This is a genomic window from Tritonibacter mobilis (assembly GCF_001681715.1).
GTDB lineage: Bacteria > Pseudomonadota > Alphaproteobacteria > Rhodobacterales > Rhodobacteraceae > Epibacterium > Epibacterium mobile.
The window spans coordinates 1-190,648 of the sequence record NZ_LNWY01000004.1; the positions used below are offsets into that span (position 1 = coordinate 1).

Below are 190,648 nucleotides of genomic sequence, written 5' to 3' on the forward strand. Positions count from 1 at the left end.
AACAATGAGTCTGGAGCCTAATCCCCGTAGCGAACCTGAGATTAGTAGGTCACGTATGCTGGCCTATTGTTTTGCGTGCGAAACAATAGGTATGTAGTACTGACTTATATCTCTTTGGATGTCGATGCGCCCATACTAATCTTAGCCTGCTCACGTAGCGAGAGGCTACAAATTAAGCGGACGAATGGTGAGATATCGCTCAACTCGGTACGGCACCGTTTTCTCATTCGGGTGAGTGCAGATTACATGCTATGGTAGTTTCACCGCAAGGGAAGTCACCTTTGCATATTGTGTATTGACCTCTCAGGCTGCGTTCTGCAGTGCAGAGGAAAACAAGGTTCTAGTATTGAGGTAGATGAGGGAATGCTAAAACTTCTGGAGGCGCTCACGCGACAGCAGAAGGCGATGATTGTTCTGGTTTTGGATCTGGGGCTTCTGCCAGCTGCTTTGTTCTTTGCCTTGATGCTTCAGAATATGCCTTCATCTTCTCTAATCATCGTAGGGAAGATGCTACCCTTGATGCCGTATATACTACTCGGTACGGGTGGACTCTCATATTGGTTGGGTATCCCGCGTGTTCAGCTGATAGCTTATGAGCGTCATGCCGTCGGGTTAACAGCACTTGTCGCGCTGTTCGCTGCGCTGAGCGCGGCAACGCTGAGCGCCATTTTTGGTCCTGAGCTACCAGCGGGATTGTTTGTTGTTTTCGGCCTGATTTATCTACTGACAATGGTAGCAGCTCGTGCTTTTCTGCTTCAGGTGGTCTTAGCAGTTTACCGTAGGGCTCGCCCGCGTGCGCGGGTGTTGATATACGGCGCGGGTAATACGGGTACTCAGCTTGCTCAAGCATTGAAGGCTCACGATGGGATCGATCCAGTAGCGTTCGTTGACGACAATAAATCGTTGCAAGGGCTCATGTTAATGGGGCTCCCAGTGTATGCGCCGTCGCGTATCTCGGAAGTTGTAGAGGTCAGACGAATCAAACGTGTTTTGTTGGCGATGCCTTCTTTGAGTTCGCCTAAACAGGCCCGTATAATTCATCGTTTGCAAAACTTTGGGCTGGAGGTGCAGGCGCTGCCTTCCTTTGCCCAGCTTATTGGCGAAGAGGCTCTGGTGGAAAAGCTGACCCCGGTGGCCCCGCAGAGCTTTTTGAGCCGGGATGCCTGCGATATGCCGCTTCAGGCCAGTGCCGGGTCCTATGCCGGACGGGTGGTGCTGGTGTCCGGTGCAGGAGGGTCGATCGGGTCGGAACTCAGCCGTCAGCTGCTGGCCTGCCGCCCCACCAAACTGGTGCTTTATGAGCTGTCGGAACTGGCGCTTTACACCATCCACCAAGAACTCAGCCAGCAGCTTGAGGGTGCGGGGATTGAACTGGTCCCGGTCCTGGGGTCGGTCACCGATCCGCGTCAGGTGCGCCGGGTGCTGGAGCGCCATAAGGTGCAGGTGGTGCTGCATGCGGCTGCTTACAAACATGTGCCGTTGGTGGAAACCAACCCGCTGCCGGGGCTTGCGAACAATGTCTTTGGCACCCAGACGCTGGCCTCTGCGGCGGCGGAATTTGGGGTGGAGCGTTTCATTCTGGTGTCCTCGGATAAGGCGGTGCGCCCGACCAATGTGATGGGGGCGTCCAAGCGGATGGCGGAGCTGATCGTGCAGGATCTGGCCTCACGATGTGACCCAAGCGGCGACAGCTCTGCAGGGCGCACGGTTTTTACCATGGTGCGTTTTGGCAATGTGCTGGGCTCTTCGGGGTCTGTTATCCCGCTGTTTCAGGAACAGATCAGCCGCGGTGGTCCGGTGACGGTCACCGATCCGCAGGTCAAACGCTACTTCATGACCATCCGCGAGGCGGTGCAGCTGGTGCTGCAAGCCGGCGCTGAGGCCAAGGGAGGCGAGGTCTTTGTGCTGGATATGGGAGAGCCGGTCTCGATCCTGCAACTGGCCCGTCAGGTGATCGAGGCTGCAGGTTACAGCCTGCGCGACGCGGACCACCCGGAAGGTGATATCGCCATCGAGATCATCGGCCTGCGTCCGGGAGAAAAAATGCAAGAAGAGCTGACCCTGTCGAGCGAGCTGATCCGCACCGCCCATCCCAAGATCCTCTGCGCGCGCGAGGCGGTGCTCTCCGAGATCGAAGTGGCCGCCTTTATGCGGGCTCTGCGGCAGGCGGTTGCGGTGGGCGATGAAGAGGGCGCGCGCCAGATTATCCTACGCTGGGTCGAAGGCTATGTGCAGGCCGACCGGGATCGCAAGACGTCCTGAGTGCCACAGGTTGCAACAAAGCCGCTTTGACCGTTGATCGGCGTCAAAGGGTAGGGCAGTAAGCAAAACAACAGGTGGATATCTCCTGCTTGTCGGCCCCAGTTCGGCTCCCGTTCGACCTAGGTCCGCCCGGCAGGAAAAGACCAACAACAACGATAAGACTGAGCAAGGATAGCCGCGCGTGACTTTCCCGATCCCGACCCTGTCTGGCCCAAACGCGGGTCCGAGGTTTTATCCAAGCGCAAAATCTGCGCGCATCCTTCTGGCCTTGATGCTGAGTACGGGGCTTTCGCAGGCGCTGTTGGCCGACGAGAGCACGCCGCGTGGTTTTGCCTGGCCCGAAACCCCGAGCCTCAACTTTTATGGCAACCCCGGTGTGATCGACATGCCCAGTGCCGAGATGATGCCGGATGCGCAATTTGCCACCTCTGTCAGCAGCTTTGGCGGCATCACCCGTATGAACCTGCAGGTGCAGGCGCTGCCGTGGGTGTCGGTGGCCTTTCGTTATACGGAGACGCAGGACCGCAACCTGTTCAACTTTGGCGATTTCTACGACCGCAATTTCGATCTGCGGTTCCGTCTCTGGCAGGAGGGACGCTATCGTCCGGCAGTGGCGGTGGGGCTTCAGGATCTGGCGGGCACCGGGATTTATGGCGGTGAATATATCGTCGCCACCAAGACCATTACGCCGGATGCGCTGCCGGGGCAGTTTAAACTCTCTGCCGGTCTGGGCTGGGGGCGTCTGGGCTCCAGCGGGACCGTGGCAACACTTGGCAACCGACCGGGGTTTACGCCGGGCGATACCGGTGGGGAACTGGGCGTGGACCGCTGGTTCCGCGGCGATGTGGCCCCCTTTGCAGGGATCGAATGGCGGCACGGGCGCTGGGGCGTAAAGGCCGAATATTCCACGGATGCCTATACGCAGGAAACTCAGCAATCCAACGTCTTTGAGCGCAAATCGGATTTCAACTTCGGGGTTGAGTATCAGGCCAGCCGCCAGTTGCGGCTTGGGGCCTATTATCTCTATGGGTCGGAGTTTGGGATCTCGGCGCAGATCCAGATGAACCCGCGCCATCCGCCAACGCCCATGCAGGTGCCCGCACCCTCGCCGGTAGTGCCGCGCAGCACCTGGGCGCAGGATGAAGCACTCTGGACCACGGCCTGGGCCGACAGCAACAGCGCCAAGCTCAAGACCCGTGATCTCCTGGCGCAATCGCTGCGGCAGGATGGGCTTCTTCTGGAAAGCGTGACTTTGCGCGGCACCACGGCGGAAGCGCGTATTCGCAACACCCGCTATCAATCGCAGGCCCTCGCGGTGGGCCGGGCGGCGCGGGCGATGGCGCAGAGCCTGCCGCCTTCGGTCGAGACCTTCCGAATCGTGCCCACAAGCGGCGGGCTGGGGCTGTCGGCTGTGGTGGTGCGCCGCTCCGATCTGGAAGCGCTGGAATTTTCCCCCGAGGCCCCGGATGCGATCTGGGCGGTGGCGGCGGTGCAGGATGCTGGTGCGGCGGCTGAGGATGCGCTGTTGTCCGAAGACCTTTATCCGGCGTTTTCATACTCACTCAGCCCCTATACCTCGCCGTCCTACTTTGACCCTTCGGTGCCGTTCCGGATCGATTTTGGTGTGGACCTGAAGGCCAGCTACAGCCCGGCGCCGGGCTGGAAACTGGCAGGCGCAATCCGGCAGCGGATCTGGGGCAATGTGGCCGATGGGCGTCCGGGCACGTCGAACCTGCCGCAGGTGCGCACCGATCAGCGTGAATATGCGCAGGCCGACACCACGCTGGAACAGCTTTATGTGGAACGGCGCTGGAGCGCGGGCCGCAACCTCTATGCGCGCGCCTCGCTGGGTTATTTCGAGAGCATGTATGGCGGGCTGTCCGGCGAGATCCTGTGGAAGCCGGTGGATAGCCGTCTGGGTCTTGGGGCCGAGCTCAATTACGTGCGCCAGCGTGATTTTGATCAGCGTCTGGGCTTTCGTGACTATGATGTGCTGACAGGCCATGCCTCGGCCTATCTGGAGCTGCCAAAGAACTACTTGCTGCAGGTGGATGCGGGCCGCTATCTGGCCGGGGATATCGGCACCACGGTGTCGCTGACGCGCACCTTCAACAATGGCTGGGAGCTTGGCGGGTTCTTTACGGTGACCGATGTCTCGGCAGAGGATTTTGGCGAAGGCTCCTTTGACAAGGGTATCAGGCTGACCATTCCGCTGAACTGGCTTCTGGGGCAGCCCTCGCGCAACGCATACAGCATGACCATCCGCCCGGTGCAGCGCGATGGCGGCCAGCGCGTCGAGGTGCCGGGACGGCTCTATGAACAGGTGCGTGGCGCACATCGCAAAAGTCTCGGCGAGCAGCGGGCGAGGTTCTGGGAATGAAACATCTGATTTATGCCCTTGGCCTATGTGCCATGCTGGGGGCCTGCGCGCAGGGGCCAGAGGACACACCGCTGGAGCTTGAGGTGGGCGGTTTGATCCGTGACCAGATCCAGCAACGCTTTGGGGGCGGTAGCAAACCGCAGCCGCCAACCCTGACGCGGGCGCTTTTGGCCAGCATCAAGGACCCGCATGTGGAGGTGGTGATCGAAGAGCAGGATCTGCGCGATTACCTGACCCTGCAGATGGCGCGGCGGGACGATGAACCGGGCCGGATTGAGCTGTGGCGCAGTATCGACAATATCAGCTTTGGCTTTCGCGATGGCATGCTGATCTCGACCCGGGGCCTCAGGGGCGGCATGATCACAGCGCAAGTGCCCGCAGACGGGCAGGGCGCTATGGGGCCTGCTGCGGGCGGGCAACGCAGCTACCTGTTCCGCGGCGATGACAGCGGATCTTATCGCGTCACGCTGGCCTGTGAGCGGCGCGATCTGGGCCGGGTCTCCTTGGAGGTGGTCGAGCGCGCCTACCCCACACGCCGCCTGCAGGAACGCTGCAGTGACGGCAAAGGGGGCGAGGTGGTCAATGATTACTGGGTCGACCTCTCTGGCGGGCGCATACGCCAGTCGCGGCAATGGGCCGGGCCCGTCATTGGCTATATCCGAACCCGTCAGGTGGTGGATTGAGCCTAAGGCGCGGTCTGCTCTCTGATTTCAAAAGGTTGCATCTGTGCGGCCAGGTATCTGGCGCGCAATTGCCACCCTGGATTGCCCCATCAGCAAAAGAGCGCGCGTTTTTTCGGCAACGACAGAATAAAAACTGAAATGTAAGGATCTAGCTGTTATAGACCACGTTGAAATGTTCAATGCTCTCACTTAGGGTGAGATTAACGGTCCTCAATCTCCATAGGAGTATTAAGATATGAAGAAACTTCTCGCAGTCTCCGCAATTGCAGTATTGGCCGCAAGCGGTGCAATGGCGCAAGCAACCAGTGGTGCCGCAACAGGTGGCGGTGCTGGCGGTACAGGTGCAGCAGCCGGCGCAGGTGCCGGCGCGAGTGCCGGTGCAGGCCTCGGTTTGGGTGTTGGCGGTCTGGGTGCCGCAGGTATTGCAGCAGGCGTTGTTGCCGCTGCCGTTGTTGTTGGTGTTGTTGTCAGCGATGATGATGAGACTGCGACCACCACCACCAATTGATCTGCAGTACGCTCTAGGGTCACCCCTCGAGGGGCGTGAAGCAGAACCAAAATCGAGACGGGTCCTTTTGGAAAGGGCCCGTTTTGCATGTGGTTTCATCTATCTGTTGCATGGTTGCTGATGGGCGCGTTTCAGTGGAACCATCAAGATAGGGCAGTTTACCTTTGGCAAAAGGATTTTGCACTGTGCCTCTGACCTCGCCCAAGGGTCTGATCGTATCAATCTACGCGCGCTCACGCGCCGAAACAAGAGCACCAAAACGCGGTCAAAAACTAGATCTGGTGGCGAGATGGTGCAGCTCTGTGACGCAAATGTATGTTTAGGGAATTATCTTGCGAATCCAGCTTGGTAGCCGTTCTGGATCAAAAGGCCGATCGTCTCGAGGTGTAAAGCTAAGAACTGGCTGGCTTACAACGAAGCGCAGAAACAGCGTGGTTCTCTGACGCTCCGGTTCGATCTGGACATGGTGGTCTTGGGTGCGGCCGCCGAATAGCAAACGAGGCCAATAGCCGCTCTATAGTGGCACTGCGACCCCAAATTGCTTAACGATGAAAGTCCTTTTCGGAATGTCTTTCTAAGAACTGACACGTGAGGTGCCGATCAGAGACCGGCGCGGCTGAACACTCCGAAGATATTGCCGACTAAATTAGAGATCGTCAGTGCGTCATTGATCGGGCTTTCGGTAGCCATAACCAGATCACCGGGATTGATTTGAAAGTTGCGGGCCGAAAATAGCCCGTCTGCAGTGGTCAAATCGAGAGTGAACACCACCCTTGTTTGCCGTGGCCCCCGCACGCCCGGCGCCACCGCAGAGGCCGGGTACTCACGTAGAACGAGCAGCCCCTTGGGATCGGCTTTGCTGTCTTGGAACCCGCCGGAAATCGACAGCGCATCCATTGCCGACACTTCATCTTTGGTGAAAATATGGAGATCCTCGGTGCCTGTGGCTCCAAACGAAAGGAAGTAACGCTCATCTTCTTCAACAAAGACCCGATCGCCGCCGCGCAGCAGTGTGTCCTTTTGCGGATTGTTGAGCAGGCTGTCCACCGAGGTGCCATAGAGTCGACCTGCGCGCATCAGCCGAATTTGCGGATTGTTGAGGCCTGCTGCGATCCCACCACCGGCGGCAATCAACCCCATCACGGAATAGTTGCGATCGGGCATAGGGTACGTGCCAGGGCTGATTACACCTGACACCAAATCGACTGAGTTGTTGCGTCCCTCGATCATGTCGAGTTGCAGCTGGGCGGAGGGGACAATGGCCTCTAGTTCCTGCTGCAATTTTTTGCGGGCCAACTCAGGAGTTAAGCCGTTGACATTCACATCGCCTACGTAGGGCAGGAACACCGACCCATTGGCGGTCACGCGTACGTCTTGCAGTTGTACCATCTTTTGCTCGACCGAGGTCAGTAGTGAATTGTCGTTGCTGTCCCATATTCTAAGTGTCAGCCGATCTCCAGCTTGGATGATTTGCGTCTTAGGGCCTTGGCTGGCGCGAATCCAGCCAAGGGTCTCTTGTTTGCCGGTGGGGGGCCAATGGGCAACGGTGGGCAGGAACGCCCGGTTGACCGCATAGAGCGCAAAATCCGCATCCGCATCGGCAGCTGATTTCAGAATTTCCTCGCTGGCAGGGGCTCCGCCGGGCAGGCGAGAGCAGGCGGCAGGGAGAAGAGCGACGGAGACGGCCGCGACCAGAAGCGAGAGTTTCAGCATACAGTCCTTGTCCCGATGGCGCTCGGGGCGTGTTTGTGAATATGTTGCAGGCACCATACTGGTGGGGGGCGTATCGTCAATGATTGCCCCCTTGCAAACAGGACCCAAGAGCAATGACCCGCGCGTCTGTGACATTCCTGCTGACCCCGCTTGTGCTTGGTGCCACCGGCCGGATCGGGCGCGCGCTGCGGTATCGCTGGGGGCCGGAGGCGGCGCTTTGGCAGGCGCGGCGCGCGCAGTCTGGCGCCCATTGGCATGTGTTTGACCCGCTGGCACAGCCGGAGACATTGGCACAGGCGGCGCAGGCGGCCGGGCAGATCCTCTGTCTGGCGGGCACCGTGCCTGCGCGCGGGGAGGATCTGGCGCTCAATACCCATCTGGCAGAGGCCGCGGTGCGTGCGGGGGCTGCGGCTGGCGTGCGGGTGGTGCTGATCTCATCAGCGGCGGTTTACGGTGCGGGGCAGGGGGCTTTGCACGAAGAGACCCGCCTCTCACCCGCCAGCCCCTATGGTGCGGCCAAGGCCGATATGGAAGCGCGCGCCCGCGCATTGGCGGCAGAACTGGGGGTAGAGGTCTCGGTGCTGCGGATTGGCAATATCGCCGGATTCGATGTGATCCTCGGGGGCTGGAAACCCGGATTTCGTCTGGATCAGTTCAAAGACGGGCGCACACCGCGGCGCAGCTACATCGGGGTGCTGACGCTGGCCGATGTGATCGCGGCCCTGATGGAAGCACCGAATCTGCCGGACGTGCTCAATATCGCCCAGCCCGGCCCGATCGAAATGGGCGCGTTGTTGCAGGCAGCAGGGCGGGATTTTGCCACAGTGCCAGCGCCGGATGCGGCGATTGCAGAGGTGGCGCTTGACCTTGGACGCCTGAGCGGGTTCTTGGCCCCCAAGATGCAGCTGCATGTGGCGGATCCGGTGCAGATGGTGGCTGAAATGGCCTTATTAGAGCCACATACAAAGGATGAAGCCAGCCCATGACATGGGACAAGCGATTGTTTGACCTCTTTTTCGCGACGCTGTTGATCGTGATCCTTGGCCCGATCCTTTTGGGGCTGCTTTTGTGGCTGCTCTGGAAAGAAGGCCGCCCGGTGTTCTATGTGGCAGAGCGGATGAAGGGCATAAATCGCCCATTTAGACTCTGGAAACTGCGCACCATGACCCTTGTTGACGAGGACAGCGGCGTCTCGGGCGGTGACAAGGCGGCCCGTGTCACCAAAACCGGCGCATGGCTGCGCTCAAAGCGGCTGGATGAGTTCCCGCAGCTCTGGAACATCCTCAGGGGCGATCTGTCCTTTGTGGGGCCGCGCCCGCCGCTTCGGCAATATGTCGAAGCCCATCCCGAGATCTACGCAGAGGTGCTGAAGTCGCGCCCCGGCGTGACAGGGCTGGCCTCGATTGCCTACCACAGACATGAGGCGATGCTGTTGGAGCGCTGCGCCACGCGCGAGGAGACCCATGCGGTCTATTCCCGCATCTGCGTGCCCGCAAAAGCGCGGCTGGATCTGATTTATCAGCGCCATCAGAATATGTGCTACGATTTTGATCTGGTGTTTCAGACCATTGGCAACCTGTTCCGGCGCGGACGCTGAGTTTAACGGCGTAGGGGCGGTTGGGAAAAGCCAGCGCTGGCGATCCTCCGCTTGGCTAACTGTCAAAGTTGCAATTTCAAACCCATCGCACGAACTGGTGTTGCATGAAATTAGCAGTTATACAGAGCACGGATAGTCAGCTTTCTGCTAAAGGATTGTCATGCAGATTACCCCTGTTCTTCTCTGTGGTGGCTCTGGCACGAGGCTCTGGCCACTGTCGCGAAAGAGCTATCCCAAGCAATTTGTGCCCTTGATGGGTGAAGAAACCCTGTTTCAGGCCTCTGCCAAACGGCTGTCGGGCGCCGGTGTCGGGTTTGCGTTTGGCGCACCGATGGTGCTGACCAATTCCGATTTCCGCTTTATTGTGACGGAACAGCTTCAGGCTGCGGGCATTGATCCCGGTGCGATCCTGATTGAGCCTGAAGGGCGCAACACTGCCCCCGCCGTATTGGTCGCGGCGCTTCGGGCGCAGGCGCAGGATCCGGAGGCCGTGCTCTTGGTGGCTCCCTCAGATCATGTGATACCTGATGTTGACGCGTTCCACGCCGCCGTTGCGCAGGGGCTTGTGGCGGTGAGTGAGGGGCAGATGGTGACCTTTGGCATCACCCCCACCCATGCGGAAACCGCCTATGGGTATCTTGAACTCTCCGCAGCGCCTGATGCGGCGGGCCGCCCGGTGGCGCTGAAGCAGTTTGTGGAAAAACCCGATGCGGCGCGCGCTGCCGAGATGCTGGCGGCGGGCAATTTCAAATGGAACGCGGGGATCTTCCTGTTCCGGGCCGCTGATATCATCGCCGCCTTTGAGGCCCACGCCCCCAACCTGATGGCACCGGTTGCAGCCGCACTGAAGGACGCAGAGGTGGATCTTGGGTTTTTGCGACTGGCCCCGGAGCCTTGGGCGCAGGCGGCGGATATCTCGATTGACTATGCGGTGATGGAGAAAGCCAAGAACCTCTCCGTGGTGCCCTTTGATGCGGCCTGGTCGGATCTGGGCGGCTGGGATGCGGTCTGGCGCGAGGCGGGACCGGACGACAATGGCGTCGTGGTCAGCGGTGCGGCGACGGCGATCGACTGTTCCGATACCTTGTTGCGCTCTGACAGCGACCGGCTGGAAGTGGTCGGCATCGGCCTTGAGGGCATCATGGCGGTGGCGATGAATGACGCGGTTCTGGTGGCGGATAAATCCCGCGCGCAGGATGTGAAGCTCGCGGTGCAGGCGCTGAAAGACAAAGGTGCGGCGCAGGCCACCACCTTCCCCAAAGATCACCGCCCCTGGGGCTGGTTTGAAAGCCTGGTGGTGGGAGGGCGTTTTCAGGTCAAACGCATTCTGGTCCACCCCGGTGCCTCCCTGAGCCTGCAAAGCCATTTTCACCGCTCTGAACATTGGATCGTGGTGGAGGGCACTGCGCGGGTGACGGTGGATGATGAGGTCAGGCTGGTGACTGAAAACGAGAGCGTCTACATCCCGCTTGGCGCAGTACACCGCATGGAAAACCCCGGCAAAGTGCCGATGGTCTTGATCGAGGTGCAGACCGGGGCCTATGTGGGGGAGGATGACATTCTTCGCTATGAGGACGTCTACGCCCGGGAGTAAGGTTCATGAAGATCGCAGTTGCAGGGCTTGGCTATGTTGGCCTTTCCAATGCCGTTTTGCTGGCTCAGCACAATGAGGTTGTCGCCACCGACATCGCGGAAAACCGGGTGGAGATGGTCAATGCTCGGCAATGCCCGATCATCGACCCCGAGTTGGAAGATTTCCTGACCACCCACAGTCTGAACCTGACCGCGACCACGGATGCGGCGGCGGCCTACAGCGGCGCTGATTACGTGGTGGTGGCAACGCCGACCAATTACGACCCGCGGCACAATTCCTTTGACACCTCCAGCGTCGAGGCGGTGATCGCAGCCGTCATGGCCGTCAACACCACCGCCACCATCGTCATCAAATCCACGATTCCGGTGGGGTTCGTCATGGATGTGCGGGCGCGGCTGGGAACCGATCAGGTGATCTTTTCCCCCGAGTTCCTGCGCGAAGGCCGCGCGCTTTATGACAATCTGCATCCCAGCCGGATCATCGTTGGCGAGCGGTCCAAGCGCGCCAGGATCTTTGCCGATCTGCTGTTGGAGGGCGCCGAGGAAGAGGCGGTGGACACCCTCTTTACCGATCCAAGCGAAGCCGAGGCGGTGAAACTCTTTGCCAATACCTATCTCGCGATGCGGGTGGCGTTTTTTAATGAATTGGATTCTTACGCCATGGCCGGGGGCATGGACACCCGCCAGATCATCGAAGGCATCAGCCTCGATCCGCGCATCGGCGGCCATTACAACAACCCCTCTTTTGGCTATGGCGGCTACTGCCTGCCCAAGGACACCAAGCAGCTTCTGGCCAATTACGATCAGGTGCCGCAGAACCTGATCCGGGCCATTGTCGACGCCAATCGTACCCGCAAGGATTTCCTCAGCGATCAGATCCTGATGAAAGGCCCCAAGGTGGTCGGCATCCACCGGCTGGTGATGAAGGCGGGATCAGACAATTTCCGTCAGTCCTCCATTCAGGGCATCATGAAACGTCTCAAAGCTAAAGGCATCGAGGTGATCGTCTATGAGCCGGTGCTGACGGAAGATCACTTCTTTCACAGCCGGGTCATCCGCGATCTTGACGCCTTTAAGTCCGAGGCCGATCTTATCGTGGCAAACCGGATGAGCGAAGAGATCCGCGATGTCTCTGACAAGGTCTTTACGCGCGACCTGTTTGAGGCGGACTAAGAAAGAAGAAATCATGCAAACCGTTCTTGTAACCGGCTCCGCCGGCTTCATTGGCTTTCACCTCAGCAAGCTGCTTTTGAAACATGGGGCACATGTTATCGGGCTGGATGCGTTCAGCGACTACTATGATGTCTCGCTGAAAGAGCGGCGTCATGCGATGCTGGAAGATGCCGCAGGGCAGGGTACGGGGCGCTTTGTGCCGGTCATTGGCCGGATTGAAACCCCAGGATTACTGGCGGATCTGCTTGCGTCCTATAATCCAGATATTGTTGTGCATTTGGCGGCTCAAGCTGGTGTGCGCCACTCCATTGAGAATCCGCGTTCCTATTTGGAAAGCAACCTCATGGGGACGTTTGAGCTGCTGGAGGCTGCCCGCGCACATCCACCCAAACATATGCTGCTTGCATCGACCTCATCGGCTTATGGCGCCAATACCAACATGCCATATCAAGAGACCCAGAAGGCTGATCACCAGATGTCCTTCTATGCGGCGACCAAAAAATCGACCGAGCATATGGCGCATTCCTATGCACATCTCTTCGATTTGCCGATCACGATGTTTCGGTTCTTTACCGTCTATGGGCCATGGGGGCGGCCGGATATGGCTCCCACGAAATTCACCAAGGCGATCCTCGAAGGCCGTCCTATCAATGTCTATAATCACGGCGACATGCAGCGGGACTTTACCTACGTTGAGGATCTGGTGGAGGCGATCCGGCTGCTGATGGCCGCACGTCCCGAGCGCCCCTGTGATGCTCATGTGCCAGAGGGAGACAGCCTGTCACCGGTGGCACCGTTCCGTGTGGTCAATATCGGCAACTCCAACCCAGTGCAGCTTAGCGACTACATAAGCGCCATTGAGCGAGCCACGGGCATTACGGCACAGCGTAATCTGATGCCGATGCAGCCGGGCGATGTCCCCGCGACCTGGGCCGATATCCAACTCTTGGAGCGGCTCACCGGATATACACCGCAGACCTCTGTTGAAGAGGGCGTGTCCCGCTTCGTGGCGTGGTATCAGGAGTATGTTGCTACCAATAAGATCAAGTAGCTTTATCAAAGCAGGCGGTACTGAACGGTGGTAGCGCGTAATCGGCGACATGGGATCAGCAACACTCGTGAAAGCCCTTGGGCCCCCAGTGTCTTTAGATCACAAAAATACGCTCAGCGCCGTCTCATTGGCGGGCAGGAGGCCACTCTTCCTTGAGGAATTCGGGCCAGAGAAAGGGGGGTCGGACTTAAGGTCCTCATGCCATTTTCCACACATTACGCAGCAAGCGGCCGGAGCGCGTTTTCATATGTCCGGTCACATGACCCAGTATACCTATGAAAACAGATCCTAAATGTGGATGGCCGAGTGGCTGGTTTCTCCTGAAGTCGCTGACCTCAGGAAATTTTCTAGCGCAAGTAGGGTCAACATGCCAGCCCCGACAACGGCCCCCACTTTCACATGTTAGATCCTTTGCCCCCTAGGGTCAGGATGCATTGATTTCGGTCGCACTGCCTGATTCACGGCTCCGAAAATGAAGCTGTGACATGAGCGATCTTTTCTGGCTGACCGACGCGCAAATGGGGCGTCTGGAACTTTTCTTTCCGAAGTCACACGGAAAGCCCCGGGTCGATGACTAACGCGTTCTGAGTGGGACAATATTCATCAATCGCAATGGGTTAAGTGACGTGCCCCCCTGAAATGTCCGCGTTTTGAAGTTAGCCTGTTCTCCACATGAGGAGACAGACAATGCGGAAAAGCCGATTCAGCGAAGAGCAGATCATTGGCATCTTGAAGGAGCATCAGGCCGGGATAGGTGCCAAGGAACTGTGCCGTAAGCACGGCATTAGCGATGGCACGTTCTACAAATGGTGCTCGAAGTATGGCGGTATGGAAGTGTCCGAGGCCAAGCGGCTGAAGGCCCTGGAGGCCGAGAACGCCAAGCTTAAGAAGATGCTTGCGGAGCACATGCTCGACGTTGCCACACTCAAGGAAATTCTGGGAAAAATGTATGGTCCGCCCCGCGGTTGCAAGTTGTTGGATGACGTCTTTGGCTTGCGTAAATGTATCCGGCCTCTGATCAGTGGCTGGTTTTGCCAGCCAGGCCTTGATGAGATCCGCACCTCGGGTTCCAGATTACTAGCTCCGGGATCATGTCCCTCTTTTTTGCGCGTAGCTTACCTGATCAGCCCCACTTGAGTGGTCCAATTTGATTGTTAGTGCATGATCGACCTTTGGTCCATCTGGACGACGGTTTCCGGGGCCGGAGGGCGGTAGCCCAGACCACTATGTGGGCGTTTCGTGTTGTAGTGCTTCCTCCATTCTTCGATCAGGATTTGTGCTTCTCGCAGGCTGTAGAAGATTTCGCCATTCAAGAACTCATCTCTGAACCGGGCGTTGAAGCTTTCACGGTATCCGTTCTCCTAGTGTGAGCCGGGTTCCATGTAAGCCGTCTTTGCGCCGATGGCTTTGATCCAGTCCTGCACGGCCTGTGCAACGAAGCGAGCCATTGAAGGCGCTATTGGTTCGAGCCCAATGGCGAGCGGGCCATTGTCAGACTGAATAAACGAAGGCACACCGCGCAGGATGAACAGGTCGCTCAGCGAATAGATGACGTTGCCGGAGTTCAGCTTGCGATCTACGCGGATTGCCAAGCATTCTCGGCTGTATTCGTCGATGATGTTGAGCGTGCGGAACGCCTTTCCGTCATCAGTCCGGCAATGCACGAAGTCGTAAGACCAAACATGACCACGGTGTTCTGGCCGTAGCCGAACTCACGATCCGTCATTCAGCCAAAGACGCCCCTTCTTTGGTTGTTTAATGGGCACTTTCAGCCCCTCTCGTCGCCACAGCCTTTCGAACGGCTTGTCATTCACATGCCAGACTGCATCTCTCAGCAGCGCTGCGATCCGACGATAGCCATAGCGGCCATATTGCCGGGTCAGCTCGATCATGTCGGCCACCAATCGTTCTTCATCCAGGCGACCAACTGGCACCCTACGCTGCGTGGATCGGTGTTATCTCAGAACGCGGCACGCGCGGCGTTCCGAGACATTCAACTCACCACAAACGCGATCAATGCAAGCACGGCGACGAGCGGGGCTCAGAAGTTTCCCTTCGCGGCTTCCCCCAAGATCAGCTTGTCCAAGGTCAGATCAGAAACGGCCTTGCGAAGCCGCTCATTCGCTTTCTGCAGCCGCTTCAGTTCCTTCAATTGGTCCGTGCCCATTCCACCGTACTTCTTCTTCCAGCGGTAGTAAGTTTGTTCAGTCACCCCAATCTGCCGGATCGCATCCAGACGCGGCATCCCTTGCCCCGTCAGAACTTCAACCTGTCGCAGCTTCGTGACAATCTCCTCGGGCTTTTGTCGCTTGTTGGCCATGTGTTTACTCCGTTTTCCTAAACATAGCGGAGGGCCACTTCAATGGGGGAAGACCAAGCTTTGGCGTGGGCTACCTTATTCCAGAGCTGTTCATCGCGGCTGTACTGGCGATCATCGCGTTTTTCACCGCAGGGACGGGCGGTGCAGCGTTGGCTGCGCGTATCGCGACCTACACTGGCAAGGTTACAGCTGCACTGTCCAAAGCTGGCCGCGCCGGGCAGGCCCTGTTGCGTGTATTCACGTTCCTGAAGTCGATCAGCGGCAAGATGATCGACCTCATCAAAGCGTTGAAGGGTAAGATTGATGAGGTGGCTGAGGGCGTGACGAACGGGATCACACGGATCACGCGGCGTTCTGGTAAGCGGGTGAGAGACCCCACTGACATGCCCTGCTTCAACAGACCGCCTAACTCGACACGACAAGAGTTTATAGATCAGCTCACCGAACAGGAGGCTGCGATCAACAACAGCGATCTGTCAGAATTGATGCGGAGAAGGGCGCTGGTCGAAGCAAATGGGACGGGCAAGTTCCGGGATGCGGCCGCGCAGAGAAATGCACGGTCACAATGGATACGCAACAAGATTGATGAACTAATAGATCAACATGGGCTAATCGAAGCCGAACGCTTGGCCGAGTTAGAGGCGTCAACGCTGGATGCAACGCATGTGCTTGACATCGTAGCCGGCGGGGATCCATCCAATATTTCCGGCTTGCAAAATCGCAGTGTAAACCGCTCACTTGGCAGCCAATGGCGTGGAAAGGTCGATGATCTGGATCGCGCTCTCGCTGATCAGGCCAGACAAGGTGCAGTAAAGGCAAACATACGGCTCAGACCGTGTTGAGGATAGTAACATGAATGAACTTGAGGTGATAATCGACCGCAACGGGCCTCTGATGGACGTACAGCCCGTGCCTGATGAGGTCATTGCTGCCTATCGTGGAAAAGTACCCGGTATGCTTTTGGAATTCTGGGAAACGCAAGGTACGGGATCTTGGGTCAAAGGATTATTTAATGTCTGCACGCCAGGAGATTTCGATGGACTTCTCTCCCAAGTCTTTCACGCTGACAAAGATTTTTCGCATGCGGATTGTCATATCTTTGGATATTCGGCATTTGGAATCATTTTTGCATGGAGCGAACGACATGGAGTCATGGATATAAATCTTCTCCGGAATGAGGTCATTGCAAGTGGTCTCACGAAGGAAGGCAGTCCGGGCCCTTCGAAGAATGCCCTGACTGCGCTCCTATTCCGTTTAACGAAAGACGACTCTCTCGACGCCTACGACGATGATGATAATAAGCTCTTCTCGCGCACGGTGAAGACGCTTGGGCGACCAGAACCCGGTCAGGCGTTCGGCTTTTTCCCGGCCCTCACCATGGGTGGCGCGCCAAAGTTGGAGAATATAAAGATCGTTCCGGCGCTGGAACATTTTCTCTTCCTCGCGCAGCTCCAGCAGTTTCAACTCGTCGATTATCTCTCCCAGCCGCCAAGAGTTGTGCGATCCATCGGATAGCTGTTCGCCCCCCGAGGCTAGTTTGTTCACAAGCGTTTTTGAAGCAAGACGATGACCATTGCACAGGACTTTGAGTATTTCGAAGAGAGATTTGGTAAGCCCACTTCATTTGCGGCTGCGTCGGAGGATGTCTTACAGCGACTCGCAAAGCATGTACCCGGCGTCATGATCGAGTATTGGCAAAAATTTGGGTTTTCAACGTTTCTGGACGGATACTTCCAACTGGTAAATCCGGAGGACTACGCTGTGCCATTGACCGAATGGATCAAAGGCACAGAGTTTGAAGGCAAGGATACGTATCATGTCTTTTCAAGAACATGCTTTGGTGACTTGCGCGTTTGGGGTGAAATAACGGGCCGTGATTTTCACCTCGACATTTTACTTGATGCGCTCATCATCAGAAAGAAAAATGACGCCGCTGGCATTGCTGCAGGTAAAGCTAATGTCTTGGGAGAAGATGCTTTCTTCGATCTAGATCCCAAGCCAGGGGACCTTCGAGATCGTTTGCTGCGGGCAGCCCAACAGCGTTTGGGGTCTTTGGGGGCCGATCAAATATACGGGTTTTCACCGGCTCTACAGCTGGGCGGAGAAATTGATGCCGCCAATCTGAAAATTGTGCTCGCCGCTTCGCACCTAACAGTGCTGGCCGGTCTAAGTGAAAAGCCCGTTATTGGAATGGATGGCCTCGCGAAGCGCGCGTTTGGCTCCGGCGCAGATGAGAGTTTGGACGAAGCTTTCAAGAAACTTTAGAGTGGTGTCCTTTGCTCTTTGCCTGCTTTGCCAAAGCCCCTAGCCCAGACCGGCGCGCAGACAGTCGTGGATGTGCAGCAGTCCCGCCACCCGATCCTCATCATCCAGCACAAACAGCGCCGAGATTTTGCGGCTGTTCATCTCATGCAGCGCCTCAGAGGCCAGCGAGCCGCGCCGGATCACCTTGGGGCCACGGGTGGCCACTTCGCCCGCAGTGCGCGCCATCAGCCCGTCCATATTGCGGCGCAAATCGCCGTCGGTGATGATACCCGTGAGGCGGCCACCCTCGACCAGCCCCGCAAGGCCAAAACCCTTGGCGGTCATGGTCAAAAGCGCCTCGGACATCGGGGTGTCCGGCGCCACGAGGGGCAGGGCCTCGCCCGTGTGCATCAGCCCATCCACCAGCATCAGCTGCGCGCCGAGCTTGCCGCCGGGGTGGAAGACCTTGAAATCCTCGCGCTCAAAGCCGCGCCGCTTCATCAATGCCACCGCCAGCGCATCGCCCATCGCCAGCGTCGCCGTGGTCGAGGTGGTGGGCGCCATGCCGATGCCGCAGGCCTCTGGCGCATCGGGCAGCAACAGCACCACATCGGCCTGGGTCGCGAGGGTGCTGTCGGCCTTGCGGGTGATGGCAATCAGCGGGATCGCAAAACGGCGGCTATAGGTGACGATATCGGCCAATTCAGACGTCTCGCCGGAATTGGAAATCACCAAGCAGACATCGCGCGGCGTCACCATGCCAAGATCACCGTGGCTGGCTTCGGTGGCATGTACAAATTGCGCCGGCGTCCCCGTCGAGGCCAGGGTGGCCGCGATCTTATTGCCGATATGGCCGGATTTGCCGACGCCCGACACAATCACGCGCCCTTCCATGGCCTCGAGGATCTCTACCGCCCTGAGCTGCGCATCGCCCACCTCGGCGGCCATTCGCGTCAGCGCGGCCGCTTCAACGGTCAGCACGCGGGCCATTTCGGCAAGGGTTTCATCACAGGTCAGTACTCGCGGTGTCATGGCGCGGTCTCCGTCGGGGTGGCACTATGTCTCCTTGTGTATTCGGCATAGAACGGAATGGCCAGTGATAGAATTGAGCAAGATGCGTTGAGCTTGTACCGCATATAATGATCTGAATTGACCAGGTTTTATGTGATATCGGGAGTTAGTATATCAAGCTGTTATTTATCTGAAGCGAGTGTTGCGTTGATGGCGAGAAACGTAGCGAGGGGGACTCTGAATCGCCCCATGTTTGCCGGAGATCCAGAACTAAGGATACTGGGTCATGGGAGAGATGAAGTACGGAACACGCTATCCAGCGGAACTGCGCGCGCGCGGTGCGGATGGTCTTGGATCACGAGACAGAATACGCGAGTAGATCGGCGGCTATATTGTCGATCTCTCAGAAGGTTGGGTGCCGTTGGGACAGCTTGCGCATCTGGGTCAAGCAGTATGAGACGGATACAGGCCAGCGCGACGGCGTGACCTCGGTAGAGCGGGATTGCATCAAGGAACTTGAGCGTGAGAACCGGCAGCTGCGTCAGGCGGAGCTCGACCGACCATTCTGCAAATGATTGCCTTCATCAAGGATCATCGAAGTATACATGTGGTCGAACCGATCTGCCGGGTTCCGCAAATCGCCCCTTCTACCTTATATTAACGCCTTGCCGTCGAGCGTGATTCTGGCCGGGCATCTGATCGTGCCAAGCGCGATGCGTATCTGTGCAAGGAGATGAAGGCAGTTTGGGAGAGGAACAGGTCTGTCTATGGCGCGCGCAAACTTTGGCATGCAATGAGGCGCGAGAAGATTGATATTGCCCGCTTCACGGTCGAACGTCTGATGCGTCAGCTTGGCATTCAAGGCGTCGGCAACGCAGGACACGCAGTTTGTTCTGGATCCACTCGAACAAGCAATCCATGCCCGCAGGCCAGCCGAGAAATTGGTCCATCATCCAGATCGCGGCAACCAAAATGTATCGATCAAGTACATCGAGCGATTGGTAGATGCCGGGCTGGAACCTTCCGTTGGCAGTGTCGGAGACATTTATAACAACGCTTTCGCCGAGGCCGTCATCGGCCTGTTCAAAACCGAAGTCATCAATCGACTGGGGCCTTGGAAATCCAAAGATCAGGTCGAATGGGAAACCTTGCAATGGGTGGATTGGTTCAACAAAGAGCACCTGCTTGAGTCGCTTGGTTACATCACACCAATCGAAGCGGAGGAGAAGTACGAACGAGCCTTGAAGTCAGACAAAATCGCAGCTTGAAATACGAACTCAAGAGTCGCCGGCAAAACCGGGGCGATTCATATCTCCGGCGAGCCGTATTTGGCTTCAGTACCTCTACGCAGAACCCGGCATCCAAGCTGTTCGACATTCGCCACCTCAAAACTCTCCGGCTATGCCAGTCCATGACCGCCACGAGATGCAGGAAGCCCCGACGCATCGGGACATAACTGATGTCTGGACGCCCAACCTGATTGGATCGGGTCATGGGCGGATCGCTGAGCAAGTACGGACAAATCTTGTACGCCGGATGCTTCTTGCTGGTTTTGGGCTTCTGAAAAATCGGCGCCAGACACATGAGCCTCATCAGCCGTCGCACCCGATGGCGCCCGCATCTCTGCCCCTCCCGCTACATGTGGCGGTCTATATGCCGCGAGCCGAACCAGGGCGCTTCTAGGAGCTGCCCGTCGATGATTCCCATGAACGTCAGGTTCTCGGGGCTTTCGCCGCACGGGTGATATTTGAAGCTGGAGCGCACCAGAGACAACAGGCTGAACTGCCGCCGGACGCTGAGATAGGGATATCCTGCTTCACCGCTCTCAGCCTCCAGTGCCGAGGATGCGACTGGAGGCTTCCGACAAAAATCGCGTTCCTCGACCAACAGGCCGGTCTTGGCGTGCAACTTTTCGACATCTTTCTTGGAAATCCCCGACTCGGTCGAGGCGGCACCGCCAAACACTGATGCCACGTTCTCGATCACCGTTCTCTTTCAACCGCTGATTATTGTGGGATGGGCCACGTGGATCTTGGCCAGCTCGGCCTTCACCTACTCGTCATGGATGGCTTTGAGCGCAACTTTGGCCTTGCACTCAGCCGAACGAATAGGGTTTCCACTTCGTCATCTGCGATATTCCTTCGTCAGTCGCTGCAGTTTAGCAACTGGTCCGAAATATTGCGACCACCTCAGCACTCCGGCATTGACCAGTAGCGCTAAACATTGGCCCATTTCATTATTCGGGGTCAGTTGTTGATGATGAACTTGTTTGATGTCCGGAGGTTCACAAGTCCAATGGTCATCAACACCAGAGAAAGCAAGATTACATAGATCCAGGAGATGTATGCACCTTCGTATTCAGGGTAGAAGCCAACACGAAGCGATCCAATAATGTGAATTAGCGGATTCCACCACAAAACCGTTTGAAAACTGTTCGGCAAGCTGTCGAAAAGGTAGAAAACTGCGGAAATAAAGAACATCGGACGCGTCAAAATTTTCCAGATACTGCGCCACGATGGGAGTATCTCGAACAGAGTTGCGTTCATTAGCCCAACAGCGCCTCCAAGTATCATGGCGAGGCTTAGAGCCATGAAGATGTGCGGAAAGCTAGCCACAAAACTGACTTTAGAATAGATAGATAAGCCTGAAAACACGATAAGAGCAACTGTCAACTCTGTAAGCGCGATTAGGGTGAAGCGCCCGAGTACTACATCCGTATGCGTCACCGCAGGATAGAATAAAAGTGCTTTGTTTTGAGTGATGCACGAAGAAATTTTCGATTGTGTGCTGTTGTATATACTGAATGGAATGTAACCGGTAGCGTAAAAAAGAGGAAAGCTGTCGCCAAGCGGCGGCTGCTTGAAGATGATTGAGAAAGCAAGGGTAAAAACCACGATAATGCCTATCGGCTCCAACACGGCCCAAACATACCCAAGAGACGACCGACCGAACGTCGTAGCCATCTCACGCATCAGGAGCGCTGCAACTACACGCGCCGTCTGAAACGGAATTTTCCTTCTTGCCAACACCATGGACGGCTCTGGAGCTCGATTTTCAGATTGGACTTGATCAGGTTTTTCAGTCATGCGCCTGCGGTCGCTTGTAGGAGCGTAATGGTTTGAAACGAGTCGCAGCTACGTATAGAGCATTACCAAGAAAAACAAACCTCTCCCTGAAGACAAGCCGCGTTCAGTGAAGCTAGGAACTAACTAGGTGACAGTAACTCCAGTGGTCTCAAACTCGCCCAAAGCCCCCGCTCACAAGGTCCCGCAACCAGCGAGAAATGCAAGAATGCGGGGTCGACATAAGCTTCTACTCGCTTCATTCGCTGGCATGGTACTTCTGCCTGTTTGCCTAATCGTCGGCTACTTGTTTTCACGGGCGGCCGATCAATTCGTCTCAGAGATGTCGTTCTCCATTCGATCCGAAGAATTTGTCAACCCGCTCGATGCCTTGGCGGGGCTCGGCCAGCTATCGACCGGCACAACATCAGATGCTGACATCGTACATGAGTTTATCGGCAGCCAGAAAATCGTGAGAACAATCGATGCACGTGTCAATCTGCGCAAAATCTATTCAAGTGCTGAAGGTGACCCGGTTTTCACCATCGCACCTGACGTCTCGACCGAAGGTCTTGTTGCTCACTGGCGCCGGATGGTTCAAGTCAGTTACGACAAGGGAAGCGGCCTAATCCACGTCGCCTCTTTTGCGTTCGACCCCGCCTCTGCTGAAACCATTAATAAGGCTATACTATCTGAGTCGCAGCTGCTCGTTGACAAACTTAGCCTGCTTGCCCGTGAAGATGCGACAAAATACGCGAAGGCCGACTTGGATGATGCGCGAACGCGTCTAAAAACAGCACGACAAAATTTAAGTCGTTTCCGCGCGGAAGCGCAAATTATTGATCCATCGATCAATGTGCAAAGCCAAAGCGGCGTGAGCGCAGCTCTTCAACAGCAACTTGCCGAAGCATTGATTGACCTTGATCTACTTGAGGGAAGTATCTCCAACGTAAACGATCCGCGGGTCGAGCAAGCTGTACGCCGGATCAAAGCGATCGAAAACCGCCTTGAGGGCGAACGACAGAACTTATCGTCGGGTGTTGATCGTGGGATGGTAAACATCGTCGGAGATTACGAGGCACTTATTGTCGAGCGCGAGTTCGCCGAACAGGCTTTTCTCGCCGCAGCGGCAGCTTATGACAGCGCTAAAGCCGAAGCGAAGCGTCGGACTAAATATCTCGCCGTCCACATAGAACCCACCATAGCGGACACCTCTCTGTACCCTAGAAAACCATTAGTCATTGCTGTCTCCACTGCATTTCTCATCTTAATTTGGGCCGTCTCCATTATGGTTGCATATTCTGTACGTGACAGGCGCTAACTGCGATGATTACTCTGAAGCATCTGACAAAGAGCTTTCGGATCGGGTCGGGTCGAAAGTTCATTGCCAAGGAAATTAATGCAGTATTTCCTGATCGGACCTCGGTAGCTTTGCTGGGGCGCAACGGAGCTGGTAAGTCAACCCTCCTGAAGATTATCGGTGGAACTATGCGGCCGGATAGCGGGGCTGTCGACAGTTGCGGTGCTGTTTCCTGGCAAATAGGCTTTGCTGGCAGCTTCCACCCAGATTTGACTGGTGCCCAGAATACCCGCTTCATCGCCAGAGTTTACGGAATCGATACCGATAGCCTAGAAGACTACGTTCTGGATTTTTCCGAGCTAGGCGTGAGCTTCAAGATGCCGGTACGAACCTACAGTTCTGGGATGCGAGCACGCCTTGCTTTTGGCGTTTCGATGGGTATTCCATTTTCTTACTACTTAATTGATGAGGTGACCTCAGTCGGGGATGCTTCTTTCAAAGAGAAATGCCGCGCAGTGCTTCAAGACCGTCTGGATCGCGCAGGTTCAATTGTGGTTTCACACAGCGAGAGCACGCTCAAATCGATCTGTTCGGCTGGCGCCGTGCTAGAGGGTGGGAAACTGTTCTATTATGATGCAGTTGACGACGCGATCGCTCACCATAACGAAAATATGTCGGAGTCGCGCAATTGATCAGCAGGCAACTTAACATACAGGGCCTACCAAACCGGCGGGTAGATATCTTGCATCTGACTTCGGCTCATTCGGTTACTGACACTCGAATCTTTGTCAAAGAAGCGACGTCTTTAGCCGAGGCAGGGTTCCGTGTTGCCGTTGCTGGGCCTGGGGATGTTAACTGTCAACAGACCATTAATCAGGTTTCAGTCTTTAGCATTGAGCGGCCCGGCGGCCGCTTCGCGCGCTTTTCCAGTTTTGCTCTCAAATTATACCGTTTTTGCACAAGAATGAACCCACGGGTGGTTCACATTCATGACCCCGACCTGTTGTTACTCTCCTGGTGGTTGAAGCGACGCGGGATCAAGATTGTCTATGACGTGCATGAGGATTTTCCGAAAGCAGTTCTTTCCCGAACTTGGCTTGGGCCTGCTATAGCTCGTCGGGGAACGGCGAAACTCGTCGAAATGCTTGAGCAGTCCGCTGCCAGCTGGTTAGATGGAATTGTCCTTGCGGATTCGCAGCTTGCAAACAGGTTTCCGCTAGACCGAAGCATTGTAGCCCGAAATTATCTGAGTGTATCGGAATGGCCGACTAAATTTTTGGCACCAAAAGAAGAACTTTCAAGTTTGAAGTGTATTTATGTTGGTGACATCAGTGAAGCGCGCGGGCTAACGCGCATGTGTGACGCAATTCAGGAAGCGCATGAGGCTGGCATTCCTGCGACGCTTGAATTGGTTGGGCATATCAACGATTCTCAAATTCATTCCATCTCAAAGCATCCCGCCAATCGTCACATTAAGCTCCACGGCTGGGGCACGAGATCTGAAGTGGCGGAGAAGCTCGCCTCTTCAGACATAGCCTTTTGTCTTCTGGAGCCAACACCTGCCTACCGCGAGGCGTTGCCAGTTAAAGTACTAGAATACATTGCGTCAGGCCTGATAGTTATAGCAACAGACCTACCCCGACTTCGTAGAGAAACCCTGCTGAAAGAGGCAATCCACTTCGTTCCGTGGGAAGCCGAATCTGGCTCCTTGGGTGCAGCGATTGCGACTGTCGCTTCCTCGAGCAGTGCTCGAAAAGAACATTTGAAAAATGTGATTATTGGTCACTTTAACTGGTCTAGTGAAGCGACTAGATTGGTGGAGTTTTATTTCAGCGTGTTGTTAAATCCGCAAGAGCGGCAACCCAGTTTCAGTTAGTATTGAGCTCTTGGTACATTGCGATTAGCTTTCGTTCCTGCGCTTCCCATGAATACTTTTCGTTCAACTCAATCTGTCGGGCTACACTTCTTTCGAACTGACCATAGTTTTTGATCAACTCCAACATCTTCACTGCACAATGTTCAGGGCTGTCAGCACTATAGGTTAGGCCAAGGGAGTTCTCGGATACAAACGGACCCATCTCCAAAAGATCAGAGCAAATGATTGGGTTGCCCGAAAGGGTTGCTTCGAAGAGTTTGTTTGGCATCGCAAACTCATAGGAAAGCGTCACTGGCAGGATCGGGATGATCGATGCATTGGCGCTCGAAATATAATTTGCGACACGATGAGGTGCTACCGGCTGTAAAATGTGTACACAATCTTCCAGTCCATACGCACTTGCCAGTCGTTTGATGGCACGATCCTGCCCACTTTGAACTTTCCCAACGGCGACAAGGTGATATCGGCTGCCGAAACGTTCATTTGGATCTCTGAAATCTTGTATCCTTGAAAGTGCGATAATAGCGAGTTCAAGACCACGGTTCAGCGTGATATTGCCAGTGTAGACGAAAAGAAAATCTCTCGGATGCAGATTTAGGTCGGCTCGAACATCAAATCGGTCATAGACTTCCCATTTCTCCGGCATCGGTGTCGGTTCGACAGGCGGAGCATTGAACAGAACGGTAGGCCGATCAATACAGTATTCGTGCGCTAAGTAGTCTGCCGCCCGTTCAGTGACGGTAATGACCTTGTCTGCTTGAGGCAGATATTTGCGCTCCATGCGCTCGACTTGAATGCGCCGCAAATAGGGCAAGGGCGGACTACGATGCACTTCCAGTTCATGACTATCAAACACGAGCTTTGCACCAGTTCGTCTCGCGGCATTAGCAGCTGCAGGCAATGTCACTCCATCGTGCGAGTGAATAACGTCAGGGTTCCAAGCATCGATGTGAGAGCCGAACACAGACTCATACGTCCGATACATGAAAAATGTATGCCCAATCATGAGCACGCGCCGAACAACGGTATTGTAGGCGTAGCGGCCGAATTTCACTAAGAAGCTCATTGGTCTTTGTCCCTGTTTTGTATGGGTAGCGTTTCGACCATTGCGCGGTGCTTGTCACGATTCAGCGTTGGTATCTCTCTATATTTCTTTTCCCCGAGGTACATCATTCGCAGTATTTTCAATACATTCCACTCAAATCTTAAATACGTGACACCGTTTATTTCTTCTTGAATTGGAATGCCAAGCTTTGGCTTCCAAGTCGCAAGAATACAGACCTCATACCCTGCTCTAGCTAAAGACTCTGCCTCCTTGGTTACCCGATAGTCGGGGTTGCATGGATTCGACACGAGCATTACGACGCGCTTTTTCATATTCAAAAGTTCCAATGTGCGTATGCCAGAAACGCAGACGATTCTGCTTCACGTCCTTCAACGGAATGTGCGAATGAAATTCAACCACTTTTGATGTGGGAGCGCGAAGTTGCCTGTAACACGTTCCTCGTCGGCAACGTCCCGGACGACCACGCTACCTATGGTTACATGAACACATTTACCCAGCTTAACGCCGTTGCTGATCGAGCAGTTCGGTCCGAGAAAGCTATCATCACCTATTTCGACGCGCCCGGAAATTTCTGAACAAGCCGTGAGTTTCACGCGTTCCCCGACTTTGCAGTCATGCGCGACATGGACCTGACAGTCGAGCATCGTTTCCCTGCCGATAGTGGTGAATCCACCGAACGTCGCTCGTACAATCGTGCACTTGGCTTGAACCGTGACGTAGTCCCCAATCCTGACGCCTCCAGTTTGAGGAAGAACGCGCGATGGATTCGACCCTGCCATATGTTCAAAGGCTTCCATTCCAATGACGGTGCCTGCTCCGATAATGCAGTGGTTTCCGATGAGCGAGCGCGGCAGAATAACCGCGTTGGGGCCGACATGCGTATGCGCTCCGATCACCACGTCGTTCGGTGCGATATAAGCACCTTCCGAAACAACTGCAGTTGGGTCGACGCGAGTCCTGAAGCGTTTCCATTGAAAATTCTCGATCGCACTGACTGCCTCTTGGATCAATGCCACGGCGGCTTGCGGCGATGTAGCTGTCGCAAGCCCGAACTGTGAAGGCACAAGTTCAGCCAACTGCGGAGGCACCACAAAGGCGGCAATTCCTTCAAAGTCTCTGGCATACTCAAGATGTTCGGGCTTGGCTGCGGGGACAACCCGCCCGTCAAGATCCGTCGGAATCTTTCCCGCGTAGGCGATTTTCGCATCCCTTACCACATCCAAACCAGCAGCCTCGGCAAAATTAGAAAGTGATGACCGACGATAAGTGAACATTTGCCGAAACTCCTTGGCAATGGGTTTCCCCCAAAATTATTCACCTTTTACAATCGCGCATCATTCTTTACAAGCGCACCGAGCTGAGGGCCTTGAAACAACGTTGGACGGTATAACGGTATGAAGACAATCGGAATCTTAGGGATGGGCTATGTTGGGATCCCGCTTGCGCTACGAATTTCTGAGACTGGCAGCAAGGTGATTGGGTTCGACGTTGTCCATGAGCGGATTGAGGTTTTGAACTCTGGTAGAAGCCCGATCAAGCATTTTTCTGACACGGACGTTGCACGCATGGTCAATTCTAGCTTTGAAGGTACGACTGACTTCAGTCGCGCTGCTGAATGTGATGCGTTATTAATTTGTGTTCCAACGCCTCTTGATCGCTCACGTGAGCCGGATCTGAGCTTCGTGATCGCAACGATGGATACCATTGCCCCATATTTGCGTGCGGGCCAACTGCTTAGTCTTGAAAGCACCACTTGGCCAGGCACCTCTGAGGAAGTTCTCTTGCCATATGTCACCCGTGCTGGCCTTGAGGTCGGGGAAAACTTCTTCTTAGTTTATTCGCCAGAACGTGAAGATCCTGGAAATCAGAAGTTCGATACGCGATCAATCCCTAAGATCGTTGGCGGTCATACTCCAGCGTGCTTGGCTGCGGGCAAGGAACTTTATGGTGAATTTATTGACGTTGTTGTGCCGGTGAGTTCGACTCGTGCTGCCGAGATGGTCAAGCTGTTGGAGAATATTCACCGTTCTGTCAATATCGGTCTAGTCAACGAGTTGAAGGTCGTGGCTGATGCGATGAACTTGGACATTTTTGAAATAATCGACGCAGCTAAAACAAAACCCTTCGGTTTCACAGCGTACTATCCTGGCCCCGGTATCGGAGGTCACTGTATCCCAATCGACCCTTTTTATCTGACGTGGAAAGCGCGTGAATTTGGGCTGCATACACGCTTCATAGAATTGGCAGGCGAAATCAACGCTGCCATGCCCCAATATGTTGTCGACAAAACGATCCGAGCACTTAACGATGTAGGCAAAAGCCTCAAGGGTGCGAAGGTTCTGGCTCTGGGAATTGCCTACAAGCGTGATGTGGACGACATGCGAGAGAGCCCATCGGTGTTCGTGATGGAGCTGCTTCGTGAATGGGGTGCAGAGGTTCAGTATAGCGATCCGAATGTGCCCCATTTCCCAAAGATGCGTGAGCACAGTTTTGAACTTAGTTCGGTAGATCTAACCCCAGAAACTCTTACAGATTTTGACGTTGTTCTACTGCTTACCGACCACAGAGATTTCGAGTACGAAACGATCGTTGAACACGCCAAATTGGTTATCGACACGCGCGGTAAATTCCCCAATGCCGAGAACGTGCGACGGGCTTGAAGAGGTTAGAATGAAGAACTATGGGTTGATTGGCGCGGCTGGATACATCGCCCCGCGTCATTTGAGAGCGATTAAGGATACCGGTGGGACGCTTGGGTGCGCCTACGACATCAATGACAGTGTTGGCATCATGGATAGCTACTTCCCAGATGCTGCTTTTTTCACAGAGTTCGAACTGTTCGAAGACCACATCTACAATAGTCGCAGCAAGGGATTCGGCTGTGATTATATGGCGATTTGCTCGCCAAACTTCCTACACAAGGCCCACTCCGCGTTCGCTCTACGGGCTGGGATTGACACGATATGTGAGAAGCCTCTCGTGTTGAACACGTCTGATCTGGATGAACTTGAGGACATAGAAAACGAAACAGGAAAAAAGATCTATTCGATCCTGCAGTTGCGCTTGCATCCCGCCATAATCGCACTTCGTGACAAGGTCGCCGCAGACACCAGCGGCAAGACCTACGATGTAGATCTTGGCTACTTCACATCGCGGGGTGCTTGGTATAGCGCAAGTTGGAAAGGCTTCGAGCACAAATCGGGTGGAATCGCGACAAACATTGGCGTCCATTTTTTTGATATGTTGTCATTCATTTTCGGCTCTCAAAAAGTTAGCATCGTGCATCATCGCTCGGACGACGCTGCCGCTGGTTACCTAGAGTTTGAGCGTGCTAGGGTCCGTTGGGTTCTTTCGATCAATCGTCAACACCTACCAACTCACACCCCACTGGGGCAAACGACACATCGTTCCATTACCGTCGACGGTGAAGAGATTGAATTCTCTGGTGGGTTTACGGATCTACACACAGCGAGCTATCAGAATATTCTGGATGGCAAAGGTTACGGTCTTAAAGTGGTGCGTCCGTCTATTGAAACCGTTAGCCATATTCGTACCGCGCCTATCGAACTGAATAAGGGCGAACACCACCCTGACATCGCGCGCGTTGTTGGCGCGTAGCGCCTAGTATTCGGAGTCTGAATATGCAATTCATTGATCTTGCGGCACAGCAGCAACGTATCAAGGATAAAATTGACGCGCGTATCGCTCGAGTTTTAGAGCATGGTAGCTATATCATGGGGCCCGAGGTCAGAGAATTTGAAGATTCATTGTCTTCATTTTCTGGCGCCAAGCATAGCCTAACATGTGCCAATGGTACAGATGCTTTGCTTTTAGCCTTAATGGCTCTTAAAGTGCGGTCAGGTCAAGCCGTGCTCTGTCCTTCTTTTACCTTTGCTGCGACTGCGGAAGTTATCCCCTCCGTCGGAGCCGTCCCCGTGTTTGTCGACTGCGATCCGGATACCTACAACATTGATCCACGGAGTCTTGAGAGGAGCATAGCTTACGCAAAGTCGCTGGGTTTGAAGCCGACAGTTGTAATTGCAGTTGACTTGTTTGGGCTACCCGCTGACTATGACGAAATTGAGGAAATTACAGCTGCCGAAGGGATGAAACTGATCGCCGACAGTGCGCAGGGATTTGGCGGAGTATATAAGGGTCGTAATTCTGGTACTATTGGTGATTTTTGTACCACCTCATTTTTCCCTGCAAAACCCTTGGGTTGCTACGGTGACGGCGGTGCGATTTTTACTGATGATGACGAAGCAGCCGAGTTGATCAAGTCCTTTCGGGTTCATGGCAAAGGTCACCATAAATACGATAACTGTCGAATCGGAATGAACTCTCGCCTCGATACGATTCAGGCGGCCATCTTATGTGAAAAACTTGGAATTTTCTCGGACGAATTGAATAAGCGCAATGCTGTTGCCCAACGATATTCCGCTGCTTTATCGAATCTCCTTAAGACACCACTTGTCCCGGGTGGGCTTAAATCCAGCTGGGCGCAATACACGGTTCAGCCACGGCTTGATCTGAACCGCGATGTCATCATTCGGCATTTGAAATCCGTTGGTGTGCCGACAGCTGTTTACTATCCGTTGCCTCTACATTTGCAGAGTGCTTATAGATGTTTCCCTAAAGATCCTGAGGGATTGTTGGTATCGGAGGATGTTGCGTCCAAGGTGTTCAGCTTGCCAATGCATCCTTACTTGACGGTAGAAGATCAAGACGCGGTGATCAGCGCCCTGCATGATTGTGGTTGAGTTCAAAACGACATATGAGCGTAAGCAACCTTTAGTCACAGTGCTCATGCCCTGCAAAAATGCGGTAGCAACAATTGGCGAAGCAATACGCTCCGTTCAGGAGCAAACGCTACAGGACTGGGAGCTTATTGCCTCAGACGATGGTTCTGACGACGGCACTCAAGATGTCATTGCATCAATCTCGGAAGCTGACCCCAGGATAACGCTTCTTGAATATCACGGTAGGCAACGAGGCGCTAGTGCGGCTCGTAATCGTGCACTTGATAGTGCAACTGGTCGCTACATCGCATTTCTCGATGCCGATGATTTGTGGCTTCCTACGAAATTGGAAGTTCAGATTGGCGCAATGCAATCGCAATCTTCTCCATTTAGTTGCAGTGCATATTGGGTCCGCCGTGAACGCAGGGCCGACCTGCTGCGTCAACCGCCCAAGCACCTAACGCGACAGCTTTTGCTGAAAGGGAATAGGATCGGCTGTCTGACTGTAATCTACGACAGTAAAGTGTTCGGAAAACAACCAATGCCTGATATCCCACTCCGACATGACTATGCGCTTTGGCTGCACTTGTTGAAATTAACTCCGACAGCAATTGGCCTACAGGAGGTGTTGGCAATTCACCACCGCCATTCTGGATCGTTAAGCTCGAATATATTTCGTGCAAGCCTTGCAACTTGGCACATGCTCCGAACAGAGGCAGGGTTACCGCCGCTTGCGGCAGCAAACACACTCATGCGGCACCTGTTAGGACGGATCTATAGAGGTTAGCTTTGGCGTTCGACGAACTGTGCATCGGGCGACAGATCATTGAGCTACCCCCGAATTTCGGAGAGAGACGGTAGCTACGATGTGCGGTTTACGTTTCTTCAACGAAAGTTGACCAGAGATGCCAAAACGCAAGCAGCGTTCGCTGACTTCAAGGCGAGGGTCGCGCTGGAAGCTTTGAAAGGCGGGGAGACGGCGGCCAAGCTGGCGAGTCACTACGGCGTCCATCTGACATTAATCCATCGATGGAAGCGAGCCCTGTTGGCAGACGCCTCCAGTGTGCTCGAGCGCGGTGGCCGTAAGCAACCTGAAATTGACGAGGAGCAGGTGAATGAGCTTTACGCCAAGATCGGAAAGCTGGCGGTGACCAGATCTTTCTTGGAACGAAAGCTGAAACTCTGGGCCGGGAAGTGAGGTGCGGCAAGATCATGCCTGACCAACTGTCAGCATTGCAAGCGGATGTCGATCGTGCGCTCGTCCAATGACCACGAGCCAAGGAGAGCGAAGAGACACGACAAATATCCATGCTTGTTGAGGGGCTTGGGGTTGGATCACCCGAACCAGGTCCGGTGATCGGACACCACCTATCTGCCCATGCAGCGTGGGATTCTCTATCAGGTGGCGATCATGGACTAGCACGCCCACAAGCTGCCCTCTTGGCGGAACTAAAACGTTGTGGTGCCGACTTCTGTGTCAAGTCGCTGAACGAGGCAATCCAAGAGTCGGTTCGCCCGAGACGATGAATACGGATCAGTAGGGCAGCCATTTCACGTCCTTCGCCTGGCCGGATAGGCTGCGCCAATCCGGCATCCACATCCCAATATATGGAAAAGGCTGGTTTCTAGACAACATGTTCATCGAGAGTCTGTGACGCATCCTAATACGAGTGTGTATCGACCCAGTGAAAATCTGCTCATGCTACAAGGGAGAACGTAGCGATGAGTATGATGATGGACGACCGCATCAAACAGTGGACGGCTCGCCGCGCCGGATCACCTTGGGGCCGCGGGTGGCCACTTCGCCCGCAGATCGCGCCATCAGCCCGCCCATATTGCGGCGCAAATCGCCGTCGGTGATGATACCCGTGAGGCGGCCACCCTCGACCAGCCCCGCAAGGCCAAAACCCTTGGCGGTCATGGTCAAAAGCGCGTCGGACATCGGGGTGTCCGGCGCCACGAGGGGCAGGGCGTCGCCCGTGTGCATCAGCCCATCCACCAGTATCAGCTGCGCGCCGAGCTTGCCGCCGGGGTGGAAGACCTTGAAATCTTCGCGCTCAAAGCCGCGCCGCTTCATCAATGCCACCGCCAGCGCATCGCCCATCGCCAGCGTCGCCGTGGTCGAGGTGGTGGGCGCCATGCCGATGCCGCAAGCCTCCGGCGCGTCGGGCAGCAGCAGCACCACATCGGCCTGGGTCGCGAGGGTGCTCTCAGCCTTGCGGGTGATGGCAATCAGCGGGATCGCAAAGCGGCGGCTATAGGTGACGATATCGGCCAATTCAGACGTTTCGCCGGAATTGGAAATCACCAAGCAGACATCGCGCGGCGTCACCATGCCAAGATCGCCGTGGCTGGCCTCGGTGGCATGTACAAATTGCGCCGGCGTCCCCGTCGAGGCCAGGGTGGCGGCGATCTTATTGCCGATATGGCCGGATTTGCCGACGCCCGACACGATCACGCGCCCTTCCATGGCCTCGAGGATCTCCACCGCCCTGAGCTGTGCATCGCCCACCTCGGCGGCCATCCGCGTCAGCGCGGCCGCTTCAACGGTCAGCACGCGGGCCATTTCGGCAAGGGTTTCATCACAGGTCAGTACTCGCGGTGTCATGGCGCGGTCTCCGTCGGGGTGGCACTCTTAGCCTTGTGTAGGCGGCGCAGCCGGGAAAGACCAGCGCGCCCGGTTCCGGGGGCTCTTCTTGTCCCAATTGCAGGGTGGTGGAAAAAATTTCAAACCCATGTCGAAAAAAGCAACGCATAAACGTCCTAGGAGCATGAACCACCACAGGGAAGGGAGATTTCATGGTGTTTTCAATCACGCCGATCTATGCGCTCACCGTCGCAGTGATCTGGCTTATCCTCTGGTTTCGGGTCACTGCCCTGCGCAGTGCCATGGGACAATCCATCGGCGATGGCAGTGATCCGCAGCTGTTGTTGCGCATCCGCCAGCACGGCAACTGCGCGGATTGGGCCGCCTTTGTGCTGATCCTGATGATCCTTGCCGAAGGCATGGGCGCGCCTGCGCTTTATCTCCATATCTCCGGCGGCTTGCTGGTGATCGGACGCACTGCGCATCCTTTTGGCCTGAAGGTTGAAAACGCAGGCCATCCGCTGCGTTATGTGGGCAATGGCACCAATATTCTCGCCGCCCTCAACGCCATGGTTTGTCTTGGCGTCAATATCCTTGGCATCTGAGGCCTGAAACACGTACTGATAAAGGACTTTATTATGAAATACATGCTTCTGATCTATGCCGCACCGGACCGCGAACCAGCCTATGGCACGCCCGAGTTTGATGAGATGATGGCAGGCTTTGCCGCCACCAGCGAGAAAATGAACGCCGATGGCGTCATGATCGACGGCGAAGGCCTGCAAGGCAGCGAGACCGCCACCTCGCTGCGGATCACCGCTGGCAAGGTCGAGACCATGGATGGCCCCTTTGCCGAAACCCGCGAACATCTCGGCGGCTATTACGTGATTGATGTGCCCGATCTGGACACGGCGCTTCGATATGCCGAGATGATCCCGGTGGCGCATTTTGGCACCATCGAGGTGCGGCCTTTGATGGATTATAACCCCGCAGGCTGACTGACATGAAAAGCGCCGTCCCCAGTGCCATCGCCGTGCAGCAGGTCATTGATGATGTGATGCGCCGCGACAGGGGACGGCTGCTGGCGGGTCTGATTGCCCGCCTTGGGGATTTCCAACTGGCGCAGGATGCCCTGCAGGAGGCGGCGATCTCGGCGCTCAAACATTGGGGCCGCTCCGGCGTGCCCCATGCGCCTGTGGCCTGGCTGATGCGGGCCGGGCTCAACAAGGGGATAGACCAGCTGCGCACGCGCCAGCGCGAAGGACGCAAGGCAGGCGCCCTGGGGCTGATCACGCCCGACCGGGTAGAGATGGAGATTGCAGAAACCATCCCCGATGAGCGTCTGCGGCTGATCTTCACCTGCTGTCATCCGGCGCTGGAGGAAAAATCCCGCGTCGCCCTGACCCTGCGCACGGTCTGCAGTCTGACCACGCGCGAAATTGCCGCCGCCTTTCTCGACAGCGAACAAACCATGGGCCAGCGCCTGTCCCGCGCCAAGGCCAAGATCCGCGCCAAGGGCATCGGGTTTCAGGTGCCAGAGCCCGACCAGTGGTCCGAACGGCTGAGCACGGTGCTCTCCACGCTCTATCTGATTTTCACCACCGGCTATGTGAATGAGGAGGCAGGGGTGGAGCAGGGCACTCGCGATCTCTGCCGCGAGGCGATTTATCTGGTGCGGCTTTTGTGCGCGCTGCGCCCGGATGACCCCGAAATTGAGGGCGCGCTGGCCCTGATGCTGCTGACAGAGTCCCGCAGGGCCGCCCGCATTGGCTCGGATGGAGCAATGCGCCCAATCGAGGACCAAGACAGCAGCCTCTGGCAACACGCAGCCATCACCGAGGCGCAGGTTCTGCTGGCACAGGCCGTTCTGCGCCGCAAGCCCGGCGCGTTTCAGATCAAGGCCGCCATTGCGGATTGCCATATGATGCGCCCAAAACCTGACTGGGCGCAGATGGCGCTGCTCTATCAGGCGCTTTGGCGGTTTGAGCCAACCCCGGTGGTGGCGCTCAATCAGGCGGTGGTCATGGCAGAGCTGGGCCAGCGCGCGCAGGCTCTGGAAAACTTGCGCGCCTTAGAGGGCGAGCTTGGCAGGTTTCAGCCATGGCATGCGGCAATGGCACATGTGCTGGCACAGGAGGGTCAGATTGAGGACGCCCAACGCGCCTATGCGCAGGCCATAAAAACCGCGCCCAATGATGCTGCGCGCCGGTTTCTGGCTTTGAAATGCGCAAAATTATAACATAATAACAATTATGGGGAGTTAAGGTGCGCATGTCGCGGAGATCACCCCGGATAGATCCAAAGCGCTTCATCCGCCTGAAGAGAAGCGACGACCTCTCTTGCACGGGCCACAGCGTCCCGTCTGGGGCCTACCCCCATGTGGTTCACCTCAATATCAATGAGATACCTCACAACGCCCTCTGCAGATGCGCCCCTGCGAAGTTGACCCGCGGCTTGAAGAAGATAGCTGTCATACTCATCCGCGAACGACTGGCAGTCTGCGTCATGCCACGTTTGCCCATCAGCCAAAAGCCCGATTGGGTCCCACTTGGACCAGCCAATATCCCGCAATCGTGAGAGCTTAATTTTGGGTGGTGATGTGTGTGGCGGATCAAGCTGGGGCATGTCTCAGAGCAATTGGAATATCTCTCTCGATGACAGATGACCTGATCCAACAAGGCGTTTCAAGCCCAGTGGATATCGGAGCGCCCTGCTCGCGTTGCCCTCCGTCGCGCGCAGAAACGAAGATGCATTGTTTGAAGCTGATGGGCGAAAGCCCTCGGTCGACAAGTTGCAGAAATCCTAGCCCGCCTTGCCGTTCGCAGTCCCTACACCGCTCTTGGCATACCCGTCTCAGAACACTTAGAATAAGTCTGCCTAGAGCGACGGGAAACACGCCCTGCAATGGGTTCGTGTAAAAAGCCCCTATGCAAATGAGTTTTCCGATCACACATAGGGGTGTCCGCATACCGGCCGAGATTGAAGCGGCCATCAAAAAGTGCTTTTAGCGCCGGAAATAGAAAAAAGGGGCCAGCAGGTGTTAAACAGGCACGTCACGCAGCATTTTCACACCGAATGGGTGTGGAGCCAAGCTAAGCGTTTTGAGATCGAGCGGCTGGTCCAGTTCCGCGAAGATGTCTTAACTCGGAGTTCTGGTGCGGGCGCCTACCCGGATAACGAGACTTGTCTCTGCCAGGAGGTGGTGACACGTCTGCAGAAACCGGTACGGCAACAGCGCATCTCGGAGGTCACACATTGAAAAAGGCACTCATTACAGGCGTCACAGGCCAAGACGGCTCCTATTTGGCAGAGTTCTTACTGGAGAAAGGATATGAGGTGCATGGCATCAAGCGCCGCGCCTCCTTGTTCAATACTCAGCGGGTTGATCACATCTATCAGGACCCGCATGTGGACAATGCTCATTTCAAGCTGCACTACGGCGATCTGACAGACAGCTCTAACCTGACCCGGATCATTCAGGACGTGCAACCAGACGAGGTCTACAACCTCGGTGCCCAGAGCCATGTCGCGGTTTCCTTTGAAAGTCCGGAATACACCGCCGATGTGGATGCTATGGGAACGCTGCGGCTCTTGGAGGCAATCCGTTTCCTCGGCCTGGAAAAGAAGACCCGCTTCTACCAGGCGTCGACCTCGGAGCTGTATGGGTTGGTGCAAGAAACCCCGCAGCGCGAGACCACGCCGTTCTACCCGCGCTCGCCTTATGCGGTGGCCAAGCTCTATTCCTACTGGATTACGGTCAATTATCGTGAGGCCTATGGGATGTATGCCTGCAACGGCATCCTGTTCAACCACGAGAGCCCGCGCCGCGGCGAGACCTTCGTGACCCGCAAGATTACTCGCGGTTTGGCCAATATCGCGCAAGGGCTGGAGCCCTGCCTGTATATGGGTAACATTGATGCGCTGCGCGACTGGGGGCATGCCAAGGATTACGTACGGATGCAGTGGATGATGCTGCAACAAGAGTTGGCGGAAGATTTTGTGATCGCCACCGGCAAGCAATATTCGGTGCGTCAGTTCATTTCTTGGGCCGCTGCTGAGTTGGGCATCCAGCTGGAATTTACCGGGAACGGTGTTGAGGAAATCGCCACTGTCGTTGCGATTGAGGGTGACAAAGCGCCAGCCTTGAAACCCGGGAGCGTAATTATGCGTATCGACCCCCGTTATTTCCGCCCAGCAGAAGTGGAGACGCTGCTCGGAGACCCCTCCAAAGCCAAGGAAAATCTGGGGTGGGTACCGGAGATTACAGCGCAGGAAATGTGTGCGGAGATGGTCACCGAAGACCTTAAGACGGCTCGCCGCCACGCGCTTTTGAAAAAGCACGGTATGGAAATGCCCGTCAGTATTGAAGGCTGAGGAGCACGGCATGGCCTATGATCTCAAAGGAAAACGCATCTTTGTTGCAGGACACCGTGGTATGGTCGGCTCTGCCGTCGTACGCCGTTTGGCAACTGAAGACTGTGAGGTAATCACCGCCGCCCGCGAGGACCTCGATTTGGTCGATCAGGCTGCCGTGAATGCCTGGATGCAAGAACAGCGTCCCGATGCCATCGTCATGGCTGCGGCCAAGGTCGGCGGCATCAAAGCAAACAACGATTTCCCGGTGGACTTCCTCTACAAGAATTTGATGATTGAAACGAACATCGCCCAAGCCGCCCATGAGGCGGATGTCGAACGTTTCTTGTTCTTGGGATCCTCCTGCATCTACCCAAAGTTCGCGCCCCAACCGATCCCCGAGGACAGTTTGCTGACAGGCGCGCTGGAGCCCACCAATGAATGGTATGCTATTGCTAAGATAGCGGGCATAAAGCTGATGCAGGCTTATCGACAGCAGTACGGTCGCGACTGGATTTCGGCGATGCCGACCAATCTATACGGTCCGGGCGACAATTATGACCTGAACTCCTCCCACGTGCTGCCAGCGCTTCTACGCAAGTTCCACGAAGCCAAAGCAGCTGGGGCTGCTTCAGTAGAGCTGTGGGGGTCCGGCACGCCGCTGCGCGAATTTATGCATTGCGACGATCTGGCGGATGCGTTGGTGTTTCTGCTGAAAGAATATTCGGGCCATAGCCACGTCAATGTCGGCTCAGGCACAGAGGTCAGCATCCGCGCGCTGGCAGAGACCATCGCCCGGGTGGTGGGCTATGAAGCAGAGCTGGTGTTCGACGCCAGCAAACCCGACGGCACCCCGCGCAAACTGATGGACAGCACCACCCTGCACCGGCTGGGCTGGAATCAGGCCCGCCCGCTGGAGGATGGCATCCGCCAGACTTATGCCCATGCGCTACAGACTGAGTTTACGTGAGCTGTCTCCTGACAAACACGAAAGCATGCCCAATCTTGGTTGTCGCTGAGCACTTCTGATGCTGCCGCCCGTAGAACGAGAGGTATCTGATGCCTCCAAACCTACGATAAAGCGCGCGTTCCACCCGTCTGGTTGTCTATTTCGGCAGCATAAATCTCGCCTGAAACCTATGGCAGCCGGATCGGCGGGGCTGTGGTGACCAACTGGTTGATCTGGCTCAGGTGTTCGGGCAGGCAGCGGGTCAGGAAATCATAATCCTGCATCACCCGCGCCCGAGCCCGCGCCCCAAGGGCTGCAAAATCATCAGGCCGCGCCAGCACCTCGGCCACCTGTGCTGCCAGCGCCTCGGGATCAAAGAAATCCACCAACAGGCCGGTTTCATTATGGCTGATGGCCTCGCGCACCGGCGCCACATCAGCCGCCACAATCGTCGCCTCCATCGCCATCGCCTCCAGGAGCGACCAGCTCAGCACAAAAGGCATGGTCAGATAGATATGACAGCGCGACAGCTGAATGATCCGGCACAGATCCGCATAGGGCACCCGGCCGAGGAAATGCACCCGGCTCCAGTCCACGTGCTGGCCGACCTCCGCCTCCATCTCGCCGCGCAAGCCGCCGGGGTGATCGCTTTCGCGCCCGTATGAGGCCTCATTGCCGCCGATCATCAGGATGCGCGCATTGGGCCGGGCGGCCTGAATGGCGGGCAGCGCCCGCATCATGATGTGAAAGCCGCGGGCCCGCTCCATATTGCGCGCCACATAGGTCACGATCTCATCGCCGCGCGAAATCGGCTGCTCCAGCCGCCCCAGCGTGATCTGTGCATCCGGGTTTGCGTGCAGACGATCGGCGCGGATGCCATCGTGGCAGACATACATCTTGTCGTGAAAGGACGCAGGGAAACGGTCGCGCTGCCAATAGGTCGGCACATGCCCCAGATCCACCACCTCACGGTTGAGGCAAGGCACCACATTGCGGGCGCGGTTGAAATAGGGCGCATGAGGGCCGGGGGGCTGTTCGGGGTCAAAGCCCACCATGCCGCCGTCCATGCTGTAGTAATATTCAAAGAAGCCAATGATCGGCACATCCGGCCACAGATCCTTAAAGAAACTCAGCTCCCCCCAACCGGTATGACCAAGAATGATATCGGGGCGAAACCCGTGTTCCTGTTCAAACTTCTGCGCCGCCTGCACCGCGCCAAAGCCCGCACCCGCCGCCGCTTCCCAGTCCTTGGCAAGACCAAAGCCATCCTTTGCCGGCGTATGAAACGCTTTGTAGACCAGCGTATGAACGCCCGGGATTTTCACATCCCCGCGCTGGCTCAGGAACACCAGCTTATGTCCTCCCTGTGCCGCAAGCCACCGCACCAGTTCACGATACTGGCCCGGCATGTTCTGATGCACAAAAAGGATCTTCATCCGCCCTGCCCCGCCTTAGCCCAAAAGCCGCTTCAGATAAGTGCCATAGCTGTTTTTCTTGAACAATTCCGCCCGCTCTGCCAGCGCCTCCCGGCTGATCCAGCCCGCATGATAGGCGATTTCCTCCAGACAACCGGTCTGCAGGCCCTGACGCTCGTGCAAGGTGCGCACAAAATTGCCCGCATCCAGAAGGCTGCCATGGGTGCCGGTATCAAGCCAGGCATAGCCACGCCCCATGGTTTCGACCGAAAGTTGGCCCTCGTTGAGATACATCTGCAAAAGATCGGTGATTTCCAGCTCGCCCCGCGCCGAAGGCTGAACCTTACGGGCGCGCGCAGGCGCAGTACCATCCAGAAAATAAAGCCCCGTCACCGCGTAGTTCGACGGCGGCACCTCGGGTTTTTCAATGATCTGATGCGCCCGTCCTTCGCCATCAAAGGAAACCACGCCGTAACGCTCGGGATCGGAGACGTGATAGCCAAAGACGGTGCCGCCCACCTCCTTGGCATCCGCCGCCGCTAGAAGGCTCGGCAACCCATGGCCAAAAAAGACGTTATCGCCCAGCACCAGCGCCGAGGGCGCGCCCGCAAGGAACTCTTCGGCCAGAATAAAGGCCTGCGCCAGACCATCGGGGCTGGGTTGCTCCACATAGGTCAGGCTGACGCCCCACTGGCTGCCATCGCCCAAGAGGCGCTTGAACTGATCGGCGTCCTGCGGCGTGGTGATGACGCAGATCTCGCGAATACCTGCAAGCATCAGCACCGAGATCGGATAATAGATCATCGGTTTGTCATAAAGCGGCAGGAGCTGCTTTGAGACAGCCATGGTGATCGGATAAAGCCGGGTGCCGGAGCCTCCGGCGAGAATAATACCTTTGCGCTGCGTCACTCTGCGAGCTCCTTTAAAATATCGCGCAGCCCGCTGCGCCAGTCGGGCTGCGGGATGCCAAAAACAGTCTCTAACGTGGTGCAATCCAGCCGTGAGTTCAGTGGCCGCACCGCCGGGGTTGGATAGTCAGATGTGGGGATGTCCGCCACTTCGCAGGCCAGACCGCTTTGGGCAAAGATCTCTGCGGCAAAGCCTGCCCAGCTGACATATGGCGCGCCCTGCAGGTGATAGATGCCAGATTTTGAAGGCTCCGCACGCAGCTGCCCGGCCATCTCGACACAGGCCCGTGCGATGTCACGCGCGGGCGTTGGCGCGCCGATCTGATCGCCGACAATCGTCAAGCGATCCCGCTCCGCACCAAGGCGCAGCATGGTCTTGACGAAATTATTGCCATGGGCCGAGACCACCCAAGAGGTGCGCAGGATCGCATAAGTCCCGCCCGCCGCGATCACCGCCTCTTCGCCTGCGCGTTTGCTGCGGCCATAGGCATTGGGCGGCGCCACCGGATCATCCGTCTGCCACGCCGCCGTGCCACTGCCCGCAAAGACATAATCGGTCGAGATATGGACAAAGGGAATGCCCGCCTGCACGCAGGCCGCCGCCATCGCACCGGGGGCCGCCCCGTTGATAATAGTGGCCAGTTCTTCCTCAGATTCGGCCTTATCAACCGCCGTATAGGCGGCGGCATTGATCACCGCCTGCGGGCTGATCTCCCGAATAAGGGCCGCGCAGGCCCCGGGGTCCGACAGATCCGCGCGCGCACGCCCCACAGAGATCACCCCCTCATAGCTCGCCAATTCCCGCGCCACTTGCCCGGTTGCGCCAAACACAAGGATGCTCATATCCGCCCCTTCTTCATCTTTTCCCAAATACCTCCGCCGGAGGCCCTGTTTTCCACGCGCCCTCGCCGCAACCACAAGGTCAGTGCCAATCCCCAGATTGCCAGTTCAAGCAGGAAGGTCCAGTGCAACAGGAATGACAAAACCCAGTGGTCTTGCGTCGCTGGTACCACCGTCAGGGACATCAGCCTGTCGTCCAGTGGTGCGAGCCACATGATGCCGCCCCCGATACTGTCCAGAACCAGATGCATAAAGATCGCGGCGAAAAACACCAGCGCAGCGTTTAGCCAGCGGCGTGCAAAAAAACCGATCAGAGGCAGAGTGACCAGTGCAACCCCGGCCCAGAACGCAGGCACATGCACCCAGTAGCGGTGGTGATGAAAGGCCCGATCATCCACGAAATAGAACCAGATCATATCTAGATCAGGGAAAACCGCACCGATCAGCGCGACCGGCAGCAGACCGGGAAAGGTACGGCGGGGAACTTGCGCAAGTATATATCCGGAGGGCAAATGCGCCGTCAGCATAACAGAATCCTTTGCAGACTAAATCTCTGCCTGCTCACTTTCCGGTCCCAAGACGCTCGCCCACGCCCTTGCGGGACTGAAGTGCGCGCCACCAGTCCTCATTGTCGAGATACCATTGCACGGTTTTCGCCAGACCTTCCTCGACGGTCACCGACGGCCGCCAGCCCAGTTCCTCGCGGATACGGGAGGGATCAATCGCATAGCGCGCATCATGGCCCGGACGATCGGTCACAAAGGTGATCTGCTCTTTATAGGATGCCCCGTCGCCGCGCGGGCGCTTGTCATCAAGGATCGCACAGAGTGTTTCGACCAGCTCAAGGTTGGTGCGCTCATTCTCGCCGCCCACATTATAGCTGCGCCCGTTTTCGCCCTTCTGCAACACCAGCAACAGCGCATCTGCGTGATCTTCCACATAGAGCCAGTCGCGAATGTTGGAGCCATCGCCATAGATCGGCAGGGCCTTACCGGCGAGCGCATTCAAAATCACCACCGGGATGAGTTTTTCCGGGAAGTGAAAGGGGCCGTAGTTGTTGGAGCAATTGGTCAGCACCACCGGCAGCCCATAGGTTTCATGCCAGGCGCGCACCAGATGATCGCTCGAGGCTTTGGAGGCCGAATAGGGCGAGCGCGGATCATAGGCAGTCTCTTCCGTGAACATCACCGATTTATCGGCCGGCAAACTGCCATAGACCTCATCGGTCGAGATATGATGGAAGCGGAAATGGGCGGGTTTGCCCACCGCCACCCAGAATTTGCGCGCGGCTTCGAGCATGTTGAAAGTGCCGGTCACATTGGTCTCGATGAAATCACCGGGCCCATCAATCGAGCGGTCCACATGGCTCTCGGCGGCCAGATGCATCACCGCATCCGGCGCGTGCAGGGCAAAGATCCGATCCAATGCGGCGCGGTCGCGGATGTCGGCCTGCTCAAACGCATAGCGCGGGCTCTCGGCGACACTGGCGACATTGTCCAGACAGGCCGCATAGGTCAGCGCGTCCAGATTGACCACCTCATGGCCCGCCGCAATCGCTTGGCGCACCACCGCAGAGCCGATAAACCCCGCTCCCCCCGTCACCAGTATCTTCATGGGTCCTGCTCCTTGCCCAACCGTTCCAGCCCCGCAGCCCCTGTGGCTGTGGCGTCTTTGCTTTGTCTTGCCTGCGCCTGACCGCGCCCCATCCGCCCCAGCGACTTGTGACGCAAGTTCAGGAAATACCGCTCATAATGGCGAAAGCTCAGCTCCGCCAACAGGAAGGTACCGCCCCAGTAGAGGAGAAGAAAGACCGCACTGTCCTGCGCCAGTCCGATCTGTTCCCCCAGCAGGCGCACCACATGCAGCACCAGAAGATGCAACAGATAAATCCCGTAGCTCACCACGCCCACCCGCACCAGCGGCCGCAGGCGCAAGAGCGGGTGCATCCAGCTGTCTTCGCGCAGCACCAGCGTCGCCAGCCAGCCGGTCATCGCCAGGTGCACCAATAGATAGGGCACGCCCGCCAAGACCTGCGGCAAGAGACCAAAGATCAGCGCCAGCAAAATGCCAAACAGTCCAAAAGGCATCCACCGGTGGCCAAACACACGCCACAGCAGCGCAAAGCCGCGTGGCTGATGCAGCATCAATGCCAGCCCCGCCCCCAGAAGCAGCGGCGCATAGGTGGCATCGGGCAGATGCACCCAAAGCGGGCCCAGCTGAAACGCTGTGATGCCCAAAGCGCCCAGCATCCCGGTCACTGCCACCACATTGAGCGCCACCCCAAACAGCACCACCGCCCCCCAATAGCGCGGCGGCAGCCAGATCATCACCAAAGGCCAGATCAGATAGAACTGCTCCTCCATCGACAGCGACCACGTCGGATAAAGCGTCGGAATATGTTCGGTCAGGAAATTGGCAAAGAATAGATAATAGGCCGGCCAGATCTGCAGCACCTCAAGATGGCCGCGCCCGATCACAAAATAGATCCCGGCCAGTGTCACCACCAGATAATAGAGCGGCAGGATCCGCAAGGCGCGCCGCCAGTAAAACCCCCTGAGCGAGATCGCCCCCGCCCGGTCGCGCTCGCGCAACAAAAGCGTGGTGATCAAAAAGCCCGAGATCACAAAAAACAGATCCACCCCCAGAAAGCCGCGCGACCATGCGCCCCCCTCCTGCGCCAAGGCGCTGTGGTGGATCAGCACCGCAAGGATCGCCAAGGCCCGCAAACCATCCAGCGCCCCAAAGCGGGTCCGCTCCAGATAGGCGCGATGGGCTTGGGACGCGGTCAGCTCTGGCATAGGGATCAGATGCGAAAGGGGCTTTTGAAATCTGCCAGCGCCTGTGCGGCTGTGTCCTTTTCAGACAGGATCGGCTGGCCGGTGAAGCCCCAGTCGATATCGCAGCTGTCCCAGCGCACGGCACCGTCACATTCGGGCGCGTAGTAGTCGGTGCATTTATAGATGATCTCGGTCATCGGCGCGCGGGTGATAAACCCGTGCAAGAACCCTTTGGGCACCAGCATCTGCCGCCCGTTTTCTGCCGTCAGCTCCACCCCGACCCAGTCTCCATAGGTGGGAGACCCCACACGGACATCCACCGCCACATCAAAGAGCGCGCCCTGACCGCAGCGCACCAGCTTATCCTGCGCATGGGGGGGGGCCTGAAAATGCAGGCCGCGAATGGTGCCGACCTCGGCCGACATGGAGTGATTGTCCTGAACGAAATCCAGATCGATCCCATGCGCTTCCATCCGCTGCCGGTTCCAGCTTTCCGAGAAAAAGCCCCGTTCATCGCCAAACCGCGCAGGGGTCAGGATCTTGACGCCGGAAAGTTTCGTATCTTCGATCTGCACGTTTTTCTGCTCCATTTCAGGCCGCCCTCGGGCGGTGCGGGCAACCTATACGCTCTTTTGTAAACTGAAAACCAGACACGAGTTAACTTTGCAGATAAGGGGGCGCGATTGCACCATTGGTTGTGAAGTACCGTTAAGCCTAAATAACAAGATTAAGTTCCAAGCGGGTAAGGCAGACATACACAAGATTTGCAGCGATGCGGGCAACTATCCAACTGGCTCCTCTCTGATAGGTCGTAGGTAGCGCTTCCGCCAAACAAGTGTGGATGCCGTGCTCAAATACATGCTTTTCATGTGGCTCATCTAGTACAACGAAGATAGTTGACATGAGGAGATTTGGTTGTGGGGATCAATACGACGATACATGTTACGCATCTGTAGCGGCAGGCTCACATCGGAAACAATCAAGTCGTTCGAAAAAAGACTGTCATTCACGGTACACTACGTGCATCGGCAGTATTCGATTTGAGACGCTCAAACATAATTATGTTCAATCGGTTCTGAGCCAGTGTCGGAGTATGAGCAGTTTTATGGTAGGGAAAAACGCGGCGTCAAGGACCTGAGATCAAAGTTGGTCTCACTTTGGTTGATCGACTGACCGATGCTGCTCGGAATGTTTCAGGCAAGCTTTTCACGCGTGACATGTATGGTGTCGACTGGTGCGATAGACTATTTTCGAGAACGGGATGAGAAATATGAAAACAGCACTTATTACCGGAGTGACCGGGCAAGATGGCTCTTACCTTGCGGAATTTCTGCTTGGAAAAGGCTACGTCGTGCACGGCATTAAACGCCGTCCTCTCTGTTCAATACAGACCGCGTGGATCACATCTACCAAGATCCGCATGTCGACAATGCCAGTTTCAAGCTCCACTACGGAGATCTAACGGACACATCAAACTTAACGCGGATCCTCCAAGAAGTGCAGCCAGACGAAGTCTATAATCTGGGTGCTCAGTCGCATGTTGCAGTGTCTTTTGAAGCGCCAGAATATACAGCAGATGTGGATGCCATCGGTACTTTGAGGCTTCTAGAGGCCATACGTTTCTTGGGTTTGGAGGAAAAAACCAAATTCTATCAAGCTTCAACATCTGAACTCTACGGATTAGTGCAAGAGACTCCCCAGCGCGAAACTACACCATTTTATCCGCGCAGCCCTTACGCCGTGGCAAAAATGTATGCATTCTGGATCACTGTGAACTACCGTGAGGCCTATGGCATGTATGCTTGTAACGGCATTTTGTTCAATCACGAGAGCCCGCGGCGCGGTGAGACCTTCGTTACCCGTAAAATTACCCGTGGCCTAGCTAACCTTGCTCAAGGATTGGAGTCTTGTCTTTATCTGGGCAATATCGATGCATTGCGTGATTGGGGCCACGCCAAGGATTACGTGCGAATGCAATGGTTGATGCTGCAGCAAGAGGCGCCAGAGGACTTTGTGATTGCCACTGGGCTTCAATACTCCGTGCGCCAATTTGTTGAGTGGTCTGCGGCCGAGCTGGGCATCTACCTTGAGTTTTCCGGCAGCGGCGTTGAAGAGATAGCCACCGTAGCGGCGATTGAGGGCGACAAGGCGCCCGCACTGAAACCAGGGGATGTTGTACTGCGCATTGATCCGCGCTATTTCCGCCCCGCTGAAGTAGAGACCCTTTTGGGTGATCCATCCAAAGCCAAATCAAAACTGGGCTGGGCACCAGAAATCTCGACGCAAGAGATGTGCGCCGAAATGGTGGCCGAAGATCTCAAGACTTCACGCCGACACGCGCTGCTGAAAGAGCACGGTTACGCGCTGCCGATCAGTCTTGAAAGTTGAACAGATGCTGAAGATCTATATGCTGGCCATCGCGGCATGGTAGGCGGAGCGATCCTACGCAAGCTCGAGAAGCGTCAGGCGGGAGGGGAGGATTTGACGCTGGTCACACGCACCAGCACAGAGCTCGATCTAACCGATCAGACCGCGGTGCGCAGCTTTATGCAGTCGGAGCGACCCGATCAGGTGATCCTAGCTGCAGCTAAGGTAGGTGGCATTCATGCCAACAACAGTTATCCTGCATAGTTCATCTACGAAAATCTAATGATCGAGTGCCACGTAATTCACGCGGCTTTTGAGGCTGGAGTTATCAAGCTATTGCAGCTGGGTTCTTCTTGCATCTATCCAAAGATGGCCCCTCAGCCTATGGCAGAGAGTGCGCTTCTCACCGATACACTGGAGGCTACCAATGAGCCCTATGCTATCGCCAAGATCGCCGGCATCAAATTGTGCGAGAGTTACAACCGACAGTATGGAGTGGATTACCGTTCGGTGATGCCAACGAACCTCTATGGGCCAGGAGACAACTTTCACCCGGAAAACTCCCATGTCTTACCTGCGCTGATCCGCCGCTTTCATGAGGCAGTGCGGGACGGCGCTGTGGAAATCACCATTTGGGGTAGCGGCACCCCGCGGCGCGAATTCTTACATGTAGATGACATGGCTGAGGCCTCGTTGTTTGTGATGGACATCGAAATGGAGGACTATAGACGCGAGACTGAGCCAATGCTCTCCCATATCAACGTAGGATGCGGTGTGGATGTGTCTATTATGGAGCTGGCATGCTTGGTGGCTAAGGTGACAGAGTTTCACGGTCGGATCTTGACCGACCCTTCAAAGCCAGACGGAGCCCCGCGCAAATTGTTGGATGTGTCGCGCCTAGCGCGGTTAGGTTGGACAGCCACGATCGGCTTGGAGGAAGGGGTCCGCAGCACCTACAAGTGGTATCTAAGCCAGAGGGTTGATGGGTTTCGTAGCAAATAACCCTAGTATATCTAGCAAAAATTGTGCCTCATGAGTACTATCAGTCCTCTCTGCCAGTGATCTGGCAGAGCCTAACTGAGCGAGCGAAACTTGCAATCGCTGTTGTGTCGCTGTGACGGCATGCGCTCCCGTGACGAACCAGTCGCAAAATGCGTCTCTCCAAACTTGAAAAAGGACCGTACCATCAAGCCTTGAAGTCGAACACCTACGCTATGGCGATGGATATCAATGCTTATTTTTATTTGGCCGCGCTCTCCTTTTTGGGTGCAGCCACTATTAGTGTCGAATTCCATACGGCGGCAAACCACCCTCCTAGGGTCAGGATGCATTGATTTCGGTCGCACTGCCTGATTCACGCCCCCTAAAGTTTGGGGGCTTGAAACAAGATCGCCCGCACACGGCAACCAAATTAATGGGTCCAGAGCCTAACCTCGATCGCTGGGTCTCGCAGTTCCTGAAACGGAAAAGCTTTGCCCGCAAGGTCGCGTTCTTCGGGGAAGCGCGGGACCGCCTGGACGAGATCTGGCGCTAAGTGTTCGACGATCATGAACTCCCCGAAGGCCTGTCGGAACCGTTTGTCCGTGCGGAATGGGCACAGATCGTTCAGGCGAAAGGTCTGATGGATCAAAGGGCCTACCTCAAGGTGTCCCGGGCTGGGCGCGGTACGCCGCTTGACCGCCGGAAACGGGCCAGTCTCTGGGATATCTTCGCTGACTATCGAGCCCGAGTGGTGAGTGAAGGGTTCGCCGAGCCGGATGGCGCATATCGTGAAGCGATCGAAATCCTTTCCTCCGAGGCATCGAACCTTCCCTATGCGGCCGTGGTTGTGGATGAGGCGCAGGACATGGGAGAGCAGGCCTTGCGTCTGATCCGGGCGATCGTTCCGGAAGGCCCATCAGGGGATCAGAATTCCCTCTTTGTCGTGGGCGATGCGCACCAGCGGATCTATGGGCGTCGTGCCAGTATGGCGGGGTGCGGGATCAACGTGCGCGGCCGCTCTAAACGTCTCGGGCTCAACTATCGTACGACTCAGGAAATCAGGTCTTGGGCTGTTTCGGTTCTGGAAGGCGTCAGCGTCGATGATCTCGATGAGGGAAGCGATACCCTCAAGGGTTATGTCAGCCTCCTTCACGGTGTGTCGCCCGAACTGGTCAGCAGCACTTCTGAAGTTGCAGAACTAAAAGGGGTTTCAACCTGGATTCGCAGTCTCCCATCGGAAAACGTTCGACTTTCGGATATCGGAATCCTCTGTGCGCGCCTCGAAGATGTAGATCGCGTTAACGCGGCGCTGCAGGCGGACGGTATCGAGACAGTGGTTCTTCAGGCTGGCGCTGATGATCGTTCGTCCCCGGGGTCCGAATCACGACGATGCGCCGCGCCAAGGGGCTCGAATTCTTCGCCGTGGCGAGCCCCTTCCTGTCCGAGTCAGCCTTCCCACCTCCCGGTGCCCTGAAATCGGCCGTTGATGCGGCTGATCGCGAAGATATCGTCACCCAGTATCGCTCCCTTCTGCACGTCGCCGCCACCCGGGCGAAGAAGGCGCTACGCGTGTCCTGGTCCGGCACACCGACCAAGTTAATCAGTGGCCATGCCCCCGAGCCGGATTGAGGTCCGGTGAACCGTGAAGCGGCGGAACAATTGTGATGCGCCCTTGGGTCTGAGAGATCGGCATAGCCTCGCCGACAGCAAGAGGGCATCAACATATAGAAAAGGCGCCCAGTGGGTGCCCTATATATAGGGCATAGCCTGGCTTCGCGGGATCCTTGCCCCAATTTCGAGACAACTTTGCCCCGATTTACAACCTTAGTGTGTCCACGGGCCGCGGCGGTTGGTGGCGAAGTTTTCGCCGTAGCCGCCAGCGCGCAGATTGGGTTTGCGGGTCTTGGGGTCTTGTACCTCGACCTCAATGCCGTGATCCTCGGCATATTCTAGCGCTTCTTCCTTGCTGTCGAACTTCAGGCGCACTTGGCTTTGGGTGTCGGAGGAGGAGGTCCAGCCCATCAATGGGTCCACTTCACGCGCGCTGGCCGGTGCATATTCCAACACCCATTTCCGCGTCTTGGCCATACCAGAGGTCATGGCGTTTCGAGCTGGCCGGTAGATCCGCGCGCGCATGGTTGTCTCCTCAAGAAGATTCCTTTGCATCTATATGCGATGGATATGGCGGCGCGGCAAGATTGCAAATGCCGCGTATTGAACAGACGTTGTGCGCAAGCCACCTTTGGGCCCGAGTACAAGGGATGTTTGACTCACCCCTTGAAGTGGAACAAAAACGGACCAAACTCTGTCTGCGTGCCCGACAAGGAGTCGCCGATGCCTTACGCTCATTCCGATAAGACCCTGCCGATGATGGCTGATCGCGCACCAGAACGGCGTGAGAAGCTGGAAGGGGGGAAAAACTTTGTTATGCAAACGGCCTTTTCCCCGGCTGGTGACCAGCCCACGGCCATTGCAGAGCTGAGCCAAGGCGTTTTTGACGGTGAGCGCGATCAGGTGCTACTGGGGGCGACCGGGACTGGTAAGACCTTCACCATGGCTAAGGTGATTGAGGAAACGCAGCGTCCGGCGATCATTCTTGCGCCCAATAAAACGCTGGCGGCGCAGCTCTATGGAGAGTTCAAAGGCTTCTTTCCGGACAACGCGGTCGAATACTTCGTCTCGTTTTATGACTATTATCAGCCAGAGGCCTATGTGCCGCGTTCTGATACCTATATCGAGAAAGAAAGCCAGATTAACGAGCAGATCGACCGGATGCGCCACTCGGCCACGCGGGCGCTTTTGGAACGCGATGATGTGATTATCATTGCATCGGTGTCCTGCATCTACGGGATCGGCTCGGTCGAAACCTATTCGGCGATGACGCAGGATCTGAACGTGGGGCAGGATTATGATCAGCGCCAGATCATGGCCGACCTGGTGGCCCAGCAATACAAACGCAATGATCAGGCGTTTCAGCGCGGCTCTTTTCGGGTGCGTGGCGACACATTGGAGATCTTTCCGGCGCACCTTGAGGATCGGGCGTGGAAACTGTCGTTTTTTGGTGAAGAACTGGAAGCGATCACCGAGTTCGACCCGCTTACAGGCGAGCGCACTGGCAGCTTTGAGAAAATCCGCGTCTACGCGAATTCGCACTATGTGACGCCAAAGCCGACGCTCAATCAGGCGGTGATCTCGATCAAGAATGAGTTGCGCCAGCGGCTTGATAATCTGGTGAGCGAGGGCAAGCTCTTGGAGGCGCAGCGGCTGGAGCAACGCACCAATTTTGATATCGAAATGCTGGAAGCCACGGGCCACTGCAATGGGATCGAGAACTATTCGCGTTATCTGACTGGCCGCGCTCCGGGGGAGCCGCCGCCAACCTTGTTTGAGTTCATTCCCGACAACGCCATCGTATTTGCCGATGAAAGCCACGTCTCGGTGCCCCAGATTGGTGGCATGTATAAAGGTGACCACCGGCGCAAGATGACGCTGGCCGAACATGGCTTCCGCCTGCCGTCCTGCATGGACAACCGCCCGCTGAAATTCGAGGAATGGGACGCGATGCGCCCACAGTCGGTCTTTGTTTCCGCAACGCCAGCGGCATGGGAGATGGAGCAGGCAGGCGGCGTGTTCGCAGAGCAGGTTATCCGCCCCACAGGGTTGCTTGATCCGGAGGTGGAAATCCGTCCCGTCGGCATGCAGGTGGATGATCTGCTGGATGAGATCCGCGCGGTCACCGCACGCGGATTTCGGACGCTGGCCACGGTATTGACCAAACGCATGGCGGAGGATCTGACCGAATACCTGCACGAGCAGGGCATCAAGGTGCGTTACATGCACTCTGATATCGACACGCTTGAGCGGATCGAAATCCTGCGTGATTTGCGGCTTGGGGCGTTTGACGTTCTGGTCGGGATCAACCTTTTGCGCGAGGGGCTGGATATTCCGGAGTGCGGTTTGGTGGCCATTCTCGATGCGGACAAGGAAGGTTTCTTGCGCTCTGAAACTTCGCTCATCCAGACCATTGGTCGGGCGGCGCGAAATGCGGATGGTAAGGTCATCATGTATGCCGACCGTATCACCGGTTCGATGGAGCGTGCGATTGCTGAGACCAACCGCCGTCGCGAAAAGCAGATCGCCTATAATGAGGAACATGGCATCACGCCAGAGACGGTGAAAAAGAACGTCGATGACGTGCTGGCAGGGCTGTATCAGGGGGACACCGATATGTCCCGCGTCACCGCCACGATCGACAAGCCACTGCATGGCGCCAATTTTGAGGCCCATCTGGACGGGTTGCGAGAGCAGATGCGGAAGGCTGCCGAGAACCTTGAGTTCGAAGAAGCTGCCCGTTTGCGGGATGAGGTCAAACGGCTGGAAGCCGTCGACCTGGCAATCTCGGACGACCCGCTGGCGCGACAATCCGCAGTGGAGGCGGCGGCAGAGGACGCAACACGTCGGCGTGGTAGGTCGACTGCGGGCAAAGCAGGTCAACGTGGCGGCAATGTGAAACGGCGGGGGCGGTAGCCCCCACCTGAAACGGTGTGCTTAGCTGGGCACTTGCCCGGTGATCATATCGCGCACCCGGATCGCATAGCGATCAGTCATGCCAGAAACAAAATCCGTGAGCGCATGCGCGGCGGTGTATTCATCCGTGACGCCGCGCAAATCCAGATCCACCGCGCGCACCAGCTGTGTCCAGTAGCCGTGTTCCTTGAGCAATGTCTCGGTGTCCCAGTTGCAGGCTCTTAGCGCGACGAACAGCGCGTGGAACTCATCCAGAATGGTGAAGAGCACCTTGCGGCCAACCACCTCAAGCTCTGTCTTGCGCTGTGCGGTAAAGATGCGGGCGTTGGAGATTTGTTTCAGTCGTTTGAATGCCTTGGCCTTGCTGGAGACCTCCATCAGGCCATCGTTGAAGGTGCCCGCCATGATGGCATCGTAGTGTTCAAGAAAGGCGTCAACCGCGCTGTCAATGGCTGCGCCAATTGCCATGGCGCGCAGCATTCCAGTGCGTTCGCGCAGGGTCATCTCTGGCTCCGGGGGGCGGTTCGGTTTTCCCGTGATCTCTTCGAGAATGTCGGAGGCGTCATCGCCGCCCAGATCCCCCACGGTGGCCGCGTCCTCAAGGTCCAGAATGCGATAGCAAATATCATCTGCAGCCTCGACCAAGAAGGCCAGCGGGTGACGGCGCCACCAACGATGACCAGAGCTGGTGCGCTCTTCGGGCAGGCCAAGGGCGGTGGCGGCCTCAGCAAAAAGCGTCTCATCGCTTGCGAAACAGCCAAATTTCTTCAGGCCTACATAGGACTCATCTGCATTTGCGGCGGCGCTTGCAGTACAGGGGTATTTGGCGAAGGCCCCGAGCGTTGCATAAGAGAGCCGCATACCGCCCTCTCGCCGCGCCATTTCCAACCGGGAAACGATGCGAAAGCCCTGTGCGTTCCCCTCAAAAGCCTCAAACTCAGCGCGATGTTCAGGCGCGACACCTGCAGCAATGCCGGTGTTGGCTGCAAACTGCTGTGCAAACCATGCGCCGATGCTGGCCTCGCCGGAATGGCCAAAGGGCGGGTTGCCGATGTCATGCACGAGGCAAGCGGCTTGTACCGTGCCAGCCATTACATGTTGCAGCCCGTCCTTCAGCCGCCCGTCTGCAACCAGCGCTTCGCCCACCTGAATGCCAAGGGAACGCCCCACAGAGGAAGTCTCCATTGAGTGGATCATCCGGTGATGGACGTGGTCGTGATCATAAAGCGGGTGCACTTGCGTTTTCTGTGCCAGACGCCGGAAGGGTTCGGAAAACAGGATGCGGTCGTAATCCTGCAGATATGCCGGACGGTTGGGCTTGTCGGCATAGTCCGGGCGGCACAGGCGTCTTGGGTCCAGAAGTTGCGTCCATTCCATCTGTGTTCTCTCCTGCGCCGTAGGTTTGACCCTAAAGAGCCGCTTGGGCTGCAAATTGCAACCGCTCCTGAGCGTTCAGAAATTGTCCGAGACGCGAAAGCCCTCGGGGATGCGGTCGCGTCCGTCCAGCAGCAGCCCCGCCATCACTTCGGCGACCTTGGGGGCCATGCCAAAGCCGATCTTGAAGCCGCCGTTGGCGATGAAATGACCGGGGCGGTCGGGGTATTCCCCCAGCATCGGCGCGCGGGTGCGGGCGCGGGGGCGTACACCAGCCCAACGCTCCAGAACCTCTGCACCAGCGAGTTGTGGCATTGCGGCGATGGCACGTGCAATCACCTGATCAAGCTGCGCATCAGGTTCGTCCGGGCGGATGAATTCACGCTCGCTGGTGGAGCCGATGGCCAAGGTGCCATCCGCATGTGGAATGATGTGCAGCCCGTCCGCATAGAGCTGTGGCACCGCACCGGCATCGTAGGCCAGCAGTGCGGCCTGTCCCTTGACGCCCGTGCCAACCAGGCGCGGCGACAGGGCGTTCAGGTCCAACAACCCCTGATAACCGGTGGCATGAACCACTTGCCCTTCGTCATGCCCGTCAGCAGCGACCTCGACACCGCCAGCGCGCAGGGCGGCGACCAATGCAGCACAGGCGCGGCGCGGATGCATGCGCGCCGAGAGCGTGTCGTGGATCACCATTCCGGTTGGGCTGGGCGGGCACCAGTCGCCGAAATCGGACGCCGGGCGCACGTCCCAGATCGCATGATCCTGCCACAGCTCGGCTGCGGACTCGCGGCGCGACTGGGCGAGCTCCAGCGTGCGCTCATCCGCGATGGGTTGCAGGCGGCCAAGGCGTCCATAGCCCGGCGAAACACCTCCGGTATCTTGAACCTCGGCCCAGAACCCTTCAGCCATCAAAAGGCTCTCAAGCTGAAACGCTTTCTTTGGGTTCCAGTTTTCCGGCACATGCGGGGCGAGCGCGCCGACCAATCCGCCGCTTGATCCAGCGCCCGGCCCGGCGGGGTCGATCACCTGCACCTTGGCCCCGCGTTGGTGGCAGGCCCATGCGATTGACAGGCCAAAGATGCCAGCGCCGCGCACGGTGATTTCAGCAGTTGCCATTTCCATGACCTTTCGTCAGGTTCGCCCTCGTGTCACGTCTCACCTAAAGGAATTCGCGATGGCAGACCAGCAGGCACGGCTGAGCTGGCGAGAGGGCGATTTGCCCGTCTCCGATCAGTTCGACGACCCATATTTTTCGCTACAAAACGGCCTTTTGGAGACCGAGCATGTCTTTCTGGCCGGTAATGATCTGCCCGCCCGGTTTCAGCCCGGTTTTCACATCGCAGAACTGGGGTTTGGCACCGGTCTTAATATGCTGGCCGCGTGGCGCGCATGGGAAGAGAGCGGACAAGGCACGCCGCTGCGGTTCACCAGTTTCGAGGCCTTCCCAATGGCCCCAACCGATATGGCACGCGCGCTGGAGGCCTTTCCCGCGATCACGCCATGGGCGGAGCGGTTTCTGGCGCACTGGACCGGCGGTGGATGTTGTGATCTGGACAGCTTGCAGCTGGAGGTCGTCATCGGCGACGCGCGCAGGTCGCTGCCAGAGTGGACAGGACAGGCGAACGCCTGGTTTCTGGACGGGTTTTCGCCCGCCAAGAACCCGGAGCTTTGGCAAGAGGATCTGATGCAGGCCGTCGCGGACCATACTGCATCAAACGGTACCGCAGCGACTTACACAGCGGCCGGATTTGTCCGTCGCGGGCTTGAGGCTGCAGGTTTCAAAGTAGAGCGCACCCCCGGTTTTGGGCGCAAGCGGCATATGACGCAGGCGATTTTGACTGATGAATTGAAAGGCTGAACCATGGAACAGGTCATGGCCAAGAACGACACCAGACTGGGCATCTTGCTGATGATCGGTGCAACGATCGTTTTCGCCCTGCAAGACGGGATTTCGCGGCATTTGGCGAGCGAATACAACGTCTTTATGGTGATCACCATTCGCTACTGGTTCTTTGCGGCCTTTGTGATCACGCTGGCATTGAAACAAAGTGGCAGCGTAAGGGCTGCCGCACAGACCAGCCAGCCGTGGGTGCAGATCTTTCGCGCCTTTGTGCTTGTGGCAGAGATTTGCGTGATGGTGATGGCCTTTACCGTGCTTGGCCTTGTCGAAAGCCACGCGGTCTTTGTTTGTTATCCTCTGCTCATTGCCGCGCTCTCGGGGCCCATCCTTGGTGAACAAGTGGGCTGGCGGCGCTGGGCGGCGATTGGCGTGGGCTTCATCGGTGTGCTGATCATCCTGCAACCGGGGTCAGGCGTGTTTCAGGTGGCGGCGCTGATTCCGCTGCTGGCGGCGCTGATGTTTGCACTCTATGGCCTGCTCACCCGTTATGTGGCGCACCGCGACACCACCGCGACCAGCTTTTTCTACACCGGTGTGTATGGCATGATTTTTGTGACACCGTTGGGGCTTTGGTGGTGGGAGCCGATGACCGCACCGGATTGGGGCTGGATGGCGACCCTCTGTGTTACGGGGGCACTTGGGCATTGGCTTCTGATCAAATGCTACGAGATGGCGGAGGCCAGCGCCGTGCAGCCGTTTGCGTATATGCAGCTGCCGTGGGCCGCGATGATTGGCCTGCTGGTATTCGGCGAGGATATGCGCACCAATGTGATTATTGGTGCGGCCATCGTTGTGGCGGCGGGGCTATTCACCTTTTGGCGCGAAAACCTGAAGCGTGCGGCCAGATAGTTCGCGCGTGAACGGCAGGGGCAGCGGTGTTTGCCCTAGTCGCGCGCGATAAACTGGCAGGCTCTCGGTGACGCGCATCACGTAGTTGCGCGTCTCGTTAAACGGGATGTGCTCGATCCAGTCGACCACATCCACCTCCGGGTCGCGCGGATCACCGTAGCGTTCCATCCATGCAATGGGGCGATGGGGGCCTGCGTTATAGCCTGCCGCCATCAGGACCACATTGCCGTCAAACTCTCCTGCGAGCCGCGCCAGATAGGCGGCGCCGAGCTTGGCGTTATATTGCCAATCTTCGGTCAGGCGCGAGACCTTGTGATCGTCGAGGATGCCAAGGTCCTTAGCCACTAGTTCCGCCGTTCCGGGCATCACCTGCATCAATCCGCGCGCGCCCACATGGCTGATGACCACCGGGTCAAATTCGCTTTCACGCCGCGCGATTGCCAAGACCATCTCAGACGCCATCGGCAGGCTCATCTGGGTGACAGGGTGCAAGGGATAATAAGCGCCTGCCAGTTCCAGCCCGTCTTGGGCGGCACGTTTGGAGATCATCACCGCCAAGTGGGGCTGTTTCATATCCACCGCCATCTGCCCCAGTTGCAGCGCCTGATCCGGCGGGAGGCTTTCGACCAGATGGGTCAGGAACCGCTCGCCTAGGGACAGATCGCCTGCCTCGAGCAAAGCGATCCCAGCCTTATAGACCGATGATTGCAGGAAAGGCGCGCCCTTCCAGTCGGGCGCTTCGGGTGTGGTCAGGCGCGGATCAAACCCGCGCCCCAGCGCCTGTGCAGAGAGTAGCCCGTAGTAAGAGCTCTGGAATTTTGCACCAAGCCTGTAGGCCGCGTGCGCCTTGTCGATCTCGCCCATCTGGGCATAGGCGCGCCCCAGCCAATATCCCGCGCGCCCGACCGAAATCGGGCTTTCCACGGCGGCGAGGAAGCGGGTGAAATGATAGACCGCAAGCTCGGCATCGCCCAGTTTGCGCAGGGCGACATAGCCTGCGATCCACTCGTTGTCGGCATAGCCATAGCCTGCCTCGGGTGAGGCAAAGTGATAGGCGGCGAGTTTATAGGCGCGGGTGTTGTCATTGTCGCGCATCAGCTGGCGCGCGAAATCTGCGCGCCGACGCAGCCATTTGTCCGGCTCTCCCAGTGCTTCGGCAGAGGTGGAGCGCTCAAACATCATGGCAATTGCATCGTCCTGCCGCCGTTTGGCATCGCGCCATGTAAACCTGTCATAGGCCAGCCCCGCGTCGTTTTGCAGGTTGGCAGGCACTGCACTGATTGCCGCATCAACGCCATTGGACTGTTCCTGCAAGGCAATCCGGGCTTCGCCCAGTTTGCGCGCCCCATCGCTGACAAGATCCAGCATCCGGCGCGAGGATACTTTGTGACCCTCCCACAAAAGCCGGTTCAGGCGCGCTTCGTGATGTTTGGCGAGTAGGGATTTATGGCGCGCTAGATAGGCGTTTTGTACCTCTTCTGACATTGCCATGCTGCGCCACGCGCGCACGATCTCTGCCTCGCCTTCGCCTTTGCGGCCCGCACCAATCAGCGCTTCGCCAAGGCTGAGTGCCCCTTCGGCAGTCTGTGCCTCAGATGTATCACGGTAAAACGCAAGAATCGTTGCCTGTCCTGCGGTGGCGATGACCTCTTCGCTTTGTCGGCGCAGGTAGTCCATTCCCGGCCAATCGGGGCGACGGTCGATAAAGGACATGACATCGCGGGCAGTGCCCTTACCGGCACGCAGGCGGTGCCATTCGATCACGTCACGGGCAAGTGATCCCTCTTCGCCTGCGTCGATCAGGGCCTCTTGCCACTGGCCATCGCGCATCAGGGGGAGGGCGGTATCAAGTCCGCGCGCATGCGCGGGCGCGCCAAAAAGGGTCGCGCAAATCAGCAATGAGCAGGCGAGTCTGCGTGTCATCTCTTGCATTTTCCAGCAATCCGGGGATAGAGGCTGTGACGATAGTGCGTGTGTCGCGGGGTGCAACTCAATTTCCCGCCAGCGCGCCCGTCCGGGCAAGGAATTGCCCGCATCAAAATCTTTAACTGGAGCGTTCCCATGTTCAAAGGCTCTATGCCAGCCCTCGTCACCCCGTTTCGCAATGGTGAGTTGGATCTGGACACGCTCAAACACTTGGTTGAATGGCATATTGCCGAAGGCTCGACCGGCCTCGTCCCTGTTGGCACTACCGGTGAAAGCCCGACGCTGACCCACGAAGAACACGAGTTGGTCATCAAAGTGGTGGTGGAAACCGCTGCTGGCCGTGTGCCGGTGATCGCCGGAGCCGGGTCCAACAACACCGTCGAGGCGATTCGCTTTGTGGAATATGCCCACCGGGTTGGCGCCGACGCGGCGCTGGTTGTGACGCCTTACTACAACAAGCCGACCCAACGCGGCATGATCGCACATTTCAGCGCGTTGCATGACTGCGCCGACATCCCGATCATCATCTACAACATCCCGCCGCGCTCGGTTGTGGATATGACTCCTGCCACCATGGGCGAGCTGGCAAAACTGCCGCGCATCGTCGGTGTCAAGGACGCCACTGGCAAGCTAGAACGCGTCAGCCAGCAGCGTGCCTCTTGCGGTCCGGAGTTCATTCAGCTCTCGGGCGAGGACGCAACCGCGCTGGGCTTTAACGCGCATGGCGGTGTGGGTTGTATTTCCGTCACCGCAAACGTCGCGCCAAAACTCTGCGCAGAATTTCAGGCGGCGACATTGGCGGGCGACTACAAGACCGCGCTGGAGTATCAGGACCGCCTGATGCCACTGCATGAGGCGATCTTTATCGAGCCCGGTCTGGTGGGCGCAAAATACGGCATGTCAAAGCTGGGCCTGTGCTCTGAGGAGGTGCGCTCGCCGCTTACAGGGCTTGAGGACAGCACCAAGGCCAAGATTGACGCAGCCATGGCGCACGCAGGCTTGCTCTGATCGATTTCAGATATCACTGAATGCAACAGCCTCGGTTTTGCCGGGGCTGTTTTATTTTGGCGAATTGTCTTGTGGTGGGGCGCTGTTTCTACAGAACTTTGGCCAGATGCGCGGTCTTTTCAGGATTGCGGATCACATAGACCTTGGCGATCCGCCCGTCGCGGATTTCCAGCGCCGTGGCCTGAACCAGACCTTCGGGCTCCAGACTGAGGATCGCGGGCAGGCCGTTCAGCATAGCAAATCGCCAGCGTGGTGGCAGATGGGCGCCAGATTTGCGCGCCAGCCCTTCGGCCAGTCGCATCACCTTATCGCGGCCATAAATCGGGTTGAGCGCCGCAGTGGCCTTGCCACCCCCATCACTCACCAGCTCCACATCCTGTGCCAGAAGCTGCGTCAGGGCCGCCATATCGCCAGTTTTTGAGGCGCGAAAGAAGGCTTCCGTCAGGGCGCGGCTCTCTTCTGGCGCAACATGGCTTCGGGGGCGTTCAGTTTGCACATGACGACGCGCCCGTGACACCAGTTGGCGACAGGCGGACGGGCTGCGGTCCAGGGCATTTGCGACCTCTTCATGACTGTCGCCAAAAACGTCATGCAGCAGGAAGGCCGCGCGTTCGAGCGGGGTAAGCCGCTCCAGGGCCAGCAACAGGGCAACAGAGACATCGTGGTCGATCCGTTCCGTCGGGTCTTCGGTCAGCAACGGCTCCGGCAGCCACGCGCCCGTGTAGGTTTCGCGTTTGACACGCGCCGATTTCAACTGATCCAGACAGAGCCGCGTCACCACACGCACCAGATAGCCAGTTACATCCCTGACGTCGTCCTGAGACACCGATTGCCAGCGTAAATAAGCCTCTTGCAGGATATCCTCGGCATCCGCGACACTGCCCAACATGCGATAGGCGACCGCGAAAAGACGCGGTCGCACCGATAGGAACGTATCGGTTCCGGTATCTTGTGCCTGATGGCTCACGCGGCAGACGCCTCCTTTGTCACAGGATGCGGCGTGCGAAAACCGATAGCAATGCGGTTCCATGCGTTGATCGCACCGATCAACAGCGTCAGCGCCACCTGTTCACGGGGAGAGAAGTGCTCCGCCACCAGCGCGTAATCCGCATCCGGTGCGGCCGTATCAGCCACCAGCGTCAGCGCCTCGGTCCACGCAAGCGCCGCCTGTTCACGCGGGGTATAAAGCGTGCTCTCGCGCCATGCAGGCAGCAGATGCATGCGGTCCTCGCTTTCGCCCGCTTTGCGCGCGTCATGCGTGTGCATGTGGATGCAAAATGCGCAGCCATTGATTTGTGAGGCGCGTAGTTTGACCAACTCGATGATGCTGAACTCCAGTCCAGAGGCCTTTAGCAGCTCTTCTTGTTCCATCATCGGCTTAAAGAGATCACCGGCAGCGGCAAACTGGTCGAGACGTTGGGTCATGGGTCCTGTTCCTTTATTTGTCAGAGGGGACTGACAATAGGACGAGCGGCCCTCAGGATCTGTGACACGGGCGGCGAATTTTTTGAAAAAATCCGGATCAGGTCAGAGCCGCGATGCCCAGCAGAATCAAACCGGCGATGAAAATCGTTTCTGTCACCAAGAGACCAATCGCGGCCCCACCCACGGACAGCACCTGTTTGAGGTTGCTTTTCATACCGACGGCGGCGATGGCGATCAGCAACAGCCAGCGTGAGCAGGCGCTGAGGAAGTCACTCACCGCAGGTGGGATCAGCGACAGCGAATTGAGCACCGCAAGCGCAATGAAGCCGATGACAAAACCGGGAAGCAGTGGTGGTTGTTTCCCTTCGGTTGCGGTCTCCAGCCGCGCGCGGATCATCAAAGACGCCACAAGAACCACCGGCGCTAGCATCGACACGCGGATCAGCTTGACCAATGTTGCGGTATCGCCGGTCTCATCAGAGATCGAGAACCCGGCACCCACCACCTGCGCGACGTCATGAATGGTGCCGCCAAGGAACACGCCCGCCTGAATGTGGTCAAACTCCATCAGGCTCGCCAGCAGCGGATAGGTGATCATCGCGATTGTTGACAGCACGGTGACGCCCATCACTGTGAAGATCAGCCGCTGTTCCGAGTTCTTGTCACGCGGCAGGATCGCGGCAATGGCCATGGCGGCGGATGCTCCACAGATTGCCACCGAACCCGCCGTGAGCAAAGCAAAACGCCATTCCTGCTTGAAAAACCGGGCCACCCAGAGGCCAAAGAGAATGGTTGCGACCACTCCGCCTGCTGTCAGCAAGATCAAAGGCAGGCCAAGCCCTGCCAGCACCGTCATTGAGACCCTGACCCCCAACAAAGCGACGCCCAGCCGCAGGAAGGCCCGCGCCGAGAACGCCACCCCCGGCACCGTGCGCCCTTCCTCGCCGAGGAAACTGACCGCTATACCGAGCAAGAGAGCCAAGAGCATTGCCGGTGTGGCGTAATGCTCTGCGAGGAACTGCGCAGTGGCTGCGACGATGACAGAGACCGCGATGCCCGGAAACAGAACCTTGAAGTGCGTTCGCATGGTTTGGGCGAGCAGGGGGAAGCGGAAGGAAGGAGATGTGTCAGGCACGAAAAACTCTCGGACTTGGGCAAGTATAAAGCTGACGCAAAGATGAGGCGCGGTGCTGGCTCATGCACGTCAGCAAAAACGGTTTGCCAAATGTTCTGATCGAATTGGTACGCGTGTTCCGCTGAATTGGAAAGGGCGGAACATTTGTTTCTGGCTGGTAGACTCTGGGGGGACTGAGGGAGTGCGTTCACACCATGACCCGAATGATGTTGATCCCTGCAAGCACCGCCAGCAACACGACCACCTTTTGGCGAAACCCCTCGGGTTTTGTGCGGGCGAAACCTTGGCTGCCGCACCACACGCCTGCACCGAGGATTGGAAAGGCGAGGGCCGCGGCAAATGCTGTTTCAACCGTGACCAACCCGTGTGACGACATCGCAGGCAGTGCCATCAGGTCGATCCCGGTGAGAAACACAATCATCGTCGCACGAAATGTCGCTGGGTTCATGGCTTGCGCCGATAGAAAGGCTGCGGTCGGCAGGCCGCCAACCCCGGCTGCATTGGCCGTGCCGGAAATCACGCCAACGCCTGTGTGACCCAAGGCCCCAATCGGGCGTTTCAGCTGCCATCCGCTAAGCAAAACCAAACTGAGCACCAAAATCAATCCGGACACCGCAAGCCGCGCCTGAACCGGATCAAGCCGGGCCATGATTGCCACCGCAGGGACGACCGCGATTGCCGCCCCAAGAAGCAACGCGACAGCTCTGCGCCAGTCCACATGGGCGCGGATGCCTCGGGCCTGAAAGGCGGTCATGACGATCTCGCAGATGAATACCATCGGGATCAACGGCAGTGGGTTTGTCACCAGCGAGGCGAACACAATGAAAATCGCCGAAAACCCAAAGCCCGAATACCCCCGGATCACGGCTGCAAAAAACAGGGCTCCGGCCAGAAACAGACCCTGCGCTGCGGTCAGCGCAAACGGCAGATCTGGTATCATTGCCAGCGTCACTACGCTTGCTCCTGTGGGCGCATGTCCTGCGCTGAGATACCGGCCACTTTGATCGGTTTTGTCATTGCATCGCGGCGGAAGGGTTCACCCAGTTCCTGATTGATCATCGCTTCAATAAGGGTGGTGATGCCGTTCTTCTGGTCCTCAATCGCCTGATGTAGGGCCGAGGTCAGCTCCTCCATTGTGTGTGCCACGACCCCTTTCAGGCCGCAAGCCTGCGCGATCCCGGCGTAAGAGACCTGAGTGTCCAGTTCGGTGCCCACAAAGTTGTCGTCGAACCAAAGCGTCGAGTTGCGCTTTTCCGCGCCCCATTGGTAGTTGCGAAAGACCACCTGCGTGATCGCGGGCCATTCCGCGCGGCCGATGGCGGTGAGCTCGTTCACAGCGATCCCAAAAGCGCCATCGCCGGCAAACCCGACCACAGGTGTATCTGGGCAGCCGATCTTTGCCCCCATGATGGCGGGCAACCCATAGCCGCAGGGGCCGAACAATCCCGGTGCGAGGTATTTCCGGCCTGACTCAAACGATGGATAAGCATTGCCGGTGGCACAGTTGTTGCCAATGTCCGAGGAGATAATCGCCTCTTTGGGCAGTGCGGATTGGATGGCGCGCCATGCCATGCGCGGACTCATCCAGTCGGGTTTGTCCGCGCGGGCGCGTTGGTTCCATGTGGTGCCGGGATCATCGTCCTCATGGTCCATGGACGCAAGCTGCTGCGCCCAGCGAGACTTGGTTTGCGCAATCTTGGCCTTGCGAGCTGCACGACCCGAATCCCCGGCTCTGTCAGAGAGTTGGCTGAGGAGACCTTTGGCGACCTTGGCTGCGTCGCCAATGATGCCGATGTTTATGGGTTTAGTGAGGCCAATACGATCAGGATTGATGTCGACCTGCACAATCTTGGCCTGCGTTGGCCAGTACTCCATGCCGTAGCTGGGCAAGGTAGAGAATGGGTTCAGCCGGGTGCCAAGACACAGCACCACATCGGCCTCCCTGATCAACTCCATCGCTGCCCTGGAGCCATTATACCCCAAAGGGCCCGCAAAGAGCGGATGCGAACCGGGAAAGGCGTCATTGTGCTGGTAACCCACACAGACGGGTGCATCGAGCCGTTCAGCCAGTTCAATCGAGGCCGCAATACCGCCCGTGGACAGGACCACACCCGCACCATTCAGGATCACCGGGTTCTTGGCATGTGACAGCAGATCAGCCGCATGTGTTATCGCTGTCTCGCCACCGGCAGGACGTTCAAATTCAAGGGTGGCGGGCAGGGTGATGTCGATCACCTCGGTCCACATATCACGGGGAATATTGAGTTGCGCAGGCGCAGAGGCGCGCTTGGCCTGGCTGATCACCCGGTTCAGCACCTCCGCGACGCGGGATGGGTCGCGCACCTCTTCCTGATAGGCTACCATGTCCTCGAACAGCTTCATCTGCTCGACTTCCTGAAATCCGCCTTGGCCAATGGTCTTGTTGGCGGCTTGTGGAGTGACGAGCAGCAGCGGGGTGTGGTTCCAATAGGCGGTTTTGACTGCGGTCACAAAATTGGTGATGCCGGGGCCGTTTTGCGCAATCATCATCGACATCTTGCCGGTGGCGCGCGTGTAGCCATCGGCCATCATACCGGCAGACCCTTCGTGTGCGCAGTCCCAGAAGGTGATGCCTGCCTTGGGAAAGAGATCTGAGATGGGCATCATGGCGGATCCGATGATCCCAAAAGCATGTTCGATGCCATGTATTTGCAGGGTTTTGACAAAGGCTTCTTCAGTGGTCATGCGCATGATGCGTTCTCCCAGAGACCGGACTTTGTTCTGGTGTAGGCGCGGTGCGCTGGGGGCGTTAGGGCCAGTTTTGCGGTGCAGTAGATCCAGTTCGCGCCTGAATGCGGCGTAAGGTCCTGGATGAGGGGCGCCCTCCCGCCCGTCCTCAATGTTTCTGCGAAACACATCGTCCCGTTGGGCCGGGCACCGCACCAAAGGTGCGGTGCCCGGCCCAACCCTGAGTGAAGCATCTATGATGCGTCCTGCGAAGGGGCGGGAGCCGCCCGCAAGCTACAGCAGACAGGGCCATAGTGGTGCCTGTGTCAGGCGCGATACGCGCGGATCGCATTGGCCACATGTGCGATACCCTGAGGAATGCGTTCAGATGCAATCGAGGAATAGCCGAGGCGGTAGAAGTTATGGCGCCGTGTGTCCTGCGCAAAAAAGGGCGCACCGGGCTCAATCAGCACACCCTTGTCGCGCAAACCCATCCCGATTTGCCCCATGTCGACGTGATCTGGGGCTTGCATCCACAAAGACGAGCCGCCGTAAAGGCTGCGATTGGTGGGGGTCAACTCTTCAGCCTCCACGGCTTTCTCCAGCACGGCGCGACGTTCCTGTAAAACCTTGGCGGTCCGCCGGATCTGGGCGTCGTAATGACCGAGTGACAGAAAATAGGCGACTGTGCGCTGGATGTGGCCGGGCGGGTGGCGCAGCACATTGGCGCGCAGCGCGCGCGCCTGTCGGATGAAGGGTTCCGAGCCCACCAGATAGCCGAGCCGCAGCCCCGGAAATAACGATTTGGAGAAGCTGCCGAGGTAGATCACGCGCCCGTCGCGATCAATGGATTTGAGCGCGGGTGAAGGTTGCGCGCGAAAGGACATTTCGAATTCATAGTCATCCTCGACGACAACGGCGTCGATGTCGCGGGCGCGGTCGAGCAGCGCTTTGCGCCGGGCCGTCGGCATTGTCACGGTTGTCGGGCTTTGATGGCTGGGGGTGGTGAAGACCACATCCGTATCCGGCGCAATCAGTTCGGGCGGCAGCCCGTCTTTGTCCACTTCGATCACATCAAGCGTGCAGCCCGTATGGCTGAGTTGGTCGCGCAGCGTGTAATAGCTTGGGTTTTCGATGGCTGCCTTGCGCCCCGGTTGCAACAATAGCTGCACCACGGTCCAGAGCGCGTTTTGCGCACCCAGCGTGATCAGGATTTCCTCCGGTCGTGCAATAACCCCTCGACGCGGCAGGGTGTTGCGGGCGATATATTCGATCAAAAGCGGGTCGTCTTGATCGTAGTAATCGCCAGTCATTGCGGCAAAGTCCTTTTGACCCAGCGCCCTGAGCGCGCAAAGCCGCCAATTGGCGTGATCAAACAAGGTTGCATCCGCTTGTCCGTAGATAAACGGGTAGCGGTAGCTGCGCCAGTCTCGGGGTTTGCGCGGACTGTCGCCGCCAGTAAAAACCTGCGTGATGGCGCGAGACCAATTGACAGTATCGTGGCTCTTTTCAGTTGGCGAGAACGATGGTGGCACAGGGGCCGTTTCCGACACGAAATACCCAGATCGGCCGCGCGCGGTCAGATAATCATTGGCCACCAGTTCGGTATAGGCAAGCGTCACTGTGATCCGGCTAACGCCGAGATGGTCGGCGAGTTTGCGCGAGGAAGGCAGCTTTTCACCTGTACGGAAGCGCCCCGACAGGATGCCAGCGGCGATCATCTCTTGGATCTGCGCCTGAAGCGTGCCCTGCGCATCTGCGTTGAGAAAGAAGGTTTCGACAGAAATAGCCATCGCAAGAGCCTATTCTGGACTTATCCGCGAGGCAATCTGGACTGTGCATACGGTTAGGTATTTTCCTAATCTCGTTTCTTGCTTTAGCGGCAAGAGGTTAGGGGAGAGGCGAATTCCAACTTGCCAGGCACACAATAAAACCACAAAACTAGTTATATAGAATCAACTGGGAGATCTGGCATGGATCCATCTGTCGCCGCGCAGGGCTTTGCTGCGATGGGATCTGAAGCACGCCTTGAGGTGTTGCGGGTCCTGGTGCGCGCGGGTGAGGCTGGCCTGAGTGTGGGCGAAATTCGCGACCGCACCGGGATTGCAGCCTCTACGCTGGCGCATCATCTGAAATTCCTGACCGCCGCCGATGTGGTGACGCAGGAGAAGCTCGGGCGCAGCACTATCTGTCGCGCTGATTTCAAACATCTTGAGCGCCTTGCGGGCTTTATCCTCAGCGAATGCTGTCAGGATGAAGGTCTCGGGCAGCTTGGAAAGGTCGCGAACGATGGCTGATACATCTCTTTCTCCTCGCCCGATGCGCGCCGCTTGGGGTTGGCTGCAAAGCCCATGGACGCTCGGAGCGCTGATCCTTCTTGTGGTGGCGCTTCTGGATGGTGCAAATTTCTGGCCGGTGCTGACATTTGCGGCTGCGGCGCTGTTGTCGACATCCAAGTACATTCTCTTTGCGGTGACGCTCTTGGCGTATCTGAAGGCCACAGGCGCGGAAGCACTGGTCGCCCGGGCCTTTGTGGGGCGCGAGACCCGGATGATCTTCTTTGCGGCCCTTCTGGGCGGGTTGGCTCCGTTCTGTTCCTGTGAGGTGATCCCGTTTATTGCCGGGCTTCTGGCGCTGGGTGCGCCATTGGCAGCGGTGATGGCGTTTTGGCTCTCTTCTCCGCTGATCGATCCGCCAACCCTGTTGATCACGGCAGCGGCTCTTGGTTGGCCCTTTGCCATCGCCAAAGCGATCAGCGCGGTCGCGCTGGGCCTCTTTGGTGGGTTCGTTGTGAAAGCGCTGCGCGGAAGCGAACTGTTTGCGCAACCCCTGAAGAACGAGCCTATCAAAAGCTGCTGTGGTTGCGGCACGCCCAAGGCCGAACAGCAACCCAACTGGCGGTTCTGGCAAGAGGCCGAGCGACGCGATACTTTCCGCAAACAGTTTGTGGAAAACGCTCTGTTCCTGCTGAAGTGGCTCGCCTTTGCCTATGTGCTGGAAGCGCTCCTGGTGACATATGTGCGCCCCGAGTGGATTGCTTCGCTGGTGGGGGGCGAAGGGGTAGTGCCAATCGCAACCGCCGCTTTGGTCGGGATGCCTGCGTACCTGAACTCCTATGTGGCACCTCCGCTTTTGGCCGGATTGATGAGCCAGGGGATGAGCGCTGGTGCGGCGCTGGCCTTTATGGTGGCAGGTGCGGTGAGCTCGATCCCGGCGATGGCAGCGGTCTGGTCGCTGGTCAAACCACGGGTCTTTGCCACCTATTTGGCGCTGGGTATTTCCGGAGCGATCCTGTCGGGCGTCGTGTTCCAGATGGTCTGAAAGCGAGCGCGGCGGGGGAGCTCCCGCCGACTCACGCCCCATGCTGACGCATGCGACATGAGTCGTTGGGCCGCGCGCCTTCGGCGCGGTTCTGCTGAGAAGGCTCTGAGGGGCAGGTGTGCCCGTCAGAGCCTATTTCGATTGTGTATAGAGGCGCGCGTCAAGGACAGGCCGCCCGATGGGCGGGGCCTTGCGGCCTCCTTGACCCGCACTCAGCGCGTGGACATATGGGCGAGATTTGCGCGCACCATGGGCCATTCTGCCGCGGTGATGGAATAGACGGCCGTGTCGCGAATTGTCCCATTGGGCAGGATGCTATGCGCCCGCAGGATACCGTCAAGTTTGGCGCCAAGGCGCTCGATCGCAGTGCGGCTTTGGCGGTTCAGGACATGGGTGCGAAACTCGACCGCGATGGCGTCTTTTGCCTCAAAGGCGTGGGTGAGCATAAGCTGTTTGATCTTGGTGTTGAGACCGGTGCGCTGCACCGATTTGCGATACCAAGTGGAGCCGATCTCGACGCGCCGATTGGTGTGGTCGACATTCATATAGGTGGTCATGCCTACCGCGCGTCCTGTCGCATCAAGGATGGCAAAGGGAACCATGCTGCCCGCGTCCTGAAGTGCGAGGCGACGGCTGATTTCCTGTTCAACTCTCTCCGGGGCAGGCACGGTTGTGTACCACAGGTGATGAAGAGCACCATCTGCGGCGGCATCCACCAGCTCCGGCGTGTGGTCATACGTGAGCGGCACAAGGCGCGCGCCCTCAGTTGAGAGGGAAATCGGGGTCATCCACATGAGAAGAGTCTTTCTGTCTTGGGTGGTCTGCCTCGTGGAATGAAAGAAAGGTGGCCCTGTGAGAAGAGCCACCTTTTGAAAATTACATCAGGCCAATTTCCAGTGTCAGCCGAAGACAGTCGTCAGCGCCTTATCTACCGCATCGGTGATCTTGTCGATGTCATCCGCTGTGGCAATCAGAGCGGGCGAGAAGCACAGCGTGTTGTTGCGACCGGGCACCGAGCGGTTGGTGACGCCGATGATCACGCCGTGCGTTCCGCATTCCGCCACGACTTTTTGTGCCAGTGCCTCGTCCACCGGCTCTTTGGTGTCACGGTCGGTGACGAGTTCTGCGCCAAGGAACAGGCCCTTGCCGCGCACATCGCCGATAACGGTGTGCTTTTCCTGCAAGGCCCGCAGGTTGGACATCATCCGCTCGCCCATCTTGGTGCAGTTCTCAAGGAGGTTTTCGTCCTCGATGATGCGCATGTTCTCCAGCGCTGCGGCGGGGCCTGCGGTGCAGCCGCCAAAGGTGGAGATGTCGCGGAAGTAGTTCATCTTGTCTGAGGCATCGTTCTTAAACAGATCAAAGACCTCTTCTGTTGTGACCATGCAGGCGATGGCGGCATAGCCGGAGGCGACGCCCTTGGCCATGGTCACGAAGTCGGGTTTGATGCCGTAGTGCTGATAGCCGAACCAATGGGTCCCGGTGCGCCCGATACCGCAGACCACCTCGTCGATGTGCAGGAGCACGTCGTATTGCTTGCAGATCTCCTGCACGCGCGGCCAGTAGCCTTCCGGGGCCTCAATGACGCCGCCGCCTGCGGTGACGGGTTCAAGGCAGAGCGCGCCAACCGTCTCGGGGCCTTCGCGCAGAATGACCTCTTCGATCAGATTGGCTGCAGCGATGCCGAAATCCTCGCCCGAGAGATGATCCAGACCCAGCTCGTGCTTGCGGTATTCCATGCAATGCGGCACCCGCACAAAATCAGGTGCAAAGGGGCCGTATTGTGCGTTGCGCTCGTCCTGACCGCCTGCGGACATCGCCGCCAGAGTGGAGCCATGGTAATCGCGGTCGCGATAGAGGATCTTGGTCTTCTTGCCGCCGTATTTCTTGTGCGCGATCTGGCGCACCATCTTGAACGCCTTCTCGTTGGCCTCAGAGCCAGAGTTGCAGTAGTAGACACGCGACATGCCGGGCATCTTCTCGATCAGCTTTTCGGCGTAAAGTGCGCCGGGCACCGAGCCTGCCGCCTGCGCGAAATAGCACATCTTTATCATCTGGTCGTAGACCGCCTTGCAGATGCTTTCGCGCCCATAGCCGACGTTTACGGTCCAGACCGCACCGGACACCGCGTCGAGCCATTCCTTGCCGTTCTGGTCCCAAACGCGCATGCCCTTGCCCTCGACGATGATGCGGGGATCGGAGGACTCAAACGGCTTGTGCTGGACCAGATGGTGCCAGACGTGCGCTTTGTCGGCCTCAATAACGTGGCTGAGATCGTTGTCGGTGAACGTGCCGTGCATGACATGTTCCTTTCATGGCTTATTCGAAGAATGAGGAAGAACGCCGAGGCGGCGCACTTTGTCAAAAATCAGCAAAGGACAATTCGAAGGCGGGGGATAGGTCCAGACGGACCCAATGCTTAAGGCCAGAACGATTTCAAAAAGAACATTTGTGCGTAAATGTTTCTATTGAGGACATATGTATCTGCGGGCAGGGTTTGCGTGACTTGGAAGGTCATGAGGCTCTGGTGCAGAATGTCGACGCGATCAGCAGCGCCGCCAAAGCTCATGTGGCAGATGAGGATCCAAAACGGTGACGGAATTCACACTAATGGTTGCGCCAAACGGCGCGCGGCGGGGCAAAGATGATCACCTCGCGCTGCCGCTGACCGCAGAAGAACTGGCCGCGACCGCCAAGGCATGCCACCAGTTGGGCGCGCAAGCTCTGCACATGCATGTCCGGGACGATGAGGGGGTGCATTCGCTTGATGCGGGACGCTACCGGGATGCGATTGCAGCGGTGACGGAATGCGCGCCTGCCATGAGCATTCAGATCACCACCGAGAGTGCAGGTCTTTTTGATGTCCCGGCGCAGCTCGCTTGTCTTGAGGCGCTGCGCCCGGCAGCGGCATCCGTCTCGGTGCGAGAGATGGCACGGGATGCGGCGCTGGCGGCACGGGCCTATGCGGTTTGCGCTGAAGCGGGCACACAAGTGCAACATATCCTTTATACGCCCGCTTGTGTGGCGCAGCTACAGGCGTGGTACGCAGATGGGACAGTGCCGCAAGAGATGCGCGATGTGATCCTTGTGTTGGGGCAATATGCCACCGGCCAGCCCGCAGCGCCTGCAATGCTACCTGAGTTTTTGGCGCTGATTGCACCACTTGCTCTCCGGTGGTCGCTTTGTGCCTTTGGGCCGCAGGAACATGTCTGCCTGCTTGCGGCGATCAAAGCCGGGGGACAGGTCCGGATTGGGTTTGAAAACAGCCTTGGCCCTGAAGATGGCGCGTCATGGGCCGACAACGCCGCGTCTGTCGCGGCCTTCCTGCAACAGGCCACCGCGCGTGGTCATATCCTTGCGCCACAAACGGATGTGCCGGGCGCCAACCTGCGAGAGCCGACATGAGCCATATTTTTCCCCGTCATACCAAATCCGATCTGCCCACCGCAGTGGCAGGAGATGGCTGCTATCTGATTGATGCCAAGGGCAAACGCTATTTCGACGGCTCCGGTGGGGCCGCGGTATCCTGCCTTGGTCACTCTGATGCCGCGGTGATCAAAGCTGTGCAGGAGCAGGTTGAAAAGCTCGCCTTTGCGCATACCGGGTTTATGACCTCAGAGCCGGCTGAGGCTCTGGCGGATCTGCTCATCTCGCACGCGCCGGGATCATTGGACCGGGTGTACTTTGTTTCTGGCGGCTCCGAGGCGACAGAGGCGGCAATTAAACTCGCGCGGCAGTATCATCTGGAACGAGGAGAGCCGCAGCGCCGCCATCTGATCGCGCGAAAGCAGAGCTATCACGGCAACACGCTTGGTGCGCTTGCGGCGGGCGGCAATGCGTGGCGGCGGCAGCAGTTTGACCCGCTCCTTATCGGTGTGTCGCATATCGCGCCTTGCTATGAATATGTGGACCGGGCAGAGGGCGAGAGCAGCTTTGAATACGGGCAGCGTGTCGCCAATGAGCTGGAGGCAGAAATCCTGCGTCTTGGTCCTGACACGGTGATGGCGTTTATGGCGGAACCGGTGGTTGGGGCGACCTTGGGTGCGGTGCCAGCGGTTGAGGGCTATTTCAAACGGATCCGCGAGATTTGTGACACCTATGGCGTGCTTTTGATCTTTGATGAGGTGATGTGCGGCATGGGGCGCACCGGGCATCTGTTCGCCTGCGATGCGGACGGTGTGGCACCTGATATCCTCTGCATCGCAAAGGGGCTCGGTGCCGGGTATCAACCTATCGGCGCCATGCTCTGCTCAAGCGAGATTTATGAGGCAATTGCACAAGGGACCGGGTTCTTCCAGCACGGGCATACATACCTCGGGCATCCGGTGGCGACAGCGGCGGGGCTTGCGGTGGTGCAGCAAATGCTGACGCGCAATCTGGTCGAACGTGCGGCTGAAATGGGCACGCAGTTGCACGCTGCTCTGATAGAGCGCTTCGGTCAGCATCCGCATGTGGGCGACATTCGGGGACGGGGCCTCTTTCGTGGGGTGGAGCTGGTTGAGGATCGCGAGACCAAGACACCTTTCGACCCCGCACATGGATTGGCGGCACGTATCAAACGGGCCGCGTTAGAGGCCGGGTTGATCTGTTATCCGATGTCCGGCACCCGCGATGGTCGCTATGGCGATCACATCCTGCTGGCCCCGCCGTTTATCGTGAATGATGACCAGATCGGTGAGATTTGTGACAAGCTGACCTTCGCAATAGAACAGGGCCTCGGCGCGATCTGACCGAGTGGTCGTCCGGTCTGTAGGGGTGGCGCGATTGTATCGGCAACACCGCCGCCCATTGCACTGCGCTTTTGGATGGTTTCAATATGCCTGCGACACATATGGACATCACGCGCTCCGGCGGAACTAAAGGACAGGGATCATGAGCCAGTACACACAAACGCCCGGCGCACAGCACAATCAGGTGCTTTGTGATCTGCGCAGCGATACGGTGACCCGCCCCGATGCAGGGATGCGCGCGGCCATGGCAGAGGCCGAAGTCGGTGACGATGTCTACGGTGAAGATCCAAGCCTCAATCGCCTTGAAGCCTCAATCGCAGAGCGTGCGGGCAAGGAGGCGGCCCTGTTTTTGCCGACGGGAACTCAAAGCAACCTCGTCGCCATGCTGGCCCATTGCGGACGCGGTGAAGAGGTGATCACCGGGCGCGATTATCACGTCTATAAATATGAGGCTGGCGGTGCCTCGGCGCTGGGTGGGATTATTCTTGATCCGCTGAAAGTCTCTGCGGATGGCGGGTTGGAACCTGCTGATATTACCGCTGCGGTTAAAGAAGATGACTCGCACCATCCGATTTCGCGGCTGTTGTCATTGGAAAACACCCATAACGGCAAGGCAGTGTCTCTCGCACGCCTTGATGCCTGTATCGTGCCTGCACGCGAGGCGGGATTGTCGGTGCATCTGGATGGGGCGCGGGTGTTTAATGCGGTGACAGAACTGGGATGTGATCTGGCCGAGATTGCCAAACGCTTTGACAGTGTTTCCATCTGCCTGTCCAAAGGGCTCGGGGCACCTGTGGGTTCTGTTCTGGTGGGGCCAAAGGACCTGATCGCGCGGGCGCGCCGTTTGCGCAAAATGGTGGGCGGTGGCATGCGTCAGGCCGGTGTACTGGCAGCGGCGGGGCTTTATGCGCTGGATCACAATGTGACCCGGCTTGCTGAGGATCATGCAAGGGCGGCCACGCTCGCTGAAACCCTGCGCGCATTGGGGGCAGGTGCCGTCGATCACAATACCAACATGGTCTTCTTCACCCCCGCCGATGGTGACAACGCGGCGCTGGGCGTGGCACTGGCCAAAGCGGGTGTGGTGCTCTCTGCCGGAGGCACCGGGGCCATCCGCATGGTGCTGCACAAAGACGTCACCAGCGAGGGGTTTGATGCGACCCTTGCCGCGCTCAAATCCTATTATAGCTAAGGTTTAGTACGAGGCGGGGGGCGCTCCCGCCCCCGATCCAAGCAGCAATAGCTGCTCTGCTCGGCGTTGGGCCCTGCGCCGCGCCACAGGCGCGGCGGGTCACGCCTGACGCTGAACGACGCGCCGCTGCCGCCAGCAGGGTCTCAGGCCCGTAGGTTCGCGTGGGCTTTTTTGAGATCCGCGCGCGCCTGAAGAAACGGTCCAGCACCGTAACTCAGCCTTGATGCGCCAAGTGCGGTGGCTGTATCGAGAGTGCGCAGATCTCCGATCATCATAAGGTTCACAGGGTCTGTGGCGCTTTCGACGATTTGCGCGATCAGATCGGGCGCCGTCAGCCCCGGTACAAAAAAGCAGTTGGCCCCGGCCTCTGCATAAGCGGCCTGGCGTTGGAGGGCGTCCGGGATCTTGCCCGGGTGTGTCGCGGGGGCGGTGCCCAAAAAGAGATCGGTGCGGGCGTTGATAAAGAGCGGAACGCCCTCCTCATCAGCGATCGCTCTGATGGTCCTGATCCGCTCCGCTTGGGTGGATATCGCATGCAGCCCCGCGCCATTGACCACCCGGTCCTCAAAATTGATCCCCACAGCCCCGGCGCGGATGATTTTGCGGGTGTTTTCGGCAAGCGCAGCAGGGGTGGTGGCATAGCCGCCTTCAAAATCCACAGAGACAGGGACTGCTACAGTGGCGCAGATACGCTCGACAATTCGCAGCACGAAATCCAGCGGGATGGATTCGCCATCCTCATACCCATGTGCTGCGGCCATCGCCCAGCTGCCGGTTGCAACCGCTGGCACGCCTTCGTCGACCAGCGCCTTGGCACCTGCTGCATCCCAGATGTTGTAGAGCACAAGCGGATCGCCCTTCCTGTGCAACTCCGCGAAACGGATGGCTTTCTCAGTTTGCGACATGGCGGTTTCCTTTTGTCTTTTGTTCTGCTGCGTGGGGCATTCCCATGTGGGAGCCTGCAGCCACTGGATCAGCCAACTGGATAGCACATGTAGAAAGCTGCGCCGCCGGAGAACGGGCGTTTATTCAAGGTTTTGGAGTATCGTGCGTTCCACGCCCAGCAGGCGCGCGCGGCTCCTCAAATGTAGGTTTGAGAGGGTTAAATCTCTTTGCGCGCCCGAAGGGCTGCAGAAATCGTGCCATCGTCGAGATAGTCCAACTCGCCCCCGATCGGCACGCCCTGCGCCAGCGATGTTAGCTTGACGCGACCCTCCAGCTGATCGGCGATGTAATGCGCGGTGGTCTGCCCGTCGATGGTGGCATTGAGCGCGAGGATCACCTCGTTCACGCCTTCCGTCGCCACACGGTCCACAAGTCGCGGAATGCGCAGATCTTCTGGCCCCACGGCATCCAGTGCGGACAGCGTGCCGCCCAGAACGTGATAGCGGCCCTTGAACACGCCCGCGCGCTCCATCGCCCAGAGATCAGCCACATCCTCGACCACACAGAGTTCGCCATTGGCGCGTGTCTCATCCGCGCACAGCGCACAGATGTCGCTGGTGCCCACATTGCCGCAGTTCAGGCATTCGCGCGCGGTCTCTGCCACGCGGCCCATGGCGTCGGCCAAGGGGGTCAGAACCAGCGCACGCTTGCGGATCAGGTGCAGTACAGCCCGGCGCGCGGAACGCGGACCAAGCCCCGGCAGCTTGGCCATCAATGCGATCAATGCCTCGATTTCACTGTTGTCCTGCGCCGCCATGGTGCTGTCCTGTTCTGCTTCTGTTCAACTAGGCCGCATCACACCCAGAAGTGCAAGCCCTGCCTGCTCATTCTGCGCGCTGCCACCGCGACGACATGAAAAAAGGCGACCCTTGGGCCGCCTGATCTCCGCATGTCACCTGCCTTAGAATGGCAGTTTCATGTCCTTGGGCAGGCCGAGACCATCGGTCAGCTTGGTCATCTCTTCCTGCGCGCGCTCTGCCGCTTTGGTTTGCGCGTCTTTCACGGCGGCAAGGATCAGGTCCTCGACCACTTCCTTGTCGTCGCCGTTAAAGATCGACGGGTCGATGTCGAGCGACTTCAGATCACCCTTGGCGCTGGCTGTGGCCTTTACCAGACCTGCACCCGCTTCGCCCACAACCATGATGTTGTGCAGCTCTTCCTGCATTTCACCCATCTTGGATTGCATTTCCTGGGCTTTTTTCATCATCCCGGCCATATCGCCGAGGCCTCCGAGGCCTTTGAACATATCCTATCACTCCTGATGTCAGGTTTGCCTTGTTAGATACGTGCGCGACCCCGCGCAGGCAAGGGTAAAGCCGGGAAAGGCCCGTCGCATTCTGATATGTTTGGCCACGCTTCATCCCTGATGCGCGCGAAACCGCTCCCGATAGGCACCGGGGGTGAGGCCGGTCACGGATTTGAAGGCGCGAGCAAAGGCGGGCACATCGCGATAGCCCACGTCCCACGCGATCTGCGCGATGCTGTCTTGCCCGCGCTCCAGTGCGCCGCGTGCCTTCTCCACCCGCAGTGCTTGCAAGTAGGTGGCGGGAGGCAGTCCGGTGGCGGCTGTGAAGTGGCGCACAAAGGATCGCTCAGATAGGTTTGCGACCGCTGCCAAGGTCGGTACAGTCAGGGGCATGCCATAGTGACGATCCATGTGACGCTGCGCGGCCAGGACTGGTATGTCGCCATGGTGTCGCGGGGGCGCAAAGCTAGAATAGGCACGTTGCTCCCGTCCGCTTGGGTCGATCAGCAGGTGGCGGGCCAGGCGCGTGACCATTTCCGCCCCATACCAGCGTCCCGTCAGATGCAGGCCTAGATCGGTCCACGCCATCAGTCCTCCGGCGGTGATCACATCATGGTCGTCCACAAGGATATGCTCCGGTGCGAGGCGCACATCTGGAAATGCCTGTCGAAACTCCGCCTCCAGTGCCCAATGGGTGGTGGCCGGTCGGTGATCCAATAGCCCGGCCTGCCCAAGCCAGAACGCGCCGGCGCAGACAGAACAGGCCAGCGCGCCTTGGGCATGTTGTTGCGCCGCCCAATCCACCAGTGGATGGTCGGGGGCAGGGCGGGTGTCCTCGATCGAGGGTACAAACACGAGGGCCGCAACCGGTTTTGAAGGCAGGGTATCCCAAGCGCAGATTTGCAGATCCAGCGCTCGGCTGCTGGGGCTGAGACGCGGGATCAGGGCAAAGAGATCGGCCAATCCCCAGAGCGCGGCGCGCTGCGCACCCGGAGCGTCGATCAGAACAACAGGTTTGTTTGGCGTATTTTGCATATAGATAGGCATATGCGCCAAGTGTGGCGGTGGTCAAGTTGCGCCAGTCTGACCCTTGCGACACGTGCAAAGGAGAAGACAGATGCCAAAAATCGCCCTGATACTGATTGACATTCAGAACGACTATTTTCCCGGAGGTGACTGGGAATTGCACGAGATGACCGCCGCCAGCGCACAGGCCGCAGAGCTCTTGCGGGCGGCGCGGGCGCAAAGCGATCTGGTTGTGCATATCCGGCACGAAAACCCAAATCCCGATGCGCCGTTCTTTCGCACTGGCTCAATGGGGGCGGAAATACATGCCTCGGTTCTGCCAAAAGACGGGGAGGCGGTGTTGATCAAACACAGGTCCAACAGCTTTCACGGCACCCGCTTGCAGGAGTTGCTGCAAGACGCCGAAGTTGAAGAGGTGATCCTATGCGGGGCGATGAGCCAGATGTGCGTGGACGCCACCGCGCGGGCCGCAGCAGATTTTGGCTTTGGCGTGACCATTGCCGAGGATGCCTGCGCCGCCCGCGCAGTTGAATTCGGCGGTGTGTCTGTGTCGGCTGAACAGGTCCACGCTGCATTTATGGCCCCATTGGCGATGGGCTATGCCAAGGTGGTCAAAGCGGCGGAGGTGCTGCGCTGATCTCAGGGCAGGAGCCGGGCATGGATGGGCTCACAGAAGCCTATCCATGACAGGGGTTATTCCTCAAACGGATCCCACTCGTCCTCGACCTCAGGCAGGGCCTCGGCCTGAACTTCAGCGGCCAGTTCTTCCTGCGTGCGGATCTTGGTGATCTTCGCCTTGGGGAAATTCTGAAGCACCGCCTGCACCAGAGGATGCGCAGAGGCTTCGGCACGCAGGGCGTTTTCGGCAGCGTCACGCAGTTCCGCAATCGTTGGCGCATCACCATCTGGCGCAATGGAGACCACCCAGCGGCTTCCGGTCCAGTTTTGCAAGGCAGTGCCGATGCGGGCAGCGAGGTCCTGCGGTGCATTTGCGGCGGGGGTGAAGGTGATGCGGCCCGGTTGATACGACACCAGCCGCACGCCCCCCTCGACCTCGACCAGCAGCTTCACATCGCGGTGTTTGCGGATCAGTTCGATCACATGTTCAAAACTCGGATAGCGCGCCAAGGCGCTGTCCACACGCGGCGCAAGTGCTGCCATTTGCCCGCCACTTGCCGACATAGTGTGCCCACCATTGGGGCCACCGCCGGGGGCGCCTTGCGGCGGGGCGGAGGCGTAAGCCGGAGCCCCGCCTCCCCCGCCCGCCGCAGGCGACCCCATGCCTTGCATGGGGTGTCCCCCACCTGGACCACCTGGATGTGGCGGCGGGGGGGTGTCCTGCAGTTTGCGAACCAGTTCCTCGGGCGAGGGCAGGTCGGCCACATGGGTCAGGCGGATCACCGCCATCTCTGCCGCCATCATCGCATTGGGTGCGGCGGCGACTTCCTCGAGCGCTTTGAGCAGCATCTGCCACATGCGCGTCAGTACCCGCATCGGCAGGCGGCTGGCCATATCCTGTCCGCGGGCGCGCTCATCCGGGCTGATGGTCGGATCTTCTGCCGCATCGGGAGTGATCTTTACTACCGACACCCAATGGGTGATCTCGGCCAGATCGCGCAGCACCGCCATCGGGTCCGCGCCCTCGGCATATTGACCAGACAGCTCCGTCAGGGCCGCCGCCGCATCGCCGCGCAGGATCATATCCATCAGATCCAGCACCCGGCCCCGGTCCGCAAGACCGAGCATCGCGCGCACCTGATCCGCTGTGGTCTCCCCCGCACCATGGCTGATCGCCTGATCCAGCAGTGAGGTCGCATCCCGTGCGGAACCTTCTGCCGCGCGGGTAATGAGCGCCAGCGCATCTTCGGCGATCTCGGCTGTCTCATTGGTGGCGATCCGGCGCAGCAGATCGATCATCACTTCCGGCTCGATCCGGTGCAGGTCAAACCGCTGACAGCGCGACAGCACCGTCACCGGCACCTTGCGGATTTCGGTCGTGGCAAAGATGAACTTCACATGCGCCGGTGGCTCTTCAAGCGTCTTCAAGAGCGCATTGAAAGCAGAGGTCGACAGCATGTGGACCTCATCGATGATGTAGATCTTGTAGCGGGCCGAAGCCGCGCGATAGGCCACACTGTCGATGATCTCGCGGATGTCACCCACACCGGTGCGCGATGCGGCATCCATCTCCATCACATCCACATGGCGACCTTCCATGATCGCGGTGCAATGTTCGCATTTGCCGCAGGGCTCCGTGGTCGGGCCGCCCTGACCGTCCTCACCGATGCAGTTCATGCCCTTGGCGATGATCCGCGCGGTGGTGGTTTTACCGGTGCCGCGAATACCCGTCATAATGAAGGCCTGCGCAATGCGATCCGCGGCAAAGGCGTTCTTCAGCGTGCGCACCATCGCGTCCTGACCGACCAGATCGGCAAAGGTCTCGGGCCGATACTTGCGTGCCAGAACCTGATATTGTCCGCTTTGCGGTGCGCTGGAGGTCTCGGGGCTGTGCTCGCTCATGAGGGCCTTTCGGATGGTCTTTGAGGGCGTGCCGCTGGATTCGCGAGCCACGCCAATGATCCTGTGCAAACTAAGCGCCGCTGTCCGCTTCGTCCACCGCTGTTGCACGGGAACCCGGCAGAATGGGGGAGGTGACAGAAAAGGCTACCTGTCTGAGACTTGGCGGGGTTAAGATAGCGTGAAGGTATCGCGGAAATTACGCCGCGCCTCCCGGGGGGGGAGAGTAAATGGTGAGTGCTACGAATTTGCAGCCGCAGTCGGCTGTGCAGACCCTATCGCTTCACGCGCTGTCGTTTGGGGACGGCATATTGGCGCTGAGCCGCGCGCCCGGCGCTGGGGGGGATTACGCGGGTGATTTGCGTTTGATTCGTGAATGGCGCCCGTCAATGGTGATTTCGATGACCACGCGGGTGGAGCATGTGATTCTCGGCGTTGAGAACCTGGGCACGGATATACAGGGCCTCGGCAGCCGTTGGTTCCATATGCCGGTCGAGGATTATCAAATCCCCACCGAAGAGATGGACGAACACTGGCAACACATCAGCACGATGGCCCGTCAGGCCATGTCTGGCGGTGGCCGGGTTCTGGTCCACTGCCGGGGAGGCTGCGGTCGATCCGGCATGGCGGTGCTGCGGTTGATGATCGAAAGCGGCGAGCCTGCCGAGGCAGCGCTCAGCCGCCTCAGAGCGCTGCGGCCCTGCGCCGTCGAGACAGATGCACAGATGGCGTGGGCCTTTGGCAGACGGTCCCCGACCTGAACTGAAGGCTGCGCTGAGGGTCAGACCTCAGCGCGCTGGTCGTGATAACTGCGCACAGGTCGCGCCTCGCCAAAGGCGCGCGGAATTTCCGATACACATGTGCTGCTCATCGTGTTGGCATCACTGGACAGCATCGCATCAGCGAACCGATCCAGCGTTTCGGTCTTGGTCGATGAGGTCACGTCACAGAACACCCGAATGCGGCTGTGGTTGGCAGCAAAGCGCGCAGGGCAGGCTTTCTCGCATCCATCTAGGCGGCTCTCTCCACTGATTTCAAAATCGTCCTGTGTCAGTGGGCGCGCGCTATCGAGCGCCTGTGCCAAGGCTTTCAGCATCCGTTGTGCCGCCGGGCAGGGGCGCCCCAGATGCATACATGTGGTCGACACAAATTCATGTGATCGCTGTTGGTCCATTCTCTGCGTGCCCTCCGCACCAAGATAGTTGTGACGGGGCAAAATGAGAGACTTCGGGCGAGACATTGCCCCTAAATGCTAAATGGCGGGCAAGAGCGGTCAGCCGTCAGACCTCCTCCAGGACACCCCGCCCGGTTTCAGGTTCGTATCATTGATGGCAGGTCTCCTGACTTGCGGGTCATTGCGTACCGGCCCTTCCCGATCCTATTGGCCAATGTGGCCGTGTCGGATCAGTGGTCTTGCCGGGGTACTCGCCGCCTACAGTTGCGGGGGCAGTCACGGACTTGGCGGGGCATATGCCCGAACCTCACCGTATTCCCTTTTCATTCCGTCCTCGGATAGAGAAACGAAAACCATCTCAAGAAGAGGTAGCGAGCGCGCTGCCGACTCGTCAATAAAGATCTTGCTGCACGTGCAAAATCACCCCTGCCGTTCGATTGTGTTTGGGAGGTGTGGGCAAACGCCCAGAGACAAAAAACCCGCCAGAGGCGGGGCTTTTTATAAAGTGAGAGGTTGGACATCGACCCAAGCGGGGCTCGTTGTGGCTGCTTCCTTCCGGACCTGACCAGGTTGGCGAGGCGCTTGCCCGCGCCAACCCCTCGAATCCCGATATAGGGAAGTGACGATACAATGACAACCCGCAGCCTGGGCGATTTCCTGACCCGATGCGCGTGGAAAGGAAGGCAGAGGTCTACGGTGAAGGTGTCGCTGAGGCGGTGGGTGTAATCCAATAACCGCGCCGGGGTTGCCTTGGCATCCCCGACATCGCAATGGCTGAGGTACTCAGCGCTTATCACGACGCTCTTTGATGATGCGCAGCTCTAAATGGTGCCACTCAGAGCTGTAGTTTCAACGCTACAAAGCCTGTATCCAGCTCGGTCGCGCTTTGGGCGACGTCATCCGGCAATTCATGCAGGTGGCGGTGCACGCCGGGGCCTGTGACGGCAATCGCCTCCACGCCGAGGTTCGGACGGATGCGCCACGGATAGGGTGCCGCTGCCAATGGATCGGCTGGCAGGGTCGACGTCACATAGGCCCCGACAGTGTCGCGGATCATCTGCGGTGGCAGCGAGAGAGCCTGCGCCTGATCAAGCATACGAAAGTTGCCGCCTCCGCTGCTGCGGTAGCTGTTGAAGGCAACTGCGAACCTCTGGGCCGGTTGCAAAGGGTGCCCCTGCCAGCGCAGATTTCTGATACGGCTTGCCGCATCGTTTAAGAGGCGTCCATCGGCATCAAAACGTGCCGGTGCTGTCGGGTCGATTTCATACTCCAAGCCGAAGATCACATCGAAGTTGTGTCCGGCCCGCGCAGGATTTGCCAGCAGGCGGTCAGGAGCATTGGGCTCCAACTGATTAAACAGCCCTGCCGACATGTCCAACCAGTCCCGCAGGTGCTGTGCGTCAACGATAATGCAGCGCAATTCGTTTGGATAAATGTAGATGTCGGCCACATGGCGGCGCGAAATCTCTCCTGCGGGCACATCGGTGTAGTTGAACGGCCCCGCGCGCCCGCCAAATTTAGCCGGTGCGACTGCCGACAAAAGCGGCAGGTCGGCGAATTCTGATTTTGCAAGGGTCGGGCGAACAGCAGCGGCTTGCGCGGCGGCGGTGAGAGCGAGTGCGCGATCCTCGCCAAAATAGGTGAAATAGGAGTGGTGTGGCGTTGCGAGCGTGCCAACATTTGTGGCCATATCGGCGCGGGTGCGCTGATGAATATCGCTCAGTGCGTTGACCAGTTCCGGTGCCTCCGGGACCACCGGTACGAGACCATCTCGGGTCTGATGTGCAACCGGGCGCAGGGTGCAGTCTCCCTGCGTGACACGCCAGCCTTTCGGCGTGCGGATCAGGTCTAGGTCGATCACCCCGAGGTGTGAGCCACTGGAGCCGGGCATCACCACGGGAACACCCAGCCCGGCATCCTCACCATCGGGCGCGGGCAGCAACAAATGGGTATGTCCGCTCACAGCTGCATCAAGACCGGGCAAGTGCGACAAAGGTCTGAGCGCGTTTTCCATCCCCGCGACTTGGTCAGTCTGGCCCAGCCCGGTATGTGCCAATGCGATCACCACATCGGCCCCCGCCTTGCGCAGATCCGCGATCGCGGCGCGTGCGCTGCTGAGGATATCGTCGACACGCAGACGCCCCTCCAGATGATCGGCATCCCAGAGCATGGTTTGCGGCGGCAGTATCGACAACAGCCCGATCTTTACGTCCGGCGCATCTGCGGGTGCATAAGGCACACGCCTGCGCAGCATTAGGGTCTTTTGAACAGGCAGCGCATGGGCGTCGGCAAGGGGTGTAATATTGCTGCAAACCGCCGGGCAGGGCAGCGCAGAGAGCGCCCGGGCAAGGACAGGAAGGCCGAAATTGAACTCATGGTTGCCAAGACCGACGGCATCATAGCCCAAGACCTCAAAGGCACGGATCGACGCAGGGGTGGCATTTGGATCAGCGGCGTCAGTTTCGGCAAGCGGAGAGCCCTGCAACCAGTCGCCATTGTCGACCAACAGTGTAATCGCACCGGAGTCTGCGGCCTCTTTACGGGCCGCGCCAATCAGGCTTGCAGTGCGACTGAGGCCAATTCCGGGGTGCTCTTGATCGGTGTAATAGTTGTAGCTGAGCAAATGGCTATGGACATCCGAGGTGGCCAGCACGCGCAATCGTCCCGATAATTCTGATCGGTCGCTAGCACCCTCATCTGTCCCCGTGGTGCCTTGGTCGTCTTCGGTCATTCTATGCCATTCATCGTCGCTCGTCGGCACCGCTCCGTGATTGTCTCGCGTCCGGTGCTTCTCTCATTCGTTAACAAATAGAAGAACAGAGACAGGGGGGCGTGCGGAACCCTAACGAGAGGCTTTTTTCGAGTTTTTGAAAAGCGTGGCATTTTTGCTTGTGTCACACATGGGAATGCGGCATCGCCTGTCTGCAATGATGAAACGTCATCCCCTTTTGCGGACGGTGGCTGGCAGCAACGCATTTCAATAGCGAGACAGTCATGAAGCGAGCGGAGCAAGTAACCTTTGGCGGCAGCGGACTGGATCGCGCGGCGCATTTGCGCACGCAGACCGCGACATTAGATCAGCTCTGGGGTGCGGCAGACGTGCAAATCGTGCTTTTGTGGCGCGGCAAGCCCTTATGCGTCTGCAAGCGCGGTCACTCTGACGCGGAAGGGCTGGCCTATCTGCAAAGCGATCATGCCCTTGTGGCGGGGCGACGGAATGATGCGCTTTTTCTGGGACGAAATGCGCAAGGGGCAGGTTACTTTGCCGTGAGCCTAGACGATTGGGAGCCCGAAGATCTGGATGCTTCCAGCCTTAACAGTTTCCTTGATCCAAGCGAGCAGCGTCACCCAGATTTGCCCGAAGCTTATGCATTTATGGAGTTGCGCCGGGTGATGACGCATCTTTCGGCGCGTGAGGCAGAACTTGCGGCGACCGCAAAGGCGATGCTGGGCTGGCACGCAACCCATGGGTTTTGCGCCTGTTGCGGTCATGCCAGCAGGGTCGAGCAGGCCGGATGGCAGCGTCGCTGCCCAAGCTGCAATGCCCCGCATTTTCCACGAACTGACCCTGTTGTGATCATGCTGATCACCCGTGGCGATCGCGTGTTGCTGGGGCGGTCACCGGGGTGGCCGGAGGGCATGTACTCGCTGCTCGCGGGCTTTGTGGAGCCGGGAGAGACCCTCGAAGCAGCGGTGCGCCGCGAAGTTTATGAGGAAACCGGAGTGAAGGTGGGCGAGGTCGGCTACTTGGCCAGCCAGCCTTGGGCTTTTCCTATGTCGTTGATGTTTGGCTGTTATGGTGTTGCAGTCAGCGAGGACATCACCCTTGATCCGCAAGAGATCGAAGAAGCATTCTGGTTGACACGCCAAGAGGTGATGGACGCTATCGCAGGCAATCACCCAAAGGTGCGCGCCCCGCGCAAAGGGGCAATAGCGGGGTTTCTTTTGGAAAACTGGGTTGCAGATACACTTGAGTAACCAACATAGTTTATCATTATGCCATAGCCCACGGTGAAATGATGTTTTGCCGTTCCAACGACAGGTCCTGATATGCACTTCGAAACCAAAGAAGATACCGATAGCTCCATTGCAGAGGCGTTCGCGGCCGTCACGGACTTTGAAAGCTTTGAGCGGTCGGCCATCCGGCGAGGTGTTGAAGTGCATCGCAATGGGGACGGCTCCACCGCGCCAGAAGATCTGTCATGGGATGTCGTCTTTATGTTTCGCGGATCAGAGCGGAAGATGCGGCTGGAAATTCTGGAATACGATGCCCCCAATGTGGTGGTCTTTTCCGCAACCGGCAGTGGCATGACGGGTGAGTTGCGCGTCGATCTGATGGCATTATCGTCGCAACGCACACGGATGACGGTGCGTTTGGACCTGCGGCCCAAAACACTGGCGGCGCGCCTGCTGGTGCAATCGCTGAAATTGGCACGCAACAAGCTAAACCGTAAATTCCGCAAACGTGTTGCCGAATTTGCGATGCTGATTGAAGAACGCCAAACTCAAATCGCCTGATCATCAAGTTTTCGTGAAATCTTACATCGAACGGCGGCAGCCGTTTTTTGGTTACTTCTTTGTTTTTAAAAGCATTTGCCCTGTGAGCGGGATGTGAATCGCGGCTGTGCTGCGACTGCAAAAAAGGTTCATTTGAAAGTACTTTTTACGCTGGCAGCATTTGAAATTTTGAAAGTTGTTAATCGCCTTGTGGCACCGTCGTAACAGGAACGGCACGACCCAAGGAATAACGAATGTACCGCTTGCTGGACTGTATTACACAGGAACACCATTTTGGACTTGTTGCTGTGGCTGCCTTGATATGTGTGATCGGATCGGTGATTTCCGTTCATATGTCCGGTCGCCTCACGGAATGGACCGGGAAACGACGCTTGGTTCAGTTGCCGCTGGCGGGTTTGATCACCGGGGCCACTATCTGGTCGACGCATTTCATTGCCATGACGGCTTATGAACCGGGCTATGAGCACGGGTATGAACCCATTTTGACGGGCGCATCGCTGTTGGTTGGCGTGCTGGGCTCTTTTGCTGCCAATGCTGGGCTTGCTTTTGCACGCGGAGCGGCAGCACCAGTCATGGCCGGCGCGATTTTTGGGATGACGGTGTCGGCCATGCATTACACGGGCATGCGCGCCTATCTGCTGCCCGGCACGATCCAGTGGAATATCGGAACCGTGATCGTGTCTGTGGTCTTGGGGGCTGGTCTTGGCGCGTTGAGCTATGGTTTGATCACGCGGCGCATGCGGGGGATTCCTGGGCGCGTCTGGCCTGCACTGGCGATGGTTCTGGCCATATGCTTGATGCATTTCACTGGCATGAGCGCGATTGAAATCCGCCTTGATTCCTCCATTGAGGTGCCGCCCAAAACCATCTCGGATAACGCAATGGCGCTGCTGGTCTTTGCTGTGACAGCCATCATCCTGCTGATCGCCATGGCTTCTGCCAGCATTGAGGTGAACATGGAGGGAGAAACCCGTCATCAGCTGAACCATGCGGCCACCCATGACCCGCTGACGGGCATGCCCAATCGTATGTGGCTTACCCGCAAGCTGGATGCGCTTAAAATCCGTCTCGATGAAAATGAAACGGCGCGCGCCGCAATCATGACCGTGGATCTCAACCTGTTTAAAGAGGTGAACGATGTCTATGGCCATGCCGCAGGGGATGCGGTTCTGCGTCAGGTCGCCTTGCGCCTGATCGAACAGGAAGGCGAGGGAGAGTGCATTACCCGCGTGGGCGGGGATGAGTTTGTCGCGATCAAAGAAGGTTTCCGCCGTATCGAAGAAGTGCAGAGCTTTGCCGAACGTCTGCATGCGGCAATTGTTGAACCCATTGATCTGGATGAGGTGTCGCTGCGGGTGGGGGCGTCGATCGGGATTGCCACAACGCTGGAAGACGGCCGCGATCCCGCTGACTTGTTGCATAAGTCTGACGTTGCCATGTATCGCGCAAAGTCCGAACCCGATACGCCGATTTGCCAGTTCAATGCGGAAATGGACCGTCGTAGCCGCGAAAAAACCCAAATGGTGCATGATTTGCGCCAGGCATTGCAGCACGACGAATTCGAATTGGTTTACCAGTTGCAAAACGCGCTCGATACATTGGCGCCAGTCGGTTTTGAGGTGTTGCTGCGTTGGAACCACCCGAATCGAGGCCGCGTTTCTCCGGCGGAGTTCATTCCCATTGCAGAAGAAACGGGCCTGATCCGTGACATCGGGCGTTGGGTACTGCGTGAGGCATGCCGAGAGGCGGCGCAGTGGAGCCGCCCTTATAGTGTGGCCGTCAATGTCGCCCCACAGCAATTGGTGCAGCCTTCCTTCATTGAGGATGTGATGGATATCCTGATGGAGACCGGAATTGATCCTGCGCGTCTTGAGCTGGAGATTACGGAGGCCAGCATCATCGACGATCAGGCCCATACGCTGAAAGTGATGCATAAGCTGAAAGCCATCGGGATTCGCATTGCGATGGATGATTTTGGCACTGGCTATTCATCGCTGGCCACTTTGCAGGCCTTCCCGTTTGATAAGATCAAAATAGACCGCAGCTTTGTGCAGGATGTTCACAAGGATGCCCAACGTGCGGCGATTGTACGCTCTACGCTGCTGTTGGGGGCCGCGCTGGACATCCCGGTCTTGGCCGAAGGGGTCGAGGTGGAGGACGAACTGAGTTTCTTGCGCGGTGAGAGTTGCGCTTCTGTGCAGGGCTATTACTTTGGCCAACCAATGTCGCGCGAGGATATGCGCCGGATTGCATGTGACGACGATGATGCCGCCGAAAGTGCTGCTTGATCAGAAATCTGCTGCGCGGTCCCTGTGGCTGCCTTGGGCAAATGCCGGGGCAGCCCTTTGGGCGCTTAATGAAAGTCCCGGCTTGGAAACAACCGTTTGGCCTGTTCGCGCGGGTGGCGTGCGCTTGACGTGACCTGTCTGGAGCGTGGGGCATCATCGGCTTGAGGTTGGGTGATGCCGATAGCCTCATCCAGCGGATGGCCAAGATCCGAGAGACGGTGCGACATGTCGGTAATTTCCTGCGCGATCAGATGCACGATAATCCCTTCGCGTTGCAGATACCCGCGCACTTGCAGCAACCGCCCGCCCATCACGATGCGGCGGTATTGCTCGTAGACCTTGGGCCAGACGACAATATTACTGACCCCGGTTTCATCCTCCAACGTCAGGAAGATAACGCCGGATGCGGTGCCCGGACGCTGACGGGTGATTACCAGACCGCAGACCGTGTGACGCCCCAGCGGCACCGTCTGCAGCGCCGCATGCGGGGTAAGGCCCGGCAAGGAGGGGCGCAGCAATTCCATCGGATGCGCGCGCAAGGTCAGCCGCGTGGCCACGTAATCCTCTACCACTTCTTCGCCCAGATGCATCACGGGCAAATCAACCGATGGCTCAGAGATACTCTCACCATCAATCGGATCGTTAAACAGGGGCAGTGGCTGTGGGCTGCGAATGGCCTTGACCTGCCACAGAGCATCGCGGCGCGTGAGCCCCATGTCTGAAAACGCATCCGCCTCGGCCAGCCGTGTCAACACGTCGGGACGCACCCCAGCCCGGAGCCACAGCGTGTCCGGATCAGGATAGCCATTGCCGCGTGCCGCGGTGATCCAGCCTGCATCCTCTTCGCGAAACCCTTTGATCTGGCGAAATCCCAGCCGCAGGGCCAGCGCGCCATCGGGGCGGCGCTCCAGTTGGTTGTCCCAATCCGATGCATTGACGCAGATGGGCCGGATCTCGACCCCATGTTCGCGGGCATCGCGCACGATCTGGGCCGGGGCGTAAAACCCCATTGGCTGAGAATTCAAAAGCGCGCAGGCAAAGGCTGCCGGGTAATGGCATTTGAGCCAGGCCGAGACATAGGCCAGCATGGCAAAGGCGGCGGCGTGGCTTTCGGGAAAGCCATAGTCGGCAAACCCCTCGATCTGAGAAAAACAGCGCGCGGCGACCTCTGGCGCGTAGTCTTTATCCAGCATGCCATTGATGAATTTATCCCGAAACGTGCCAATGGTGCCCATCCGCCGAAAGGAGGCGAGCGAGCGGCGCAGGTGGTCGGCCTCTTCTGGGGTGAAGCCCGCACCGACCACGGCGATTTGCATGGCCTGTTCCTGAAACAGCGGCACGCCCAATGTGCGTTTGGTGACCTGTTCCAGCTCCGGGCCAAAGGGCTCGGGTTCCTCTAGTCCATGGCGACGGCGGATATAGGGCTGAACCATATCGCCCTGAATGGGGCCGGGGCGTACAATTGCCACCTCGATCACCAGATCGTAAAACTCCTGCGGCCGCATCCGGGGCAGAAAATTCATCTGCGCCCGGCTTTCCACCTGAAAGACCCCCACCGCATCTGCGCGGCACAGCATGTCATAGGTGGGCTTATCCCGTTGTGGGACCGAGGCAATGGACCATGTCTTTCCCTCATGCGTTTGTAGCAGGGCAAATGCCTTTTGCAGACAGGTCAGCATGCCGAGCGACAGCACATCGACCTTCAGGATGCCAAGTGCGTCGATATCGTCCTTGTCCCATTCGATCACGGTGCGATCTTCCATCGCGGCGTTCTCAATCGGGGTCAGTTCGTCCAGCCGTCCTCTGGTGATGACAAAGCCGCCGACATGTTGGGACAGATGCCGGGGAAAGCCGATGATATCACCGATCAGCCGGATGGTCTGCATCAGGCGGCGATCCTGAATGTTGAGGCCCAGCTCTTCGATGCGTTTCAGGTCAACGCCGCCGTTGCTCATGCCCCAGATCTGCCCCGAGAGACCCGCCGTGACATCCTGTGACAGGCCCATGACCTTGCCCACCTCGCGGATGGCGGCGCGAGAGCGGAAATGGATCACGGTGGCGCAAAGCCCGGCACGCTCGCGGCCATATTTTTGGTAGATCCACTGGATCACCTCTTCGCGGCGTTCATGTTCGAAATCCACGTCGATATCTGGTGGCTCGCCCCGGTATCGCGAGACAAACCGCTCAAACACCATGGTGATCATATCGGGGCTGACGTCGGTGATGCCGAGCAGATAGCACAGGATCGAATTCGCTGCTGATCCGCGCCCCTGACACAGGATGTTTTGCGATCTGGCGTATTGCACGATGTCATGCACGGTCAGGAAATAGGCGGCAAAGCCCAGATCTGCGACGAGGTTCAGCTCCTTTTTCATAAGAGTAATGGCCTTCTCTGACGGCCCGTCAGGATAGCGCCGCTTCAGCCCCTCAACGGCAAGCCGTTCGAGCCGCACCTGCGGGGTTTCTCCGTCAACAATTTCATGGGGGTAGTCATAGGACAGCTCGCCGAGATCAAAGCTGCATTTATCTGCGATCTCCAATGTGCGACGCAGGGCAGCGGGGTGGGCGCGAAACAGCCGGGCCATATCCGCGCCTGCCTTGAGGCGGCGCTCGGAATTCAGCAAGGCGCGGCTGCCGATTTCATCAATGGTGATATGTTCGCGCATACAGGTCAGCACATCCGCCAGCGGCCTGCGACTGGCGCGGTGCATCAGCACATCCCCCACCGCAACCATGGGCGCGCTTGTGACCTGTGCAGCCTGCGCGCAGGCAGCCAGATAGGCCTGATCGCTGCCATCATAACGCGGGGCTGCCCCCAGAAACACATGATGCGGAAAGGCCTGTTGCATCCTGCGAATGTCAGGAATGGCCGTCTTCAGCTCCGCTTGCGGCAGGGCAATCAAGGTCATGCCACGACAGGACGCCAGCAGATCCTTGGTGTCCAGATGGCATTCACCTTTGGGCGCGCGCCTTTTGCCAAGGGTCAAAAGCCGGGTCAGGCGGCTATAGGCGGTGCGGTCGCGGGGCAGGGCGATCCAGTCGGTCTGGCTGTCGCGCAGCACCAGACGACAGCCAACGATCAGCTTGGGCAGTATCGGGGTGGCTGGTTTTTCGAGCGTGGCGGCGTTGCCAATGTCTTGTCGTGAGGAAGGATCAATGCGCTGGTGCGAGCGGATCTGAACACCCGCCTCCGCCTCACGCCGCAGTTCTTTTAGGGCACTCCATGCGCGCACCACCCCGGCCAGTGAATTGCGATCGGTGATCGCAATGGCCGCCAGTCCCAGCTCCGCTGCGCGCGTCATCAGCTCTTCGGGGTGGGAGGCCCCGGTCAGAAAGGTAAAGTTGCTGGTCACGCACAGCTCGGCATAGCCGGGGCCGGTCTGCTGAGTGCGCAACCTCTCTGGGCTAAAGGCTTCGACCGGGCGGTGGGTTCGGTTGGGTTCCATCAGGCGAACTCCCCCTGCACAAACCAGCCCGGTGCTTGCGGCGTAAAAAACAGCCACAGCCTGCGCCCTTCTTGGGTCTCCACCCGCCAATAATCGCGCAGCCCGCTGCGCCACGCCTCATCCTCCAGCCACCACTCGGGACAGATGCGTTCGGGGCCTATGGCGCGACCGGTGGTCAGCGCCATACGCCGCCAGCGAAACCGTTGGGGCGGATGCGGCGTACGCCCTGCAATGGGTTCCGGCGCAAAGAGTACAACCGGGCGCGGGCGGGCCGGGCACCAATGACGCACAGGTTCTGAATAGGCAGCGGGTGAGATGATGAAGCTGCGTTCTGGGATGTGGCTGTCAGCGGGCAGGAACCGCTGGATGTTTTCCAGCCCAACCCGCGTGCCAAGACGAGAGATCAAGTCATCGAGCTTATCCTTGCGTCCGGCGGACACATGGTTGATCTGCCGGGCGGGCAGCGGTTCCACCACGGTTGCCTCAAGGCGCAGACGCTCGATGCCAAACCCTGCGTCCAGATCCTTCAGCCCGCGCTCGAACAGGGGCAGGATGCGGTGCGGATCATGCAAAGGGCGCGCAAGGCGCAGCTCAACCTGCTGACTGTCACGGTCCACGCGCCCCAGCGTCACGCAGAGCCTGCGCGCACCGACCTCCTGCGCCTGCAATTTGGGGCAAAGCTGCCCCAGCAGTCCCTGGATACCCGCCATGACATCCCCGATCAGGCCGATGGGTTCGGGCAAGGTCAGGCGCACGCCGTAATGGGGTGGCTCCGCTTGTGGGCTGATCTCCTCGGGCTGGTCCCCAAGGGCCTGATCCAGCCGCATCAGCGCGGCCGGGCCAAAACGGCGGGTCAGAGGCGCGCGCGGCGTTGCGGCCAGTTCACGGACTTTGCGTATCCCCAGACGTTGCAGCGCAACCGAGGTCTCCGCACCCAAGCGCAGCGCAGCAACCGGCAGGGAACCGATGGCGTCTAACATCGCACCTGCGGGGGCGATCCCCTCGCCGTGACGGGCCAGCGCCCATGCGGCCCCGCGGGTGTCGCCCAAGCCGATCCGCACCGTCATTCCCGCGCGGGCCAGTCGATTGCGCATTTGCGCCAGCATGGCGCCCTCACCCCCAAAGAGATGGGTTGACCCGGTGATGTCCAGCACCAGCCCGTCCTCCCCCTCCAGCCCAACCCACGGGCAATAGCGTGTGGCCCAGCGGCGCAGCCCCTGCAGAAACCGCTGATCCTCTGGCGGATGCGCCACGTGGCTGCGCAGGTCCGGGCAAAAGGCGCGCGCATCAGAATAGGTCATACCCTTATGAAGTCCTTGCGCCTCGGCCGCGGCATTGAGGCAATAAATCCGGTTGGCGTTGTTCTCTTTGAGGGTCAGGGCAAAGGGACCATCAATCGGATTCAGTCGTAACGCCCGGTCACTTGCCAGCCGGGGAAACCATAGCGAGACGACGCGACGCTCTATCCCATCGAACATACCAGACACCCAATGTTCCTGATTTGTTCTTGATAAGCTCCCATCGCTGCAGAGTCGAGTCCCCGGCGCGATCATTGGCACATTCATCGGCGTCAAAATGCGGGGTGCAGCGCCAGCGGGTTTCGGCGGCATTGCTGCCCATACCCTCTGGGATCAGGGCGAGAGCGATGGATTTGCCTTCTTTCGCAGCCAGTTGCAACCGCCGCCCTTCGGTGAGACCCAGCGGTTTTGTGAGGCTCACGATGACCAGCGCCACCGCACCGGAGCGCAGAGCCTCCTCTGTCACGGCAAGAGCTTCGAGCTGGCTCTGGGCGTTGCACAGCAGCAGGTCGGCCGGATCCATAAAAGTGGCGAATCCATCCGGATTGACTCGTGCCACCTCCCATGTTTCGCGCACCCAGAGCACCTGCCCACCGCGCGCGGCGGCCAGTGCAAAAGCAAAGCTATAGGCCCCCGCGCCGCAGACTTCATGGGCGCGACCTTCAACGAGGGGGAAGGGCAGGGAGGATTGGACCATGGCTCATATTCAAGGCAAAGAAGGGGGCAGGGTCAACACCCATACACCGCCCGCGCAGGAATGTCTCGTGCGTCTTAGGGTGTCAGCCCGGCAGCGATGGAACGGGCCGCATTTCCAATAAATCCATGCATGTCATCTGCCTCTGTGCCCGCCCGCGCCCGCAGTCCAAGGGAGTGCAGTACAGCGGCGGCCATTTCTGCGGCGGCTTGTCTGGCGCCCTCTGGTGCGTCCGGCGCGGTGTGGTCAAACAGGCGACGAAACTGGGTATCGGTTTGCACGAGACGCTGGGCCAGGCGGCTGCGAATCTCCGGGTGGGTGGGGGCTTCTGCCACGGCAGTGGAGAACACCAGACAGCCCCGCGCCTGTGCCCGGCTGTAGATTTCCAGCATGGCGGTATAGATGATCCGCAGGGCATCCTCGGGCGTGGCATCGCGGGGCACCTGACGGTTCAGATCGCCCTGCACACGGATGACAAAATCATCCATCGCGCGCAGGAACATTTCTTCCTTGTTGCCAAAGGCGGCATAAAGGCTGGGGCGGACAAGGCCGGTGGCCTTGGAGAGATCATCGAGCGAGGTGGCCGCATAGCCCTTCTGCCAGAAGGTCTCCATGATGGTCTGCCGTACCGCGCGTTCATCGAACTTGCGCGGACGGCCCCGACCCCGTGTCTGCCCCGCCTTGCTCATTCGGGGAAATCCGCCCCGTGCAGCACATCGCAGAAATGGGGCTGGTGAAAGCCCGGCACATGGCGATGGGCCACATCAGCGCCAAAATTATGCATCGCGGTCATGGGCTTGGCTTTGTAGATCCGGGTGAGCGCTTGTTCCATGGCCTTTTTGAAACCCAGACGGGGGTAGGCGTCAAGCACCTGTTCCATCACCTCCGGCGTGATGTGGTCATGTGGGATAACGCCCACGTCCAGCCCCGCGCCGATCTGCACCAGCGCGGCCTCGGGCGATTTTTTCTGCGGGATCGAAAATGTGGTGTGCAGCGCAATCGCGTCCCAGACCCGGTCAATGCGCGATTGCTCGACGTTTTGCGTTGCAAGGAAGGTGGCGGCGGCATCGGCGGCGTCCACCTCAAAACGATCCTCCGCCATATAGGTTTCTGTGAGGCCGAGATCATGCAGCATGGCGGCGATGTAAAACAGCTCCGGGTCATATTGCGTGCCCGTTGCACGCGCCGCCAGCGCGCCAAACACATATGAGCGGCTGACATGGTTATAAAGGAAGGGATCGCTTGCCATGCGCGCCATCTCTTCGGCGGCGGAGCAAAGGGCCGTGTCGGGCGGGGTGACGAGGTCAGTGAGAAGCATCGAAAGTATCCTGTCTTGAAAGGTTCGCCTTTTATTATGCGATTCGGTATAAAATAAAAGAGCCGATACCCAAAACGACCTGCAACAAAAAGAAAAGGCACCCCGAAGGGTGCCTTAACAGTCTGAATTCTAATTGAAATCAGAGGTGTTCTTGCTGCGGCATGCCAAGGATGTGAAAGCCGCCATCGACGCGGATGATCTCACCCGTGGTGTAGGCCCCTGCATCCGAGGCCAGATAGACCGCTGTGCCGCCCACCGCTTCAAGGGTGGCATTGGACCGCAAGGGGGCGTTCTGCTCGGTGTGCTTGTAGGTCTTGCGCGCACCACCGATCGCAGCCCCGGCGAGCGTTTTCATCGGGCCGGGAGAGATCGCATTGACGCGGATACCATCGGGGCCGAGGTCATTGGCCAGATAGCGCGTGGCGCTTTCCAGCGCAGCCTTGGCCACACCCATCACATTGTAGTTCGGCGTCACCCGGTTGGAGCCACCATAGGTCAGCGTCATCATGGTACCGCCGCCGTTTTCCTGCATCAACGGATAGGCGCGACGCGCCACCTCGATGAAGGAATAGGCGGAGATATCCATGGAGTTCTTGAAGTTCGCGCGGCTGGTGTTGATGAACCGGCCGGTGAGTTCGGTCTTGTCCGAGTAGGCAATCGCGTGAACGAGAAAATCAATCGTCGGCCAGCGCGCGCTCAGCTGTTCGAACGCGGTGTCGAGCGACGCATCATCGGTGACATCCACATCCACCATGAAATCGCTGCCTACAGAGGCCGCGAGCGGCTCCAGACGTTTGCCAAAGGCTTCACCCTGATAGGTAAAGGCCAGCTCGGCCCCTGCCTCATGCATCGCCTTGGCGATCCCCCAAGCGATGGAGCGGTCGTTTGCCACCCCCATGATCAGGCCCCGTTTGCCGGCCAATACTCCTGTCACGGTCGTCAATCCTTGTACTTGCTCAGAACCATGGACCCGTTGGTGCCGCCAAAGCCGAAGCTGTTGGTCATGACACTGTCGAGCCCTGCGTTTTCAACATATTGCGTGGCCACTTCGCCCTCTTCGATGCCCTCGGCAAGGGTGTCGACGTTGATGGACGGCGTGATGAAATCATTGTCCAGCATCAAGAGGCAGAAGATCGCCTCCAGCGCGCCCGCTGCGCCCTGTGCGTGGCCGGTCATGGATTTAGTCGAGGAGATCGGCGGCACATTGCCTGCGCCGAATACACGGCGTGCGGCTTCAACCTCGCCCACATCGCCCACCGGCGTCGAGGTGCCATGCGCGTTGATATAGGAAACCTTGCGGCCTTCGGGCAGGGTTTGCAGCGCCAGACGCATCGCGCGCTCGCCGCCCTCGCCAGAGGGGGCCACCATGTCGTGACCATCGGAGGTCGCGGCAAAGCCGGTCACCTCGGCGTAGATCTTGGCCCCACGTGCCAGCGCATGTTCCAGATCCTCAAGCACCACAATGCCGCCACCGCCGGAGATCACAAACCCATCGCGGTTCTGATCGAACGCACGGGAGGCTTTTTCGGGCGTGTCGTTAAACTTCGAGGACATCGCGCCCATGGCGTCAAACAGACAGGACAGGGTCCAGTCCAGTTCCTCGCCGCCACCGGCAAACATCACGTCTTGCTTGCCCATCATGATCTGCTCAGCCGCGTTGCCGATGCAATGCAGCGAGGTGGAGCAGGCCGAGGTGATCGAGTAGTTGATGCCCTTGATCTTGAACGCGGTCGCAAGATTCGCGGAGATCGTCGAGGACATGCATTTCGGCACCGCAAAGGGGCCGATGCGCTTGGTTGCGCCGGTTTTCAACACGGTCTGATGCGCGGTCAGCATCGACGAGGTCGATGGCCCGCCCGAGCCGGCCACCAGGCCAGTGCGCTCGTTGACGACCTGATCGTCCGAGAGGCCCGCATCCGCAATCGCCTGGCTCATGGCGATATGGGCATAGGCGGCACCCGGACCCATGAACCGCAGGGTTCGCTTGTCCACATGCTCGGCCGGATCAATTTTCAGCGTGCCCGCGATCTGGCTGCGAAAGCCGTGTTCGGCCATCTCTTCGCTGGCGACAATGCCGGATTTCCCGGCCTTCAAGGAGGCGATGACCTCCTCGGCATTGTTCCCGATCGAGGAGACGATCCCCAAGCCGGTGACGACGACGCGACGCATGTTGCGTACTCCTGTAACTGGTGTGAAGGGGGCGCACCCCGCATCATGGGCCCGAAGCCCCAAGCTGATCCGGAGGGTGGATCAGTTCTCGGAGAGGGCCACCTTCATATCCTTAACCTGATAAATCACTTCTCCATCCGCTTCCACGATCCCGTCTGCGACGCCCATGGTCAAGCGGCGGGTCTGTACAGCTTTGGTGAAATTGACGCGATAGGTCAGCATTTTGCGATCCGGGCGCACCATGCCGGTCAGTTTGACCTCACCAACGCCAAGGGCATAACCGCGCCCCTGCCAGCCACGCCAGCCGAGGTTGAAGCCGGTGAGCTGCCACAGGCCATCAAGACCAAGGCAGCCGGGCATGATCGGGTTGCCGGGGAAGTGGCAGTCAAAGAACCACAGGTCCGGGGTGATGTCGAATTCTGCGAGGATATGGCCCTTGCCATGCTCGCCGCCATCGGCGCTCACTTCGGTGATGCGGTCCATCATCAGCATGGGCGGCGCGGGCAGCTGCGCATTGCCGGGTCCGAACAGCTCGCCTCTTGCACATTTAAGCAGGTCTTCCTTGTCAAAGCTGCTGGGATATTGGGTCATGTGCGGGGCAACTCCTGCCTGTGAGGTCTGATATAGGTTCACCGCTCCCATTAGCACCGCGTTTACATATCCTGCAAGGGGAGCACGTCGCCGCAGGTGCAAAGGCGACCCAAGGGCGGGTTCTGTGCAACGCGACCCAATATACGAAAGCGATTTTTGCAAATCCGTTTGAAAAAGGGCAATATGATGCGATATAAGCCTGAGGTCGCAATGAACGCTAGGAAGGTGACATGACACCGACCCATGAAGAGAATGCCAACAAGTGGCTGATGGAAGCGGGCCTTCGCCCGACCCGCCAGCGTGTGACGCTGGCTGCTCTGCTCGTTGGCGATGGACAGCACCGCCACGTGACCGCAGAGAGCCTGTTTGACGCCGCCAAGGACGACGGGGCCGCCGTGTCGCTGGCCACGGTCTATAATACGCTCAGGGCGTTTTGTGATGCGGGTGTTTTGCAGGAAATCACGGTCGATGGCTCCAAAAGCTATTTCGACACCAATGTGCATGACCACCCCCACTACTATTGGGAGGGAGAGGGCCGGGTCTCGGATGCCCCGTCCGAGGAGCTGGTCATCCAGTCCCTGCCGCAACCCCCCGAAGGGATGGAGATTGCGTCGGTCGATGTGGTGATCCGCCTGCGCAAGAAAGCAGAGCGTAGCTGAAATTCAGACGGTTCGTGGATGGGGGCGCTGCCCCCTCGGCGCTTGTGCGCCTCACCCCCGAGATATTTCTGAAAAGCTGAAAACAGGCTTTCGCGGTTCTATCGCGTCGGGTCAGAACCATTGCCCCGGTTCCATCAGGCCCAGATCCAGAAGTTGGCGCGAATGCCATTCGAATGGTGCCGAGTTGTGCCACTTGAAGCTCTTGATATCAAAGGTCGATCCCGGATTGCGTTTCAGCGCTTTGGCGGCGCGAAATGAGCAGATCGCAGCGGTCAGGTTGTGATGCCATGGGCAGGCATAGGTGTTGTATTCCTGATCGTTGAACGTGTGATCGTCTTGAAGCTGCAGCCCCTTTTTGACACGAAACAGCGCAATCCGGTCGATTTTGCGGCTGGCTTCGGGAATGTGCTCCTCATGCCGCCAGCGGATGCCGCCAAAGAAATCCAACTGGCGGTCCCTTGGGTGGCCTGTCTCGGGATCACTGCGCCCTTGGGCGTAATAGCCGGATTTGTCCAGACAGGCATCCTCGATCGAAACCGCACTTGGGTGCGCGTCCAGATCTCCTGCATAGATATCAATCACATAAGTCAGCATCGCATCACGCCGTTCTTCGGTGTGAAAGGCCAGCATCTCGTTGACGGTGCGGGTCTCGCAAAACGGATAGAAAAGATACTCGCCATTATAGCAATAATAGAGCCAGCACCCCGGAGTGGCTGCGGCAATAATGCGGTTCACTGCTGTGATGACCGCGTCCGCGCTGGTGCAGTCGTAGGGCACGCGGTGGATCAGGTCCTCCACATCCGAAGGCACATCAAACGCATCGGGCATCAAGGCGACAACCGATGTGAAGCCGCAATTCAGATGGTGGCGCAGGGTGGTGCCGATCTCCACCTCATCCTCTGCAAAAATCAGTGCCACCGGCCCTTTGGCCAGAATGGGCTTGCCGGTCTGAAGGAAATCCTCCAGCGCGCCGTATATCATCGGGGCTGTCCTCATGCTCTGCTCTGGCTCTTTCACCGAGCGCCTTCTGGTCTTTGCGGATAAAATCGGGTAATTGCCCTGCCATTGCAAGCGGCCTCAATTCGCGCTATGCGCAGCCGCTGTTCAATCCGCCTTGGCCCACCCCGAAAAAGGTAGCTCACGTCATGTCCGCGCCCAAGAAACTCTACATCAAGACCTATGGCTGTCAGATGAACGTTTATGACAGTGAACGCATGGCGGAAACGCTGGGCGGGCAGGGCTATGTGGAGACCAAAACCCCTGATGATGCGGATATGATCCTTTTGAACACCTGCCACATTCGCGAAAAGGCCGCAGAGAAGGTCTATTCCGAACTGGGGCGGTTCAAAGGTCTGAAGGCGGAAAAACCCGATCTGAAGATCGGCGTGGCGGGCTGTGTGGCGCAGGCCGAGGGCGAGGAAATCATGCGTCGTCAGCCGCTGGTGGATCTGGTGGTCGGCCCACAGAGCTATCATCGTCTGCCCGAGATGGAAGCCAAAGCCGGTGCCGGTGAAAAAGTGCTCGACACGGATTTCCCCGAGGAAGACAAATTTGAGAAGCTGAAGCGTCGCCCTAAGGCCAAACGCGGTCCCACCGCGTTTTTGACCGTGCAGGAAGGTTGCGACAAATTCTGTGCCTTCTGTGTTGTGCCCTATACGCGCGGGGCCGAAGTCTCTCGCCCTGCGGACCGTATCCTGCGCGAAGCCGAGGATCTGGTGGAGCGCGGCGTGCGCGAAATCACCCTGCTGGGCCAGAACGTCAACGCTTATCACGGCGCGGGCCCCAACGGGGATATGACGCTGGCGCAGTTGATCTGGGAGCTCGACAAGGTGGAGGGGCTGGAGCGCATCCGGTTTACCACCTCGCACCCCAATGACATGATGGATGACCTGATCGAGGCCCATGGCACTTGCGCCAAGCTGATGCCCTATCTGCATCTGCCCGTGCAGGCAGGATCGGACAAGATCCTGAAACGGATGAACCGCAGCCACACCGCCGAGAGCTACATCCGCCTGATCGAACGTATCCGTGCGGCACGCCCCGACATCCTGATTTCCGGCGATTTCATCGTGGGTTTCCCCGAAGAGACCGAAGAGGATTTTCAGGCAACGCTCGATCTGGTGGAAGAAGTGAAATACGGCACCGCCTATTCCTTCAAATACTCTACCCGTCCCGGCACGCCAGCGGCAGAACGCGCGCAAGTGGACCCCAAGGAAGCCGACGACCGGCTGCAACGGCTCCAGGCTCTGCTGACCCGCCAGCAACGCGAGGTGCAGGATAGCATGGTCGGGCGTGAGCTTGGTGTGCTGTTTGAAAAGAAGGGCCGCTTTCCGGGGCAGATGGTGGGCAAGTCCGATTATCTCCACGCGGTGCATGTGGCCGATTGCGACGCAGAGATCGGCGATCTGCGCCGGGTGCGGATCGTCTCTTCGGGTGCCAACTCGCTCGCGGGTGAGTTGATCGCCTAACGACCCCCCCACTCGATCTGAGGGCAATTTTAAAGGGCGCGGCCAGTCAGTGGCCGCGCTCTTTTGGTTTCAAAATGATGCATTCAGATGAGGGTCGCAGAGGTGTGCGACTCAGTTCTGATGGGGGTTTTCATTCATTTTTTCGAATTTCTGATCGATTGACCGCTCTGCGTGGGCAATGTTTTGCTGGCCCCGTGACTGTTTCTCAAATTCGCCTCAGGGGCTGGGTTTTTCCCCCTTTAACCCCCCGATATTCAGGGAAAATTAGTATAAACTGATGAAGTAATTAGGACCGCGGAGGCCAGAAGGTGCTCTCTGATGTGGGCCAACTGAAGGAAGCCTGTTGTGTTTAATCGAATGTTAGGCAAAGCCAGCGCGGCCCTCGCTTGCGCGGCCCTCGCTGTCTCGCTCTCGGGCGTCTCGCCTGTCGCTGCTCAGGATGCAAACCCAATCCGGGCAGAGCGTTACATCCCCACGATCTGGGTCGACCCTGACGGGTGTGAGCACTGGGTCATGGACGACGGTGCCGAGGGTTATATGACCACCCACATGACCCCGGATGGCAAGCCTGTGTGCCGTCGCGGACAGCTTTGTGGCATGATGCCCACCGATCAGTTCTTTGCAACTGACGGCAGCACGGTGAATGCCGCCGGACGCAAGCGCTTGCAGGAATGGTTCCGCAACGCAATGCCGGGCACTCGCTCTTTTGTGGTCGCGGGGCATACCGATAGCCGGGCCTCTGACGAATACAATATGGCGTTGTCGCAACGCCGCGCGGATGCGGTCGCGCAGATTGGCCGTTCGGTCGGGGCGCGGATCAAGGACGTGCGCGCCTATGGCGAGCGCAGCCCGCGTGTGCCCAATCGCGGTGCTGCCAATCTGGCGCAAAACCGCCGTGTCGAAATCTACTGTATCCGCCGCTGAGGGGCCCGATCATGACATTTACCAAGGCAATCGCCGTTCTGACGCTTGGCCTCGCGCTCGCGGCCTGTGAAAACACGGGCGATAAGACTCGTGATCGCAACTTCTTTGATGGTGGAGACGGCGATCTTGCCGGGCTGACCGCAGGTATCTGGGTGGATCCGCAGGGCTGTGAGCACTGGATCGTCGACGATGGTGTCGAGGGGTATCTGGACCCGCGCCGCACGCCCGACGGCAGGCCCGTGTGCAACAGCGAATTGCCGCGCAGCACCGCCTCCGGGCCCTTCAAGAGCGGATCTCGCTTTGAAGATCCCATTTGATCCTGTCTGCCTGATCTTGCGGGCGGCCTGATTCTCAGGAGTTAACTTTGATGGCAGCGATATGTGGGCGTCTCCAGTGCGGAGGCGCCCACATGGCTTTTGGCGAATGCACGCCGACGGAATGTTTCAGTTCCGTGAAATCCTGCCGGTGTTTGAGGGCTGGCCCTTGCGCGGGCGCGCGCGGAGAGGCAGACTGAGAGGGCAATACCAAAACAGGAGAGCCGTTTGGCCACTAGTGTTCTGCCCCCGTCTTCCGAGCACGCCCAGCCACCCGAAGTGTTGCTGGAATTTCCTGACAATCGACTACTGATAGAGCTTTGCGGCGAATTTGATCGCAACCTCGCTGAAATCGAGCAGCGCCTTGGCGTGCAGATTGTGCGACGTGGCAATCAGTTGCTTGTGCATGGCGATGCGGAACTGCGCCAGCAGGCCGGTGAGCTGTTGCAGGTCCTATATGAGCGTCTTGAAAGCGGCCGCCCGGTGGAGCGTGAAGATATCGACCGGGAAATCCGTCTGGATCGCTCGGACGAAGACAGCGACGCAGGCCCTGACAGCCAGCTTGAGATGTTCTCGGGCGGCAAGGTCGAGATCAAGACCCGCAAAAAACTGGTGGAGCCGCGCACCGACGCGCAGAAGGCCTATGTAAAGAACCTCTTTGAGCATGAGATGGCCTTTGGCATCGGGCCGGCGGGGACGGGCAAGACCTATCTCGCCGTGGCGGTTGGGGTCTCGATGTTTATTCAGGGGCATGTGGACAAGATTATCCTCTGTCGCCCTGCCGTTGAGGCAGGCGAACGTCTGGGGTTTCTGCCTGGCACACAGGAGGAGAAAGTCGACCCTTACATGCAGCCGCTTTATGATGCGCTGAATGACTTCCTCCCGGGCAAGCAGCTGGCCAAGCTCAAGGAAGAAAAAACCATCGAGATTGCGCCTTTGGCCTTTATGCGTGGGCGTACGCTCTCCAATGCCTTTGTGGTGCTGGATGAGGCGCAAAACGCCACCACCATGCAAATGAAGATGTTCCTGACCCGTTTGGGCGAAGGATCACGCATGGTGATCACTGGTGACCGCTCTCAGGTCGATTTGCCGCGCGGGGTGCAATCGGGCTTGCAGGATGCCGAACGCCTGCTGACGCCCATCCCCAAGATCTCGTTCAATTATTTCACCGCGAAGGATGTGGTGCGCCACCCGCTGGTGGCGGCGATCATCGAGGCCTACGACAAGGACGAAATCTCCGGCTGAGGGTGCCTGTGCCCTGCGCCCCTGCCGCGGCCAATGGTGGTGGCGGGCAGGGCAGATGCCTTCGGCGAGGATATTTATGAGAAGTTGAAAGGCTCAGTCTGCAAGATCGTATCGCATGAAGGCGCTCTCGGGGTGGGCTTTGTAGTCGCCATAGGGCGCGCAGTATTGGTAGCCGAGGTTTTCATAGAGCGCGCGGGCCGCGTCAAAAGGCGGCAATTGGTCAGATCCGGTTTCCAGCAGCAAGGCACGGGCACCTGATTGCGCCGCAATCTCATGCAAGGACAGCATGAGGGTCCGGGCGATGCCGCGCCCGCGGGCACGAGATGCCACATGAACGGATTTGACTTCCATTTGCCCGTCTCCGAGATCTTTGAGCGCGCCACATGCCAGAGCAACCTCACCCTCATAGACTGCAAAAAAGCGGATGTTCGCCGCCTGCAACCCCTGCAGGTCAAGCGCGTGACGGGCCTCGGGGGCGCTGGCGGCCGAGGAATGCGCCAGATGCGCCGCCAGAAGGGGGCGGATGTCAGGGCTGGAGGGATCGGCAGGGCGAATGTCGAGTGCTGCGGTCATTCGGTCCGGTCCTTGTTGAGAATGGGCACACTGTGAAAGGTTCTTTTTTTCCATGTCGGGTCAAGCTATGGCGGCACTATGATATTGGATGTTGTGATCGAAGATGACCGCTGGGATGCGGCTGCGCTTAATAAACAGGCAGAAGTCGCTGTGGCGGCCACGCTTGCGTATCTGGGGCTTCTGGATGAGGACTGGGAAGTCACTGTGCTGGGTTGTGATGATGCGCGGATTGCGGACCTCAATGCTGAGTTTCGCGAGAAACCAAAGCCGACGAATGTGCTGAGCTGGCCTGCGCAAGAACTTGCCGCTGCGCAGGAGGGGGGGCAACCTGCGCCGCCCGAGGTGGATTTTATGGGCGACGCGGCCTTGGGCGACATCGCGATTTCCTATGAAACCTGCATGAAAGAAGCGGAAATAGCGCAAAAACCGCCCGAGGATCATATCCGCCATCTGCTTGTTCACGGAACATTGCATCTTTTGGGGTATGATCACATTCGTGACGGCGACGCCACGGTTATGGAAACTTTGGAGGTTGGGATACTTGGCAAACTGGGTATCCCTGACCCATATATCATAGAGGACGGGTCGTAAGTGGCCTTTTTGGAATGGATCAATGGGCGATATAGAAGGCAGTTCTAACGCAGCGCATGGCGCGCTGCAGGATATTGAAGCGATGGAACCGAAGTTGAACGGGGTCGAAACGCCCGGGTTCCTGAGCAAGATTTTCGGGAGTTTCTCCCAGACCGCTGAGGACGATGTGCCAGATAACGGCAATGAAGAAGTTTTGGCGGACCCGCCACCGGGCATGATGAACCTGCGCCGTTTGCGGGTGGAGGATGTTGCGATCCCCACCGCAGAGATTGACGCGGTGCCGGTGACCATTTCCCGTGATGAGCTGGTGCAGGTCTTTCGTGACACAGGGTTTACCCGCATTCCGGTCTATGAGGGCACGCTTGATACGCCCTTGGGCTTTGTCCACCTCAAGGATCTGGCCCTCACTTATGGTTTTGAGTGCGAGAGCGATGATTTTGATCTCGCGCATATGCTGCGGCCCCTGCTGTTTGTGCCACCATCGATGCCGATTGGCGTTCTGCTGACCAAGATGCAGGCGGAGCGTCGGCATATGGCGCTGGTGATTGATGAATACGGCGGGGTTGATGGGCTTTTGACGATTGAGGACCTGATTGAGCAGGTTGTTGGTGAGATCGAAGACGAACACGACAGCGGCGAAGATCAGACCTGGGTTCAGGAAAAGCCCGGCTGCTATGTCGCGCAGGCCCGTACTCCACTGGGCGAGTTTGAGGGCGAGATTGGTATTCCGCTCACCCAGCACGAGGATGTGGATGGCGAAGAAATCGACACGCTGGGGGGGCTTGTGTTCATGCTGTCCGGGCGCGTTCCTGCGCGAGGAGAAGTGATCCAGCATCCCGAAGGCCCGGAATTCGAGGTCGTCGATGCCGATCCCCGCCGGATCAAACGGCTTCGCGTGCGCCTGCCCGGCCTCGCGGCAGAATGATCTTGCCGCCTGTGCTCCGAAAAGCTGGCCCGTTTGGGCTGGCCGTGGGTGCAGGCGCGCTGATGGCGCAAGGCCTTGCGCCTGTGTCCGCAATCTGGGTGATGCCACTGGCGCTCTTGGTGATTGCGGCGTTGTTTCAGTCGATGCCCACACCGCGCCATGCTGCAGCACTTGGCTGGCTCTTTGGCTGCGGATACTTCGGGTTTGGCCTGAGCTGGATCATGGAGCCATTTCAGGTGGATGCCGCCACCTACGGCTGGATGGCACCGTTTGCGCTGATGTTGATGGCCGGGGGCCTGTCGCTCTTTTGGGGGCTGGCGTTCTGGGCGGCAGCACGGCTAGGTCGAGGCGACTGGCGCTTGCTTGCGCTCATCGGGTTTTGGGGGCTGGTGGAACTGGCCCGCGCCTATGTGCTCACAGGGTTTCCATGGGCGGGCTTTGCCCAGCTTGCGCTGCCCGGCGATGTGGTGCTGCGGGCGGTGCCGTGGGTTGGCTCGCACGGCGTGATGCTTGCGATTTTGCTCGCTATTCTCCCTGTCGTGTTAATCCGGCAGCGACCGTTTTGGGCGCTGGTGCCGGCCGTTCTGGTGGCCGTTGCGATGGCATGGCTGCCGGAGGCGCGCCCCTTTGGCGGCAACTTGCCTCTGACAGAGCAAACGGTGCGCCTTGTGCAGCCAAATGCACCGCAAGCGGAGAAATGGCTGCCTGAAAAACGCTGGCTTTTTGTGCAACGGATGCTGGAGTATACGGCAGCAGAACCGGATCGCGCGGGTGGGCGGCGTCCTGATCTGGTGATCTGGCCAGAAACATCGATCCCGACGCTACAGAACTACATAGATGAAATCAGACCCGCTTTGATCGAGGCCGCGCGGGGTGCGGAGCTGTTATACGGTATCCAGCGCGAGGAAAACGGGCGCTATATGAACTCTGCGGTGGTGATGAGCGCTGAGGGTGAGGCGCTCGACATCTATGACAAGATGCACCTTGTACCCTTTGGGGAATATATGCCGCTCCCGAAACTTTGGGAGAGGTTCGGCGTCTTCGGCCTCGCCTCCCGCGCGAAGGGTGGCTATGCGCCCGGCACGCAACGCAGGCTTCTTGATACGATCGCAGGCCGGGCGCTTCCGTTGATCTGTTATGAGGGTGTTTTTGCTCAGGACGTGAATGCAGCACCTGCGCGACCGGACTATCTGGTCCTCATCACCAATGATGCGTGGTTTGGCAGTTATTCCGGCCCTTACCAGCATCTGGTGCAGGCACAGTTGCGCGCGGCCGAGCAGGGTTTGCCGATGCTGCGCGCCGCCAATACCGGGGTCTCTGCGGTGATTGATCCCTATGGTCAGCTGCGCGACAGTTTGCCGCTGAATACCGCAGGTTATCTTGACGCGCGTCTTCCCGAACCATTGCCACCTACGCTTTACAGCCGCACCGGCGATTGGCCCACAGCCCTCGTGGCGCTGCTGCTGGTCGGTGTCTCTGGCCTGCCACGTTTGGTTGTGAAACGCAGGCGAACACTTGCTTAATCTCTCAAAGGTATAGATTGACCAGATACCCGAGGGCGCATACTGCGTTCTTTAATGCTGCCACAACGGCTTCCTGGCGTGGCGGATATTCATTCAATGGAGCACACCTCTTATGAGCCGTACCAACTACACCTTCACTTCGGAGTCCGTGTCCGAGGGGCATCCTGATAAGGTCTGTGACCGGATTTCAGATGCCGTTCTCGATGCGCTGATCGCCGAGGAACCCGAGGCGCGCGTTGCCGCCGAGACCTTTGCCACCACCAACCGTGTGGTCATCGGTGGCGAGGTTGGCCTGTCTGATCAGGCCAAGCTGAAGGACTATATGGGAAAGATCGACGAGATCGCCCGCGCCTGTATCAAGGATATCGGCTACGAGCAGGACAAGTTTCACCATGAAACTGTCGAGATCACCAACCTTCTGCACGAACAATCCGCGCATATTGCGCAGGGCGTCGATGCCGCGGATGACAAAGACGAAGGCGCCGGTGATCAGGGCATTATGTTCGGTTTTGCGACCGATGAAACCGATGCCCTCATGCCCGCCCCAATCCAGTTTTCGCATGCGATTCTGCGTCGCCTTGCCGAAGTGCGCAAGGATGGCACATTGCCGGTTCTTGGCCCCGATGCGAAATCCCAGATCTCGGTCCGCTACGAGAATGGCCAGCCGGTCGAGGTGACCTCGCTGGTTCTGTCCACGCAGCACCTTGATGAAAGCCTGACCTCAGCCGACATCCGCGCTTTGGTGGAGCCGTATATCCGCGAAACTCTCCCCGAGGGGTGGTTGACGCAGAACACCGTCTGGCACGTCAACCCGACCGGTAAATTCGTCATCGGTGGCCCTGATGGCGACGCGGGCCTCACCGGGCGCAAGATCATCGTCGATACCTATGGCGGTGCAGCACCCCATGGTGGCGGCGCGTTCTCCGGCAAAGATCCGACCAAAGTGGATCGTTCTGCCGCTTATGCTGCGCGCTATCTGGCCAAGAACGTGGTTGCAGCGGGTCTTGCAAACAAATGCACCCTGCAGCTGTCTTATGCGATCGGTGTTGCGGCACCGCTCTCGATCTACGTGAACACCCATGACACCGGCAATGTGCCGGACGAGCGGATTGAGACTGCGATCCGCCAGTGCATGGATCTCACACCGCGCGGTATCCGGACCCATCTGGAGCTGAACAAGCCGATCTATCAGCGCACCGCAGCCTATGGTCACTTTGGCCGCGCGCCAGAAGCCGATGGGGGTTTCTCGTGGGAGCGTACGGATCTGACCGAGGCTCTGAAAGGCGCGGTCTAAGCGCAAAACGCGGGCACCTCTGGGGTGACCGGAGCGGGCGGGGGCAACCTCGCCCGTTTTTCTTTACCGACAAGTAACACACTATGGCAGCACTGCTGACGTAGCTGAGTACCCGTTGCGCCGGCACCGTGCGCCCCCTCGCGGAAATTGTGCAACGACAGGGCAGGACGGGTGCCGCATTGTTTCGCATGCGAAACATTGTGGCAGAGGTGCTGACCTATTTGCGCGCAGAACGGGTTTGCTCAATGCCCCTGCGTCCCGCTATTGAAAAGGGGGCAGGCAGAACCTGTCAGATCTAAAGGGGAGCGGTGATGGCAGCGAGAAATTGGGCGTTTGCCTTGAGTTTGGGTTGTCTCGGAGCTTTGGCAGGGCCGGTGACCGCGCGTGAAGGCGGCGGCGAAGGGCGTCTTTATGTGGACGGCGAAACCCTTGTATTTGATACCGAGACATTGCCGGATGACGAGCCCGGCGAAATCGTGATTTCGGACATCGACCTGTTTCGCAGCCTGTTGCAAGAGCAACCCGGCATTGGCACTTTGAGGCTCAATTCGAGTGGCGGAAGTATCTACGCCAGTTCTGAAATTGCGTGGATCGTCTCTGATTACGGCCTCAACACGCAGGTGGATGGCGAATGCGTCAGCGCTTGCGTTGATATTTTCCTCGCCGGTGCGCAGCGGCACATGACGCTTGGATCTAAGATCGGCTTTCATCGCCGCTCGTGGTCCCCTGAGGCGGTCGAGGGGTATTACAATGATCTGCGGGACAGCCGGGGCTGGAATACGCCGTTTGTGTTTGGCTCCTGGATCTACACCGATACGCAGCGCGAAATGTATGAATACCTCAGCTATATGGTTGACCGGGGTGTGGACGCGGCATTTGCAATCGAGACCTTGCAGGTCGACTCTGGTGACGAGTGGTATCCCTCTCGACTGCGCCTGATGTCGGCGGGTGTGCTGCGGGATGACGTGCCCTGAGTGTCGCGATGCGCCTAGGGGCAAGCCTCACCGCTTGACCTTTGGGGCCTTGTGCTGCAAGTGGGGGCGCGATTTTGCCTGCCTTCTCGGGTGGGTCTGTCCGATATGAGTTCACCAGAGAAAGCCCGCACCAGATGTCCGACAATGACGCAAGCACCCCTTCTGCCATCGCCGCTGATGGTCTTGACGCTGCAGGAAAGCACGCGTCAGGTGCGCCATGGCGGAACTTTTATGGCCGCTTCAAAGGTAAAACCCTGAAGCCCAATCAGGTGCGTGACCTTGACGAAATGCTGCCCGAACTCAGCCCCGGCGCTGTTGGGTGGGACGAAAATCCCGATCGTGAGCCGCTCGACCTTGAGGCGCTGTTTGGTGGTCGTGATGTCTGGCTGGAGGTCGGGTTTGGCGGTGGCGAACATCTCGCGCATCAGGCGGCCTCGAACCCGGATGTGGGCATCATTGGCGCTGAACCTTATGTGAACGGCGTTGCCATGCTGCTTGGTAAGTTGCGCAAATCCCCAGCCGAGAACGTGCGTGTCCATGCCGGTGATGCCCGCGATCTGATGGATGTTCTGCCCGCACAGAGCTTGTCGCGGGCGTTTCTGCTCTATCCCGACCCGTGGCCGAAGGCGCGCCACCACCGGCGTCGTTTTGTGACGCAGGAACATCTGGAACCCTTGGCGCGGGCGTTGAAACCGGGCGCGATCTTTCGCGTGGCGACCGACATTCCCGACTATGTGCGCCAGACGCTGGAAGAAGTTCCAAAGGCCGGCTTCACATGGCTTGCGGAGGGGCCGCAGGATTGGCGCCAGCCGTGGGGGGATTGGATTTCCACTCGTTATGAGCAAAAGGCTCTGCGGGAAGGGCGCACGCCGCATTACCTGACGTTCCAACGCCAAGGCTGATCATCTGCCCAAGCGGATAAAGAACAATACCCCCGCCCTCGGGGCAGGGGTATTGCGAGGTCAAATCGCGCGGGAGGTGGTCCGAACCGCATGCGGCTCGGGCGCGATCAGTCGATTTCTGTGACCAGTGCCGCCTTGGATTTACGCACCTTCGGCATTGGCAGCAGCCAGTCGCCGTCCTCTGCACGGGTGCCAAGTGGCAACAACACTTTGGCGCGCAATCCTTTTGATCGAAGATCAAGGATCTCATCTACCTGATCAGGGTCAAACCCTTCCATCGGGGTGCTGTCCACCCCAAGCTCTGCCGCTGCCGCCAGCGCAAACCCAAGCGCGATATAGGCTTGATGCGCGGCATGGGCGTGGTTGATCTCGGCCGGGCGGGGCAAAAGCATGTCCTTGAGGTTTGCATAATAGCTCTGAAGCAAATCAGAGTCGCCACGTTCCTCAACCATCTGGGTCACCACAGCATCAATGCGCTCGGCGGTGTAATTGTCCCATGCGGCAAAAACCAAGAGGTGCGACCCATCGGTGATCTGCGCCTGATCCCACGAAACCGGGCGGATTTTCTCGCGCAGGTCCTTGTTGCGGATCACCAGAAGTTCAAAGGGCTGCACGCCGCTTGACGATGGGGCCATGCGGATCGCCTCGACGATCTGTGCGACCTTTTCCTCAGGAACCGGTTTTGAGGGGTCCATTTTCTTGGCGGCGTAGCGCCAGTTTAGCTTGTCCAGAAACATAGGAAGCGTCCTTTTGTATGCGTGTTGTCGCAGACATAGCAACTAAACTGATCAGTTCAAGTTATTATCTCGACGTCGAGGTTTATTTAGACATCGAGATATCAAAGGACAAGCCCCAGACGCAGAGTTTTCCGATAAAACCGCCGCGCGGCACCAACTTGGGCCGCGTGGCAGAACTCGGCTCAGGTCGATTAACGCGCCTGACGGGCTTCAATTGCGGCAATGGCCTGCGCCACTGCCTCGTCAATTGTGAGGGTGCTGGTATCAACAATCACCGCGTCATCTGCTGGCCGCAACGGGGCTTCAGCGCGGTTCATGTCGCGCTCGTCACGGGCTTTGACGTCGGCAAGAACTTCGTCGAGTGTGATGACGCTGCCTTTGCCGGTAAGCTCCAGAAAACGACGGCGGGCCCGCACCTCGGCGCTGGCGGTGACAAACAGCTTTGCCTCAGCTTCGGGGCAGATCACGGTGCCGATGTCGCGCCCGTCCATCACCGCGCCGCCAGATCTGCGGGCAAAAGCACGCTGAAAATCCACCAGTGCGGCGCGCACTGCGGCAATCACCGCAACTTTTGAGGCCGCTTGCGCCACCTCGGGGGTGCGCAGGTCCTCACGGTCAAGGTCGCTTACATCCAGTGCTTCAGCGGCCGTAACCGGATCGTCGCCATCGAGCATCTTTGCTCCGACCGCACGATAGAGCAGGCCGGTGTCGAGGTGTCCAAAGCCAAAATGCGTGGCGACCGCCTTGGAAATGGTGCCCTTACCTGCGGCGGCGGGGCCATCGATTGCGATAGTGAAGGCCATGTGAGTCCTCATGGGTCGGAAACAGTAGAGGTCTTGTCTACCCAAGGTTGCCGCGACTGTCACGCGACATAGGGTGCCAACTGTAGGAGTCGTCGATCCCATCGCTTCCGGTCTGCTTAAACCCTACACGCTGGTAAAACCGCCCTGCCGGGCTGCCGGTCAAAGCAATCAGGCGGATTTCCTGACCTGTTGGCTCTGCCATCTGCTCCTGCACACTGCGGATAATCTCCGCGCCCAGCCCTGCGCCCTGTTGGTCAGGCGCAATATAGAGGTGATCGAGGTAGAGATGATCCGGCATTTGCCGCACCACAATAAAACCGGCAAGGTCCTGCCCAGCATAAAAGGCCGCCGTCGCCTCCGCATCAAAGTGATCCAGAAACCGGCGGCGCACGCGGTCAGGATCAAACCGTCCCGCCGCCTCCAGACTGGGCCGCATGGCCTTGGCGCGCAGCTCCGCCAGCTCTAACGGGTCGAGGGCGGTGCCTGTCACGATGCGAAAGTCACGCGGCGGCGACAGGCGGGTGACGTCCGCCTTAGCCATTCGACCGGGTGATATGCGCACCAAGATCGCCCATGAGCCGCTCAAAAATCGGGAAAGAAGTGGCGATCGGGCTGCCATCATCGACAGAGACCGGGTTCTGCGCCCCCATGCCCATCACCATAAAGGACATGGCAATCCTGTGATCGAGGAAGCTTTCGGCAGTACCGCCCCCTTTGACGCCCTCGGGGCCACAGCCCTCGACGCTCCACCAGTCTTCGCCTTCCTCGACGGTGACGCCATTGGCGCGCAGGCCCTTTGCCATTGCGTCAATGCGGTCGCTTTCTTTGACCCTCAATTCCTTGACGCCTGCCATCATGGTGGTGCCAGTGGCAAAGGAGGCCACAACAGACAGGACGGGATATTCGTCGATCATGGATGCGGCGCGCTCTGGCGGCACCTCGATCCCTTTCATCTCGGGCGAGTATTTGGCACGAAGGTCTGCCACCGGCTCGCCACCCTCGGTCCGAGGGTTCTCAAACGTCAGATCCGCGCCCATGTCTTGCAGAGTGTAGAACAAGCCCGCGCGGGTCGGGTTGAGACCAATCCCCGGCACCAGCACGTCAGAACCGGGTGTGATCAGCGCGGCGCAAACCGGGAAGGCGGCAGAGGAGGGATCACGCGGTACCGCAATCACTTGTGGTTTCAGCTCAGGCTGACCGGTGAGAGTAATCACGCGGCCCTCCTCGGTGTCCTCAACCGTGATTTCAGCCCCAAAGCCCGCAAGCATCCGCTCGGAATGGTCGCGGGTGGCTTCGCGCTCAATCACCACGGTTTGGCCGGGCGCATTGAGGCCTGCAAGCAGAACCGCAGATTTCACCTGCGCCGACGGCACCGGCACCTCATAGCGCACCGGCACGGGCTCGGCCGCGCCAACGATGATCATCGGCAGACGGCCGCCCTCGCGGCCCACAGATTGCGCGCCAAAGAGCGCAAGCGGATCGGTCACACGCGCCATCGGGCGTTTGTTGAGCGATGCATCGCCGGTAAAGGTCGCGGTAATCGGCGAGGTCGCCATCGCGCCCATGATGAGCCGCACACCGGTGCCGGAATTGCCGCAGTCGATGACGTTTTCCGGCTCGGCAAAGCCGCCAACACCCACGCCAAAGACGGACCATTCACCACCGCCGTGATTGACGACCTCTGCCCCGAAAGCCTGCATCGCCTTGGCGGTGTCCAGCACGTCTTCGCCCTCAAGGAGGCCGGAGATTTTGGTCTCACCCACGGCCATTGCACCAAGGATCAATGAGCGATGCGAAATCGATTTGTCGCCGGGGACATGCGCCTCGCCTTTGAGGGGGCTTGCGCGGCGGGAGGTCATCGGGATGGGCGTGCCGTGGCCGGACATGTGGGCTCCTCTCATCAGTCGGTCGCAAAAGCTGTTAGCGCATTCACCCCAGCACGTCCACGCAGAAGAGAATGGGAGTGTGGCGGAGATTGTTCACCGTTGCGCGCGGCGATAGTCTGTACGGAGATTTGAAAAAAGACGGATTGGGCAGGGCATTGGATACGAACGAAGAGCCTAAGGTGGCTTGGGAGGGGGATACCCTCGGATATAAGGAGGTCGGTGAGACCTTCACTACGCTGGTCAAATCGGTGAAAGACGATACCAAGGTCATCTCGATCGAAGCTGGCTACGGGCGGGGCAAGACCTTTTTTCGCAAGCACTGGGCTGAGCATTTACGCCAGCAAGAGGAGGTCGTGATCGAGATCGACGCGCATCTGTCGGATCATTCGGGAGATCCCGTGCTGACCTTTATTGGGGCATTGGTGGATGCGTTGCCGGAGGGCGAAACCTCGACGGGGAAGAAACTCGTTGAGAAGGGACGGAAATACGGCGGGTTGGCGCTTCGGACTGTTTTGCGTGTCGGGCTGCGGCAAGGGGCTGAAGAGATCTTCGATGCGATGACGGGCAAGGCGGTGGACGCGCTCGGGGAAAGCAACAAGGCTTTGAAAGATGCGACCAAAGAGTTTGGCGACGGGCTGTCAGAGGCGGCAGGTGACTTAGTTGTGTCGCAGATTGCAGCGGAGCGGATGCGGACCGAGGCGTTTCCCGCCCAGATGAGCGCCTTGCGGGATGCGCTGACCGGGGAGAGTGAAGAGGGTCGCGTGATCGTCATGGTGGATGAGTTGGACCGCTGTCACCCGGACTACGCAACTGCGTTTCTTGAGGCGATGAAACTGGTCTTTGCGCACGATGGTTTTGTGTTCTGCCTGTTTGTGAATGACGAGTACCTCGAAGGGCTCGCCGCGCATCGGTTTGGTGCGATGAAGGCCGGGGAGCGGTATCTGGACAAATTCATCGACATTCGCCTGAAGCTGCCGGACACCAAGGAAGTGATTGCAGGGGCGGCGGAGGAACTGTTCAAAGGGCTGAGCGAAGCCGGTCATTTGACGCCGTTTGGCGAGGGTGATGAGTTCACGATTGAACGCGCCGCCCGGCTGGCGGGGGAGTTGGCCCCGTCGAGTGGATTGTCCATGCGGCAGATTAATCGGGTGTATCGCCGGATCGAGTTGGCGCTTCGATGCTACCCTGAGCAACCATTAGATTACGCGTTGCTGGTTTGGTTGGCGTTTCGGGATGCGTATCAAGATACGCGAATGACGCCGGTTCAAGGCCAGTTCTTTGAGAAGTTACCGCGTTCACGTATGTCAGAGAGAACATTTCAGCAACTGACAAATAATGCGCTACGCAGTGTTCACCATACAGATATAAAACGAGTTCAGGTACTAGCGAATGAGAGCTTTGCTGCGCTTCGCAAGGCCAACGTCGACGACCAAGCGCTAGCTGATTTTCTTCGAGGTAGTGATCTATGTTCTATCTTTGACGTGGAAATTCTCCGTTTATACTTTTTGTCGGAACGCTACATACCAGAACACGAAAACGTCTTGAACGCCCTGCATCGTTATGAAGTCACTCCCGAAGATAGGGCCTGAATTGGGCAGGCGTGATGCTCTTTCTCACCGGGAAGGTCATGCACTAATCGGGTTGAAGGCCGGACGAGAAGGCGGGCCTTCGCCGGGGTGTGGCCAGCCGCAACCTTGCCCTTGCCAGCAAGGCCCAAACCGCCTATAAGCCGCCTTGTCAACAGAGATGCGAAAACGCACCAGGACGGACGGAGCAGGGTCGGGGCATACCTCGGCCCTTTGTGTTTGTTTGTGGTTCCGCCCCCGCCCGCGATTCGCGCTTTGAACCGACCAACCCTGTTCAGACCGGTGGAGACAACCACTCGGCCAGCAAAACTCTGTAAAGGAAACCTGAGACCACATGGCTCAAACAACATCGATGGAGGAATTCGAAGCCCTCCTGCAAGAAAGCTTCGAAATGGACACCCCCGAAGAGGGTTCCGTTGTCAAAGGCAAGATCATTGCCATTGAGGCCGGTCAGGCCATCATCGACGTCGGCTACAAGATGGAAGGTCGCGTCGAACTCAAAGAATTCGCAAACCCCGGTGAAGCTCCTGAAGTTTCCGTTGGTGACGAGGTAGAAGTCTACCTGCGCGCCGCTGAAAACGCCCGTGGCGAAGCTGTTATCTCCCGCGAGATGGCGCGCCGCGAAGAAGCATGGGACCGCCTGGAAAAAGCATACGCAGACGACCAGCGCGTCGAAGGTGCAATCTTCGGTCGCGTCAAAGGTGGCTTCACCGTCGATCTCGGCGGCGCCGTGGCCTTCCTGCCCGGCTCGCAAGTTGACGTGCGCCCCGTGCGTGACGCAGGCCCCTTGATGGGTCTGAAGCAGCCGTTCCAGATCCTGAAAATGGACCGTCGTCGTGGCAACATCGTTGTGTCCCGTCGTGCCATCCTCGAAGAGTCCCGCGCCGAGCAGCGTGCCGAAGTTATCGGCAACCTCTCCGAGGGTCAGGCCGTGGACGGTGTGGTCAAGAACATCACCGAATACGGTGCGTTTGTTGACCTCGGCGGTGTTGACGGCTTGCTGCACGTCACCGACATGGCATGGCGCCGTGTGAACCACCCCTCCGAGATCCTGTCCATTGGCGAAACCGTCAAGGTTCAGGTCATCAAGATCAACAAAGAGACTCACCGTATCTCCCTCGGCATGAAGCAGCTGCAGGAAGATCCGTGGGATCTGGTTGGCGCCAAGTACCCGCTGGAATCCGTCCACAAGGGTCGCGTCACCAACATCACCGATTACGGTGCATTTGTTGAGCTGGAGCCCGGTGTCGAAGGTCTGGTCCACGTCTCCGAGATGTCCTGGACCAAGAAAAACGTGCACCCCGGCAAGATCGTTTCCACCTCGCAGGAAGTGGACGTCATGGTTCTGGAAATCGACGGCGCCAAGCGTCGCGTGTCCCTGGGCCTCAAGCAGACCATGCGCAACCCGTGGGAAGTGTTTGCAGAAACACACCCCGAGGGCACTCAGGTCGAAGGCGAAGTCAAGAACATCACCGAATTCGGTCTGTTCATCGGCCTCGACGGCGACATCGACGGCATGGTTCACCTCTCCGACCTCAGCTGGGACGAGCGTGGCGAAGATGCGATCCAGAACTACCGCAAAGGCGACATGGTTTCGGCCGTTGTCTCCGAAGTGGATGTTGAAAAAGAGCGTATCTCCCTCTCGATCAAAGCCCTGGGCGGTGACAAGTTCGCAGACGCCGTTGGCGGCGTGAAGCGTGGCTCCATCGTGACCGTGGAAGTGACCGCGATCGAAGACGGTGGTATTGAGGTGGAATACGAAGGCATGAAGTCCTTCATCCGCCGCTCCGACCTCAGCCGTGATCGTGCGGACCAGCGCCCTGAGCGTTTCTCCGTCAGCGACAAGATCGACGTGCGCGTCACCAACATCGACTCCAAGACCCGTCGTCTGGGTCTGTCGATCAAGGCACGCGAGATCGCAGAAGAGAAAGAAGCCGTGGAACAGTACGGTTCTTCCGACTCCGGCGCGTCCCTCGGCGATATCCTTGGCGCAGCGCTGAAGAACGACTAATTCGTTCTTATAAAGATCAAGAGAGCCCCGCAGGAGCGATCCTGCGGGGCTTTTTCGTTGTGTGAGGTAAGTCTGGGAAGGGCACCCTCAGACGGGGGTGCCCTAAAGCGCAAATTAGTGTGCGATCATCTCATGGACGATATCGTCACCGCTGTAGCTTGCTGGGTAGTAGGTCGGCCAGTTTGTCAGCTCTTCCAGCACCTTAGCGCGATCATCACCCCAGTAGAGGTGGTAGTGGCTGACGTTCTTTGGTGCGATGTTGTGGTCGCTGAACTGAATGAAGGCGGGCGCCTTGTCGTCGCCGCCCTCTTTCTTAAAGATGAAGCGCACACCCCGGTTGCCTTTTTTGTAGGTCAGCACTTCATAGCCATCGGAGACATATTCGCCGCCATAGCTCTCGCCGTTTGCGGTGAAGGTGACGGTCTGGCCGTCAATCTTGATGGCGTCCACATCTGTGCCGTAACCGGTCTCGTAATAGGCGCGATATTCTTCGGCCGATTTTTCGCCGTGCTCGGCCTTATGTGCGAGCACCGGGTCGAGCGTACCGTCCACGAGAAGCGGGTAAATCGATTGCCAGTTGCCTTCCCAGTCTGCCAGCGTCCGCGGCTGAATCTGGCTGTCTTCAAAGTACCCTTTGTAGATCTGCTCGTCATGAGAATGCGCGTGATCATGAGAATGATCATGCTTCGACCCGGCAATGACGGGGCTGGAAATGCTGATCGCCACAGAGGCCATAAGTGCAAAAGCACCGCGTGAAAGACGTGTCATTGTGTGAGGTCCTTTGATTCGAGATGTAATAACGTAACAATTATTGAGAGTCTGATGGGGCCGCAAGGGTGACTTGTGATCCGCGCCATCACGTAGCTGGTTTCCGCAAATCGCGACGGTTCGGCGGATACGGGTGCGAATCGTTCACCGGCAGATGAGATTGCATCGGCGGATGATGGTGTTTTAGGGCGGCTCCGGCCCCGCATGGGCGCTATAATAAAGGGGTAAGCCGTGTGTTTTCACGGGCTCTGGATCATTTTCCTGCCGAGCCCCTTTCTAACCTGTTTGCGTAGAAGGGTTTTCTTCCTATAGTGAGGGCATCCTTGATGTCACAGCGGCACAGATAGGCGGCTTTGGGAGGTCCATACGCATGATCCGTTCGGAACTGATTCAGAAGATTGCAGACGAAAACCCACACCTGTATCAGCGGGATGTAGAGCGGATCGTCAACACGGTCTTTGAGGAGGTCACCAACGCGATGTCGCGCGGTGACCGGGTTGAATTGCGCGGCTTTGGCGCGTTCTCCGTGAAGAAGCGCGATGCCCGTGTCGGGCGCAACCCGCGCACCGGTGAGACGGTTCATGTGGAAGAGAAGCATGTGCCTTTCTTCAAGACTGGCAAGCTGCTCCGGGATCGATTGAACGGAAAAGAAGAGTAAATGCGTTACATTCGCTATGCCGTATGGGGCGTTCTGGCGGTGGTGCTTGTCTCCGTCAGCCTCGCCAACCGCGGCCTCGTGAGTCTGAAACTTATGCCAGAGGCGCTGGCGGAATTGGTGGGGTTCAACCCTTCCATTACGCTGCCTCTGTTTGTTGTCGTCTTGGGCGGGCTGGCCCTTGGTGTCGCGCTTGGTTACGTGCTTGAGTACCTGCGCGAGCACAAACACCGCCGTGATGCGCGCGTCAAACATGGCGAAGTCAAAAAGCTCTCGCGTGAAGTGAAGCGTCTGAAACGGCAAAAGCACGAAGGCAAGGACGAGGTCCTCGCGCTTCTGGATGACGCTTCCTGATATGGCTGAGATCAGGGTCAAGATTTGCGGCATGAAAACCCGCGCCGATATGGAGGCTGCGGCCTCTGCGGGTGCAGCCTATGTTGGCCTGAATTTCTTTGCAAAATCAGCGCGCTCGGTCTCGATCGCGCAGGCGGCTGCCTTGGCGTCAGAGGCTCCGGTGGGGCTTGCCAAGGTCGGGCTGGTTGTGAACCCAACCGATGCCGATCTGGACGCGATCACCGGTTCGGTTCCGCTTGATATGATCCAGTTGCACGGTCAGGAGAGCGTGGAGCGCGTGGCAGAGATCAAGTCCCGCTACGGGTTGCCGGTGATGAAGGTCATCGGTGTGGCGGAGGCGGCGGATCTGGCGCCCATCGATCTTTATGCGCAGGTGGCAGACCAGATCATGATCGACGCCAAAGCGCCAAAGGGCGCAAAGCTCCCCGGTGGCAATGGAGTGACCTTTGATTGGCAGCTGCTGGCGGGCAAGAAATACTGGCAAGCGCCTTGGATGTTGGCCGGTGGTCTGACGCCTGAGAATGTCGCTGAGGCCATCCGCAAGACGGGCGCGCGTCAGGTCGATGTGGCGTCAGGTGTCGAAACTGCGCCGGCGCAGAAAGATGCGGATCTTATGCGCGCGTTTGTCGAGGCCGCGCAGGCCGTCTGACAGGGCTTACCGTTTCAATTTCAGTCCTTTCTTGACCCATCTGAGCGCTCTGAGGCGCAACAGGCGTCTTTTCCGTTTGCGATAGCTGGCAAGGCGACGTCGCACCCTGTGCCGTTCGATTTGCCAATTGCTGTGTTCGGTCGAGCGCGGCGATCGCGGTTGCGTATAGATCAAAAACATCCCGCATGGCTTTCATTTGTGATAAGATGGCGGCAGGATTGCTGATGTTTTCTTGATGTTTGAGTGGGCGTCTTTGAAATCAGAGTTTCAAAAATGAAAAAGAGTCCATCGCTTGATGATCTTGACCTTTTTGCACGCATCGCTCAGGCGGGCGGCTTGGCAGTGGTTGCACGGCAAAGCGGAGTGAGTGTGCCAACCCTCAGCCGTCGCATGCGGGCGCTGGAGTTTCAGATCGGAGTGCATTTGTTTGAGCGTGGCTCGCATGGCTATCGCCTGACTGCGCAGGGCCGGGCATTTCTGGGCGAGACCCGCGCGTTTCAGGCGGAAGCGCAACGTCTACGGCGGATGGTTACGACGCCTCTGATGGCTGAAGTTCGCATTACCGCGGGCAGTTGGACCTCGGCTTTTCTGGCGCAGCAGTTGCCGCGGTTCTGGCAGGAGGATGCTCAGTGGCGCCCGGCCTTTCTGGAGGCTGATACGCGGCTGGATATTGCGCGGCGTGGCGCAGATATCGGCATACGAAACCAGCGTCCTGAACAGGCGTGGCTGGCTGGGCGTTGTACTGGGTCGATCACCTATGCGATTTACGCGATCACTGATCAGGTTCGAGGCTATGTCGCTTTGCCTGAGCGCCACGCAAAAACGCCATCCGCAAGATGGGTCTGGGCCCACCATGGCGGCGAGGTCGCGGCTACGGCGCGTAGCCCGCGCATGTTGGTTGATCTGGCATGTGCCGGAGTGGGGCAGGTGGTTTTGCCTAGGTTTGCGGCCGCCATGTTTCCGGCGTTGCAGCAAGTTGGTCCAGAAATAGTGGAACTCTCGCATGTGGAGTGGCTGGTCTGCCATCACGACGGTCGGCATGACCCACCTGTGCGGGCTGCGCTAGAGGGGATCGCTGCTGTGCTGACCGATACCACCCTGCGCCCCATAGGAGCTTGACGCCGGAGGAGGCGGAGGCTCCCGCCCGCTCTTGTGCTTCCCCTTGGGAAGCCCATCGTGCCGTTGGGCTTGGCGCCGCGCGCGCCCGAAGCGAAACCACTCTGAAACCTTGCTTTCCACGGGTCGGAGGCGGAAATTGCCGAGAAATCTGTTTCTCTTGTTCTAAATGCGCTTTAGAACCAGCGCATACGGAAGACGGAGACACCACCCATGGCCGAAGATCTCATCAACAGTTTCATGAATGGGCCGGACGAAAATGGTCGTTTCGGCATTTTTGGCGGTCGCTTTGTCAGCGAAACGCTGATGCCGCTGATCCTGAGCCTCGAAGAAGAATATGAGAAGGCCAAGGTGGACCCGGACTTCTGGGCCGAGATGGACGATCTGTGGAAAAACTACGTGGGCCGTCCAAGCCCACTTTATTTTGCAGAGCGCCTGACCGAGCATCTGGGTGGCGCCAAGGTCTATCTGAAGCGCGACGAGCTGAACCACACCGGCGCGCATAAGGTCAACAATGTGCTCGGGCAGATCCTGCTGGCGCGCCGCATGGGCAAGACCCGGATCATCGCGGAAACCGGTGCTGGCCAGCACGGGGTTGCCACTGCCACGGTCTGTGCCAAGTTCGGTTTGAAATGCGTCGTCTACATGGGCGCGCATGACGTGCGCCGTCAGGCCCCCAACGTGTTCCGCATGCGCCTGCTGGGCGCCGAAGTGATCCCCGTGACCTCTGGTCGTGGGACGCTGAAAGATGCGATGAATGATGCGCTGCGTGACTGGGTGACCAATGTGCGCGATACATTCTATTGTATCGGCACGGTGGCTGGCCCGCATCCTTATCCGGCGATGGTGCGTGATTTCCAGTCGGTGATCGGCAAGGAAGTGCGCTGGCAACTGGCCGAGCAAGAAGGCGAAGGGCGTCTGCCTGATACTTTGGTTGCAGCCATCGGTGGCGGCTCAAACGCGATGGGGCTGTTCCATCCGTTCCTTGACGATAAGTCCGTGAATATCATCGGCGTCGAGGCGGGTGGCAAAGGCGTAGACGAGAAGATGGAACATTGCGCCTCCCTCACCGGCGGCCGTCCGGGCGTCCTGCACGGAAACCGTACCTATTTGCTGCAAGACGATGATGGGCAGATCCTTGAGGGGTTCTCGATCTCGGCCGGTCTGGACTATCCGGGCATCGGGCCCGAGCACGCGTGGCTGCATGAGACGGGCCGCGCGCAATATGTGTCGATCACCGACAAAGAAGCGCTGGAGGCGTTCCAGCTGTCTTGTGCGATGGAAGGCATCATCCCGGCGCTGGAGCCGAGCCACGCGCTTGCACATGTGATGAAGATCGCGCCGACCCTGCCCAAGGACCACATCATCGTAATGAATATGTGTGGTCGCGGCGACAAGGACATCTTCACCGTCGCGCGTCACCTTGGCTTTGACATGTCCGACACTGAAGAAGGCCGTGATCTCGAAGAGTGATCATCGCCCCATAAGATCGGACCAGATTCAGAGGCGCAGCCGCGGGGCTGCGTCTTTTTTTGTGGTTTTGACGGTGCAAACCGTAAAATCGGGACCTGTCACCCGCGACGGGGTGAGCCGCTTTACTTGCTGTTATGACTGCCCGCGCCATCCTGAGCAGCGTTTCGTGTAGCTAATTCTCAGGTTTTTCATGCAGCAAGACACCTTGCAGGCCGTTCAGCAACTTCAGCTTGCGGCAGACCATATGTGGACAATCATCGCCGCTGCTTTGGTGTTCTTGATGCAGCTTGGCTTTCTTCTTGTCGAAGCGGGTATGGCGCGGTCCAAGAACAGCATCAACGTTGCGCAAAAGAACATCACCGATTTCCTTGTGTCGGTCAGCGCCTTTTATGTGCTGGGGTTCGGGTTGATGTTTGGTGTGTCCTACGGTGGCTGGTTTGGCACCGATAATTTTGCGTTCCAGCAGGCAGATGACTGGCAATACACGTTTTTTGTGTTTCAGGCGGTCTTTGCAGGTACCGCGGCCACCATCATGTCCGGTGCGGTGGCAGAACGGATGCGGTATGGCGTCTATGTGGCGGCGGCCTTGTTCATCGGTCTGCTGATCTACCCTGTGAGCGGCCACTGGGCGTGGGGCAATTTGCTGAATGGCGAGAACGCGGCCTATCTGGCGGACAAGGGGTTCATTGATTTTGCCGGCTCGACCGTGGTGCATTCGGTTGGGGCGTGGGTTGCGCTGGCTGGCGTGGTTGTACTGGGCGCACGTATCGGCAAGTTCAACGCCGATGGCAGCGCCAATACCCTGCACGGCCATAGCTATGTGCTGGCAACAGGGGGCGCGATTATCCTCTGGGTCGGCTGGATTGGCTTTAACGGTGGCTCTACTACTGCGGCCAGTCCGGATTTTGCGCATATTGTCCTGAATACGCTGCTCGCGGCCTGTTTTGGCGGCGTCACGGGGATATTTTCGGGCCGTCTCATCGACCCCGTCAATGTTCCGCATCGCCCAATAAACGGCAGTCTTGCTGGGCTGGTGGCCATCACGGCTGGGTGTGACGCAGTCACTGTGCAAGGGGCGGTTCTGATTGGGGCCGGGGCAGGGATCGTGGTCGTTGCCTCTGAATGGGTGATGGAGAATATCCTGAAGCTGGACGATGTGGTCGGCGCGGTCTCCGTTCATGGGGTTTGCGGTGCGTTTGGCACAATCGCGCTCTCCTTTTTTGCGATGCCCGGAAAACTCACGATGGAGAGCGCGGGCGCGCAGGCACTTGTGCAACTGGAGGGCGTGGCGCTGGTTTTTGTCTGGGCCTTTGGTCTCAGCTGGCTGTTCTTCAAGGCCATTGATTTGACATTCGACATCCGCGTGCCACGTGAGGACGAGATGATCGGGCTCAACAGTACAGAACATGGTGCAACTCTGGGAACCGGCGCGCTTCAAAAGCAACTTGAGGCAATGACGCAAAATGGCGTTGATCTGACCCGTCGGCTGGATGAGAGCACCGGAGATGAAGCAGCGGAACTTGCAGCGTTATTCAATCCGTTCATCGATGAGGTGCACGATCTGGTCTGCGATATTCGCGAAAACGCGCGTCGGATGAAAAGCTCTTCATCGGGGCTGGAGTCCCTGTCCGTCGCGTTTCGCGATGGTGCTGAGAAGTCCGGTGCGCTGACTGGCGCGGTCAGCAAAAGCTCTGGCGAAGTGGCAGGACAGGCGCGCAACAATCGCGAGATTGCCGAACAAATCCTGTCGGAGATGACCCGGATTGCCAGCAGTGCAGAAGGCATGTCGGATGAGGTCACAGCCGTGTCAGACGCGATCGCTGAACTGATGAATTCTATCAGTCAGATTTCAGGCAATGCCAGTGCGACCAGTGGGGTCACCAATGAGGCCAATGTCCTGTCCGGCGAGGCGGTCGAGACGATGCACGCGCTCTCCAAAGCCTCAGAAGAGATTGAGGCCGTGGTTGGGCTTATCCAGAAAATCACTATGCAAACCAATATGCTGGCCATCAACGCTGCGGTTGAAGCCGCGCGTGCAGGCGATGCAGGCAAAGGGTTTGCGATTGTTGCGGGGCAGGTGCGAAGTCTGGCCGCCGAAACGGACAAAGCGGCGGAGGAAATCCGGCAGCGGATCTCTCATATGCGCAACCAGTCCGATGACGCCTCGACAGTGATTTCCGGCATTACCGAATTGATGCAGGCCATCCATGCGTCGGTTGAGGGCATCACCAGCGAGGTTGAAAGCCAGCGTCGTGCGGCAGGGCGTGTGTCTGAACGTATGACAAGCGCATCCAGCAGTGCGCAGACAGTGACACAGTCCATCCAAGACGTGCAGCAACGGGCAGAAACCGTGCGCAGTAATGCCACTCAGAATGAGGAACGCTTGTCGCGGAACGCGGCCACGGCCAGCGATCTGCAGGAGGATGCGCGAGAAAGTGCGGCGCAATCTGTGCTGCTTGCGGATGAGGCGAATGCGATCAATCTGCTTTCTGATGAGTTGACCACATCAGTAGAGCGCTTTGCCCTAAAAGAGGATGAGGCGGATCGGGATGCGGATTGGTTGGCGCAAGAGGCGCAACGACGACCGCATGCGTCGGTCGAGGGGAAGACTGAGAAGAGGGCTGGCAGCGTTTAGGCGCAGGCAATTGCGTGCCCCCTGTCTCATCAAATCGGCGAGACAGGGGGCTGGAGATCGTGGTTACTTTTGCTGCAATACGGTTTCAAAACCCTCAAATTGCGGCGCACCAAGGATCGGGCTTTCGCCTTCTCGTTTGCCAGCATTGCGATGAGCCGCGCGGAATTGTTCGGATTTGGTCCATGCCTCGAAATCGGCGCGGCTATCCCAGATCACGTGGCTGGAATAGAGGGTGTATTCCTCGTTCTGCGGGCCTTTCAGCAGGCGAAATTCGCGAAATCCCTGCATTTCGTTCAGGCGGCTTTCGCGGTTTTTCCAAATAGTTTCAAAATCAGCCTCGCGGCCGGGGCGAATTTTGAAGCGGTTCATGGCGATGTAGCTCATGCGTGATGTCCAGTCTTGCTAAAGCGCTGTGCCAAAACCTGAATCACAGCTTTTGGCAGGGCGCGAGAAGGGGTCATATGATGCGCTGCGCCCGACGGTTTCCCACCCTCAGCTCGAAGGCTGGGCGCGCAGATCTGCGGATGTGGGGCTAGCGTGTACGGACATCGTACCTTGCTGGCGGCAGGTTTCACTAAACGCAAATACCGGCGCGGATCAAGTAAGAGCCTCATGTCTCTTGTTGGGGCTAAGGTATATGTTTGATTTTAAAAGATCCAAGGGGCTCCATCCGCGCTCTGGGCAAGGGTTGGAGAATGCCTGCACCAGAAGCGTCTGCGCCCGTTTGGAGCGCAGATCGTGCTATTTGAACTTGTCGATGAGTTTTTGCATTGGGCTGCGGGCATCGTCTGGCGCCGATGCGGGGGCATCACCGGATGCGCCTTTGGCCGGAACTGGCGAGGCCCCCGGTCGCTCTTGTTGTGTTTTCTTGCGCGCGCCTGCGCCTTCGCCGGTGGAACTGCGCGGCGGGGCGACCCGCAGGGCGACAGCATTCATGAAACGTCCGCTGTCACCGGTCGCGAGCGATTGCGCGCCATCGGACAGGCCGCGCAGCAGATCGTCCAGCCAGCCCTGATCGGCCTTTGGGAAATCACGCAGCACATAGCCTGCGACAGCGTCCTTATGCCCCGGATGCCCAACACCCAGACGCACGCGTGCGTAATCTGCACCAATATGAGCGTGTATCGAACGCAGGCCATTGTGGCCCGCATGACCGCCGCCCTGTTTGACCCGGCACTTGCCGGGCGCAAGATCAAGCTCGTCATGAAAGACCACCACATCTGCAGGGGTGAGCTTGAAAAATCGCAGCGCTTCCCCCACGGATTGACCGGAATTGTTCATGAAGGTCTGTGGTTTCAGCAAGATCACCTTCTCACCGGTCAGAGTGCCCTCGCTCATTTGTGCCTGAAATTTGGATTTCCACGGTGAAAACCCGTGATCAGAGGCGATCTGATCCAGCGCCATGAAGCCGATGTTGTGACGGTTGCCCGCGTATTTTGCGCCAGGGTTGCCGAGACCTACGAAGAGTTTCATGCGCCGCTTTCCTGCTAGGTATTTTGGCGCAGTGATGCCTTTTTTTCTGCGGGAAATCCAGTGCAGGGGTGATAAACACCCTATGGTGCGGATCTTGCCACAAATCAGCCTTACCACGTTGCGAGGGCTGACAATTGATAAAACTGGGCACTTGGTGCGCATGGGATTTGAAGAGGGGCATTATGAATAAAACAGTCAATTCAAAACACGGCTCGGTGTCGAGCACTGAAGTTCCTGCGCGCAAATGGCGGCTAACGGGGGCTGTGCTGCTCAGCGCATCACTGTTGGTGGGGTGCGCGGCCGTGGAACCGTTGCCCTCAGTGCCCACAAAGACCGGCAGCACCGTATTTGAGGCGCGGCAATCACTGGAGTTTTGTGCGCCACAAGGCCCCAAAGGCGCAAAAGCGGCGGTCACGTCGAGCTATATCGCCTCAATGATCTTTCTCGGTATTCTTCCAGGCGCCATCATTGCAGCCTCGGGCGAGGATCACACCCGCAGCCAAGGCGCGCTGAATGCGGTGGATGATTGCCTTGAGAAACAGGGGTTTGAACGTCGCGAACTGACCGCGAAGGAGGCCGCTGCCATCAAGCAGCGTGATCGCTATGCGCGTGAGATGCTTCTGAGCCATTTGGTCGCTGGCGGAACCTTGGCCGATTACCAGGGTCCGTAAACCGACCCGTAAGACTTTCGAGGCTGCTCCTGCTTCGCCAGATCACATGATGCGCGCGGGCCATCGTGTGATTTGGCAATTCTGAGATTTCGTCAGTGTGAAATCTGAACTGGACGTTGGCCTGCTTGGCAGAGTGCTTGATACACCTCTGTGCGGCGCGGCTGCGCTTTGGTCTCCTTGTCACAACGATAACGTCACAACGAAAAACGGGTCCCGTGAGGGACCCGTTTGATCTTCAAAACCCAAAGGGGCTGCAGCAGATTATTCCGCTGCTGCTTCCTCGGCTTCTTCACCTTCTGCTTCGTCGTCTGCAGCTTTGAGGCCGGACGGTGCAGAGATGTTCGCGATCACGAAGTCACGGTCGATGGTCGGCTTTGCGCCTTCGGGCAGGGTGACGTCCGAGATGTGAATCACATCGCCGATGGCTTTGCCGGTCAGATCGACGGTCAGTTTCTCCGGGATGTCACCGGCGGTTACGATCAGCTCGACTTCGGCGCGCACAACGGTCAGAACACCACCGCGCTTCAGACCAACACACTCTTCTTCGTTGATGAACTCAACGGGGATGTAGAGGTTGATCTTCGAGGTGCGGCGCAGGCGCATCAGGTCGAAGTGAGTGGGCAGGTCTTTGACAACGTCACGCTGAACGTCGCGGCAGATCACCCGTACATCGTCGTGGCCTTCAACCTTGAGGTTGAACAGGGTCGACTTAAAGCGGCCAGCTTTCAGGCGCTTCAGCAGGACGTTGTAAGGGATCTGGATCGCCAGCGGGTCTGCGTCGCCACCAAATACAACACCAGGAACCATGTGCGCACGGCGTGCAGCGCGAGCGGCGCCCTTGCCCGTCCCCGCGCGTTCCTGGCACTCGAGATCAGGAATCTCATTCGCCATTTTTATTCTCCATATATAATCGGGGGTGCCTCCAAGGCTGTCACCCCGCGTGAAGCCGCTCTGTTAGACCGAAAACCCCTGTTTGGAAAGCCCTAAACTGCCTTGGTTTCCTGTCTGGGTCTCAGTTTGCCGTCGGCAGCCATTAGGCGGGCGTGCAGATCGAACTCTGCCGGGCGGGCTGCGCGCAACTTGCTGCGCAATTCGGGTGAAAGATCGGCTTTGACGTAGGGCGAGACATTGTGCGGCTCAAAGTTGATTCGGTGCCCGAACCTGTCAGTCAGGAAAGCCTCAAGCTGATCCCAGCGCTCATAGGCAAAGAGGTGATCCACTATAATGCGCCCGCCGCGTCCACTCAGCATGCGGTATTGGCTACCGATTTGGGCGCATGGGGGCGGGCTATCTGACAGGAGCGCCTCCACATAGTCGTTAAAGCTCAGCTGGCCTGCATATTCCGGTTTGTCGCGGATCTCGTCGCGGCAGCGGTATTTATACCAGCTCCGGATTTGGTCTTCGGGTTCGCGCAGAACGGCAAAGCTCTCGAGGGATGTATCAAACGTCGCCCGCACAAAGGGGCGGATACGCCGATGAAACCGCTGCGCCGAGGTGTGTTTTTGCGATTTTCGAAACAAAATATCCGCATGTGGCCGCAACGCCTTTTCAATGGCGGTGGTTCCCGTTTTGGGAACGGCAACAAATGCAAGAGCTTGCGGCGTGAAGATCAGCATAGATCGGGCATAGCCCGAGACGCCTGCGCGCGCCAGCGCTGTAGCAGTACAATTTGGCGATTGTGGCAGCGCGCGCACTGTGCATTGTCGCGGTCATGGAAATGCTGACAGATTTGCGCACCAGTGCGGTGCATGGGCGGGCCTTTGTGGTCATGGGGTTCTGTGTCGGGGCCTTTGCAGCCTATGTGCCGCAGCTAAAAGGACACGCCGGGCTGAGCGATGCGGAGTTTGGTCTGGCATTGCTGATCGGGGCGGCGGGGGCCGTGGGTGCAATGTGGCTGGCCCCAAAGGTAGATCGCAAGCTCGGCGCCTCGGCGATGGCCATCTGTTCCTTGCTGCTGGCGGCGGCGTTTCTGTTACCGGGGCTTGCGGGCAGTTGGGTGACATTTGCGGGGGCGATGTTCTTGGCCTCTGGTGCGGGCGGGCTGCTGGATGTGGTGATGAACGCACGTCTTAGCGGTCTGGAGGCCCGTTCGGGGAGGTCCCTGATGAACCTCAATCACGGGCTGTTCTCGCTGGCATATGCGCTGGCGGCGCTGGTCGCGGGCCTCGTCCGTGAGGCCGGTGTGCCGCCGATCTGGTGTTTCATTGGGATCTTGGGTGTGACGGCGCTGCTGGCGTTGGGCATGCGCGACGAGGTGCCCGCAGAAAGCGCGGGTGAAAGCGCCGATGCTGCACCTGTGCCATTGCCGGGGCTGATGATCGCGCTTGCCGGGCTGATCGTGCTGATCGCATTCACCGCAGAGCAAGCCACAGAGCATTGGTCGGCCCTGCATCTGGAGCGCAGCTTTAACGCCAATGCGGCAGAGGGGGCGTTGGGGCCTGCAATCCTTGGCTTTACGATGGGGATTGGTCGTCTGTCCGGGCAGGAATTGGTGCGCCGCGTGGCTGAGGGAAAGCTGATGCAGATTGCGTCGGCGCTGGCAGCATCGGGCTTGATCCTTGCGGCATTCGCGCCCGTGCAATCCTTGGCCTATGCGGGGTTTGCAATTCTCGGTCTTGGGGTGTCCACCGTGGGTCCCACCGCATTGGCGTGGGTGGGCAAGACGATCCCATCGCATCTGCGGGCGGCCGCGATTTCACGTTTGGTGATGATCGGGTATTGCGGCTTTTTTGTCGGCCCGCCGGTTATTGGTTTTGTGGCGGAGGCTTTTGGACTGCATCTGGCATTGGCGCTCATGGGGGGCATGCTGCTGTGCATCACAGCATTCCTGGTTCCCGCACTGCGCGCCAATGCTCGCAAGTCAGGGCTGATTGCCTGATCTGATTGGCTTGCCTGCCAACCGGGGCCATGAGACGGCCCCGGCTGGGAGATCGTCGAGCGTCAGGCCCAGCGACCAGTGAAATCTTCGGGAACCAGAAGATTGTGACGGCCCAGATTGGCGACGTTTTTCTCGCCGCACAGGGCCATGGAGGTATCCAGTTCCTTGTGGATCACCTCGAGCGCGCGGGTGACGCCTTTTTGTCCCATCGCGCCAAGGCCATAGACAAAGGCCCGCCCGATCATGGTGCCGGTCGCGCCAAGCGCCAGCGCTTTTAGGACGTCCTGACCGGAGCGAATGCCACTGTCGAGATGGACCTCAACCTGATCGCCAACCGCGTCCATGATCCGGGGCAACATGCGGATTGACGACAGAGCGCCATCCAGCTGCCGCCCGCCGTGGTTCGAGACCGTAATGGCATCCGCGCCCACTTTGGCGGCCATTATGGCGTCTTCTTCGTCAAGGATACCTTTGAGGATGACTTTGCCGCCCCACATCTCCTTGAGCTTTTCGATCTTGCCCCAATCGAGCGACGGGTCGAATTGCTCTGCCGTCCATGCCCCAAGCGAGGAGGCATCCGAGATCCCCTCCACATGGCCGACGATATTGCCGAAATTGCGCCGCTTCGCGCCCAGCATTTCAATCCCCCAAGCCCATTTCGTCATCAGGTTGGCGATGGTTTTGGGCGTGAGTTTTGGCGGGGCGGAGAGGCCGTTTTTCAGATCCTTGTGGCGCTGACCGAGAATTTGCAGATCAAGCGTGATCACCAGTGCGGAACAGTTTGCGGCCTTTGCCCGTTCGATCAGGCGGCGGACGTAGTCTTCGTCCTTCATGGTGTAAAGCTGGAACCAGAAGGGTTTGCTGGTCGCTTCGGCAACCTCCTCGATTGAGTTGATCGACATGGTCGAGAGGGTGAAGGGCACGCCAAAAGCCTCGGCAGCGCGCGCGGCTTTGATCTCGCCGTCGGCGCATTGCATGCCAGTAAGGCCGACCGGTGCCAGCGCCACCGGCATTGCCACATCCTGACCGATCATCTGCGCCGCAGTCGAACGCCCCGCCATATCAACGGCAACGCGCTGGCGCAGGCGGATCTGGTCAAAATCCGTGGTGTTTTCGCGAAAGGTCTGCTCGGTCCAGGAGCCGCTCTCGGCATAATCATAGAACATCTTCGGCACACGCCGCGCATAAATGCGCTTGAGATCGTCTATGTTGGTGATCACTGGCATCGGTTGTCTCCTCGACCTGCGCAGAACTGGTAATGTTTTTTTACCAATATGAAGCTACCCTGACAAGCCAGCCCATCGTAATCTTGCGTTTACGGTTTTGTGCAAGTTTATCGGTTAACACCTGCCGGAATCGCTATGTCATACTGCGCGAACCGATCAGGGTGAAACTTCTGGAGAATTGTCGGAGTTTCTGCAGCTGACCACCGCGCAGCTTTGAATTTGCACCGCCCCGATTGCAGAGCAACCGGGGTCGTTTCTTGATTTTTGGACCTGATGCCTGCCAAACGGTTATTTTTGCCGGGGCCGCAGCCACGAGGCAGCAGCGTCAGTTGGAGGTAGAGGCAACGTGAGAGTTGTGTTTGCAGATGTAGGTCGGTGCAGCGGGCGCTTTTTCGCCTTTACCGACCGCAAAGCGATCCTGCCGGATGATAGGCACTGCCGCGGACGGCAGGGCGCGCGCTTGTGGTTGATCGCCTCATGACAGTAACGACAGAAGATCCCCACCCTCCACAGCGTCGAGACGATGACGCCAGTCATGCGGAGTTGCGCGCCGAGCTGGCGCGTGAGCGTGCCCTACGTGAAGAACTCCAGGAGACGGTGCAGCGTAAATCGCAATCGCTGCGCCGGGCAAATGCGTCTTTGGTGTCGCTGGCGCGGCAAGTTGACCGGATGGTGAAAGAACGCACCGAGGATCTGGCGCGTGATCGCGCCGAGGCCGAAGCGGAAAGTGCGGCAAAAACCCAATTCCTGGCCACAATGAGCCACGAGATTCGCACGCCTCTGAATGGTGTGTTGGGCATGGCGTCAGCGCTTGCCGATACCACATTGGCTGAGGGGCAGTCCCAGATCTTAGGCGTGTTGCGCGAAAGTGGGCAGCTGCTCTTGAACATTGTCGACGATATTCTCGATCTGTCGAAGATCGAGGAGGGCAAGCTGGAGCTTGAGCGCCTGCCGACGGATGTGGTGGCCCTGATGGAGCTGGTGTGTCGCCAGTTCAAGCCACGTATTGAGGCAAAGGGGCTCAGCTTCACCACGCTCTATGGGGGAGAATTGGCTGCAGGCGTGGCATGGGTCAACATTGATCCAACCCGGTTTCAGCAGGTGCTGACCAATCTCTTGTCGAACGCGGTCAAGTTCACCGATGCCGGTGCAATTGCGCTATCAGCCAGCATGGAGGCTGCCCGAAACGGGGCCTTCCTGCTGTCTGTCACGGTGCGCGATACCGGGGTTGGCCTGTCCGCGCAGCAGGCAGACCGCCTGTTTGAACCCTATATGCAGGCGGATGCGAGCATTCATCGCAGCCATGGTGGGACCGGGCTCGGGCTTGCGATTGCGCGCCAGATTTGTGAGCGCATGGGGGGGACGCTGACCTGCCGGAGCGCGGAAGGGGATGGCAGTGAGTTTTGCGCGACGTTTCAGGTCGCAAGGGCGGAACCTGCGCAGAAATTGCTGGATGTGCAGGATGACAATGCGCTGGAAATCCTGAACGCGCGCCGTTGGAAGGTCTTGGTGGCGGAAGACAACCGAACCAATCGGATGGTGCTGCACCACATTTTGCGAGAGTGCGATTTGGACCTGCACTGGGTCGACAATGGCGAAGAAGCAGTGAAGGCATGGCGGCGCGAGCGCCCGGATCTGGTGCTGATGGACGTCAATATGCCGCTATTGGACGGGGTTTGTGCAACCGCGTTGATCCGCCAAGAGGAACAGGCCTCCGGTCGCGAGGCGGTGCCGATTATCGCAGTTTCCGCCAATGCGCTGGTGCATCAGATCAAGAGCTACCTCGCCAGTGGGATGAGCGATCATGTCGCCAAGCCGATCCGCAAGCAAAAGCTGTTGAGTGTGATGGCACGGGCGCTCCGACCGGAAGAAGGCCCAAAGCGTAAGCCGACGCTCTACCCTTAGGGGGGCTTTGCCATAGGCGCGCATGGTCGCCGCCTATGGCACATGATGTGCGGTCAACCGGCGTGCGCGCCATCCGCCAGCGATTTCACAAACGCCAGCACCTCTGCCGGGGATTTGCCCGCGCCGATTTCGGCAACAATCGCGCTGCCGACAACAGCGCCATCGGAGATGGAGGCGATGGTCTGAGCACGTTCCGGGGTCTTGATGCCAAAGCCCACGATGATCGGCAGATCGGTGGCGGCCTTAATGCGGGCAACCTCGGGGCCAACATCGGCGGCTTCTGCCTCGGCGGCACCGGTGATGCCAGTGATCGAGACGTAATAGACAAACCCCGATGTGTTCTGCAGCACCCGCGGCAGGCGCGCGTCATCGGTGGTGGGGGTGGCAAGACGAATGAAGTTCAGACCCGCAGCCTGTGCAGGCAGGCAGAGTTCGCTGTCTTCTTCCGGCGGCAAGTCCACCACAATCAGCCCGTCGATGCCTGCCTCCTTGGCGTCGCTCAGGAATGTGTCGACGCCGCGCGAATAGATCGGGTTGTAGTAGCCCATCAAAACGATGGGGGTGGTGGTGTCTTCTTTGCGGAAATCCCGGGCGAGCTGCAGTGTGCGCTCCAGCGTCATGCCAGCCTCTAGGGCGCGCTGCCCGGCAAGCTGAATGGTAGGGCCGTCCGCCATGGGATCGGTGAAGGGCAGGCCGAGTTCGATCACATCAACGCCCGCTGCGGGCAGGCCTTTGACCACTTCGAGCGAGGTGTCATAATCGGGATCGCCTGCCATCACATAGGTCACGAAGGCCTTCTTTCCCGCGGCAGAGAGTTCAGCAAACTTGGCATCGATGCGTGTGGTGGGGCGGGTCATGGGCAGGCCTTTATAGATCTCTGTTGCCCGTCTGATGTGCCGAAACTTATCGGTAAAATCAATCCCGCACGACAGCTATGACTGCTGGGATGCGCCGCTTTAACCGGGCGGGTTTCGGCCCAAGGGCGTGTGAAGGCGCAAAGAGATGGTATTGAGGCCGGGGTTTTCGTCACCCAGCGACGCATTGGAGATATGGGTCAGCGCCAACGACAGACGCCTGCCGCCTCGCAAATCACGCCCGATGCCGAGCAAGGACCGGATCTCGAAGGTGGAGCCCAGATCATTGCGCGAGGAGCTTTCAAAAAAGAGCCCCGGCATGATGCTGGCCTCAATGAACCAACCCTGACCAAAGGGACGCTGAGCTTGCAATCCGCCGCCCAGAAAGGCGTCGCCCGTTTCATGGATGTGACCGGCCAGACCAAAGCCCGTATCAAATCCCAGAAATTGCCAATCGCGCACTCCGAGATACTCGGCTGAGAAATAGGGACCACTCTCGGCAGTGTCGGCGTGGAAATCTGCATACCCCAAACCAAAAGTGAGCTCCTGTGCGAATAGCATCGGACCATGCAAAAGCGCTGAAACTAAAGTCAAAACAGAGATCGTCTTACGCATGCAAACCTCACTGTTTGTTGGCGACCTGTGCCGGGGCATCCGGCGCTTGGGGTGCGTTAAATTATAATAATAGAATGTGTCGGGTGCCGGTCAACGTCGGCCCGTTGTCTGTCATCGGTGCTGCGCGCTTGCGAAAATAGCCATTAGAGCCTAAGTGCTGGCTCCCAAATGGCATCAGGAGGCCGGTATGGGCTTTAAAATGGGAATCGTGGGTCTGCCGAATGTCGGCAAGTCGACCCTGTTCAACGCGCTGACCAAAACCGCCTCGGCGCAGGCGGCCAACTTTCCGTTCTGCACGATCGAGCCGAACGTGGGCGAGGTGGGGGTTCCCGACGCGCGCCTTGAGAAACTGGCGGAGATTGCGCAGTCCAAGCAGATCATCCCCACGCGCATGACTTTTGTGGATATCGCGGGCCTTGTTAAAGGCGCATCCAAGGGCGAAGGCTTGGGCAATCAGTTCCTCGCCAATATTCGCGAAGTGGACGCAATCGCCCATGTTTTGCGGTGTTTTGAGGATGGTGACGTCACCCATGTGGACGGTCGTGTGGACCCGGTTGCGGACGCGGACACCATCGAAACCGAGCTGATGCTGGCGGATCTTGAGAGCATCGAAAAACGCCGCGCCAACCTCGTGCGTAAACTCAAGGGCAACGACAAAGAAGCCCAACAGCAGGACCGTCTGCTGGCAGAGGCTCAGGCGATGCTCGAAGACGGCAAACCCGCCCGTCTGGTCGAGGTCGATGCCGAGGATCAGAAGGCATGGACCATGCTGCAGCTTCTGACCACCAAGCCGGTGCTTTACGTCTGCAACGTCGGCGAAAGCGAGAGCGTTGAAGGCAATGCGCATTCCACCAAAGTGGCCGAGATGGCCGCGGCTCAAGGTAACGCGCATGTGATCATTTCGGCGCAAATCGAGGAAGAAATCAGCCAGTTGGAGCCGGAAGAGGCGCAGATGTTCCTCGATGAGATGGGTCTCGCAGAGGCTGGGCTCGACCGGTTGATCCGGGCAGGCTACGAGTTGTTGCACCTTGAGACCTATTTCACCGTCGGTCCCAAGGAAGCGCGTGCTTGGACCATTCGCTCTGGCACCGCAGCGCCGCAGGCAGCAGGCGTGATCCATGGCGATTTTGAAAAAGGTTTCATCCGTGCTGAGACCATCGCCTTTGATGATTATGTGGCCTGTGGCGGTGAAGCTGGCGCTAAGGAAGCGGGCAAAATGCGGGCAGAAGGTAAGGGCTACATCGTCAAAGACGGCGATGTGATGCACTTTTTGTTCAACACCTGATCTGGCTCAAACAGTTCAAAACTCTGGTGCCCGTCTTCCTAAGAAGGCGGGCATTTTTCTGATACAGTTGTCGGGTATTCGAAAGGCTGGCAGTCTTGAGTTGCCGCTAACAGAAGTGCTACACCCGCTCGATTAATCAGTCGTAGGTATAAAAATGACAACAAAACTCATCATCGACACAGACCCCGGCATCGACGACGCAATGGCGATCTTCTACGCCGCCGCCGCCCCGGATATCGAGCTTTTGGGGCTGACAACCATCTTTGGCAATGTGACCACCAAAATGGCCACCCGCAACGCGCTGCGCTTGCTGGAAGCCGCCGATCTGGAGCTGCCCGTCGCGCATGGCGCGGAAAAGCCGCTGGTGTTGCCGCCGTTTGAGCCTTCGGCCCATGTGCATGGCGACGAGGGATTTGGTGACATTCCCGCCGCCGATCCCAAAGGGCAGGCGGTTTCTGAAGAGGCCGCCGATTTCCTGATCCGCATGGCGCGCGAACACAAAGGCGAGCTGGTGGTCTGCCCGGTGGGTCCGCTCACCAATATCGCCCTTGCCGTTCAGCGTGACCCGGAGTTTGTGAAAAACTGCAAACGCATCGTCATTATGGGCGGCTCGCTTGAGGCGGGCGGCAATATCACACCCCACGCCGAGGCCAATATCTACCACGACCCCCACGCCGCCGAGGTGGTTTTTGCCGCCGCTGCGGGCAAGGTGGTGATGGTTGGGCTGGATGTGACGCTTAAGATCCTCTGCACCCCGGAAGATTTCGACGGCATCAAGGAACGCTCGCCGGAACTGGGTGGCATGCTCAAGGATATGAGCGTGTTCTACATCAAGTTCTATCAGGAAGTTGCAAACCTCAATGGCTGCTCCCTGCATGATCCCGCAGCGGTGATCGCCTGCACCCACGCCGATCTGTTCCAGACCCGCGCTGTCAAGCTTGGGGTTTCGGTCGAAGAAGACACCTCTGGCAAGACGCAGCTGGCCGAGGACGGTCGCGGCAATACCCATGTGGCGATGGACGTGGATGCAGAGGCCGTAAAGGCGCTCTTCCTAAAGCGGCTGTCTTTGCTGCCCTGAGATTAAGCGATACCGGTGAGGGGCCTGATGCCTCTCGCCGGAATGCCAAGCGCAAAGCATCAAATAGGGCTGCCTTGCGCATCAGAGGGTTTGCCGCCGCAGCGCAGGTGAGCGCTGCAAAAATCTCTTTTTCTGCAATATCTTCGCACGGGTCGTAGGGACGATGCGACCCCTTTGGGGGGGCTTTGAAATCTGTGACGTTTTGAAGAGATTTTAATGTATTTCTGACAGAACTGAAACCCGACGCACATTGTGCAACGTTTCAGGCTGTGAACACTCCGATGACCATCGCATTCCCATCAGGCCTTAATCCGCCGCTTTTTGTAAATGCGGTCAGGCAGTTGAAAGGTGACAACCCCGTTGAGGCCAAGCACTTGTTGCTCCGTTCGCTGCGCGAAGAAGGGGAGACGGCGCTCAGCTATCACTATCTCGCGCGCGCCATCGCCGATACGCAGGGAAAGCAGGCTGATGTATTGGCGGCGCAAGCCAGGGCGTTGAAATTTGCGCCGGGGAATCCGGTGTTTCTTGCGGCGTTTGGTTTGCGTCTGGTGGACGCCGGACGGGATCAGGAGGCACTCGCGGTGTTGAGTGAAACACTGGCGCGCGATCCACAGAATGTGCTCGCCCTGCCTTGGGTGCTTCGTCTTAAACGGCGGTATTTGCAATGGGGTGACCAGCAGGAAGAAGATGCCGCGCTGGCGACGCTTCTGGATGGGGATTTTGTAATTGATCCGCTGATGCTTTTGACCTTCGTCGATGATCCGGCGGTACAGCTGAGGTTTTCACGCCTCAGCGCCCCCAAAGTTACGGCGCAACCGCTGCCACCACACGCGCCCCACGATAAAATTCGCATCGGATATTTTTCTGCGGATTTTCGTGAGCACGCCACCATGCACCTGATGGAAGGGGTGTTCAAGGCGCATGATCGGGCGGGGTTTGAGTTCTATGTCTATGATTTCACGCCGGATCCCCGGTGCCGACAGCATCAGATCATTCGCGATTTTGCCGATGTCTATCAGGATGTAAGCGCGCTTAGTCCGATCCAGACCGCAGAGCTTGCGCGCCGGGATCACCTGGATATCGCCGTGGATCTGAAGGGGAGGACGACCGACTCTCGCCCGATGATATTTGCCCGTCGGGTGGCCCCGGTTCAGGTGTCGTTTCTTGGCTTTCCGGGCACTACGGCCATGGCGGAAATGGACTATATGATCGCCGACAATATCACCATTCCAGCAGGGGATGAGCAATATTACAGCGAGCAGATCCTGCGGATGCCGGGGTGTTACCAGCCCACCAATAATGCGCGTGTCGTGCCAACGGGCGCGCACCCGCGCTCAAAGTTCGGCCTGCCCGAGGGCAGGTTCATTTTCGCCAATTTCAACCACCCGCATAAGGTGGGTCCGTCAGAGTTCGGGACATGGATGGAAATTCTGCGGCAGGTGCCAAACTCGGTGCTGCTGTTTTATGCGGGCAAAAACGACCTGTCGGCAGAATTGGCAAGCCGCGCAGAGGCCCATGGAATTGACGCTGCGCGCATCCTACCTTGCGGGTCCTTGTCGCAACAGGAGCATCTTGAGCGGATCGCGCAGGTCGATCTCTGTCTGGATTGCTTTGCGTATAACGCGCACACAACTGCATCTGACGCGCTTTGGGCTGGGGTGCCGCTGCTGACGCTCTGCGGGCGTCAGTTCGCGGCGCGTGTGGCAACCAGCATCATGTCAGCCGCCGGGGTGCCCGAGCTTTCAACGGACAGTAAAGAGGCCTACGTTGCGGCGGCGGTGCGTATCGCCACAGACACAAGGGAACTGCAGGCGCTGAAGCGTCAGATAAAAGAATGCCGCCACGCCTCAACGCTTTTTGACACAAACACTTGGACGCGAAACTACGAGGCGCTGCTGACGAAGTGCCACGCGCGTTTCCTCGCAGGTGAGGCTCCGGCTCATATGTCGCTAGGCGGAGATGGGGCCTAGACCACTTCGCCACGTTCGCGGGCCAGCCGGATTTGTTTCTGCCGCTCGCGAAAACGCATCTTGTCGTGCTCGCTGGTCTCATTGATGCAATTGTGACAAGACACACCGGCCTCAAATTCCGGGCGCAACTTGTCTTCGGGCAGGATCGGGCGGCGGCAACCGTGGCACAGTTCGTGCGGGCCTTCCTTCAGCCCATGGCCCACTGAAACGCGGTTATCAAAGACGAAACACTCACCCTGCCAGCTGCTGTTTTCTTGTGGCATTTCCTCAAGATACCGCAGGATGCCGCCCTTCAGATGGTAGACGTCCTCGATGCCCTGACCAAGCAGGAAGTTGGTGGATTTCTCGCAGCGGATACCGCCCGTGCAGAACATCGCCACCCGTTTGTTGTGAAAGCGGTCTTTGTTCTCTTCCCACCAGTTCGGGAAGTCACGAAAGCTCTCGGTCTTAGGGTCAATCGCGCCCTCAAAAGTACCGATGGCCACCTCGTAATCATTGCGGGTATCAATCACCACCACATCGTCAGAACGGATCAGATCGTTCCAGTCTTCCGGCTCCACGTAATGGCCGACAGAGGCGCGCGGATCGACATTGGGCTGGCCCATGGTGACGATCTCTTTTTTCAGGCGCACTTTCATTTTGCCAAAAGGGGGATGGTCGGCGCTGGCCTCTTTCCATTCCAGATCGGCGCAGCCGGGTAGGGATTTGATATGCGCCAGAACCGCATCAATGCCCGCGCGCGGCCCGGCGATGGTGCCGTTGATGCCTTCTTGAGCCAACAGAAGCGACCCCATCACATCTTGCGCAAGGCACAAGTCGAGAAGCGCCGGCTTTAGGGCGGCGGGATCGGGGAAACGGGAGAACTGATAGAGTGCGGCAATGGTATACATACAAGGGCGGATAGAGCGAGTTGCCGCCTTTTGCAAGATGCGAAAAAGTCAAGCATTCGCGCAAAAACAAACACCTGAAATGCACAATTGACTGACTATTAAGTCACAGGCGCAAAGTGCTACAATCTCCCAGAGGGTGATTGCACTTGCATGTCCCGAGGGCGCAGTTTCCTTTTGGTTAATAAAAGCGGTAATGGAGGCGGCGATGGCAGAGGCTCTGCTGGTCATTGATGTGCAAAACGATTTTTGTCCGGGCGGCAATCTCGCGGTGCCCGAGGGCGATCAGGTGGTGACGCCGATCAATTCCATGATGGATCGATTTGACACGGTGATCCTGACGCAGGACTGGCATCCTTCGGGGCATTCCTCCTTTGCCAGCTCGCATCCGGGGCGGGTGCCGTTTGACACGGTGGAAATGTCGTATGGTCAACAGGTTATGTGGCCGGACCATTGCGTGCAGGGCAGTGAAGGGGCGGCGTTTCACCCGCAGTTGCGCACGGACGGCGACCTCATTATCCGCAAAGGATTTCGCCCAGAAGTCGACAGCTATTCGGCGTTTTTTGAAAATGATCAGACGACTCCGACCGGGCTTGAGGGGTATTTGCGCACCCGTGGCATTACCGATCTGACACTGGTTGGACTGGCCACTGATTTTTGCGTGGCGTTTTCCGCTCTTGATGCCAGACGGCTTGGTTTTTCCGTAGAAGTTGTGCTGGAGGCCTGCCGTGCCATCGATCTGGACGGTTCGCTCGATACGCAAATCGAGAATATGCGTCAAAGGGGCGTGAAATTTTCATGAAGTCTAGGGGCATTTGTTAATCTCGAACCACTAAAAAAATCGGAGCTCGTCATTTGAGGGCGGGTACAACCGGATCAATGGGACATGGAGCAGACACAGCCTGATACGGACGGACCACTGTCGCAGCACAATCTGCGATTCAGCCCTCGGGGGCTGATGACGCGCTATGCGACGATCCGCACACGGTTGTTTTACGCACGCATGGCTGCGGCTGCGGGGCTGACGCTGGTTCTGTCGCTGATCTTTGGTCCGCTTTGGCCGATGGTCTTTTTTGTGTTCTACCTCGTCGCCGACAAGGCCGAGACCTCGTATTTGCGCCGCCTCCCAGAGCGGCTGGACAAGGGCGGCTCTCTGCGGCAGGCACAACGGGTCATTTTGCTGTTTTCGCTGCTCTATGCCATCAGCGTATGCGGTTTTGCGGTCATTCCCTATGTGCAGATGCATATGCAAGGCGGCGAACATGAGGTTCTGGCAGAGCCCTTCTTTGCGCTTTGTGTTGTGCTCGGCCCGGCACTGAGTGCAGCACTTGATTATCGCTATACTCCGCTGCCTGCGGCGGTACGTTTGATCATGCTGTCATTGCTGCCGCTGGCGCTGACGTCGCATACGCTATGGCAGCATGAAACCCATGGCGCCGATTTGCAGCTGATGGTTGCGGGGCTTTTGGCGTTTTTCTTCGCGCAGATCTGGTTTTTGGTTCTTGTGCAAAAGCGGCACCGCAATTCGCGTCGGAACCTGCGCTCCCAGGCGCTGCAACGACAGGCGCTTGAGGACGCTTATATGCGTCTCTTTGATCAAAAACAGGAAGCACGACGCCTCGCGATGATCGCAGAACACGCTAATGACGGGGTGATGCTGATCGGGCGTGATGGCATCGTACGGTGGGTCAACGACGGGTTTTCCCGCCTGACGGGCTATTCCTTTGATGAATTGGTCGGGCGCAATCCCGGTGACATTCTCAACAGCGACAACACCGATCCCGACACCCTGCGCACCATCGAAGAAGGTCGCAGCAAGGGCAAACCCTTCCGCGCGGAGCTGATTAACCGGCGCAAGGATGGCGAGGACATCTGGATTGAGACCAATCAGGTGCCGGTCTTTGACGACACGGGCCGGATTGAAACCTATATCGCGGTGGAACGTGATGTCACCGCCACCAAGGAATACGAACGCCAATTGAAAGAGGCACGCCTTGCCGCAGAAGAAGGCGCGCGCATCAAAGAAGAATTCCTCGCCACCATGAGCCACGAGTTCCGCACCCCTATGAACGGTGTGATTGGCATGACGCAGATGTTGCAGGCCACCGATCTGAGCGAGGACCAGCGTCTTTATGCGGATACGATCCTGAGTTCCTCGCGGGCGCTCTTGTCGCTGATCAATGATGTTCTGGATTTGTCGCGGATGAACGCCGCTGGGGTCTCGCTGTTCAATGTGGATTTTGATCTGCATGCCTGCGTGCGCGACACCGCGCGTCTTCTCAGCAGTCAGGCCGAGGAAAAACAACTGGCGCTGGGGGTCGAAATTGATCCGGATGTGCCGGTCTGGGTTACTGGGGATGACCGCAGACTCCGTCAGATCCTTGTTAATCTGGTGGGCAACGCGGTGAAGTTCACCACCAGCGGCAGCGTGACCATTCGCCTGAGCGCCGCGCTCTCTGGTGATGAAATCGCGCTCTCGATTGCGGTGGAGGACACAGGGATCGGCATCCCCGCCGATAAACTCGATTGTATTTTTGAACGCTTCTCGCAGGCCGATAATGCGATTTCGCGCAAATACGGCGGCAGCGGGCTTGGGCTTTCGATTTCGCGCGGGCTGGCGCAGGCCATGGGCGGCGATATCCATGTGACCTCAACGCCGGGCGAGGGGTCGTGTTTTACGCTGACGCTTGATCTGGGGGTCGGAACCTGTCCCGCAATCCTGCCCGATGACATCAAAGACACGGTGAGCCTGCCGGAGTTGACCCAGCTAGACGGGCTGCGGCTATTGGTGGCCGAGGACAATCGCGTCAACCGACTGTTGATCCGCAAATTCCTCGCCGATGCGCCGCTTGACTTGCGGTTCGCCAAAAACGGGGCTGAGGCTCAGGAGTTGACCAAACGCTTCCGGCCGCAGGTGATCCTGATGGATATGTCGATGCCAGAGGTCAACGGGTTGGACGCCACCCGCGCGATCCGCAATTTCGACATCTCTCAGCCCTATATCGCAGCGCTTACAGCCAACGTCGATGACGTCAGTCGCAGGGCCTGTATTGACGCAGGCATGGATACGTTCCTCAGCAAGCCTTTGTCGCGACAAGAGCTTTTGAACCTGTTGGTGACATTTGCCAATACCGCGCGCATGCCAGTGCGCAGTTGAACTGCTTGCCCAAGGGGCGCACACTGCGTATCAATCGGTGAACAACCGGAAGAGGTTATCCCTTGGATATTGCAACGCGCGTCTACAATCACAAGTGGAAGATTGATCCCATTGTCCGGTCCCTGATCGATACGGATTTCTACAAGCTTCTGATGTGCCAGTCGGTGTTCCGTAACAAACCGGACACTCAGGTGACATTTTCGTTTATCAACCGCTCAGACAAGGTGCCGCTGGCCCGTCTCATTGACGAGGGCGAGCTGCGTGAGCAGTTGGATCATATCCGTTCCCTGAGCCTGAGCCGTGGCGAAAGCACATGGCTGCGCGGCAACACGTTTTACGGCAAACGCCAGATGTTCCGCCCGGATTTTATGGAGTGGTTCGAAAATCTGCGCCTGCCGCCTTATCATCTGGAGCGTAAGGGCGATCAATACGAGCTGACCTTTGAAGGATCATGGCCCGAGGTGATGCTTTGGGAAATCCCGGCGCTTGCGGTGCTGATGGAGCTGCGTTCGCGCGCGGTGCTGAATGACATGGGCCGGTTTGAATTGCAGGTGCTCTATGCCCGCGCCATGACGAAAGTCTGGGAAAAGATCGAGCAATTGCGCCAGATTGACGGGTTGGGGATTGCGGATTTCGGCACGCGTCGCCGTCATAGCTTCCTGTGGCAGGATTGGTGCGTGCAGGCGATGATGGAAGGGCTTGGCGGCTCCTTTACCGGCACGTCCAACTGTCTCATTGCGATGCGGCGCGAGGTAGAGGCCATCGGCACCAACGCGCATGAATTGCCGATGGTTTATTCCGCGCTGGCCAAAGATGACAAGGCGCTGGCGCAAGCGCCTTATGATGTTCTCTCGGATTGGCACGAGGAACACGATGGCAACCTGCGTATCATTCTGCCCGACACTTATGGCACCGAAGGGTTCCTGCAGAATGCGCCGGATTGGCTGGCGGGTTGGACCGGCATTCGGATCGACAGCGGTGATCCGGCCACAGCGGCAGAGATCGCAATCCGCTGGTGGCAGGACCGCGGCGAAGACCCAACTGAAAAGCGGGTGATCTTCTCCGATGGGTTGGACGTCAACAAGATCGCAGAGCTGCACAAACAGTTCTCTGGCCGGGTAAAGGCCTCCTTTGGTTGGGGGACGTTGTTGACCAACGATTTCCGGGGCCTTGTGCCTGATGACCGTCTCGCGCCGTTCTCAGTGGTCTGCAAGGCGGTGTCGGCCAATGGTCGCCCCACGGTCAAACTGTCGGACAACCCAGAAAAAGCGATGGGTCCAAAGGATGAGATCGCGCGCTACAAACGGGTGTTTGGCGTCGGCGCACAAGAACGCATCGATGTGATCGTCTGACCTGCGCGTGCGGCACCGATGCTGCTAGGGATCTGTGATTTCAAAGGTAAAGCTCTTCACCTGATGGGGGGTGAAGGGCGCGCCTTCGCGTAAATTTGCGATATTGGGCATCAGGCTCAGACGGGTGCCCCAAAACGCGGCCGCGCCTATAGAATGGCGCGAAATCCCCATGCGCCAGAAACCGGGAAACTCATTGAGGATCAGCGCGGCGGCCTCCATCCCAAGCCCCTTGCGGCGGTGCTGTGGCAGGACCATGAATTCAGAAAACTCCCGCCGATCATCGGGCAGGTTCAGCACAATGGCAAAGCCGACGCGCGTGGCGGCGTCATGAATCCAGAAGGCCGTCACATCCTTACGGTTGAGCAATTGACCCGCACGTTCTGATGGGTCAATTCGCGCGGTGGGGGCAACCTCGGCAAAATAGGGGGCCAGAAGAGTGGCAAAGCGTCCACGCTCTCGCGGCAGGATCAGCGAGAGCGTGACATTCATGCCGGGGCCTCGAGCGGTTCGGTCGGCGTGATGTCCGGCAGCACGGGGGCGGCGGCCAGCAGCGTCTGGGTGTAGGCGTGTTTGGGCGCGGTAAAGACCTTTTCCACCGGGCCTTGCTCGACGATCTCCCCTTTTTGCATCACCAGCACCCGGTCGCAGACCTCGCGCACCACGCTCAGATCGTGGCTGATAAAGAGGTATGTCAGCCCGTAAGCCGTGCAGAGATCGGCAATCAGGTCGAGCGTGCGCGCCCGCACGGAGACATCAAGCGCGGAGACCGCCTCGTCAAAGATGATGAGTTCGGGCCGGGTAATGAGTGCGCGTGCAATAGCGATGCGCTGGCGTTGCCCGCCTGAAAACTGATGCGGATACTTCTGCGCGTCCGCCGCCGACAGGCCGACGTCCTCAAGCACCTGACCCACCAGTTCCTGCCGGGCGCGGCCCGTTGGGGCATCCGGCGACAGGTGAAACGGTTCGGTGACCAGTCGCTCCACCCGGTGGCGGGGATTAAAGCTGCCATAGGGGTCCTGAAACACCACCTGCATCGCTTGCCGCTGGGCGGGGCTGCGCTGTTGCGACAGCGGCTGACCGTTCAGCAGCAGCTCTCCGCCTTGCAGCTCTTCGAGCCCCAAAATGGCCCGGGTCAGGGTGGATTTGCCGCAGCCCGACTCGCCCACCAACCCCAGTCGCTCGCCCTTGTGGAGCGTGAAACTGACGTTGTTCACCGCGCGAAACCGCCCCGGTTTGCCAAGCCAGCCTTTGCGCGGCGTGGTGTAGTCGCGCACCGCGTTGCGGACCTCTAGCAGGGGCGCGGGAGCCTCGGGGGCGGCAGGCAGGGTGACCTTATGGGCGGAGGCCTCAAACAGCATCCGTGTGTAGGGGTGGCGCTGATGGGTCAGCACGCTCAGGGTGGGGCCGCGCTCGACCACCTCGCCCTTGCGCATCACCACGATGCGGTCGGCAAGGTCTGCGACCACCGCGAGGTCATGAGTGATGATCATCAACCCCATGCCATATTCGCGCACCAGATCGCGCAGCAGATCCAAAATCTGCGCCTGCGTGGTCACATCCAGCGCGGTGGTGGGTTCATCCGCGATCAAGAGCTTGGGTCGGAGCGCGATGGCCATGGCGATTACCACGCGCTGGCGTTGGCCACCCGACAGCTCATGCGGGTAGCGGTCCATCGGAAACCGTTCGGGAGGCAGGCCAACACGGGTCAGCACGCGCGCGGCCTCGGCTTGCGCATCTGCCGCGCTGGTATCGGTATGCAGCAGGATCGTCTCCATCACCTGCGCGCCGATGGTCATCACCGGGTTGAGCGCCGTCATCGGTTCCTGAAACACCATGCCGATGTCGCGCCCACGCCGCTGGCACATCTCAACCTCAGAAAGGGCGCAGAGGTCCTCATCCTCCAGATAGATTGCGCCTTGGATCTTGGCGGCCTGCGGCAGCAGACGCATCACTGAAAACGCAGTCATGGACTTGCCCGACCCACTCTCGCCTGTCACCGCAAGGATCTCGCCTGCGGCAATCGACAATGTCACATCCCGCAGGATCGGCAGCGCGCCGATCGAGAGCGAGAGGTTGGAAATATCCAAAAGGCTCATGCGCGCCCCTCCATCAGGCGGGGATCAAAGCGGTCGCGCAAACCATCACCGAGCAGGTTCAGCCCCACCACGGTGACGATGATGGCACAGCCCGGCACAATCGCCAGATGCGGGGCAAGGCTCACAAGGGTCTGGGCCTCGGCCAGCATACGGCCCCAACTGGGGGTCGGGGGCTGGGCGCCAAGACCCACGTAGGACAGCCCCGCTTCGGCCAGAATGCCAAGCGAGAATTGGATGGTGCCCTGCACGATCAAGAGGTTGGCGATGTTGGGCAGGATATGCTCTGCCGAGATCCGCGCGCGCGATTTGCCCGCCACCCGCGCGGCCAGAATGAACTCCCGCGCCCAAAGGCTGAGGCTGCCACCCCGCGCCACGCGCGCAAAGACGGGGATGTTGAAAATGCCGATGGCGATGATGGCATTGATCGCGCTTGGGCCAAAGACGGCGGTGATCAGGATCGCGATCACCAACGAGGGGAAGGCAAAGACCAGATCATTGCCGCGCATGATGACCTCATCCAGCCAAGAGCCGCGCGTTGCCGCTGCCGCCAGTCCAAGCGGCACACCCAGTCCGATGCCGATGCCGACGGCCAGCAGGGCCACCGCCAGCGAGGTGCGCGCGCCGACCATCACCATCGACAGGATATCGCGGCCAAAATGATCGGTGCCCAACAGATGCGTGCCATTTGGCGTCTGGAGTTTGTCGGGGATGTTCATCACCGCATGATCAAACGGCGTCCACACAAAGGAGACGATAGCCAAAAGCAGCATGATCCCAGAAAGGAGACCGCCAAGAAACAGGCTTCGGTTCATGACTTCCTCGCAATCAGGTCACGTCCGGTCTTGAGGCCGGACAGCCCCCGACCTCCCCCACGGGAGGGGGTTTTACCCCCACCCGAGGCCGGGGATTGCCCTGTGTGGCTGGCAAAACCCAAGATTTTCATGCTGCTCTCCTGAGGCGGGGATCGACCACCGCATAGGCCATATCGACAAGGAAATTCACCAGGATCACCGCAAAGACCAACAGCATCACGACGCTTTCCACCACGATCAGATCGCGCGCCGAGATCGCCTGAAACACCAGCCGCCCAAGGCCCGGCAGGTAGAACACCTGTTCAATGATGATCGCCCCCGCCAGCAGAAATGAGAACTGCAGGCCGATAATAGTCAGCACTGGAATAAGCGCATTGCGCAGCCCGTGTCGGCGGATCGCCTGTTTCTGGCTCAGCCCCTTGGCGCGGGCCGAGCGCATGAAATCCTCGCCCAGAACCTCCAGAAGGGCTGAACGCATCACCCGGGCCAAAATCGCCGCCTGCGGCAGCGCGAGGGCCACGGCGGGCAGGGTGAGCGCATGAAGCCCCGCCCAAAGCCCCTTGTCCCAGCCGACAAACCCCCCGGCTGAAAACCAGCGCAGGTTGATGGCAAAAACCAGCACCAACAGCATCGCAAACCAGAAGTTCGGCACCGCAACACCCAGCTGCGTGGCGCCCATCACGGCCATGTCGCCCGCCTTGCCACGCCGCGAGGCCGCGTAGATCCCCGCCGGAAGCGCAATCAATGTGGAGAGCGTCAGCGCATAAATCGCCAGCGGCAAAGAGACCCAGAGCCGCTCTCCCACCATCTTTGCGACCGGGGTGCGGTAGGTATAAGAGGTGCCGAAATCACCGGTCAGCATACCGCCGACCCAGTCCAGATAGCGGCTGACCTTGCTTTGATCGAGGCCCAGCTCGCTGCGCAGGGCGGCGACGGTTTCCTCTTGTGCACCGGTGCCCAGCATAAACGATGCAGGATCGCCCGGAGCGACTTCGATAACAGCAAAAATTACCATCGATGCGATGGTGAGGCTGAGGGCGAGCGACAGCAGTCGTTTGGCGAGATAGTGCAGCATTGGCGGTAGGTTAGGGGGCGCTGAGGGTTGCGTCTAGGGGCAGCGTGACAAAACGGATTTGCAAAGCTGCGGGGGGCGTGATCTGGCATTATCTACGCCGGGCCCCGCGCAGGAGACCCGGCGTGTTTTTGGTATTACTCAGCCCAGCTAAGCGCGCCAATTTCAATCGCTGCGGCAGGTGCATTTGCCCAGACACCTTGCAGACCCGCTTTGGCCACGCCGAGCTTTGCAAGCTGGAACAGATAGCCGTTTACATAGTCATCGGCGATCATGCGCTGCGCGTCTTGCAGCAATGCCGTGCGCTGATCCGGGTCGGTGGTGGCGTTCAGGCGGGTCATTACGTCCTGAAACTCCGGATTGTCATACTGAAAGTAGTAATCCGGGCGGCCATAGATACCGATATCCATCGGTTCCGTGTGGCTGACGATGGTGAGGCCGAAGTTCTTGCCCTTGAACACAGTCTCCAGCCACTGCGCCCATTCGACATTGATGATCTCGGCGGTGATGCCAACTTGGGCCAGTTGTGCGGCCACGATTTCACCGCCGCGACGGGCATAGGCAGGGGGCGGCAGGTGCAGCGTGGTGGTGAACCCATCCGCAAGACCCGCCTCCGCCAAAAGCGCGCGCGCCTTGTCGGGGTCATAGTTCGACTGCCCGGTCAGATCCACATAGGCCGGGTTGTGCGGTGCAAAATGGGTGCCAATGGGGGTGCCATAGCCAAACATCGCCCCATCAATGATTGCCTGACGGTCAATCGCATGGGCCAGCGCCTCGCGGACCTTCACGTTGTCAAAGGGCGCTTGCGCGTTGTTGGTGGACAGGATCGTTTCCCCCTCGGTGGAGCCGATAATCACCTGAAAACGCGGGTCTGCCTCAAACTGGATCATGTTCTCCGGCGCGGGGAAGTTGTCAAAGGCGTCAATGTCCTCGGCCATCATCGCAGCAAAGGCGGCGGTGGGATCAGAGATGAACTTGATCGTGGCACCGGTCAGCTCCGGTACGTCGCCCCAGTAATTTGGGTTGCGTACCAATTCGACCCGGTCGCCCTGCACCCATTCGTTGAACCGGTAAGGGCCAGTGCCCACCGGCGCGGTTTTGAGCGTCTCAGCAGATTCCTCCGCCACAATCACCGCATCGCCCCATGCAAGGTTGAACAAGAAGCTGCCGTTGGGTTCAGACAGGGTCACAACAACCGTTTGCGGATCGGCAACGCTCACATCAGAGATCGCGGAAAACAGTACCTTTTGCGCATTTGTGCTGTCTTCGGCGCGGGCACGATCGAGCGAGAACTTTACGTCCTCAGCATCCATCGTGGTGCCGTCGTGAAACGTCACCCCCTCTTGCAGCGTGAAGGTATAAGTCAGCCCGTCTTCGGAAATCTCCCAGGATTTCGCCAACAGTGGCACCACCGCCCCGTCGGGGGTAAAGCGCGTCAGCCCCTCAAAAATATTGAGGTACACAACCGTGTCGATGGCTTGGGCAGCCCCGCCCGTCGGGTCCAGATGCGGCGGCTCCAGTTGGGTGGCATAGGTCACGGTATCCTTGGCCATCGCGGCGGATGCCAAAAGGGCCAGCGCCGATGCGGCTGCCGCAAAGTGGGTCTTGAGTTTCATCGTCTTTCCTCCTCTGCCGGTGGCGCACCACCGCGATTCATTCGCCATTTCACGCTGGCGTTATTCGCACAAAAGGACTTTTCCCACGCGTAATCAAGCTTTGCTGCATTGCCGCACCGCTGGTAAGCAGGGGCTGCAAATGGTATCGACGACAAACTTTGTCCGCTTTGACCCTGTGACAGTTGGCTATGAGACGTCTCAGAGGTGCTTGACGAGGAGCCAAGACATGAGCGCATCAACGCGAAAAACCGCCCTGACCGCCGAGGATATTCGGGCGATGAAAGGGCAAAGCCCCATCGTCAGCCTCACCGCCTACACCACACCGATGGCGCAATTGATGGATGATCATTGCGATTTTGTGCTGGTGGGTGACAGCGTCGGCATGGTGCTGCACGGGTTGCCTTCGACGCTGGGTGTGACCATGGACATGATGGTGATGCATGGCGCCGCCGTGGCCCGAGGGCTCAAGCGCGCGATGATGGTGATCGACATGCCCTTTGGCAGCTATGAACAAGGCCCCGAGCAGGCCTTTGCCAATGCTGCCCGCCTGATGGCAGAAACCGGCGCGGCGGCGGTGAAGCTCGAAGGCGGCGTGGAGATGGCCGACACCATCCGGTTTTTGGTCAAGCGCGGCATCCCGGTGATGGCGCATATCGGCCTCACGCCGCAGTCGATCAACACGCTGGGCGGCTATAAGGTGCAGGGTCGCGATGAGGCCGCCAAACCGCTGATTTCAGACGCCCGTGCGGTGACGGATGCCGGAGCTTTTGCGGTGGTGCTGGAAAAGGTGCCCGCAAATCTCGCCGATCAAGTGACCGAGATCATCGACATCCCGACCATCGGGATCGGAGCTTCGGTGGGCTGTGACGGGCAGGTCTTGGTGGTGGACGACATGCTGGGCTTTTTCGGCGCGTTCAAGCCCAAGTTTGTCAAACGCTACGCCGAGCTTGGCCCCGCCGCCGAAGAGGCCATTGCCGAGTATGCCGCAGAAGTGCGCGCCCGCGCCTTCCCCGGCGAAGAGCACATCTTTGCCGACCACGCCCCCAAAAAAGACTGAAGGACCGCCCCTGATGACAACTCCGATCCTGCGCCGTCTGGATGATCTGCGCGCCCTGCGCCGCGACTGGATGCTGAAGGGCGAAACCCTTGGTTTGGTGCCAACCATGGGGGCTTTGCACGCCGGCCATCTGTCGCTGGTCGAGGCCGCTAAATCCGCCTGTGATCATGTGGTGGTGACGATCTTTGTGAACCCCAAACAGTTCAACAGCCCCGAAGACCTCGCCAACTACCCCCGTACCGAACATGAGGACGCCGAAAAACTCGCGCCCTTTGGCGTCGATGCGATCTATGTGCCGGACCCGGACCAGATCTACCCCGAAGGCTACGCCACCACCGTCAGCCTCAGCGGCATCACTGAGGTGATGGAAGGTCCCAACCGCCCCGGCCACTTTGAGGGCGTCGCCACCGTTGTCGCCAAACTGTTCCTGCAGTCCGGTGCCGATCAGGCCTTCTTTGGCGAAAAGGATTATCAGCAGTTGATGGTGGTGCGGCGCATGGCCCGCGATCTGGATATCCCCATCGAAGTCATCGGCTGCCCCACCGTGCGTGAACCATCCGGCCTTGCCATGTCGTCGCGCAATATGCGTCTGTCGCCTGCCGCCACTGAAACCGCAGGCCAGTTGAACCCCATGATGGAAGCCGCCGCCGACCGCCTGCGCGCAGGCGAAGACTACGCCCCGCTAGAGGCCGAGATGCGCGCCCGACTCCGGGATCTGGGGTTTTCAGAGATCGAGTATATCGATCTGCGCTGCGCCGAGGATCTGGCGACCATGACCCGTCTGGATCGTCCTGCCCGGATGCTTGTGGCGGCATGGCTCGACGGGGTGCGTTTGATCGACAATATCGCCGTCTGAAGCGCGCGCGTCACAGCGGCACTGTTACTAATTTATTAGTAGGGGCTGGTCGCGCTAACAGATTTATGTCTAATCTCCGCTCCAAGAGATGATTTGGAGGGGGAGCACATGACCTATATTCTCGCGATCGATCAGGGCACCACATCGACCCGCGCGATCCTGTTTGACGGCGATATGCAGGTGGCTGCGGTCGCGCAAGAGGAGTTTCCCCAGCACTACCCCAACGCGGGCTGGGTGGAGCATGACCCGGAGGATCTGTGGTCCACGACGCTCTCCACCTGCCGCAAGGTGCTGTCGGACAAGGGTATTTCCGCCTCAGATATTGCTGGAATCGGCATCACCAACCAGCGCGAAACCACCGTGGTCTGGGATAAATCCACCGGCCGCGCCATCCACAACGCCATCGTCTGGCAGGACCGCCGCACCGCCGAGATTTGCGAGGTTCTGCGCGATGAGGGCCATGAGGACGTGGTGCGCGACACCACCGGGCTTTTGCTCGACCCCTATTTCTCCGGCACTAAGGTCAAATGGATTCTCGACACGGTTGAGGGCGCGCGCAGCCGTGCCAAAGCCGGAGAGCTGTTGTTCGGCACCATCGACAGTTTTTTGATCTGGCGCCTCACCGGCGGACAGGCCCATGTGACGGACGCCACTAACGCCGCGCGCACCTTGATGTATGACATCAAATCCGGCGCGTGGAGCAACGAGATCTGCGCCATGCTGGATGTGCCACAAGCCATGCTGCCCGAGGTTCTGGACTGCGCCGCCGATTTTGGCACCACAGTCGAGGACCACTTTGGCGGCGCGATCCCCATTCTGGGCGTTGCAGGCGATCAGCAGGCCGCCACCGTCGGCCAGACCTGTTTTCAGCCGGGGATGATGAAATCCACCTATGGCACCGGCTGCTTTGCGCTTTTGAACACAGGTGACACGCCGGTGCTGTCAAAGAACCGCATGCTGACCACCATTGCCTATCAACTGGATGGCAAACCCACCTATGCGCTGGAAGGGTCGATCTTTATCGCGGGGGCTGCGGTGCAATGGCTGCGCGACGGGCTGGGCATCATTGGCAAAGCCAGCGAGTCGGGCGTGCTGGCCGATAGGGCAGATCCGACCCAGGATGTGATCCTTGTGCCTGCGTTTACAGGCCTTGGCGCACCCTATTGGGAACCCGATTGCCGGGGCGGTATGTTTGGCCTCACCCGCAACTCCGGGCCTGCGGAATTTGCCCGCGCCGCGCTGCAAAGCGTCGCCTACCAGACCCGCGACCTCTGGGAAGCGATGCGCGCCGATTGGGAGGGCGACGCCAATGTCACCCTGCGCGTCGACGGCGGTATGAGCGCCAGCGACTGGGCCATGCAAAGCCTCTCTGATACACTCGGTGCTGCCGTGGACCGCCCCGTCATGCAGGAAACCACCGCGCTGGGCGCGGCATGGCTTGCAGGCATGAAAGCAGGCGTCTACCCCGATCAGAACGGTTTTGCAGCCACTTGGGCGCTGGATCGCGAGTTCACTCCGATGCTGGACGCAGGTCGCCGCGAAGAGGCCTATGCCCGCTGGAAACGCGCCGTGCAGGCGGTCATCGGCGTCTAACGCCGCGATCCGCACGCCCGTTTTCTTCTAACGAGAAATATCCCGGGGGTGCAGGGGGCAGAGCCCCCTGCCTCCAAGCCCTGAGTTCGAACCTCGCCTAGACCTGCGCCCCATCCGCAATGGTGCGCTGCCGCGCGTTCAGCGCCTCAATGGAAAACCCAGAGATCGCCTTGTACTTTGCCGCATGCGCCGCAAGATCCGCGCGTGGAATGATACAGTCGATCTCGTCAAAATCCCCGCCACACAGATCCTCTACCCGCTGCAACACCGCATCCGGCCCATTGCCGGACCGGTTGGCCAGCCCGATCTTGGTGGCCGCCGGCCGCATCTCTGCCTCATAGGCCGAGAGCGCCGCGTCATTTACCCCATGCTCCAGCATCTGCGCGCCTATGTTGCGCGCATCCAGAATGGCTTGGCTCGCACCGTTGGACCCGATCGGGTAGGTCGGATGTGCCGCATCACCCATCAATGTGCGATTGCCAAAGGTCCAGCGCGGCAGCGGGTCGCGATCCACCATCGGATATTCATAGACCACATCCGCACCTCGGATCAGCGCAGGCACATCGATCCAGTCAAACCGCCAGTCTTCAAAATCCCCGACGCACTGATCCACATCCACCGCCCGGTTCCAGTCCTCACGCTGAAAATCCTGATTGGGATCAAATCGCTTCTCCGCGATCCAGTTGAGCGTGGCCAGCCCCTCCGCATCGGGCGCAGAAATCGGATAGGAGACAAAGCGTAAATTGTCGTGCCCGATCATCACCATGGCGCCGTCGCCCTTGAACAAGGGGGCGCGGGTGGTGGCACGCCACAGGATGCGCCCATCCCAGATCGGCGCGCCCTCACTGGGGTACTGACAGGCGCGCAAAGCAGAATGAATACCATCGGCAGCGATCACCATGCGCCCCGACGCACTGCGCCCATCATCAAGGTGTAAAACCGCGCCGTCATTTGTATCTTCCCAGCCCACGGCCCGCGCCCCGGTGGTCACGGCCTCAGGTCCGGCCCGTTCCAGCAAAGCGCGATACAAGAGCATCTGTAATTCGCCGCGATGCACCGAGAACTGCGGCCATGCATACCCCGCCTTCAGGCCGCGCGGCTCTTCCCAGATGGTATTGCCAAGTTTGGAATAAAACCCAAGCTGCCGCGTGCGCACACCAATCGCGTCAAGCTCCGCCTCCAGCCCAAGGTCAAACAGCTCTCGCACCGCATTGGGTTGCAGGTTGATGCCCACCCCCATCGGTTTCAGCGCGCGCGTGGCCTCAAAGACCCGAAACGGCACCCCAATCTGGTGCAGCGTCAACCCAAGGCTAAGGCCCGCGATACCGCCGCCTGCAATCAATACTGTCATCTGTTCTGGCTCCTCCCGCGCGGCATATGATCATGCCCAAGCCGGAAAAGGCAAGACAGCTGACAGGATCACGGCCGCGAAGAAACGATGAGATCAGGGCCAAAAATCACATTGGCATAATCGGCCAGATAGATTTTCACCCAAGGGGTGAAGCGCTCCGGGTGACGCCCCACTTCGGCCAGAAGATCGTGATAGTCCACCCAGCGCGTCTCCATCACCTCTGCCGGGTTTGGAGCTAGCCCGAGCGGGGCGATCATATGCGCAAGGTAGACATCCACCACCTCATGCTCAATGAGACCATCCCCCACATCGGCGCGGTATTCCAGCGTATGACGATATTCGGGATGCAAGCCCGTAAGGCCTAGCTCTTCGTCAAGGCGGCGCACCGCGCAGCGATCCGAGGCCTCGCGCCACTGAGGATGTGTGCAACAGGTGTTCGCCCAGAGGCCGGGCGTGTGGTATTTGCCCATCGCCCGACGCTGCATCAGGATCTCACGCCCGCGCACCACAAAGACGGAAACGGCCTTGTGCCGCAGCCCCTCCTGATGGGCACGCAGCTTGTCCACCGGGGTCAGGGTCCCGTCAACCCATGCGGGGATCAGATCTGGACGGCGCTCGGTCATGTCACTCCTGAGGATGGTTGCGCAAAAACGGTCATCTAGGACAAGCGGTGACATATCTCAAGTGTGCAGACCATGACACAAGACGCCGCGGCCCTTGAACCGCGGCGCTGATTGCAGATCTTTGCCGATCTCAGTGTCAGTCGCTGCTGCTGGTTTCGGCTGCGTCACTCTCAGCCGCCTCGGAGAGGGCCGGACCAAATTGAGCAAGATAAGCGAACACGTCCTCGCCCCCCTTCTTCATGCGAAAGGCCATCTTGGATTTGGCTTTATTGTCATCGAGATACTCTCGGAGGAAGCCGCGCGGATCCTCAAGATAGGAGGTGAATTGCGCCTCATCCCAGACCAGCCCGGCTTCGCCTGCGGCGACAAGATCGTCCCCATAGCGAAAATCCTCCACGGTGCCCGCTTGGCGTCCCGCAATCCCCCAGAGGTTCGGCCCGGTTCGACCGCCTTTGGTGATGGTCTCCCCCTCATCCGAGACGATCTGATGGCAGGATTTGCATTTGTTAAACGCCTTTTGCCCTTTCTCAGCATCTCCTTCGGCCATGGCGAGGCCGGGGAGGGCGAGAGCAATCACAATGGCTGTACTGAACATCTGTTTCATTAGGCTGGCTCCTGTGCAGTCAAGTCGCTGCCCGCAACCTCGGATTTAAAGCGTGTCAGAGTCAACGCGACATAAACGACATGGCGGCCCGGTTTCATGCGGCGAGGTCAAAACTTGGGGGCTTTGGGACGGCAAAAATAAAGGGCTTCGCCTCTCTTGGCCTGCGGCCAATTCACCCCAGGATATTTGCGGTTAGAAGAGAAGGAAGGCTGCGCTTTTCTTCTAACGCCAAATATCCCGGAGCGCGAGGCAGAGCCTCGCATTGCCGTTGCGCCCCAAGCGCGCTCTGGGCTTATGAAATCCTAAACCCACAAGGCTATTCTGGCCCGGATCGCGATCATCCGCCGGGCGTAAAACCTCCGGCACCACCAGGAACCGGCTTCCCTTTCTGGGGAGCAGTGCAGAGATAACGTTGAGCACGCGGGGGGATATCCCCGGCCACCTCCGCCTTTGTGGCGGCGCCGCCATCTTTATCTGAAGCTCTTTCAAGGCATACCGTTCACAGTTTGAATGCCCGTCTAGAACATCGCTGTTCCATTTGTCACCGAGCGCCAGATGGGTGGGTCGGACATTGCGCTTGTGCGCCAACTTGTGATGTAAAAAAGGCAAATAGCGACCTCGCGAGACGCCATGACAGAAGATTTGCGCCCTCACATCCCCTTGATACGCGATCCTCACACTGGGATCGCTCGGCGCAGGCTTGCTCTGGCTGAAGCCTCTGCCCGCGCGGGATTTGTGACAAGTCTCGGGCGTGGGCTGAGCGATGCAGTGGATTTCACCCGAGATCCTGATGACGAATTTCTCATAGCTTTGCACAATAGGCTGGCAACCGCGCGCTGGGCGGCAAAACGGGCAAGCTGGCTGGGCGGCAGGCTTTACAATCGCTTGGTCGGGGAAGACCCGGACTATGTTGAACTGTCAGGGTCACATATCGCCCATGTGCTGCAACTGTTGGGGCGAGAATGCCCGGCCAGTTTAGATCCGTTGCAACTCTATCAGGTCCGCGTGGATGTGGTCAAAGACGCCATAGACCTATTAACTGTGTCAGTCGCTTCTGAGAAAAGCGACGAGTAACCGTTATCCCTTTGCCGCGCGGATTTCGCGCTCCAGCGCGTCCAGAAACCGCGACCGATCCGCCTTTGAGAACGCTTTGCCGCCGCCTTGCATGCCCAAGGGATTGGCCGCGCGCAGGTCGGCCATCAGGTCCCGCATCGCCAGTTGCTGGCCGATATTGGCCTCGGTAAAGCGCTCGCCATTGTGGCGCAGCACCCGCGCGCCTGCCTCGATGCATTTGGCGGCCAGCGGGATGTCTCCCGTCACCACCACATCGCCCGGCCCGCAGCGCTCGGCGATCCACATGTCGGCCACATCCGCGCCTGCATCCACGATGACGTTTTCCACCAGCGGGTTTTGCGAGGGCCTGAGGCCCCCGTTGGAGACCACAAACATGCGCCATTTGTGGCGGGTGGCGACCCGCTCTGCCTCGGCTTTGACCGGGCAGGCATCGGCGTCGATGTATAGCGTGCTCACTCTGCTGCCTTGTCCTTTTTGGCGTCGTCGTCCTTTGTCGCTTCTGCCTTCTTTGCCGGGGCTTTCTTGACCTTGGAGGGGGCGCGCAGGTCCTTGTATTCATCCGGGATTGGCATCCGGTTGAAGGCATCGAGACCTGCGATCTTATAGGCCTCGGCCAAGGTCGGATAGTTGAAGGTGTTCTGGACGAAGTAATCCACCGTACCCTTGAGGTTCAGCACCGCCTGGGCGATGTGAATAAGCTCAGTCGCGCCTTCGCCGACGATCTGCACGCCCAGTACGCGGCGAGTCTTGAGCGAAAACAGCATCTTCAGCATGCCGTGCTCCAGCCCCATAATGTGCCCGCGCGAGGTTTCGCGGAACCGCGCGATGCCGACCTCATACGGGACGCCGCGCTCTTTCAGCTCTTCTTCGGACATCCCACAGGTGGACATTTCCGGCACCGAGTAGATGCCATAGGGGAACCAGGGGCTCTCGGGTACGGTGGGCACATCCATCGCATGACAGGCCGCAACGCGGCCCTGTTGCAGCGAGGTGGAGGCCAGCGACGGATGCCCGATCACATCGCCGGTGGCATAGATATGGGACACTTTGGTCTGATAGGTCTTGCGCTCCACCTCAAGGCGGCCGCGATGATCGGTCTCCAGCCCCACGGCCTTGAGGTTCAGGCGATCCGTGTTGCCCATGCGCCCGGCGGCAAACAACAGCATTTCGCCGCGCACGTGGCGGCCGTTTTCCAGCGTCACCTCGATATGGCTGCCTTCATCCTCGATTTTTTCAATCGCAGACCCCAGCCGCAGATCGACGCCATTTTCGCGGATCTGGTGGGTGAACTCCTGAATGAGCGTGCGGTCGATGAAATCAAGGAAGCTGTCGCGTGGCTCGATCAGGGTGACGCGCACATCCAGCGCCGAAAACATGGTGGCATATTCCACGCCAATGACGCCTGCCCCCACGACGATCAGCGAGCGCGGGATTTCCTCCATCTCCAGAAACTCGTCGCCATCCACCACGGTCTTGCCATTAAAGGGCACGGTATCGGGGCGGTAGGTGCGGGTGCCGGTGGCGATCAGGAATTTTTCGCCGGTGACGCGGGTGGTGTCACCCGCCTCGACTTCCACCTCGACCTCATTTGGGCCGGTGAAATGCGCCATGCCCGCCAGCATATCGACGTGGTTGCGGTTGAACTGATGTTCCAGCACGTCGACCTCGTGATCGAGCGTCATATGCAGGCGCGCCTTCAGGTCTTCGGCCTTGATCTGATCCTTCACCCGGTAGGCGCGACCGTAAAAACTGCGCTCGCGCCAGCCGGTGAGGTTCAGCACGGTTTCCCGCAGCGTCTTGGAGGGCACCGTGCCGGTATGAACAGAGACCCCGCCCAGGCGATCCTTGCGGTCAATCACCAGCACCCGGCGCTTGAGCTTGGCGGCCTGAATTGCGGCGGTGCGGCCAGAGGGGCCGGAGCCGATGACGATCAGGTCATAGTCGAATTTGGAAGGGGTCTCGGTCATGGTGTTACTCCCGATAGAGGGCGTCTGCGTGGAAGGAGACATGCTCCTCCATGAAGGTGGAGACAAAGAAGTAGCTGTGATCATAGCCCTTCTGCATCCGCAAGGTGGCCTCCTGACGGCGTTCCGCGATGGCACTGGCGAGCGCTTCGGTTTTCAGCAAGTCGCCAAATTGATCCGCCGTGCCGGTGTCGATCAGAACGGGGCCATCAAAGCCCACATCGCGCATCAAGAGGGACGCGTCATGTTTGGCCCAGAGGCTCTCATCCGCACCGAGATAGGCGCTGAGCTGTTTGCGGCCCCAGTCGCTGTTGGTGGGGTTGCAGATCGGCGCGAAGGCGGACACCGACCGGTAACGCCCCGGCAGGTTCATCGCCAGCGTCAACGCGCCGTGACCGCCCATGGAATGGCCGGTGATGGCCTGACGGGACATGTCGAGGTTGAACCGTTCGCCCAAGAGCGCGGGCAGTTCTTCGGCCACATAGTCCCACATCTGGAAATGCGGCGCCCATGGGTCTTGGGTGGCGTTGACGTAAAACCCCGCACCCTGTCCCAGATCATACGCCTCGTCATTGGCAACACCTTCGCCGCGCGGGCTGGTGTCGGGAAACACCATGGCGATGCCTTGCTCGGCGCACCACGCCTGCGCGCCGGCCTTTGTCATGGCGTTTTCATGGGTGCAGGTCAGGCCCGAGAGATACCACAGGAGCGGCACCGGGCCGTCCTTGGCCTCTTCGGGCAGAAACAGGCCAAAGGTCATTTCGCAATTTGTGCTGCTGCTCTGGTGGCGATAGACGCCCTGAACGCCGCCAAAGGCGCAGTTCTCGGACACGGTTTCCAGTGTGGTTTCCATCGAAGCTCTCCTCGAAATCGGTGTTGGCCCATCGCTAACGGGGTGGGGCGGATTAATCCAGTGCTGCCGCGCCGTCTTAAACCCTTTTTGCGCCGGAAGGTTGCAATTGGCTAAAGATCGCTTTTCCGATGTGCGGTAAAGTGCGTCCGGCCGATAGGTCGGACAGCCCCCGACCTCCCCCCAGGGAGGGGGCTTCACCCCCACCCGAGGTCGGGGGCTGTCCTCTGTGGCGCTATAACAGCGTATTCGCCCAAGCGATGACAAAGGGCACCGTCACGATCGACACCACAGTTGAAATCAGGATCGCTGCCGAGGCCCGTTGCGGTGCAACGCCATAGTGTTGCGCCAGCATATAAACATTGCCCGCCACCGGCAGCGACGCCGCAGAAATCGCCACCGCCGCAGAAAAGGGCGTAACCGGCATCAACCACAGCACCCCCGCTGCCACGCCCAAGGGGTGCAACACCAGTTTGGCAAACGACAGCCAGCCTGCGACCTCCACTCGTTCGGCGGATTTGGAGGCCAGTGATGCGCCAATCGCAAACAGCGCACCGGGGGTGGCTGCCCCTCCCAAAATTGCCAGGAAATCATTCATCGGCGTCGGGATCGGCACCTGCCCTGCGGACCATGCAAGACCGGCAACAATCGACAGGATCATCGGGTTTTTCAACAGCCCCACGCCCACCAGCCGCAGCGTTGCAAGGCTCAGCCCCGCGCCGCGATGGGCATTGATCAGCACCACGATCAGCGAGGAAAACACCACCAGATCTACCGCCAGCACCAGCATCATCGGCCCCACAGCCCCCTCTCCAAAGAGGATCACCATCATCGGGATGCCAAGAAAGCCGACATTGCCAATCGCGGCGCATTGGGCCTCGACCGCGGCGGTCGATATATCCTGCCGCCGCAGCATCGCCACCACGGTCGCCACCAGATAAACGCCGAGCGTGCCTGCCAAATAGCCGATGATCAGATTGGGGTCGAAAATCTCTGTAACAGAGAGGTTCGCGGCAAAGCGAAAGATCATCGCCGAGAGCGGAAAGAAGAACACGAATTTCGTAAGATAGGCCGTCGCCTCATCGGTGAAAAACCGGGTGCGCCCCGCCCAATAGCCAAGGCCGATGATTGCAAAGAACGGAAGCGTGCGAAAGAAAATCTCGGCCATGGCGAAAATTGGTAACCTGAGTTGACCAGAAGAAAAAGACTTTTTGCACACAGGTTCTGAGCGATCACAAGACTGTCGCTTTCCTGCTGCTTCCTTGTGCGCTATGGCTGAAAAACTGCATTCCGTTACAGCGGCTTGATATGGTCCGCTGCGCAAACGAAGTGTGAACAGGTATGGGTGACGCAACCACACCAAGGGGCAAGGGACGGCCTCGGTTGCGTGCGAGGAGGATGGAAAGAGTGACGAACCAAAGCGCAGCTGTCGTGCGCAGGGGGCGGAAGTTTGATCAGGTGCTGGATGGGGCTCGCAAGGTCTTTTTGGCCGATGGTTTTGAAGGCGCCAGTGTTGACGATATTGCCCGTGAAGCCGGTGTTTCTAAGGCGACCCTATATAGCTATTTCCCCGATAAACGCTTGTTGTTTATGGAAGTGGCGCGCAATGAATGTGCCCGACATGCCACCCGGCAATCGGACATCCCCGAAGGCTCCAGCCCGCGTCAGGTGCTGACGCTGGTGGCACGCCATATCCTCTCGGTGATCCTGTCTGACGTGGGACAAAAGATCTACCGCATCTGTGTGGCAGAGACCGAACGCTTCCCCGATCTGGGGCGGGAGTTCTTTGCCAGCGGCCCGCAAATGGAGCGCGAAAAGCTCAAATCTTATTTGCGCGCTGCCACCGCACGGGGCGAATTGCAGATCGAGGATTTCGATATGGCAACCGAGCAATGGGCCGCCTTGCTGCGCACCGATCTGTTCCCGCGGATGATCTTTAATCTGCGCGACAGCGTTGCGGAGGCTGAAATTCACCGCGTCGCTGACGCCACCGTCGACATGTTCCTCGCCCGCTACGGGGTCTGACGGAGCGATCTCGTGCGCTGAGACTTCGGCGCTGGGCGAAGTGTTTGTCGTGGGCAACTCCCTGCATCAGCGCTAGGGTGATCCCATGGCAACACCACGTTTTGATATCATCGGGCAGGCTATCGCGGATGCCAGTCGCACCCGGATGCTCTGCGAGCTGATGGAGGGGCGCTCCTTCACCAATAAGGAACTGGCCAGCGCCGCCGGGGTCACGCCGCAGACCGCGTCGGCGCATCTGCGTCTGTTGCAGGATGCGGGCCTCGTGGTGGCAGAAAAGCGCGGGCGCTGTGTGTTTCACCGCCTGTCCGGACCGGAGGTCGCGCAGGCGCTGGAACAGCTCGCGGCGATTGCGCCGATGGACAGCCTTTACCGGGCGCAGCGGCGCAAGGCTGGTGGGCTGGCGCAGGTGCGCAGCTGTTATGATCACCTCGCGGGACCGGTTGCGGTGGCGATGACCGATGCGCTGATCGCGCGTGGGCACCTGCGCGAAGAAGGCGGCGGCTTTCATCCTGTTGCGGGCGAGATCTGGGCGGGGTTGGGCGTGTGCCTGCCAGACCGTGTTATGCGCGCGCCCTTTGCACGGCCCTGTATGGACTGGACGGAGCGGCGTTTGCATATCGCTGGCCCCATGGGGCGGCAGATCCTGACCCATGCGCTGGAGGCAGGGTGGCTGCGGCGTCCGCTGCGCGGACGTGGGCTGGAGGTGACCACACCGGGGCACCGCGCCCTGGCAGAGCGGTTAGGCCTTGGCAGCGCACTTGCGGGGCTCTCAGGTCTCAAAAGCTGCGAAGAGGCTTGATTTGCAGCGCAAATGCGCGGACCTTAGAAGGATGAACCAACAGAGCACCGGGGCCTTCCCGCCTTCGCCACCGCCCGAGCAGATCGTTTTCCACCGGAGCGAACTTTCTGTGATCATGTCGCTTTATGGTCGCATGGTTGCCGCCGGGGAATGGCGCGACTACGGCCTGTCGCATCTGTGCGAAATGGCGGTGTTTTCCGTATTTCGCCGCACCGCTGAGAACCCGCTTTATCGGATTGAGAAACGCCCCAAGCTGCGCAATCGGCAGGGGCAATATTCGGTTGTCGGGATGGACGGCCAGATCCTGAAACGCGGCAATGATCTCAAAACAGTGCTTCGGGTTCTGGAGCGCAAATTGATCCGCGCCGTGGAATAGCCGTGGATTAAACGGCGGTTGCGCCGCAGTTCCCGGGTTTTGTGGGGGATGGCCGGGGCCGCGCGGGGCCTCCGGCCCCGCGCGGCCCCGGCCCGGATCGGATCGCTTGCGCGATCCGACCGTCTCTTAATTGCGAGGTTTTCGCCAATCATGAGTTAACGGCGGTTCAGCCCAAGCGTTTATGTGCGGTTACTGGCCCGTCACCCTGTTCTATTATGCGGGTGATGGCGGCCTGAAGGGGCTCCAGCGTTACCGACATTGTATGGGCATTGGCATGCAGCAACGTCAGCGGGTCACGCACCCACCCCACATGGCCCTTCCAGAACAAGAGATCTCCCCGCTCATAGGGGCTGCCCTCGGGTAAAAGCCTGCCCAAAGACGCCTCCTGCGGGCCGCTGTCGCCGGGGCACTCAAAACCGCAGGCATGGCAGGACAGTTGCACCAGACCGGAACAATCAATGCCAAAGCGGCTATTGCCCCCCCAAAGATAAGGCGTACCCAAGAGCGTTTCGGCCACTGCCACCGGGTCAGGCGCGCGCGTGTCCAGCGGGGTCAGATGGACCAGCGGCACAAATCCCTGATCTGTCTGGGCAAAACGTGCCTCTGTGCCCCGGACCGCCAGCTGACTGCCGAGGCTGAGCGAGGTCAGCTCCGGCGATTTCAGATCCGCGCGCGTATAGGCATGGGTGGCGGGGGCGCTGACCCAATGGGTCATGGCAAGCGGGTCTGCCAGATGATCTTCGGCGACCCAACCCGTGTAGCCATCCTTTTCGGCGCGCAGGTGGCACCAGCCGTCCTGACGCGACAGGATCTCGGCGTGATCGCCCATCAGCAATTGCCGGTCGCGCGCGCCATTTGGCGCCTTACAGAGGTTCGCAACGGGGCGGGAGATGCGGGTGCGGGTCATGACAGCCCCAGCATTTCTGGTAGGGCTTGAAACAAGGCGCGGGTGCCTTGACCAACGCCGCCTTTGGGCCGTGCGGGCAGGCTGGAGGGGCTCCAGCCAAAGACGTCGAAATGCATGTAGCGCGCATCACCGGCAAAGCGGCGCAGGAACAAAGCGGCGGTGATCGCCCCGGCAAATCCCCCCGCTGGGGCGTTGTCCAGATCGGCAATGCCGGGCTCGATCATCGCCTCGTAGGGGTCATGAAACGGCAGCCGCCAGACCGGATCCGCCGCGTCTTGGGCGTTGCTTGCCAGTGTTACCGCATCGCCCTCGCGGTCGGTAAAAAACGGGGCAATGTCGGCGCCGACAGCCACCCTTGCCGCCCCGGTCAGGGTCGCCATGGAAATCAGCAGATCGGGAGTGTCTTCCTGAGCCAGCGCCAGCGCATCGGCCAGCACCAGACGGCCTTCGGCATCGGTGTTGTTGATCTCAACCGTCAGCCCCTTGCGGGAGGTGAAGATATCACCGGGGCGGAAGGCAGGGCCGGAGACGGCGTTTTCGACCGCCGGGATCAGCACCCGCAATTGCAGTCTGAGACCGGTCGCCATGATCATATGCGCCAGTCCCAGCACATTTGCAGAGCCGCCCATGTCTTTTTTCATAAGCGCCATGCTGGCACCGGGTTTGAGGTTCAGACCACCGGTGTCGAAACACACGCCCTTGCCCACCAGCGTGAGCGTCGGCCCCTCGTTGCCCCAGCGCATGTCGATCAGGCGCGGCGCGCGGTTTGCCGCGCGGCCCACAGTGTGTATGAGCGGGAAGTTCTGCGCCAGCAAATCTTCGCCGATCACGGTGCTCACGGTGGCACCGTGCGCCTCGGCCAGCGATTCGACGGCCTGCTGCAACTCTGCCGGTCCCATGTCCTCGGCGGGGGTGTTGATCAGCGTGCGGGTGAAGGTTTCGCCTGCGGCCATCGCCTCCACGCGGGCGGCATCAACACCGTCAGGGGCGATCAGGCGGGCCTTGGCTCCGGTGGTTTTTGCATAGCGATCAAAGGCATATTGCGCCATCAACCAACCGAAGCACTCGACCTCTGCCGACAGATCCGCAGGCAGATCCGAGGCCAGCGCATAGGTGCCTTCGGGCAGTTTTGCAGCGGCTGCGGCCAAAAGGAATCGCTGGCGCTGGCGGGTTTTGGGCGTGCCTGCACCGATCAATGCGCCGCAGATGGTGCCATCTGCACCCGGCAGCACCACAACCTGCCCCCATGCGCCGGCAAAGCCCATGGAGCGCGCCCAGCCTGCGGTGGTGCCGTCCTGTCGCGCCAGCCAGGCGTCCAGTGTGCGTTCAGTGACGATGTGCAAGGGAAGCCCCGTGTCGGAGGCGGGGGCAAAGGTTGGAACGGCCAGATTGGGCACGGCAAAATGGGGCTGCATGGACAGGTCCTCTTGGTATGGCTTGGGTCTATCACCTCTTGCCACCAGAGTATCCGTCGCAGCCGCCGCCGCAAGCCCAACCGGGCCAAACTCGAAACCTACATGGATGCGCCGCTCAGGCGGCGAGTCCGTCAGACCGTCAGGTCGTGTTGTTCCCAGACCGCAGTCAGGGAGCTTTCGCCAACGCGGATCAGGCGGAACAGTGTCGCCGCCACCGCTGGAGAATCATCGGCATCAATGGCACCGGTTACATCGCGTGCGATATTGGCCATCGCCATCATGCCGATCTGTTCAGAGATCGCGATCAGCGATCGTGCGCTTTTGCGCAGGTTCTCAACATCATTCTGCCGCCACAGACGTTCGCAATGCGTCAGGCGCACGGCGAGCTCTTCTATGGCGCGGCAGACAACGTCCTCGGCACTTGTTTCGCCAAGCTGCGAATAGAGTTCGCTGAGCTTTTGCGGGTCCAAATGGACGTTTTCCCTATGTTTGACTGTAAGTATGTTAGCCACCACAATTCACCCCGTATTCGGTATGCCCCCACGGCATAGGCCCAATCTGCGCCCCAGTGGTTGTCAAAAGGTTTCCATTGGATGCGTATATCTCTCGAATTTGGTGCGAATTGCGGTTATCAAGCCCGACAGTCGACAACCCGAGGTGAAGACATGGATTATGCAAAGCCCCTGCCGAACTATCTGGTAACCCGTTACCACGGCTGGAAAGCCACATCCTATGAAGAGAACCAAGGCTGGTATCGCCGACTGGCCAAAGAGGGTCAGCGCCCGCGTGCCATGGTGATCTCCTGCTGTGACAGCCGGGTGCATGTGACCTCGATTTTCGGGGCCGATCAGGGTGAGTTTTTCATCCACCGCAATATTGCCAATCTGGTGCCGCCGTATGCGCCCGATGGCGACCACCACGGCACCTCGGCCACGGTCGAATATGCTGTGACGGTGCTGAAAGTGGCGCATCTGATCGTGCTGGGCCATTCGCAATGTGGTGGCGTTCAGGGCTGTATCGACATGTGCAAAGGCCATGCGCCTGCGCTGGAGGAAAAGACCAGCTTTGTCGGGCGCTGGATGGACATTCTGAAACCGCGCTTCACGGCCGTGGAGGATATCACGGATGACGAGGAACAGGCCCGCCAGTTTGAACGTCAGGCGGTCGTGGCGAGCCTTGAAAACCTGATGACCTTCCCCTTTATCGAGAGCGCGGTGAAGTCCGGGGAACTCAGCCTGCATGGGCTTTGGACGGATATCGGTGAGGGCGGGCTGGAGTGCTACGACCCGAAATCGAGCGCCTTCCACCCGGTCTGAGGACCCACTGAGACTGCGGGCAGCGGCGCGGATTGCGCAGGCTGCCCGGATGTCACGGGGGATGGTGGGATATCAGCGCTGCGGCATGGCTTTCAGCATTTGTGCCGCCTGCGCGTAGCCGCCAGAGGCCCCATCCACAAAATGCATATGGTCGTCCTGCATCGGCGAGGGCACGATACATGTGACCAGCGCCTCACTCTGGGTATGCAGCCCGTAGCGCGCAATCCCGTCTGCTTGCGCCTGAGAGAGCAGTTTTTCCAGCGCCGCACGCGTTTCGTCGCTGCAATCCAGTGTCATCTTCAGCCCGTCGTCAAACTTGCGAAAATCGGCATTGGCAGAGATCATGTTGCGGTAATGCGTGGGATCAAAGGCGCCGGTAGGGCGTCCACGCAAAAACATCAGCCCAGCCATCGCGGATTGAAACAACAGCGTCAATTTACGAAAAATTGCGGGGGCATTGCCACGCGACAATCGCGCCTCGACGTCCAGTCCGGGCGGTGGGAACTGCATATTTGGTCCGGTTTCGGGCAAAGGATGGCCTGCACGCTCTGATCCGGCCACTTCAGACAGAATCGCCGCAATCAGTGCGTTAAATTCGGTCGTGTCGGCCTCCGGGTGTGGCAGCACCAAGAGCGACAGGATCTGACCATTCACCGCTGGCACAGCGTTCCAGCGACAAGACAGCCCCTCAAGATCCGGCGGTTGCACGGGGTCTGCAGGTGGAATTTCAAAGCGGCCCGCTTTCATCTGCTCTTCTAACCACGCCAGCCCGCCGCCTTCGAACATGGCGTAATCCAGATGCGCGGAGGCGGCGAACCGCGCCACGCGCACATCGCGCCCCTCTTTGCGTATCTTGCCAACCGGCAAGAGGGCGGCGCGCAGCTCCACGTCAAATTCCTGCGCCACCCATGCGCGCAGTTTGGCCAGTTCCTGATGGGCGCATTCCGCCAGATGCGGCGGCACCGCAAAGGATGTCCCATCGCCACCAAACACAAAGGGAAAGGGCGCATGGCCAAAGGCATTCATCAGCGCCGCAATCGCCGATGCCCCAATCATATTGACGGTTTTGTAATGCCCCTGCGCCAGCAGCCCCGTCGAATCCACGATATCGCAGCAGCCCACGTACCAATCCTGCGGCAATGGTGTGAACCGCGTGCTGGCGGTGAGGTTCTCGAAGGTGCGCACCTTTTGCAGGGCATCGTAAAATGGGTCCGCGCGGGTCATGGCGTGCCTTTGTGATCGTGACATCCCTAGCGACATCGGATGGCAAAATGTAGCGCATCCCGGCCAGAGCAAGCCGACCTCGCGCAGCTGTGACAGGGTGAAACCTGCGCGTCACCACCTGATTGGCAAAGAAATTCGCGATTCTACGGAACAAAACCGGGTTTGGCGGGGTTTTCGGCTGAATCGCGCCTTTCAATGCAGGCGCAGAAACTATATCACACCGCAGCCGGTCATGAGGCCGGACTATATTGGAGAAACTAACATGGGTTATCGCGTCGTTGTCGCCGGCGCCACGGGCAACGTGGGCCGTGAAATGCTGAATATTCTGGCCGAGCGCCAGTTCCCGGTGGATGAGATTGCCGTTCTGGCGTCCCGTCGTTCGCTGGGCACTGAGGTCACATTCGCGGACAAGACACTGAAGACCCAGGATCTCGACACCTTTGACTTCACCGGCTGGGACATGGCGCTGTTTGCCATCGGCTCTGACGCGACGAAGAAATACGCGCCCAAAGCGGCTGCGGCAGGCTGTGTTGTGATCGACAACTCTTCGCTCTATCGTTACGATCCGGACGTTCCGCTGATCGTGCCCGAGGTGAACCCGGAGGCCGTGCACGGCTATTCCAAGAAGAACATCATCGCCAACCCCAACTGTTCGACCGCGCAGATGGTTGTGGCGCTGAAGCCGCTGCATGACCGCGCCAAGATCAAGCGCGTTGTGGTGTCGACCTATCAGTCGGTGTCTGGCTCCGGCAAAGAGGCCATTGACGAGCTCTGGGATCAGACCAAGGCGCATTACAATCCGACCGACGATTACCAGCGCAAGGTCTACCCCAAGGATATCGCGTTCAACGTGATCCCGCATATCGATGTGTTCCTCGACGATGGCTCCACCAAAGAAGAGTGGAAGATGGTCGCGGAAACCAAAAAGATTGTGGACCCGTCGATCAAACTGACCGCGACCTGTGTGCGCGTGCCGGTGTTTGTGGGCCACTCCGAGGCGATCAACATCGAGTTTGAGGACTTCCTTGATGAAGACGAGGCCCGCGACATCTTGCGCGAGGCACCGGGCATCATGGTGATCGACAAGCGCGAAGACGGCGGCTACGTGACGCCGAAAGAATGCGTTGGCGATTTTGCCACCTTCATCAGCCGTATCCGTCAGGACTCGACGCTGGATAACGGTCTGAACCTGTGGTGTGTCTCTGACAACCTGCGCAAAGGGGCGGCGTTGAATGCGGTACAGATCGCCGAGCTCTTGGGCCGTGAGGTCCTAAAAAAGGGCTGATCGCCAGCTAGAAAGAAGGACAGCGCCCGACCTATCGGCCGGACGGTGACTACCTTCCATCGGCCAATATCCGATCATCGAGAGGCGTCCCACGGGGGCGCCTCTTGCTTTTTTGTCCTGAGCAGAAGACGCTCGCCGCATCCTATTGTCAGCTTGGTGATTTCGATGCGCTTTGTTCTCTCTTCTGTCCTTGTTGGGGCTGCGGCCCTGTTGTCCACGACCGCATTGGCGGAGACCTTTTCCGCCACCAGCCGCGTCAGCGCGGTGACCGTCTATCCCAGCGAGGCATTGATTACCCGCACCGCCGAAGTCACGCTGCCCGCAGGCCGCCACCGGATCGTGATTAGCGGCATGCCTTTTGTGGATGAGATCGAGAGCCTTCGGGTCAGCCATCCTGGCGTGCGCCGGATCGGGCTCTATCTGCGCGAGAGCTTCCCGGTCTTAGAAGACGCTTCAACGCCCGAGCAAGAAGCGGCTGAGGCCCGCGTGGCAGAAATCGAGGATCAGATAGACGCGCTGCGCCGGACCTCAGAGGAGGCGCGATTGGCAGCCGAAGGGGCAGAGGCGGCGATTGCCTTTCTCAATGCGCTCAATCGGGGCGAGGGGGCGGCACTGCCCGATCCCGATCAGTTGCGCGCGCTTGTGAGCACGGTGCGCGAGGAAACCGCCGAGGCGCGCGAGACCATTTTGCGGGCCAAAGCGCAGGAGCGCGGGTTTCAGCGCCAAATGACGGATCTGGAGGCAGATCTGGCCCGTGCACAGGCGGAGCTTCAGGCGCTGTCGCAGCAGGATGATGAACAGATGTTCCTCGCGTTGGATGTCGAGGCGGATGAGGAGGTGACGGTGCCGCTCAGCCTCAGCTACCCCAATGATGCGGTGTCTTGGGGGCCGTCTTACGAGTTCAATCTGGAAACAGGGGTGAGGCCGCAGGTCACCTTGCGCCGGGATGTGATGATCCAGCAGGCCACCGGCGAGGACTGGGTGGATGTGGCGCTGCGGGTCTCTACCTCGACCCCGGATCAGCGGATCAATCCGCATGACCTGCGCCCCAATCGGCGCTGGATCGAGGACGCGTACGAGGCCAAACAGCGGTTCACATCTGAGAGCCAAGTGATGAGCGACGTCGCCGAGCTGGCAGTCGAGGCCCCGGTTATGGCTAAGGAAGCTGGTTCGTCATTTGGTGTCGTTGCCAGCGAGGCGGGGGTTTCTTACAGCTTTGACGCACCGGTCAGCCTGCGCTCGGGGGCGGAGCTGGCCTATCTGAACCTGCCGGATGTCACCTTTAGCGCAGAGGTCTCCGCCCGTGCAGCGCCGCGCCGCGATCCCACCGCCTTTCGCATCGCGCGCATTGTGAACACCAGCGGCGAGGAGTTGCTCGCCAGCGCCAACAGCCGCTTTCTTGTCGACGGAGAGCTGATCGGGTCCGGGTATTTCGTGGGGCTGACCCCCGAGGCCGAGCGGGATCTGGGCTTTGGCCCCATTGATGGTTTGCGCATCAAACGGGATCTTCTGGATCAGAGCGAAGGCGGGCGCGGTGTGATCTCGCGCAGCAACCAGCGCGACACCGTGGCGGAGATCGAGGTGGAAAACCTCACCGGTCAGGTCTGGCCGTTGCGGGTGCTTGATTTGGTGCCCTTCAGCGAACAGGAGGATCTGGAAATCACATGGTCCGCCAAGCCCACCCCATCAGAGGAAAACGTCGACAAACAGCGCGGCATCCTTGCGTGGGATCTGGAAATGCAGCCGGGAGAGACCCGCGTGATTACCCTCAACACCCGCCTTGGCTGGCCCGAGGGCAAGGTGCTGCGCTGAGCGACGTGGCCTTTGTCTGACCTGCTCAATCAGGCAGGTCAGGCGGTTTGAACCTGTCAAAAGTGCGACAAACTGTACTTTTGCGCCGCCAAGCCAACCTTTGAGCGCCCCAATTTCGCCTCTGAAGCAAGTACCCTTGAGTCAGAGTGGATTGGAGGGTGATTTGATGAGTTATGGTGATCAGAAGAACGACAGTGAAGACATGGCCTATGGGCAAACCGCGTGGGGCTGTGCCAGTACGCGGGCGCGTCTGGATTCCGAGTCGATGATGCTGCTCAGAGCCAATTTGAACGAGCCGCTGACCCGTGCTGACAGCTGGCCAACCCTGCGCGAAATGCTGCGTGGCAAGGGGTTTGACATGAAACCGCGCGCGGGGCGTCTGCGTCTGGTTGATCTGCAAAGCCGGGTTGAAATCTGCACATTCGGACTGCTGGGCCATCCCCGTGCAGAGCTGGAAAAACGCTTTGGCAGCCCTTTGCAGATGCACTGACATCTGAAAAACGGGCTTGGCCTCCCGTCCTGCCCTGAGTGGGTGATGGGTCTTTGCAGCCTCTGGTTGCGCCTTGTCGAAGTCGCGCACGCGTGGCAATATTTCCGCATCTCGATCAACGGCTCAGGGGTGCGACAATGTCAGGTTCAGGACTGAAACTGGGGCTGTTGCCCCTATGTGTTGCGCTTTGCGCAGGGACGGTTTCGGCGCAGGATGTGGCCGATACGATCTATCTGGGCGGTTCAGTCCTGACCATGGATGACAGCGCCCCGCGCGCCGAGGCTGTGGCCGTGCGCGATGGCCGGATCACCGCGGTCGGCGCAGAACAGCAGGTCATGTCGTGGCGCGGCGATTCAACCCGCGTGGTTGATCTTGAAGGCGCTGCGCTGTTACCGGGTTTTGTGGATGCCCATGGTCATGTGGTCGCTGTTGGGTTGCAGGCCATGGCGGCCAATCTGCTGCCCGCGCCTGATGGCCGCGGCAACAGCATCGCTGAGCTGCAAGACATCCTGCGTGACTTTATCGACTCACGACCGGAACAGGTGGAGCGCTTCGGGGCCGTTGTGGGTTTTGGCTATGACGATTCCCAATTGGCAGAACTGGCACATCCCACCCGGCAGGATCTGGACGCGGTGCGTGCCGATATCCCCGTCTATATCGTTCATCAATCCGGTCACCTCGCGGTGGCGAATACCGCAGCACTTGCACTGGCGGGGATCACTGCGCAGAGCGAAGAGATGCCCGGTGGCGTGATCCGGCGCGAGGCGGATGGCAAGACCCCCAATGGCGTGCTGGAAGAGACGCCGCATTTTGTGGCGCTGGGACGAATTCTGGGTGGGCTTGATGTGGAGGGCTCAATCGAGATGGTGCGCGCGGGTGTCGCTCTGGTGGCCTCATACGGCTACACCACGGCACAAGAGGGGCGCGCCAGCACCGGGCAAGTGCAGGTCATGCAGGCACTGTCGGCGCAGGCCGATGGGCTGAAGGTCGATGTGGTGGCCTATCCCGACGTTCTGGTGGATCGGGACTTTATCGTTGCAGAGCAGTCTCGTGATTACGTCAACCGGCTGCGCGTCGGGGGCGCGAAACTCACCATTGATGGGTCTCCGCAGGGGTTTACCGCGTGGCGGGACCGGCCCTATTACGCGCCGCCCCCGCAGATGCGCGGCGACTATGTGGGCTATCCGGCTGCCAGCCCCGATCAGGTCTTTGATGCCATTGACTGGGCCTTTGAGAACGACGTGCAGATCCTCACCCATTCCAATGGCGAGGCGGCAAGCGATCTGCTGCTTGCGGCGATTGATGCGGCGGCCACGCGGCACGGCAATGAGGACCGGCGCGCCGTTTTGATCCATGGCCAATTCCTGCGTGAGGATCAGGTGGATCGGATCAAGGCGCTTGATATCTTTCCGTCGCTGTTTCCCATGCACACGTTTTACTGGGGAGATTGGCATCGGGATCGCACGGTAGGGCCGGAGGCTGCGGACGATATTTCTCCGACGGGCTGGGTGTTGCAACGGGGCATGCGGTTTTCCAGCCACCATGACGCGCCGGTGGCGTTTCCCGACTCGATGCGGGTGCTTGACGCGACCGTGACCCGGCGCAGCCGCAGTGGTGATATCATTGGTCCGGCTCATCGGGTCGATGCGATGACCGCGTTAAAAGCGATGACGATCTGGCCTGCGTGGCAGCATTTTGAGGAAGGCAGCAAAGGCTCGCTCGAGGTGGGGAAGCTGGCAGATCTTGTGGTGCTCTCTGCCGACCCGACGGCGGTAGATCCCGAAACCATTGATCAGATCCGGGTGTTACGCACCATCAAAGAAGATGTGGTGGTCTATGATGCGTCCGAACGTGACGAAGGCTCGCTCTTGCAGTGGCGTCCCGTGCCGGGCCGGCTCGACACTGGCTCGGAACTGTTGCGTCGAGCTGCCCTGACGCGCGAGGTACCGACCAGCCTGAGCGGAGTGCGGCGTCGGGTGGCGCTGAGGGCCGCCAGCACGCCGAGTCACGGGGCGACCTGCGTGTCGGATTATCTTTTTGCAACGCTTGCGCCGGGGTTTGAGCGCGCAAAAGACACGCTAATCCCCTAAACGATCAGGCTTGGGGCAGTCCGCAGCAGGTCTGCCCCAGAGGTTTGCGTCAGCGCCACTTGGCCGCGAGTGCTCGTGCGCCCTGTGCAAGCAACAGCACATCAATCCCCACCGCGAGGAACTGCGCGCCCATATCGGCATAGGCCTGTGTTGCCTCATCCGTGACACCAAGGATGCCGGGCGCCTTGCCCGCAGCCTTGATCCTGCTGATCGCGTCAGCAATCACGGCGCGCACCTCCGGGTGGGCGGAATTGCCCTGATGACCCATGTCGGTTGACAGATCCGAGGGGCCGATAAAGATCCCGTCGATACCCTCTAGGGCGAGGATTTCATCCAGATTTTCAATGCCCTTGCGGTTTTCTACCTGCAGCAGGATGCAGATTTGTGCATCCGCCGTGGGAATGTAGTTCTGCACCGCGCCAAACTGCGTGGCACGCGCGCCCGTCGCGCCGACGCCGCGGGTGCCGTGGGGCGGGTAGTGGCACGCACGCACCAGCTCGGCGGCCTGATCTGCGGTTTCCACCATCGGCACCAGCACGGTCTGCGCACCAGCGTCGAGCACCTGTTTGATCAGCCATGCCTCGCCGATCGGCACGCGGACCACCGGTTCGGCCGACGAGGTCGCAAGTGCGACCAACTGATCGCGGATCGAGCGGATGTCATTGGGCGCGTGTTCGCCGTCCACCACCAGCCAGTCAAAACCTGCGGTGCCCATCAGCTCGGTGGTGATAGCCTCGCCAAAGGTACACCAGCAGCCGATCTGGCGCTGACCGTCTTTGAGGGCCTGTTTGAAGTGATTTACGGGCGCAGCCATGTCTAACCTCTTTTACTGAAATGAAATTTCAACGGTGCCGAAATCGGCAAAATCGGCGTGGAGTTCTGTGCCGGCGGGGCACTCAACAGGGCGAATGAACGACCCCGACAGCACGATATCGCCCGCCTCGATCTGTTGTCCATAGTCCGCCATGCGCCGCGCGAGCCACAACACGGAGGTGACCGGATCGTCCAGCACGCCTGCACCTAGGCCGGTTTCCTCCACCACGCTATCGCGTTTCAGGATCGCGCCGACGCGGCGCAGATCAAAGGCGTCGACCGGATGCTGTGCCGCGCCCATCACGATGCCCGCATTGGCGGCGTTGTCGCTGATGGTGTCGGTGATGATGCGCGCCTGTCCCGTGGCGGGATCGGCGCGCAGGATGCGGGTGTCGAGGATCTCCAGCGACGGGGCCACATAGTCGGTGGCCTTCAGGATGTCGTCGCGGGTGCAATCGCGGCCCGCAAGCGGGGATTTCATCACGAAGGCGATCTCGGCCTCGACGCGGGGTTGGATAAAACGCCCCGCTGGCACGGTGCTGGTATTTTCAAACACCATATCATCAAGGAGCACGCCCGAGTCCGGCGTGGTGATATTCAGCGCCTGCTGCATGGCGCGGCTGGTAAGGCCGATCTTCCAGCCGATTTTGCGGCGACCTTGCGCCAGTTTCTGCGCCACCAGCGCCTTTTGCACCGCATAGGCGTCATCCAGTGTCATGCCCGGATAGGCGAGCGACAAGAGCCCGCATTGCTGACCTGTCTCCTCGGCGCGCAGCAGCTGGGCGGCGGCCTCGGCGTGTTGATCCGGGGTCATGCCTCATCCTCCACGGTGTTGCGCAGAATGCCGATGCCTTCGCCCTCGACCTCGATCACGTCGCCGGGTTTGAGGAACTTTGGCGGATCAAACCGCGCGCCTGCGCCGGTGGGGGTGCCGGTGACGATGATGTCGCCCGGAACCAGAGTGGTAAAGGTGGAGATATAGGCGATCTGACGGCGGATCGGGAACAGCATCCGGGAGGTGCGATCATCCTGGCGCAGCTCGCCATTTACCTTGGTGGTGATCCGCACGTCATCAAGCTGCGCTGGCGCGGTAAAGGGCACCAGCCACGGGCCGATGGCACCGGAGCTGTCCCAGTTCTTGCCCTGCGTCACGTTGAATTTGGCATGGCGCACCCAGTCGCGAATTGTGCCTTCATTACAGAGGGTTATCGCGGCGATATGGTCATATGCGTCTGCCTCAGGAATGCGGCGTCCGCCCTTGCCGATGACAATGGCGATCTCGCCCTCGTAGTCGAGTTGCGGGCTTTCCGGCGGGCGGATCAGGGGGCGGTCCGCCCCGGTGAAGCTGCGCGCAAATCGCGGAAACAGCGACATGTTCGGCGGGGCGTCTTGTCCGTCCTTATATTCTTCGTTGCGATTGGGGAAGTTGACGCCGACGCAGATGATCTTTTCCGGGCGGGGCACCGGAATCTGATAGGTGATCTGGTCGAGTGGATGTGTCACATCCCGCCCCTGCGCGGTTTGGGCGAGGGTATGGAGGCCCTTGTTTTCAATAACCTCCCGCAGGGTGGGCCACTCGGGGAACTCTGGCGAGAGGGCGATTGCACCCGCGTCGGTGATGACGCCATAGAAGGTTTCAGCGGCGGTGGTGTAGGTGGCAAAACGCATCAGGTCAGTCCTCGTGCAAGTTCTGTAATCACATCATGGGCGCGCATGATGTCAGCCTCGGTGGTTTCAAACGCGCCCGCCTGAAACCGGATCACCAGCGCGCCATCAACGCGGGTCTGGGTGAGGTAGATGCGGCCATCGTCGTTGATCCTGTTGACCAGCTCAAGGTTCAACGCATCGAGATCCGTGACCCCATCAGGCGCGTAGCGGAAGGTCCAGAGCGACCACATCGGCGGGGTGACGATCTCAAAGTCCGGCTCTTGCGCAAGCGCGTCGTGAAGTTGGCGCGACCATGCAACGTGATTGCGGATACGTTGTCGCAATCCTTCAATGCCGTAGGTGCGGATCAGGAACCAGATCTTCAGCGCGCGGAAGCGGCGGCCCAGGGGGACCGACCATTCCGAGTAGTTGATAATCCCGTCGTGACCGTGTGTCTTGAGGTACTCCGGGCTGATGGCGAGAGTGCGCACCAGATCATCCGCGTTGCGCAGGAAATGTGCCGAGCAATCAAACTGCGCGCCGAGCCATTTGTGCGGATTAAAGACGATACTGTCCGCCCCCTCAATGCCCGGCCAATAGGCGCGAAACTCCGGGCAGATCATCGCGGAACCAGCCCAAGCGGCATCCACATGGGTGTAAAGCCCGTGATTTTGCGCCACTTTGATGCAGTCCGCGATGGGGTCCGTGGCGCCGGTGCCGGTGCCGCCCACACAGAGGATCACGCCAGCGGGGTGAAGCCCTGCGGCCTTGTCGGCCTCAATGGCGGCGTCAAGGGCGGCGGGGTCCATGCCGCGCCAGTCGCCTTTGATTGGCACGCGCACGAGGTTGGCCTGACCGATGCCCGCAACCCAGATGGCACGGTCCACCGACGTGTGCACCTCCACCGAGCAATAGACGCGCAAGGTCGGCTGACCCGCGAGCCCCTGTTGGTTGCCCTGCCAGTTCAAGGCCCGTTCGCGCATAGTGAGCACCGCGGCAAGGGTGGCGGAGGAGGCGCTGTCCTGAATGACGCCGCGAAATTCGCTCGGTAAGCCAAGGGATTGGCGCAGCCAGTCCATCATCCGCGTCTCCATCTCGGTCGCCGCCGGAGAGGTCTGCCAGAGCATACATTGCGGGGCGATGGCGGAGGTCAGGAACTCTGCCAGCACCGAGGGCGCGGCGGCGTTGGAGGCGAAATAGGCAAAGAAGCGCGGGTGCTGCCAATGGGTGATGCCGGGCATCACCTTTTCCTCAAAATCGGCAAAGATCGCCTCCATCCCCTCGCCCAGTTCCGGCGGGGTTTCGGGCAGGGCGTTTAGCATATCACCGGGTTTGGTCTGCGCGCGCACCGGGCGCTCGCCCACGGTGAGGTGATAATCCTGCGCCCAATCGGCGACCTTGCGGCCCCAGGAGGCGAAATCGGTCCAGTTCATTTTGTGCTCCCTTGTCCGGGCTTAAGCCCGACCCTCCCCGCCAAACCAAAGGTTTGCCTTCGGAAAAACGGGAGGGGCCCGTCCTTTTGTCTTCTTACGGCGCGATGATCGGCTGTGCCTTGAGGTCACTTTCGCGGATTTCGGCGCCGTCGAATAGCGAGCCTTCTTCGAACCAACTGCGCGGTGCGGGTTCGCCCCACAGGGTTTGGCGCTGCGGGTCGGTGAGGGACCATTTGATCGGCTCCAGATCCGCGTCGCAGGTCTGATAGTCCGAGCAATAGATCTCAATCCGGTGGCCGTCAGGGTCGCGCACATACAGGAAAAACGCGTTGGAAATGCCGTGGCGACCGGGGCCGCGTTCGATATTGGCGACATAGCCGGTGGTCGACATCAGATCGAGGAGATCGATGATGTTGAGCGGGGTTGGCACCCAGAAGGCGGTGTGATGCAGACGCGGGCCGGTTCCATTGGTGAAGGCCACATCATGCACGCCGCCCTTGCGGTGCATCCATGCGGCCCAGACGCGGCCGGACTCGTCATCTTCGGTATATTCGGTGACGCGAAACCCCATCTCGCCATAAAAGGCGATGGCCTCGTCGACATTGGCCGAGAACATGTTGAAGTGGTCGATGCGCAGCGGTTTCACGCCGTTATAGAGCCTGTACTGCTGATGGATCGGGGGCAGGCGGTCCATCTTGACGTAGAACTCCAGCGGGACACCCCATGGATCGCGGGTGCGGAAGCTTGGCCCCATGAAGGGGCGCTCGATCCACTCCACCGGCAGGCCCTTGCCCTCAAAGAAGGCGGCGGCCTTGTCGAGTTCGGGGGTATCAAAAAGTTTGAAGCCGAGGCAGGAGACGCCCGCCGTGTCGGATTGGCGCAGGATGATGCAGTGATGACCACGTTCCTCCATCGCGCGCAGATAGACGCGGCTCTGGTCCTCGTGGGTCACTTGCAAGCCGAGGATGTCGACGTAGAAGGCGCGGGAGGCGGCAAGATCGGTGACGCCGTATTCCACATGGCTGAGGCGGGTGATGTTGAAGGGCGGATAGAGGTTTGCTGCGGGAATGGGCATGTCGGGTCTCCTCCGAATGGACAGGCCGAATGTTAGGGCGACATGCGAGGGGCTCTGCCCCTCGCGCTCCCCGGGGTATTTGGGAGAATCTGAAGGCCTCAGGCGCCGAGGCGGGGGATCTTGTGGTGTCCGGTGGCAAAGCCGATGTGTTTTTGTTCCATGTAGAACTCAAAACTCCAGTCGCCGCCGTCACGCCCGATGCCGGATGCTTTGACGCCACCAAAGGGGGTTGGCAGGTGGCGGACGTTTTCCGAGTTCACCCAGATCATCCCGGCCTCGAGCTGGTTGGTGAAGCGCATGGCGCGGGTCACATCGTTGGTCCAGACATAGGCGGTGAGCCCGTATTGGGTGTCATTGGCGATGTTCAGCGCCTCGTCTTCGTCGGTGAAGCGTATGGCGGTGAGGACCGGGCCGAAGATTTCCTCGCGGGCGATGGTCATCTGATTGGTCGCCCCGGTGAAGAGCGTGGGCGTCACAAACCAGCCGGTGTCGCCGTGGCGGCTGCCGCCTGCGGCGACGGTTGCGCCGTCCTGCCGCGCGATGTCGAAATAGGAGGTCACCTTGTCGAAATGGACCTTGTGAATGAGGGGGCCGACCTCGGTTTTGGGATCAAGCGGGTGGCCGACCTTGATGCTGTTTACACGTTGGATCAGTTTGGTCTCAAAGTCCTCGGCAATGCTGTCCTGAATGAGCAGGCGCGAGGAAGATGTGCAGCGTTCGCCGTTCAGAGAATAGATCATGAAGATCGCGGCATCGAGCGCGCGGTTCAGATCGGCGTCGTCAAAGACCACCACCGGGTTTTTGCCGCCGAGCTCAAAATGCACCCGTTTCAGGGTCGGCGCGCCTTGGGCCATGATCATCGAGCCGGTTTTGCTTTCGCCGACAAAGGCGATGGCCTTGATGTCGGGGTGTTCGGTGAGCGCCTTGCCAGCCTCTTCGCCGAGGCCATTGACGAGGTTCCAGACCCCTGCGGGCAAGCCTGCGTCATGGGCAATCTCGGCAAGGATGCGGGCGGTGAGGGGCGAGAACTCTGCCGGTTTATGGACCACGGTGCAGCCTGCGGCGAGGGCGGGCGCGATCTTCCACGTCGAGAGCATAAAGGGCGTGTTCCACGGCGTGATGACACCGACGGGGCCGATGGGCACGCGGGTGGTGACGTTCATCAGTGTGGGCGAGGGTAGCATCTGGCCATCGCGGGCCGAGAGCGCACGGTCGGCAAAGAAACGGAAATTCTCAGCACCGCGCAGGGCGGCCTTGGACATGAAGCGCAGCGCCTGACCGGTATCCCAGCACTCGCAGAGCGCGATTTCCTCGGCCCGCTCCACAATGCCATCGGCGATGCGGTGCAGGATCGCCTTGCGTTCACTCGCAGGCAGGTCGCGCCAAGCGGGGAAGGCGGCTTTGGCGGCCTTTGCGGCGGCATCAATGTCGTCTGCGCCACCGCGGGCAACAGAGCAGATCACGCTTTCATCGACAGGTGAGGTCGTCGCGAACGTCTGGCCAGAGGCGGCGGGGCGGGCCTCGCCGTTGATCAGGTTGGTGATGCCGGAGGCCCGGTGTTTTTCAAGAAAACCTGCGAGTTTGTCGAGGTTGGAGGCGAGGTCGCTCATGCGGGGTCTCCTGTGCTCAGATGGTCGCGGATGGTGCCGCATTTGGGGGAAAGCTCGGGGTCGATGTCGCGCATCTCCAGCGACAGCGCGATGGGGTGGGTTTCCATCGCGGGCGCGAGGAAGGCGCGGGCGGCGTCAAAGATCTGTTGGGTGGCGGCCTTGCGGGCCTCCAGCGGGCGACCGCCGCGCAGGCGCACCGAGATATCAAGATACATGTGGTCTGGGTTGCCATCGGCGATGCTGATATAGTCGGCGGCAAAAGCGCGCACCCGCACGCCCGCCATGGGCAGAATGCCGGTGCCGGTGTCGATGGCGGCGCGGCGGATGTGATCGCACAGGCCTTGCATGTCGATAAGCTGCGCCAGCCGGGGCGCGTAGTCCAAGGTGATATGGGGCATTCGGGTCCTCCTCCCAAACTGCTTAACATGTTATGTTTGTGCGGCATCCCTGTCAACGGGTGCCTTGAAAAATACTTAACTTTGATAAGTGATTGCCAAGGCAGGGTTTGGCGGCGATACAGGGGAGCATGACACATGCATTGCCCAGAACCGATCGATCTTTGCCTATTGCTTTGTTGCGCGCGCGCGAACGGGTGATGGGGCCGGTGCGACAGTTGTTGAACGGACAGGATCTGACCGAGCAACAATGGCGCGTGTTGCGGGTGGTGCAGGAAAGTGGCCCGATCGACCCGACGCAGATTGCCGATCAGGCCTGCCTGTTGTTGCCGAGTCTGACGCGGATTTTGCAAAAACTGCAGGAAAAGGGTCTGATTGACCGCGCGCGCGACGAGACCGACCGGCGGCGGCAGGTGATCACGCTGACCGAGTCTGGCATGCGGGTGATCGAGGAAAACATCGATGCCAGCCTCGCCCTGATTGAGCGCACGCGCGAGAAGATGGGGACAGAGGATTATGAGGCTCTGCTGGATCTGTTGCGCAAGCTGAACGGGCTTGATCTCTAGGCAGTGGGCCGCATCAGCAGGATCTGCACATCGGCGACATTGGTGCCCGTGCCACCGACCGTTACCAAAGCATCTGCGGCTTTGAGGGCGGCGTAGCTGTCGTTATTTGCCAAGAGTGCCGCTGGGTCGGCACCTGAGGCGGTGATCGCCCCCCATGTTTGCAGCGTGACAAGGCCACCGGCCGCATCCGTGGGCCCGTCGCGGCCATCTGTGCCGCCTGAAAGAAAGACCCACTCGCCCGGAAGCTTATCTGCCGCCTGCGCGATCCTCAGCGCAAGTTCCTGATTGCGCCCGCCGCGCCCCGTTCCAGTCAGGCGCACCGTGGTCTCACCGCCAAACAGATACGCGGTGGGGCGGTCTGTGGTGGTGGATGTTGCAACATCGAGAATGCGTTGGGCGGCGTCTGACACATCGCCGGTGAGATCATCCACCAGATCGGGGACATGCCAGCCTGCGGCCTTGGCCCGGTCGCGCATCGCCTCAAGGCTGAAACGATTGGAGCCGATCAGGACATTCTGTGCAGGGGGTGTTTTGGCGCTGCCCTCCGGGGTGTTGAGATGCGCCTGAACCGCAGCGGGGAGCTGGTCCCAGAGCCCCTCGGACTGCAGCAAGGCGCGGGCGTCACCTCTGCTGCCCAAGGGGGCAACCGTGGGGCCAGAGGCAATGGCACGTAGATCGTCGCCAATGACATCCGACAGAATGAAGGCGGTGACGCGGGCCGGGGCGGCGGCGCGGCAGAGACCGCCCCCTTTGAGATCCGAGAGGGACTGACGGATCAGGTTCATCCGGTTGATGTCGAGGCCCGAGGCCAGCAGAGCCTCATTCACACGAGCCTTATCCGCGAGGGTCAGGCCAGGGGCGGGGGCCACCATCAGCGCCGAGCCGCCACCTGAAATCAGCATAAAGAGTTGATCTGATGCGTTGAGATCTTGGACGAGAGTGAGCACCCGCGCCCCTGCTGCCGCACTGGTCTGATCGGGAACCGGGTGCGCGCCTGTGATCACCTCGGCACCGGGCACGTCTGCGCGGTTTTCGGGGTTGGTGATGACAAGAGCCTCGGACGGCGCGTCGGGCAGGGCGGCAAGCGCCGCGCGCATCATCGGAACAGCGGCTTTGCCCACCGCAATCACGACGCGGCGGCCACCCGGCGCAAGCGGGGCAAGTGGCTCTGCGCTGAGTTGGGCTTGCACGGCGGCGGCAGGATCGGCGCGGTCAATGGCCGATTGAAAAAGCTCCAGCGCGGTCTGTTGCAGGCTGTGGGTCATCAGCGGCCCCTTTTATGGTGAAAGTTGCGCCATATTGCGCGGCTCTTTTTGTGCGGGTCAATGGCAGGTTGGCGCAAGATATGAGGGCACAAGCCGCGCGGCTTTCAAATCGAGCCATATAATCCTTCATGCGAAAGGGGCCATCATAGGCATTGGCCTAACGCCGTCGGCACGGTTTGATGGGCACAGAGATTTCAAGAAGGTTATGCGATGACAAAACCCACCTATTACGCGCCCCACGGGGGGCTGCCGCCGCAGACCCAGCTCCTGACGGACCGGGCGATGTTTACCGAGGCTTATGCGGTGATCCCGAAGGGCACCAACAGCGATATCGTCACCAGCCTTTTGCCGTTCTGGGACAAGGCGCGGTTCTGGGTGATCGCGCGGCCCCTGTCGGGATTTGCCGAGACGTTTTCGCACTATATCGCCGAGGTGCTGCCCGGTGGTGGCTCCACACGGCCTGAAACCGAAACCGGCGTTGAGGCGGTGCTGTTCGTGGTCGAGGGCCAGATGGAGCTGACCATTGATGGGACAGCGCATCAGATGAGTGAGGGGGGCTATGCCTTTGTGCCGCCCGCCTCAGATTGGACGCTGAAGAACACAAGCGATGCGCCGGTGCGGTTTCACTGGGTGCGCAAGGCTTATCAGGCGGTGGAGGGGCTGGATCAGCCAGACGCCTTTGTGACCAATGAGCAGGATGTGACACCCACGGCGATGCCCGGCACTGAGGGCAAATGGGCCACGTCGCGCTTTGTTGATCCGGCTGACCTGCGTCACGACATGCATGTGACGATTGTTACCTTTGAGCCGGGCGCGGTCATTCCCTTTGCTGAGACGCATGTGATGGAGCATGGGCTCTATGTGTTGGAAGGCAAGGCGGTTTACCGGCTCAATCAGGATTGGGTCGAGGTGGAAGCGGGCGATTATATGTGGCTGCGCGCCTTCTGCCCGCAGGCCTGTTATGCGGGCGGGCCGGGCAAGTTCCGCTATCTGCTCTATAAGGATGTGAACCGCCACATGCCGCTTTCGCCATTGCGCTGAAGGCAGACAGGTTATTAAACGGAAAAAGGGCCGCGCGATGCGGCCCTTTTGCTGTTATTCTGGTGCCTCTCAATGCGCGTCGCGCGAGGTCCCGAGCGAGCCTTTGGAGTGGCCCGACATGCCGCCGGAGACTTCTTCGGTCGACTCGTCCGCCAGCTCTTCGGGCAGGATCAGGTTCAACACGATAGAGATCACGGCGGCGGGCAACAGGCCGCTGGTCAGCAGGATGCGCGCGGTGTCGGGCATATGCTGAAGCGCGCCCGGTTCCAGTTGCAGGCCAAGCCCGACGGAGAGCGAGATCGCAAAGATCACCATATTGCGCCGGTTCCAGTCCACATCCGACAGGATCGAGATACCGGCTGCGACCACCATGCCGAACATCACGATGACGCCGCCGCCGAGAACCTCAATCGGGACGGTGCGGATTACGGCGCCGACCTTGGGGATGAGGCCGCAGATGATCAGGAAGATCGCCCCGCAGGTGACCACGTGGCGGCTCATGACGCCGGTCATGGCAATCAGGCCCACGTTCTGGCTGAAGGAAGTGTTGGGCATCGCGCCAAATGCGCCCGCAAGGGCGGAGCCAAACCCATCGGCAAAGGTTGCGCCTTCGATCTCCTTGTCGGTGGCTTCGCGCCCCGCACCGCCTTTGGTGATGCCAGAGACATCGCCTACGGTTTCGACGGCGGAGACAAAGGCCATCAGGCAGAAGCCCAAGATGGCGGCAAAGGAGAACTCAAACCCGTATTTAAACGGCTGCGGCAGCGCAAAGGCGGCGGCGTTGCTCCAGCTGCCTGCGATGGAGTCAAAGCTCAGGATGCCAACCATCAGCGCGTAGATGTAGCCGACAATCAACCCCAAGAGCACCGCTGCCACAGAGAGCATGCCACGGGTGAAGAACTTCAGCCCCAGCGTGACCACGATCACCACAATCGCCGCTGACCAGTTCAGCAATGAGCCATATTCAGGGGTGCCAATGGCGGGAACACCACCGGCGGCGTATTGGATGCCGACCTTGACCAGTGCCAGACCGATCATGGTGACCACAAGACCGGTCACAAGGGGGGGCAGGGCAAAGCGGATCTTGCCAATCACAAGGCCGAGACAGGCGTGGAACAGGCCGCCGATAAGAACCCCGCCAAAGAGTGCGGCCAGCCCATCGACGCCTTTGCCCGCCACCAGCGGGATCATGATTGGCAGGAAGGCAAAAGATGTGCCCTGCACAATCGGCAGTTTCGCCCCGACAGGGCCAACAGAGAAAGTCTGAAACAAGGTGGCGATACCGGCAAAGAGCATCGACATCTGGATCAGGTAGAGGAGTTCTGGAAAGTCGGGGGAGTTGGAGCCAAACCCAAACCCGGCCGCCCCGGCCACGATGATGGCAGGTGTTACGTTAGAGACGAACATCGCCAGCACATGCTGGATGCCCAGCGGGATGGCTTTGCCCAATGGGGGCATATAGTCGGGATCGCGGAGCTGCTCCGGCGTCCCGATAGACGTATCAGACATTTTCTGTTCCCTGTTGGTTGGGGGAATCTCCCGGCCTCATTTGGCGGGTCGGGATGATCCGGATTGCGAGATCGGAGGCTAGTTCTCCGCGTCCAATGTGATCTCGGTGACGATCCACGGGTCATCAAACCAGTGTTCTTCGAGGTTGGTGCCATCGCCGATCCGGTCGACGACAATATATTGGCCGGGGGCTTCAAACGGCGCGAGTACGCCGTGCCAGACACCGCGATGCAGGTTGATCGACTGGCCCGGCTGGCTCAGGAAGGCCAATGGCGTGCCGGGTGTGCCGCCCACATCGGGGGCGACGATCACGATCATCGGCACCCCATCAAGGGGCACGAAAGCCTGACTGCCTTCGGGGTGACGCTCCACCAGATCCACGGTGTAGGGCAGGTGGCGCGCTTCGGAGACAAAGAGGCTGATGCCGGCACGACCCTGCGCAAAATCCAACTGCGCCAGATCATGGTGACGGCCACATTTGCCCTGATTGATGATCTTGTCCGGCTGCGCCTTGGGCACCAGCACATCACCAAAAGGGGCAAACGCCTCGGCGGTCAGGGGGCGGGCAATAAGCGCGCGGCTCATGGCAGGATATCCATCAGGCGGAACTGGGCGATGCGTTCGACCTGTTTGCAGGCTTCGGCAAATTCCGTGGCGCGGTCATTGTCGATGCGGCGCTGAAAAGCCGCCATGATCGAGGCCTTATCGTGGTCGCGCACCGCGATGATGAAGGGAAAGCCGTGTTTTTCCACATATGTGGTGTTGAGCGCGGTGAACGTCTCGCGTTCTTCGTCGGTCAAGAGGTTCAACCCGGCGCTGGCTTGTTCCGAGGTGCTCTCGGCCGTTAGGCGACCGGCTGCGGCGAGCTTACCCGCAAGATCGGGGTGCGCTGTCAGCACGCCGAGGCGCTCTTCCTCGCTTGCGGTGCGGAACATGCGGCACAGTGCGTTGTGCACACCCGCCGCGCAGTCATGCGCCGGGCCAAGTTCGAGATCAAAGGCGCGATCCGCAATCCAGGGGGAATGTTCAAAGATCGACCCATATGTGGCCACAAATGTCTCGCGGTCCATTTGGCTGGGACGGGTGCGACGCTGATGGGGGTGGGTGCTGGCCCAATGTTCAGCGATCTCCAGACGGCGCGGGCACCAGACGCCCTCGTGGCTCTGGACATGATCGATAAAGCGTTTGAGCGCGGCGATCTTGCCCGGACGTCCCACCAGACGGCAATGCAAGCCGATGGTCATCATCTTGGGCGCGCCTGCGTCGCCTTCGGCATAGAGCGCATCAAAGGCATCGGTCAGATAGCTGCCGAAATCCTCGCCTGTGACCCAGCCGGGGGCCGTGGCGAAGCGCATATCGTTGGCCTCAAGCGTGTAAGGAATGATCAGCTGATCGCGGTCGCCTACTTCCAGCCAATAGGGCAGGTCGTCGTCATAAGTATCCGAGATGTAATCAAAGCCGCCTTCCTCGGCCACGAGGCGCACGGTATTGGCGCTGCAGCGCCCGGTGTACCAGCCGCGCGGGCGCTCCCCGACCACCTCGGTATGAAGGCGGATCGCCTCTTTGATGGCGGCGCGTTCTTCGGCCTCGGGCATGTCCTTATGTTCGACCCATTTGAGGCCGTGGGAGGCGATTTCCCAATCTGCGTCCTTCATCGCCTGCAGCTGTTCGGGGCTGCGGGCAAGGGCAGTGGCGACGCCATAGATGGTCAGCGGGATACCAGCGCCTGTGAACAGGCGGTGCAGACGCCAAAAGCCTGCGCGCGCGCCATATTCATAAATCGATTCCATATTCCAGTGGCGCTGGGCGGGCCATTGCGCCGCACCGGGGATGTCAGAGAGGAATGCCTCGGAGGCCGCATCGCCGTGCAGGGTGCAGTTCTCGCCACCTTCTTCGTAGTTCAGCACGAACTGGACGGCGATCTTTGCGGAATTGGGCCAAGCGGGATGAGGGGCCTGCGCCCCATATCCACGCATATCGCGGGGATAGCGTGTCAATTGCGAGTCTCCGGTTTATTTGTCGTTTCATTGTTATACATAGGAAATGGTCCTTGGGCTTTACCGCAATTTTTGAAAGTGCTGTTTGATGCTCGTGCGTGCATCTCGGGCAGCGCGGGCGCAATATGGCGGCAAATTCAGCAGCATATGATCGGCCAAGGGGCAGCGCGCCCAAGGGTCTGAGAGGAAAGGCAACAGATGAGCGGATATCTGACCACACATGTTCTGGACACGGCGCGGGGGTGCCCTGCGGAGGGCATCAAGATCGCGCTATATAAGGTGAGCGGTAATTCTCATAAGAAGATCGCGGAGACCGTGACCAACGCCGACGGGCGCACCGATACCCCGATTCTGCCTGCCGAGACCTTCGCGACCGGCACGTATGAGCTGATTTTCTTCTGTGGGGATTATCTGCGCGCCTCGGGTCAGGCGGGAGATGATCCGCTGTTTCTGGACCAAGTGCCGATCCGGTTCGGCATGAGCGAGGCCGAGAGCCACTATCATGTGCCGCTTCTGCTGTCGCCCTATGGGTATTCCACCTATCGCGGCAGCTGACGCATAGGTATTTGGGAAAAGATGAAGGGCAGGCCGCAAGGTGCTGCCCTTTTTCATGGCTCAGGCGGCATTCGCCGGAAGAGATGCAAGGATGTGGTCCACCATGAAATCAAGGAATAACCGTACCTTGGGGTCCTGATGGCGGCGGTGCATATAAAGACAGGCCATCTGAATGGTGGCGGGCGGCTCGTCCGGCAGCACCGGGACCAAGCGACCGGAAGCGAGATGCTCGGAGATTTCAAACACCGGTTTCAGGATGATCCCATGGCCGTCCAGCGCCCATTGGGTGAGCACATCGCCGTGGTCTGATTCATAAGGGCCTGAAACAGCGACCCGGCGGATGCCTTCGGGACCGTGCAGGGGCCACTGAAATTCCGGCGCGCCGGGATAGCGCAGGTTGAGGCAATCATGGGCTTCGGTTTTCAGCTCGGCGCTGGATGTCGGCATGCCGCGCGCCTTGATATAGGCGGGCGATGCGCAGAGCACGCGCGGACAATCGGTGATTTTACGGATCTTGAGGTTGGAATCTTCGGGCAGGCCCAGAAAGAAAGCCGCATCCAGCCCTTCGGCCGCGAGGTCGAGTTTGCGATCCGACAGGCGCAGGCGAATGTTAATGAGCGGGTAGGCGGCGTTGAACTGCGGCACCGCCGGGGCAATCAACCGCTGTCCGACCCCCAAAGGTGCGGCCACATAGAGCGTGCCGCGCGGGGTCTGCGTCACATTGGAGATGTCGGCCTCGGCCTCTTCGACGGCTTCGAGGATCTTGACCGCGCCATGATAGAACAACTGGCCCTGCTCCGTGGGGTGCAGCAGCCGGGTGGTGCGCTGGAACAGGCGCACTTTCAGGTGTTCTTCGAGCTGGGAAATCCGCGACGAGGCCACGGCGGCAGAAATGCGCATATCCCGCGCTGCGGCGGACATATTGCCGAGCTCATAGACGCGGACGAAAGTGCGGATATTGTTCAGATAGGCCATGACGGGGATTTCATTGTTAGCTTATGTTTGAAGCAGCTTGGAATTTTTTCCTGATACACGAAAATAACCCGCTCGCCTAGGGTCAGGGCAAACGCGCAAGGAGTGAGCTATGCAAGAGCTTGTAATCATGTGGGACTGGCTTGCCTTTGCCGTCCGCTGGCTACACGTCATCACCGCCATCGCCTGGATCGGATCGTCCTTTTATTTTGTGGCGCTTGATCTGGGGCTGCGGAAAGTCCCGCATTTGCCGGTCGGTGCCCATGGCGAAGAATGGCAGGTGCATGGCGGTGGTTTTTACCACATCCAGAAATATCTGGTGGCGCCTGCGAACATGCCGGACCATCTGATCTGGTTCAAATGGGAGAGCTACGCCACGTGGCTCTCTGGCGCTGGCCTGTTGATGATCGTCTATTGGGCGGGCGGTGAGCTCTATCTGATCGACGCTGGAAAGGCCGATCTGGCGCTCTGGCAGGGCATCCTGATTTCGGGCGCATCGCTCAGCGTGGGCTGGCTGGTCTATGATTTCCTGTGCAAATCGCCCTTGGGCGAGAAGCCGACGCTGCTGATGGTGTTGCTGTTCGTGCTGCTGGTGGCCATGGGCTATGGGTATAATCAGATCTTCACGGGACGCGCGGTGATGCTGCATCTGGGGGCCTTTACTGCCACCATCATGACGGCCAATGTGTTCTTTATTATCATGCCGAACCAGCGCATCGTGGTGAAAGACCTGCAGGAAGGCCGCACGCCGGATGCAAAGTATGGCAAGATCGCCAAGCTGCGCTCGACCCATAACAACTATCTGACCTTGCCGGTGATCTTCCTAATGCTGTCCAACCACTACCCGCTGGCCTTTGCCACCGAGTATAACTGGCTGATCGCAGCGCTGGTGTTCCTGATGGGGGTGACGATCCGTCATTACTTCAACACCTGCCACGCTGGCACCGGCAACCCGACCTGGACCTGGCCCGTGACCATCCTGTTGTTCATCGCCATCATGGCATTGAGCCAAGCCCCCCTCGTGCAGGACACCTATGAGGAATCCGAGGCACGAGAGCTGACCCAAACCGAGCTGGCTTTTGCTGGCTCGGAACATTTTGAGGATGTGATGAATACGGTGCCGGGGCGCTGCGCCATGTGCCACTCGCGCGAGCCTTATTATGACGGTATCCGCCGTGCGCCCAAGAACGTGCTGCTGGAGACCCCAGCGGATGTCGCCAAATACGCGCGTCAGATTTACTTGCAGGCTGGCGCGACCCACGCAATGCCGCCCGCCAATGTGACCTATATGGAAGACGAAGAACGCGCGCTGATCCGCAAATGGTATGCCGATGGCGCAAAAGATCTGCCCTTCTATATGGCGGGCAACTGAGCCACCCCCGAGGCCGGGGCTGCGCCCGCCCCTAATCCTGCGCCCATCCGACGCCCGCCGGGCCAGACACCGCGCGTGCGGTGTGGCCGGGGCTGTTACTCTTTCTATATCTGACGAAAGGCGAGCCGAATGTCCGCTGTTGCCAAAATCCTGCGTGGCCGCACGCTAAGCTTTCACGCCGAGCCCACCGGCCCCGAGGATACCGCCGCCTATAGCTATCGCGAAGATGGCGCGATCCTGATCCGAGAGGGTCGCATCACGGCCCATGGCGCGTACAGCGATATTGTGCGCGAGGCCCCCGAGGCCGAGGTGGTGGATCATCGCCCGCATCTCCTGATGCCCGGCTTTATTGATCTGCATCTGCATTTCCCACAGGTGCAGGTGGTGGCCTCTTGGGGCGAACAGCTGCTCGATTGGCTCAACACCTATACATTCCCTGCGGAGGTGCAGTTTGCAGACCCTGCGCACGCGGAGCGGATGGCCCGCGGGTTTTTCGATCTGATCCTGGGCCATGGCACCACCACGGCGGTGGCCTTCTGTTCCGTGCACCCCACCTCGGCCGACGCCTATTTCGCCGAAGCCGCCCGCCGCAATATGCGGATGATCGGCGGCAAGGTGATGATGGACCGCAATGCACCCGAGGGTCTGACTGATACGGCGCAGCGGGGCTATGACGAGACCAAGGCGCTGATCGAGCGCTGGCACGGCAAGGGGCGGGGGTCATACGCGATTTCGCCTCGGTTCGCGATTACCTCGACGCCCGCACAACTGGAGGCCGCCGGGGCCTTGGTGGCCGAACACCCCGACGCCTATGTGCAGACGCATCTGTCTGAGAACCGCGACGAGATCGACTTTACCCTCAGCCTCTACCCGGATGCGCCGGACTATCTGGGCATCTATGAACGCTACGGGCTTGTCAGTGATAAGACCCTGCTGGGGCATGCGATCCATCTGGAGCCGCGCGAGATTGAGCTTCTGGCCGCAACCGGGGGCAAACCGGTGTTTTGCCCGACGTCCAATCTGTTCCTCGGCAGCGGTCTGTTCGATGATGCGGGCCTGCGCGCTAGGGGCATTCTCAATGGCATCGCCACCGATATTGGCGCGGGCACCAGCTACTCGATGCTGCAGACCCTGAATGAGGGCTACAAGATCCTCCAGTTGCAGAACCAGAAGCTGCACCCGCTGCGCGCCTTTCATTGGATCACCCGTGGCAATGCCGAGGTGCTGGGGCAGGTGGATCAGATCGGCACCTTGGATGCTGGAACGGAGGCCGACATCGTGGTGCTGAATGCAAAAGCCACCCCGGCAATGGCGCTGAGGGCAGAGGCGGCAACCTCGCTAAGCGAAGAGCTGTTCATCCTGCAGATGCTCGGCGATGACCGCGCCGTGGCAGAGACCTATGTGGCGGGCGAGGCGATGAAGCCACGGAGCTGACGTCCAGCAAGGTATCTATGGAATGTGACGGGCGCGGCGGTTTTTTCCTCTGCGCCCGTTTTGGTTTGTGGTTTTGAGTCGGGGGCTTTGGTGTGATTCCGGGGGGATCTTGTTTGATTCCACGGCCGAGGCTGGGGGGAAGTGGGGGTTGGGTTGGGAT

At 59.1% G+C, this 190,648-nt stretch carries 172 protein-coding genes, 1 other RNA gene, 8 pseudogenes, 2 riboswitches and 1 other annotated feature; of the genes and pseudogenes, 94 read left to right on the forward strand and 87 right to left on the reverse strand.

Annotated features, from left to right (window positions below):
- Window positions 1-363 precede the first annotated feature (363 nt).
- The 5 genes and pseudogenes from UB90_RS03215 to UB90_RS23045 form a co-directional block, all read left to right on the forward strand.
- Window positions 364-2,262 carry a polysaccharide biosynthesis protein gene (locus tag UB90_RS03215; RefSeq protein WP_065326145.1) on the forward strand — a complete coding sequence of 633 codons (1,899 nt, stop codon included), beginning with the start codon at window positions 364-366 and terminating at the stop codon, window positions 2,260-2,262.
- Between the two features lie 181 nt (window positions 2,263-2,443).
- Window positions 2,444-4,642, forward strand: coding sequence for a YjbH domain-containing protein (locus tag UB90_RS03220; protein WP_081285510.1), 2,199 nt, complete (start codon window positions 2,444-2,446; stop codon window positions 4,640-4,642).
- Window positions 4,639-5,325: a YjbF family lipoprotein gene (locus UB90_RS03225; RefSeq protein ID WP_065326146.1), complete on the forward strand. Its 687-nt coding sequence runs from the start codon at window positions 4,639-4,641 to the stop codon at window positions 5,323-5,325. Before UB90_RS03220 ends, UB90_RS03225 begins: the two co-directional genes overlap by 4 nt.
- A gap of 235 nt (window positions 5,326-5,560) precedes the next feature.
- Window positions 5,561-5,833, forward strand: coding sequence for a hypothetical protein (locus tag UB90_RS03230; protein ID WP_065326147.1), 273 nt, complete (start codon window positions 5,561-5,563; stop codon window positions 5,831-5,833).
- A 361-nt stretch (window positions 5,834-6,194) separates the two neighbouring features.
- A pseudogene (locus tag UB90_RS23045) lies at window positions 6,195-6,405 on the forward strand (transposase); the annotation flags it as partial.
- A 28-nt stretch (window positions 6,406-6,433) separates the two neighbouring features.
- On the opposite strand, the gene UB90_RS03235 reads toward UB90_RS23045, so the two are convergent.
- On the reverse strand, window positions 6,434-7,546 hold the full coding sequence (locus tag UB90_RS03235) for a polysaccharide biosynthesis/export family protein (RefSeq protein WP_065326148.1): 1,113 nt from the start codon (window positions 7,544-7,546) through the stop codon (window positions 6,434-6,436).
- Window positions 7,547-7,659: 113 nt separating this feature from the next.
- On the opposite strand from UB90_RS03235, the gene UB90_RS03240 reads away from it, so the two are divergent.
- The 7 genes and pseudogenes from UB90_RS03240 to UB90_RS03265 form a co-directional block, all read left to right on the forward strand.
- Window positions 7,660-8,532: an NAD-dependent epimerase/dehydratase family protein gene (locus tag UB90_RS03240; protein WP_065326149.1), complete on the forward strand. Its 873-nt coding sequence runs from the start codon at window positions 7,660-7,662 to the stop codon at window positions 8,530-8,532.
- Complete coding sequence (locus UB90_RS03245; RefSeq protein WP_065326150.1) at window positions 8,529-9,143, forward strand: sugar transferase; 615 nt, start codon at window positions 8,529-8,531, stop codon at window positions 9,141-9,143. Before UB90_RS03240 ends, UB90_RS03245 begins: the two co-directional genes overlap by 4 nt.
- Window positions 9,144-9,303: 160 nt before the next feature.
- Window positions 9,304-10,737: a mannose-1-phosphate guanylyltransferase/mannose-6-phosphate isomerase gene (locus UB90_RS03250; protein WP_065326151.1), complete on the forward strand. Its 1,434-nt coding sequence runs from the start codon at window positions 9,304-9,306 to the stop codon at window positions 10,735-10,737.
- Between the two features lie 5 nt (window positions 10,738-10,742).
- Window positions 10,743-11,909, forward strand: a complete 1,167-nt coding sequence (locus UB90_RS03255; protein WP_065326152.1) for a nucleotide sugar dehydrogenase — start codon at window positions 10,743-10,745, stop codon at window positions 11,907-11,909.
- A 13-nt stretch (window positions 11,910-11,922) separates the two neighbouring features.
- Window positions 11,923-12,960: a GDP-mannose 4,6-dehydratase gene (locus UB90_RS03260; protein WP_065326153.1), complete on the forward strand. Its 1,038-nt coding sequence runs from the start codon at window positions 11,923-11,925 to the stop codon at window positions 12,958-12,960.
- Window positions 12,961-13,445: 485 nt separating this feature from the next.
- A pseudogene (locus UB90_RS22705) lies at window positions 13,446-13,535 on the forward strand (IS5/IS1182 family transposase); the annotation flags it as partial.
- Between the two features lie 112 nt (window positions 13,536-13,647).
- A pseudogene (locus UB90_RS03265) lies at window positions 13,648-13,905 on the forward strand (transposase); the annotation flags it as partial.
- A gap of 209 nt (window positions 13,906-14,114) precedes the next feature.
- On the opposite strand, the pseudogene UB90_RS03270 reads toward UB90_RS03265, so the two are convergent.
- A pseudogene (locus UB90_RS03270) lies at window positions 14,115-15,280 on the reverse strand (IS3 family transposase).
- A 65-nt stretch (window positions 15,281-15,345) separates the two neighbouring features.
- Here UB90_RS03270 and UB90_RS03280 point away from each other — a divergent pair.
- From UB90_RS03280 to UB90_RS03290, 3 genes are read left to right on the forward strand one after another with little or no spacing between them, the layout of a single operon-like run.
- Window positions 15,346-16,122 (forward strand): polymorphic toxin type 15 domain-containing protein, encoded by a 777-nt coding sequence (locus UB90_RS03280; protein WP_065326155.1) that lies wholly within the window; start codon window positions 15,346-15,348, stop codon window positions 16,120-16,122.
- Between the two features lie 10 nt (window positions 16,123-16,132).
- Window positions 16,133-16,795 (forward strand): GAD-like domain-containing protein, encoded by a 663-nt coding sequence (locus UB90_RS03285; protein ID WP_065326156.1) that lies wholly within the window; start codon window positions 16,133-16,135, stop codon window positions 16,793-16,795.
- Between the two features lie 51 nt (window positions 16,796-16,846).
- Entirely contained in the window at window positions 16,847-17,545 is a 699-nt protein-coding gene (locus UB90_RS03290; protein WP_065326157.1) for a GAD-like domain-containing protein, read from the forward strand.
- Between the two features lie 39 nt (window positions 17,546-17,584).
- On the opposite strand, the gene UB90_RS03295 is transcribed toward UB90_RS03290, so the two are convergent.
- Window positions 17,585-18,556 (reverse strand): KpsF/GutQ family sugar-phosphate isomerase, encoded by a 972-nt coding sequence (locus UB90_RS03295; RefSeq protein ID WP_046002287.1) that lies wholly within the window; start codon window positions 18,554-18,556, stop codon window positions 17,585-17,587.
- Window positions 18,557-18,821: 265 nt separating this feature from the next.
- Between UB90_RS03295 and UB90_RS03305 the strand changes: the two are divergent.
- A pseudogene (locus UB90_RS03305) lies at window positions 18,822-19,803 on the forward strand (IS3 family transposase).
- Window positions 19,073-19,181, forward strand: a sequence feature (AL1L pseudoknot). (Overlaps the previous pseudogene by 109 nt.)
- Before the next feature lie 367 nt (window positions 19,804-20,170).
- On the opposite strand, the gene UB90_RS03310 reads toward UB90_RS03305, so the two are convergent.
- Both UB90_RS03310 and UB90_RS03315 read right to left on the reverse strand, forming a co-directional pair.
- On the reverse strand, window positions 20,171-20,521 hold the full coding sequence (locus UB90_RS03310) for a hypothetical protein (protein WP_065326159.1): 351 nt from the start codon (window positions 20,519-20,521) through the stop codon (window positions 20,171-20,173).
- Between the two features lie 260 nt (window positions 20,522-20,781).
- Window positions 20,782-21,621, reverse strand: a complete 840-nt coding sequence (locus UB90_RS03315) for an ABC transporter permease (protein ID WP_081285511.1) — start codon at window positions 21,619-21,621, stop codon at window positions 20,782-20,784.
- 247 nt (window positions 21,622-21,868) lie between these two features.
- Between UB90_RS03315 and UB90_RS03320 the strand changes: the two genes are divergently transcribed.
- Genes UB90_RS03320 through UB90_RS03330 form a run of 3 tightly spaced genes read left to right on the forward strand, consistent with a single transcriptional unit; the run spans window position 21,869 to window position 24,773 of the window.
- Complete coding sequence (locus tag UB90_RS03320) at window positions 21,869-22,918, forward strand: sugar transporter (RefSeq protein ID WP_131818805.1); 1,050 nt, start codon at window positions 21,869-21,871, stop codon at window positions 22,916-22,918.
- A gap of 5 nt (window positions 22,919-22,923) precedes the next feature.
- Window positions 22,924-23,589, forward strand: a complete 666-nt coding sequence (locus UB90_RS03325) for an ABC transporter ATP-binding protein (RefSeq protein WP_065326162.1) — start codon at window positions 22,924-22,926, stop codon at window positions 23,587-23,589.
- A gap of 50 nt (window positions 23,590-23,639) precedes the next feature.
- The gene (locus UB90_RS03330; protein WP_162559153.1) at window positions 23,640-24,773 is read left to right on the forward strand and encodes a glycosyltransferase; all 1,134 of its coding nucleotides are present in this window, start codon (window positions 23,640-23,642) and stop codon (window positions 24,771-24,773) included.
- On the opposite strand, the gene UB90_RS03335 is transcribed toward UB90_RS03330, so the two are convergent.
- Genes UB90_RS03335 through UB90_RS03345 form a run of 3 tightly spaced genes read right to left on the reverse strand, consistent with a single transcriptional unit; the run spans window position 24,766 to window position 27,113 of the window.
- Window positions 24,766-25,839, reverse strand: coding sequence for a glycosyltransferase (locus UB90_RS03335; RefSeq protein WP_065326164.1), 1,074 nt, complete (start codon window positions 25,837-25,839; stop codon window positions 24,766-24,768). The two genes, UB90_RS03330 and UB90_RS03335, sit on opposite strands and share 8 nt — an antisense overlap.
- Window positions 25,836-26,150: a hypothetical protein gene (locus tag UB90_RS03340; RefSeq protein WP_065326165.1), complete on the reverse strand. Its 315-nt coding sequence runs from the start codon at window positions 26,148-26,150 to the stop codon at window positions 25,836-25,838. The genes UB90_RS03335 and UB90_RS03340 overlap by 4 nt, the downstream gene beginning before the upstream one ends.
- 57 nt (window positions 26,151-26,207) lie before the next feature.
- A complete protein-coding gene (locus UB90_RS03345; protein ID WP_065326166.1) occupies window positions 26,208-27,113 on the reverse strand; it encodes a DapH/DapD/GlmU-related protein in 906 nt (301 codons plus the stop codon).
- A 120-nt stretch (window positions 27,114-27,233) separates the two neighbouring features.
- Here UB90_RS03345 and UB90_RS03350 point away from each other — a divergent pair, with 120 nt between their 5' ends.
- The 5 genes from UB90_RS03350 to UB90_RS03370 all read left to right on the forward strand — a co-directional run bounded on the left by UB90_RS03350 (window position 27,234) and on the right by UB90_RS03370 (window position 31,776).
- Window positions 27,234-28,499, forward strand: coding sequence for a nucleotide sugar dehydrogenase (locus UB90_RS03350; protein WP_065326167.1), 1,266 nt, complete (start codon window positions 27,234-27,236; stop codon window positions 28,497-28,499).
- Window positions 28,500-28,509: 10 nt separating this feature from the next.
- Window positions 28,510-29,457 carry a Gfo/Idh/MocA family protein gene (locus UB90_RS03355; protein WP_065326168.1) on the forward strand — a complete coding sequence of 316 codons (948 nt, stop codon included), beginning with the start codon at window positions 28,510-28,512 and terminating at the stop codon, window positions 29,455-29,457.
- 23 nt (window positions 29,458-29,480) lie between these two features.
- The gene (locus tag UB90_RS03360) at window positions 29,481-30,599 is read left to right on the forward strand and encodes a DegT/DnrJ/EryC1/StrS family aminotransferase (protein WP_110613662.1); all 1,119 of its coding nucleotides are present in this window, start codon (window positions 29,481-29,483) and stop codon (window positions 30,597-30,599) included.
- Window positions 30,586-31,365, forward strand: a complete 780-nt coding sequence (locus UB90_RS03365) for a glycosyltransferase family 2 protein (protein WP_074712604.1) — start codon at window positions 30,586-30,588, stop codon at window positions 31,363-31,365. The genes UB90_RS03360 and UB90_RS03365 overlap by 14 nt, the downstream gene beginning before the upstream one ends.
- 108 nt (window positions 31,366-31,473) lie before the next feature.
- On the forward strand, window positions 31,474-31,776 hold the full coding sequence (locus tag UB90_RS03370) for a transposase (RefSeq protein WP_065326276.1): 303 nt from the start codon (window positions 31,474-31,476) through the stop codon (window positions 31,774-31,776).
- 549 nt (window positions 31,777-32,325) lie between these two features.
- On the opposite strand, the gene UB90_RS03375 is transcribed toward UB90_RS03370, so the two are convergent.
- Window positions 32,326-33,186 carry a KpsF/GutQ family sugar-phosphate isomerase gene (locus tag UB90_RS03375; protein ID WP_227512073.1) on the reverse strand — a complete coding sequence of 287 codons (861 nt, stop codon included), beginning with the start codon at window positions 33,184-33,186 and terminating at the stop codon, window positions 32,326-32,328.
- Window positions 33,187-33,377: 191 nt separating this feature from the next.
- On the opposite strand from UB90_RS03375, the gene UB90_RS03380 reads away from it, so the two are divergent.
- From UB90_RS03380 to fcl, 6 genes and pseudogenes are all read left to right on the forward strand, one after another.
- A complete protein-coding gene (locus UB90_RS03380) occupies window positions 33,378-33,770 on the forward strand; it encodes an MAPEG family protein (protein ID WP_065326170.1) in 393 nt (130 codons plus the stop codon).
- 33 nt (window positions 33,771-33,803) lie between these two features.
- Complete coding sequence (locus UB90_RS03385; RefSeq protein WP_065326171.1) at window positions 33,804-34,163, forward strand: YciI family protein; 360 nt, start codon at window positions 33,804-33,806, stop codon at window positions 34,161-34,163.
- A 5-nt stretch (window positions 34,164-34,168) separates the two neighbouring features.
- The gene (locus UB90_RS03390; RefSeq protein WP_065326172.1) at window positions 34,169-35,404 is read left to right on the forward strand and encodes an RNA polymerase sigma factor; all 1,236 of its coding nucleotides are present in this window, start codon (window positions 34,169-34,171) and stop codon (window positions 35,402-35,404) included.
- Between the two features lie 490 nt (window positions 35,405-35,894).
- Window positions 35,895-36,036: pseudogene (locus UB90_RS23050) on the forward strand (IS5/IS1182 family transposase); the annotation flags it as partial.
- A 384-nt stretch (window positions 36,037-36,420) separates the two neighbouring features.
- A complete protein-coding gene (gmd, locus tag UB90_RS03405; protein ID WP_065326175.1) occupies window positions 36,421-37,539 on the forward strand; it encodes a GDP-mannose 4,6-dehydratase in 1,119 nt (372 codons plus the stop codon).
- Between the two features lie 10 nt (window positions 37,540-37,549).
- Window positions 37,550-38,488: a GDP-L-fucose synthase gene (gene fcl / locus UB90_RS03410; protein WP_065326176.1), complete on the forward strand. Its 939-nt coding sequence runs from the start codon at window positions 37,550-37,552 to the stop codon at window positions 38,486-38,488.
- A 167-nt stretch (window positions 38,489-38,655) separates the two neighbouring features.
- Here fcl and UB90_RS03415 read toward each other — a convergent pair whose 3' ends face one another.
- The 7 genes from UB90_RS03415 to rfbC are packed head-to-tail and all read right to left on the reverse strand — an operon-like array spanning window position 38,656 to window position 44,982.
- Complete coding sequence (locus UB90_RS03415) at window positions 38,656-39,903, reverse strand: glycosyltransferase family 4 protein (RefSeq protein ID WP_065326177.1); 1,248 nt, start codon at window positions 39,901-39,903, stop codon at window positions 38,656-38,658.
- 15 nt (window positions 39,904-39,918) lie between these two features.
- Entirely contained in the window at window positions 39,919-40,791 is an 873-nt protein-coding gene (gene rfbA / locus UB90_RS03420; protein ID WP_065326178.1) for a glucose-1-phosphate thymidylyltransferase RfbA, read from the reverse strand.
- Window positions 40,788-41,633 carry a dTDP-4-dehydrorhamnose reductase gene (rfbD, locus tag UB90_RS03425; RefSeq protein ID WP_065326179.1) on the reverse strand — a complete coding sequence of 282 codons (846 nt, stop codon included), beginning with the start codon at window positions 41,631-41,633 and terminating at the stop codon, window positions 40,788-40,790. Before rfbD ends, rfbA begins: the two co-directional genes overlap by 4 nt.
- Window positions 41,630-42,157 carry a metal-dependent hydrolase gene (locus UB90_RS03430; protein WP_065326180.1) on the reverse strand — a complete coding sequence of 176 codons (528 nt, stop codon included), beginning with the start codon at window positions 42,155-42,157 and terminating at the stop codon, window positions 41,630-41,632. Before UB90_RS03430 ends, rfbD begins: the two co-directional genes overlap by 4 nt.
- Window positions 42,158-42,191: 34 nt before the next feature.
- Window positions 42,192-43,244: a dTDP-glucose 4,6-dehydratase gene (rfbB, locus tag UB90_RS03435; RefSeq protein WP_065326181.1), complete on the reverse strand. Its 1,053-nt coding sequence runs from the start codon at window positions 43,242-43,244 to the stop codon at window positions 42,192-42,194.
- Complete coding sequence (locus tag UB90_RS03440; protein WP_065326182.1) at window positions 43,241-44,428, reverse strand: acyltransferase family protein; 1,188 nt, start codon at window positions 44,426-44,428, stop codon at window positions 43,241-43,243. The genes rfbB and UB90_RS03440 overlap by 4 nt, the downstream gene beginning before the upstream one ends.
- Before the next feature lie 5 nt (window positions 44,429-44,433).
- Window positions 44,434-44,982: a dTDP-4-dehydrorhamnose 3,5-epimerase gene (gene rfbC, locus UB90_RS03445; protein ID WP_110613664.1), complete on the reverse strand. Its 549-nt coding sequence runs from the start codon at window positions 44,980-44,982 to the stop codon at window positions 44,434-44,436.
- A 695-nt stretch (window positions 44,983-45,677) separates the two neighbouring features.
- On the opposite strand from rfbC, the pseudogene gmd (UB90_RS03450) reads away from it, so the two are divergent.
- The 4 genes and pseudogenes from gmd (UB90_RS03450) (at window position 45,678) to UB90_RS23290 (ending at window position 49,384) form a co-directional block, all read left to right on the forward strand.
- Window positions 45,678-46,795: pseudogene (gmd, locus tag UB90_RS03450) on the forward strand (GDP-mannose 4,6-dehydratase).
- A gap of 36 nt (window positions 46,796-46,831) precedes the next feature.
- Window positions 46,832-47,776 (forward strand): annotated as a pseudogene (locus tag UB90_RS03455) (GDP-L-fucose synthase family protein).
- Between the two features lie 532 nt (window positions 47,777-48,308).
- Entirely contained in the window at window positions 48,309-49,229 is a 921-nt protein-coding gene (locus UB90_RS03465) for a UvrD-helicase domain-containing protein (protein WP_065331876.1), read from the forward strand.
- Window positions 49,145-49,384, forward strand: a complete 240-nt coding sequence (locus tag UB90_RS23290) for a 3'-5' exonuclease (RefSeq protein WP_074712606.1) — start codon at window positions 49,145-49,147, stop codon at window positions 49,382-49,384. The genes UB90_RS03465 and UB90_RS23290 overlap by 85 nt, the downstream gene beginning before the upstream one ends.
- A 195-nt stretch (window positions 49,385-49,579) precedes the next feature.
- Here UB90_RS23290 and UB90_RS03470 read toward each other — a convergent pair whose 3' ends face one another.
- Window positions 49,580-49,891 (reverse strand): ETC complex I subunit, encoded by a 312-nt coding sequence (locus UB90_RS03470; protein ID WP_009176043.1) that lies wholly within the window; start codon window positions 49,889-49,891, stop codon window positions 49,580-49,582.
- A 198-nt stretch (window positions 49,892-50,089) separates the two neighbouring features.
- On the opposite strand from UB90_RS03470, the gene uvrB reads away from it, so the two are divergent.
- Window positions 50,090-52,282 carry an excinuclease ABC subunit UvrB gene (uvrB, locus tag UB90_RS03475; RefSeq protein ID WP_039982451.1) on the forward strand — a complete coding sequence of 731 codons (2,193 nt, stop codon included), beginning with the start codon at window positions 50,090-50,092 and terminating at the stop codon, window positions 52,280-52,282.
- 21 nt (window positions 52,283-52,303) lie between these two features.
- On the opposite strand, the gene dgt is transcribed toward uvrB, so the two are convergent.
- Together dgt and UB90_RS03485 are read right to left on the reverse strand one after the other, a co-directional pair.
- Entirely contained in the window at window positions 52,304-53,659 is a 1,356-nt protein-coding gene (dgt, locus tag UB90_RS03480; RefSeq protein WP_065326185.1) for a dGTP triphosphohydrolase, read from the reverse strand.
- Window positions 53,660-53,734: 75 nt separating this feature from the next.
- The gene (locus tag UB90_RS03485; RefSeq protein ID WP_065326278.1) at window positions 53,735-54,775 is read right to left on the reverse strand and encodes an NAD(P)/FAD-dependent oxidoreductase; all 1,041 of its coding nucleotides are present in this window, start codon (window positions 54,773-54,775) and stop codon (window positions 53,735-53,737) included.
- Window positions 54,776-54,833: 58 nt separating this feature from the next.
- Here UB90_RS03485 and mnmC2 point away from each other — a divergent pair, with 58 nt between their 5' ends.
- Together mnmC2 and UB90_RS03495 are read left to right on the forward strand one after the other, a co-directional pair.
- Window positions 54,834-55,517, forward strand: a complete 684-nt coding sequence (mnmC2, locus tag UB90_RS03490) for a tRNA (5-methylaminomethyl-2-thiouridine)(34)-methyltransferase MnmC2 (protein WP_065326186.1) — start codon at window positions 54,834-54,836, stop codon at window positions 55,515-55,517.
- Window positions 55,518-55,532: 15 nt separating this feature from the next.
- Window positions 55,533-56,408, forward strand: a complete 876-nt coding sequence (locus UB90_RS03495; RefSeq protein ID WP_227512072.1) for a DMT family transporter — start codon at window positions 55,533-55,535, stop codon at window positions 56,406-56,408.
- Here UB90_RS03495 and UB90_RS03500 read toward each other — a convergent pair.
- Window positions 56,364-58,331 carry a lytic transglycosylase domain-containing protein gene (locus UB90_RS03500; protein ID WP_065326277.1) on the reverse strand — a complete coding sequence of 656 codons (1,968 nt, stop codon included), beginning with the start codon at window positions 58,329-58,331 and terminating at the stop codon, window positions 56,364-56,366. The two genes, UB90_RS03495 and UB90_RS03500, sit on opposite strands and share 45 nt — an antisense overlap.
- Window positions 58,332-58,469: 138 nt before the next feature.
- Here UB90_RS03500 and dapA point away from each other — a divergent pair, with 138 nt between their 5' ends.
- Window positions 58,470-59,342, forward strand: coding sequence for a 4-hydroxy-tetrahydrodipicolinate synthase (dapA, locus tag UB90_RS03505; RefSeq protein WP_009175836.1), 873 nt, complete (start codon window positions 58,470-58,472; stop codon window positions 59,340-59,342).
- 88 nt (window positions 59,343-59,430) lie between these two features.
- Here the strand turns inward: dapA and UB90_RS03510 are convergent, their stop codons facing one another.
- The 6 genes from UB90_RS03510 to pdxR all read right to left on the reverse strand — a co-directional run bounded on the left by UB90_RS03510 (window position 59,431) and on the right by pdxR (window position 66,401).
- Window positions 59,431-60,309, reverse strand: coding sequence for a sigma-70 family RNA polymerase sigma factor (locus UB90_RS03510; protein ID WP_065326188.1), 879 nt, complete (start codon window positions 60,307-60,309; stop codon window positions 59,431-59,433).
- Entirely contained in the window at window positions 60,306-60,767 is a 462-nt protein-coding gene (locus UB90_RS03515) for a carboxymuconolactone decarboxylase family protein (protein WP_065326189.1), read from the reverse strand. The genes UB90_RS03510 and UB90_RS03515 overlap by 4 nt, the downstream gene beginning before the upstream one ends.
- 97 nt (window positions 60,768-60,864) lie before the next feature.
- Window positions 60,865-61,854, reverse strand: coding sequence for a YeiH family protein (locus UB90_RS03520; RefSeq protein ID WP_065326190.1), 990 nt, complete (start codon window positions 61,852-61,854; stop codon window positions 60,865-60,867).
- Window positions 61,855-62,089: 235 nt separating this feature from the next.
- Window positions 62,090-62,854, reverse strand: coding sequence for a TSUP family transporter (locus UB90_RS03525; RefSeq protein WP_081285512.1), 765 nt, complete (start codon window positions 62,852-62,854; stop codon window positions 62,090-62,092).
- A complete protein-coding gene (gene xsc / locus UB90_RS03530) occupies window positions 62,854-64,632 on the reverse strand; it encodes a sulfoacetaldehyde acetyltransferase (protein ID WP_065326191.1) in 1,779 nt (592 codons plus the stop codon). The genes UB90_RS03525 and xsc overlap by 1 nt, the downstream gene beginning before the upstream one ends.
- Window positions 64,633-64,934: 302 nt before the next feature.
- Window positions 64,935-66,401, reverse strand: a complete 1,467-nt coding sequence (gene pdxR / locus UB90_RS03535) for a MocR-like pyridoxine biosynthesis transcription factor PdxR (protein WP_065326192.1) — start codon at window positions 66,399-66,401, stop codon at window positions 64,935-64,937.
- Between the two features lie 180 nt (window positions 66,402-66,581).
- Here pdxR and UB90_RS03540 point away from each other — a divergent pair, with 180 nt between their 5' ends.
- Both UB90_RS03540 and UB90_RS03545 read left to right on the forward strand, forming a co-directional pair.
- The gene (locus UB90_RS03540; RefSeq protein ID WP_065326193.1) at window positions 66,582-66,905 is read left to right on the forward strand and encodes an ArsR/SmtB family transcription factor; all 324 of its coding nucleotides are present in this window, start codon (window positions 66,582-66,584) and stop codon (window positions 66,903-66,905) included.
- On the forward strand, window positions 66,898-67,929 hold the full coding sequence (locus UB90_RS03545; RefSeq protein WP_065326194.1) for a permease: 1,032 nt from the start codon (window positions 66,898-66,900) through the stop codon (window positions 67,927-67,929). Before UB90_RS03540 ends, UB90_RS03545 begins: the two co-directional genes overlap by 8 nt.
- Window positions 67,930-68,141: 212 nt before the next feature.
- Here the strand turns inward: UB90_RS03545 and UB90_RS03550 are convergent, their stop codons facing one another.
- A complete protein-coding gene (locus tag UB90_RS03550; protein WP_009176025.1) occupies window positions 68,142-68,723 on the reverse strand; it encodes a GNAT family N-acetyltransferase in 582 nt (193 codons plus the stop codon).
- Between the two features lie 105 nt (window positions 68,724-68,828).
- On the reverse strand, window positions 68,829-70,229 hold the full coding sequence (locus tag UB90_RS03555; RefSeq protein WP_065326195.1) for an aminotransferase family protein: 1,401 nt from the start codon (window positions 70,227-70,229) through the stop codon (window positions 68,829-68,831).
- Between the two features lie 292 nt (window positions 70,230-70,521).
- Between UB90_RS03555 and UB90_RS03560 the strand changes: the two genes are divergently transcribed.
- The 3 genes from UB90_RS03560 to ltaE all read left to right on the forward strand — a co-directional run bounded on the left by UB90_RS03560 (window position 70,522) and on the right by ltaE (window position 73,851).
- The gene (locus UB90_RS03560) at window positions 70,522-71,334 is read left to right on the forward strand and encodes a beta-keto acid cleavage family enzyme (protein ID WP_065326196.1); all 813 of its coding nucleotides are present in this window, start codon (window positions 70,522-70,524) and stop codon (window positions 71,332-71,334) included.
- Window positions 71,331-72,659, forward strand: a complete 1,329-nt coding sequence (locus tag UB90_RS03565) for an aspartate aminotransferase family protein (protein WP_065326197.1) — start codon at window positions 71,331-71,333, stop codon at window positions 72,657-72,659. The genes UB90_RS03560 and UB90_RS03565 overlap by 4 nt, the downstream gene beginning before the upstream one ends.
- Window positions 72,660-72,801: 142 nt before the next feature.
- Window positions 72,802-73,851 (forward strand): low-specificity L-threonine aldolase, encoded by a 1,050-nt coding sequence (gene ltaE / locus UB90_RS03570; protein WP_065326198.1) that lies wholly within the window; start codon window positions 72,802-72,804, stop codon window positions 73,849-73,851.
- A 143-nt stretch (window positions 73,852-73,994) separates the two neighbouring features.
- Here the strand turns inward: ltaE and UB90_RS03575 are convergent, their stop codons facing one another.
- The 4 genes from UB90_RS03575 to UB90_RS03590 all read right to left on the reverse strand — a co-directional run bounded on the left by UB90_RS03575 (window position 73,995) and on the right by UB90_RS03590 (window position 77,077).
- Entirely contained in the window at window positions 73,995-74,756 is a 762-nt protein-coding gene (locus UB90_RS03575) for an isocitrate lyase/PEP mutase family protein (protein WP_065326199.1), read from the reverse strand.
- 197 nt (window positions 74,757-74,953) lie between these two features.
- Window positions 74,954-75,553, reverse strand: coding sequence for a recombination mediator RecR (recR, locus tag UB90_RS03580; RefSeq protein ID WP_065326200.1), 600 nt, complete (start codon window positions 75,551-75,553; stop codon window positions 74,954-74,956).
- Window positions 75,554-75,697: 144 nt separating this feature from the next.
- Entirely contained in the window at window positions 75,698-76,042 is a 345-nt protein-coding gene (locus tag UB90_RS03585; protein WP_009175964.1) for a YbaB/EbfC family nucleoid-associated protein, read from the reverse strand.
- A 111-nt stretch (window positions 76,043-76,153) separates the two neighbouring features.
- Entirely contained in the window at window positions 76,154-77,077 is a 924-nt protein-coding gene (locus UB90_RS03590) for a GlxA family transcriptional regulator (RefSeq protein WP_065326280.1), read from the reverse strand.
- Window positions 77,078-77,159: 82 nt separating this feature from the next.
- On the opposite strand from UB90_RS03590, the gene UB90_RS03595 reads away from it, so the two are divergent.
- Window positions 77,160-77,705: a cysteine hydrolase family protein gene (locus UB90_RS03595; RefSeq protein ID WP_065326201.1), complete on the forward strand. Its 546-nt coding sequence runs from the start codon at window positions 77,160-77,162 to the stop codon at window positions 77,703-77,705.
- A 56-nt stretch (window positions 77,706-77,761) separates the two neighbouring features.
- On the opposite strand, the gene UB90_RS03600 is transcribed toward UB90_RS03595, so the two are convergent.
- Window positions 77,762-79,588, reverse strand: coding sequence for a DNA polymerase III subunit gamma/tau (locus UB90_RS03600; RefSeq protein ID WP_065326202.1), 1,827 nt, complete (start codon window positions 79,586-79,588; stop codon window positions 77,762-77,764).
- Window positions 79,589-79,815: 227 nt separating this feature from the next.
- Here UB90_RS03600 and UB90_RS03605 point away from each other — a divergent pair, with 227 nt between their 5' ends.
- Window positions 79,816-80,346 carry a protein-tyrosine phosphatase family protein gene (locus tag UB90_RS03605; RefSeq protein ID WP_065326203.1) on the forward strand — a complete coding sequence of 177 codons (531 nt, stop codon included), beginning with the start codon at window positions 79,816-79,818 and terminating at the stop codon, window positions 80,344-80,346.
- Between the two features lie 20 nt (window positions 80,347-80,366).
- On the opposite strand, the gene UB90_RS03610 is transcribed toward UB90_RS03605, so the two are convergent.
- The 3 genes from UB90_RS03610 to UB90_RS03620 all read right to left on the reverse strand — a co-directional run bounded on the left by UB90_RS03610 (window position 80,367) and on the right by UB90_RS03620 (window position 83,490).
- The gene (locus UB90_RS03610; protein ID WP_065326204.1) at window positions 80,367-80,759 is read right to left on the reverse strand and encodes a hypothetical protein; all 393 of its coding nucleotides are present in this window, start codon (window positions 80,757-80,759) and stop codon (window positions 80,367-80,369) included.
- A 139-nt stretch (window positions 80,760-80,898) separates the two neighbouring features.
- Window positions 80,899-81,132, reverse strand: a riboswitch (cobalamin riboswitch).
- A gap of 130 nt (window positions 81,133-81,262) precedes the next feature.
- Window positions 81,263-81,361: signal recognition particle sRNA small type (gene ffs, locus UB90_RS03615), an RNA gene on the reverse strand.
- Between the two features lie 233 nt (window positions 81,362-81,594).
- On the reverse strand, window positions 81,595-83,490 hold the full coding sequence (locus UB90_RS03620; RefSeq protein ID WP_065326205.1) for a 5'-nucleotidase C-terminal domain-containing protein: 1,896 nt from the start codon (window positions 83,488-83,490) through the stop codon (window positions 81,595-81,597).
- Between the two features lie 263 nt (window positions 83,491-83,753).
- On the opposite strand from UB90_RS03620, the gene nudC reads away from it, so the two are divergent.
- The 3 genes from nudC to UB90_RS03635 all read left to right on the forward strand — a co-directional run bounded on the left by nudC (window position 83,754) and on the right by UB90_RS03635 (window position 87,565).
- Complete coding sequence (nudC, locus tag UB90_RS03625; protein WP_065326206.1) at window positions 83,754-84,737, forward strand: NAD(+) diphosphatase; 984 nt, start codon at window positions 83,754-83,756, stop codon at window positions 84,735-84,737.
- 72 nt (window positions 84,738-84,809) lie between these two features.
- Window positions 84,810-85,277 (forward strand): SRPBCC family protein, encoded by a 468-nt coding sequence (locus tag UB90_RS03630; RefSeq protein WP_065326207.1) that lies wholly within the window; start codon window positions 84,810-84,812, stop codon window positions 85,275-85,277.
- Between the two features lie 233 nt (window positions 85,278-85,510).
- A complete protein-coding gene (locus UB90_RS03635) occupies window positions 85,511-87,565 on the forward strand; it encodes a putative bifunctional diguanylate cyclase/phosphodiesterase (RefSeq protein WP_065326208.1) in 2,055 nt (684 codons plus the stop codon).
- A 65-nt stretch (window positions 87,566-87,630) separates the two neighbouring features.
- Here UB90_RS03635 and UB90_RS03640 read toward each other — a convergent pair whose 3' ends face one another.
- The 8 genes from UB90_RS03640 to fabA form a co-directional block, all read right to left on the reverse strand.
- Entirely contained in the window at window positions 87,631-91,011 is a 3,381-nt protein-coding gene (locus UB90_RS03640) for an error-prone DNA polymerase (protein ID WP_065326209.1), read from the reverse strand.
- A complete protein-coding gene (locus UB90_RS03645; protein WP_204161378.1) occupies window positions 91,011-92,489 on the reverse strand; it encodes a Y-family DNA polymerase in 1,479 nt (492 codons plus the stop codon). Before UB90_RS03645 ends, UB90_RS03640 begins: the two co-directional genes overlap by 1 nt.
- Window positions 92,431-93,006, reverse strand: a complete 576-nt coding sequence (locus UB90_RS03650; RefSeq protein WP_065326211.1) for an ImuA family protein — start codon at window positions 93,004-93,006, stop codon at window positions 92,431-92,433. The genes UB90_RS03645 and UB90_RS03650 overlap by 59 nt, the downstream gene beginning before the upstream one ends.
- Window positions 93,007-93,080: 74 nt before the next feature.
- A complete protein-coding gene (locus UB90_RS03655) occupies window positions 93,081-93,692 on the reverse strand; it encodes a TetR/AcrR family transcriptional regulator (RefSeq protein WP_065326212.1) in 612 nt (203 codons plus the stop codon).
- Entirely contained in the window at window positions 93,689-94,321 is a 633-nt protein-coding gene (locus tag UB90_RS03660) for an HD domain-containing protein (protein WP_065326213.1), read from the reverse strand. Before UB90_RS03660 ends, UB90_RS03655 begins: the two co-directional genes overlap by 4 nt.
- A 139-nt stretch (window positions 94,322-94,460) precedes the next feature.
- Window positions 94,461-95,255 carry an enoyl-ACP reductase FabI gene (locus tag UB90_RS03665; protein ID WP_005676343.1) on the reverse strand — a complete coding sequence of 265 codons (795 nt, stop codon included), beginning with the start codon at window positions 95,253-95,255 and terminating at the stop codon, window positions 94,461-94,463.
- Window positions 95,256-95,260: 5 nt separating this feature from the next.
- Entirely contained in the window at window positions 95,261-96,490 is a 1,230-nt protein-coding gene (gene fabB / locus UB90_RS03670; RefSeq protein WP_065326214.1) for a beta-ketoacyl-ACP synthase I, read from the reverse strand.
- Window positions 96,491-96,571: 81 nt separating this feature from the next.
- On the reverse strand, window positions 96,572-97,081 hold the full coding sequence (gene fabA / locus UB90_RS03675) for a bifunctional 3-hydroxydecanoyl-ACP dehydratase/trans-2-decenoyl-ACP isomerase (protein WP_005618461.1): 510 nt from the start codon (window positions 97,079-97,081) through the stop codon (window positions 96,572-96,574).
- Between the two features lie 230 nt (window positions 97,082-97,311).
- Between fabA and irrA the strand changes: the two genes are divergently transcribed.
- Window positions 97,312-97,740 (forward strand): iron response transcriptional regulator IrrA, encoded by a 429-nt coding sequence (gene irrA / locus UB90_RS03680; RefSeq protein ID WP_009176036.1) that lies wholly within the window; start codon window positions 97,312-97,314, stop codon window positions 97,738-97,740.
- A 111-nt stretch (window positions 97,741-97,851) separates the two neighbouring features.
- Here the strand turns inward: irrA and UB90_RS03685 are convergent, their stop codons facing one another.
- Window positions 97,852-98,721: a hypothetical protein gene (locus UB90_RS03685; RefSeq protein WP_065326215.1), complete on the reverse strand. Its 870-nt coding sequence runs from the start codon at window positions 98,719-98,721 to the stop codon at window positions 97,852-97,854.
- Between the two features lie 164 nt (window positions 98,722-98,885).
- Here UB90_RS03685 and miaB point away from each other — a divergent pair, with 164 nt between their 5' ends.
- The 4 genes from miaB (at window position 98,886) to UB90_RS03705 (ending at window position 102,691) form a co-directional block, all read left to right on the forward strand.
- Window positions 98,886-100,208 carry a tRNA (N6-isopentenyl adenosine(37)-C2)-methylthiotransferase MiaB gene (gene miaB / locus UB90_RS03690; protein WP_005618470.1) on the forward strand — a complete coding sequence of 441 codons (1,323 nt, stop codon included), beginning with the start codon at window positions 98,886-98,888 and terminating at the stop codon, window positions 100,206-100,208.
- A gap of 357 nt (window positions 100,209-100,565) precedes the next feature.
- Window positions 100,566-101,132 (forward strand): OmpA family protein, encoded by a 567-nt coding sequence (locus UB90_RS03695; RefSeq protein ID WP_005618472.1) that lies wholly within the window; start codon window positions 100,566-100,568, stop codon window positions 101,130-101,132.
- An 11-nt stretch (window positions 101,133-101,143) separates the two neighbouring features.
- Window positions 101,144-101,449 carry a hypothetical protein gene (locus UB90_RS03700; protein WP_065326216.1) on the forward strand — a complete coding sequence of 102 codons (306 nt, stop codon included), beginning with the start codon at window positions 101,144-101,146 and terminating at the stop codon, window positions 101,447-101,449.
- A gap of 225 nt (window positions 101,450-101,674) precedes the next feature.
- Window positions 101,675-102,691: a PhoH family protein gene (locus UB90_RS03705; RefSeq protein ID WP_009175840.1), complete on the forward strand. Its 1,017-nt coding sequence runs from the start codon at window positions 101,675-101,677 to the stop codon at window positions 102,689-102,691.
- A gap of 93 nt (window positions 102,692-102,784) precedes the next feature.
- Here UB90_RS03705 and UB90_RS03710 read toward each other — a convergent pair whose 3' ends face one another.
- Window positions 102,785-103,264: a GNAT family N-acetyltransferase gene (locus UB90_RS03710; protein WP_065326217.1), complete on the reverse strand. Its 480-nt coding sequence runs from the start codon at window positions 103,262-103,264 to the stop codon at window positions 102,785-102,787.
- Between the two features lie 78 nt (window positions 103,265-103,342).
- On the opposite strand from UB90_RS03710, the gene ybeY reads away from it, so the two are divergent.
- From ybeY to trmB, 6 genes are all read left to right on the forward strand, one after another.
- Entirely contained in the window at window positions 103,343-103,855 is a 513-nt protein-coding gene (gene ybeY, locus UB90_RS03715) for an rRNA maturation RNase YbeY (protein WP_065326218.1), read from the forward strand.
- Between the two features lie 22 nt (window positions 103,856-103,877).
- Window positions 103,878-104,780: a hemolysin family protein gene (locus UB90_RS03720; protein WP_065326219.1), complete on the forward strand. Its 903-nt coding sequence runs from the start codon at window positions 103,878-103,880 to the stop codon at window positions 104,778-104,780.
- Complete coding sequence (gene lnt, locus UB90_RS03725; RefSeq protein ID WP_065326220.1) at window positions 104,777-106,303, forward strand: apolipoprotein N-acyltransferase; 1,527 nt, start codon at window positions 104,777-104,779, stop codon at window positions 106,301-106,303. The genes UB90_RS03720 and lnt overlap by 4 nt, the downstream gene beginning before the upstream one ends.
- A gap of 54 nt (window positions 106,304-106,357) precedes the next feature.
- A riboswitch (SAM-SAH riboswitch) is annotated at window positions 106,358-106,407 on the forward strand.
- Between the two features lie 8 nt (window positions 106,408-106,415).
- Window positions 106,416-107,597, forward strand: coding sequence for a methionine adenosyltransferase (metK, locus tag UB90_RS03730; protein ID WP_005628962.1), 1,182 nt, complete (start codon window positions 106,416-106,418; stop codon window positions 107,595-107,597).
- A 311-nt stretch (window positions 107,598-107,908) separates the two neighbouring features.
- Complete coding sequence (locus UB90_RS03735) at window positions 107,909-108,571, forward strand: COG3904 family protein (RefSeq protein ID WP_065326221.1); 663 nt, start codon at window positions 107,909-107,911, stop codon at window positions 108,569-108,571.
- Between the two features lie 134 nt (window positions 108,572-108,705).
- Window positions 108,706-109,473 carry a tRNA (guanine(46)-N(7))-methyltransferase TrmB gene (trmB, locus tag UB90_RS03740; RefSeq protein ID WP_065326222.1) on the forward strand — a complete coding sequence of 256 codons (768 nt, stop codon included), beginning with the start codon at window positions 108,706-108,708 and terminating at the stop codon, window positions 109,471-109,473.
- A 107-nt stretch (window positions 109,474-109,580) separates the two neighbouring features.
- On the opposite strand, the gene UB90_RS03745 is transcribed toward trmB, so the two are convergent.
- The 4 genes from UB90_RS03745 to aroA all read right to left on the reverse strand — a co-directional run bounded on the left by UB90_RS03745 (window position 109,581) and on the right by aroA (window position 112,899).
- Window positions 109,581-110,210, reverse strand: a complete 630-nt coding sequence (locus tag UB90_RS03745) for an NAD(P)H-dependent oxidoreductase (protein WP_065326223.1) — start codon at window positions 110,208-110,210, stop codon at window positions 109,581-109,583.
- A gap of 191 nt (window positions 110,211-110,401) precedes the next feature.
- Window positions 110,402-111,013: a (d)CMP kinase gene (cmk, locus tag UB90_RS03750; protein ID WP_065326224.1), complete on the reverse strand. Its 612-nt coding sequence runs from the start codon at window positions 111,011-111,013 to the stop codon at window positions 110,402-110,404.
- A 37-nt stretch (window positions 111,014-111,050) separates the two neighbouring features.
- On the reverse strand, window positions 111,051-111,554 hold the full coding sequence (locus tag UB90_RS03755; protein ID WP_065326225.1) for a GNAT family N-acetyltransferase: 504 nt from the start codon (window positions 111,552-111,554) through the stop codon (window positions 111,051-111,053).
- Entirely contained in the window at window positions 111,547-112,899 is a 1,353-nt protein-coding gene (gene aroA, locus UB90_RS03760) for a 3-phosphoshikimate 1-carboxyvinyltransferase (RefSeq protein ID WP_065326226.1), read from the reverse strand. The genes UB90_RS03755 and aroA overlap by 8 nt, the downstream gene beginning before the upstream one ends.
- Before the next feature lie 89 nt (window positions 112,900-112,988).
- Here aroA and UB90_RS03765 point away from each other — a divergent pair, with 89 nt between their 5' ends.
- Window positions 112,989-114,488, forward strand: a complete 1,500-nt coding sequence (locus tag UB90_RS03765; protein WP_227512070.1) for a KAP family P-loop NTPase fold protein — start codon at window positions 112,989-112,991, stop codon at window positions 114,486-114,488.
- Window positions 114,489-114,819: 331 nt separating this feature from the next.
- The gene (gene rpsA / locus UB90_RS03770) at window positions 114,820-116,496 is read left to right on the forward strand and encodes a 30S ribosomal protein S1 (protein ID WP_005610009.1); all 1,677 of its coding nucleotides are present in this window, start codon (window positions 114,820-114,822) and stop codon (window positions 116,494-116,496) included.
- A gap of 114 nt (window positions 116,497-116,610) precedes the next feature.
- Here rpsA and UB90_RS03775 read toward each other — a convergent pair whose 3' ends face one another.
- A complete protein-coding gene (locus UB90_RS03775) occupies window positions 116,611-117,264 on the reverse strand; it encodes a metal-binding protein ZinT (protein WP_065326227.1) in 654 nt (217 codons plus the stop codon).
- A 370-nt stretch (window positions 117,265-117,634) separates the two neighbouring features.
- Here UB90_RS03775 and ihfB point away from each other — a divergent pair, with 370 nt between their 5' ends.
- The 6 genes from ihfB (at window position 117,635) to amt (ending at window position 124,146) form a co-directional block, all read left to right on the forward strand.
- On the forward strand, window positions 117,635-117,922 hold the full coding sequence (ihfB, locus tag UB90_RS03780; RefSeq protein WP_005610003.1) for an integration host factor subunit beta: 288 nt from the start codon (window positions 117,635-117,637) through the stop codon (window positions 117,920-117,922).
- Window positions 117,923-118,273, forward strand: a complete 351-nt coding sequence (locus UB90_RS03785; RefSeq protein ID WP_005609997.1) for a LapA family protein — start codon at window positions 117,923-117,925, stop codon at window positions 118,271-118,273.
- 1 nt (window position 118,274) lies between these two features.
- The gene (locus tag UB90_RS03790) at window positions 118,275-118,922 is read left to right on the forward strand and encodes a phosphoribosylanthranilate isomerase (protein WP_065326228.1); all 648 of its coding nucleotides are present in this window, start codon (window positions 118,275-118,277) and stop codon (window positions 118,920-118,922) included.
- Between the two features lie 273 nt (window positions 118,923-119,195).
- A complete protein-coding gene (locus UB90_RS03795; RefSeq protein WP_065326229.1) occupies window positions 119,196-120,041 on the forward strand; it encodes a LysR family transcriptional regulator in 846 nt (281 codons plus the stop codon).
- A 210-nt stretch (window positions 120,042-120,251) separates the two neighbouring features.
- Window positions 120,252-121,511 (forward strand): tryptophan synthase subunit beta, encoded by a 1,260-nt coding sequence (gene trpB, locus UB90_RS03800; protein ID WP_009175861.1) that lies wholly within the window; start codon window positions 120,252-120,254, stop codon window positions 121,509-121,511.
- Window positions 121,512-121,701: 190 nt separating this feature from the next.
- Window positions 121,702-124,146: an ammonium transporter gene (gene amt / locus UB90_RS03805; RefSeq protein WP_065326230.1), complete on the forward strand. Its 2,445-nt coding sequence runs from the start codon at window positions 121,702-121,704 to the stop codon at window positions 124,144-124,146.
- A 63-nt stretch (window positions 124,147-124,209) separates the two neighbouring features.
- Here the strand turns inward: amt and UB90_RS03810 are convergent, their stop codons facing one another.
- Together UB90_RS03810 and pth are read right to left on the reverse strand one after the other, a co-directional pair.
- A complete protein-coding gene (locus UB90_RS03810; RefSeq protein ID WP_065326231.1) occupies window positions 124,210-124,530 on the reverse strand; it encodes an antibiotic biosynthesis monooxygenase family protein in 321 nt (106 codons plus the stop codon).
- 357 nt (window positions 124,531-124,887) lie between these two features.
- Complete coding sequence (pth, locus tag UB90_RS03815) at window positions 124,888-125,619, reverse strand: aminoacyl-tRNA hydrolase (protein ID WP_065326232.1); 732 nt, start codon at window positions 125,617-125,619, stop codon at window positions 124,888-124,890.
- Here pth and UB90_RS22795 point away from each other — a divergent pair.
- Together UB90_RS22795 and UB90_RS03820 are read left to right on the forward strand one after the other, a co-directional pair.
- A complete protein-coding gene (locus UB90_RS22795) occupies window positions 125,618-125,809 on the forward strand; it encodes a hypothetical protein (protein ID WP_065335379.1) in 192 nt (63 codons plus the stop codon). The genes pth and UB90_RS22795 overlap by 2 nt on opposite strands.
- A complete protein-coding gene (locus UB90_RS03820) occupies window positions 125,802-126,290 on the forward strand; it encodes a hypothetical protein (protein WP_065326233.1) in 489 nt (162 codons plus the stop codon). Before UB90_RS22795 ends, UB90_RS03820 begins: the two co-directional genes overlap by 8 nt.
- A 261-nt stretch (window positions 126,291-126,551) precedes the next feature.
- On the opposite strand, the gene UB90_RS03825 is transcribed toward UB90_RS03820, so the two are convergent.
- Window positions 126,552-127,181, reverse strand: a complete 630-nt coding sequence (locus tag UB90_RS03825; RefSeq protein WP_005620497.1) for a 50S ribosomal protein L25/general stress protein Ctc — start codon at window positions 127,179-127,181, stop codon at window positions 126,552-126,554.
- A 92-nt stretch (window positions 127,182-127,273) separates the two neighbouring features.
- Window positions 127,274-127,906 (reverse strand): hypothetical protein, encoded by a 633-nt coding sequence (locus tag UB90_RS03830; RefSeq protein ID WP_065326234.1) that lies wholly within the window; start codon window positions 127,904-127,906, stop codon window positions 127,274-127,276.
- Window positions 127,907-127,959: 53 nt separating this feature from the next.
- On the opposite strand from UB90_RS03830, the gene UB90_RS03835 reads away from it, so the two are divergent.
- Window positions 127,960-129,168 (forward strand): MFS transporter, encoded by a 1,209-nt coding sequence (locus tag UB90_RS03835; protein ID WP_065326235.1) that lies wholly within the window; start codon window positions 127,960-127,962, stop codon window positions 129,166-129,168.
- 62 nt (window positions 129,169-129,230) lie between these two features.
- Here the strand turns inward: UB90_RS03835 and UB90_RS03840 are convergent, their stop codons facing one another.
- Entirely contained in the window at window positions 129,231-130,394 is a 1,164-nt protein-coding gene (locus UB90_RS03840) for an alpha-hydroxy acid oxidase (RefSeq protein WP_065326236.1), read from the reverse strand.
- Between the two features lie 477 nt (window positions 130,395-130,871).
- Between UB90_RS03840 and UB90_RS03845 the strand changes: the two genes are divergently transcribed.
- On the forward strand, window positions 130,872-132,299 hold the full coding sequence (locus tag UB90_RS03845; protein ID WP_227512068.1) for an ATP-binding protein: 1,428 nt from the start codon (window positions 130,872-130,874) through the stop codon (window positions 132,297-132,299).
- Window positions 132,300-132,352: 53 nt separating this feature from the next.
- Here the strand turns inward: UB90_RS03845 and trpA are convergent, their stop codons facing one another.
- Window positions 132,353-133,156, reverse strand: a complete 804-nt coding sequence (gene trpA / locus UB90_RS03850; RefSeq protein ID WP_005620485.1) for a tryptophan synthase subunit alpha — start codon at window positions 133,154-133,156, stop codon at window positions 132,353-132,355.
- A 99-nt stretch (window positions 133,157-133,255) separates the two neighbouring features.
- Window positions 133,256-133,768: an acyloxyacyl hydrolase gene (locus UB90_RS03855; protein ID WP_065326238.1), complete on the reverse strand. Its 513-nt coding sequence runs from the start codon at window positions 133,766-133,768 to the stop codon at window positions 133,256-133,258.
- A 187-nt stretch (window positions 133,769-133,955) separates the two neighbouring features.
- Between UB90_RS03855 and ychF the strand changes: the two genes are divergently transcribed.
- The 3 genes from ychF to UB90_RS03870 all read left to right on the forward strand — a co-directional run bounded on the left by ychF (window position 133,956) and on the right by UB90_RS03870 (window position 138,101).
- Window positions 133,956-135,053: a redox-regulated ATPase YchF gene (gene ychF / locus UB90_RS03860; RefSeq protein WP_065323410.1), complete on the forward strand. Its 1,098-nt coding sequence runs from the start codon at window positions 133,956-133,958 to the stop codon at window positions 135,051-135,053.
- A gap of 154 nt (window positions 135,054-135,207) precedes the next feature.
- Window positions 135,208-136,131 (forward strand): nucleoside hydrolase, encoded by a 924-nt coding sequence (locus UB90_RS03865; protein ID WP_065326239.1) that lies wholly within the window; start codon window positions 135,208-135,210, stop codon window positions 136,129-136,131.
- A gap of 281 nt (window positions 136,132-136,412) precedes the next feature.
- Window positions 136,413-138,101 (forward strand): O-linked N-acetylglucosamine transferase, SPINDLY family protein, encoded by a 1,689-nt coding sequence (locus UB90_RS03870; protein ID WP_065326240.1) that lies wholly within the window; start codon window positions 136,413-136,415, stop codon window positions 138,099-138,101.
- Here the strand turns inward: UB90_RS03870 and trhO are convergent.
- The gene (gene trhO / locus UB90_RS03875) at window positions 138,098-138,991 is read right to left on the reverse strand and encodes an oxygen-dependent tRNA uridine(34) hydroxylase TrhO (RefSeq protein ID WP_009175925.1); all 894 of its coding nucleotides are present in this window, start codon (window positions 138,989-138,991) and stop codon (window positions 138,098-138,100) included. The two genes, UB90_RS03870 and trhO, sit on opposite strands and share 4 nt — an antisense overlap.
- Before the next feature lie 205 nt (window positions 138,992-139,196).
- Between trhO and pncA the strand changes: the two genes are divergently transcribed.
- The 3 genes from pncA to pncB all read left to right on the forward strand — a co-directional run bounded on the left by pncA (window position 139,197) and on the right by pncB (window position 143,497).
- Window positions 139,197-139,790, forward strand: coding sequence for a bifunctional nicotinamidase/pyrazinamidase (pncA, locus tag UB90_RS03880; protein WP_227431717.1), 594 nt, complete (start codon window positions 139,197-139,199; stop codon window positions 139,788-139,790).
- 84 nt (window positions 139,791-139,874) lie between these two features.
- Entirely contained in the window at window positions 139,875-142,145 is a 2,271-nt protein-coding gene (locus tag UB90_RS03885; RefSeq protein ID WP_065326241.1) for a PAS domain-containing sensor histidine kinase, read from the forward strand.
- A gap of 62 nt (window positions 142,146-142,207) precedes the next feature.
- Entirely contained in the window at window positions 142,208-143,497 is a 1,290-nt protein-coding gene (pncB, locus tag UB90_RS03890) for a nicotinate phosphoribosyltransferase (protein WP_065326242.1), read from the forward strand.
- Window positions 143,498-143,521: 24 nt separating this feature from the next.
- Here the strand turns inward: pncB and UB90_RS03895 are convergent, their stop codons facing one another.
- The 5 genes from UB90_RS03895 to UB90_RS03915 all read right to left on the reverse strand — a co-directional run bounded on the left by UB90_RS03895 (window position 143,522) and on the right by UB90_RS03915 (window position 149,093).
- A complete protein-coding gene (locus UB90_RS03895) occupies window positions 143,522-143,986 on the reverse strand; it encodes a hypothetical protein (RefSeq protein WP_065326243.1) in 465 nt (154 codons plus the stop codon).
- Window positions 143,983-145,593 carry an ABC transporter ATP-binding protein gene (locus UB90_RS03900; protein ID WP_065326244.1) on the reverse strand — a complete coding sequence of 537 codons (1,611 nt, stop codon included), beginning with the start codon at window positions 145,591-145,593 and terminating at the stop codon, window positions 143,983-143,985. The genes UB90_RS03895 and UB90_RS03900 overlap by 4 nt, the downstream gene beginning before the upstream one ends.
- Window positions 145,590-146,405: an ABC transporter permease gene (locus tag UB90_RS03905; protein WP_009176077.1), complete on the reverse strand. Its 816-nt coding sequence runs from the start codon at window positions 146,403-146,405 to the stop codon at window positions 145,590-145,592. Before UB90_RS03905 ends, UB90_RS03900 begins: the two co-directional genes overlap by 4 nt.
- Window positions 146,406-146,532: 127 nt before the next feature.
- Window positions 146,533-147,480 (reverse strand): ABC transporter permease, encoded by a 948-nt coding sequence (locus UB90_RS03910; RefSeq protein ID WP_065323420.1) that lies wholly within the window; start codon window positions 147,478-147,480, stop codon window positions 146,533-146,535.
- 134 nt (window positions 147,481-147,614) lie between these two features.
- Window positions 147,615-149,093, reverse strand: a complete 1,479-nt coding sequence (locus UB90_RS03915; protein WP_065326245.1) for an ABC transporter substrate-binding protein — start codon at window positions 149,091-149,093, stop codon at window positions 147,615-147,617.
- A gap of 226 nt (window positions 149,094-149,319) precedes the next feature.
- On the opposite strand from UB90_RS03915, the gene panB reads away from it, so the two are divergent.
- The 3 genes from panB (at window position 149,320) to glpK (ending at window position 152,599) form a co-directional block, all read left to right on the forward strand.
- A complete protein-coding gene (panB, locus tag UB90_RS03920) occupies window positions 149,320-150,150 on the forward strand; it encodes a 3-methyl-2-oxobutanoate hydroxymethyltransferase (protein WP_065326246.1) in 831 nt (276 codons plus the stop codon).
- Window positions 150,151-150,163: 13 nt separating this feature from the next.
- Window positions 150,164-151,006 (forward strand): pantoate--beta-alanine ligase, encoded by an 843-nt coding sequence (panC, locus tag UB90_RS03925; protein ID WP_065326247.1) that lies wholly within the window; start codon window positions 150,164-150,166, stop codon window positions 151,004-151,006.
- A gap of 108 nt (window positions 151,007-151,114) precedes the next feature.
- Window positions 151,115-152,599 (forward strand): glycerol kinase GlpK, encoded by a 1,485-nt coding sequence (glpK, locus tag UB90_RS03930; protein WP_065326248.1) that lies wholly within the window; start codon window positions 151,115-151,117, stop codon window positions 152,597-152,599.
- Window positions 152,600-152,696: 97 nt separating this feature from the next.
- Here the strand turns inward: glpK and UB90_RS03935 are convergent, their stop codons facing one another.
- The 3 genes from UB90_RS03935 to UB90_RS03945 all read right to left on the reverse strand — a co-directional run bounded on the left by UB90_RS03935 (window position 152,697) and on the right by UB90_RS03945 (window position 155,177).
- Window positions 152,697-153,950, reverse strand: coding sequence for a flavin-dependent oxidoreductase (locus UB90_RS03935; RefSeq protein ID WP_065326249.1), 1,254 nt, complete (start codon window positions 153,948-153,950; stop codon window positions 152,697-152,699).
- A gap of 68 nt (window positions 153,951-154,018) precedes the next feature.
- The gene (gene idi, locus UB90_RS03940; RefSeq protein ID WP_009175859.1) at window positions 154,019-154,573 is read right to left on the reverse strand and encodes an isopentenyl-diphosphate Delta-isomerase; all 555 of its coding nucleotides are present in this window, start codon (window positions 154,571-154,573) and stop codon (window positions 154,019-154,021) included.
- 136 nt (window positions 154,574-154,709) lie between these two features.
- Window positions 154,710-155,177, reverse strand: coding sequence for a c-type cytochrome (locus tag UB90_RS03945; protein WP_065326250.1), 468 nt, complete (start codon window positions 155,175-155,177; stop codon window positions 154,710-154,712).
- Between the two features lie 630 nt (window positions 155,178-155,807).
- On the opposite strand from UB90_RS03945, the gene UB90_RS03950 reads away from it, so the two are divergent.
- On the forward strand, window positions 155,808-156,251 hold the full coding sequence (locus UB90_RS03950; RefSeq protein ID WP_065326251.1) for a hypothetical protein: 444 nt from the start codon (window positions 155,808-155,810) through the stop codon (window positions 156,249-156,251).
- A gap of 3 nt (window positions 156,252-156,254) precedes the next feature.
- Here the strand turns inward: UB90_RS03950 and UB90_RS03955 are convergent, their stop codons facing one another.
- The 4 genes from UB90_RS03955 to UB90_RS03970 form a co-directional block, all read right to left on the reverse strand.
- A complete protein-coding gene (locus tag UB90_RS03955) occupies window positions 156,255-156,707 on the reverse strand; it encodes a YaiI/YqxD family protein (protein WP_065326252.1) in 453 nt (150 codons plus the stop codon).
- A complete protein-coding gene (gene sthA / locus UB90_RS03960; protein ID WP_065326253.1) occupies window positions 156,704-158,218 on the reverse strand; it encodes a Si-specific NAD(P)(+) transhydrogenase in 1,515 nt (504 codons plus the stop codon). Before sthA ends, UB90_RS03955 begins: the two co-directional genes overlap by 4 nt.
- A gap of 4 nt (window positions 158,219-158,222) precedes the next feature.
- Window positions 158,223-159,056 (reverse strand): S-formylglutathione hydrolase, encoded by an 834-nt coding sequence (gene fghA, locus UB90_RS03965; RefSeq protein ID WP_039982540.1) that lies wholly within the window; start codon window positions 159,054-159,056, stop codon window positions 158,223-158,225.
- Window positions 159,057-159,300: 244 nt separating this feature from the next.
- Complete coding sequence (locus UB90_RS03970; protein ID WP_065326254.1) at window positions 159,301-160,233, reverse strand: AEC family transporter; 933 nt, start codon at window positions 160,231-160,233, stop codon at window positions 159,301-159,303.
- A 239-nt stretch (window positions 160,234-160,472) separates the two neighbouring features.
- Here UB90_RS03970 and UB90_RS03975 point away from each other — a divergent pair, with 239 nt between their 5' ends.
- The 3 genes from UB90_RS03975 to UB90_RS03985 all read left to right on the forward strand — a co-directional run bounded on the left by UB90_RS03975 (window position 160,473) and on the right by UB90_RS03985 (window position 162,265).
- Window positions 160,473-161,090 (forward strand): TetR/AcrR family transcriptional regulator, encoded by a 618-nt coding sequence (locus tag UB90_RS03975; RefSeq protein WP_009175774.1) that lies wholly within the window; start codon window positions 160,473-160,475, stop codon window positions 161,088-161,090.
- A gap of 85 nt (window positions 161,091-161,175) precedes the next feature.
- A complete protein-coding gene (locus UB90_RS03980) occupies window positions 161,176-161,889 on the forward strand; it encodes an ArsR/SmtB family transcription factor (RefSeq protein ID WP_065326255.1) in 714 nt (237 codons plus the stop codon).
- A 31-nt stretch (window positions 161,890-161,920) separates the two neighbouring features.
- Window positions 161,921-162,265, forward strand: coding sequence for a DUF2794 domain-containing protein (locus UB90_RS03985; protein ID WP_065326256.1), 345 nt, complete (start codon window positions 161,921-161,923; stop codon window positions 162,263-162,265).
- Window positions 162,266-162,431: 166 nt separating this feature from the next.
- Here the strand turns inward: UB90_RS03985 and UB90_RS03990 are convergent, their stop codons facing one another.
- From UB90_RS03990 to UB90_RS04000, 3 genes are all read right to left on the reverse strand, one after another.
- Window positions 162,432-163,172, reverse strand: coding sequence for a C40 family peptidase (locus tag UB90_RS03990; RefSeq protein ID WP_065326257.1), 741 nt, complete (start codon window positions 163,170-163,172; stop codon window positions 162,432-162,434).
- Window positions 163,169-164,587, reverse strand: coding sequence for a leucyl aminopeptidase family protein (locus tag UB90_RS03995; protein ID WP_081285516.1), 1,419 nt, complete (start codon window positions 164,585-164,587; stop codon window positions 163,169-163,171). The genes UB90_RS03990 and UB90_RS03995 overlap by 4 nt, the downstream gene beginning before the upstream one ends.
- A gap of 131 nt (window positions 164,588-164,718) precedes the next feature.
- Entirely contained in the window at window positions 164,719-165,099 is a 381-nt protein-coding gene (locus UB90_RS04000) for a hypothetical protein (protein WP_225264454.1), read from the reverse strand.
- A gap of 153 nt (window positions 165,100-165,252) precedes the next feature.
- Between UB90_RS04000 and UB90_RS04005 the strand changes: the two genes are divergently transcribed.
- Window positions 165,253-165,903, forward strand: a complete 651-nt coding sequence (locus UB90_RS04005; protein WP_065323432.1) for a carbonic anhydrase — start codon at window positions 165,253-165,255, stop codon at window positions 165,901-165,903.
- Window positions 165,904-165,975: 72 nt separating this feature from the next.
- On the opposite strand, the gene UB90_RS04010 is transcribed toward UB90_RS04005, so the two are convergent.
- Window positions 165,976-167,127, reverse strand: a complete 1,152-nt coding sequence (locus tag UB90_RS04010) for a DUF3095 domain-containing protein (protein ID WP_065326258.1) — start codon at window positions 167,125-167,127, stop codon at window positions 165,976-165,978.
- 262 nt (window positions 167,128-167,389) lie between these two features.
- On the opposite strand from UB90_RS04010, the gene UB90_RS04015 reads away from it, so the two are divergent.
- From UB90_RS04015 to UB90_RS04030, 4 genes are all read left to right on the forward strand, one after another.
- Window positions 167,390-168,412, forward strand: coding sequence for an aspartate-semialdehyde dehydrogenase (locus UB90_RS04015; protein WP_065326259.1), 1,023 nt, complete (start codon window positions 167,390-167,392; stop codon window positions 168,410-168,412).
- Between the two features lie 165 nt (window positions 168,413-168,577).
- Window positions 168,578-170,224, forward strand: a complete 1,647-nt coding sequence (locus tag UB90_RS04020; protein WP_065326283.1) for a DUF4139 domain-containing protein — start codon at window positions 168,578-168,580, stop codon at window positions 170,222-170,224.
- Between the two features lie 166 nt (window positions 170,225-170,390).
- Window positions 170,391-170,714, forward strand: coding sequence for a hypothetical protein (locus UB90_RS04025; protein ID WP_009175975.1), 324 nt, complete (start codon window positions 170,391-170,393; stop codon window positions 170,712-170,714).
- Between the two features lie 137 nt (window positions 170,715-170,851).
- Window positions 170,852-172,804: an amidohydrolase gene (locus UB90_RS04030; protein WP_065326260.1), complete on the forward strand. Its 1,953-nt coding sequence runs from the start codon at window positions 170,852-170,854 to the stop codon at window positions 172,802-172,804.
- Between the two features lie 49 nt (window positions 172,805-172,853).
- On the opposite strand, the gene UB90_RS04035 is transcribed toward UB90_RS04030, so the two are convergent.
- From UB90_RS04035 to UB90_RS04065, 7 genes are all read right to left on the reverse strand, one after another.
- Window positions 172,854-173,618, reverse strand: a complete 765-nt coding sequence (locus tag UB90_RS04035; protein ID WP_065326261.1) for an HpcH/HpaI aldolase family protein — start codon at window positions 173,616-173,618, stop codon at window positions 172,854-172,856.
- Window positions 173,619-173,630: 12 nt separating this feature from the next.
- Window positions 173,631-174,431, reverse strand: coding sequence for a 2-oxo-hept-4-ene-1,7-dioate hydratase (hpaH, locus tag UB90_RS04040; protein WP_065326262.1), 801 nt, complete (start codon window positions 174,429-174,431; stop codon window positions 173,631-173,633).
- Window positions 174,428-175,285, reverse strand: a complete 858-nt coding sequence (locus tag UB90_RS04045; RefSeq protein ID WP_065326263.1) for a fumarylacetoacetate hydrolase family protein — start codon at window positions 175,283-175,285, stop codon at window positions 174,428-174,430. The genes hpaH and UB90_RS04045 overlap by 4 nt, the downstream gene beginning before the upstream one ends.
- The gene (locus UB90_RS04050) at window positions 175,285-176,697 is read right to left on the reverse strand and encodes a pyridoxal phosphate-dependent decarboxylase family protein (RefSeq protein WP_065326264.1); all 1,413 of its coding nucleotides are present in this window, start codon (window positions 176,695-176,697) and stop codon (window positions 175,285-175,287) included. The genes UB90_RS04045 and UB90_RS04050 overlap by 1 nt, the downstream gene beginning before the upstream one ends.
- A 94-nt stretch (window positions 176,698-176,791) precedes the next feature.
- Window positions 176,792-177,772 (reverse strand): 3,4-dihydroxyphenylacetate 2,3-dioxygenase, encoded by a 981-nt coding sequence (gene hpaD / locus UB90_RS04055; protein WP_065326265.1) that lies wholly within the window; start codon window positions 177,770-177,772, stop codon window positions 176,792-176,794.
- A gap of 98 nt (window positions 177,773-177,870) precedes the next feature.
- A complete protein-coding gene (hpaE, locus tag UB90_RS04060; protein WP_065326266.1) occupies window positions 177,871-179,382 on the reverse strand; it encodes a 5-carboxymethyl-2-hydroxymuconate semialdehyde dehydrogenase in 1,512 nt (503 codons plus the stop codon).
- The gene (locus tag UB90_RS04065) at window positions 179,379-179,780 is read right to left on the reverse strand and encodes a 5-carboxymethyl-2-hydroxymuconate Delta-isomerase (RefSeq protein ID WP_065326267.1); all 402 of its coding nucleotides are present in this window, start codon (window positions 179,778-179,780) and stop codon (window positions 179,379-179,381) included. Before UB90_RS04065 ends, hpaE begins: the two co-directional genes overlap by 4 nt.
- Window positions 179,781-179,908: 128 nt before the next feature.
- Between UB90_RS04065 and hpaR the strand changes: the two genes are divergently transcribed.
- Window positions 179,909-180,343 carry a homoprotocatechuate degradation operon regulator HpaR gene (gene hpaR / locus UB90_RS04070; RefSeq protein WP_005659260.1) on the forward strand — a complete coding sequence of 145 codons (435 nt, stop codon included), beginning with the start codon at window positions 179,909-179,911 and terminating at the stop codon, window positions 180,341-180,343.
- Here hpaR and UB90_RS04075 read toward each other — a convergent pair.
- Entirely contained in the window at window positions 180,340-181,608 is a 1,269-nt protein-coding gene (locus UB90_RS04075; protein ID WP_065326268.1) for a glycerate kinase type-2 family protein, read from the reverse strand. The genes hpaR and UB90_RS04075 overlap by 4 nt on opposite strands.
- A 210-nt stretch (window positions 181,609-181,818) precedes the next feature.
- Here UB90_RS04075 and UB90_RS04080 point away from each other — a divergent pair, with 210 nt between their 5' ends.
- A complete protein-coding gene (locus UB90_RS04080) occupies window positions 181,819-182,649 on the forward strand; it encodes a bifunctional allantoicase/(S)-ureidoglycine aminohydrolase (RefSeq protein ID WP_065326269.1) in 831 nt (276 codons plus the stop codon).
- 69 nt (window positions 182,650-182,718) lie between these two features.
- Here the strand turns inward: UB90_RS04080 and UB90_RS04085 are convergent, their stop codons facing one another.
- The 3 genes from UB90_RS04085 to puuE all read right to left on the reverse strand — a co-directional run bounded on the left by UB90_RS04085 (window position 182,719) and on the right by puuE (window position 186,155).
- The gene (locus UB90_RS04085; protein WP_065326270.1) at window positions 182,719-184,158 is read right to left on the reverse strand and encodes a uracil-xanthine permease family protein; all 1,440 of its coding nucleotides are present in this window, start codon (window positions 184,156-184,158) and stop codon (window positions 182,719-182,721) included.
- Window positions 184,159-184,236: 78 nt separating this feature from the next.
- Window positions 184,237-184,743 (reverse strand): ureidoglycolate lyase, encoded by a 507-nt coding sequence (locus tag UB90_RS04090; protein ID WP_065326271.1) that lies wholly within the window; start codon window positions 184,741-184,743, stop codon window positions 184,237-184,239.
- Window positions 184,740-186,155, reverse strand: a complete 1,416-nt coding sequence (gene puuE, locus UB90_RS04095; RefSeq protein WP_065326272.1) for an allantoinase PuuE — start codon at window positions 186,153-186,155, stop codon at window positions 184,740-184,742. Before puuE ends, UB90_RS04090 begins: the two co-directional genes overlap by 4 nt.
- A 198-nt stretch (window positions 186,156-186,353) precedes the next feature.
- Between puuE and uraH the strand changes: the two genes are divergently transcribed.
- On the forward strand, window positions 186,354-186,710 hold the full coding sequence (uraH, locus tag UB90_RS04100; RefSeq protein ID WP_009175763.1) for a hydroxyisourate hydrolase: 357 nt from the start codon (window positions 186,354-186,356) through the stop codon (window positions 186,708-186,710).
- A 60-nt stretch (window positions 186,711-186,770) separates the two neighbouring features.
- Here the strand turns inward: uraH and UB90_RS04105 are convergent, their stop codons facing one another.
- Window positions 186,771-187,685, reverse strand: a complete 915-nt coding sequence (locus UB90_RS04105) for a LysR family transcriptional regulator (RefSeq protein ID WP_065326273.1) — start codon at window positions 187,683-187,685, stop codon at window positions 186,771-186,773.
- A gap of 109 nt (window positions 187,686-187,794) precedes the next feature.
- On the opposite strand from UB90_RS04105, the gene UB90_RS04110 reads away from it, so the two are divergent.
- Entirely contained in the window at window positions 187,795-189,054 is a 1,260-nt protein-coding gene (locus tag UB90_RS04110) for a urate hydroxylase PuuD (protein ID WP_009175770.1), read from the forward strand.
- Window positions 189,055-189,183: 129 nt separating this feature from the next.
- The gene (gene guaD / locus UB90_RS04115) at window positions 189,184-190,488 is read left to right on the forward strand and encodes a guanine deaminase (RefSeq protein ID WP_065326274.1); all 1,305 of its coding nucleotides are present in this window, start codon (window positions 189,184-189,186) and stop codon (window positions 190,486-190,488) included.
- The last annotated feature ends 160 nt before the right edge of the window (window positions 190,489-190,648 follow it).

Bases quoted from the DNA above. Each gene is read 5' to 3' on its own strand.
- UB90_RS03215 (WP_065326145.1), top strand. From the start codon at position 364: ATGCTAAAACTTCTGGAGGCGCTCACGCGACAGCAGAAGGCGATGATT.
- UB90_RS03225 (WP_065326146.1), top strand. From the start codon at position 4,639: ATGAAACATCTGATTTATGCCCTTGGCCTATGTGCCATGCTGGGGGCC.
- UB90_RS03230 (WP_065326147.1), top strand. From the start codon at position 5,561: ATGAAGAAACTTCTCGCAGTCTCCGCAATTGCAGTATTGGCCGCAAGC.
- UB90_RS03235 (WP_065326148.1), bottom strand. From the start codon at position 7,546: ATGCTGAAACTCTCGCTTCTGGTCGCGGCCGTCTCCGTCGCTCTTCTC.
- UB90_RS03240 (WP_065326149.1), top strand. From the start codon at position 7,660: ATGACCCGCGCGTCTGTGACATTCCTGCTGACCCCGCTTGTGCTTGGT.
- UB90_RS03245 (WP_065326150.1), top strand. From the start codon at position 8,529: ATGACATGGGACAAGCGATTGTTTGACCTCTTTTTCGCGACGCTGTTG.
- UB90_RS03250 (WP_065326151.1), top strand. From the start codon at position 9,304: ATGCAGATTACCCCTGTTCTTCTCTGTGGTGGCTCTGGCACGAGGCTC.
- UB90_RS03255 (WP_065326152.1), top strand. From the start codon at position 10,743: ATGAAGATCGCAGTTGCAGGGCTTGGCTATGTTGGCCTTTCCAATGCC.
- UB90_RS03260 (WP_065326153.1), top strand. From the start codon at position 11,923: ATGCAAACCGTTCTTGTAACCGGCTCCGCCGGCTTCATTGGCTTTCAC.
- UB90_RS03285 (WP_065326156.1), top strand. From the start codon at position 16,133: ATGAATGAACTTGAGGTGATAATCGACCGCAACGGGCCTCTGATGGAC.
- UB90_RS03290 (WP_065326157.1), top strand. From the start codon at position 16,847: ATGACCATTGCACAGGACTTTGAGTATTTCGAAGAGAGATTTGGTAAG.
- UB90_RS03295 (WP_046002287.1), bottom strand. From the start codon at position 18,556: ATGACACCGCGAGTACTGACCTGTGATGAAACCCTTGCCGAAATGGCC.
- UB90_RS03315 (WP_081285511.1), bottom strand. From the start codon at position 21,621: ATGACTGAAAAACCTGATCAAGTCCAATCTGAAAATCGAGCTCCAGAG.
- UB90_RS03320 (WP_131818805.1), top strand. From the start codon at position 21,869: ATGGTACTTCTGCCTGTTTGCCTAATCGTCGGCTACTTGTTTTCACGG.
- UB90_RS03325 (WP_065326162.1), top strand. From the start codon at position 22,924: ATGATTACTCTGAAGCATCTGACAAAGAGCTTTCGGATCGGGTCGGGT.
- UB90_RS03335 (WP_065326164.1), bottom strand. From the start codon at position 25,839: ATGAGCTTCTTAGTGAAATTCGGCCGCTACGCCTACAATACCGTTGTT.
- UB90_RS03340 (WP_065326165.1), bottom strand. From the start codon at position 26,150: ATGAAAAAGCGCGTCGTAATGCTCGTGTCGAATCCATGCAACCCCGAC.
- UB90_RS03345 (WP_065326166.1), bottom strand. From the start codon at position 27,113: ATGTTCACTTATCGTCGGTCATCACTTTCTAATTTTGCCGAGGCTGCT.
- UB90_RS03350 (WP_065326167.1), top strand. From the start codon at position 27,234: ATGAAGACAATCGGAATCTTAGGGATGGGCTATGTTGGGATCCCGCTT.
- UB90_RS03355 (WP_065326168.1), top strand. From the start codon at position 28,510: ATGAAGAACTATGGGTTGATTGGCGCGGCTGGATACATCGCCCCGCGT.
- UB90_RS03360 (WP_110613662.1), top strand. From the start codon at position 29,481: ATGCAATTCATTGATCTTGCGGCACAGCAGCAACGTATCAAGGATAAA.
- UB90_RS03365 (WP_074712604.1), top strand. From the start codon at position 30,586: ATGATTGTGGTTGAGTTCAAAACGACATATGAGCGTAAGCAACCTTTA.
- UB90_RS03375 (WP_227512073.1), bottom strand. From the start codon at position 33,186: ATGACACCGCGAGTACTGACCTGTGATGAAACCCTTGCCGAAATGGCC.
- UB90_RS03380 (WP_065326170.1), top strand. From the start codon at position 33,378: ATGGTGTTTTCAATCACGCCGATCTATGCGCTCACCGTCGCAGTGATC.
- UB90_RS03385 (WP_065326171.1), top strand. From the start codon at position 33,804: ATGAAATACATGCTTCTGATCTATGCCGCACCGGACCGCGAACCAGCC.
- UB90_RS03390 (WP_065326172.1), top strand. From the start codon at position 34,169: ATGAAAAGCGCCGTCCCCAGTGCCATCGCCGTGCAGCAGGTCATTGAT.
- fcl (WP_065326176.1), top strand. From the start codon at position 37,550: ATGGCCTATGATCTCAAAGGAAAACGCATCTTTGTTGCAGGACACCGT.
- UB90_RS03415 (WP_065326177.1), bottom strand. From the start codon at position 39,903: ATGAAGATCCTTTTTGTGCATCAGAACATGCCGGGCCAGTATCGTGAA.
- rfbD (WP_065326179.1), bottom strand. From the start codon at position 41,633: ATGAGCATCCTTGTGTTTGGCGCAACCGGGCAAGTGGCGCGGGAATTG.
- UB90_RS03430 (WP_065326180.1), bottom strand. From the start codon at position 42,157: ATGCTGACGGCGCATTTGCCCTCCGGATATATACTTGCGCAAGTTCCC.
- rfbB (WP_065326181.1), bottom strand. From the start codon at position 43,244: ATGAAGATACTGGTGACGGGGGGAGCGGGGTTTATCGGCTCTGCGGTG.
- UB90_RS03440 (WP_065326182.1), bottom strand. From the start codon at position 44,428: ATGCCAGAGCTGACCGCGTCCCAAGCCCATCGCGCCTATCTGGAGCGG.
- UB90_RS23290 (WP_074712606.1), top strand. From the start codon at position 49,145: ATGCGCCGCGCCAAGGGGCTCGAATTCTTCGCCGTGGCGAGCCCCTTC.
- UB90_RS03470 (WP_009176043.1), bottom strand. From the start codon at position 49,891: ATGCGCGCGCGGATCTACCGGCCAGCTCGAAACGCCATGACCTCTGGT.
- uvrB (WP_039982451.1), top strand. From the start codon at position 50,090: ATGCCTTACGCTCATTCCGATAAGACCCTGCCGATGATGGCTGATCGC.
- dgt (WP_065326185.1), bottom strand. From the start codon at position 53,659: ATGGAATGGACGCAACTTCTGGACCCAAGACGCCTGTGCCGCCCGGAC.
- UB90_RS03485 (WP_065326278.1), bottom strand. From the start codon at position 54,775: ATGGCAACTGCTGAAATCACCGTGCGCGGCGCTGGCATCTTTGGCCTG.
- mnmC2 (WP_065326186.1), top strand. From the start codon at position 54,834: ATGGCAGACCAGCAGGCACGGCTGAGCTGGCGAGAGGGCGATTTGCCC.
- UB90_RS03495 (WP_227512072.1), top strand. From the start codon at position 55,533: ATGGCCAAGAACGACACCAGACTGGGCATCTTGCTGATGATCGGTGCA.
- UB90_RS03500 (WP_065326277.1), bottom strand. From the start codon at position 58,331: ATGACACGCAGACTCGCCTGCTCATTGCTGATTTGCGCGACCCTTTTT.
- dapA (WP_009175836.1), top strand. From the start codon at position 58,470: ATGTTCAAAGGCTCTATGCCAGCCCTCGTCACCCCGTTTCGCAATGGT.
- UB90_RS03515 (WP_065326189.1), bottom strand. From the start codon at position 60,767: ATGACCCAACGTCTCGACCAGTTTGCCGCTGCCGGTGATCTCTTTAAG.
- UB90_RS03520 (WP_065326190.1), bottom strand. From the start codon at position 61,854: ATGCGAACGCACTTCAAGGTTCTGTTTCCGGGCATCGCGGTCTCTGTC.
- xsc (WP_065326191.1), bottom strand. From the start codon at position 64,632: ATGCGCATGACCACTGAAGAAGCCTTTGTCAAAACCCTGCAAATACAT.
- pdxR (WP_065326192.1), bottom strand. From the start codon at position 66,401: ATGGCTATTTCTGTCGAAACCTTCTTTCTCAACGCAGATGCGCAGGGC.
- UB90_RS03540 (WP_065326193.1), top strand. From the start codon at position 66,582: ATGGATCCATCTGTCGCCGCGCAGGGCTTTGCTGCGATGGGATCTGAA.
- UB90_RS03545 (WP_065326194.1), top strand. From the start codon at position 66,898: ATGGCTGATACATCTCTTTCTCCTCGCCCGATGCGCGCCGCTTGGGGT.
- UB90_RS03550 (WP_009176025.1), bottom strand. From the start codon at position 68,723: ATGTGGATGACCCCGATTTCCCTCTCAACTGAGGGCGCGCGCCTTGTG.
- UB90_RS03555 (WP_065326195.1), bottom strand. From the start codon at position 70,229: ATGCACGGCACGTTCACCGACAACGATCTCAGCCACGTTATTGAGGCC.
- UB90_RS03565 (WP_065326197.1), top strand. From the start codon at position 71,331: ATGAGCCATATTTTTCCCCGTCATACCAAATCCGATCTGCCCACCGCA.
- ltaE (WP_065326198.1), top strand. From the start codon at position 72,802: ATGAGCCAGTACACACAAACGCCCGGCGCACAGCACAATCAGGTGCTT.
- UB90_RS03575 (WP_065326199.1), bottom strand. From the start codon at position 74,756: ATGTCGCAAACTGAGAAAGCCATCCGTTTCGCGGAGTTGCACAGGAAG.
- recR (WP_065326200.1), bottom strand. From the start codon at position 75,553: ATGGCGGCGCAGGACAACAGTGAAATCGAGGCATTGATCGCATTGATG.
- UB90_RS03585 (WP_009175964.1), bottom strand. From the start codon at position 76,042: ATGTTCAAAGGCCTCGGAGGCCTCGGCGATATGGCCGGGATGATGAAA.
- UB90_RS03590 (WP_065326280.1), bottom strand. From the start codon at position 77,077: ATGCAAAATACGCCAAACAAACCTGTTGTTCTGATCGACGCTCCGGGT.
- UB90_RS03595 (WP_065326201.1), top strand. From the start codon at position 77,160: ATGCCAAAAATCGCCCTGATACTGATTGACATTCAGAACGACTATTTT.
- UB90_RS03600 (WP_065326202.1), bottom strand. From the start codon at position 79,588: ATGAGCGAGCACAGCCCCGAGACCTCCAGCGCACCGCAAAGCGGACAA.
- UB90_RS03605 (WP_065326203.1), top strand. From the start codon at position 79,816: ATGGTGAGTGCTACGAATTTGCAGCCGCAGTCGGCTGTGCAGACCCTA.
- UB90_RS03610 (WP_065326204.1), bottom strand. From the start codon at position 80,759: ATGGACCAACAGCGATCACATGAATTTGTGTCGACCACATGTATGCAT.
- UB90_RS03620 (WP_065326205.1), bottom strand. From the start codon at position 83,490: ATGACCGAAGACGACCAAGGCACCACGGGGACAGATGAGGGTGCTAGC.
- nudC (WP_065326206.1), top strand. From the start codon at position 83,754: ATGAAGCGAGCGGAGCAAGTAACCTTTGGCGGCAGCGGACTGGATCGC.
- UB90_RS03630 (WP_065326207.1), top strand. From the start codon at position 84,810: ATGCACTTCGAAACCAAAGAAGATACCGATAGCTCCATTGCAGAGGCG.
- UB90_RS03635 (WP_065326208.1), top strand. From the start codon at position 85,511: ATGTACCGCTTGCTGGACTGTATTACACAGGAACACCATTTTGGACTT.
- UB90_RS03640 (WP_065326209.1), bottom strand. From the start codon at position 91,011: ATGGAACCCAACCGAACCCACCGCCCGGTCGAAGCCTTTAGCCCAGAG.
- UB90_RS03645 (WP_204161378.1), bottom strand. From the start codon at position 92,489: ATGTTCGATGGGATAGAGCGTCGCGTCGTCTCGCTATGGTTTCCCCGG.
- UB90_RS03650 (WP_065326211.1), bottom strand. From the start codon at position 93,006: ATGGTCCAATCCTCCCTGCCCTTCCCCCTCGTTGAAGGTCGCGCCCAT.
- UB90_RS03655 (WP_065326212.1), bottom strand. From the start codon at position 93,692: ATGAGCAAGGCGGGGCAGACACGGGGTCGGGGCCGTCCGCGCAAGTTC.
- UB90_RS03660 (WP_065326213.1), bottom strand. From the start codon at position 94,321: ATGCTTCTCACTGACCTCGTCACCCCGCCCGACACGGCCCTTTGCTCC.
- fabB (WP_065326214.1), bottom strand. From the start codon at position 96,490: ATGCGTCGCGTCGTCGTCACCGGCTTGGGGATCGTCTCCTCGATCGGG.
- fabA (WP_005618461.1), bottom strand. From the start codon at position 97,081: ATGACCCAATATCCCAGCAGCTTTGACAAGGAAGACCTGCTTAAATGT.
- irrA (WP_009176036.1), top strand. From the start codon at position 97,312: ATGACACCGACCCATGAAGAGAATGCCAACAAGTGGCTGATGGAAGCG.
- UB90_RS03685 (WP_065326215.1), bottom strand. From the start codon at position 98,721: ATGATATACGGCGCGCTGGAGGATTTCCTTCAGACCGGCAAGCCCATT.
- miaB (WP_005618470.1), top strand. From the start codon at position 98,886: ATGTCCGCGCCCAAGAAACTCTACATCAAGACCTATGGCTGTCAGATG.
- UB90_RS03695 (WP_005618472.1), top strand. From the start codon at position 100,566: ATGTTAGGCAAAGCCAGCGCGGCCCTCGCTTGCGCGGCCCTCGCTGTC.
- UB90_RS03700 (WP_065326216.1), top strand. From the start codon at position 101,144: ATGACATTTACCAAGGCAATCGCCGTTCTGACGCTTGGCCTCGCGCTC.
- UB90_RS03710 (WP_065326217.1), bottom strand. From the start codon at position 103,264: ATGACCGCAGCACTCGACATTCGCCCTGCCGATCCCTCCAGCCCTGAC.
- ybeY (WP_065326218.1), top strand. From the start codon at position 103,343: ATGATATTGGATGTTGTGATCGAAGATGACCGCTGGGATGCGGCTGCG.
- UB90_RS03720 (WP_065326219.1), top strand. From the start codon at position 103,878: ATGGGCGATATAGAAGGCAGTTCTAACGCAGCGCATGGCGCGCTGCAG.
- lnt (WP_065326220.1), top strand. From the start codon at position 104,777: ATGATCTTGCCGCCTGTGCTCCGAAAAGCTGGCCCGTTTGGGCTGGCC.
- metK (WP_005628962.1), top strand. From the start codon at position 106,416: ATGAGCCGTACCAACTACACCTTCACTTCGGAGTCCGTGTCCGAGGGG.
- UB90_RS03735 (WP_065326221.1), top strand. From the start codon at position 107,909: ATGGCAGCGAGAAATTGGGCGTTTGCCTTGAGTTTGGGTTGTCTCGGA.
- trmB (WP_065326222.1), top strand. From the start codon at position 108,706: ATGTCCGACAATGACGCAAGCACCCCTTCTGCCATCGCCGCTGATGGT.
- UB90_RS03745 (WP_065326223.1), bottom strand. From the start codon at position 110,210: ATGTTTCTGGACAAGCTAAACTGGCGCTACGCCGCCAAGAAAATGGAC.
- cmk (WP_065326224.1), bottom strand. From the start codon at position 111,013: ATGGCCTTCACTATCGCAATCGATGGCCCCGCCGCCGCAGGTAAGGGC.
- UB90_RS03755 (WP_065326225.1), bottom strand. From the start codon at position 111,554: ATGGCTAAGGCGGACGTCACCCGCCTGTCGCCGCCGCGTGACTTTCGC.
- aroA (WP_065326226.1), bottom strand. From the start codon at position 112,899: ATGTCCGGCCACGGCACGCCCATCCCGATGACCTCCCGCCGCGCAAGC.
- rpsA (WP_005610009.1), top strand. From the start codon at position 114,820: ATGGCTCAAACAACATCGATGGAGGAATTCGAAGCCCTCCTGCAAGAA.
- UB90_RS03775 (WP_065326227.1), bottom strand. From the start codon at position 117,264: ATGACACGTCTTTCACGCGGTGCTTTTGCACTTATGGCCTCTGTGGCG.
- ihfB (WP_005610003.1), top strand. From the start codon at position 117,635: ATGATCCGTTCGGAACTGATTCAGAAGATTGCAGACGAAAACCCACAC.
- UB90_RS03785 (WP_005609997.1), top strand. From the start codon at position 117,923: ATGCGTTACATTCGCTATGCCGTATGGGGCGTTCTGGCGGTGGTGCTT.
- UB90_RS03790 (WP_065326228.1), top strand. From the start codon at position 118,275: ATGGCTGAGATCAGGGTCAAGATTTGCGGCATGAAAACCCGCGCCGAT.
- UB90_RS03795 (WP_065326229.1), top strand. From the start codon at position 119,196: ATGAAAAAGAGTCCATCGCTTGATGATCTTGACCTTTTTGCACGCATC.
- trpB (WP_009175861.1), top strand. From the start codon at position 120,252: ATGGCCGAAGATCTCATCAACAGTTTCATGAATGGGCCGGACGAAAAT.
- amt (WP_065326230.1), top strand. From the start codon at position 121,702: ATGCAGCAAGACACCTTGCAGGCCGTTCAGCAACTTCAGCTTGCGGCA.
- UB90_RS03810 (WP_065326231.1), bottom strand. From the start codon at position 124,530: ATGAGCTACATCGCCATGAACCGCTTCAAAATTCGCCCCGGCCGCGAG.
- UB90_RS22795 (WP_065335379.1), top strand. From the start codon at position 125,618: ATGCGCCGCTTTCCTGCTAGGTATTTTGGCGCAGTGATGCCTTTTTTT.
- pth (WP_065326232.1), bottom strand. From the start codon at position 125,619: ATGAAACTCTTCGTAGGTCTCGGCAACCCTGGCGCAAAATACGCGGGC.
- UB90_RS03820 (WP_065326233.1), top strand. From the start codon at position 125,802: ATGAATAAAACAGTCAATTCAAAACACGGCTCGGTGTCGAGCACTGAA.
- UB90_RS03825 (WP_005620497.1), bottom strand. From the start codon at position 127,181: ATGGCGAATGAGATTCCTGATCTCGAGTGCCAGGAACGCGCGGGGACG.
- UB90_RS03830 (WP_065326234.1), bottom strand. From the start codon at position 127,906: ATGCTGATCTTCACGCCGCAAGCTCTTGCATTTGTTGCCGTTCCCAAA.
- UB90_RS03840 (WP_065326236.1), bottom strand. From the start codon at position 130,394: ATGCCAGTGATCACCAACATAGACGATCTCAAGCGCATTTATGCGCGG.
- UB90_RS03845 (WP_227512068.1), top strand. From the start codon at position 130,872: ATGACAGTAACGACAGAAGATCCCCACCCTCCACAGCGTCGAGACGAT.
- trpA (WP_005620485.1), bottom strand. From the start codon at position 133,156: ATGACCCGCCCCACCACACGCATCGATGCCAAGTTTGCTGAACTCTCT.
- UB90_RS03855 (WP_065326238.1), bottom strand. From the start codon at position 133,768: ATGCGTAAGACGATCTCTGTTTTGACTTTAGTTTCAGCGCTTTTGCAT.
- ychF (WP_065323410.1), top strand. From the start codon at position 133,956: ATGGGCTTTAAAATGGGAATCGTGGGTCTGCCGAATGTCGGCAAGTCG.
- UB90_RS03865 (WP_065326239.1), top strand. From the start codon at position 135,208: ATGACAACAAAACTCATCATCGACACAGACCCCGGCATCGACGACGCA.
- UB90_RS03870 (WP_065326240.1), top strand. From the start codon at position 136,413: ATGACCATCGCATTCCCATCAGGCCTTAATCCGCCGCTTTTTGTAAAT.
- trhO (WP_009175925.1), bottom strand. From the start codon at position 138,991: ATGTATACCATTGCCGCACTCTATCAGTTCTCCCGTTTCCCCGATCCC.
- pncA (WP_227431717.1), top strand. From the start codon at position 139,197: ATGGCAGAGGCTCTGCTGGTCATTGATGTGCAAAACGATTTTTGTCCG.
- UB90_RS03885 (WP_065326241.1), top strand. From the start codon at position 139,875: ATGGAGCAGACACAGCCTGATACGGACGGACCACTGTCGCAGCACAAT.
- UB90_RS03895 (WP_065326243.1), bottom strand. From the start codon at position 143,986: ATGAATGTCACGCTCTCGCTGATCCTGCCGCGAGAGCGTGGACGCTTT.
- UB90_RS03900 (WP_065326244.1), bottom strand. From the start codon at position 145,593: ATGAGCCTTTTGGATATTTCCAACCTCTCGCTCTCGATCGGCGCGCTG.
- UB90_RS03905 (WP_009176077.1), bottom strand. From the start codon at position 146,405: ATGAACCGAAGCCTGTTTCTTGGCGGTCTCCTTTCTGGGATCATGCTG.
- UB90_RS03910 (WP_065323420.1), bottom strand. From the start codon at position 147,480: ATGCTGCACTATCTCGCCAAACGACTGCTGTCGCTCGCCCTCAGCCTC.
- UB90_RS03915 (WP_065326245.1), bottom strand. From the start codon at position 149,093: ATGAAACTCAAGACCCACTTTGCGGCAGCCGCATCGGCGCTGGCCCTT.
- panB (WP_065326246.1), top strand. From the start codon at position 149,320: ATGAGCGCATCAACGCGAAAAACCGCCCTGACCGCCGAGGATATTCGG.
- panC (WP_065326247.1), top strand. From the start codon at position 150,164: ATGACAACTCCGATCCTGCGCCGTCTGGATGATCTGCGCGCCCTGCGC.
- glpK (WP_065326248.1), top strand. From the start codon at position 151,115: ATGACCTATATTCTCGCGATCGATCAGGGCACCACATCGACCCGCGCG.
- UB90_RS03935 (WP_065326249.1), bottom strand. From the start codon at position 153,950: ATGACAGTATTGATTGCAGGCGGCGGTATCGCGGGCCTTAGCCTTGGG.
- idi (WP_009175859.1), bottom strand. From the start codon at position 154,573: ATGACCGAGCGCCGTCCAGATCTGATCCCCGCATGGGTTGACGGGACC.
- UB90_RS03945 (WP_065326250.1), bottom strand. From the start codon at position 155,177: ATGAAACAGATGTTCAGTACAGCCATTGTGATTGCTCTCGCCCTCCCC.
- UB90_RS03950 (WP_065326251.1), top strand. From the start codon at position 155,808: ATGACAGAAGATTTGCGCCCTCACATCCCCTTGATACGCGATCCTCAC.
- sthA (WP_065326253.1), bottom strand. From the start codon at position 158,218: ATGACCGAGACCCCTTCCAAATTCGACTATGACCTGATCGTCATCGGC.
- UB90_RS03970 (WP_065326254.1), bottom strand. From the start codon at position 160,233: ATGGCCGAGATTTTCTTTCGCACGCTTCCGTTCTTTGCAATCATCGGC.
- UB90_RS03980 (WP_065326255.1), top strand. From the start codon at position 161,176: ATGGCAACACCACGTTTTGATATCATCGGGCAGGCTATCGCGGATGCC.
- UB90_RS03985 (WP_065326256.1), top strand. From the start codon at position 161,921: ATGAACCAACAGAGCACCGGGGCCTTCCCGCCTTCGCCACCGCCCGAG.
- UB90_RS03990 (WP_065326257.1), bottom strand. From the start codon at position 163,172: ATGACCCGCACCCGCATCTCCCGCCCCGTTGCGAACCTCTGTAAGGCG.
- UB90_RS03995 (WP_081285516.1), bottom strand. From the start codon at position 164,587: ATGCAGCCCCATTTTGCCGTGCCCAATCTGGCCGTTCCAACCTTTGCC.
- UB90_RS04005 (WP_065323432.1), top strand. From the start codon at position 165,253: ATGGATTATGCAAAGCCCCTGCCGAACTATCTGGTAACCCGTTACCAC.
- UB90_RS04010 (WP_065326258.1), bottom strand. From the start codon at position 167,127: ATGACCCGCGCGGACCCATTTTACGATGCCCTGCAAAAGGTGCGCACC.
- UB90_RS04015 (WP_065326259.1), top strand. From the start codon at position 167,390: ATGGGTTATCGCGTCGTTGTCGCCGGCGCCACGGGCAACGTGGGCCGT.
- UB90_RS04020 (WP_065326283.1), top strand. From the start codon at position 168,578: ATGCGCTTTGTTCTCTCTTCTGTCCTTGTTGGGGCTGCGGCCCTGTTG.
- UB90_RS04025 (WP_009175975.1), top strand. From the start codon at position 170,391: ATGAGTTATGGTGATCAGAAGAACGACAGTGAAGACATGGCCTATGGG.
- UB90_RS04030 (WP_065326260.1), top strand. From the start codon at position 170,852: ATGTCAGGTTCAGGACTGAAACTGGGGCTGTTGCCCCTATGTGTTGCG.
- UB90_RS04035 (WP_065326261.1), bottom strand. From the start codon at position 173,618: ATGGCTGCGCCCGTAAATCACTTCAAACAGGCCCTCAAAGACGGTCAG.
- hpaH (WP_065326262.1), bottom strand. From the start codon at position 174,431: ATGACCCCGGATCAACACGCCGAGGCCGCCGCCCAGCTGCTGCGCGCC.
- UB90_RS04045 (WP_065326263.1), bottom strand. From the start codon at position 175,285: ATGCGTTTTGCCACCTACACCACCGCCGCTGAAACCTTCTATGGCGTC.
- UB90_RS04050 (WP_065326264.1), bottom strand. From the start codon at position 176,697: ATGAACTGGACCGATTTCGCCTCCTGGGGCCGCAAGGTCGCCGATTGG.
- hpaD (WP_065326265.1), bottom strand. From the start codon at position 177,772: ATGCCCATTCCCGCAGCAAACCTCTATCCGCCCTTCAACATCACCCGC.
- hpaE (WP_065326266.1), bottom strand. From the start codon at position 179,382: ATGAGCGACCTCGCCTCCAACCTCGACAAACTCGCAGGTTTTCTTGAA.
- UB90_RS04065 (WP_065326267.1), bottom strand. From the start codon at position 179,780: ATGCCCCATATCACCTTGGACTACGCGCCCCGGCTGGCGCAGCTTATC.
- hpaR (WP_005659260.1), top strand. From the start codon at position 179,909: ATGACACATGCATTGCCCAGAACCGATCGATCTTTGCCTATTGCTTTG.
- UB90_RS04075 (WP_065326268.1), bottom strand. From the start codon at position 181,608: ATGACCCACAGCCTGCAACAGACCGCGCTGGAGCTTTTTCAATCGGCC.
- UB90_RS04080 (WP_065326269.1), top strand. From the start codon at position 181,819: ATGACAAAACCCACCTATTACGCGCCCCACGGGGGGCTGCCGCCGCAG.
- UB90_RS04085 (WP_065326270.1), bottom strand. From the start codon at position 184,158: ATGTCTGATACGTCTATCGGGACGCCGGAGCAGCTCCGCGATCCCGAC.
- UB90_RS04090 (WP_065326271.1), bottom strand. From the start codon at position 184,743: ATGAGCCGCGCGCTTATTGCCCGCCCCCTGACCGCCGAGGCGTTTGCC.
- uraH (WP_009175763.1), top strand. From the start codon at position 186,354: ATGAGCGGATATCTGACCACACATGTTCTGGACACGGCGCGGGGGTGC.
- UB90_RS04105 (WP_065326273.1), bottom strand. From the start codon at position 187,685: ATGGCCTATCTGAACAATATCCGCACTTTCGTCCGCGTCTATGAGCTC.
- UB90_RS04110 (WP_009175770.1), top strand. From the start codon at position 187,795: ATGCAAGAGCTTGTAATCATGTGGGACTGGCTTGCCTTTGCCGTCCGC.
- guaD (WP_065326274.1), top strand. From the start codon at position 189,184: ATGTCCGCTGTTGCCAAAATCCTGCGTGGCCGCACGCTAAGCTTTCAC.